The following is a 221,295-nucleotide window of genomic DNA, read 5'->3' as shown; positions in this document are numbered from 1 at the left end:
ACCATTGGCGAGCGCGGCGTCGCGATGCTGGCGCTCGTCTTCGCGGAATTCCTCGATCATCTCGGCGAGCTCGGGATCGGCCCCGGTCTCGGTCAGGCGGTCGAGCTGCTCGGAATAATGCTTGTCGATTTCCTCCTCGACCGCCGCAGTGCAGGCCATTGCCGCCTCTGGGCCGAGCAGCGCCGTGCCCGCACCGAGCGCATAACCCGCAGCGGACCAGAACGGATGCAGCGCGGTCGGTCGCACGCCGCGTTTCACCAGCATGTCGTCGAAACGAGCGCGGTGGCCTTCTTCCTGGTCGGCCATGTGGCGGATTTCCGCCGAATGGGGGCCGCGATCACCCATCACGGCGATCTGCCCCGCATAGATGCGCGTCGCGCCGAATTCCCCGGCCTGATCGACCCGGATCATGCGGTGAAGTTCATCGCGGTTCATGCCTGCTCCTTTGTCGCTGACAGGAGCAAGATGGCGATGCCCCCGATGGATGAAAAGAGGAAATTCCACCCGGCGAGCGATATGCCGAAAAGCGTCCACGGTGCCTGGTCGCAGCGGATCAGAGGCGCGGCGGAGGGATCGAGCACGTCGAGCCCGCCCGCGACGCGCGCGCATCCCGTAATGCCCTCCCACCAGCCATATTCGACCCCGGCATGAAATCCGCCGATCAGGCCGGAGGTGATGATCGCGAGGCCCGCCAGCGCGCTCCAAACGCGCGGCGGGACGGCTACGAACGACACGAGACCGAAGGCAAGCGCGGCGAAATGCGGATAGCGCTGCCACCAGCACATCTCGCACGGATAGAGGCCGAAGCCGTATTGCGACATATAGGCCCCGCCGAGCAGGCCTGCGGGGATGGCGACGGCGAGCAGCCGCGCCTCTTTCAAACCAGCCATGACGTGGGCCCTAGCCGCCTCAGTCGCGCAGCGCTATCGAACTCTTCGTCGTGCGGCGCAGCGTCTCGAGCGCATAGTGCAGCTGGAAATCCTCGATCCCCTGCTCCTCGAGCTCTTCGGCCGTAAGCTGGAAGCGCGGGTCCTTGACCGTGTCGTTCTCCAACTCCTCGTCCTCGATCCCGATCTCGTTGACGAGATGGCCGCGCAGGTCGCTTTCGCGGGTGAGGTATTTCTGGCGCAGCGCGAGGTCCGGGTCGGACAGTTGCGGCACCGCGATATCGGGCTCGATCCCGCCTTCCTGCACCGAATTGCCCTTGGGCGTGTAATAGCGCGCGGTCGTAAGCTTGAGCGCGGCATTGGGGCCGAGCGGCAAGAGCGACTGGACCGATCCCTTGCCGAAACTGCGTTCACCCATGACGAGCGCCCGGCGATGATCCTGCAGCGCCCCGGCGACGATTTCGGATGCCGATGCCGAGCCCGCATCGATCAGCACGATCAGCGGCACGCCTTCGGCCATGTCACCCCGGAATACGGTTTCCGCGTCATAGAGCAGCGTCTCGCCCCGCGCGCGGCCGCGCTGCGAGACGATGCGGCCCGAATCGAGGAACAGGTCCGAAAGGGCCACGGCTTCATCGAGGCTCCCGCCCGGATTCTTGCGCAGGTCGAGCACGAGGCCGGACACGCGCCCCGCCGCCTCTTCGCGGATCTTCGCCCAGGCGCGGAACACGTCGGCCCCGACATCGGCGGAGAACTCGTTGACCGTGATGACGCCGATATTGCCGGCGGAAAGTTCGTGAGTCACCGGCTCGAGCTCGATCACGCCGCGCGTCACGGCGACCTCGAAGGGTTCTTCGCGGCCCGAGCGAAAGATCGTCAGCTCGATCGATGTGCCGGCCTTGCCGCGCATCCGCGCGACCGCTTCGTCGAGATCGCCGCCATAGATCAGCTCGCCGTCGAGATGGGTGATGTAATCGCCCGCCTTGACGCCCGCCTTGGCCGCCGGGCTGCCCTTGAAGGGCGAGACGACCTTGACCGCACCGTCCTCCATCACGACCGACAGGCCAAGACCGGAATAATTCCCGTCGATCAGCGTGTTGAGCCGTTCGAGATCGCTCCCGTCGAGATAGGCCGAATGCGGATCGAGCGCGGCGAGCATGCCGTCGATAGCCCCGCGCACGAGCTTTTCGTCCGAAACGTCCTCGACATAGCTGGCTTTCACGCGCTGGTAGGTGGCGAACAGCTTGGCGAATTCGGGTCCGGCGCGGCCGTCGATCTGGGCCATGCTCGCCGTGGTGGCGGGCACGAGGGCGACGGCGGTGACGAGCGCTGCGCTGCGCAGCAGTCCGGCAATTTTCATGAGGACGGGAAGCTCCTTTCGAACGCTTTTGTATACGCAGGCGCGGCTTAACGCCAGATGAGAACCGCGAAGACCTTCCCGTGGTCCCGCTCCGGGGCATGCGCGCGGCACTGAGAACGGGGTCGTGCGCCCTTCGGCATGCCCGGTCGATATAGTCAGCCGAGCCGATTAACCAAGGTGATCGAGAGGATTGACCGGTTCCCCCTCCTGCCGGAGTTCGACCGCGATCGCCGGATCCTCGTCCGGCGCCGTGCCAAGCGGGCTTCCGCCGATGACCCGCGCGCCCACTGGGACCTCGCTCCGTGCCAGTCCGGTGACGAGGCTGGTCCAGCCGCCGTCATGCTCGACGATCACGATACGGCCGAAACCGCGATAAGGCCCCGCGAAAACGACCCGCCCGCTGGCAGGAGCGACGACCTGCGCGCCCGGTGCGGGGGCAAGCGTGATGCCCGTGCTGGCGAGGCCGCCCTCACGCCTTTCGCCGAACCCGATCAAAGTGCGTCCCTGCACCGGGAGCCGGAAGTCGCGCGGCGGGGCGGTATCGGCGGGGGGTGTCGGGGCGTATGTTTCGGCAGGGGCGGAAGCCTGCGCCCCTGCGCCGATCGCGGCAGGCCGGGGGACCGGACCAGGCAGTGCGGCCAGTTCGCGGCGCAGCGCAGCGGCCTCGTCGAGGCGATCGATCAGCCCGTCGAGATCGCGGGCTTCCTCGGCAAGGGCGAGTGCGCGCTCCTCTTCGCGCAAGGCGTTGCGCCGCGCCTCGCGGCCCGCGAGCCGCTGGCGGGTTTCAAGCGCGGCGAGTTCGGCCCGGCGTTCCTCGAGGCGCGCTTCGGATAGCTCGAGCTCGGCGAGCGCACGGGCGGCGCGCCGCTCGAGCCTGCGGCCCTGCTCGATTTCCGCCCGCAATGTCGCGGTGCGGCGGCGGATTTCGGGGACAGCGGTTTCAAGAACGGCACGGACGAGGACGAGATCCTCCAGCGATCCGGGTTGCAGGGCCGAGAGCGCCAGCGGGCGGCGGGCACTGGTCTGCAGGGCTCCGGTAAGGCGGGCGAGCGGTTCGCGGCGCTGCGCCAGCCGCGCAGCGAGCGCCTCGCGCGCGGATTGGGCAATCGAGAAACGCGCCCGCGCGGCGGCGATCTCGGCCTCGGCCTGCTGGATTCGGGCCGCGAGCGCGGCAGCCTGCTGCGCCGTCCGATCGGCCGCTTCGCCCGCCTCCTCGGCCGCCTTGGCAAAGCGCGCGGCGCGCTGCTCGGCCTGGCGGCTTTCGCGCGTCGCCCGGTCGAGCTCGGCCTCGGCCGCCTCGGACTCCATCATGCGCAGGTCGCGCTGGGCGCGCGCCTGCGGCAGGGCCGTGGCAAGAACGGCGAGCGCCAATGCAACCCCTGCGACCAGAAATGTCGGGTGCGCCTTCATGGTCTTGTCCTGCCCCATCATTGGCCGCGATGATAGGGATGCCCGGCAAGTATGCTGGTCGCGCGGTAGAGCTGCTCCACCAGCATCGCGCGAGCGAGCAGGTGCGGCCATGTCGCGGGCCCGAAAGCATAGAGCAGGTCGGCGGCCTCGCGCTCCTCGCGCGAGTGGCCGTCGGCAGCCCCGAGAACGAAGCGAGCCTCGCGAATGCCTTGGTCGCGCCACTTGCCGAGGAGTTCGGCGAGAGCCCGGGACGAGAAGGCCTTGCCGCGTTCGTCCAGCAGGACAGTGCAATGCGGGCTGAGGGGCTCGGGTATCCGCCCGCCGGTTTCGGGCAGTTCGGTGAACCGGGTTGGCCAGGTCATGCGCTTGTCATAGCGCGCAACCAATTCCGCCTCGGGCGAGCGGGCGATCTTCCCGCGAGCGATGACGTGGAGGAGGATAGGCGTGTCCCCTTGTTTCTGTTCGCCCCTCCGAACGAAGTCCTCGGTGGTGTTCCTCCCTCGCTCCGCACTGTCGGGCAAGCGCGGGCGAAGCGGAGCACGCCCAGCGAGGACGCAGCCGCGGGTGGGGGTGCGAAAAGAAGACCGAAAAGAAAACTAGGCCCGCCCGCTTGCCGCTTCGCCGGTCTCGAATGACCACATACGCTCGAGATTGTAGAAGCTGCGCACTTCGGGCCGGAACAGGTGCACGATGACATCGCCGGCATCGATCAGGACCCAGTCTGCCGCAGGAAGGCCCTCGACCCTGGCCGGACCGAAACCCATTTCCTTGACCTTTTCGGCAAGCTTTTGCGCCATGGCGGCAACCTGCCTGGTGGAACGCCCGCTTGCTATGACCATGTAATCGGCGATCGAGCTCTTTCCTTCCAGCGGGATAGAGACGATGTCCTGTGCCTGGTCGTCATCGAGCTGGGCAAGGACGAGGGCGTGCAGGTCGGTGTCGTTCACGTCAGCGGCCACCAGCGCGGCCGTCGGGCGGGCGCCGGCCGCAGCCGACACGGTGTGTGCCTGGGTCATAGGCGAATGTAAGTCTCCAGATGGCGGGGCGTAAGGGCATGGGGGCATGAACGGCAACGCCGCGTTTCATGCATCCTCCCCGGGATCGATCCGGCGAGAGGTCAGCCGGTCGCGCAGCGGGGTGCTGCCGAATTCGGATGCCCAATCCTCCCGTCCGCGGCGGATATCCGAGGCCGAGCGTGGGTCTGGATCGAAACGCAGAAACACCAGTGCCGGTGCGCTCCATCGCCCCCGTTTCCGAAAACTGGCCGCCGACACACGGTAGCGCCGGAGCCAGACCATGGCGGGGCTCGTCATGGCTTGAGCATTATAGCCGGGCCTTGCAATGACCGCAATCGGCATTGTCCGTGCGATCATGCGCCAGCCTTTCCACAGGTGGAACTGGGCGAGATTGTCGGCCCCCATCAGCCAGACGAACTCTCGGTGCGGATAGCGCCCGACAAGGCGGCGCAGGGTCTCGACGGTATAGCGCGTGCCCAGTTCGTCCTCGATCGCGGTGGGCACTATCCTCGCTCGCCGGCTCTGCGCTTCGGCCGAACGCAGCCGGGTGAGGAGGGGGGCCATGTCCTTGTCGGACTTGAGCGGATTGCCGGGCGAGACCAGCCACCACGCCTGATCGAGCCCGAGGGCGTCGATGGTGAAGCGAGTGATGCGGCGGTGGCCGCCATGCGCCGGATTGAAGCTTCCACCGAGCAGGCCGATGCGCCGGATGGATCGCGTCGCGCAATCCTGCAGTTTGGCAAATGGGGGGATCGTATTGGAGGACGAAATCATGGAAGGGAGGCGCCTGGCCGCGCGAGCCGAGGGGCAAACGCTCGTTTGTAATGCGTGGTCATCCCGGACCGCCTAGCAGCCGATGGCCGCGCTGTCAGGCCCGCCGCCGGGACCGTCCGACGGAAAAGGAAACGGCCTGGCAATCGGCTTTGCACGAGCGCCATTCAATCCCGGTTCATGCTTCCGTTCGCATCGAATCGAAGAAATCGCGACAAACTTTGCTACCGCCTGCAACGTTTCGTCGCGCTTATCCTTCGGCTCGCCCGTTAGTGCGGTCGGGAGATTCGACCCGTTTACCTCCGCCCGTTAGCCAGATGTCGGGTTCATACAAGGAATCGGGGCGCTCTTGTCAGACAATTCATCCGTACGCCCACTTGGCGAGAGGCTGCGTCAGTGGTTTCCCGAACGCGAGTTTTTCATGCGTTCGCAAGGGCACGTCCGCTTCATCAGGATTTCATCGCGACTGCAGATGGGTCTGGCCGGGGCGACACTGGCACTCGGGATCGGTTGGGCCGGATCGATGGGCGTCATGGCGTGGGGCCAGCATCGGGCGGAAGCGGACCTTGCCTCCTTTCAATCCGAAAAGGCGCGTGTGGCGACCGCTCAGGAACGGCTCGAAGCCTATGGCGGTGATCTTGAGCGGGTGGTCGATGAACTGAACGAGCGTCAGAAATTTCTCGACGCGATGGCACAGATGCTGCCTGACGATATCAAATCCGCAACGGACGGCGTAAGCGATTCGAGCGCCGAGACCGCCAAGACCGTCGAGAAGGTCACCGCATTCCTCCCGCAGGCCCGCGGCCTTGCCGAAATCGAAGCGCGCCAGCTTGCGTTTGTGGAGGAGATCACGCGCTTCGCAGACTGGCGCGCGAAAAGGGCTGAAACTGCCTTGCGCAAGCTCGACCTCGACCCCGTTCTCATGGCCCGCAATGCCGAGCGCAGTGGCGGCGGCGTGGGCGGCCCGCTCGAGCTTCTCGGGACATCGGATGACGGCTCGATTGATCCGCGTTTCGAGCGGCTCGGCCTCAGCCTGGCCCGAATGGCGGCGCTCGAACGGGCGCTCGACGGGATCCCGCAGGTCGTGCCGGCCAGCGTCGACAAGATCACTTCCGGTTTTGGCTATCGCCGCGATCCCTTCACCCGGCGCGGTGCAATGCATTCGGGAATCGATTTCAAGGGCGCCTTTGGATCGCCCATTTTCGCCGCGGCCAAAGGCGAAGTGATCTTCGCGGGCTGGAAGTCCGGCTATGGCAAGGTCGTCGAAGTCACTCATGCCAGCGGCCTCGTCACCCGCTATGCCCACATGTCACGACTCGATGTGAGGCGCGGCGACAAGGTCGAAGCCGGGGCGACGCTCGGCGGGCTGGGCAGCACCGGTCGGTCGACGGGCCCGCACTTGCATTTCGAGGTTCGCCTCAACAATCGCGCGGTCAATCCGCGCCCCTTTCTGGAGACAGCCCCCGATGTTCTCGAAGAAGCCCGCCGAACAGGCGCGCCCCGCCGCCGCAACTCAGAAAGCGGTGAGTAGGCCCATGGCTTCGGGCAGCTCGACCTTCTCCGTGATCGGCTCCGATGTCGCGATCAAGGGGGACGTTTCCGCATCGGCAGATCTTCATATCGACGGCCGGATCGAAGGCGATATCAAGTGCGCTTCGCTGGTCCAGGGCGAAACAAGCGAGATTCACGGTGCGGTCATCGCGGAAAGCGCGCGGCTCGCCGGGCGGGTGGTCGGTTCGATCACCGCGCGCGAACTCGTCATTCTCAAAAGCGCGCGCATCGAAGGCGATGTCCATTATGACGCGCTGACGATCGAACAGGGCGCGGAAGTCGACGGCCGTTTCTCGCCCAGTTCGCAGCGCCAGGCCAAACATGCCGTGCCGGCCGGCGAACCGGACACGGACGAGGCGACGCTTCAGCTTGCGAACTGAGGCGGATAATGGACTGAAACCGGGGGCCTGAAATCCGGTGCAGGGCAGCCGGACGCGCCTCGCCGCTTCGATAGTCGCTACAACACCTCGGCGCGCAGGGCCTTGCGGTCAAGCTTGCCGATGATCGTGCGCGGCAATTCCTCGCGGATCACCACCTCGTCGACCCGCTCGTGCTTGCCGACATGGTGGTTGAGCCAGTCCTTCAGCTCCTCCGCACTGGTGGCCGCGCTGTTTCGAAGCGTCACGAAAGCACGCGGAACCTCACCCAGATAATCCTCCGGTACGCCGATCACGAGCGCTTCCTTCACCGCGTCGTGCTTCAGGATTTCATCCTCGACCACGCTGGGGAAGACCTTGAACCCGCCGACCGATATCATGTCCTTGATCCGGTCGACGATGGAAAGAAACCCGTCCTCGTCCATCACCGCGACATCGCCCGTGCGCAGATAGCGCTTGTTCGCGTGGGTGACGAAAGTTTCCGCATCGGCCTCGGGCCGGTTCCAGTAGCCGCGCATCACCTGCGGCCCATGGATCGCGAGTTCGCCCGGTTCGCCTTCGGGGGCCAGCTTCCCAGGGTCCTCCTTGTCTAGCAGCAGGATTTCGGTTCCGGCTACCAGCTGCCCGATCGTGCCCTTCTTACGGACTCCCTCATACGGGTTGACCGAGACGACGCCCGCGCTTTCGGTCAACCCGTACCCTTCGACCAGCCGCACGCCCGTCGCCTCCTCGAACCGCGCATGGACCGCCGAGGGCATCGGAGCGCCGCCCGAAATGCAGACCTTGAGCGCGGAGAAATCGGTCTGCGCAAGATCGGGATGGTCGAGCAGCGCCTGGAACATGGTCGGCACGCCGGGAAAACCGGTCGCACGGCACCGGTCCATGGTGTCGAGCACCTGTTTCGCCTCGAAACGCGGCACCATCGCGATCGCGGCCCCGGTGACGACCGCGTGATTCAGCAGCGCCGTGTTGGCAAAGACGTGAAAGAAGGGCAGCGCGCCCATGAACACTTCGCCCGAGGCGTTGCCGAACGGATTGATCGCCGCAACCTGCTGCGCATTGACCGAAAGCTGGTCGTGACCGAGCATCGCGCCCTTGGGCCGCCCGGTCGTCCCGCCGGTATATTGCAGCAGGGCAAGGTCCTCGCGCGGGTCGATTTCGACCGTTTCGACAGGGCGATCGGGCGTGCAGTCCTTCCATCGGCGTATGGCGTCGGACCATTCGACCGAGGCGATCTGGCTGCGCTTCAGCAGGCGGAAGGCGATCGCTTTCAGCCGGGGCAGCATGTCGGCGAGCGAGCCGACTACGAGCGTTTCGAGATCCGACGATTCCAGCACTTCGCGCGCGGTGCCGTAAAGTTCGGGAACGTCGAGGGTCACCAGCACGCGCGTGCCCGAATCGCCGACCTGCCAGGCCAGTTCGGATGTGGTGTAGAGCGGCGAGAAATTGACCACCACCGCGCCCGCCATCATCGCGCCGTAATAGGCGGCGGCGTAGATCGGGACATTGGGCAGGAACAGGCCTACGCGGTCGCCGCGCGCGACACCCATCGCGGCGAGGCCGGCGGCGAACCGGCGCGCTTCGGCAAGGATTTCGCCATAGGAATAGGTCCGGCCGAGGAAATGGAGGAAGGGGGCGCCGGGATCCTTCGCCGCACTGCGCGCCAGCATTTCGGGCAGCGCGACCGGCTCGAAGACGGTGTCCCAGGGGGTCGGGTGGTGGTAGGCGGCATTATTGACATTCATGTCAGTAGCCATGGCCGATCGCCTTGCCGGGTTCAAGCGCGAGATCGTTGCCAATGCGAAGCTTTTGCAAGTCCCTCATCCCATTCGTCATCCATGCGACGGTAAAACGCGAAGCGCCCGGCGGGCGTGGGCCTGCCGGGCGGTCGGATTCGCGATGCGAGGCGGTCAGGCGTTGTCGCCGTGATCCTCTTCGGCGTTTTCCGGTGCATTTTCGGGCGCGGCCAGCCCCTCGTCCTCGCGCGGGGCCGGGGTGGAAAAGCCGCTTTCGGGATCGAGCATTTCCTCCTCGGCCTCGCGCCGCGCGGCGAGCCAGGCTTCGGCCTCGGCTTCCTGCGCGGCTTCGGCGGCGGCCTTGGCATTGGCCTCGCGCTCGGCCCGCAATTCCTCGATCAGCCGGTCCTTGTCCGAAGGGCCGGTGGGCTCTTCGGGCACGGCCTCGTCGGTGACACCGGCACGCTTCGCAGCCTTTGCGACGACCGCGTCGAGTTCGCGCTGCGAACACAGGCCGAGCGTCACCGGATCCTTGGGCTGGATGTTCTGGATGTTCCAGTGCGAGCGTTCGCGGATCGCGCCGATCGTATTGCGGGTGGTCCCGATGAGCTTGGAAATCTGCGCGTCGGACACTTCGGGGTGATTGCGCAGGATCCAGGCGATGCCGTCGGGCTTGTCCTGCCGCTTCGACACGGGGGTGTAGCGCGGGCCCTTGGTCCGGGTGACTTCGACCGGGGCCTTGTGCATTTTCAGCGAATAGGTTTCGTCCGCCTGCCCCTTCTCGATCTCCTCGAGCGTCAGTTCGCCGGCATGGACCGGGTCGCGGCCGGTATATTTGCTGCCCGCGAGATCATCGGCCATCGCCTGCACTTCGAGGATGTGAAGGCCGCAGAATTCCGCGATCTGTTCGAAGGAAAGGCCGGTATGGTCGACCAGCCATGTAGCGGTCGCGTGCGGCATCAGCGGCTTGGGCTGATCCTTCTGTGCCATGGGAAAATCTCCGTTCAAAATAGACAGGCCGCCCCTTTCGGGGCGGCCGTTGCACGAAGCGAAATAGGCGATGGACGGCGAAACGGCAAGGAAAAGGCACCTTGGCAGGGCCAGCGTGTCGCATTTTTCCAAGGTTCCCGCCTTCGGCCGTGGCATTCATGCGTCCGAAGGAGAGTGCTCATGTTCCGACGCTTTGCCGTTCTCGCCGCCTGGCTCGGGCTTGCCCTTGCCGCGCCGGTCGCTTCGCCCGCCGCGGCCCAGGCCGATTACAACGAAACCGGCTGGCGCGCCGCCACCGCACAGGAAAAGGCGCTGCGCAAGGCGTATGAGGACGGCAAGTTCACCTGGTCCAAGGAGGACGGCATCGAGGAGATGTACGACTGCATGATCGCGTGGCAGGTCTGGGCGACGACGGCGCGGATCGCGCCAGATGCCTTTCCCACGATCAGCGGCGATCTCAGCCATGTCTTCGCCGAAGGGCACATGTCGCATTACGTCAACACGCTCTACGCCAAATCGGGCGGGGACGTGGACACCTTCGTGCGAAATATGATCGCGGCGGTCCAGCGCATGGACAGCACCATTCCCTATGACGACGAAAAGGCACTCTATCGCTTCATGGGCAAATGCTACGTCCAGCCGGCAAGCTGGGACTTCTCGCAAGGCGTGATGATGACCGGCCCCGAATTCGCGCGCGATTTTCTCCAGCAGTCGGAGGTGAAGGACAATTACCCGGTCTACGTAAAGGACATTCCCAAGCGGCAGGCCTTCGACAAGCTGGTGCTGGAAAAGCGGTTTCCCGAAGCCGCCAATTACGCGGCCGCTATGCATGCCGATCCGAAACTGAAATCGACTGTCTACTGGAACGAGATCCTCGCCCTTTCGGAAATGGCGGTGTCGGCGGGGCGCGGGTCGGAACTCAGCGTGCCGCTGCTCAATACGCTGACGCGGGTGTGGTGGCCGAAATACAAGCGCGGCTGGGCGAGGAACGCGCTGCGGGTGAAGCGCGGCGAAAACCCGGCAAACGACAACCGACCCAAGTCCTCGGGCGTGGGCAAGGAACCGGGCTGGGCGAAGCAGGAGCGTGAAAGGTACTACGGCGGGCGCACGAACTACACGCCGTGCAACCAGTGGAACACAATGGGCTGCTAGGCGCGCGCTTCAGAATTCGAGCACGGGCGCGGCGGTGAGCTGGACGCATTCCTCTTCCTCGAGCGCGACCAGCCCGGAGAGGAATTGCCGCGTCGCCGCTTCCCAGCTGAAGCTCGCCCCGTGTGCGGCACAGTGGGCGCGGTCGCAATAACGCGCCGCGTCGATCGCGCGGGCGAGGTCATCGCCCATCGCGCCGACATCGTCGGTAAGAATGTCGAGCGGGCCCGGTTCCGGATAGGCCGCCACCGGCGTGCCGCAGGCGAGCGCCTCGATCATGACGAGGCCGAACGTGTCCGTCCTGCTCGGGAAGACGAACACGTCCGCGCCCGCATAACAGCCCGCGAGGTCGCGTCCCATGCGCTTGCCGAGGAACAGCGTCTCGGGAAACTTCGCCTCGAGCGCCGCTTTCGCCGGGCCGTCGCCGACCACGACCTTTGTCCCCGGATAGTCGCAGGCGAGAAAGGCCTCGATGTTCTTCTCCACCGCGACTCGGCCGACATAAAGCAGGATCGGACCATCAAGCGTTTCATATTCGGGCGGCGGCGGGGCATCGGGGGTGAAACAGGCGAGATCGACCCCCCGGCTCCAATGGGTGAGCTGGGTCAGGCCCTGTTCGCGCAATTGCGCACGGATCGTCTCGGTCGCGACCATGATGCGCTGCGCCGGGCGATGGAACCAGCGGATATAGGGCCAGAAGGCGCTCGCCGGCAGGCCGGTGCGGCGCGCGATATAGTCGGGAAACTGGGTGTGATAGGCAGTCGTGAAGGGCACTTTCCGGTTCAGACAGTAACGCCGTGCAGCGAAGCCGAGCGGGCCCTCGGTCGCGATATGCACCGCTTCGGGCGCGATCCGGGCAAGCTGCCGCCCGACCGAGCCGGGCGCGGTGATGGCCAGGCGTATTTCGGGATAGGTCGGGGCCGGAACCGAACGATATTGCTCGGGCGAAATCACCGTGACCTCGTGGCCCCATCCGCGCAGCACGTCGCAGGTGGTCGAAAGTGTTCGCACCACGCCGTTGGTTTGCGGAAACCAGGCGTCCGTGATGATGGCGATCGTGCGCGGGACATGCGTGCGCCGGGCAGGATCCGCCCCCCGCACCGCCTCGGCGGAGACGCGGGACAGCTGGTTCACGCGGCCTCTCTTGCCGGGTCGGGCATTTCCGCTGTCTCTGCATCGGCCGCGGTATCCATGCTCTCGCTCTCGGCGCGACGCTTCATCTCTTCGGGCCAATGAAGGATTTCCATCCGCCCGTCCTCATGCTCGACCAGCGCGTTGCAGCCTTCGACCCAATCGCCGTCGTTCCAGTATTCGATCGTGCGCCCGTCATGGTCGAACCTGCGGAATTCGGCAGTGTGGATATGGCCGCAAACGACCCCGTCCACCCCGCGCTCACCCGCGGCCTTGGCGACGACTTCCTCGTATTTGCCGATGAATTCGACCGCGTTCTTGACCTTGTGCTTGGCCGCCTTGGACAGCGACCAGTAGGGCTTGCCCATGGCCTTCCGGATACCGTTGACGAACACGTTGAGCCGCATGACGGTGGTGTAGGCCCAATCGCCGACGAAGGCGAGCCAGCGGTGCGAGAGCATGACCGCGTCGAATTCGTCGCCGTGCAGCACCATCAACCGGCGCCCGTCGGCCGTGTCGTGAAACGCGGCGCGGCGGATCTCGATCCCGCCGAAATTGAGGCCAGTGAACTGGCGGAACATTTCGTCGTGATTGCCGGGAATATAAACGATCCGCGTGCCGCGCTTGGCCCGCTTGAGCAGGCGCCAGACGATATCGTTGTGCGCGGCGGGCCAGTAGAACTTCTTCTTGAGCCGCCAGCCGTCGATGATGTCGCCGACGAGGTACATCACCTCGCTGTCGACGCTGTCGAGAAAGTCGATCAGCATTTCGGCATTGCAACCCTTGGTGCCGAGATGGACGTCGCTGATCCAGATCGTGCGATATTTGCGCCGCTCGGTTCCTTCGGGCTCCGGGGTCTTCGGCCCGGCCAGCGGCAGGTTGGCGACATTGCCGAGCGGGCCAAGGGCCTCGCTTGCGTTGTCGGGCAGGTCGGACATCGTAAAGTCGGTCATTGCAATTCCCCGGACTTCGTCTTTTCCTCCCCCGCCTTGGCAGCCCATTGTTACAGGCGATTCACATGCGCGTTACGGTTCCGCGTAAATCCACAGCTTGATGACGACTTTGTTGCGCCGAGATATTGGCGACACGCAGGTCGCACAGGAGCCAATTCGTAACAATAATGCGATCGGCGCGTGACCGGTATCAGTCGCCGGTGACATCCAGCACGATCTTGCCGATATGCTCGCCGGCCTCCATCCGGGCATGGGCAGCGGCGGCCTGCGCCAGCGGGAAGGTCATGTCCATCACCGGCGCGATCTCCTTCTGCGCGAAAAGCGGCCAGGCATTGGCGGCGATCTCGTCGGCGACCGCGGCCTTGAAAGCATCGGAGCGCGGGCGCAGCGTCGATCCCGTCAGCGTGAAGCGGCGCATCATCACGACCGCCATGTTCAGCTCGGCCTTTGCCCCGCCCAGCACCGCGATGGTGACATGCCGCCCGTCCTCGGCGAGGCATTTGAGATTGCGCGGCACATAATCGCCCGAAACCATGTCGAGCACCACGTCGACGCCCGCACCGCCCGTATGCGCCTTGACCGCCTCGACGAAATCCTGCTCGCGGTAATTGATCGCGAGATCCGCGCCGATCTCCCGCGCAGCGGCGCATTTCGCCTCGCTTCCGCAGGTGACGATCATTTCCAGCCCGAAGGCCTTGCCCAGCAGGAGCGCCATCGTCCCGATGCCCGAGGTCCCGCCATGGACCAGCACTCGTTCGCCGTCCTTTGCCATGCCGCGCTCGAACAGGTTATGCCAGACGGTGAAAAGCGTCTCGGGGAGCGCGGCGGCTGTCCTGAGGTCCATGCCTTCGGGGACGGGCAGGCAATGATTCCACGGCGCGGTGCAGTATTCGGCATAGCCACCGCCCGGGGTGAGCGCGGCGACCTGCTGGCCGAGCAGGGTTTCGGGAACCTCTTCGCCCACCGCTACGATCTCGCCCGCGACTTCGAGCCCGAGGATCGGCGAAGCGCCCGGCGGCGGCGGATAGGCGCCCGCGCGCTGCAGGCAGTCGGGCCGGTTGACCCCGGCATAGGCGACCTTGATGAGCACGTCGGCGGGCCCCGGGGGCGGAACCTCGACATCGACGGGGGCGAGCACGTCGGGCCCGCCCGGCTCCTCGAACCCGATCGCGCGCATTGTCCCCGGTATGCCTGCTGCCATTTTCGCTTGCCCCTGTTGCGAAAGTGGCAAGGCGCATAACGATGGTGTCCATTGACAGCAAGCGGTCTTGCTTGCGATGCTTCGCATGATGGATGAAGAAGATCGCCCCCGTCCCCTGGGAGATGCAGCGAGTCGGCTCGCGGCAGAGGATCTTGCACCCTATTCGCGGGCCGAACTGGACGAGCGGATCGCGCTGCTCGAAGCGGAAATCGTTCGGGTCCGCAATCACCGGAACAGGGCGGCAGACCACATGGCCGCCGCCAATGCCCTGTTCAGCAAGTCCGGTTCATGATCGCGCCGGTTTCCTTTCAGAACATGCCCATCCGGGGCGTGGATTCGCAAATCGGCAAAGCCGACCCATATACGAAAAGAGGCTCGCAGGAGTCCGACCGCCCGCTCCCTCTCCCGGAGTCCATCAAAGCCCGCTGACAGAGACACCCCATGCCCAGTTTTGCCCAGAACCTCGAGAAAACCCTGCACAATGCGCTCGGCAATGCCTCCGAGCGGCGTCACGAATATGCGACGCTCGAGCATCTTCTGCTCGCGCTGATCGATGACGAGGACGCGGCCCAGGTCATGGCCGCCTGCGGGGTGGACCTTGCCGAACTCGGCGACGTGGTGAAGCAGTATCTCGACCAGGAATACCAGTCGCTGAAGACCGAGGAAGGCGCCGATCCGCAGCCGACCGCGGGCTTTCAGCGGGTGATCCAGCGCGCGATCCTGCACGTCCAGTCCTCGGGCAAGGACACGGTGACGGGCGCGAACGTGCTGGTGGCGCTGTTTTCCGAACGCGATTCCTACGCGGTCTATTTCCTCCAGCAGCAGGACATGAGCCGGCTCGATGCGGTGAGCTATATCAGCCACGGCATCGGCAAGGGCGGGCGCCAGATCGAATCGAAATCGCCGCAGGGCTCCGAAGAGGGCGAAGCGGCGAACGAAACGGCCAAGGACGGGGGCAACAAGAAGGAAACTGCGCTCGACCAGTTCACGGTCAATCTCAACGCCAAGGCCGAAGCCGGCAAGGTCGACCCCCTGATCGGCCGCGGCCCCGAAGTCGACCGCACGGTCCAGATCCTGTGCCGCCGGTCGAAGAACAATCCGCTTTATGTCGGCGATCCCGGAGTCGGCAAGACCGCCATCGCCGAAGGCCTCGCGCGCAAGATCGTCGAAGGCGACGTGCCAGAGGTGCTGTCCGAGGCGGTGATCTACTCGCTCGACATGGGCGCGCTGCTTGCGGGCACGCGCTATCGCGGCGATTTCGAGGAACGGCTCAAGCAGGTCGTCGCAGAACTCGAAGGCATGCCGCATGCGATCCTCTTCATCGACGAGATTCACACGGTGATCGGTGCGGGCGCGACCAGCGGTGGGGCGATGGACGCCTCGAACCTTCTGAAACCGGCACTGTCGGGCGGGACGATCCGCTGCATCGGCTCGACCACCTACAAGGAATTCCGCAACCACTTCGAAAAAGACCGCGCCCTGCTGCGCCGGTTCCAGAAGATCGACGTCAACGAGCCGACGATCGACGACACGGTCAAGATCCTCAAAGGGCTGCGCAGCGCCTTCGAAGAGCATCACAGCGTCAAGTACACCCCCGACGCGCTCAAGACCGCAGTCGAGCTGTCGGCGCGCTATATCAACGACCGCAAGCTGCCCGACAAGGCGATCGACGTGATCGACGAAGTCGGCGCGATGCAGATGCTCGTGCCGCCCAGCCGCCGAAAGAAGAAGATCACCGGCAAGGAGATCGAAGCGGTCATCGCCACAATGGCGCGGATCCCGCCCAAATCGGTCAGCGCCGACGACAAGAAGGCGCTGGAAAATCTCGAGCGCGATCTCAAGCATGTCGTGTTCGGCCAGGACGACGCCATCGTGCGCCTGTCGACCGCGATGAAGCTGAGCCGCGCGGGCCTTCGCGATCCGGACAAACCGATCGGCTCTTTCCTGTTCTCCGGCCCGACCGGGGTGGGCAAGACCGAGGTCGCCCGCCAGCTCGCCAGCATCATGGGGATCGAGCTCAAGCGCTTCGACATGTCCGAATACATGGAGCGTCATTCGATCAGCCGCCTGATCGGCGCGCCTCCGGGCTATGTCGGCTATGATCAGGGCGGCCTGCTGACCGATGCGGTAGATCAGAACCCGCATTGCGTGCTGCTACTGGACGAGATCGAGAAGGCGCACCCGGACCTGTTCAACATCCTCCTGCAGGTGATGGACAACGGCCGCCTTACCGACCATCACGGCAAGACAGTCGATTTCCGCAATGTCGTGCTCATCATGACGACCAATGCGGGCGCGGCCGACATGGCGCGGCAGGGCATCGGGTTTGGCGACGTGTCCAAGGAAGATGCGGGCGACGAGGCGGTGAAGAAGATGTTCACCCCCGAATTCCGCAACCGCCTCGATGCGATCGTGCCCTTCGCCTATCTCGGCAAATCGACGGTCACGCGGGTGGTGGACAAGTTCATCCTCGAACTCGAACTCCAGCTCGCCGAACAGAACGTCCACATCCAGTTCGACAGCGATGCGCGTTCGTGGCTCGCCGACAAGGGCTATGACAAGCTCTACGGCGCAAGGCCGATGGGCCGCCTGATCCAGGAGCGGATCAAGCAGCCGCTCGCGGAAGAGCTGCTGTTCGGCAAGCTCGCCGATGGCGGCGAGGTGCATGTCAGCATCAAGGACGGCAAGCCGAGCTTCGAGCTCACGCCTGCACCGCCCAAGACGACGAAGCGCAAGGCCCCGGCAAAGAAGAAGCCCGCGGCGAAGAAGGGGGCCGATCCCAAACCCGAGGCCTCCGGCAGCGATGCCGACAACTGAGCCATACCGCCACTGGCATTCGTGACGAATTTGTGATTGGTCGGTCCCCGTAGCTGCAAGGCACCAGATACGGGGATCGATCATGTTCGCACGCTTCTTTCTTGCCACCGCCTGTCTCGCGCTGGCGAGCACGCCGCTCGCCGCGCAGGACACCGCAGGAGACGATGCACCGGCCGGGCCGGAAACGAAATTCACCGGTGCCGACCTGTTCGGCCTTTCGGTCGCGGCCGATCCGCAGATCAGCCCGGACGGCGAAGAGATCGCCTATGTCCGGCGCACCAACGATATCATGACCGACCGCGCCGTCTCCTCGATCTGGCTGATCGACGTTGAAAGCGGCGCGGAAACGCCGCTGGTGACCGGAGCCGGATCACACGTCTCCCCGCGCTGGTCGCCCGACGGCACGCGGCTCGCCTATGTTTCGACCGAAAGCGGCGGCGGGCCGGAGCTCCACGTGCGCTGGATGGCGAGCGGCGAGAGCGCCAACATCACCGCGCTGCCCGAAGCGCCCGCGGCGATCGCGTGGTCGCCCGACGGCAGCCGTATCGCCTTTACCGCGCGCATCGCCGGGCAGGCGAAGACGCTCGGCCAGCCGCCCGCCAAGCCGGAAGGGGCGCAATGGGGCAAGCCGCTGCAGGTGATCGACCGCGCGACCTATCGCCGCGACGGCGGCGGCTATGTCAAGCCGGGCACGATGCAGCTTTTCCTCGTCGCCGCGACCGGGGGCGATGCGCGCCAGCTGACCTTCGGCGAATACGACAATGGCGGCACGGTCGAATGGGCCCCGGACGGCGAAAAGCTCTATTTCAGCGCCAACCGCCGCGAGGACTGGGAGCTCGAGCCGCTCGAATCCGATCTCTACGCGCTGGACATTGCGGGCGGAGAGATCACCCGGCTCACCACCCGCAGCGGTCCCGACTACGTCCCGCAAGTATCGCCCGACGGGCGCTGGATCGCCTATCTCGGCTTCGACGATGTCGGCAACGCCTACGACCAGGCGAAGCTCTACCGGATGAACGCGGACGGGTCGGGCAAGCAATTGCTGCGCGCCGACTTCCCCGCCAGTCCCGACGGGCTCGAATGGGTCGATGAAGGGCTGTTCGCCAGTTTCGAACGCGAGGGCGAGCACCGCGTCGCACGCATCTCATCGAGCGGCGAAATGACCCTGACCGAGCCGCGGCTCGGCAGCACCTATTATGCCCTGCCCTATACGGGCGGCGAATGGTCGGTAAGCGAAGGCGGCACCATCGCCTTCACCACCGCCAGCGCCACGAGCCCGCCCGATATCGGTGTCACCACACGGCGCGGGACGAAAACGCTGACGTCGCTGAACGCGGTCAAGCTTGCGGACAAGGAACTGGGCGAAACCCGTGAGATCGCCGTCACCGCGCCCGACGGGACGCGCATCCCGGCCTGGATCATGCTGCCCCCGGGCTACGAGGAAGGCGACCGCGTGCCGATGATCCTCGAGATGCATGGTGGGCCCTATGCCGCCTACGGCCCGGAATTCTCGGCCGATTACCAGCTCTACGGCGCGGCGGGCTATGCCGTGCTCTTCACCAATCCGGGCGGCTCGACCGGCTATGGCGAGGAATTCGCCGACCGGATCGAGGACAATTACCCGATCAGCAATTTCGAAGAGCTGATGGCGGCGGTGGATGCGGCAATCGCGGCGGGCCATGCCGATCCCGACCAGCTCTTCGTCACCGGCGGATCGGGCGGCGGGGTGCTGACCGCGTGGCTGGTGGGCAAGACCGACCGCTTCAAGGCCGCTGCCGTGCACAAGCCGGTCATCAACTGGACGAGCTTCGCGCTGACCGCCGACGCCGTGCCCTATTTCGGTCGCTACTGGCTCGGCGCGATGCCGTGGGAGGACCCGGAGCATTACTGGGAACGCTCCCCGCTCAGCCTGGTCGGCAATGTGACAACCCCGACGCTAGTCCTGGTCGGCGCGGACGATTACCGCACGCCGAGAAGCGAGGCCGAGCAATACTACGCCGCGCTGAAATTACAGGGCGTCGACACCGCACTCGTCGTCACCCCGGACTCGAGCCACAACAACCTCTCGCAGACACCGAGCCAGCAGGCCGCGCGCACGGCAAGCGTGATCGCGTGGTTCGACAAGTATCGCGCAGGCGAGGACGAAGTGGAAGGCACCCGTCCTTCCGGGCCGGCGACGATGGATACCGGCGAATAAGCTGTCCCGCCAATCGGGAACGGGCGCGCAGTCCTGCGGGTTAAGCCGCCATGAGCGCGCCCTTCTCATGGATCCGGCCCGAGCCCTGGGGCGTGCATGTCGTGCCCGCGGATTGCTGGGTCGATCCGGGGCGGGCGGTGGACCGCGCGCTCGTCACTCACGGCCATGCCGACCACGCGCGCGGCGGGCATGGCGAAACCATCGCCACGCCCGAGACGCTGGCGATCATGGCGCTGCGCTATCGTACGGGGATGGAGGACGACGCGGGCGAAATGCCCTCGAAAGCCACGCCGGTTGCCTATGGCGAGACCATACGCCTTGCGGGCGGCGTCGATGCGACCTTCGTTCCCGCGGGCCACGTGCTCGGCAGCGCACAGGTGGTGCTCGAACATGCGGGCGAGCGGGTCGTGATCACCGGCGATTACAAGCGGCGTGCCGATCCCACTTGCGCGCCCTTCGAAGTCACGCCGTGCGATATCTTCATCACCGAGGCGACCTTCGGCCTGCCGATCTTCACCCACCCCCCGATCGAGCAGGAGATGGCAAAGCTGCTTTCGACCCTCTCCGGCAATCCAGACGGCTGCGTGCTGGTCGGCGCCTATGCGCTGGGCAAGGCGCAGCGGGTCATCGCCGAACTGCGCGCCGCCGGCCATCACGATCCGATCTACCTCCACGGGGCGATGGAAAAGATGTGCCGGCTTTACGAGGAACACGGCGTACCGCTCGGCGAACTTCGGCTTGTGAGCGATCATGCAAAGGGCGACATGAGGGGTTCGATCGTCGTCGCCCCGCCTTCCGCGCTCAACGATCGGTGGTCCCGCCGCCTGCCCAGCCCGATCACCGCGATGGCTTCGGGCTGGATGCGCGTGCGCCAGCGCGCCCGGCAGCGCAATGTCGAATTGCCGCTGGTCATTTCCGACCATGCCGACTGGAATGAACTCACCGCCACCATCGACGAAGTCGACCCGGCGGAGACGTGGATTACCCACGGCCGCGAGGAGGCACTGCTGCGCTGGTGCGAACTCGGCCAGCGCCGAGCCCGCGCGTTGGCGTTGGTCGGACGCGAGGACGAGGATGACTAGCATCCCCGCGCCCTGGCCGTCAGGCAGTCGGAGCCGCTTCGAGAGCGGCCAGATCCGCGCCGATATTCGCAAGCGTTTCGTCCGTGATCATGCCCTGGGACCACGGCATGAGCTGAACGAGGCTCATCGCCTTGAACGAATCGTAGGAAGGATGCCCGCCGATCCCGGGAAGATGCGTCTCGAGCACGGCTTTGGCGCGGTCGTCCGCCATCAGCACTTCGATCGGGGTGTCGATGGTGAGCGCATCGGCCACCGGGGCGGCCTCGGCCGGGGCATCTTCGGCGAAAGCGGGCTGCACCGCGGCAAGCGCGAGCAGCAGGACCGCGAACGGCGTGACCTTCATGCTTCGTGTTCCTTCCTGAAGAGAGGCGCGGCCGGATACCGCAGCCTTGGCGCTACCCGGCACATATTGCAGCGCAATGAAAGCGGGGGCCTGCGCGCATGAAGGCCTTTTCGACCCTGCTCGACACGCTTGTCTACACGACCAGCCGCAATCGCAAGCTTGCGCTGATCGCCGAGTTCCTCCGCGAAACGCCCGATCCCGACCGCGGCTGGGCGCTCGCCGCGCTGACGGGGGAGCTCGACTTCCCGGCGGTCAAATCCTCGACCATCCGCAACCTCATGAAAGAGCGCGTCGATCCGGTGCTGTGGACTCTGGCGCGCGATTTCGTCGGCGACACGGCGGAAACCGCGAGCCTGATGTGGCCGGAGGCGCAAGGCGCCGCGCCCGAACCGGATCCCGACCTGACAGTTAGCGCCGTGGTCGAAACACTTGCCGACCTTACTCGCAACACCGCCCCGCGAGAATTGCCGAAACTGCTCGACCGGCTCGACGTCAATGGCCGCTTCGCCCTGATAAAGCTGGCGACCGGGGGGATGCGGATCGGCATTTCGGCGCGGCTTGCCAAGACCGCCTTCGCGCAGGCTTTCGGCGTGGCGGTGGAGGAGGTCGAGGAGTATTGGCACGCATTGGAGCCGCCCTATACCGACCTGTTCCAATGGGCTGCCGAAGGCGGCGATCCGCCCGATGTCGCCAACCTGCCGCGCTTTCGCCCTTTCATGCTCGCCCACCCGCTGGAAGACACGGTGGTCGATCTCGCCGATTACGCCGCCGAATGGAAATGGGACGGCATCCGCGTCCAGCTGGTGCGGGCAACGAAGGACGGCGTGGCGGCGACAAGGCTCTATTCGAGAAGCGGCGACGACATCTCGGCAAGCTTTCCCGAGATGCTGGACGCGCTGCCCATGGACGCGGTGCTCGACGGGGAATTGCTTGTGCAGGGCGACACGCAGGGCGGCGCCGAGGGCGGCGCGGCGAGTTTCAACGCTCTCCAGCAAAGGCTCGGGCGCAAGACCGTGCCGAAGAAATTGCTCGCCGAGGCCCCCGCATTCGTTCGGCTCTACGACGCGCTGCTGCTCGAGGGGCGCGACCTGCGCGAGCTTGCCTGGAGCGAGCGTCGCACGCGGCTCGAGGCGCTGATCGAGCGGCTGCCGGCGAAACGCTTCGATCTTTCGCAGGTCGTCGAGGCGCGCGATTTCGCCCATCTCGCCGAAATCCGCGAAACCGCCCGCGACGAGGCGATCGAGGGGCTGATGCTCAAACGCCGCGACAGCCCCTATCTCGCCGGGCGCAAGGTCGGCCTGTGGTACAAGTGGAAGCGCGACCCGCTGCTGGTCGACTGCGTCCTGATGTATGCCCAGCGCGGCAGCGGCAAGCGGTCGAGCTTCTTTTCGGACTACACCTTCGGCTGCTGGGACGGCGATCCCGACGAAGGCGCGGACCTGTTGCCCGTGGGCAAGGCCTATTCGGGTTTCACCGATGCGGAGCTGAAAAAGCTCGACCGTCACGTGCGGCAGAATACGGTGAACCGCTTCGGCCCGGTGCGCGAGACGAACCGCAGCCTCGTTTTCGAGGTCGCCTTCGACAGCGTGCATTCCTCGAAACGGCACAAGTCGGGGCTCGCCATGCGTTTCCCGCGCATCCACCGGATCCGCTGGGACAAGCCGGTGCACGAGGCCGACCGGATCGAGACATTGCGCGCGCTTGTTCGCGATTAACTTAGATCAAAGCATTGAAATTGCTGTCTTTAGGTACCGGGCCGTCGCGGCTGGCGCACGGTGCGGCGCGGAGGCGGAACGGCCATGCGAAGTCCGCCATTGGTTCGATGAAACGCAAGATGGAGGACCGACACATGAAACTCAGCACACTTCTCGCAACCGCCCTCGCGACCACCGCTCTGGGTGCAACGCCCGCAATGGGCCAGAACGCCATGGATCAGTCGACGATGGAGCAGGCGAACGAGCGCTACAAGCAGGCGATGAACGAAACGGTCAGCGCCGAACGGATGATGAGCGGCGATGTCACCAACGGCTTCAACCCGCTGGGGGATGTGCGCAACCTCGTGCTCGACCCGACCGGCGAGCGGATCGCCTACATTCTCTACGACGCGCCCTATCCCGGATCGTTTTTCGGCGAGGATGACGGTTTCGTTCGGTGGGACAATGTCGCGATCGAGCGCGGCGGCTATGGCGGGCTCGACCTGAGGATCGACGACGCAGCCGCGGACTATCGCAAGGAACAGCTAGCGCTGACCAGGGCCGAAGCCGATGGCCGGCTCGTGGACGAGATCGTGGGCGGCGACATGATGTTCGCCGATAACGAAATGCGCGAGGTCGAGGACATCCTGTTCGATCCCGAAACCGGTACGATCACGCATTACGTGGTCGAATTCGACGAGGACAGCCTGTTCGACGAAGACACACGCCTCGTCCCCGCCTCGATGGTCAGCATGGACGATAGCGGCGACTACTGGATGGTCTCCAGCCCGACCACTTACGAGTATCGCGTCTGGATCTACTGATCCGTCCGCAAAAGGGCAGCGACAAGCCCGGAAGGGGCGCGCTTAACCGAGCGCGCCCCTTACCGCGTCGGCGTGTTGCTTTGCATTCTCGACGTAATGGGCAACGCCCATTTTCATGCCGGCGATCGCCGCGTCGGAGAGGTCCTTGAGCTTCTTCGCCGGACGGCCGGCCCACAGCTCGCGCTCGCCCATCTCCTTGCGCTCGGTCAGCATCGCGCCTGCGGCAAGCATCGCGTCGGAAGCGATCACCGCATTGTTCATCGCGATCGCGCCGAGGCCGACGAAGCCGCGATCGCGGATCGTGCAGCCGTGCACCATCGCCATGTGACCGATCAGGACATCGTCCCCGATAACGAGCGGGCACCCTTCGGGCTCGGCGGGCGAGGGCCCGTCGCAATGCAGGACGCTGCCGTCCTGCACATTGCTGCGCTCGCCGATGCGGATCGAGGAGACGTCCGCACGCAGCACGCAATTGTACCAGATCGACGAACCCGCCCCGATTTCGACGTCGCCGATGATCGTGCATCCGGGGGCGACGAAGGCGGTTTCGTGGATTTTCGGCGTCTTGCCGTGGATCGGCACGAAAGTGACACCGGGATAGCGGGTGGCAAGATCGTCGGTCATGTCGAAGCTCCGAGCAGCCGTGCTGCGTGTGGGGCGTGATAGGTCAGCACGCCGCTGCATCCGGCGCGCTTGAAAGCGACCAGCTTTTCCATCAGCAGCGCGTCGCGATTGCCCGCGCCGACGCTTTCGGCGGCCTCGATCATCGCGTATTCGCCGGAGACCTGGTAGGCGAAAACCGGCACGCCGAACTCCTCACGGACACGGTAGATGATGTCGAGATAGGCAAGACCCGGTTTCACCATCACGCTGTCCGCGCCTTCGGCGAGGTCGAGTTCGACCTCGCGCAGCGACTCGTCGCCATTGGCCGGGTCCATCTGGTAGGTTTTCTTGTCGCCTTTCAGCAGCCCGCCCGAGCCGACCGCATCGCGGAACGGGCCGTAGAACGCGCTCGCATATTTGGCCGCATAACTCATGATCTGGACATTGACGTGCCCGCCCATCTCCAGCGCGCGGCGGATCGCGTGGACTCGCCCGTCCATCATGTCCGACGGGGCGATGATGTCGGCCCCGGCCTCGGCCTGGTTGATCGCCTGGTCGACCAGCATGGCGACGGTTTCGTCATTGGTTACATAGCCCGCCCTATCGAGCAGGCCGTCCTGGCCGTGGCTGGTATAGGGATCGAGAGCGACGTCGGTGAGCACGCCGATCTCCTCTCCGCACGCATCCTTGATCGCCTGGATCGCGCGGCACATCAGGTTGTCGGGATTGTGCGCTTCCTCGCCCCGTTCGCTGCGCTTGTCCGCGGGGGTGTTCGGAAATAGCGCGACGACCGGGATGCCGAGCTTCACCGCTTCCCTCGCGCGCTCGGCGATGAGGTCGACCGACCAGCGCGAGACACCGGGCAGGCTTGCGACCGGCTCTTCCACTCCCTCGCCAGACGTGACGAAAAGCGGCCAGATAAGGTCGGCGGGCGTGACCAGCGTTTCGCGATGGAGCGTCCGGCTCCAGGCCGAAGCCCGCGTGCGGCGCAGGCGGGTGTTGGGATAATGTCCTCTCATGGACGCGTGTGTTGCCGCAAACATCGCGGCCGCGCAATCGTGCGGGCGCTGGCTTCCCTCAGTTCATCCGCGTGCGGCCATCCGCGTCGTCGCTCCTGCGGGCGAGGTCGATCTTCTCGATCTCGCGCGTGGGTTCGTCGCCTTCGCTCGGCAGGGGTTCCAGATCGGCCAGCGCCGCGCCGACTTCGACCTGTTTCAACTCGATCAGGCGGCGGCGGAAATCGATCAGCTCCGTGCCGGTAAGCTGCGCGCGGGTGACGAAGGAAACGCTTTCGGGATTGATGGAGCGCCCGCCGCGATACATCTCGTAATGCAGGTGCGGACCCGTCGACAGTCCGGTCGAACCGACATAGCCAATGATCTGTCCGCGTTCGACCCGCTGGCCGCGGCCGACCGCCATGCGGCTCATATGACAATAGCGCGTCGAGAGCCCTTCACCGTGATCGATGCGCACCGCGATCCCGCAGCCGCCCGCGCGCCCGGCGGAGCGCACCCGTCCGTCGGTCACCGCCACGATCGGCGTGCCGTGGCGCGCGCGGAAATCGAGCCCCGAATGCATCCGGCGATAGCCGAGGATCGGGTGGCGCCTCATGCCATAGCGCGAGGAAATCGGCCCCGGCACCGGCTGCACCAGCCCGCGCCGCTGTTCGCCCACGCCCGAGGCTTCGTAGAATTGCCCCTCTTTACCCCAGCGCATCAATTGCGTCTTGGGCTGGCCGCCTCGGTCGATCCCCGCATAGAGCAATTGCCCCGCCTGTCGATCGCCCGTCGCCGCGCGGCGATAGGCGAGGATGATATCGAATTCGTCGGAAGCGTGCACTTCGCGGTCGAGGTCGATCTGGTTGTCGAGCGCGCGCAGATATTCCTGCACCGCGCTGGCCGGGACGCCGGCGGCCCGCATCGAACGATACAGGCTGGGCCCGACCTTGCCGCGCACGCGCAGCGGCGTGTCGTCGACGCGAATGAAATTGCGCTTCAGGGCGAGCGGACCCGCGCCGTCTTCACCGGCCCGGGCGATCTCTAGCTCGAGATCGAACCGCGCGCGCAGCGACAGCGCGTCGAGCGGACGCGGCTCGCCCGGGGCGGGACGGCGGCCGAGCACGATGTCGACCTGCGTGCCGGGCTTCAGTTCGCCCAGCGGCATCGCCTCGCCGACCAGCGCCGCGACCCGGGACACATCTCCGCCCGCCAGCCCCGCGCGGCGCAGCATGCCGGCAAAGCTATCTCCCGGGGCGAGTGTCGCGATCAGTTCGATCCGCGGGCGTTCTGGCGCCCTTTCAAGCGGGATCACCCGCGCACCCGGAGCCATGCGCCGCCCGCTATCCGCACCCAGTGCGAGCGGCATGATCATGCGGCTGCGCATTTCCTTGCGAATCGCGGGGCTTTCGGGCATTGATGCGCGCGCTTCGAGCGGGGTGAAATCGGGCCAGAACGCAAAGGCTGCGGCCCCCAGCGCGATCATCGTGCCGAGCCCACGAAACCAGCGGCGGCTGCCGATATTCTCGGCCAGGTCCGGGGCGAGGTCGAGCCGGTCGAACCACTGCCCGACCGCCAGTTTCCATTCGTCGTAACGGTCGCCAAAGCCGCGCATGCGGGTGACGACCCGGCGGCGCACCACCTCTTGCGCGCTCGGTGGGGCGGATCGCGCGGCCTCGCGGAGATAGCCGCCAATCCGGTCGGCATCGGGGGCGGTTCCGCCTTCCGCTCGGGCCCTCGCGTCGGAGGTTTGGCCCCGCAAGTCCCGGTCGTCGGATGGAAAATCGCGTGCGTGATCCAATGGTCCGGCCCGTTTGTCGTTCGCGAAAGACGCAAGCAAGGCGACAGTCTCGCCAATCGGCCCTCCAATGCCCTGTTTCCCTGCCGCATCAAAGTAAATCCCGGGTTAACCGGCGACCAGACGAGTCTGGCCTGCGACAAAAGGCGTGACGAAGAGGCCCGGCGTCCTCCCCCGCCGCTTGCCCGCCCGGGCCAAGCCTGACACAAAGCGCAGCGTGACCTTTCGCGCAAACGAGACCGGACGGGGCGGCGCTGTCCGTGCCGGCGAAAGCCGCGGTGACGCAGGTTGTGGTGACCGGGCGGGGGGCCATGTCCGCGCCGTGCTCGGCCCGACCAATACCGGTAAGACGCATCTCGCGATCGAGCGGATGTGCGGTCATTCCTCCGGCATGATGGGCTTTCCGCTGCGCCTGCTGGCGCGCGAAGTCTATGACCGGGTGCGCGCGATCAAGGGCGACGATGCAGTCGCGCTGATCACCGGCGAGGAACGGATCGAGCCGCCAAACGCGCGCTATTTCCTGTGCACCGCCGAAGCGATGGACCGCCGGGGCGCGGGCAAGAACGGTCCCCATGCCTTCGTCGCAGTGGACGAGGCGCAACTGGGCGCCGATCCCGAACGCGGGCACATCTTCACCGACCGGCTGCTGAATGCGCGCGGACGGGACGAGACGATGATCCTCGGTTCGGCCACGCTGGAGCCGATGATCCGCCAGTTGATCCCGCGCGCCGAACTGGTCGAACGGCCGCGCTTTTCCACGCTCACCCATGCCGGGTCCGCCAAGCTGTCGCGCCTGCCTGCGCGCAGCGCGATCGTCGCCTTCTCGGCCGAACAGGTCTATGCCATGGCCGAGGCGCTGCGGCGCTTTCGCGGCGGCGCGGCGGTGGTGATGGGGGCGCTCTCGCCCGAGACGCGCAACCGCCAGGTCGAATTGTTCCAGAACGGCGAGGTCGATTACATCGTCGCCACGGACGCGATCGGCATGGGGCTCAATCTCGATCTCGACCATGTCGCCTTCGCCGCGCTGACCAAGTTCGACGGACGGCGCAAAAGGCGCCTCACCCCGGCCGAAATGGCCCAGATCGCCGGGCGCGCCGGGCGACACCAGCGCGACGGCAGTTTCGGCACGCTCACCGGCGGCGGGAGCCGCAGCGGCGCGCCGCTCGAATTCACCGAGGAAGAGATCTACGCGATCGAGGAGCATCGCTTCGCCCCGATCACCCACCTGTTCTGGCGCGAGGCCGAGCCGCGTTTCGACAGCCTGCCGGCGCTGATCGCCGATCTCGAGGCGCGCCCGCGTGACGAGGCGCTGAGGCCGGCCCCGCAGGCGATAGACCTCGCCGTGCTCAAGCGGCTCGCCGAAGAACCCATCGCCGACACAGTGCGCGGCGCAGGCGCGGTGCGACGCTTCTGGGAGGCGTGCTCGCTGCCCGATTTCCGCTCGGTCGGGGTGGACAGCCACGCCCGCTTCGTCGCGCGACTTTGGGACGACCTTCAGGAAGGCTATCTGGGTGCGGATTTCGTCGCCGCGCGCATCGCCGAGCTTGACCGGGTGCAGGGCGACATCGACACGCTGCAGGGACGCATCGCGGCGATTCGCTCGTGGGCCTATATCTGCCAGCGGCCCGACTGGGTGCTCGCCCGCGACGAAATGGCGTCCCGGGCGCGGGGCGTCGAGGCAAAGCTTTCGGATGCGCTCCATGCGCGGCTGACCGAACGTTTCGTCAACCGGAGGACGACGATCTTGATGAAATCGCTGGGACAGGATGCGGCCGCTCTGCCCGTGACGCTCGAACCCGACGGGCGCGTGACGGTGGAAGGCGAGCCGATCGGGCGGCTGGAGGGCTTTCGTTTCACGGTCGATCCCGATGCGACCCTAGCGGATCGCAAGATGCTGCTCGCGGCGGGCGAACGTGCCCTGCCCGGTATTCTCGCCCAGCGCGCCGAAAGGCTGCTCGGCGAAGGGCTGGACGAGCTCGACATCGAACGCGGCACGCTGGCCTGGAACGGACACAGGCTGGCGACCATCGTGATGCCTGACGATTTTTCCGCCGCGCGGCTCGAATTCGCGCGCGAGGTGACGATGCTGCCCGATGCCGCGCGCGTCCGGCTCGAGGAAGGGCTCGGCGCATGGCTTGCCGCGCGGCTTGAGCCGCTCGCCCCCTTACGCAAGCTGGCGCAGGCGGCGCGCGATCCCGAGGCCGGATCGCAGGCCCGCGCCCTGCTCATCACCCTGATCGAGGCGGGCGGCGTGGTCAGCCGCGAAAAGGCCGGGCTCGAACACCTGCCCAAGGAAATGCGTCCCTTCCTGCGCAGGCTCGGCGTGACGTTCGGCGCGCTCGACATTTTCGCCGCCCCGCTGCTGAAGCCCGCCCCGCGTAGTTTGCTGCATGCGCTCGGGCTCGACAGGAGGCCGCTTAACGAGGCGATGCTGCCCGTCCTTTCCGAGACGAAGCGGCTTCCCGCAGGCTACCGTCCTGCGGGAACGCAGGCGATTCGGGTCGATCTTGCCGAAAAGATCCTGCGCGCCGCGTTCGAGGCGCGGAGCCGGGCGACGGAGCGCGCCGCGAAAGGCGAAGCGCCCGAACCGCGCAAGGGCCGCCATTCGGTGCGCTTCCGTTTCGACCTCGCGCTTGCGGTGTCGATCGGGCTGGAGGAAGACAATGCGCGCCGCCTGCTCGGCAGCGCGGGCTTTCGCTATCACCGTTCGCGCGACTTGGCCGAGGGCGCATTCGGCCCGCCCGCTCCCGACAGCTGGACTTGGCGTCCGCGCCGGGCCGGCGATGCGAGACGCCCCCATGACAAGGGGCGCGAGAAAGGGCGCGACAAGGGTCACGATCACTCCCGCGATGGTTCGAAAGACAAGCGGAGGCACCCCCGCAAGGACGTGGCCCGCCCTGCGCGCAAGGGCGCTGCGCCGCATGATCGGCGCGAAACCCCGGCCAAGCCCGATACCGGCCCCGCGCGTAGCGGCGGCGCGTTCGACGGGCTTGCGGAACTGCTCGGCGGAAAGGCGGGCCAGTGACCCGCGCGGGCGGTTAGGGCGGCGCGCATGGCCGAGGGCATGGCGGCAACGATGCGGATAGACCGGCTGCTTGTCTACCTGCGCTTTGCCCGGACCCGCTCGGCCGCGCGCATGCTTGTCGAAACGCGCGCTTTACGGCGGAACAGGAAACATGTGCGGCGCGCTTCGGAGAATGTCGCTATCGGGGATGTCCTGACCCTGCCCGTGGGGGGCGAGGTCCGCGTGGTCGAGGTCCTTTCGCTGCCCGAGCGCCGAAGCGCGCCGGAGCTGGCGAAGTCTCATTATCGTGAGCTTGACCCTCGCGGTGAAATCGCCATAGCACGCGGCGAAACGACCTCGAATGGAATGAAGGCGCCTCAATGACCTACGTCGTCACCGAAGACTGCATCAAGTGCAAGTACACCGATTGCGTCGAAGTGTGCCCGGTGGATTGCTTCTACGAGGGCGAGAACATGCTGGTCATCAATCCCAGCGAATGCATCGACTGCGGCGTGTGCGAACCCGAATGCCCGGCCGAGGCGATCCTGCCCGATACCGAGGACGGGCTGGAAAAGTGGCTCGAGCTCAACACCAAATATTCCGCCGAATGGCCGAACATCACGAGCCAGAAGGAACCGCCCGAGGATGCCGACGAGCATAAGGGCGAGACCGGCAAGTTCGAGAAATACTTCACCGCAGAGCCCGGCGAGGGCGACTGAGCCGCGCGCCATCAACCTGCGGGCACGCGGAACACCCGGGGCCCGCCCCGGTTCAATGGTCATGCGCCCCATCATCGCCTCGCTCACATCCGGCTGGACCCGCGCCAACGAGGAAAACGCCCCGTTGCTGGCGGCGGGGATCGCCTATTACGCCTTTCTCTCCTTCGTCCCCCTGCTCGGTGCGATCGTGCTCGCCTACGGGCTCATCGCCGATCCGCAGACCGTCGCGGGCCATGCCGCCTCGCTCGCCGAGGAACTGCCCGCTTCCTCGGCCGATCTCGTCACCGACCAGCTCGAAAGCGTCACCGACCGGCGCGGCGGGACCTCCGGGCTCGGCCTTGTCGTCGCGCTCGCGCTGGCGCTGTTCGGGTCGCGGCTGGCGGCGGGCGCGGTGATCACCGCCCTCGACGTCGCCTTCGGGGCCGAGGAAAAGCGAGGGCTGGTCCGATCCAACCTGCTCGCGCTGGCGATCACGCTCGGGGCTATTCTCGCTTTCGGGATGGTGGCTGGGGCAACCACCGTGGTGTCGGTATTCCTGGCCGATACCGGCGGACGTTTCGCGACTTACGCGCTGGTCGGGCTGGCGGGCATTGGCGGCGCGATGCTCGCCTATCGCATCGTCCCCAATACGCGCGGCAGCGTTTCCTATCGTGCGGCGCTGCGCGGTGCGGTGCTGTTCGCGCTGGGATGGATGGCAGCGAGCGCGGGCTTCGGCTTTTACGTTTCCAATTTCGGCAATTACAACGCGACCTATGGGTCGCTGGGCGCAGTGGTGGTGTTCCTGACCTGGCTCTTCATCAGCGCGCTCCTGCTGCTGATCGGTGCCTTCGTCGCCGATGCGAGCGCGGATCCCGCACAGGACGAATGCTAGTCCTGCGGGCACGAGCAAGTATCGGGACTCGCAATTTTGTTGCGAACATGTTATAGAATGGTCCAACCCCATCGGTCGGTCCCGGTGGCGGCGCGAAAAATAGGAACAGGCCACTTACCAGCAGCACAGTCTCGGTCGGATGCGGCCCGGTGCCTGCCTCGTTGGAGAGGTTTTGCACCGCAGGGACCATTCGCCCGTTTCGTGGGCCGGCTGGGAGGCTGATAGAAAGGAACTCGCATGGCTAGCAATGCGCCTGCCTTCACGGTCGGAGACTATGTCGTTTATCCCAAGCACGGCGTCGGCCGTGTGATCGAACTGCAGAGCGAGGAAATCGCCGGGATGCAGCTCGAACTTTACGTCCTGCGTTTCGAAAAGGAGCGCATGACGCTGCGCGTGCCCGTCAACAAGGTCGAATCGATCGGGATGCGCAAGTTGTCCTCGGACAAGACCCTGAAGGAAGCGATGGAAACGCTCAAGGGCAAGCCCAAGGTCAAGCGCACCATGTGGTCGCGCCGCGCCCAGGAATACGAAGCCAAGATCAATTCGGGCGACCTCGTGTCGATCGCGGAAGTGACGCGCGACCTGTTCCGCCCCGACGACCAGCCCGAACAATCCTATTCGGAACGCCAGATCTTCGAGGCCGCCTCCAGCCGCCTGGCGCGCGAACTGGCCGCGATGGAGGAAACCGACGAGCCGACCGCGCTCGGCAAAATCCTCGGCGTGCTGCGCGAACATGCGCCGCAATATTACGAGAACACGGAGGAAAGCTGAGACTTTCCAAAAGGCTGGACCGAAAGAGGGCCGCTCCGCAGGGGCGGCCTTTTTCGTTGGCGAGCTGCGTTGGCGGACTTGCAGCGGCCATATTGGTGTATTATACCACCAATACACAACCGCACTCGGAGGGAAGCAATGATCGACAGTTTCATCCAACGCATGGCCCCTGTGGCCGCGCTTGCGCTCGGCACGGCGCTGGGCGGGTGCAGTGCCGACATCAAGGTGAACGGGATGGACGGCGTGCCCCTGTCCGAGCTCGATACGGACGGGGCCACGCCGAAGGAGCTCGTCCTCGCCAGCGGCGACAGGGTGATTTTGCGCCAAGGCGATGGGCTTTCCATCACCCTCGAGGGCGATCCGGAAGAAACCGACAAGCTTCGCTTCGCCCTCGACGATGAAACGCTCGGCATCACCCGCGAAAAGGACAGCTGGGGTTCGGGCGGCTCGGTCACGGTCAATGTCACCATGCCACCGCCCGAGGAAATCGTAGTCGCGGGCAGCGGCACGATCATCGCGCAGAGCTTGGCGAAGGAGGCCGAACTGACGATCGGCGGATCGGGCGATATCGAGGTCGGGACGATCGCCGCCGACAGTCTCGAGATCAACATTGGAGGGAGCGGATCGGTCAAGGGGTCCGGAACCGCGAGCAGGCTCGAGATCAATATCGGCGGATCGGGTGATGTCGACCTCGCCGCGCTCAAGGCCGACAGAGCGGACATCACCATTGGCGGGGCTGGCGATGTCGCCTTCGCCTCGGACGGCAAGGTCGAGGCGAGCATTGCGGGATCGGGCGACGTGCGTGTCACCGGCAGCGCGAAATGCGAAGTCTCCGCTTTCGGCTCGGGCAAGTTGACCTGTTCGCCCGCACCAGCCGATGACGGCGATCCCGGATCCGCGAGCGCGCAAGCGGCTCTCGAAGCCCCCGCCGAAGGCGGGGTGGGCGAGAACTGATTGCGCCCTGCTGCGCCACCGGGCTTGCGCGAATCGCGGGGGCGCGCATGGTGCGACCATGCGCACATCCCCGGCCCTCGCCGCTCTTGCCGCCCTCCCCCTGCTCTCGGGTTGCCTTGCCCGTACGGCGGTCGATGTCGTGACGTTCCCGGTGCGCGCCGCCGGGGAGGTGGTCGATGTCGCCACCACCAGCCAGTCCGAACGCGACGAGAAACGCGGGCGCGAATTGCGCGAGCGCGAGCAACGACTCGGCAAGCTCGAGCGCCGCTATGACGACGAGCTGGCCGATTGCCGCTCCGGGGACGCTGGCGCCTGCGCGGATGCCCGCGAGACCTGGGCCGAGATGAAGGAGATCCGCGCCAGCCTGCCCGCGCCCCCGCCCGAGCCGGACGACTGAGCGTCGCGCGGCGGATCAGCCGGGTGGCGTGGCGGCGCGGCGGAGCCGGTCGTTCACAGCCTTTCCCATGCCGCCCGCCGGAACGGGGGCAACCGCGATACGGGGGCTTCGCGAAGCGGCGGCTTCGTGCAGGCAGGCATAAAGGCGGGCTGCGGCTTCGGTGACGTCACCTCGCGCCGACAGCGTGCAGTCGCCCGCAATGGGTCCGAAGCCGATCATGAATTCGTCCGGCTCCGCCGCCTCGGCCTCGAGCCGCACGGGCTTGCCCGGGGCGTAGTGGCTGGCGAGTTGGCCGGGAGCGGTGATCCCCTCTAGAGCGGCCATGCCGGCGATGTCGTGGTCGTGATAGTGGCGATAGAGCGCGCCGACATCGACCGGCCCGGGTCGCAATTCGTGCCATTCCCCTTCGGCGGTGATCCGCAGGATCGTGGATTCCACGCCTGCCTCGGTCGGCCCCGCATCAAGCACGGCATCGATCCGGCCGTCGAGCGAAGTAAGGACATGGCGGGCGCAGGTGGGGCTGATGAAGCCCGAGCGATTGGCCGAGGGAGCAGCGAGCGGAAAGTCGACATGGTCGAGCAGCTGGCGCATCACCGGGTGTGCGGGAACCCGTATCGCCACGGTGGGGAGGCCTGCCGTCACGGCCTCGGCGAGCGCGGCCTGCGCGCGCCGCTCGACCACCAGCGTCAACGGTCCGGGCCATTGCCCCCTGGCGATCTCGCGCAGGACGGGATCGGAGAAGTCGCCATGAATCGCCGCCTGCCCCGCATCGCGGACATGGACGATCAACGGATTGAAGCCGGGCCGTCCCTTGGCGGCATAGATCTTCGCCACCGCTTCTGCGCTGTCGGCGCGGGCGGCAAGGCCGTAGACCGTCTCGGTCGGGACCGCGACGAGGCCGCCCGATTCCAGGATCCGCGCCGCGCGCGCGATTCCTTCGCCATCGGCGGCCAGCACCTGGGTAACGTCCTTGTCGCTCATGGCCTGGGCGCTATATTCCCCGGAGAAGCCTGCCAAGAGGCAGGCGCTTTTTCCGATTGTCCCCGCACCCTACCCAAGGACGAGAATTCGCCGTGACACCCTATACCCCGCCGACCCAAGACCAGCTGCTAGCCATTCGCGTCAATGCGGGGATCGAGGAGTTGCAGCAATCGGAGCGCTTCGCCCATGCCGAACCCGATCTTGTCGAAGCGATCGTCGAAGGCGTCGGGCAGTTCGCCGCCGGGGAATTCGCGCCGCTGAACCGCGTCGGTGATACCGAAGGCGCGAAGCTCGAAAACGGCGTGGTGCGCCTGCCCGACGGGTTTGCCGAGGCCTACGATGCCTATGTCGAGCAGGGCTGGAACGCGATCGCGAGCCCCGAGCAATTCGGCGGGCAGGGCTTGCCCTTCACCCTTTCGTGCAACGTGTTGGAAAATCTCGGCGCGGCGAACATGGCGTTCACGCTGTTGCCGATGCTGTCGGTCGGCGCGATCGACGCGCTCGAGCATCACGGGTCGAAGGACCAGCAGGCGCGCTATCTACCCGATCTGGTCAGCGGCAAATGGTCGGGGACGATGAATCTAACCGAACCGGCCGCCGGCAGCGATGTCGGCGCGCTGCGTTCGACCGCCGAACCGATCGAGAACGGCCCGCATGCCGGCAAGTACCGGATCACCGGTCAAAAGATCTACATCACCTGGGGCGAACACGATCTTTCGGACAACATCATCCACCTCGTCCTCGCCCGCCTGCCCGGCGCGCCGGAGGGATCGCGCGGCGTCTCGATGTTCCTCGTGCCCAAATACCACGTCAATGACGATGGATCGCTGGGTCCGAAGAACGACCTTCGCTGCGTCAGCCTGGAGCACAAGCTGGGCATCAACGCCTCGCCCACCTGCGTGATGAGCTATGGTGACAACGGCGAATGCATCGGCGAGCTGGTGGGCGAGGAAAACCGGGGGCTCGCGGCGATGTTCACGATGATGAACAATGCCCGCATCAATGTCGGCAACCAGGGCGTCCAGATCGGTGAGCGCGCGACCCAGCAGGCGATCCATTACGCGATGGACCGGGTGCAGTCGGCACGCGCCGGATCTCCCGACAGGAACCCGGTCGCGATCATCGAACATCCTGACGTGCGCCGCATGATCCTGCGCATGAAATCGCTCACCGAAGGCGTGCGCGCCCTGCTTTACTACTGCGCAGGCCAGGTCGATCGCGGCAATCTGGGCGACAGTGCGGCCAAGGCGCGCGCCGATATCCTCGTACCGCTGGTCAAGGCGTGGGGCACCGATGTCGGGGTCGAGGTTTCGGGCATCGGGATCCAGGTCCATGGCGGCATGGGTTTCGTCGAGGAAACCGGCGCCGCCCAGCACTGGCGCGATTCCCGCATCGCCCCGATCTACGAAGGCACCAACGGCATCCAGGCCGCCGACCTCGTCACCCGCAAGCTCGGCCTCGAAGGGGGCGAACCGATGATCGCCCTGTTCGAGGACATCGCGCGCGACGCGGCAGCCGAATCCGCGCTCGCCGCGCTGGCGCAGGATTGTGCCGATATCGCACGCTGGATGCAGGACGAGGCGAGTCTCGATGACAGGCTGGCAGGCAGCGTTCCCTTCTGCACCATGTCCGCCGTCGCGGTGGCGGGCTGGCAGCTGGCGAAGCAGGCCGAAGCGGTCGCGAGCGGCGCGGCCCCCGCGCTCGAGACGAGCAAGCCGGTGACGGTGCGCTTCTTCCTCGACCGGATCGTCGGCGAAGCGAGCGGGCTGAAGGCAGGCGCGATCGGCGGTGCGGACCTGCTCTATTCGCTGCCGAGCGAAAAGCTCGCGGGCTGATCGCGGACATGGACGAGAGCCGCGCGCTGCTTGAGCGGATCGCCGCGGCGCTCGAGCGGATCGCCCCGCCCGCGCCGCGGCGAACCGACTGGCAGGGCTCGCCCGCTTTCCGCTGGGACGATGGCGGCGCGCACCCGGTCGCACGGATCGATTCGCTGCCGCTGCAAACCTTGCGCGGCGTGGAGGAGCAGAAACGCGCGCTTCTCGAGAATCTCACCCGCCTTGCCGAAGGCGCAGCGGCGCATGACGTGCTGCTGTGGGGCGCGCGGGGCATGGGAAAGTCGGCGCTCGTGCGGGCCTGCATCGCCGCGCTCGAAGACGAAAGGCCCGGACGGATCGCGCTGGTTCAGCTCGCACCCGGTTCGCTGGAGGGCTTCGCAGAGCTGCTCGAACAGCTTGCCCGGCAGGGGCGCGCCTTTGTCCTGTTCATCGACGATCTCGGTTTTGGCCCCGAAGGCCGCGCCGATATGCTCGCGCTGCGCAGCCTTCTGGACGGGGGTATCGTCCCGCGCCCGCCCCATGTCCGCATCGCCGTGACCTCCAACCGCCGCGCCATCGTCCGGCGCGAGGAGGCCGAGGCAGGCGCGCTCCACGAACGCGACGAACGCGACGATGCGCTGGCGCTGGCCGACCGGTTCGGTCTAACGCTGGCGTTCCACCCGGCGGACCGGGAAACCTACCTCGCTATCCTGCGCGGCTATACCCAGCCTGCGGGCCTTGCCTTCGACGAGGAGGAAGCGCTCGCCTTTGCCATCGCGCGCGGAAACCGGTCGGGCCGCACCGCGCTGCAATTCGCCACCGAACTGGCCGGGCGAGCGGGCAAGCGGCTCTAGTCTGGCTGTCCCGCCTGTTCGCGCAGGACGCGCGCCTCGCGCTCGGCACGCGGATCGCGCAATTCGCCCCTTGGTTCGAGCGGTTCGCTCTCGTTGGCTTCGATCGGGGCGGCGGGTTCGGCTTCCGGATTGACCGTGCGCCAGATGATCCCGGCGGTATCGTCCGACACCAGCAGCGATCCGTCCTCGGCCCATTCGACCCAGGTCGGCCGACCGTTGGTCGTCCCGTCGCCTTGCAGGAACCCGCCGAGCACGGGCTGCGGCTTGCCCACCGGATTGCCGCGCTCGTCGAAGGGCACGAAGACCACGTCATAGCCGGAAGGCGGCTTGCGGTTCCACGATCCGTGCCGCGCGATGAAGGCGCCGCGCGCGAAGGCGTCTCCCATGCGGTGCCCGCCGCGGGTGAAGACCAGGCCGAGCGCTGCGACATGCGGCCCGAGGGCGTATTCGGGATTGCGGGTGTATTCCATCAGATATTGCGGCATCGGCGCTTCGACCCGGCGGTCGATATTGTCCTTGTAATAGAGCCAGGGCCAACCGTATTGCGCGCCTATGGGCACATTGGTGAGGTAATCGGGCACGAGGTCCGAGCCGAGCATGTCGCGCTCGTTCACCGTGGTCCACAGCTCGCCCGTCCAGGGGCTGAAATCGAGCCCGTTGGCATTGCGCAGGCCCGCGGCGAATTGCGCCTGCCGATTCGCGACCAGATCGTAACGCCAGATCATCGCCCGGCCGGTCTCGGCATCCATTCCCTTTTCGCCGATATTGCTGGCCGAACCGACAGCGACATAAAAGCTGTCGCCGTCCGGGGCGATCTCCATGTTGCGCATCCAGTGATTGCCGCCCGCCGGCAGGTCCATCAGCTTGCGCGGCTCCCCCGTCACCGCATCGGCACCGAGTTCGTATTCGAATGCGAGAACCGCGTCGTGATTGGCGACATAAAGGGTTCCGTCCTTCCAGCTGAGGCCCGAAGGCGAATCGAGATCGGCCTCCCGGATGACCTTGCGGATCTCGGCCACCCCGTCGCCATCGGCGTCGCGCAGCAGCACGATCCGGTTGGGCGAAGTTCCGGCCGAACCCGCCTTCTCGAACAGGTAGGACGCGACCCAGCCCTCGATCGTCGCCATGATCCCGCCCTCGCCTTCGTCCTCGGTCGCAGGCGCGCGGGTCAGCGTCACCAGCACATCGCCATTGGGCAGGCGATAGAGCACGCGCGGATGGTCGAGGCCCTCGGCGAAGCGATTGACGGTCAGCCCTTCGGCGGTGGTCGGTTTCTCGCCCTCTTCCCAGCCGACCGGATCGGCGATCTGCACCGTGGGAAAGCTTTCCGCTGCGGGCTCCTGCAGCACGGGGTCGGTCCCGGCGACTTCCTCCAGCGGCAGGTCCGCGGTGTCGCCGCGCGTCAGGAAAAACAGCGCGATGCCGACGACGAGGACGAGCACCAGCAGCGCGATTGCGGTCTTGCGAAGAATAGCCATGGCCAAGGGATTAGAGCGCGCTTCGGCTTGCCGCAACGGGGCATGGGACTATGAGGCTGGTCCCATGTTCGATTTTCGACCCGATGACACCCTCGCCCCCGAAGAACTCCATCGCCAGCTTTGCGAGGCGGCCGATGCGCTGACCGCGAGTGAGCCCGACGGCATCGCCAACATGGCCAATATCGCCGCGCTTTTGTGGGAGTTCCTGCCGGATCTCAACTGGGCGGGCTTCTACCGCGTCGCGCCGGCGATGAGCGGGGACGAGGAGCTGGTGCTCGGGCCTTTCGTCGGGCGCCCGGCCTGTATCCGCATCCCCTTCGGGCAGGGCGTATGCGGCGCTGCGGCCGGGTCGGGCCGGATACAGCGGGTCGAGGATGTCCACGCTTTCCCGGGCCATATCGCCTGCGACGCGGCGAGCCGGTCGGAACTGGTCGTGCCGGTGATCCGCGATGGCCGGGTGATCGCGGTGATCGACCTCGACAGCCCTTCGCCCGCGCGCTTCAGCGAAACGGATGCGCGCGGGATCGAGCGCCTCGCCGCGCTGCTCGCGGCGCGCATCTGAGGCTTAGCGCATCGGCCGCAGAACGCCCCGAAACGAGACAGCGCCTCGCCGGGCGCTTGGGCGCGGGGCGGAGCGGGTGGTAACTTCCGGCTAACCATTTCGGCGGTCCGGGCAAGCGCGAGTCGCGCCTGCCCCGTGATCGTCGCAGCTTCCGGGGAAACGCCATGCCAGTCACTCGCCGCCATCTTCGCTCCACCGCCGCTTTCGCGGGCCTGCCGCTGCTCGCCATGGCCGGAGCCGCCGCTGCGCAGGATGCTCCGATGAGCGCGCAGGAGGTACAGCAGCTTCCCCCCGAATACCGCACCGGGCCGATCATCACCGAGGACGTGAGCGAAGGGGCGGACGGAGTCGAGACGATCACCCGCACCCGCCGGATCGAAAGCCCCGCCCCAGCCTATGCTCAAGGATACGAGGGCGGCGAAAGCTACCAGGGCCAGCCCTATGCCCGCCCGGCCGGAGCCTCCTACCCCGGCTATGCGCCCTACGCCCCTGCCCCGGTCGTGTTCGAGCGCGACCAGTGGATCGAGGAATGCCGGCGGCGCACTTCGGGCCGGGACGAGCGGGAAAAGGGCGGTATCATCGGCGCGCTGCTCGGGGCGATCACCGGCGGCATTATCGGCAACCGGGTCGCCGATGCCGAACGGCTCGGCGGGACATTGATCGGGGCCGGCACGGGCGGGCTTGCAGGGCTCCTGCTCGGCAATCTGATCGGCGGGGGTAAACGGGACGACCGCTATGACTGCGAAGCGGCGCTCGACAGCTATATCTCGCAATACGGCTATCCGGCGACCGGGCCCGCACGGATTGCCTCGCGCAGCATTCCGGCAGCTCCGGCGGCGACCTACAGGCCCGCGCCGCCAACCTATGGCTATCCGGCTTACGCGCCCGGCTATGCTCCGCAATATGCGCCCGGATACGGCTACGCGCCGAGCTACAGCTACGCCCCGCCGCCGCAGATGGTTATGGTGCCGATGCGTTACGAACAGCCCCAGCGGGTAATCGTGCGCGAAACGGTGCGCGAGGAACTGGTGCCGGCCACCCGTTCGATCCCCGAACCCGCTCCGCGGCCGGTCCGGCGGGTGCGGCCTGCGCCTTCGCCCAAGATGATCAAGACCGCCCCGCCCGCTCCGCGGCCGATCAAGGGCGAGTAAGCCGCGAGAGCCGGGCGGCCATCACTCGGGTGCGGCAGAGGCCGGCTCCCGTGCCGCGACCTGCGTCGTTTCGGCCATTTCGGGCGGGTCCACGCTGCGCAGCCTGACCGGCCCGATGCGGACGATGTCCTCCCCCTGCCGGATGGTGAAGTCCTCCGCCCCGCGCGGCCCCGGCAAGGCGCGCACGACCTCCAACTTCGCAGCGGCTTTTTCGGCGACCCGCAGGCGATATTGTCCATAAGGCACGCGCTGGAACAGGAAGAAGCCGTCGAACTCGCTGATCGTTTCGGCGACGACAGTGCCAGCCTCGTCCACCAGCTCGAGCTTGACGCCCGGCTTTTCGATCCCGTTCACGCCAAGCAGAAGGCCTTCCACTTCGCCACTGGGCGAGATCGGGATCGCGATTTCGGCCATCACGCCGGGGCGCGGGGTGATCACGATGCCCTTGACCGCCGGAGCGAGGAAGGGATCGCCGAGCGTGCTTTCATCGACGCCCACCAGGACCGGGCGGAAGGGGCGCAGCTCGTCGACGATCGTGCGCCCGTTTTCCCCCGTCCACGCATCGGTGCTGCGCTGACCCGCTTCGACCAGCACGTCCTTGAGCGCCGCTTCGCCCGGATCGCGCCGGCCATTGCCGTCATCGTCGCGGAAAACGGTCACGTCGGCCTGCCCGCTGCGGGCAAGTTTGGCCTGCGAAACGCGCACCCCGCCGCTCACCGGGTCCGGGCCAAGGCTGAAGGCCACCTGCACCCCGGCGCCGACGCCGCCCCTTGTGGTGACGAAGGCATCACCGCGCAGCAACAGCTTGTCGAAGCGCCGGGTATAGGCGGCCGTGAAGCGGAATTCGTCGGCCTGCCCGACATATTCGACCTGCCCCTGCATGTCGGATCGGTCATCGAGATTGGCATCGACCCGCACATTGGCCCGTTCGAGCCCGGTGCGCGGTCCCTGCAGCGCCCAGACCGCATTGCCGCGCAGCCGGAACCGGCCCAGCCGCGTGTTGGCCAGCAGGCGCAGTCGCGTGTCGGTCCGGGCGGGGGCGATCACGCCTGCGGTGCGATCGCGATGGCTGAGCTGGGCCGAGATCGCCACCCGGCCCGCCGTGACCGATGTCGTCAGCGTCGCTTCGTTGAGCTGCGCCCCATCGCTTAGCTGCGCGTGCTGGACGTCGCCCTGGATCGGGAGCGACACCTTGCCCAGAGAGAGCGAGGTGTCGAAGGTAAACCCCGCCCGCCAATCGACATCGCTCTCGGCGAATTCGCTCGTGAAATTCCCGAAGGAGACGAGCCCGTTCACTCCGAAATTGATCGAGCCTATGCGTCCCAGCGCATTTGCCTCGGCGACGGCTCCGGCTCCGAATTCGTGGGCCGCAGCCAGTTCGAGCTGCATCGCGCCCAATGTGCGCATCAACGCGCCCTCCGCATAGGTGCGGCGGGCGCCGTCGAAAAAGAGGCTCTGCATGCCGAACGCGACACTGGTCCTCTGGTCCAGCCCCCGTTCGACCCCGACCCCCCAGCGCCATTTCTGCGGCAGGAAAACATTCTGGCGATTGAGCTGGACGAGATCGCGCTGCGTCTGCAGCACACCGGCCCAGTAATAGGTCTGCCCGGGCTCGATCTGGTTGAAGCCTACGGGCACGCTGGTTTTCTCGCGCCGGACCTGGCCCTGTGGGCCGTAGAGCACCACTTCGAGATCGTTGCGGCCGTAGAACAGCTCGATCTCGACGAATTCGTAGCGCCCGTCGCCGCGATCGTCCTGGAAGGCGATGAGCTGGCCGTTGCGATACAGCTCGGCGTCCCAACCCGCCGGCAACGTGCCGCGCAGGGTCGTCGCGGAGAAGCGGTTGTTGCGACCGATCGGGCGATTGGACACGAAGGCCCCGCGCCCGACCTGCGTCTGCCCGGTCAGCCGGCCCGCAATCGTCTCGACATCGCCCACAGCCACCTGCGTCGCCTCGAGCGGGCCGAGCAGGCCGCCCGTCGGATCGTTGCGATAGGCCCGCAGGCGCAGGGTCTGCGGGTTCATCTGGGTGTCGGTCGCGAAGCGCGCGAAATAGCTCGCCCCGAGAGCCTCGCCCGCCGCGTAGAGTTCGACGCGGCCTCCGACCGACTCGCGTCCGGCTTCTCCGCTCGTCACCTCGCCCTGGGCGACCACGTCGAGCGAGGGGGTGCGCCAGGGCTTGTATTCCATGTCGGCGGAGGGGAACTTGGACAGGTCGAATGTCTGCTTGGACCGGCGTTCAAGTCGCGCTGCGCGACTTCGCCTTTCGATCGCCTGCATGAACGGCAGGTCGCGATCGGTCTCCAGCCGGATCAGCGCGTTGTAGAGGTCGGGTTTGAAGGCGATCCCGAACCAGCGCGAGAGCGCATCGGTATCGACGCACCAGCCTTCGGGGGTGTCGTAGATGTCCCCGGCGATGGGCGCGCGCCCGGTGTTCATGTTTTGTACTGTGCCAGCGTCACGATCGAGAGTGAAAGTCTGGTCCTCGGCGAACATCCAGCCAGTTGCGCGGCGCGACTTCTTGTCGAGCCGGATCGGCAGGTCGAGCGACTGGATCACGTCGGCAAGGTCGAGGCAAACCCCGCGATCGGTGCGGTATCCGCGCACATCGAGAGTCAGCTTGTATTTCCCGATGACAGGCTGGAGGAAAAGGTAATCGTCCTCGTTCGCCTGCCAGGTCGAACCGCCCGCGCCGTCACCCTGCGCCATCGCAGGCGCAGGCGATGCCCACACGCCAAGCGCCGCCGCAAGACCTGCGACTGCGCCGGTGAGAGAGGGATGGCGGGAAAACATGGGTTCGGGGTTGTGACTGCGGCGGGCCGCTGCGGATCGCGCTCGCTCAGTCGATCCGCGTCTCGAGCGCGGCCAGCAGGCCGCCGCCCGCTTCGGGCATGTCGCGATATTCGAAACGCAGTTCGCCCTTCATCGCGGCGGCCTGTTCCGGGGTCAGGGTGATGCGGACCTTGCGCTGGCCGATCTCGGGATAGATCGCGACGCCGCGCAGCAGCACGAGCGGATCTTCCACCCCAGGCTTCGTCACCCGCAATTCGCCATAGGTCGAACTGTCGCCCGTGCGCTGGATGGTGACCTCGAGCTCGGGTCCCTGTTCGCGCTCGACCAGCTCCGGCTGTGCGATGGCGGCCTGTGCTTCGACGCGGCCGTGGCGGACGATGATCGGAATGGTAACGCCATAGATCGGGATCAGCTGGATCGAAACCTGGTCGCTGTTGCGCTGTTCGGCGGTGACCTCGCGCGGCTTGGGAATGGCGCGGAACGACATGTGGACCCGATATTCGCCATCGGGCAGGTCGGTGCCGGGCCGCGCGGCGAGCCGCACCGCCTGAGGCTGGCCCGGCGGCAGGACGATCCGGCGCGGCGCGTAACGGATCATGCCGAGCGCCGCTTTCTCCTTCTCGTTCGCATCGGTTTCCTCCACGGGGACGAGCCGCCCGTTCTCCAGCATCCGGCGCAGTTCGAGCCCGATGCGATAGGTCGCTTCCTCACCGCCGATATTGCTGAGGATGACCTCGGTTCCGCGCCGCCCGTCGAGGATCACGCGGGTGGGAGCGACCAGCAGGTCGCCCTGGGCGGAAACGGGCGTGGTGAAGGAAAGCGACGAAAAAGCGGCGAGGACCGCAGCACCGCGCGCGATGGCACGCATGGGCTTGAAATGCATGGCTGGACAGCTCCCGTGAAGGGCGCGGCCTGCTTTCAGCCGCGCTGCGTGGTTTCACGCAGCGTGGTAAGCAAATACGGTTAAGATCCTTCTAACCATGCGAGCCCGCCCTCCTCGGCGCGCCCGACGCGAAAGGGCCGCGCATCCCTTGATGGATACACGGCCCTCGCGCCGGTCTTTCGGCGAGGCGACAAGGCACTTCGCCGGGCTGTCACCAGCCCGTGCAATCAGGAATATTCGACCGACACGTCGAAGCTGCCGGTATAGATGCCTGCCGCTTCCGAACCGTCGAATTCGATGGAGCCGCCGACGGTGAAAGAGCCGTCGCCCGAACCGTCGAGCGTGATTTCGTCGCCCGCTTCGCTCGAGACGAAAGCGTCGAGTTCGATCGTGTGCTCGTCGGCGGTGGCCGCGGTCAAATCGGGGTGGGTGAGGTCGATCTCGCCGGTCGGCAGGTTGATCGTCACCGCCTTGTTAGCGGTGCCGGTCACGTCGAACGCGGCGACGGCCGAGGTGCCCGAACACACGATGTCCGAGGCCGAGCAATCGAGCGTGCCGTCAGCGGCCAGCGAAACGGTGCCCGCGCCGTCGACAACCATGGTCCCGAAATCGAGGCCGGAGGTTCTGTCGAGAGTGAGCGCATCGAGAACTTCGGCGGTCGCGGTGGCCGAAGCGGTGTCCTGGGCGAAAGCGGCGTTGCTCATGCCCATCGCGGCGAAGAGAGCGATACCCGCCGCGCCGAAACGAATGGTCTTGGTCATGTCTGGTCCTTCCAAGCGTAGTCTTACCCGTTGCAGCACAAGCGCTCGAAGCCGCAAAAGGGCCTCGAAACCAGGCTACCGAACGGACATTGACGCCCGTTCGCCGCTGCTAGGTAGAACCGCGCAGTTCAGGCTTCGTTCGTGGTTATGGTTAACAGCGCGTTAGGACTTAACGCTTGGGCGCTTCAAAGCCGCGGATTTCCGGGACCAGGGAGGAAGAGCCGTGGCTAACGCGGCGCTAAAAATCCCCGCCGGTCAGGCGCTGGCAGACAAGATCGAGCTGGTCGAGCGAGGAATAGCGGATTGTCACCGCACCCTTGCGCGGGTCTGCGTCTGCCTTGATTCGCACCGGCAGGCCGAGAAATTCCTCGAGATGGCGCTGCACCGCCTCGATATCGGCCTCCCCTTCGCGCGGGGCGCCGGGCCCGCTGCCCTGTTTTTCCGCACGCTCTTCCGTCGCCGCGCGGGCCGCGTTGCGAACCAGTTTCTCGATCTCGCGGACCGACAGGTTCTCGTCCACCGCCTGCTGGGCGAAACGTCCCGCACCCTCTTGCCCGATCAGGGCCCGGGCATGGCCCATCGAAAGCCGCCCGCTCTCGACCAGGTCGAGCACCTTTTGAGGCAGGTTCAAAAGCCGCTGGAGATTGGCGACATGGCTGCGGGATTTTTCGACCATCCGCGCAATGTCCGCCTGCGTCATCCCTTCTTCATCGGCAAGTCTTTGATAAGCCCGCGCTTCTTCGACCGGATTGAGATCTTCGCGCTGCAGGTTCTCGATCAGCGCGAGCGCCATCACCTCGCGATCGTCCAGCTCGCGCACCAGCGCCGGGATTTCATGCACCCGCGCCTTCTGCGCGGCCCGCCAGCGCCTTTCCCCGGCAACGAGCTGGTAGCCGGTTGTCCCGTGCGGACGGACGATGACGGGCTGGATCACCCCCCGCGCCGCGATCGAGGCAGCGAGCTCGTCAAGCGCGGCCTCGTCGAAATGCTTGCGCGGATTGCCCGGCAGGGGCGAAATCGCGGCGGTGGACACCATTTTGAGCGGCGAATCGCCGGCGGGTGCGCTTGAAGTTTCGGCGACCTCAGCTTCGGACTGGACGAGCGGCTCCTCGCGGCGGGTCTCGCCCATCAGCGCGCCCAGCCCCTTGCCGAGTTTCTTCTTGCGGTCGGTCGGGGAACGTTGGGGTACGGACAGATGGATCGGATCGGTGGAACGTTCGCTCACGCGGCCTTCCTCTCGGGCGGAAAGCGGCCGATCAATTCGCGCGCCAGGGCGATATAGGCGCGGCTGCCGGTGCACGAATGGTCATAGACGAGCGCGGGCAGTCCGTGGCTCGGCGCCTCGGAGAGACGGACATTGCGCGGGATCACGGTTTCGAAGACCAGTTTGCCCAGACATTCGCGCACGTCCTCGGAGACCTGGTCGGTCAGGCGGTTGCGCCGATCATACATGGTCAGCGCAACACCGATGATGTCGAGCCCCGGGTTGAAGCGTTGCTGAACCCGCTCCACCGTCTGGAGCAGCTGGCTGAGCCCTTCGAGGGCGAAAAATTCGCATTGCAGCGGCACGAGCAAGGTGTCGGCGGCGCACAGCGCGTTCAGCGTGAGCAGGCCGAGCGAGGGCGGACAGTCGATGAAGCAGATGTCGTGCCCGCCATGATTGGCCAGCGCGGCGCGCAGCTTGGCGGTGCGGTCCTCGACGGAAACCAGCTCCACCTCAGCCCCGCTCAGGTCCTGGGTCGCCGGGACGACATCGAGGCCGGGAATACTGGTGGGCACGACCGCCTCGGCCAAAGGATATTCGTCGACCAGTAGGTCATAGCTCGAAATTTCACGTGCCCCCGCCTCCACGCCGAGGCCGGTCGAGGCGTTGCCCTGCGGGTCCATGTCGATCAGCAATGTGCGCCAGCCCGTTGCCGCCATCGCGGTGGCGATGTTGATCGCGGTGGTGGTCTTGCCCACCCCGCCCTTTTGGTTGGCTATGGCTATGGTCAGCATGATCGGGTCCCTTCTCGGCGCTCTGCCCGGAGGGCGGCGCTTAGGCGTTTCAGGCATTCACAATGATGCCCGCGTCGCGATCGGTCAATGAATGTTCCACGTGGAACATGTCTCGAATCGGCTTTTCGGCCTGCCCCAGTTCGTGCGCCGCCGAGCGCCCCTTCGGCAAGACGTAACGGGTCGCCCCTGTGGAGAAGGGTGCGGATAAGCGCAGGAGCTTTGTCAGTGGGGCGAAGGCGCGTGCCGAAATGACCCATGCGGGAAAAGGGTCGACCGTTTCGAGGCGCTGGCCGATTGCGCGGCAGCGCCGCAGGTCGAGGGCGCGAACGCAGTTCTCCAAAAACTCAACCCGGCGGGCGCGGGATTCAACCAGGACGATATCCCAATCCGGCCGCAGCGTCGCGATGACGAGGCCGGGAAAACCCGCCCCCGTGCCGAGATCGAGCCAGGGCCCGACGGGCGATGTTTCACGTGGAACATGTTCGAGCAATTGCGCGCTGTCGGCCATGTGACGCTGCCATAGCTGCGCTTCGGAAGGTTTCGCGATCAGGTTCTGGCGCGCATTCTCGTCCAGCAGGAGTTCGGCGAAGCGCTCCAACCGCTGCATCGCCGCCGCATCGCCCCATTCGGCGACATAGCGCCGTGCCTGCTCCTCGGTCTCGATCAGTGCCGGTTCGATCACGCGGCGCGCTGACCGGCGCCCTGCCGGCGGCGGGCCTGAACGAGCAGCGCCGACAGCGCGGCAGGCGTGATTCCCGGGACCCGCCCGGCCGCTGCAAGCGTCGCCGGAGCTGCCGAAGAAAGCCGCTCGACCATTTCGTTCGAAAGACCCGGGACCGAAGCATACGGAAAATCGGCCGGCAGCTTCAAGCCCTCGCTCGCCCTCAGATCGCGCAATTCCGCGTCCTGCCGGGCGAGATAGGGCGCGTAGGCGGCGTCCTCTGCCATCTCGGCGGCGAGCATCGGGTCGATCGCGCAGGCTTTGCCGAGCCACGGGGAAAGCGTCTCGAGGTCAAGCCCGTCATGGCGCAGCCAGTGCGACAGCGATTTCTCCCCCCCGTCGCGCCGCACTGCGAGACCCGCCTTGGCGAGTTCGCGCGCATGGAGCGGCGTATCGAAAGCCGCGCCGATCTGGGCCCGCGCCTCTTCGCGCCGTTCGAACCATACGCGCCGTTCCTCGCCCACGCACCCTGCCGCAATGCCCAACCCCGTCAACCGGGTCGACGCATTATTGGCACGCAGGCGCAGGCGATATTCGGCGCGCGAGGTGAGCATGCGATAGGGCTCCGTTACGCCCTGCAGGGTGAGATCGTCGATCATCACCGCGATATAGGAATTCGACCGGTCGAGCCGGGGCGCCTCGCGCCCGACCGCCGCCGCTCCCGCTTCGAGCCCGGCGACGAGGCCTTGGGCTGCGGCTTCCTCGTATCCGGTCGTCCCGTTGATCTGCCCCGCGCAGTAAAGGCCCGGAATCGCGCGGACCTGCAAATCGGGCGTGAGCGCACGCGGGTCGATATGGTCGTATTCCACCGCATAACCCGGCACGACCATTTCCACGTGGGACAGGCCGGGCATGGCGCGCAACATCACCTCCTGCACGTCGACGGGGAGCGAGGTGCTGATCCCGTTGGGATAGACGACATGGGTGTCGAGCCCTTCGGGCTCGAGAAAGACCTGGTGGCCGTCCCGGTCGCCGAAGCGGTGGATCTTGTCCTCGATCGAGGGGCAATAGCGCGGTCCCGCCGCACCGATCGCGCCGGAGAAAAGCGGCGAGCGGTGGAGATTGGCTCTGATAGCGTCGTGCGAAGCGTGCGTCGTGCGGGAGATTGCGCAGAAGACCTGCGGGTTTGCGCGCCGCTTCGTCAGGGGTGACATCGTCCAGCCGTCGGAATCCGAAGGCTGCTCGGGAAGCGCGGCCCAATCGATTGTTCGCCCGTCGAGGCGCGGCGGTGTGCCCGTCTTGAGACGCGCCATGGGAAGATCGGCCCCGCGGAGCTGCTCAGCGAGCCGGGTCGCCGCATTCTCGCCGATGCGCCCACCCTCGAAGCGTTCCTCGCCCCGGAAGAGCACACCGCCCAGAAACGTCCCGGTACACAGGATAACCCGGGTCGCTCGGAGCTTCGTGCCGTCCGCCAGTTCCAGCCCGGCAACGACGCCGCCCTCCAGGACAAGCGCGGCCGCCTCACCCTCTATCATGGTAAGGTTCGCCTGGGCCCGCACGACACGCTGCACCGCCGCCTTGAACCTCTTGCGATCCGCCTGGATGCGCGGTCCCCATACGGCACTTCCCTTGGACCGGTTGAGCATCCGGTAATGGACGGCTCCGGCATCCGCCGCGCGGCCCAGCACGCCGTCGAGCGCATCGACCTCGCACACGAGATGCCCTTTGCCGAGCCCCCCGATCGCCGGATTGCAGCTCATCGCGCCGATCGCTTCGAGCTCGAAGCTCACAAGACCAGTGCGCGCACCGATGCGCGCGGCCGCACAGGCGGCTTCGACCCCGGCGTGCCCGCCGCCGATGACGAGGACATCGAATTCGTGCATGGCGCGCCAGATAAGCTCTGAACGCGGGCTCGTCAAAGCCTGGGGACCGAATGTTTCACGTGAAACATCCAGGCGGGCTCATTTTCCGATGCAGAATCGTCCAAACAGCGCATCCAGCATGTCCTCAGTCGTCGCGCGCCCGACCAATCGGTCGAAAGCGAGTCGCGCCCGGCGCAATTCCTCCCCGACAAGCAGCAGGTCATCCAAACCCCGCACCGTGCCGAGCGCCTCCACCGCTTCGCCCAGACGCGCATGCTGGCGCGCATTCAGGGCCACCTCGCCCGGTTTCGGAAGGTTTTCCCGGGCATGCATCACGAGGTCCTCCTTGAGCCCGGCCAAACCTTTCCCCGTAATCGCCGAAAGGGTGTGCCGCGCCGCTGTCTTCGCCATGAAATCCACCGTGTCGGAGCGTGTGGCGATTTCCCACGCGCCTTCCGGTCCCTGCCCCTCCTCGCCGAGCCACAGCACGCAATCGGCCCGACCGATCTGCCCGTGCGCCCGCTCGATCCCGATACCTTCGATTTCGTCGCTCCCGATATCGCGCAGGCCCGCCGTATCCACGAATGTGAAAGGCACGCCGCCGATCGCGACCGAACGCTCGATCACGTCCCGAGTCGTCCCGGCGATGGGCGAAGTGATCGCCGCCTCGCTTTCGACGAGGGCGTTGAACAGGGTCGACTTGCCCGAATTGGGAGGGCCGGCCAGAACGACGCGGAAACCCTCGCCCAGACGCTCGGACCGCGGGCGGTCGAGCCATTCTTGGATTTCCCCGGCGAGGTCGGCAATGTTCCACGTGAAACATTCGGGGAGGCCCTCGGCATCCTCCTCGTCGGAGAAATCGAGCGCCGCCTCGACCTGCGCCGACAGCCCGAGCAACCGCTCGCGCCAATCATCGGCGGTGCGAGAGAGCGCGCCGCTCGCATTGGAAATCGCGGCGGAGCGCTGCAATTCGGTTTCGGCGGAAAGGAGGTCGGCCAATCCCTCCGCTTCGGCGAGATCTATGCGGCCATTTGCAAAGGCCCGGCGAGTGAATTCGCCAGGCTCGGCCGCCCGCAAGCCGGGCAGGGCTGCAAGCGCCCGTTCGACCGCCGCGAGCACGGCGCGTCCGCCATGGCAGTGGAATTCGGCGAGGTCCTCGCCCGTTGCGGTTGCCGGCCCGGGAAACCACAAGACCAGCGCCTCGTCGAGAAGCGCGCCGTTCGCATCGTGCAGCCGCGCGAGGCTCGCCCGGCGCGGTGCCGGCCGCTTCCCGCACAGCGCCTCGATCGCATCCGCCGCAGCGGCCCCGCTGACCCGGATCACGGCGATTGCGGCCGGGGGCGAGCCGCTCGATACGGCGAAGATCGTATCCGTGGATGTCATCGAAGGATGCGCCCGCCCGCGCGTCAGTCCGAAGGCTTGTCCTTTTCGGGCATCTCGCTCCCGCCGCGCGATCCGGCACCCTGCCCCATCCCGCTTTCGACAAAGCTCTGGAACAGTTTCAGCCCCATCTGCCCCATCGGGGCGAGCCGTTCGGCATATTCCTGCAGCTGGTCGGGATTGCTCACGCCCTTCATTGCCTTGGCGAGATTGTCGACATAGATCGAGTTCGCCGGGGTCACGTCCGGCAGGCCCATGAAGGTCCGCGCTTCCTCGGGCGTGCAGTCGATTTCGATATTGATCTTCATGCGGCCGGTCCTCCCGTCATGGCGCCTGCCCCTTGTGGGCCTACTCCATTTGGGTTTGCCAAGCCCCGAGCGCAATGGATATGGCGCGTTTCACGTGGAACCGATGGGAGCCGCCTCGTTTGAAGGCATGCACCCCCAATCAAGGAGAGAGCCAGCGATGACCGAGACCGTGAGCATCAAGACCCTCGAAGGCGATGCCAGCTTCGACGCCTATGTCGCCCACCCGACGCAGAAGCCCCATGCGGCGATCCTCGTCATCCAGGAAATCTTCGGCGTGAACACCGGGATCCGCCAGAAATGCGACAAGCTCGCCGCCGAAGGCTATCTCGCCGTCGCGCCCGACCTGTTCTGGCGGATCGAGCCGGGCGTCGAACTCGATCCGGACGTCGAGGCCGAATTCAACCGCGCGCTCGACCTGATGGGCAAGTTCGACCAGGACACCGGGATCAGGGACATCGAGGCGACGATCAACCACATCCGCCAGGAAATGGGCGTCGTCAAGGTCGGCTGCGTCGGATACTGCCTCGGCGGGCGGCTCGCCTACATGACCGCGGCCCGCACCGATGTCGATGCGAGTGTCGGATATTACGGAGTCGGGATCGACGGCCTGCTGGGCGAAAAGCACGCCATCGCCAATCCTCTGTTGCTCCATATCCCGACCGAGGACGGCTTCGTCGACAAGGCTACGCAGAAAGCGATGCACGAAGGGCTCGACGACCATCCCAAGGTCACGCTGTACGATTACGAGGGGCTCGACCACGGCTTCGCCACCGAGATCGGCAAGCGCCGCGACGAAGAAGCCGCGAACATCGCCGACGGGCGCACCTCCGCCTTTTTCACGGAGCACCTTGGATGAACGAGCCGGCCGACGGACGGGCAAATCTAGCGCGGTGGCACGCCTATATGGAAGGCGGCAGCGATCCGGCGGTACTGTCCGACATGCTGGCCGACGACGCGGTGTTCCATTCGCCCGTCGTCCACACGCCGCAGGCGGGCAAGGCCAAGGTCATGGCCTATCTCACTGCGGCCTCGGACGTGTTCGGCAATGGCAGCTTCCGCTATGTCCGCGAGGTCGTCGACGGCGACGAGATGATGCTCGAATTCGTGGCGGAGATGGATGGCATAACCGTCAACGGGGTCGACATCATCCGTTTCGGAGATGACGGAAAGATCACCGATTTCAAGGTCATGATCCGCCCCCTGAAAGCGATCAACAAGGTCTGGGAAATGATGGCCATGCAGCTCGAAAAACCGCGCAGCTAGCCGGCGCGCGCCGCCAGGCAGCCTCCTATCGTGGCGTAGAATTCCCGCAAGGCAGTGTCGATCGTTGCCGGGATCCGGTCACCGAATTGCTCCGCCATGAAACGGCGCGCGCCCGCCTCGTCGGGTTGTTCGATGCGGCGCATGCGCCAGTCCGGAAACAGCCGCTCGGTTATCGGCCGCTCGCTCAGGACTGTCACGTCGCTGTGCCGCGTATCCTGCGCGATCACCCGGAAGGTTCGCCGCAATTCGAGATGGGGCCCTTCGAGCAATTGCAGGAAGTGCCCCGAGGAATAGATCAGGAAACCGGAAAGGCCGACCCTGCCATTGGCCCGCTTGGCACGGAAGACGATCCGGAAAATATCGTCCCCTCCCAGGGTCTCGCTCGCAACGCTGCGATAGATAATCTCGCGCATGCCATGTCTCCCAGAATCACCAAGCAACTTGCTGATTACGCGGGAAAACCATGCGCACGTTTTACCGCGCGACTAAGCAATTCACCCTAGGTGCGCGCCGCAGGCGACATCGCCGCCCAGGCCGCCTAGTTGAGGATCGCAAAATTAAGGATGATCCGCCGCGTCTGCTCGTCGAGATCGGCGGGTAGATCACGCTCGAGCTGGTCGCGGCGACCCGCAATGCTCTCCGCGATCAACACCCGCTTCATAGCCCAGCCAGGGCATGCGCGCTGTTCGATCGCCCTTCGCTCCAGGATCGAAACACCGGTATGGCGCGGGTCGTTGCCGATTCGCACCATCAGCGCGACCAGGGCCGATTCCTCCCCTTCGATAAGCTGGAGGAAATTGCGCCCGTTATAGAGCAGCAGTCCGGTTATCCCGCGTTCGGGATTGTTGCGCGCGCTCGCTTCGAGGATCGAATCGACATCCCCGCGCGAGAGGTTCGGCGCGGTGCTGATATAAAGATACTGGCTGAGCATCGTCCCGTCCCGCCATCGGTCCCCCGCACGCCAACCGCTACTGGTTCATCGTGTCGAAGAAATCCTCGTTGGTCTTGGAGTCCTTCATCTTGTCGAGCAGGAACTCCATGGCATCTACGGTGCCCATCTGCATGAGGATGCGCCGCAGGACCCACATCTTGGACAGGCGGTCCTTTTCGACCAGCAATTCTTCCTTGCGCGTTCCGGACTTGCCGACATCGAGCGCGGGGAAGATGCGCTTGTCCGACACCTTGCGGTCGAGGACGATTTCCGAATTGCCGGTGCCCTTGAACTCTTCGAAGATGACCTCGTCCATGCGGCTGCCCGTGTCGATCAGCGCGGTCGCGATGATCGAAAGCGATCCGCCTTCCTCGATGTTGCGCGCCGCGCCGAAAAACCGCTTCGGCCGCTGCAGCGCGTTGGCGTCGACACCGCCGGTCAGCACCTTGCCCGACGAGGGAACGACGGTGTTGTAGGCCCGGCCAAGACGCGTGATCGAATCGAGCAGGATGACCACATCATTCTTGTGCTCGACCAGGCGTTTCGCCTTTTCTATGACCATTTCAGCGACTTGCACATGCCGATTGGCAGGCTCGTCGAATGTCGAGGAAATCACCTCGCCGTTCACGCTGCGCTGCATGTCGGTGACTTCTTCGGGTCTTTCGTCGACCAACAGGACCAACAGGAACACGTCAGGGTGATTATCGGTGATCGCCTTGGCAATGTTCTGCAGCAGCACCGTTTTACCCGTCCGCGGCGGGGCGACGATCAGCGCTCGCTGGCCCTTGCCCTGCGGGGCGATGATGTCGATCACGCGGGCCGACTTGTCCTTCACGGTCGGATCGGCCTGGTCGAGGTTGAGCTTGCTATCGGGATAAAGCGGCGTGAGATTGTCGAAATTGGTCCGCAGGCGCACCGCTTCGGGCTCGTCGAAATTGACCTTGTAAAGCGTGGTCAGTGCGAAATAACGTTCCCCGTCCTTCGGTGCGCGGATTTCGCCCTCGACCGTGTCACCCGTGCGAAGGCCCCACTTGCGGATCTGGTTGGGCGAGACATAGATATCGTCGGGACCGGCGAGATAATTCGCCTCGGGGCTGCGCAGGAAGCCGAAACCGTCCTGCAGAACCTCGATCGTGCCGATGCCCATGATCTTTTCGCCATATTCCTCGTCCTCGGCGAGTTCGCGCAGGATGGAGAAGAGCAGGTCCTGCCGGCGCATGGTCGAAGCGCCCTCGACCCCCAGCTCTTCGGCCATGGCGACCAGTTCGGCCGGCGTTTTCTTTTTCAAATCCTTGAGATGCATTGGAATTTTTCCGAAAAATGGGCCCTGTCAAAAGGGCAGTTTGGAAAGCCGGCAGGTCGTAGGGGCTTGGGGAAAGCAAACCGGGTATTGTCGATCGCAATACCGCGAACCGGTGAGAGCTCGAATTAGGCCCGCCCGATGGGCGCGTCAATTCGCTTTCGCATGCCGAACGTCCGCACTGGCAACACATCCTTAACCACGAATTCGTAACGCGTCGGCATGTCACCGATCACCATTCCGCAGACGATCGCCGGAAACGGCGGGTTCGAGCGATGGAGGCATTTTCTCCCGCGCGAACAGAGCCGCTTGGCCTACGCTTCGCTGCTCGGGCTCGCACTGCTGGCGGGGAGTGCCTTCGCACTTCTTCCGGTGGTCCACAACTGGAGCGAACTCGGCCCGGTCTGGGCGGGGCTTGCCGCCCTGCTGGTGATGGGACGGTATCTCGAACGGGACCATTCGCACGTGATCGGTGGCCTGCTCGAAATGATCGGGATGTTCTTCCTGCTATCCATGATGGGTTCGCTGACCGGGTCGGTTCTCGCGACCACGGCTCTGCCGACGGTCGACGCGGCCCTTGCCGGGATCGATGCCGCCATCGGGTTCGAATGGCTGCCAACGTTCCGCGCATGGCAGGAAGTGGATGGCGTTTTCGCGGCCCTGTCGATCGTGTATTCCTCGTTGTCCTGGCAGCCCGTCGTCCTGCTAGGCTTGCTCACGGTCGGCGGTCACCACGCGGCCGCCTGGCGCTTTCTTGCGGCCTGGGGCATCAGCCTGCTGATCACGATGCTGGTTTTCCCGTTCTTTCCCGCCCATGCGAATTTCATCGTGAACGGGATCGATCCCGCCGAAGTCCCGGGCATCATGGTCCCCTCGGGCTGGTCATTCGCCGCGAGTTTCGACGGGCTGCGCGACGGGTCGATCCTCCTGATCGGTCGAGACGAACTCGACGGGCTTGTCACCTTCCCCAGCTTTCACACCAGCGCGGGCATCCTTCTGGCCGCCGGATTCGCTCCGCTCGGCCGGATCGCATGGCCGCTTTGCCTGCTGAACGCGGCGATGGTCGTATCGGCCGTGTTCATCGGAGCCCATTACCTGGTCGACATTCTCGCCGGAATCGCGATCGCTCTTCTGGGGCTCTGGGTGGCCGAGTTTCGTGTTCCGACAGGCGAAACGAAAACCGAGCAGGATTTCGGCCCCAAGCCATGAAACGGGCCTGCGGGCACGCGACCGCAAAAACGGGCCGGACGCTATTCTGGTCGGGGCGAACTTCGCGGCTCCGACCGATCAGGAAAGCGCGACCCTCACGACATAAACCGTGACGACGATGAGCACGAGCAGCACGCCCGGGATCTCGCCCACCATCCGCAGCCGCTTTTCACTCAGCGGGCGTTCGCCGCGCGCCATTGCCTTCGTCTTGGCGACCAGCCAGCCGTGATAACCCGAAAGAAGCACGACCAGCGTGATCTTGATATGCAGCCAGCCTTCGGTGAAATAGCCCATCGCCCATGCCTGCGTCAGCCCCAGCACCCAGACGATGATCAGGCTCGGGGTGAGGATGATCTTGCGCAGCAGGCCCATACGGCGGGCCCATTGCTGCTCCTCGCCGGAACCGGGCGCGGCATCGAGCATGTAGATGCACTGCCGCGGCAGCATGAACAGCCCGGCGAGCCAGAAGGTCATGAAAATGACATGGCCTGAAACCAGCCACGGGTAGATCGTGACGATCGCCTCTCTCATCGCCTATCCCCTCAGCGCCGCGAGCAATTCCTCGACATGGGCGATCGGCGTGTGCTGGCCGATCCCGTGGCCGAGATTGAAGATGTGCGGCCGGTCGCCGAACGCCTCGACGATCGCGCGCACCCGTTTCGGCAGGGCCGGCCCGCCTGCCTCGACCAGCAGCGGATCGAGATTGCCCTGCACCGGCATGCCCGCGGGCAGGCTGGCATCGACCCAGCCCGGATCGAGCGTTTCATCCATCCCGATGGCGTCCACCCCGGTCTCCCTCGCGTAGGCCGGAAGCTTCGCACCTGCCCCCTTGGGAAAACCGATCACCGGCACATCCGGGTGAGAGGCCTTGAGCTCGGCCGTGATCGCGGCATTGGGGGCGATCACCCAGCGTTCGAATTCGTCCGGGGCGAGGCTCCCCGCCCAGCTGTCGAACAATTGCACCGCTTCGGCGCCCGCATCGATCTGCCCGCGAAGATACTTCACCGATGTCTCGATGATCGCATCTACGATCGCCTGCAGCCGCGCCGGATCGCGATAAGCCAGCAAGCGCGCGGGGCCCTGGTCCTTCGACCCCTCGCCCGCGATCATGTAGGTCGCGACCGTCCATGGCGAACCCGCAAAGCCAAGCATGGTCACGGTCTCGTCGATCATCGCGCGGGTGCGCCGCACGGTCTCGTAGACCGGCTCGAATCGCTCGTGGCTCGCGGTGAAGCTGTCGAGCTCGACCTCGAGCAGCGTCGGCGAGAGTTTGGGCCCCTCCCCTGCGAGGAATTCGAGCCCCTGTCCCATCGCATGCGGCACGATCAGGATGTCGGAAAACAGGATCGCCCCGTCGAAACCGAAACGGCGGATCGGCTGCACGGTGACTTCGGCGGCGGACTCGCTGTCATAGACGAGTTCGAGGAAACCGCCCTTTTCCGCCCTTAACGCCCTGTATTCAGGCAAATATCGCCCTGCCTGACGCATCAGCCAGACGGGCGGGACGGGCTGGCGAGAACCTTTGAGCGTGTCGAAAAGCGGACCGGGCATGGGACTCCCTTAAACAAATAGAATATCTTTTTAAAAGGATTGATGGTTTGAGTTGGCCCTGTGGAAAGCGGGGATTGCCGGGCCTTGCCCGATTATCCCGCGCGAAACCAGCCTTGATGTGGGCCGGCGAATCCCGCTCCTTGCGCGGTCAAGCCAAGCTTGTCCCCGTTCTTCACAGCCGGTCGGGATCGCCCGCCGGATGTCGACAAGCCGTCTTGCCGAATGGCGCGCAGCGGGCAGGAAAATCCATGCTCACCTTGTCCGCCAACTGATCCCGTGGTTTATGCCCCCTGCTTTCCACAGGCTCGCAAGGCGACACGCGACAGACGGATGAACCGACTCAATCTCCACCTCGTATCGGATTCGACCGGCGAAACGCTGGAGATGATCGCGAAAGCGGCGCTCGCGCAGTTCGACGATCCACCCGTCAGCCGCCATTTCTGGCCGATGGTCCGTTCGCGCCAGCATCTCGACCGGATCGTTCCCGAATTCGCGGCCAATCCGGGGCTGGTGCTGTACACCCTCGTCAATCCCGAAAGCCGCGCGCGACTGGAAGAACATTGCCGCCATCTCGGCCTGCCCGCCGTGCCCGTGCTCGACCAGGTGACCGCTGCGCTTGAAAGCCAGCTGGGGCAGGAGGCGCATGGCCGGCCCGGTCGCCAGCACTCGATGGACGAGCATTATTTCCGCCGGGTGGACGCGATCCATTACACTATCGCGCATGATGACGGGGTCGGGCACGAGGAATGGGAAGAGGCGGATATCGTGCTGGCAGGCGTCTCGCGCACGTCGAAAACGCCCACCAGCATCTATCTCGCCAATCGCGGCTACAAGGTCGCCAACATTCCGCTGGTGGTTGAAAGCCCCCCGCCCGATGCCCTGTTCGGCCTGCGCCACCCGCTCGTCGTGGGGCTGACCACCGCGCCCGAGCGGCTGGTCCAGATCCGGCGCAACCGGCTGCTGTCGCTGAACGAGGGGACAGAGACCTCCTATGTCGACAATGACCGGGTCAAGGCCGAGCTGCAGTTCGCGCGCCGCCTGTTCGCCGACAATGGCTGGCCGGTGATCGACGTGACCCGCCGGTCGATCGAGGAGACTGCGGCTGCGGTCATCCGGCTCGTGCAGGACCGCTCGCGCCGTTCGCCCCAGATCGGCGGGGTCGCGAAGCCGATATGAGCGCCTGGAGCCCTCCGCGCCTGATACTCGCCTCAAGGTCCGCCTCGCGCCGGGCGATGCTCGACGCCGCTCGCGTGCCTTACGCCGCGATCCCGGCCGATGTGGACGAGCGCGCGGTGGAAGCCTCGCTCGAAGATGCGGCCCCCGGCGAGATCGCCGAGGCGCTGGCTGTCGCCAAGGCCGCCGCGCTCGCCCCCGCCCACCCCGATGCCCTCGTGCTCGGGAGCGACTCGCTGGTGGCGGTCGAGGGCCGTCGCTTCGACAAACCCGGGAGCCGTGAACAGGCCGCCGAGCACCTGCGTTTCTTTTCGGGCAAGGTGATGGAGCTCCACAGCGGCGCGGCAATCGTCAAGGGAGTGGGCGTGAAGGGGAAAGGCTGCGAATGGAGCCACGCTGCCCTCGCCCGCCTGCATGTGCGCGACCTGTCGGATGCCTTCGTCGAAAGCTATCTCGCAGCCGAGTGGCCCGAAATCGGGAATTGCGCCGGGGCCTTCCGGATCGAGGCCATGGGCGTGCAATTGTTCGACCATATCGAGGGCGACCAGTTCACCGTTCTCGGCATGCCGCTGCTTCCCGTCCTTGGCGCGCTGCGCGAACTCGGGGTGATCGAGGCATGAGCCGTCCCTATGCGGAAGTGATCGGCGATCCCATCGCGCAGTCGAAATCTCCGCTGATCCACAATTTCTGGCTCGGTAAGCTCGGTCTGGAGGCCGAATACCGCGCGACCCGCGTTACCGCCGACACGCTGGCCGACTACTTTGCCGACCGCCGCGCCGACCCGGACTGGCGCGGGTGCAACGTCACCATGCCGCTGAAGCAGCGCGTGTTCGACCAGCTCGATATAGTCGACCTTCACGCCGAAGTCGTCGGGGCGCTCAATACCGTCTATCGCCACGGGGACGCAGTGGCAGGCATGAACACCGACACGCTCGGATTCCTCGAGCCGTTGCGGCCCGCTCTCGGCACCCCGCACCTGTTCCGCATGGCCCGCATCCTCGGCACCGGAGGGGCGGCCAGGGCGATCGTCAACGGGCTTGCGGTCAACGGCTTCACCATCGTCCTTGCCGGGCGAAACAAGGACAAGGCGCGCGAGTTGATCGAGGACCTTGCCGGGGACGGCGACCACCACACCGCCTCCCTCGCCCATTTCGCAGCGCCGACCGAATTCGCCTTCGACGACCGCGAGCAGTGCCTCGATCTCGTCGTCAACGCCACGCCGCTGGGGATGCGGGGCCAGCCGCCGCTCGAATTCGACTGGAGCCACGCCCCGCCGCGCAGCATCGCGTATGACATCGTCACCGATCCGGTGGAGACGCCTTTCCTCGAAAACGCGCGCGCACACGGCTTCGCGACGATCACGGGCCTGTCGATGCTGGTCGGCCAGGCCGCCGCCGCCTTCGAGCGGTTCTTCGGCCAGCCCCCACCGCGCGATACCGATTCCGAACTGATGGACCTGCTTCGCCGATGACTGCCGAAAATCCCGCTCGCCCCCCGCTCATGCTTGGCCTCACCGGCTCGATCGGCATGGGCAAGTCGACCGTCGCCGCCATGTTCGAGGAGGCGGGCGTGCCCGTCTTCGATGCCGATGCCGAGGTCCGCGCGATGCAGGGCCCAGGCGGCGAACTGGTCGCGCGGATCGAGGAGGCCTTTCCCGGATCGACCGGCCCCGAAGGCGTCATTCGCGAGGCGCTGGGCGCGCAGGTTTTCGGCGACCAGGATAAGCTGAAAAAGCTCGAGGCGATCGTCCATCCTGCAGTCGGCAATCGGCGCGCACAGTTCCATGCCGACAATGCGAAGGCGCAAATGGTACTCTTCGACATTCCCCTGCTTTTCGAACGCGGCGGGGAAAATGCCTTCGACGCGGTGATCGTCGTCTCCGCCCCGGCCGAACTCCAGCGCGAGCGCGTGCTCGTCCGGCCCGGCATGACGCGCGAAAAATTCGAGGACATCCTCAAATTGCAGGTTCCCGATGCCGAAAAGCGTGCGCGCGCGACCCATGTGATCGATACCGGCACCAGCCTCGCGGAGACCCGCGCGCAGGTCGAAAGCCTGATCCGGGAGCTCAGGTCCGCGCGGGGATAGCGGGGCGCGGGCCTGCCGCCTGCGTGGGGCCCCCACGGCATCGGGCCCCTTGCGCGAGGCGGCGCTTGGGTGGATAGGTCGCAGGATGCAGAGCGAAACCTTGCGCGAGATCGTCTTCGACACCGAAACCACCGGGCTCGATCCCACGACCGGTGACCGGATGGTCGAGATCGGCTGCGTCGAGATGGTCGGCCGCGTGCCCACCGGCGCCACTTTCCACGCCTATTTCAATCCCGAACGCGACATGCCGGCCGACGCAGAGAAGATTCACGGCCTGTCGACCGCTTTCCTGTCGACCAAGAAACTGTTCCGCGACCATGTCGAGGAATTGCTCGAATTCCTCGGCGATTGCCCGCTGGTTGCGCATAATGCGGGGTTCGATTTCGGCTTCCTCAACGCCGAACTCGCCCTGATCGGCCGCGCGCCGATCGGCACGGAGCGAATGATCGACACCGTCGCCATCGCTCGCAAGCGGCATCCGGGGGCGAAGAATTCGCTCGATGCGTTGTGCACGCGCTACGGGATCGATCGCAGCCACCGGGTCAAGCACGGGGCGTTGCTCGATGCCGAACTGCTCGCGCAGGTCTATATCGAGCTCACCGGCGGGCGTCAGATCGGGCTCGAACTCGCCGCGGAGGCCTCCACGCCGAGCGTCGCGCGGGGGATCGCTCCCGCCGGGGCTTTCGTGAGCGCGTCCGACCGCCCGCGCCGCGCGCCGCGCCCGCATGCCCCCAGCCCGGCGGAACTCGAACGGCACCGCGCCTTCATCGAGGGGATCGAGAACGCCATCTGGACGCGCTGACCCCCAGCGGTCCGTTCGCCCAGAAAAGAGGAGCGAAGCCCATGGATATCCGCATTTCCGGCCACCAAGTCGATACCGGCGCGGCCCTGCAGGAGCACGCGAGGGAGCGATTGGGGGCGATCGTTCAAAAATATTTCGAGCACGCCCTGTCGTGCCACGTCACTTTCGGCAAGGCACCGGGCGGCAGTTTCACCTGCGATATCGTGACTCACGCCACGCAGGGCCTGATCGTCAAGGCGCATGGGTCGGCCGCGGACGCCCATATCGCTCTCGACGAAGCGGCAGGCCGGATCGAGAAGCAATTGCGCCGCTACAAACGTCGTCTCACCGACCACCACGAGCGCGCCAGCCAGCTCCGTGCGGAGGAGGAAGCCGCCTACACCATCTTCGCCGGGGAAACCCCCGGCGCTGATAGCGCAGAGGAAATCGCCGCCGATGCCCCGCCCGTCATCGCCGAAACGCGCGTCGATATCCCGACCGGGACGGTCGCCGATGCGGTGATGATGCTCGACCTGCGCGATACGCCCGCATTGCTGTTCAAAAACGCTGGCACGGGCAGGCATAATATGGTTTACCGCCGCGCCGACGGGTCGATCGGCTGGGTCGAACCGCGTTAGGACCTTGGGAACGCCCGCCATGCAGATTGCGGGCATGTCGAAAGGTCCCGTCTTCGCAAGGCACGGCCACCCCGCTCCCGCCCGGCGGCCTGCCCCGCGTGACAGGATAGTCTGCCCCTCGGGGGCTTGCTTGATCGGAAACCGGTATATTCATGGATATCAACATCACCATCGTGCCCGAAGCGGTCCGTATCGCTCGGCCCGAAACCAAGCCACAGGTCCTTGGCGCGCTGGCGGGCTGCCTTGCGGATGTTTACGGTCTCGATGCGGACGAGGTTCTCGACGGGCTGGAAACGCGCGAGGCACTGGGCAGCACCGGGTTCGGGCGGGGCATGGCGATCCCCCATTGCCGCGATCCGCGCGTGCGCAAACCGACGCTGGCGGTGCTGCGGCTTGACCAGCCCGTCGATTTCGCCGCCGCCGATGCGCAGCCGGTCAGCCTCGTCTTCGGCCTGGTCTCGCCGGAAAATGCCGGGGCGACCCATCTTCACGCGCTCGCCGCGATCTCGCGCCTGATGCGCGACGAGACGAAGTTGCAGGCGCTGGCCGATGCGCCTGATGCCGAGGCGCTCTATGCCGTTCTGACCAACCAGTTCCTGCGGGACGCCGCGTGAGGCCGCGCCCCCGCGGCAGCTGAGCCGATGACCGATCCCGGTTCCCACGATCGCAGCAGCGCGCAGTTGCACCATCGCGCGCTAGAGCGTCTTTACGCCTCCGCCCCGGTGAACGCCAAGTTCGACTCGAATCTCGAAATCCTGGGCGAAGGGCGCTCGCGGCTGGTCTTTACCGTCGGCGAAGATGTCTATCATGCCGCCGGGGCCGCGCACGGGACGATCTATTTCAAGATGCTCGACGATGCAGCCTTCTATGCCGCCAACACGCTGGCGACCGACCGGTTTTTGCTGACCACCAGTTTCAACATGCATTTCACGAAACCGGTGCGCGGGGGCCAGGTCATCGCGGAGGGGCGCTGGGTGAGCGGGCGCCGCCGCGTCTTCGTTGCCGAATCGCGGCTGGTCGACGAAGAGGGCGACGAAATCGGGCGCGGCACGGGGACCTTCATGCGCTCGCGCATCGCGCTGTCCAGCCTGCCGGGCTATGTTTCGGGCGAGAGCGGTTGAGCACCCGCCTGCCCGCCCATCTCGAAGTCGGCGCGATCCTGCGCATGGCCGAATCGGAAGGCGGCATGGCGACGGTGCTGGCCCGGGGAGAGCGCGATGCGGGCAGCGTGCTTGTCGTGATCATGCGGCGCGGCGAAAATGCCACACTGCACGAACGGATGCCGGGGCTCGATTTCGAGCGACGCTATACCCTGACGAGGTCGCAGGACCCGGAGGATAAACAAGCGTTTACCGACTATCTTGACCGCCGCACGCGGCAGGATCCCGACAGCTGGATCGTCGAGGTCGATGTCGACGACCCCGAAAAATTCGCCAAGCGCCTCCCGGAATAGGTTGACTTGGTTTCAATTGAGACTATTTCGCCGCGAGCTTCACGGTGCGCAGGCCGGGACGCGGGCAATTCGGTCCGCTGAACGGCACGCAGACGGGGAGCCGCCGGCAGGCACAGCGAACCACCCCCTAAACTGACCCCCTCGCGAGATATCGCAACAGGTTCCAGCCTGCGTCGGAGCGCGCTCACCGCCCAACATGAAGAGATCATGGGCCGCAAGACCTATTCCCTGAGCGCCGTCGCAATCGGCGCGACAGCCTCCCTGAGCTTCTCGAGCGCCGACGGCGCCGAGGCGTTCGCACAGAATTCCGATTCCCCGATGCAGGCGGCGGGAACGCAGCCGATCGATTCGCAGGCGGTTGAAACGCCCGCAGACGGCATCGAAATCGTCCCGCAGGAGACGGTCTTCGTATCCGAGGAAGTGGTCCAGCCGCTCCCCGGCGAGGGGGACGCGGCCGAAATCCCGGAATCCGACATCGCCGCCACATCCCTGCCGGAGCTCGTCTCGATGATCCCGCAGGAGGATCGCATGAGCGAAGAGATGAGCTGCCTTGCCGGGGCCGTCTATTTCGAATCGCGCGGCGAGCCGCTCGCCGGGCAGCTCGCCGTCGCGCAGGTCGTCATCAACCGCGCCGAGGACAGCCGTTTCCCCGCGAGTTATTGCGGCGTCGTCTACCAGCGCGCGCAGTTCTCCTTCGTGAAGAACGGCCGCATGCCCCGCATTCGCACTCATACCCGGGCCTGGCAGCGCGCCAAGGCGATCGCGCGGATCGCGCATGACGGCATGTGGGAAAGCCCGGCAGGCGATGCCGTGTTCTTCCACGCCAATTACGTCCGCCCGAAATGGAGCTACCGCAAGCAGCGGCTCGCCCAGATCGACACGCATATCTTTTACAGGTGATCCTCGCTCATGCGACCTGACGGTCGCATCGCTGCGGGGCGGTCGCCTGGCCTTGCGGGCTCCCCATTGGGGGAGCCCGTTTCATTGAGAACCCTTTAGGTCCCTAATTCCACCCACACCGGCGCGTGGTCGCTGGCCTTTTCGCGGCCCCGGTGCTCGCGGTCTACGCCCACGGCTTCCAGCCGGTCGGCGCATTCGGGCGAGAGCAGGACATGGTCGATGCGAAAGCCATGGTCGCGCTGCCACGCGCCGCCCTGGTAATCCCAGTAGGTCCAGACGCCTCCGCGCGGATTGAGCGTGCGCAGCGCGTCCGTCCACCCGTCGCCGAGCAGCCGGGCGTAGGCGGCGCGCGATTCGGGCTGCATCAGCGCGTCGTTCGCCATCGCCTTTACCGACCAGACATCGTCGTCCTCGGGAATGACGTTGAAATCGCCCAGCACCACTGCCGGGACCTCTTCCGCCCAGATCGCTGCCATGCGCGCGCGCAGGGCTTCCATCCAGGCGAGCTTGTAGTCGAATTTCGGTCCCGGCCGGGGGTTGCCGTTGGGCAGGTAAAGGCACGCGACGCGCATCGTGGATGAGGGGCCGATCGCCTCCACTTCGAGATAGCGCGCCTGTTCGCCCTCCCCGTCCTTGGGCCCGTCGATGCCGAGCCCGCGTCGCACCTCCCTCGGCGGCTCGAAACCGGCCTTGCCGTCGGTCAGCACCGCGACGCCGTTGAAGGCTTTCTGCCCGTGGGTGAGGACATGGTAGCCGAGCGCCTCGATCTCCTTGCCCGGGAACGTCTCGTCGAGGCTCTTGATCTCCTGCAGGCAAGCGACTGCAGGCCGCGTTTCGGCGAGCCATTCGGTGAGGCGCGGGAGCCGCGCCTTGATGCCGTTGATGTTGAAGGTCGCGATTTTCATGGCGCGCGTGATGCCGGGAAGAGTGCGCGCTGTCTAATTCAAATCCCGGAAGCTTAATTCAAATCCCAAAGCTGGAGCCGCAGCCGCAGCCGGCCGCCGCATTGGGGTTTTCGACCCGGAACGCCGCCCCGCCAAGCGATTCTACGAAGTCCACCACGCTGCCTTCGACAAGGTCGAGGCTTACCGAATCGACCACCAGCTTGACCCCGTCGGTCTCGCTGACCGTGTCGTCGCCCTGCGCGCCTTCGGCCAGGTCGAACTTGTACTGGAAACCGGAACAGCCCCCGCCCTCGACCGAAAGCCTGAGAATGGCAGGCTTGGTCTGTTTCTCGGCGATCATCGCGACTCGCTTTGCAGCGGCGGGAGTGAGGGTCAGTGTCTGGGTCATCGTCCTGCCAAGATAGGGCGCTTTCGCGCTTTGCTCAAGATGCGCCTGTCATGTCTGGATATAGGATCGCAGCGCCTCGGCCTCGTGCTTGACCTCTTCGATCTTCGATTTGACGAGGTCGCCGATCGAGATGAAGGCGACGAGCCTGCCGCCATCGATAACCGGGAAATGGCGGAAACGGCGGCGGGTCATCAGCGCGAGCGCATCGTCCACGCTGGTTCCGGGTTCGACCGTCACGGCTGGCGAAGTCATGATCTCGCTCACGGGCAGATCCATGCAATCGCGTCCCTTTTCGGCGATCCGGTAGATCACGTCGCGCTCCGAAACGATCCCTGCGACGCGCCCCTGATGCATCACGGGAAGCGCGCCGATGCGCTGCCCGGCCAGCATCCGCACGGCCTCGACGACCGGGGTCGCCGCGTCGCAGGAAATGATGTCCTCCCCCCGGCGTCCGGCAATGATATTGGCAATGGTCATGGTCGACTCCTCTCTCCATGGGGCAAAATGCCACTCTTGGGCAGGAAAGGCGAATCCGGACCCGTCCCTCCAACGCCGACCTTGCGCGCGCTTCGTTTGCAATGCGGTGCGATTCACCCCATTGAGGGCCGATGGCCAACAAGTCCCCGCTCGATAACCCGGAAAATGCCGCCCACGCCTGGGCGCGCTACCGCCAGATCATGAAATTGTTGATGGCCGTGACGATCGCCACGGTCACGCTCGCCCTCGGGCTGCTCTATGCCTTCAACGGCATGGTCTCGGTGCATTATTTCATCGCGGTCGCGCTGGGCATCGCTTTCACCATGCTGCTTTCGGGCGGGCTGATGGGGCTGGCTTTCCTGTCCAATGGAACGGGCCATGACGAGGCGGTCGACAATCGCCTGCCGCAAGCCGACGAGCTGTTCGGGCGCAAGGACCGCGACTAAGCCGTCAGTCCTCGCCCGGCGGGGTGAGGCGGTAATCCTCCACCGGCACGCCGCCGACGAGATGTTCCTCGATGATCCGTTCGAGCGCTTGCGGCGTGCAGGAATGATACCACACGCCATCGGGCCAAACGACCGCGATCGGCCCGCGCGCGCAGATTTGCAGGCAGTCGGCCTTGGTCCGCTGCACACCCCCGCCCGCGCCTTTCGGGTGATCGGCGGTGCGTTTCGGCCCCACCAGTCCGCGCTCCTTCAACCGGGTCTTGAGAAACGCCCAGCTTTCCGCACCCGCCTCGGGCGAACAGCATTTTGCCTTGTCCGACAGCGCACAAAGGAAGATGTGCCGTTCGACGGGGGCCGTATCGCCGCGTGCGGGGTCGCTTTCGTAATGCCGGGCGAGCGAGGAGCGGGCGGAGAGAAGCTCGTTATCGCTCATTCGCTCGCCTCGCCTTGATCCAGCCAGCGATCCAACCAAGCGAAGACCGTCTCGTGCCATTGCAGCGAGTTTTCCGCGCCCAGCACCCAGTGGTTCTCGTCCGGGAAGACCAGCAGCTGCGAAGGGATGCCCCGCTCCTGCAATGCGGTGAAGCTCTGCAGCCCCTGCGTATAGGGAACGCGGAAATCCTTCTCCCCGGTCACGACCAGCATCGGCGTTTTCCAGCTGTCGACGTGATTGGCCGGATTCCAGCGCTCGTAGGTCTCGCGCGCCTCCGCATAAGAACCGCCGAAATCCCGGCGCGGGAACCACAGCTCCTCGGTCGAATAATAGAAGCTGCGCAAGTCGAACAGGCCGTCATGCTGGATGAGGCAGTCGAAGCGATCCGGCCAGTTGCCCGCGATCCAGTTCACCATGTAGCCGCCATAGCTCGCCCCCATGGCGCAGGCGCGGCTGCCGTCGATCTGGCTGTCGAGTTTCAGCGCGGCGGCAAGGCCTTTCTGCAGGTCGACGAGCGGTTTTCCGCCCCAGTCGCCGCGGATCGAATCCATGAAATCCTGCCCGTATCCGGCGCTGCCGTGGAAATCGACCGAGATCACGGCATAGCCCTGGCTCGCCACGACGCGCGGGTTCCAGCGCGAGGACCAGGCATCGTTGAACGTGCCCTGCGGCCCGCCATGGACATACAGGATCGCCGGGATCGGGCCCTGCTGGTCCTCGAGCCGGGTGATCTGGCCCCACACCGTGTCGCCGCCCGCGCCTTCGAACCGGAAGCGCGTCGTCTCTATCGAGGCGAGTTCGCCCATCCGGGTCGTCACCACGTCGGTCAGCGGGCGCGCCTTGCCCATATCGTTCGACAGGTAGAGTTCGGGCGGCACCCCGATCGAATCGCGCGTGAACAGCAGCCGGTCCCCCTCGAGCGGGACGAGATTGGCGATATGCGCTTCATTGCCCGCGATCAGGTCCAGCTGGGTCACGTCGCCGGTTTCCGGATCGATCCGGTAGGTCGGCACGTCGAGGGTGTCGGCGGCGGTGGCGAGCAGGTAGGAGCCGTCCGCGCTCCATGTCAGCGAGCCGAAGGAGAGGTCCGTGTCCGCGGTCAGGGCGCGCGTCTCGCCCGTTGAAAGATCGCGCAGCTGCACCACCAGCCGGTCGGACTCGTAGCCGGGGCACGCCATGGCGAGATATGCGAGATAGCGTCCGTCGGGCGACGGGGCGGGTCCGGTGTCGGTCGCGCGGTTCTGCGCCGTGAGTTCGACCGGGCCCGAGCCCGAAAGGTCGTTCCACCAGATGTCGAGATCGGTCGAGCCCGGCTCTTCCGCGCCCGCCTCGCGCACGACGAAATAGATGCCCGACCCGTCCGGTGCCCAGGCGATGTCCTCGCCCCCGCCGAAAGGCATGGTCGGGGTGTTGCCGGTTACGCCGCCGCCCGGTTCACCGTCGAGCGGGAGCGGGTCACCGACGACGGTCCCGTCTTCCATGCCGAACACGAAAACGCGGTTGAACACGCCCGGACGCAGCCAGCGGTCCCAGTGACGGTAAAAGCCCCCATCGCCGTCATAGAGCCGGCCCGTGCCGGTGCCCCTGTCGCCCTCGTCGCAGCCGAAGGCTTCGCAATCGCGCGCCACTTCGCTCCACAGGGCGACTCCATTGCCGGCGGGCGAGAGCTTGAAACCAAGGATGTCGGTGCCGGGAATGTCGGCGACCGGGATCGGGCCGGTGACGTTTCCGCTTGCTTCCAGCGCGGCGCGCCACAGGCGGGTGCGCTGCTCGCGCGTTTCGTCCGGGTGTTCGTCGCTAAGGAAATAGAGGAAATCGTCCGGTCCGAAGGTAAGGCCGTGCGCGCTTATGCCGAGGTCGAATTCGACCGGTTCGGCACCCTCTACCGCGAGGTCGAGCAGGTAATGCTTCGACGAGCGCGCGAGCGTCTCGGGATCGGTGACGGTCACGGAATAGACGGCATAGCGGTCCCGCGCCACACTCGGCGCGCCGAGGCGCGGCATGGTGACGAGATCGCGCGCAGTCATCGCCGGAGCTTCGAGCCCGGGCAGGCGGCCCTGATCGTCGGTGTGGTCGTCGGCCGTGAGCGGCGCGCTTGCGAGAAGGGCGAGCGAAGCGGCGATGGTGCCGCCTTGGCGAAGGGCTTTCATGGCGACGCCTGTTAACGCCTGGGGCCGGGCCATGCCAGCGAAAGCCGTAGCGGGGGGCCTGCAATCAGCGGCGCTTGCCCGCGATCCGTGCGATTTCGGCCTGGACCATCTTCTCGACCATGCCGGGCAGGTTCTCGTCGAGCCACTGGGCCAGCATCGGGCGGAGCATTTCGCGCACCAGCCCTTCGAGCGAGGTTTCGCCCGAGCGCACGATCTGCGGTTTCGCGCCCGGTTCTGCGAGCATGGCGAGCGCGGCGAGGTTGTCCTGCATCGCGCCGCGTACCGTTTCCGCGATCAGCGGGGCATCGTCGTCCTCGTCCGTTTCGGGCTCTTCCGCGGCGAAATCCATGTCGGACAGGTCGAGCACCTCCTCGCCGTTTTCGAGCCGTTCATGCGCCTGAGCCTCGGCCTTTTCCGCGTCGGCTTCGCGGCGTCGGCGCGTTTCGAGCGCAACTTCGCGCGTGTCGCGCGCGATCACCTTCTTGATGGATTCGAGAATTTCCTCGACCGATGCTTCGCCAGAATTCGCCATTGCCGCCTCGTAACCTGCGCCCCGCCGCCGGCCTCAGATCACACGGGTCCCGAATCGGGACGGATCAACGCTCGCCGGGCTCCAATACCGGACCGAATGTCGCGTCGGCTGGGGGAATGTCAACGGTTCGGGTCGATTCCGGTGCGGGTTCGGGATCGCGGTCCCAGTCCCAGATCTTGCCGCGCACCCGCTCATAATTGAGCGTCGGGTCGTAAAGCGGCCCGCCCGTGTCGAGATTGAGATCGCGCGATTCGGCCTTGCCCATGGTGGCGAGCAGGGTGAAACCCGCGACATAGGCATTGCGCCGCGCCGTCACCAGCTGGGCGCGGGCCGAGACGAGTTCCTGCTCGGCATTGAGCACGTCGAGCACCGTCCGGTTGCCGATCGAGTTTTCCGCCCGCACCCCTTCGAGGCTGAGCTGCGCGGCTTCGACGGCGGCCTTCGAGCTTTCGATCACCGCGAGCGACGCCTGCCAGCTGGCATAGGCGGCGCGGGTCTGGGAGATGACATTGCGCTCGGTCTGGATGACCTGTTCGAGCGCGGCACTCTCGCGCGCACCCGCCTGGCGCTGGCGCGCGGCGGGGACGCCCCCCTGGAAGAGCGGGATCGTCACGCGGACCCCGGCATTGGCGGTCACCTCGCGCTGGACAAGGCCGGGAAACTGGCTCCTCAGCGTGCCGAAGAAGTCGCTGTAATCCCCGTTCACGAACAGCGCGACAGTGGGTAGGCGGCCCGCCCCGGCGACTTCCGTGTCGAACCCGGCCGCCGCTGCCCGCTCACGCGCGGCGACGAGGTCGGGATTGTTCTCGAGCGCGGTCACCACCGCCGTGCCGACAGTGTCGGGCAGGTTGGGCAGCGGCGGGGGTGCCTGCAGGTTGTCGGGTGCCTTGCCGACCAGTTCGATATAGGTCTCGCGCGCGGAAACCAGATTCGCGAGCGCGTTCCTGAAGTCCCCTTGGGCGAGCGCAAGGCGGCTTTCGGCCTGGGCGACGTCGGTCAGCGTGGTGTCGCCGATCTCGAACCGGTCGCGGGTCGCCTGCATCGTCACTTCGAGCACCTCGACCTGGTTCGCGGCGAGCCCGGCCAGCGCATCGGTCCGCAGCACGTCCATATAAGCCGCGACGGTCTGGCTGAAGAGCGCGCTTTCCGCACCGCGCAGGTCCGCCCGGCCCGCCTCGACCCGCTCCTCGGCGGCCCTGATCCCGTTGCGGATGCGCCCGCCCTGGTAGATCGGCACATTGAGCTGCGTGTTCACGCTGAGATTGCGCTCCGGCGGGGCGAAGGCGTTGGCGGATTGTTGGACGAACTCGATATGGGTGGCCGTGACATTGAGGCTCGGCAGGCCCTGCCCGCGCTGGATCGGCACGTCCTCGTCGCTGGCGCGCTGGTTGGCGCGCGCGCCCGCCAGCGTCGGATTGGTGTTGTAAGCCGAGGCCAGCGCCTCGCGCAGGGTATCAGCCTGCGCCGGGGACGCGGCGAGTGCCGCGGCAAGACCGGCGGCCAGCGCGCGTGGGCCTGTGGCGCGCAGCCGCGCGCGGGGTGGCGCGATAACGCGGCGACGGGTCACGGGAAGGACCAGCCTTTCGGCTCGGCGAAGGCGGGAATCGCGGGAATGCCGAGATCTTCGAGCGGCATGAAAGCGACGCGCCCTGCGATCTTGCGGCCCGAGGCGAGCCGGGTAACGCCGCGCAGCACCAGACCGCCGACTATGCGGCCCCCGTCGGCGACGCGCGCGGCGAGGCTGTCGGGCAGCTGTTCGATTGCCCCATCGATCGCGACGAGCGTGTAATCGCCGTGTCCCGCGATCGTGCCGCCGGAGGCCTCGGCAGCCCGTGCCACCTCGAGCGATCCGACCAGCGGGCGAAGCAACTCGGCGAGATAGCCGGTGCCGTTCTCGACCACCAGCACACGGTCGTCGGCGCGCGCCGCGGCCTCGACCAGCAGCTTGCCGTAGAACAGCGGCGCGGCCATCGCGCCCTCCCCGCCGAGCGGGATCGAACGGTCGGTATAGGCGAGCGGGACCTTGTCCGCGGGAAGGAAATCCTCGCGCGGGACGGCCCGCATGCGCGCGAGCGTCGTCTCGTCGTTCACCCCGCTGGTGCGCAACTGGCTCTTGATCATGACGCGGCGCGCTTCCGTCGTATCGGTTCCGTTCATTGCGCCCGCTTTCGCCTCCTCGGGGTCAAGGGTTCCAGTCTTGCTCACATGTCACTCCGAAAGCCGTATTGGTCAGGCAATACAGCGCGTCAAGATATGTCCACCGCCCCCTATACCGCGCGGGGCCGCGATTAAAGGGCCTTGGCGGGCGAAAGCGGAAGCACTCCCGTCGCGGGGGGTGAAACAGGGCTCTTGCCAGCGCTGGTCGCCGGGTGCTTAGGGGTCGGCGAACAGGCTGGGAATCATTTTCGACTTAAACAGGGATGGCTTCGATGAGTGACATGAACGGCGCGAATGGCGATGTGCGGATCGAGACCGATTCGCTGGGCGAGGTCAGCGTGCCCGCCGAGGCGCATTGGGGCGCGCAGACCCAGCGCAGCCTCGCCAATTTCGCGATCGGGACGGAGACCATGCCCGCACCGCTGGTCAAGGCGCTGGGCATCCAGAAGCTGTCGGCGGCCCGCGCCAACATGGAACTCGGCGTGCTCGATGCGCACCTGGGCGATGCGATCATCGCCGCCGCGCGCGAAGTGATCGACGGCGCGCTCGCCAGCCAGTTTCCCCTGAGCGTGTGGCAGACCGGCAGCGGCACCCAGTCGAACATGAACGCCAACGAGGTGATCGCCAGCCGCGCGAACCAGATCCTCACCGGCACGCATGGCGGCAAGGACCCGGTTCATCCCAACGACCATTGCAATATGGGCCAGAGCTCGAACGACACCTTCCCCACTGCGATGCACATCGCCGCCGCGTCTGAAACGATCGAGCGGCTCATTCCGGCGCTCAAACACCTTCACGGCGCGCTCGACGGAAAGGCGAAGACTTTCGCCGACATCGTCAAGATCGGCCGCACCCACCTGCAGGACGCGACTCCGCTGACGCTGGGGCAGGAATTTTCCGGCTATGCGAAACAGGTCGAATATTCGATTGCCCGCCTCGAAAACGCCCTGCCGCGCGTGCTCGAACTGGCGCAGGGCGGGACCGCGGTCGGCACCGGTATCAATTCCAAGGCGGGTTTCGCCGAAAAATTCGCCGCCAATGTCGCCGCGGAAACCGGTCACGATTTCGTCACCGCCGCGAACAAGTTCGAGGCCCTCGCCGCGCATGATGCATTGGTCGAATTGTCGGGCGCGCTCAATTCGTGCGCGGTCAGCCTGATGAAGATCGCCAACGATATCCGCCTGCTGGGTTCCGGCCCGCGCTGCGGCCTTGGCGAAATTGCGCTTCCGGCGAATGAGCCGGGCTCCTCGATCATGCCGGGCAAGGTCAATCCGACCCAGTGCGAGGCGCTGACCATGGTCTGCGCGCAGGTGATGGGCAATCACACCACGGTGAGCGTTGCCGGATCGAACGGCCATCTCGAACTCAACGTGTTCAAGCCGGTGATGATCTACAACGTGCTCCAGTCGATCCGCCTGCTGGCCGACAGCGCGGTGAGCTTTACCGACAATTGCGTCGCCGGCATCGAGGCGAACGAGGACCGCATTGCGAAGCTGCTCAATGAAAGCCTGATGCTGGTCACCGCGCTCAATCCGCATATCGGATACGACAATGCGGCGAAAATCGCGAAGAAGGCCCATGCCGACGGCACCACGCTCAAGGAAGCGGGGCTCGAACTCGGCCTGCTCACCGAAGAGCAGTTCGCCGAGTGGATCGTGCCCGCCGACATGATCAAGCCGCGAGCCTGACCGTGTGCGTCAGGGGAGGTCGCGCGCGCTCCACCCTTGCTCGCGGATGAACGACTTTCGACCAAAGCGCGATGTTGTCCGACGACCGAGCGCGGTGCGAATGGCGCAAGAGCGCCCGCCTCGCTATGTCGCATGATAGTCATGGCCTCGTTCCTGAACCCCGTCACCGCCGAAAGCGCAGCGAAAACGCCAGCCCGCAAAGAGCCGGTGAGCGTTCCCTTCCGTACGGTCCTCGTCTCGATGATCGTGCTGTGGGCGACCTATTTCGTGCTCATCACCGCGCGCAGCCTGGTGATGGATTTCGAGTTCCAGTTCGAAATGGCCTGGCGCCGTCTGATCGTTACGGCGATCGGCGTCGCTTTCACGGTGGTGCTGTGGTTCGTCCTGCGCCTGTTCGACCAGCGCGCGCTGTGGGTGAAGATTTCGGCCGCGATCGTCTTCGCCTTTCCGGTGGCCGTGGCGATCGGCCATGTGAACCAGTTGATGTTCGAGGATATCCAGGCCGCGCAGGAGGCCGAATATGCGCGCAAGAACAACATCAACCTGCGCCGCGACGAATCGGGCAACCTGCTGGTCGACGTGCCGGTGCGGCGGATCAGCCCGGCCGAACCGGGCCAGGGGGAAGACGGCGAGGGCATCGTCGAATCCGAAAGCATCATCATCGCACCCGCCGAGACGAGCGCGGATTTCTGGCGCAAGCTGCTCGATATCGCGCTCGGACGTTACTTCCTGCTGCTGGCATGGGCTTCGACCTATTTCGCGCTGCTGGCCGGCTTCCAGGCGCGCGCGGCCGAGCGGCGCGAACAGCAATTCAGGAATGCAGCCAAGGCGGCGGAACTCACGTCCCTTCGCTACCAGGTGAACCCGCATTTCCTGTTCAATACCCTGAATTCGCTGTCCGCCCTCGTGATGACGGGCAAGCGCGACCGGGCCGAGCGCATGATCCAGACCATCAGCCGCTTCTATCGACACAGTCTAGCCGACGAGCCGACGAGCGACGTGCCGCTCAAGGACGAATTCGACCTCCAGCAACTTTATCTCGATATCGAGGCCGTGCGCTTTCCCGAACGGCTGGTCTGTGTCTTCGACCTGCCCGACGATCTCGCCGAAGCGCGCGTGCCGGGCATGATCCTGCAGCCGCTGGTCGAGAACTCGGTCAAATATGCCGTATCCGCAGTATCGCGACCGGTCACCATCACGCTCGCCGCGCGCGAGGAATTCGATCGGCTGGTGATCACGGTGAGCGATGACGGGCCGGGCGTGCCCGACGAAATCCTGCACGGCTTCGGGATCGGGCTCGCCAATGTGCGCGACCGGCTGGAGGCGCGCTTCGGATCCGATATCGGCTTTACATCGGCCCCCGTTCCGGGTGGATATCGCACCGAGATCCGCATTCCCCTCTCCCGCCCAGCCTCCGCGCGGGCGCGCCGCACGGGATAGGAGCCGGGAGCCCATCATGACCGAGAGTGATACACAGAACAGCGCGCTCAGAACCCTGATCGTCGACGACGAACCGCTCGCGGTCGAGCGCATCCAGGTCATCTGTGCCGAGATTCCCGCGATCCGCGTGGTCGGCACCGCGAGCGACGGGGCCGCCGCGCTGCGCCTGGCCGAAAAGCTCGCGCCCGACCTCGTCCTGCTCGACATGACCATGCCCGAACTGGACGGGCTGGGCGTGGCGCGCAAACTCGCCGATAGCGGGAATCCCCCGGCGATTATCTTCGTTACCGCGCATGATCATTTCGCGGTCGAGGCCTTCGACCTCGAGGCGATCGACTACGTTCTCAAACCCGTCGCCGCCGACCGCCTCGAACGCGCCATAGACCGGGCGGTCGCACGCCGGCGGGAGCAGGAGGGCGGCCGGGGCGACGAACGAAACAAGGCGGCGAGCCAGTGGCTCGAGGAATTGTGGGTCCCGCACCGGTCCGAATTGCTGCGGATCGATGTCGAGGAAGTCCACCGGATCGATGCCGAACGCGATTATGTCCGGCTCCATGTCGGCGACCCGGGCGAGCAGGGCGATGCCTCACGCTCCTACCTGCTGCTGCAGACCATCGCCGGGCTCGAGGCGCGGCTAGATCCCGAAAAATTCATTCGCATCCATCGTTCGACCATTCTCAAGCGCGACAATATCCGCGGCCTGCGCCATGACGGGCTCGGCGTATGGTCGGCCGAATTGCTCAGTGGCGAAGCGCTGAGGATCGGGCGGACCTATCTCTCCAAGGTCAAGGCGATGGCCGGGCGTTAGCCTTGGGCTGCGCCCATGCGCACTGCAGACCTGCCCTCCGCCCTTGCGCCGTCGCGGGTGTTTCGCGCCCGCACAAAAGCGGCCCGAACCCCAGGGACTGGAAGGGTTCGGGCCGTGAGGTCCTGTCCCGCACCGGGGCGCGGGGCAGGTCGGATGCGTCGGGGTCAGCCGCCGCGACGCTGCTTCTCCACGATCGCGGCGACCTGCTGCTTGGCGCTGGCCTTGGCCTTTTCGTAGCAGTCGATGGACGCCCGCGACCGGATGCGGGTGCCGGTGCGCACGCGGTCGAGCTTGCAAACGTCCCGCGCGGCGCGGTCGATCCGCTGATCGAGCATTTCCTGGCCTTCCGGCGTATCGAGGTCGATCCCGGCGAGGCTGACATTCATGGTGTTGCCCGCGGCGGGGCCGGCGGCGGCAAGAGCCGGTGTGGCGGTGACGGCAAGGCCGATCGCGGCGGCGGTGATGGCAAGGGTCTTCATGGCATTTCTCCTCATCGCAGGACGCGGGCGGGGTTGGGGGGCGCTCCTTTGCGGGTGGAGCTTGTGGGATTGCCGCGTCCTGCTGTCTTAGGGTGGTAAGGCAGTGAATCGAGTTGCTCCATCGCATCTCGACGAAAACGCCCGTAATCGTCGACGGAAGGCCTTCGCCTCCGACCAATGCTGCGGCGGCCACGACAAATGGCCCTTTCCACCCGACCGGCGTCTGCGCCATAAGCGGGTCATGTGGTTCGGCGTTCTCGTGATCTTCGCTCTCGGCATCGGCAACTTTGCGCTGCACCGCGCGGTGCTCGAAAGCGGGCATCCCCTGATCGGCCAGATCCCGCGCTCGGTGGGATGGCTCGGGCGGCGGCTCACGCTGCTGGCGGAATTCACGGTGCTGCTGGTGGCGATGCTGCTGACCGCGAATGGCTGGCCCGCGCTCGCCTGGGCCTATGCGGCCTACAGCGCGCTCAACGCGCTGGCCGGGTGGCTGATCCTGACCGGGCGCGTATGACGACGATCCTTTTCCATGTCAGCGATATCCATTTCGGGGTCGAGAACCGGGCCGCCCTCGCCGCGGTCGAGGAGGCGATAGCGCGAGAGGCTCCGCAGGCCCTCGTATGCACCGGCGATCTCACCCAGCGCGCGAAGCACCGCGAATACGCGGCTGCGGCGCGCTGGTTCGCTTCGCTGGGCCTGCCGGTGCTGATCGATCCGGGCAATCACGACATGCCCTATTACAATCTGTGGGAACGTTTCACCGATCCCTATCGCCGCTATCATCGCCTGTGCGCGCAGCTGGGCGAGTCCTTTGTCTCGCGCGACGTGGTGCTGGTCCCGCTCAACACGACGGTTCGCGCGCAGCGGCGCTTTCCGTGGTCGGACGGTGTGGTGAAGCGCCGTGCGCTCGACGAGACGCTGGCGGCACTGGCCGAACTCGAGGGGGATGCGCGCAGCGTGATCGTCACCGCGCATCATCCGCTGCTGGGCCCGCGCGACGAGGGGCGCAACCCCACGATCGGCGGGGACGAGGCCTTCGCCGCGCTCGCCCGCGCGGGCGCCCATGCGGTGATGTCGGGCCATGTCCACGTCCCCTTCGACGAGATCCGCGAGCGCGAGGGCTTCGCCATGCGCATGATCGGCGCGGGCACGCTGTCGACCCGGCTGCGCGATGGGGCCCCGCCATCCTACAGGGTGCTGCGCTGCGAGAGTGGCGGGCGGATCGAAAGCGAGCTGCGCGTAGTCGGCGGCCAGCTCCCGAGTGCGGCCGAAAGGGTCGTGTCGGCGGGCTGAGAGGGCGAATTCGCCTTAACCTTTCCCTTCACCCGCGCGTTAAGGAATTCTTGGTCATGTTTGCGTTACGTGCCGGATGCGCCGCCGGCCCGGCGGCGCGCTGCGGCATATCCATGTGCAAGCCTATCGCCTCGTCACGAAGAAGGAGACGATGCTCATGTTGAAGGCAGCGGTCTTTAGCGCCATCATCACCGCCTGCGTGGCGCTCGTCATCGGATCGCAGGGTTCGAGCGGCGGGCGGCTCGCGATCGAGGCGTTCGAGCTCGGGGACTTTCGCCTGTTCTGGTCCTGGCCGCTGTTCTTTTCGGGCAGCGGGCTGGCCTGGGGGCTGATCCTGCTCCAGCGCTGAGCGGCGCCGGTCGAGCGAAACGAAAAGGGCGGCTTTCCACCGGAAAGCCGCCCTTTCGCATGAACGGATCGAAGCGCGATCAGCGCTTCGAGAACTGGAAGCTGCGGCGAGCCTTGGCTCGGCCGTATTTCTTGCGCTCGACCACGCGGCTGTCGCGGGTAAGGAAGCCGGCCGACTTGACCGTCGCTCGCAGCGCAGGCTCGTACTTGGTCAGCGCCTGGCTGATGCCGTGCTTGACTGCGCCGGCCTGACCCGAAAGGCCGCCGCCGCGCACCGTGGCGACGACATCGTACTGGCCGTCGCGATCGGTGATCGCGAAGGGCTGGTTGATGATGAGGCGTAGCGTCGGACGCGCGAAGTAGACTTCCTGGTCCTTGCCGTTGACGGTGACCTTGCCGGTGCCGGGCTTCACCCAGACGCGGGCGACCGCATCCTTGCGGCGGCCGGTGGCGTAGGCGCGGCCCTGGGCGTCGAGCTCCTGCTCGCGCAGCGGAGCGGCAGGCTGGGTCGATGCGTTCTGGGCGATCTCGGCAGCGTCGCCTTCAGGGGCGTCGCCGGCGATGTCCTTGATGTCCGACAGGTCGGAGACGGTGTTCTTTGAGCCAGATTCTTCCTGAGCCATTATCCGGAGACCTTGTTCTTGCGATTCATGGAAGCGACGTCGAGCACCTGCGGGTCCTGCCCGGCATGGGGATGCTCGGTCCCGGCATAGAGGTGCAGCGCCTTCATCTGCTGGCGGCCCAGGGGCCCTCGCGGAATCATGCGTTCGACCGCCTTTTCGAGAACGCGCTCGGGGAAGCGGCCCTCGAGCACCTTGGCTGGGCTCGTTTCCTTGATGCCGCCGGGATAGCCGGTGTGCTTGTAATACCGCTTGTCCTGCGTCTTCTTGCCGGTGAACTTCACCTTGTCGACATTGATGACGACCACGTGATCGCCGCAATCGACATGCGGCGTGAAGCTCGGCTTGTTCTTGCCGCGCAGGATGTTGGCGATGATCGAGGCGAGGCGGCCCACGACGAGGTCTTCTGCATCGATCAGGTGCCAGTTCTTTTCGACCTCGGCCGGCTTGATCGACCGGGTCTGTTTGCTGAGCGCCTTCATGGCTGTGTATCCTTGGAAAATTCGGGTTGGAGCCGCCGGAGGTCGAATCGGGCCGCGCCCGCGTATCGCCGGACGGCGAACAGGCGGGCATTTGTCGTGCAGGACCTCTCAAGTCAAGCGAAACCGGGCTTTTCGCGGAAGGTAAAATGATACCTCCACCTGTCGCAGTGGTTTCAGGTCGGCTCCATGCGCCAGCTTTCGCGCGCCCGCAGAGACTCGCCTCCGACCAGGGTCACGATCTCGCGCCGCGCCTCGCCCAGCCAGTCGCGACCGGCTGCGGGAAACGCGAGATAGACAACTTTGAAGCGCCCTTCCCGCCCGTCGGGAAGCACTCTCGCCTCGCTCCGCCGAAGCGGCTCCCCGCGCGGGAAAAACAGGTCGCCCGGAAGACGCGCGAACAGGGAATCGCCGATTTCGTGCAGCCGGGCGAGGAAGGCCCGGTGCCGCTGCGCCTCGTCGGGGGAAAGCCGCTTTTGTGCGATCAGCCGTTCGACCTCGCGCATGGCCGCGGCGCGTGCATCCGCCGTCATCCCCTCGCCCGAAGCGACAATGACACCCTCGTGCGAGAGCAGGATAGGCCACATGCCGTCCGTGGGGCGTTGCTCCTCGATCCCGGCGATGGCCGTGAGATCCCCGGGTGCCTCGACTTTTGCGGAAAGCTGCTTTCCGGAGACCGCGATGCCCCGACCGCCGCGGGTGAAAGCTATCTCCCAGCTGCGCGCGACCGCGAACCGTTGGCCGCCCGGCAGGTCGCGTTCGATCCTCCTCGTGAGACGCATCGCAGATCCGGGGATCGCCACCGGCTCGCCTTTGGCCCAGACGGGCGAAGCCGCGAGCGCCAGCGAACCCGCCAGTCCGCCGGCGAGACCGGTTCGCAGGACGTCGCGCCGACCGGTCTTCCTCATGCCTTCGGTATAGCCTCTCTCGCCCAATCCGCCTCGCGTTCAGCCGGGGTCGATGGACGCACCCAGCCAGTCCAGCGTCGCAGGATGGACCGCATCGCAATGCCATCCCAGAATGGCGGGTGTATCATAGGGATGGAGTTCGCCCAAACGCTCTATCAGCGTCTCGAGCGCGGCTCGCGTGGTCTTGAACAGGGCGCCGACCTCCTCTTCGCTCGCCCGCTGACCTTGCCATTCGAAAACGGATTCTACGCCGCCGATGATATTGGCGCAGGCGACCAGTTTCTCGGAGAGGAGGGTGCCTGCGACTTCGCGCGCGCTGTCGCGGTCGGGAAACGGGGCATAGGCGAGCGCACCCGTCATGCCGCCGCCGTCTGCGATCGCCGTGCGATCCCGTCGGCGTGCATCGCCCAGACCGTCGCTGCCACGGTCAGTGCACCGACCAGCTGGTGCGCCGAGGCGATCCACAGCGAGACTTCGCTCATCACCGTCGCGATGCCGAGCAGGACCATTGTCCCGAAGGCCGTATGCACTGCGATCGAAGCGCGCCGGTCGGCCCTGCGCGCCCGCCGGGCGAGCCAGACCAGCGCCGCGACCGCGATCCACGCCCACCAGCGGTGCAGCCATTGCAGCAGGAAAGGATCATGGGTCAGCGTCCAGAGCACGCCCGAAGACCAGTCGATCTCGGGCACCAGCCGCCCGTTCATCAGCGGCCAGTCATAGGCGGCATGTCCGGCATTGAGGCCCGCCACCCAAGCGCCGAGCAGCAATTGCACGAACAACACCGCCGCAACCGTCGCGGAAGCGCCGGTCAGCGGGGCGGGCCGTGCCGCCGGATCGCGTGCGAGCCGGCGCATGTCGAGCGCGGTCCAGACGAGCCCCGCGAGCAGGGCGAGCGCGGTCAGTAGGTGGACCGAAAGGCGGAAATGGCTCACATCGGTCATGTCGCCGACCAGCCCCGACTGCACCATCAGCCAGCCGAACAGGCCCTGCAGCCCGCCCAGTGCGAGCAGGCCGACGAGGCGCGGCCTGAACCCCTGCGGTATCACGCCCCTCGCCCAGAACCACACGAGCCCAAGCGCATAGACCGCGCCGACGGCCCGCGCGAGCAGGCGGTGGAACCATTCCCAAAAGAAGATGAACTTGAAATCATCAAGGCCCATCCCGCCGAGACTCGCTTCGAGCCGGTATTCGGGAGTGGCGCGATATTTGGCGAATTCGGCCTGCCACTGCGCGTCGGTGAGCGGGGGAAGCACCCCTGAGGCGACGTTCCACTCCGTAATCGAAAGCCCGCTTTCGGTCAGCCGGGTGATCCCGCCGACGACCACGATGCACACGACGAGAAACGCGGTCGCCTGCAGCCAGAGCGCGATGACGGCCGGGCGCGCGCCGTCGCGCGGATCCGTTGCGGCAAGAGCGGGAGAAGATGCGAGCGTCGCCATGATCTGCGCGCGTAGATGTGCGGGTCCGGCCCGATGTGCAAGACCATTTGCCGCAAGCATTGCTGCGATCCCCGCAAGGGGAACCAAAGACCTTGCTTAATGTTACCCTGTCACATATCTGGGCCGGTATTCGACGAAACAGGCCCTTTCATGACGAACGGCTTCATGACGAACAGCGCGCCTTATGCGGCCCGGGTCCCTACCCGTTCGACGCTTCGCCGGCGGCTCGACCAGTTCGGGATCGGGCTGGCGGGACTTTGCATGGTCCATTGCATCGTCACGCTTACCATCGTCTCGGCGCTTGGCCTGGGCGGGCATTTCCTGCTCGAGCCGTCGATCCACCGGGTCGGGCTCGTGCTCGCGCTCGTGCTGGCCGCCTTCGCGATCGGCTGGGGCGCGATTCGCCATCGCAGCGCGGCGCCGCTTGTCACGGCCACCACCGGGCTCACATTCATGGCCGGGGCGCTCGCAGTGGCCCACGGTGCACACGAAATGGTGCTGACCCTGGTCGGCGTGGTGTTGGTGTCGGCCGGACATGTCATGAACCTGCGTGCGGGCCGCCGGGCGCATCTCGGATAGTCCTGTCCGACCACAATCGCAGTTGCGCTCGGCCCGACGCGGCCTATGTCCAAAGCCATGACAGTAACGACCCCGGACAAGGCAATCGTGAAAAGCATCACTCTTAACGGCGAAGCGCGCCGCACATCGGCCGCAACCATCGCCGATCTCGTGCGCGAACTGGACCTGCCGCCCGAAAAGGTCGCGGTGGAGCGCAACGGGGAGATCGTTCCGCGCTCGACGCTGGGCGAGGCGGCGCTGGGCGAGGGCGACACGCTGGAAATCGTGCATTTCGTCGGCGGGGGCGATCACCAGGCCGCGCGCGAAAGCGATAATTGGAGTGTTGCAGGCCGTACTTTCACCTCTCGCCTGATCGTTGGCACGGGCAAATACACGGATTTCGAACAGAACGCCGCCGCCGTCGAGGCGAGCGGCGCGGAAATCGTCACGGTCGCGGTGCGGCGGGTGAACGTCACTGACCCCAAGGCGCCGATGCTGACCGATTTCATCGACCCCAAGAAAATCACCTATCTGCCCAACACCGCGGGCTGCTTCACCGCCGAGGACGCGATCCGCACCCTGCGCCTCGCACGCGAGGCGGGCGGCTGGGATCTCGTCAAACTCGAAGTGCTGGGCGAGGCCAAGACGCTCTACCCCGACATGCGCGAGACGCTGAAAGCGACCGAGGTTCTGGCGAAGGAAGGCTTTGCCCCGATGGTCTATTGCGTCGACGATCCGATCGCGGCGAAGCAGCTGGAGGACGCGGGCGCGGTCGCGATCATGCCGCTGGGCGCGCCGATCGGATCGGGGCTCGGTATCCAGAACCAGGTCACGATCCGCCTGATCGTCGAGGGCGCGAACGTGCCGGTGCTGGTCGATGCGGGGGTCGGCACGGCGTCGGATGCGGCGGTCGGCATGGAACTGGGCTGCGACGGCATCCTGATGAACACCGCCATCGCCGAGGCGAAGGACCCCATCCGCATGGCCGGCGCGATGAAGCTCGCGGTCGAAGCCGGGCGCGAGGCCTATCTCGCCGGGCGCATGGGGCGGCGGCGCTATGCCGACCCGTCGAGCCCGCTGGCCGGCCTGATCTGAGCCCCCAGAAAGCCGGGCGCATGGTTACCCGAAGTTAACCACGTTGCGCGACAACCTCCCCAAGCAATCCGCGTGGGAGACGAAGCCCGTGACACTTGCCAGCACCAATATGCTCGCGATCAGCGAGATGCGCGAATTCGCAGGGTTCGCCTCGTGCGAACAGGCCTATATCAAGCGCAGCCTCGACATCGGCCTTGCCCGCTGCGACGCGTTCCGCCTGTGGGGCACGACCGAGCGCGCGCGCACTTCGATCCGGCGGCAATATGTCGCCTACCAGGACCTCAAGCCCCTGCGCGCTATGGTCCCGGCGGCGGACAGCGCGGGCGAGCTCGAACGCTTCCTCGGCAAGCTGGTGCGGATCGCCGCCTTCGATCTCGAACAGGACCGGATCGAGAGCTTCTCCGCCTTCCGCTTCCTTTACGAACGCCTGATCGGCCCGGAAATCCGGCCTTTCCTCCCGTCCGCCTTCTGCGCTGCCGCCGCGCTGCCGCAGATCCGGCCCGAGCGGCGCAAGGTGCTGCTGCAATCGCTGTCCGAAGCCGCCGCGACCGCGCCCGGCTGGTCGAAGGCGAACCCGCGCTTCTTTCCCGAACACGTCGGAGAAGCCGAAGCAGCGTGAACCGCGCCCACGGGCCGGCGCAACCGGAGGCGGTGCTCTGCGCTTGTGCCGCCCCGCCGCGCTGGTCTAATCGGCAGGGAAGGGAGGACATGTCGTGATCAAGCATCTACCCATTCTCGCCGGCGCGGTGCTCGTTGCAGCCTGCGCGACCGACAACGACTCCGCAGGGCTTTCGACCGACATGTCGCGGGCCGGAACAATGTCGGTCAGCGCCGCGCAGGGCAGGGCGTTCGCGCAGGAAAACTGCGCCGGCTGCCACGCACTCGATGACGGCACATCGCCCAATCCCAACGCGCCGACCCTGCGGCGCGTCGCCAACCGGCTGCCGGAATGGGTCGTCGAAGGATCGCTGGAGCGCGGGGTGAAGCTCGGCCACACTTCCGAAATGCCGGTTTTCGTGTTCGAGGAAGGCGATGTCGACAACCTGCTCGCCTATCTCGAAACGCTCAGGGCCCGGGACTGAGTCGCGGGCGCTGCGCATCGCTCACGCCTTGTACATCCCGTCGATCCGTTCGGCATAGCGTTCGCGGATCTTGTGCCGACGGATTTTCATGCTCGGCGTCATTTCCTCGTTCTCGATGGTGAAGGCCTCGTCGGCGAATTCGAACTTGCGCACCTTTTCGACCACTGAGAGGTCGGCATTGGTGCGGTCGACCGCTTCGCGCACCGCCTTGCGGAAGGCCGGAAGGTCCTGCAGCGCCTTCATGTCGAATTTCTCGTCATTGGCGCGCGCCCATTCGAGCGCCCATTCGGCATCGGGAACCAGCAGGCCGACGATATAGGGGCGCTTGTCCCCGCTCACCATCGCCTGCGCGATCTCGGGCTGGAGGGTGAGCATGCCCTCGATCTTCTGCGGCGCGACATTGTCGCCCTTGTCGTTGACGATCAGGTCCTTCTTGCGGTCGGTGATGCGGATCCGGCCCTTTTCGTCGATTTCACCGATATCGCCGGTATGAAGCCAAGGCCCGCCTTGCGGGTCCGCCGGGTCGGGCTTGATCGTGCGCGCCGTCTCCGATGCGTTCTGCCAGTAGCCGTGCATGACCAGCTCGCCCCGGCACAGGATTTCGCCGTCCTCGGCGATCTTCACCTCGACCCCGCGCAGCGGCGGGCCGACCGTGTCCATCTTGAGCCCGACCTTGGGCCGGTTGCAGGCGATCACCGGCCCCGCCTCGGTCTGGCCGTAGCCCTGCAGCATGGTGAGGCCCATCGCTTCGAAGAAATTGCCGATTTCGGGATTGAGCGGAGCCCCGCCGGAGACCATCGCCTTGATCCGCCCGCCGAATTTTTCGCGGATCTTGGGGCGCAGCGTCCTTTCGACGAGGAAATCGACCGGCCGGTCGCGCAGGCGCGGCTTGCCCTCCTTGGAACGGTCGGCGACGCGCAGTGCGGCATCCATCATGAAATTCGCGACTTTGCCCTGCTTTGCGACCTGCTTCATGATGCGGGTGCGCAGCACCTCGAACAGGCGGGGGACGACGACCATGATCGTGGGCCGCGTCTCCTCGATATTCGAGGCGAGCTTTTCGAGCCCCTCCGAATAGAAGATCTCCGCACCGACCCCGATGGGCAGATATTGCCCGCCGGTGTGTTCATAGGCGTGGGAGAGCGGGAGGAAGGAGAGGAAGCGTTCGTCGGTGATGCCGAAATCCTCGATCAGCACTTCGGCCGCGCCCGCGACATTGCACAGGATCGCGCCGTGGTGCTGCATCACGCCGCGCGGTGCGCCGCCGGTTCCGCTGGTGTAGATGAAGCAGGCCGTGTCCTCGCGCGTGATCCCCGCCATGCGGGCCTCGACCGCCAGCCGCGCCGCCGCGGCGTCGCCCTGAATGAGGCTGTCCCAGTCATGATAGTCGAAACTGCCCGCCTGCTGCCGGTGGAGGTTCTGGATCCCGATGACGTGCTCGATCATGCCGGTCTGGCCGATCGCGCCCACCAACGGGCCGAGCAGTTTCTCGGTCGAGACGATGACAGCGCGCGCGCACGAATTGTCGAGGATATGCGCGTGGTCGCGCCGGGTGTTGGTGGTGTAGGTCGGCACGGTGATGCAGCCCGCAGCCATGATCGCGAGGTCGGCGATGCACCATTCCGGGCGGTTTTCCGATACCAGCGCGACCTTGTCGCCGTCGCCGAGGCCGATCCGGCGCAGGCTTTCGGCAAGCAGGCACACCGTGTCCGCCACTTCGCGCCATGAACGCGTGCGCCATTCGCCCTCGATCTTCGCGCCGAGAAAGGGCGCGTCGCCCTTTTCCCCGGCGCGTTTGAGGAACAGTTCGACGAGGTTGTTCGCCCCGTCGATGTCCCGCAGCATGGGACTGTCGAAGGCGTTGGCGGATGTCCTCGTCACGGAGGCGGGCGGCTGGGTGGTGGGCACTGGGCTCAACTCCTCATCCCCGGGCGGGGCCGTGTGATCGGGCCTCTCGCGGCCCCTTTGGCGCCGTGAACTAGGGACACTTCGCCAAAGCGGCAAGCTCGGCCCGATCCTCCTGCCCCGTCGCTGCCGGGATCATTCATATCCCAGCTTGGCTTCGATCCGGGGATCGCGCGCGCTTTCCCAGCCTGCGGATGTGCGGCGCAGCGCATTGGCCTTGAGCGAGGGTGAAAAGCTGCGGATCTTCCCGTGACCGAGCGTTTCCAGTTCATCGGTCATGCCGGTCAGGACGCTGTCCTCCTCGATGATCACCGTCTCGCCGAAGGCCATGATCAGCGGGAGGCCGAGCGCTTCGGAAGCGGTCATGCCGAAATCGACCACGCCGATGATCGATCGCGCGACCTGAACGGGAATCGTCGGCCCGCCCGCTGCGCCGATCACGAGGACGATCTCGCCCGCTTCGTCGAACACCACGCTCGGCGCCATCGATGAGCGCGGCCGCTTGCCGCCTTCCACCCGGTTGGCGACCGGCACGCCGTCCTTTTCGGGCACGAGGCTGAAATCGGTCAACTCGTTGTTGAGATAGAAGCCGCGATAGAACAGGCCCGAACCGAACGCGCCCTCGATCGTCGAAGTATAGCTCACCGCATTGCCCGCGCCGTCGACCACGGCGAAATGCGAGGTGCCGCTTTCGACCGGTTCATCGCCGTCGGCGCGTCCCGTCGGAGCGCCCGGAGGCGTGCCCGGTTCGGCGCTCTCCAATGCGCGCGCCGGATCGATCAGGGCCGAGCGCCGGGCGAGATAGGCGCGATCAACCAGGCCTTCGACCGGCACGTCCACGAAATCGCTGTCGGCGAGGTAAAGCTCCCGGTCGGCATAGGCGAGGCGCTGGGATTCGAGGAAAAGATGCCAGAAGGTAACGCTTTGCGGACCCATGGCGGCGAGGTCGAAGCGTTCGAGCTGGGCGAGGATCTGCGCCACCGCGACCCCGCCGGAGGACGGGGGACCCATGCCGCACACGCGATAGCTGCGATAGGGCGCGCAAACGGCCGGGCGTTCCTTCGCCGCATAGGACGCGATGTCGCTTGCGCGCATCTTGCCGTCCTGCGGCGTTTGGCGCGCGACATGCTTCGCCAGCGCCTCGGCACCGGCGGTGTAAAACGCCTCGGGCCCCGCCTCGGCGATTTCCTCCAGCGTATCGGCGAGCGCCGGAATCGTGATGCGGGAGCCGACGGGGAGCGGCTTGCCCGCGGGGGTGAAATAGATTGCCCTCGCCTCGGCGGTCTTGTCGGAGCGGCCCCGCGTTCCCTCCAGCGATCCGTGCAGGCGGCGATTCATCACGAACCCGTCGCGGGCGAGCGCGATGGCGGGTTCGAACAGGTCGCGCCAGGGCAGCCTGCCATGTTCGCCATGGGCGCGCGCGGCGAGCGCGAGATTGCCGGGCACGCCGACGCTGAGGCCGGACGTCACGCGGACATCGCGCGGGAGCGGCTTGCCCTCGTCATCCAGGAATCGCCGCGCGCTCGCAGCCGCCGGGGCGTTTTCGCGCCCGTCGAAACTGGTGACGCCGTCATTCCCGGCATGGATCATGAAGCCGCCCCCGCCGATGCCCGAGCTTTGCGGCTCGACCACCGTCAGCGCGAGCATCACCGCGATCGCCGCATCGGTCGCGGAGCCGCCCCGGGCAAGGATCGCCTCGCCCGCCGCCGCGGCGCGCGGATCGGCGGCGCTTACCGCGCCCTGCCTGGCTTCTGTAGCGGCGGCGGCAGGCTGTGCGGTGTCGGAAGCGTCGGCAGTGGCACAGCCGCCCAGGGCCAGCGCAAGGACGGGGCCGAGAGCGAGCAACGCGAAGCGCTTTGCGAAATCGTTCATGCAGCGCAGCGCTATTCGCTTCCCACCGCCTCTGCAATGGTTGCGAAGCCATCGCGTCGCATCAGTTCCCCGAGGCCGCGCACGATGCGCGCGCCGAGCCCGGGCCCTTCATAGACCATTGCCGAATAGAGCTGTACGAGGCTCGCGCCTGCGCGAATGCGTTGCCAGGCATGTTCTGCGGTGGCGATCCCGCCGACGCCGACCAGCGCGATCTCGCCGCCCGTCGCCTGCCGGAATTCGCGCAGCCGGCGCAGCGCAAGAGCCCGCAGCGGCGCGCCCGACAGCCCGCCCGTCTCGCCCGCGTGGCGCGAGGCGAGGTCGCCCCGCGAGATGGTCGTGTTCGAGACGATCAGCGCGCCCAGCGTCCTGTCCAGCGCGATCCGGGCGATCGCGTCGACATCGGCAGGCGTGAGATCGGGTGCGACCTTGAGGAAGATCGGCGGCAGGGCTCCTTCAGTCGCCGCTTCCGCCCTTGCGGCGATCACCGCGTCGAGAAGTGCGGCGAGCGCGCCTTCGTCCTGCAATGCGCGCAGGCCCGGCGTGTTCGGGCTCGACACGTTGACGGCAAGATAGGAGGCGTGCGGCGTCATCAGGCGCGCCATTGTCGCGTAATCGGCGATACGGTCGGCGGCGTCCTTGTTCGCGCCGATATTGATGCCGACCACGCCCGGTTTTCCCTTGCGGGCCGCAAGCCGCGCGAGCGCCGCCTCGGCCCCGGCATTGTTGAATCCCATCCGGTTGATGACCGCCCCGTCCTCTGGCAGGCGGAACAGGCGCGGTGTGGGATTGCCGGCCTGCGGCAGAGGGGTGATCGAGCCGACCTCGGTAAAACCGAAGCCGAGGCCTAGCAGGGTGCCCGGCACCTCGGCATCCTTGTCGAAGCCTGCCGCCACGCCGACCGGGTTGGGGAAGGCTACGCCCGCAACCTCGACCGCCAGCGGCCCGGGCCGCGCGGGCGCGCGCGGCGGCATCGCCTTGAGCGCGCCGATCGCGAGACGATGCGCCCGTTCCGGGTCGAGCGCGAAGATCGCGGGTCTGAGGAGGTCGAACAGCATGATCGGGAGAAGCGCCTAGGCCAGTTTGCGCGAGACTGTCGAGAGGCCCGCCGCGGATCGCCGCGGCGAATCGGGACCGTTTGGCCGTATCTGCGCGACTCGCGACACCCTGGCCCCAGGCGGGGCGAGCGCGATTTCCCAGTCGATCGCGGGTAATGCACGTTCGAAAACCAACACAGGTGAGGATACGCGCCCGATCGGTACTTCAGCTTGTCGCTTGCATACAATTATCCGAAGGGCTCGGCGGCTATACCCTGCATCGCGACCCGAAGGGCTCGGAGCAGCAATGCGAAGAGTTCCTCAACTCACGAGGGCGGCTCCTTACCGGGGCCGCCCTTTTTTTCGTCCTTTTGCAATGGTCCGGGCATTCGCTATGCGGGCCACCGGGCCTCGCGGGGGCCCGCTCCTTGGAATCACGTGAAAGGCCCATCATGCGCCGCACCACCATGCTCGCCGCTTCCGTCCTCGCCCTCGCTTGGGCAGGCACCACCACCGCGCAGGACGCACCGCCGCCTGTCGCCGCCAAATCCGCCGACGATGCGTGGACCACGATCGCCGAAGCGGAAACGATCGGCCAGCTCTTCGAGGCCTACGACGCGGCGATCCTCGAGATGAGCCCTGCGACGAAAGCCTATCGCGGCATCCGCGACGAAGATTACGGGCGCTGGGGCGAGGTCTCCGACGAAGCCGAGCGGCGCGAGGAGCTGATGCTGCTCTATGCCGCCGCGCAGATGCGGGCGAAATACGATCCCGCCGCGCTCGGCGAGCAGGACGCGCTGTCCTACCGCCTGTTCGACCTGACCGCGCAGCGCAGCGCGATGCTGTGGCCCTTTCGCGAACTGGGTTATGTGTTTGACCACCGCTCCGGCCCGCACACGCGTATCCCGGCCTTCCTCATCAACATCCACCGCGTCGGCAGCGTTTCCGATGCCAAGGCCTATGTCTCGCGGATCGACGGGATCGGCGAGCAGCTCGACGCCTATGTCGCCGAAGCGGCCGAGCGCGCCGAAGCGGGCGTGATGCCGCCCGACTGGGCCTATCCCTACATGATTTCCGACGTCGAGGGCCTGATCGCGGCGGGCGACGACAATGCCGTGCTCGAGGACTTCGCAAAGAAGGTCGATGCGCTCGAACTCGATGCCGAAGCGACCGCAGCGATGAAGGCGCGCGCCGCGAGCGTGTGGAACGCCGAGGCCCTGCCCGCCTACAAGCGCCTGCTCGCCGAACTGAAGCGGCAGCAGCCGATGGCCCCGGCCGACGACGGGGTGTGGCGCTTTGCCAATGGCGAGGCCTATTACGCCGCCCTGCTGAAGAACTACACCACGACCGACCTGACGGCCGAGGAGATCCACGAAATCGGGCTTGATCAGGTCGAACGCATCCACGGCGAGATGCGCAAGATCATGGACCGGGTCGGGTTCGATGGCGACCTGCAGGACTTCTTCGAATACACTCGCACGGACGATCGCTTCTACTACGACACGCGCGAGGACTATCTCGCCGATGCGCAGGCAAAGCTCGACGCGCTCGAGGCCAAGCTGCCGGACTATTTCGGCCGCCTGCCCAAGGCCGACATGATCATCAAGCCGGTCGAAGCCTTCCGCGAAAAGAGCGCGGGGAAAGCCTTTTACCAGAGCCCTGCGCCCGACGGCTCGCGCCCCGGCACCTATTACGTCAATCTCTACAACCTCAAGGACATGTCGAGGAACGAACTCGAAGCGCTTGCCTATCACGAAGGCATGCCGGGCCATCACCTCCAGCGCGCGCTCCAGACCGAGCTCGGCGACATCCCGCCCTTCCGCCGCTTCGGCGGGTGGACCGCCTATACCGAAGGCTGGGGCCTCTATTCGGAGGAACTGGGCAAGGACATGGGCTTCTACGAAGATCCCTATTCCGATTTCGGTCGCCTCGGCATGGAATTATGGCGTGCCTGTCGGCTGGTCGTCGACACCGGCATCCATTCCAAGCGCTGGAGCCGCGAGGAAGCGATCCAATATCTCAAGGACAACACGCCCAATCCTGACGGCGACATCGTCAAGGCGATCGAACGCTATATCGTCTATCCCGGCCAGGCGACCGCCTACATGATCGGCAAGCTGAAGATCATGGAACTGCGCGACATGGCGCAGCGCGAGCTGGGCGAGGATTTCGACTATCGTGGGTTCCACGACATCGTGCTGTTGAGCGGGCCGGTGCCGCTTTCAATCCTCGAGGAGCGAGTCGGGAACTGGGTCGCTGAGGAGAAGCGCGGCGGGTGAACGCAGCTCTCGATCGGAGCCGGTGACCACTGGCTGTGATCGCTCACACCAATCGCGGCGCGCGGCGAGTGTCAGCGCGCCCTTTTGCGAACGACTCGCGACAGGCCATCCGGCATTGAAATCCGAGCGTTTTGCTCGTATTTCCTAATCGGAACGAAACGATCCGATTTGATAATCATTCGCAAGCAGGAGCCGATGCGCCTTTCTAATCTCGCCGATTACGCTGTCATCACCATGTCGCAGGCCTCGCGCCATTGCGGCGATGGACGGGTGAGCGCGGCGGAACTGGCGAGCGAGACGGGCCTGCCCGTGCCCACCGTCCAGCGGCTGGTGTCGAAACTGACTTCGGCGGGCCTGCTGCGCTCCGTGCGCGGCGCGGGCGGCGGGCTGCAGCTTGGCCGACCGGCCGCCGCGATCACCGTTGCCGACATCGTCGAGGCGGTCGAAGGCCCGATCGCGCTCACCGCCTGCATCGACCATGGCGAATGCGATTTCGAAGTCGGCTGCACGATGAAGCCGCACTGGCCGATCATAAACGACGCGCTGCGCAGCGCGCTGGCGGACATCACGCTCGCCCAGCTGCGCGACCCGCCGCCCACCACACCCGATTCCCACACTACGATCCGAGAGAGGGCCGCATGACCGACAATCTCAACCTCGACCAGTCCGCGACGCTTGATGTCGATACCGGGGAAGTGACCGATCGCGAAGCGCGCGACGCTGCGGCCAAGGCTGCCGATTACGAACATGGCTGGCATTCGGACATCGACACCGAATTCGCGCCCAAGGGCCTCAGCGAGGACACGGTCCGTTTCATCAGCGCCAAGAAGGGCGAGCCGGAATGGATGCTCGACTGGCGACTGAAGGCGTTCCGCATGTGGCAGGACATGGCCGAGCCGGACTGGGCCAAGGTCGGCTATCCGCCGATCGATTACCAGGACGCCTATTACTACGCCGCGCCCAAGAAGAAGGAGGAGCTCGAATCGCTCGACGAGCTCGATCCCGAGATCAAGCGGGTCTACGACAAGCTCGGCATTCCGCTGGGTGAGCAGGAAGTGCTCGCCGGGGTGAAGGGCGCGAAGAAGGTCGCGGTCGATGCCGTGTTCGATTCGGTCAGCGTCGCGACCAGCTTCCGCGAGGAATTGCTGCGTGCGGGCGTGATCTTCCTCTCGATCTCCGAGGCGATCAAGGAGCATCCCGAACTGGTGAAGAAGTGGCTCGGCCGGGTCGTGCCGCGCAACGACAACTATTTCGCCTGCCTCAACAGCGCGGTCTTTTCCGACGGCACCTTCGTCTACATCCCCGAAGGCGTGCGCTGCCCGATGGAGCTGTCGACCTATTTCCGCATCAATGCCGAGAATACCGGCCAGTTCGAACGCACGCTGATCGTTGCCGAAAAGGGCAGCTATGTCAGCTATCTCGAAGGTTGCACCGCGCCGATGCGCGATGAAAACCAGCTTCATGCCGCCGTGGTCGAACTGGTCGCGATGGACGATGCCGAGATCAAGTATTCGACCGTGCAGAACTGGTATCCCGGCAATTCCGAAGGCGTGGGCGGGATCTACAATTTCGTCACCAAGCGCGGGCTTTGCCAGGGCCACCGCTCCAAGATTTCGTGGACCCAGGTCGAAACCGGCAGCGCGGTGACGTGGAAATATCCCTCCTGCGTGCTTAACGGAGAGGACAGCGTGGGCGAGTTCTACTCGGTCGCGGTGACCAACAATTTCCAGCAGGCCGATACCGGCACCAAGATGATCCACAACGGCAAGAACAGCCGTTCGACGATCATTTCCAAGGGTATTTCGGCAGGCAAGTCGTCGAACACCTATCGCGGTCTCGTCCGCGTCGGGCCGAAAGCGGACGGCGTGCGCAATTTCACCCAGTGCGATTCGCTCCTGCTCGGCGACACCTGCGGCGCGCACACCGTGCCCTATATCGAGGTGAAGAACCCGAGCGCCCAGATCGAGCACGAGGCGACCACGTCGAAGATTTCCGACGAACAGCTGTTCTACGCAATGCAGCGCGGGCTGGACGAGGAAGAGGCCGTGGCCCTGATCGTCAACGGCTTCGCCAAGGAAGTGCTCAAGGAACTGCCGATGGAATTCGCGGTCGAGGCGCAGAAACTGCTGGCGATTTCGCTCGAGGGGAGCGTGGGGTGATGTTCGAGAAAACGCGAGAAGATCTAGTGGATCGCCTTGCGACTTTGATCGACCGTTACGACTTAATTCTCGAACGAACAGAAAGTTGGCAAAATAAAGCCGCACATGCTCAGCGCTTAGGCCTCAACCCTCATGGACCTGTCCCTATAATCATGGAAATTCAAACAAAAGTTATCGAACAGCAGGGGCTATGCGGTGAGTCAATCACCCTCCTCCTACAAGATCGCGCCCTCCCACATATGTTCAAAGGAGGTGTGAAAAGAGCCGAAGCATTCGCGGCCGAGTGCGAAACTGTCTTGGATGGTTTCGATGAAGCGTGGAGCGCTGGCCGATCCGCATTCAACGAACGGATGAAGAATTGACCGACCGCAAGACCCTCCAACTCCGCGAGCCCTCCGAGGACTCTACCGCGCCCGCCATCAAGAAAAAGGGCCGCGGCTGGGAAATCTCGGAAAAGCGGCTCGACCAGCTTCACGCGCAGGCGCGCGAGATGCGGCGGCATTCGTCCGAAGCGCACAAGGCGCTCGCGGCGCGCTTCGCCAAGGCCGATCTCGGCCGGCACAAATTCACCCGTCACGCCGTCGTCGGCTCGGCGATCGTCGATTTCAACTGCCACACGCTCGGCATGGCGGTCGACATCTTCGAGGAAGACGACACCGAAGCGCTCGCCACGCGCCGCGACAGGAGCCTCGAAGCGGTCGGGATCAAGGTCATGCGCATCAAGGCGTCCGAAGTGCTCGAGAACATGGACGGCGTCCTCGCCCGCATCACCGCCGGCATGCGCCAGCGCATCGCCGACAAGCAGGAAGCCCGCCGCAATCACAATTCAGGGACCGGAGCCGCTCGCAAATGATTGCCGCCGCCATCCCCTTGCTCTTCGCCCCGCTCCTCTCCCTGCAGGCCGCAGGGGACGTCGCCGTGGCGATCAGGAACGACGACCCGGAAACCTGGGTGGTCGAATATCCGCGTCTCATCCAGCCTTACGTCCAGGATTATCGCCGCTGCCTCAACCTCTCGAACCGCCGCGTCACCGGTGTCGCCGATTTCGAGGAGCAGCACCGCGCCGATGTCCCCCGCTGCGCCGAGGAACGCGCCGAGGCGGTCGCCGCGTCGAACCGCGCGCTCGATGGGGCGAAAACCACCATGAGTCCTGCCGAAATCGACACTCTGTTCGAGAATATCGGCCTCATCCATATCGCGCGCGGGGCCGATCTCGACAAGCAATTCACCCAGTCCCTCGCCAATGCCGAGACGCGGCAGGAAAACTATGACGCGACCCGGCCCAAGGGCCTCGTCATCGAATTGCGCGACGCCTCGGTCGTCAAGAGTCGGCTCGAGATCGAGGGACGCGACACCAATCAGACCAACGAAACCATGGAGGCTGGCAATGCTGGCTATTGAAAACCTCACCGCCGAAGTTGCCGATGGTGACAAGGGGGCCAAGCAAATCCTCAAGGGGCTCACCCTCGAAGTCGCGGCGGGCGAAGTCCACGCGATCATGGGCCCCAACGGCGCGGGCAAGTCGACGCTCGCCAACGTGCTCGGCGGCAAGCCGGGTTACGAAGTGACCGGCGGCAGCGTGACCTTCAAGGGCGAGGACCTGTTCGAGCTCGAACCGCACGAACGCGCGGCGAACGGCCTGTTCCTCGGTTTCCAGTACCCGGTCGAAATTCCCGGCGTCTCCAACGTCCAGTTCCTGCGCGAAGCGTTGAACGCCCAACGCACCTTCCGTGGGCAAGAAGCCGTCACCGGCGGCGAATTCCTCAAGCTCGCGAAAGAGAAGGCCGGCCTGCTCAAGATGGACATGGAAATGCTCAAGCGGCAGGTGAATGTCGGCTTTTCCGGCGGCGAAAAGAAGCGCGCCGAAATGGTCCAGATGGGCATTCTCGATCCCGATTTCGCCGTGCTCGACGAGACGGATTCGGGGCTCGACATCGATGCGCTGCGCGTGGTGGGCGACGGGATCAATGCGATCATGCGTGCGCCCGACAAGGGCGTGCTGCTCATCACCCACTACCAGCGCCTGCTCGACGTGGTGAAGCCCGACCGGGTGAGTGTTCTGGCCGATGGCCGGATCGTGCGCACGGGCGGCCCGGAGCTCGCCCTGCAGCTCGAAGAAGAAGGCTATGACACGGTGATGGCTGATGCCTGAGACGACGACCCTTCCCACTCGCCGCGAAGAGGCGTGGCGCTACGCCGATATCGACGCGCTCGGCCGGATCGGTGCCGAGGCGCTTGACGACTGGCGCGAGATCGCGCTGGACGCGGGCGAGACGCGGCGCGAATGCATGGTCGTCGGCTCCGATGCCCCCGAACTGCACCGCATCCGTGTGGATCTGGGCGAAGGCGCTCGGCTTGACCTGTTCGCCACCAATGCGGGCGGCGATTACACGCGCGTCGAAGTCGAGGTGACGCTTGCCAAGGGTGCGCATTTCGAATTCGGCGGCGTTACGATCGGCGGGGGCGAGGCGACCCGCGAATTCGTTACCACCGTGCGTCACGACCATCCGGAGGCTACCAGCAACCAGATCGTGCGTAGTGTCCATTGGGACACGGCCACCGGCAATTTCCTCGGCGAGATCAAGGTCGCGCAGCACGCGCAGAAAACCGACGCGGCGCAGGATTTCAAGGGCCTGCTGCTCGAAGCGGGGGCGAGCGCCAATGCCGTCCCGCAGCTCGAAATCTTCGCCGACGACGTCAAATGCGCCCACGGCGCGACCGTGGGCGAGCTCGACGAGGCTGCACGCTATTACATGGCCGCGCGCGGGATCTCCCCCGAACTCGCGCAGCGCCTGCTGGTCCAGGCCTTCATCGCCGACGCCTTCGTCGCTCTGGAGGACGAGGCCGGGCATGAACGCCTGCTCGACGCGGCTCTGGCCGCTCTCGAGGAGGCACCGCGATGAACGCACCGATGACCATAGACCGCGACCTCAAGGCCGATTTCCCCGGCATGGTTACGCCCGAGGGTGAACCCTGGCACTATCTCGACACCGCCGCGACCGCGCAGAAACCGCGCGCGGTGATCGATGCCATGGCGCGCGCGCTGGGCGAGGATTACGCCACGGTCCATCGCGGCGTTTATTCGCGCTCGGCGCAGATGACGCTGGGTTACGAAACCGCGCGGCGGCGGATCGCGACCTTGCTTGGCGGTGCGGAGGAGGAAATCGTCTTCACCCGCGGCGCGACCGAGGCGATCAATCTGGTCGCCAATTCCTGGGGACGCGCGAATCTGAAACCGGGCGACCGCATCCTGCTTTCGCAGCTCGAACACCATTCCAACATCGTGCCCTGGCAGATGGTGGCCGAAGCGACCGGGGCCGAGATCGATGTCTGCCCGCTCACCGAGGATCACCGGATCGATCTGGACGCGGCCGAGGAGATGCTGACCGGCAAGCACAAGCTGTTGGCGCTATGCCATGTGTCCAACGTGCTCGGCAGCGTGCTTGATGCGCCGCGCGCGGCTGAACTCGCGCATGGCGTGGGGGCGAAGCTGCTGCTCGACGGGTGCCAGTCGGCTCCGCACATGGCGGTGGACGTGACCGCGCTCGATTGCGATTTCTATGTCTTCTCGGCGCACAAGCTCTATGGCCCGACTGGGATCGGTGCGCTTTGGGCTCGCGGCGACATTCTCGAAGCCATGCCCCCCTGGGAAGGCGGCGGGGCGATGATCGACCGGGTGACTTTCGAGAAAACCACTTATGGCCCCGCACCCCAGCGGTTCGAGGCCGGTACGCCCGCAATCACCGAGGCAATCGCCTTTGGCGCGGCGGCGGAATACGTTTCCGAAATCGGACTCGACGAAATCCATGTGCGCGAGGCGAAACTGGTGTCCAAACTGCGCGGCGAACTCGGCGCGATGAACGATGTGCGCGTTTTCGGGCCGGAGGACAGCGCCGGGATCGTCAGCTTCGCCATAGGCGACATCCACCCGCACGATCTCGGCACGATCCTCGACGAGGCGAATGTCGCGATCCGCGCCGGGCATCATTGTGCGCAGCCGCTGATGGACTATCTCGGCGTCACCGCGACCGCCCGTGCCAGTTTCGGCCTCTATTCGACCGAGGCCGATGTCGATGCGCTGCTCGAAGGGATCCGGCGCACCCGCAAGATTTTTGGCCAATCCTGATCTGGAAAAGAGAGCCTGAAGGACCAAGCTCATGACCGACAGCAACGACAAACGCGAATATGTTGCCGCACCGGCTCCTAACGAGGACGTGATCGAGGCACCTCAGGCGCCCGAAAAACCGCCGCGTGCGCGGGTCGAGGACGCGGTCGATCCCGACGCACAGGCCGCCCCGGAGAAACGCGAGCGCGATTATCTCGAGGGTTTCCTCGCGGCGAGCCCGGCCGAAACGCCCGCCACCGGTGCGGGCGGCGACCTGCAGGCCGCCGTGGTCGAGGCGCTGCGCGAGATCTACGATCCCGAGATACCGGTTAACATCTACGACCTGGGCCTTATCTACGGTGTCGAGGTCGACGAGGGATGCGACGCGACCGTCACCATGACGCTGACGACGCCGCATTGCCCCGTCGCCGAGACGATGCCGGGCGAGGTGGAGATGCGCGTCTGCTCGGTCCCCGGCATCCGCGATGCAGAGGTCGACCTGGTCTGGGATCCGCCGTGGAGCCCGGAAAAGATGTCCGACGAAGCGCGCCTCGAACTGGGAATGCTGTGATGACGACCGAGACCAAGACCCGCCAGATGCCTGCCGCCGTCACCCTGACCGAGGGTGCGGAAGCGCGGATTGCGCACCTCATGGATAACGCGCCCGACGACGCGATCGGGGTCAAGCTGTCGACCCCGCGCCGGGGCTGTTCGGGCCTCGCCTATTCGGTCGATTACGTCACCGAAGAACAGAAATTCGACGAGAAGATCGAAACGCCCGGCGGCACCTTCTACATCGACGGGGCGAGCGTGCTCTACCTCGTGGGATCGGTCATGGACTGGCAGGAGGACGATTTCACCGCCGGTTTCGTGTTCGAAAATCCCAACGCCAAGGGCGCATGCGGCTGCGGCGAAAGCTTCATGGTCTGAGACGATGGCGCGGCCCGTCACGGTCGAACTGGCAACCCATCTCGACTGCACGCCGGACGAGGCTTTCGCACAGGTTCGCCGTTCGGCGCTGCTCGACCACGTCGCCGCGCCGCTGATCCGATTCGCGCCGCGCGGGCGGCCCTTTCCCGAAATATGGAAGCCGGGCGAATATCGCGCCTGGATGTTCTTATTCGGCATCATCCCACTCGGCTGGCAGGCAGTCGTCATCAGCCTGCCCGAGCCCAAGGGCGATGTGCATTTCGTGCGCGACAACGGATACGGGCCGATTATCCGGCAATGGGATCACTGGATCGCCATCGGACCGGACCCGGGTGGGACCGGCACGCGCTATATCGACCAGGTGACGGTGGATGCAGGCGCTCTGACTCCGCTGATCGCCGCTTTTGCGAGGATTTTCTACGCCCATCGCCAGCGCCGCTGGCGCGCTCTCGCAAAGAGCCGCTTCGCCGCGATCGAAGGGTAAGGGTCAGCCTTCCTCGATGATCCGTGCGAGCAGGCGGCGTTCGAGTTCGTCCACCTCGCCGTCCGCCTCGATCATGGCTTCGAGCCATTCCTGTTCGTGATCGGTCACTTCGGCTCCCGCAGCGGCCTGCTCTGCGAAAGAGGGCGCCGTGTCCTTCTTTCCGAAGACCTTGCCGAAATGGTTGGCGGCATTCGGCATCTCCTTCGCCACCCGTCCCATGAAACGTGCGACGTTCGCCTTGTTGTCGGCGATGAAGGCCTGCAATTCCAGTGCGCGGTCATGGTCGAGCTGCGCGTTCTGCAGCGCGAAGCCCTTGAGGTAATTGGAAACCCCGTCCAGGAAGAGGTCGTCCCATTCGGGCGCGTTCTCCTCGGCCAGCGTCTCGTCCTTTAGCCGGAAAAGCATTTCCGCATCATATCGGCTCACCGCCGCCGGGCCATGGCCGCCGCTGGCGAAGATCACGCGGCGCACGATGCGGCATTCGGCCGCGGTGATATGCGTCGCGGCGAGCGCACCGCCGCAACGGGTCGGGCCGATCCCCGTGAGCACTTCGCGCTCGACCTGGGCGAGCACGTAATCCTTCAATCGGAGAGGCGTGTTCTGCGCGCGTTCGATGATGCGCACGATGGTTTCCAGTTCGACCAGGCTTTCGACCACGCCGTCATGGTCGATACTGTCTATCAGCCACTGAGCCTCGTCCTCGGAGCATTGCAGGCGCGGTTCGGAACCGTTGAGGACATGCTCACCGATCGCCTCGACGAAGAAGTCGCACCACGGTTCGTCGCGCTCGGTGAGGATGTTGTTGACCGCGAAGAGCGCGTCGGCCTCCTCACGGGTGATGATACCGTCGCCCCAGCCCTGCTGGCGCAGCGCGAGCAATTCCTGCGCGGATACCTGTCCGTCGGCCGCTGCGCGGCGGGCCAGTTCGGTGAAATGCGTCGTCATGTCCCGGGTCCGTCCCCTGCGTGGCCTTGCCATCGTGGCATGGCACGAACAGGTTTAAGACCGCGTTACCGCACCCGCTGACCCACGACCCGCGCCGTCAGGGCCGTTGTTCGATTTCGGCGACGCAGTTTTCGCCCGGCATCCGGGCGCCGCCCTGCCGCAGGCGCGCCTCGACATGGGTCGCGACCGGGGTGCCGCCATCGCGCAGGGGATAGAGATAGATGTCGAGCACGCAGGTTTCGCCGGAGAACTGCAGCTTGCGCGCATCGCCCTCGACCGCGTCGATGCGCGGCTTGCCGAACCGGGCGCGCAGGCTGCGGCTGTCCGCGCCCATGATTCCCGCTACGTTGCGGCCCGGCTGGGGGCGGGGTGTCCGGAAGCGCTCGGCGGACTGGGGCGCGGGACGCGCACCGTTCGGGGGAAGCGGCACTCCCGCCCCCCCGGCGCAGGCCGACACCAGCGCCAGCGCGGCGCAAGCCCAAAGAAGGCGCACTGCGTCAGGCATCGCTTGGCTCCGTTCCCGCGCGCCGGGCGAGCGCGCGCTGGGTGAGATGGGTTCCGGCTGCCGCACCGACAACCGGGGCGAGGAGATTGGCGACAGGCACCAGCATCAGCGCTGCGACCCCCGTCCCGAGCGCGAAGCGCTCCGCTTTAGGGACCGGGTTCGAGGCGCATTCGCCCTCGTGCCGCAGCCACGCCATGTCGGTCAATTCACGGCCAAGCAGGACGGCGTTGACGAGCAGCAGGACGAGCGCGGGGCCGACTTGCGTGATCCACAGCACGATGATGAGCGGCAGCGCCAGAAGGTTGAGCGCCAGCGCACGCCCGGTGCCACGCAGAGAATTGGCGAGATCGCGTGCGAACGGCAGGGGCTTGGCCCGCCCCGCCGCCTCTGGATAATGCCGGGCCTCGACTGCGGCGACTATTTCGTCGGCAAAGAATTGCAGCACGGCGAGCGCAACGATGCGGAAAAGCAGCCAGAACCCCACCAGCCAGAGAAACGCCGCGAGGACTGCCACTGCCGCGCTATTGTACGGCTTCGGCAGGAAGCTCGCAAAAAGGGTGGAGATCGCGCTCCAGAGCCCCAACCATAAAGCCGCACCGCCCGCCAGGAAGACAAGCAGCGTGACGAACACGCTTTTCGCCGCGACCCGGATCACGGCCGGGTCGGCGAGCTGGCCGAAGCCTTTCACGAGAGAAGCGAATGCCGCCTGCATCGCGGCCAAGGGATAGAGCGCGGCCCTACAGTGTCAAACGGCTTGTATCGCTTCCCCTTGGATTGCGCCGCGCGCCGGGCTAGGCGCTGTCGCGCGCACATTTTCCAACAGAAGCAACGGGACATATCCAGTGACCGAACCGCGTTATGACGTGATCGCCATCGGCAACGCCATCGTCGATATCATCGCCGCCTGCGACGACGAAACGATCGAGGAGCTCGATCTCAGCCGGGGCGGGATGATGCTGGTCGATGCGCCGGGCGCGGACCGGCTGTACGAAGCGATGGGTCCGGCTACCGAGAAATCGGGCGGTTCGGCGGCGAACACGCTGGCCGGGCTTTCGCAGCTCGGCACGCAATGCGCCTTTATCGGCCAGGTCGCGGATGACCAGTTCGGCAAGGTCTTCGCCCATGACATCCGCGCGGCGGGGATCGATTTCGACACGCCCATGCGCCCCACCGATGGAACCGACACCGATCCGCCGACCGGACGCTGCCTGATCTTCGTGACGCCCGATGGCGAGCGGACGATGAACACCTTTCTCGGCGCCGGCCAGTATCTGCCCGCAACCGCGCTCGACGAAAACCTGATCGCAAGCGGCGCGATCCTTTATCTCGAAGGCTATCTGTGGGACCCCGAGGAACCGCGCAAGGCCATGCGCCGAGCGATCGAGGTCGCCCGCAATGCCGGGCGCAAGGTCGCCTTCACCGCCTCCGAAAGCTTCGTCATCGAACGTCACGGCGACGATTTCCGCGATCTCATCGACAATGGCATGATCGACATCCTGTTCGTCAATGAAAGCGAGCTGGCGACGCTCACCGGCGAGCCCGATTTCGAAAAGGGCTTCGACATGGTTGCACCCAAGGTGCCGTGCCTGGTGGCGACCCGCTCCGAAAAGGGGGCGGTGGCCGATGCGGGCGGCGTTCGCGCCAATGTCGCGGCCGAGCCGGTGGCGAAGGTCGTCGACACGACCGGCGCCGGTGACCAGTTCGCTGCCGGTTTCCTGTCGGGCTTTGCCAAGGGCGAACCGCTTGAAAAATGCCTGCGGCGCGGCGCGATCGCGGCGGCCGAGGTCATCTCGCATTACGGCCCCCGCCCCGAGACCGACATGCAGGCCCTGATGGCCGAAAAGCTCTGACTTCAGGGCTGCGGCCGGTAATCCTCGCGCCTCAGCGTGATCATGTAGGCGGCAATCTGGTCGACCTGCGCTCGGGTGAGGTCGAAATCCATGACCTCGGGATAGTTGTGCGCATCGGCGAGCCAGTCGCCCAGGGTGTCCTCGGAGAGCCCTGCGCGATTGGCGATCGCCTCGAAACTGGGCGATTGCGGATTGGGCGAGAGGAAGGGCGGCTCGACCGCGTGGCATCCCCCGCAGGCCGCCTCGACGAATGCGGGCGGGTCGGGTTCCACCGTTGCCCGTGCCTGCTCGGGCTGGGACGCGGTCTGGCAGGCGGCGAGCGGGGCAGTGGCGGCGAGAAGGGCGAGAAGGCAGTCGGCACGTTTCATGGGGTGATGATAATCCCGCGCGCCGTGTTCGCCTAGCGTCATTTGCCCTGCCGGGCCTCCCGGTCGATTTCGCGCCACCCGATATCGCGCCGACAGAATCCGGTCGGGAAGGAGACGGCATCAACCGCCGCATAGGCGCGGGCCTGTGCATCGGTGACATTCTTCCCGGTCGCGGTGATATTCAGCACCCGTCCGCCATTGGCGATGAGTTCGCCATCTTTCCGCACCGTGCCCGCGTGGAAGACCTTTGCCCCGTCCGCTTCGGCCCCGCCGATGCCGATCGCTCCGCCTTTTTCCGCCGTCCCGGGATAGCCCTTTGCCGCCATTACCACGGTCAGTGCGGTCTCGGGGGCGAAATCGGCCCGCACGCCAGCCAACTCGGCGCGCGCACAGGCGAGCATGATCGCGGCAAGGTCGCCCCTCAGGCGCATCATCAGCACTTGGCATTCGGGATCGCCGAAGCGGCAATTGTACTCGATCAGTTTCGGCCCCTCCTCGGTCAGCATCAACCCGGCATAGAGCACGCCGGTATAGGGATTGCCGTCCCCGGCCAGAGTTTCGACGGTGGGGCGGATGATTTCGTCCATCACCCGGGCCTGAAGCGCATCGGTGAGCACGGGTGCGGGCGAATAGGCCCCCATCCCGCCGGTATTGGGGCCCGTATCGCCCTCGCCGACACGCTTGTGGTCCTGTGCGCTGCCGAACGGCAGGACGAAGGTTCCGTCGGTGAGCGCGAAGAAGCTCGCTTCCTCGCCCTCCATGAATTCCTCGATCACCACCTCCGCGCCTGCGTCCCCGAACCGGCCGGAGAACATGTCGGCGAGCGCGATTTCCGCGGCTTCGATATCCTCGGCGATCACCACGCCCTTGCCTGCGGCGAGCCCGTCGGCCTTCAGCACGAAAGGCGGTGTGAAGCGCGCAAGCGCCGCGTGCGCCTCGCCCGGCGAGGCGGTGCGGACATAGCCGGCCGTCGGGATCCCGGCACGGGCGCACAGGTCCTTGGTGAAGCCCTTGGAGCCTTCGAGCCGGGCGGCGGCCTGCGAGGGCCCGAACACCCCTATGCCCGCATCCCGCAGGCTGTCGGCGAGCCCGTCGACGAGCGGCGCCTCCGGGCCGATGACGACGAGGGCGATGTGCTGCGCGCGGCAGAAATCGGCAATCGCGTTGTGATCGGTCACATCGAGCGTGACGCATTCGGCCTGTTCGGCGATTCCCGGATTGCCGGGGGAGGCGTAGAGTCTTGAGAGGCTCGGGGATTGCGCCAGCTTCCATGCTAGCGCATGTTCGCGCCCGCCCGATCCCAGCAGCAGGACATTCATGGCTCGCACCCCTCAAGACAGTGACAATGCCGGGCTCGTAGCGCGCTCGAGGCAGGGCGACAACGCCGCCCCGCTTTCGATCACCGAGATTTCGGGCCTGCTTAAGCGCACGGTCGAGGATCGTTTCGGCCATGTTCGCCTGCGCGGGGAATTGTCGGGAGTGAAGCGGGCGGCTTCGGGCCACCTCTATTGCTGCCTCAAGGACGACAAGGCGGTGCTCGACGGGGTGATGTGGCGCGGCAACACCTCCCGCATTCCCTTTGTCCCGGAGGACGGGCTGGAAGTGATCGCCAGCGGCAAGCTCACCACCTATGCCGGGCGCTCGAAATACCAGATCGTGATCGACAGCCTCGAACTCGCGGGCGAGGGTGCACTGCTGGCCTTGTTGGAGAAAACCCGCGCACGACTTGCAACCGAAGGCCTGTTCGCGCCGGAACGCAAGCAGGCGCTGCCGTTCCTGCCGCGCACGATCGGTGTCGTGACCTCGCCCACGGGTTCGGTGATCCGCGACATCCTCCACCGCCTCGCCGATCGCTTTCCCAGCCATGTCGTCGTATGGCCGGTGCTGGTGCAGGGGCAGGGCGCGGCGGAGCAGGTCTCGGCGGCGATCCGCGGCTTGGATGCGCTCGCCCCCGGCGGGCCTGTGGCGCGGCCCGATCTCCTCATCGTCGCGCGCGGTGGCGGGTCGATCGAGGACTTGTGGAGCTTCAACGAGGAGGCGGTCGTGCGCGCGATCGCCGAATGCTCGATCCCCGTTATCTCCGCCGTCGGCCATGAAACCGACACGACGCTGGCCGATTTCGCGGCCGATCGCCGCGCGCCGACCCCGACCGCGGCGGCGGAGATCGCTGTCCCGGTGCAGCGCGACCTTGCCCTGACGCTGGCCGATTTCGCCGCGCGCAAGCGCCGCGCGGTCTATCGCCCGGTCGAACTCGGACATGAACGGCTCGAGGCGCGCGCGCGCCGGATGCCGGGGCCCGAACAATTGCTGCAGGCCAAGGCGCAGCGGCTCGACGAGGCCGCCGAGCGCCTGCGCCGCGGCCTGTTCGACCGCGCGGGGCGGGGGCGCGAGCGGCTTGTCGGCATTGCCGCGCGGCTTCATCCCGGGATACTCCAGCGTGGGCATGGCGAGGCGCAGCGCCGGCTCGATGGCGCGCGGCTGGTTCCGGGGCTGATCGAGCGTCCCTTGCGCGATGCGGGTGGGCGGCTGGCGGCGCTGGCGCGGGTGGCGGAGCAACTTCACCCCGAAAAACCGCTTGCGCGAGGCTATGCCATCGTCCGGTCGCCCTCGGGCGAGGCGCTGACCAGAAAGGTGCGCGCGGCAAAAGAGGCGGCGCTGTCGCTGCAATTCGCCGATGGTACGCTCGAAGTGGCTCCGGGCGCGGCAGGTGGTGCGAAACGGCGTTCGTCCGCTCCCGGTTCGCAGGCCAAGGCGCAGCGACAGGACGATTTGTTCGGATAGGCTGGCGATGCTATGAGGAATTCCATGTTGATGTCCACTTCCGACCAGGCCGCGAGGCTCTATTACGGCCCCGCCAGCTTTCGCGTGCTGCGGCCCGGCCAGCATGTCGTGTGCGCGGTGACCGGCGAGATCATCCCGCTCGAAGAATTGCGCTATTGGAGCGCCGAGCTCCAGGAGCCCTATGTCTCCGCCGAGGTCGCGACCCGCCGCCTGCTCGAACGGGAATGATCCGCCTCCGCAAGCGCCCAGTGCGCCCGCTTCTCTTGGCCTGTGTCATCGCCTTGCCGATCGCCTGTTCGGGAAGCGAGGCGCTGACCGCCAGAACGGATTGCATCGATGCGGAGGCCAGCATTCCCGACCAGGCGGCCGACCGCACTGCTTTTGCTATCGACGGTCGTCTGATCCAGGGCGGGTTCCTGCGCGGACGGGCCCCGGCCGGTTCCGAACGCGTGACGATCGGCGACCAGGTGATCGATATCGCGTCGGACGGCAGTTTCTTTGCCGCTTTCGACCGTGATGCGCCCGAAACCCTTGCCCTCGAAGCCGAGCTCGCCAGCGGCGAGACCGTGCGCCGCGAACTTGCCATAGACCGGCGCAAATGGGACATCGAGCGCGTCAACGTGCCCAAGCGCAGTGGCGGCGCGAGCGAGGCGTGGTGGAAAAAGCGCAAACCCGAATGGGAAGCGATCGTCGCCGCCCGCGCCAAGAAAACCGGGGCGGACGGCTGGCGGCAGGATTTCGTCTGGCCGGTCGAGGGGCGCATATCGGGCCGCTTCGGGAGGCAGAGAATCTATCAGGGCGAGCCGGGCAGCTATCATTCCGGGATCGACATCGCGCCGGGCGCGGGCACGCCTTTCGTAGCGCCCGCCGACGGGGTGGTCGTGCTAGCTCGCAAAGGCTTTAGCCTCGAAGGTTCGCTCATCATTATCGATCACGGCATGGGGCTGAACAGCGCTTTCCTGCACGCCTCGAAAATCGCAGTCGAAGAGGGCGATACGGTCGAGCAGGGACAATATATCGGCAATGTCGGGTCGAGTGGGCGCGCCACCGGGCCGCACCTGCACTGGAGCCTCAAGTGGAAGGACTGGCGGATTGACCCGCTCCTGCTCGCGGGCCCGATGGACTGAAATGCGCCGCAAACGGGTGATTGCCGCGCTCGGCGTGGCCCTGATGTGCGCGCCGGGAACCTTCGTGCGCACCCCGATCCCCGAGACGATGCCGCGCGAGATCGATGTGGAGCGCGTCGCGGGCCCCTCCGCCACCACCGATCCCGCCTGGCGGGTCGCCGGCGTATGGCGCTACTCGGCGGACAATCGCCATTTCGGCGGCTTCTCCGCGCTCCTCCCGGTCGGCGAGGAGAGCTTGCGTGCCTTTTCCGATCGCGGGGTGCGTTTCACCTTCCCGGAGCCCGGCAGCGACAAGCCGGCCATCCCGCAGGTCGAACTGCAAGCAGTCCGGGCCGGGTGGTCCGACCATCTGTGGGATGTCGAATCCGCCGCGCGCGATCCCGCCGGACGATACTGGCTCGGCTTCGAGGCCCGGCATGCGATTCATCGTTACACGGCGGCAAATGCGCCCGACGGGCTGCGGATCATCGCGAAAGAGGTCGACTGGCCGGACAATGAAGGCGCGGAGGCGATGGAGCGGCTCGCCGACGGAAGCTTCATGATCCTGCCCGAGGGCGAAAATGTCGGGCTGCTCTATCCGTCCGATCCCGTGGCCGGAACCGAGCCCGCGCGGTTCGGCTTCCGCCGGCCGGCGGCAAGCTATGCCGCAACCGATCTCGCACAATTGCCCGACGGGCGCGTCCTGCTCCTGATGCGCAACACGGTCTTCGCCCTGCCGCCTTTCGACACGCTGCTGGCCATGGGACCGCCGCCGCGCGCCGGCGAGGTCTGGGCCCCGCAGGTCGTGCTCGACCTGACCCGGGCGATCGAACGCGAGAATTTCGAAGGGATGGCGGTGCGCGAAAGCAAGGATGGCCGCGTCGCGGTGTGGGTCGTCTCGGACGACAATTTCTCGGTCATGCAGCATACGCTGCTGGCTAAGCTGATTTTCGATCCCGCTGCTGCCGACGAATAGGCGCCCCACGCAAGAAGGCGCGCGGAAAATCCCGCACGCCGGGTTAGCCGATCCGCCGGCCTTTTCGAAAAAATCGGACGATCAGGCCGAAGCGGCGGCCTTTTTCAGTTCGCGCTTCACTTTGAGCGCGCGCGGCGAAAGCTTGTCGTCGCTGGTCTTGAGCAGCCAGTTGTCGAGCCCGCCATTGTGTTCGACCGAGCGCAGCCCCTGGGTCGACACGCGGAACTTGAAGCTGCGGTCGAGCTTTTCCGACAGCAGAGTGACGTTCTGCAGGTTGGGCAGGAAGACCCGCTTCGTCTTGTTGTTGGCGTGGCTCACATTGTGGCCCACCTGGCGGCCCTTGCCGGTCAGTTCGCAAATCCGCGACATGCTATCTCTCGTTTCATCGTGTTGGCGGGCGAGCATGCCGGGACCATGCAACCGATTCGGCCCCGCGAAAAACTCGATTGAACCCGGAAAGCGGCGCGCTTAGCCATCGACGGCGACAAGGTCAAGGTGGAACATCCCCGCGTCCGGCCCCGTTGTTATCCCGAATACCAAGGGCGCAACCACAAAGCCATGCGCCGCACACGATGGAGAAATGCCTGTGAAACGGATTATTGCAACAACTTTTGCCGCCACCGCCGCGCTTGGGCTCGCCGCCTGCGATGTCGAACAGACCGAGGAAGGCGAGATGCCCGAACTCGAAGGCGGGAACATGCCGGAATATGATGTCGACACGCCCGAAGTCGATGTCGAGACCGAGGAACGGACTGTCGAAGTCCCCGAGCTTGAGGTAGACCCTGCAGACGATGGCGATGCCGAGTGATCAAGCCGCGCCGCGGCCCGTAAACGCGTGACGGGTCTGGACAGCGCCGGGGCAGGCCCCCAATGGCCGGTCCCCGCGCCGATGCGGGCGGCGCTGGGCGCGGCAAGAGACGCGGCGCTGGCCGGGGAGGTCCCCGTCGGCGCTGCCGTGGTGTGCGATGGCGAGGTGATCGCGCTCGCCGCCAATGCCACCCGCTCGCCGCCCGACCCCACCGGCCATGCCGAGATTCGTGCCCTGCGCATGGCGGCCGAAGCGCTCGCGTCGCAGCGGCTGACGGGATGCGACCTGTTCGTCACGCTCGAACCGTGCGCAATGTGCGCCGGGGCCATTGCCCATGCCCGCATCGCCCGCCTCTATTATGCCGCGAGCGATCCCAAGGGCGGCGCGGTCGAACATGGCGCGCGTGTGTTCGACCAGCCCCAATGCCTCCACCGGCCCGAGATCTATTCCGGCATGGGCGAGGCGGAGGCGGCAGAATTGCTGCTCGGGTTCTTTCGGGATCGGCGCTAGGCGTCCGGTCCTAGCTGCGCAGCCATGCGAGCGCCTCGTCCTCCTCATCGAGCTCGAAGGTCCGCACCTCCGGCTGGACCAGCGCGCCGAAGCTCCCCGCCAGCGCGCGCAGCCAGTCGGGCCCGCCGACCACGGCGTAGCGATCGCAATGCTTCAGCAGGTCGATCTTCGAACTCATGGCGTGGCGGCTGAGCGCGGCATCGGCTGCAAAGCCGTGCCACTTGCGGATCACCACCATCAGCTTCGAACAATCGGTCCCCGCCAGCCGTGCGCGCACGGTGTCGAGCACGCGCTCCGCTTCCTCGCGGTCGAGCCGACCGACCAGTTCGAAACCGGCAATGTCCTCGCCGAGATCGAGTTCGCGCACCGCGCCGCCATGGGGGTGGTCGTTTTCGCCCAGCACCCAGCGCCGCGCGGCGTCCGCCTCGTCCTCGTCATAGACCGCATAGCTCACGCCGGGCAGCAGCGCGCTTTCAAGCCTTGCGGCGCTGCGCATCCATTGCTCGTCCGAAACCAGCGCGATGCGGTCCAGCGAATAGATCCAGCGCAGCAATGCGGGGATGTGGACCAGCTCCTCGCTCATTGCCGAAAAGGACCAGCTCGCGAGCGAGACGAGGTCGATCAGGACATTACCGCCCTCGCCCGCGGCATGATGGTCCTGCGCGAATTCGACGAAAGTGCGCGCGTCATCCTCGTGGAATTCGCCATAGATGGCGACCCGGTGGGCATTCGGTCCGATTTTCTCGATAGCGATCATGAGCTCTCTCCCGTCCTGATGGGGCAATCCTACAATCCCCGCCAGATCCGGGCGGGCGCCGCGTCCTTTGCGCCGAAGCGGCGGGTATCGCAGCGAGTCGGCCGGAACATCTTATCGTAACAGAGCCGGATTTCCCGAAGCCAGCCGCGTTCGTTCAGCTTCACTCCCACATCGGCAGGCGACCAGCCGCGATTGGCCTCGGCGAAGGCGGTGCGGATGCGCCCGGCGGTCAGGCCGTCCTCGCGGCTGATGCGATCGTAATCGGGCAGGCGCAGGCCGCCGAAAAGGATGCGGGTGACGCGGAAATAGGTCGCGGGGCGCTTCGCCATGCAGGCTCCGTGCTTGGCCCATTGCCGCGCGGCGAGCCGGGCAGAGGGCGTCAGGCACATTTGCCGGGCGATCTCGGCGGGAGTCGGTTTCGCAGGCGTCGCGCACCATTGCGGCCAACTTCCCCGCGGCCCCTCTGGCCACAGACCGTGGACGACGAGGCCGAACAGCCCGCGATCTCCAGAACATTGAAAGCGGTGAGCGCGGCTTTCCTTGCGGAAGCGGCAGAATTCCGGCGACCAGCTGAGCGCGAGGGTGTAGCCTGTCACCGGCATTGTCCGCTGCGGCCCGTCGGGCACGACTTGCGGGACCGAGCGGATCGCGGGCGGACGGCATTGATAGGCCTGCGCCCCGGCAGCAGCCGGAAGGGCGAATGCCAGCAGGGCGAGGACCGGGCTAATCGAACAGCGCGGGGTCATCCGCCTCCTTCCCGAACCATGCATTCGCCGCGCGCGTGTAGAGCAGGGCGACCGCGAGAAGCGAAATCGACTGGCCGACCAATATGCCGGGCAGGGCATAGAGCATCGGCAGGTTCGACAGGATCAGCGCCACCTTGATCCCCGCCATCGCGGTGATGAGGCCGCGCGCGAAACGGCTCGCCAGCAGCCACACGGCGACGACGGGGATGAGCTCAACGGTGAACCAGGCCGAACTGGCGACGATCGTCCAGTCGCGGTTCCATTCGAAGCCGAGCCCGAGCGAGCGCAGGATCTCCTCCTGCGCGGGCAGGTCCCACAGGGCGACGACGAGATTCCATGCGGCAAGGCCCAAAAGCACCGCGGCGAAGGCGTTGACGGCCAGCGGGCGCTCTTTCCGGACGGTGCGCATGAGGTCAGGCCGGCTCGAAATCGAGGCCGATATCGGCGGCGGGCGCGCTCTGCGTCAGCCGTCCGACCGACACGTAATCGACACCGCTGGCCGCTTTGGCCGCAATCCTTTCGAGGTCGATGCCCCCGCTCGCCTCGCTCGCTGCGCGCCCGGCGATGATAGCGACGGCTTCGCGAAGGGTTTCGGGCGTCATGTTGTCGAGCAGGATGTGATGCGCGCCGGCCGCAATAGCGGGCTCGATCTGGTCGAGCCTGTCGACCTCGCAGATGATCGGTTCGACGCCCGCCCCGGCCGCGCGGCGCACCGCCTCGCCGACACTGCCTGCGACGGCGACGTGATTGTCCTTGATCATGGCCGCGTCCCATAGCCCCATGCGGTGGTTCTGCGCCCCGCCTTGCCGCGTCGCGTATTTCTCGAGCGCGCGCAGGCCGGGCAGGGTCTTGCGCGTGTCGAGCAGGGTGCAGGTCGCGCTCCCGGCTCGCATCGCGGTGACATAGGCGCGGGTCATGGTCGCAATGCCGCACAGGTGCTGGACGGTATTGAGAGCGCTGCGCTCGGCGGTCAGCAGGGCGCGGGCATTGCCGGACAGGCGCATGAGCTCGCTTCCCGGCTCGACCGCTTCGCCCTCCGCGACCAGGATTTCGACCGCACATCCGGGGTCGAGCGCGCGAAAGAACGCCGCGGCCAGCGGGAGGCCCGCAACGACGATTGCGTCGCGGCTGTCCATGACCCCGGAAAAGCGCGCCTCGGCCGGTATGACGCTGTCCGACGTGACATCGCGCCCGCCGCCCGAAAGGCCAACGCCGAGATCCTCGTCGAGCGTCTCGCGGACGAAGCGGTCAAGGTAGAAACCGGGCAGGTTGAAGCTCATGCGTTCCCCCTAGCCGTTCGTGTCGAGCGAAGTCGAGATGCCTTGCGCGCGTGTCTCGACGACGCTCGACACGGAGGGGAGGACTGCGGAACCGGCATACGGACCCGCAGCGGGCGCAGCTCTGCTGCGCGCCTAGCTAGGACGAAGGCGCGGATGGGCCTTCGAAAAAATCAATGCACGAAGCGCGCGACGACGTCCCGGTAGCTGCGCGACACCTTCACTTCCGCGCCCGAATCGAGCACGAGAAAGCATTCGCCATTGGTATGCGGTTTTACCTGCCGCACCTGGTCGAGATTGACGATCGTCGAGCGGTGCACGCGCTGGAACTTGCGCGGGTCGAGGCGGCGTTCGAGGTCCTTCATGGTCTCGCGCAGGATCAGCGAATTGTCACCGGTGTAGATGCACATGTAATCGCCCGCGGCTTCGATATGCTCGATCGAACCGACCTCGACGCGGAAGATCTGTCCGCGATCCTTGACGTTGATAAGCTTTTCGAACCGATCGCCCGCGCCGCCGTCGGCGTCGGCTTCGGTGAATTCGGCCGCGCGGTCGGGCGCGACCTCGGCCAGCACGCCGAGTAACTGTTCGGCATCCTCGCTCGATTTCTTCTGCGCGATCCGCTCGCGCACGCGCTCGATCGTGTCGGCGAGGCGGTCCTCGTCGACCGGTTTCATAAGGTAATTGACCGCATTCGCCTCGAAGGCGCGGATCGCGTGTTCTTCATAGGCGGTGACGAAGACGAACAGCGGCGGGTCGATTTCCATCACGCCCTTGACCACGGAAAAGCCGTCGAAGCCGGGCATCTGGATGTCGAGGAAGACGAGGTCGGGCTTTTCCGTCTTGATCTTGCGGATCGCCTCGCGCCCGTTCGAGCAGGTGTCGATCACCTCGACGTCCTCGAACGCCTGAAGACGGACCTGGATGCCCTGGATGGCGAGTTTCTCGTCGTCGACGATGATGGTGCGAATGGTCATGCGGAAGATCCGATCGTGCGTTGGGGGGGGAGATCGATGACATTGTCCGCCGTGCCGTCTCGGGGTTTATCGGGCTTGGCGGGCGCGTCGGCTTCGGACAGGCGGGCTCCCTTTCCTGAACGCGCCGGGTCGACGGTTGTTTCGTCCTGCGCCTGGAAAGGGATCTCGATCACGACGGTGAATCCCTCGCCGGGCTCGGATCGCGTATCGAAAAGGTGGGAGGAGCCATAGGCCTGGATCAGCCGGTTGCGGATATTGGCCAGACCGACGCCGGTCGAAACCGGCTTGCCGCCGGCGGGGCCGGAGGTATCGGGTGCCCCGCGAAGGCTCTCGCGGCGGCTGGCGTAATCGAGCAGATCATGCTGCACGGGGGCGTCCAGGCCCGGCCCGGTATCCTCTATCGTCATGCGCAGGCGGTCGCCGACCACCTTGGCCGTGAGCGAGATGCGGGCGCCTTCCTCCTGCGGACTGACGGCATATTTGACCGCATTCTCCACCAGCGGCTGGAGCAGCATGGAGGGCAGCACCGCGGACAGCGCGGCCGGTTCAATGTCGAAATGGGTCCGCAGCCGCTCCTCGAAGCGCATCCGTTCGATATCGAGATAGAGGTTCAGCGTCTCGACCTCCTGCGCCAGCGTGACCTGGCTGCCGGGTTCCATGATCAGCGTATGGCGCAGGAAGCTCGACAGGCGCGTGAGCATCGCATTGGCCGGCTCGGTCTGCTTGAGCAGCACCAGCGTGCTGATCGAATTCAGCGTGTTGAACAGGAAATGCGGATTGAGCTGGTAACGCAGCATGGCCAGCTGGGCGGCGGTCGTCTGGGCCTCGAGCCGTTCGAGCCTGTCGGCCTGCTGTTCGACGGTCAGGAAATAGTTGATCGCGTAGTAAAGCGCGCTCCAGCCGCCCAGCAAGGTCAGCGGGATGTAGGAAAGGCCGATGAAGCGCTGGGCAAAGGTCGTCTCGCGCGTTCCGCCGTAATAGATTCCCTGCACCCAGGCATCGATCGAGGTGTGAAAGATCACCGCGATCATCAGGACCAGCGCGGTCACGCCCCAGGTGACGATCGGCTGGCGATTGATAAGCTGGCGGTAGATCACCGACAGGATGCAGCTGATCGAAAAGCCGGTGATCGTGGTCACGAGGATCAGCGCCAGCAGGTCGAACGGCTGATCGTTGGCGAAGGCGATCACCGCGCGCAACAGGAAGGCGCCGCCCCAGCCGGCCAGCTGGAGATTCCAGAAAGCGCGGTTCTTGCTGGCGAAGAACGGTGCGGGCTGGATCGCGATCACGGACATGACAAGCTCCGTGTAGCCCATTTCGCCGCTCATGGCAGCGCCTTTCCCGCATTGCGGGCGCGCGCGGTGAACCGTTCGGCGCAGCAGGTGGGCTGCGGGCGGACTAGTCCCGGCCCTTGTCGAGCCCCTTTTGCGGGTCGATCCCGCGCCGGAAATGGACCGACCAATCCGCCTTGCCCTCGCGCGCGATCAGGTCGCGGATGAGCGGGATTTCCGCGGCGATGAATTCGGCTCTCTCGTCCCAGCCATCATGCGTGCGGGCCCGGAACAGGCCTCCGTCGTGCTTGCGCCCCCAGGTTTCCATGAAGCGGATCGCCGCCTCGGGCTCGTACCCGGCATTGGCGAGCAGCCAGGGCATCAGCCGGTCGGCCTCGCGCTCGGTCCGGCGCACATTGCGGCGCTTGCGCTTGTTGCGGTCGAGCCATTCGGAGTGATCGAGGAAATTGTGCGCCAGTTCGTGCGCGACGACTCCTGCGAAGACCTCTTCAGGGTAGGAGAAGGCGGGAAACTCGATCCCGATCACGACCCTGTCCCCGTCGGCGACTGCCTTGCGCCCGTCGCCCATCAGCTCGAACCGGCTGGCGCAGGCATCGACCGGGATGATACGCGCCTCGCCCCCGTCGGCGAACCGCACCGTGATCCCGCCATGTTCGGCGAGCATGGCATCGATATGATCATGGGCACGCTTCAACCGCTGCCAGTCCATCCGCTCGCCGGCGGGCCATTCATTCGGGTCGAAGCGTTCGAGGGCGACTACCTCGCGGTTGCGCGCGAATTGACCGGATAGCGCCGCCGGCGAGCCGCGCGCAGCGGTCTCGACCGCAAAATCGCCGGTAAGGCCGAGTGCGGCGCGGGCGATATCGGGCGCGCCGTAGCTTGCAAGATCCTGCAATTGCAGCCCGATCGCGGGGACCACGCGGCGGCAGAATTCGGCATTGCCGCGAATGATCCGCCAGCCCACGTCCTGCAGGCGCTGGTCGGCGTCCTGGAAGTTTGCGATCGCCGCGCGTTCCGCGTCGAGATCGACGTCCTCAAGATCGGGCGCGGCGGCGAGCGGTGCGGCGAAGCCCGCCAGCACTGCCGCAAGAACGACTCGGCGCATCGCGCTCACCCTTCCGCGTCCGCCCCGGCTTCGCTCACCGCCTCGCTGAGGCGCTCATAGCCGACCGCACCGCTGATCGTGGCATCGCCCGTTACCCAGGCGGGGGTCCCGTTGAAGCCGAGTGCGCGTGCGACGCTGAAATTGCGCGCCAGCTCGACCGAGACCGCGTCCGATTGCATGTCCGCGCGCGCGCGCTCCATGTCGAGCCCGATATCGCGCGCAACCGCCTCGGCCGTGTCTGGCCCGGCGGGACCGCGGGCGAACATGGCATCGTGGAAGGCGGCATACTTACCCTGCAGCGCGGCGGCGAGCGCCATCCGTGCGGCGGCTTCGGAGCCTTCGAATTGCGGCAATTCGCGCAGGACGACCTTCACGTCGGGATCTTCCTCGACCAGCCGTTCGACATCGGCGAGGCTCGCTTCGCAATAGCCGCAATTGTAATCGGAAAATTCGACCAGCACTTTCGTGCCTTCGGGATTGCCGAGCACGGCGCCGGGGAAAGGTTCGTAGATTTCATCGCCCAGTTCGGCGAGGCGTTCGCGCGATTGCTGCGCCTGGTAGGCCTCGGCCATCTGAGGGAGCATGTCGGGATTCTCGAGCAGGAAGGCGCGGGTGCGATTGTCGGCGAGCCCCGCATAGGACCAGATCGCAGCGCCGAGAAAGCCGAAAACGAGCGCGATGAGCGCGGTGAGAAGCGAATTGCGGAGACTGGCGGACATGATCGTCGGGGAACTTTCCTGAGAAAGGCGGTGCGGCGGCGCTGCTAGCGCGAATCGCGCAGGCGTTCGAGAGCGGAGCGCGCCTGCAGCGCGATATCCTGAGCGCGGATCCAGTCCGGCGTGCCGCGCGGCAGCGCAGCTTCGGCGGCCTGGGCGCTGCGCAGCGCCTCGGGATAGCGGCGCGCCATCACCTGCTGTTCGGCGCTGGCAAGGCGGGCGCGGGCCATGTCGCCGCGCGCGGCATAGACCATGCCGAGCTGGTACCACGCGAAGGGATTCATCCGGTCGCGCCCCACGGCAGCGCGCAGCACGCGCTCGGCCTCGGCATAATTCGCCTCGTCCTCGGTCGCGATCAGCGCATGGCCGAACATCGAGGCGATCAACGGCTGGTTCAGCGTCAGCTCGGTCGCGCGGCGCAGCGGGGCGAGCGCTTCGGCGGGGCGACCGGATTCAAGCAGGACCTGGCCCTCGAGTTCGAGGAAATAGGGATTGCCCGGTTCAAGCGCGAGCAGCGCCTCCGTCTCGGCGAGGGCCTTTTCGACCCGCGCATCCTTGTGCCAGGCATAGGCCCTGGCATAGCGTGCGGGTATGCGCATGTCGCTCGGCGGATAGGCGTTCAGGGTGCGCTCGGGTTCGGCAAGATAGCCGTAGAGCTTGGCCTGGACCCGCTCGAACCGGTCCTGCAATTGCGCATCTTCGGGCGTATCCCAGGCCGCGTCCTCCCGCAGCAGGCCGCGCAGCACCTGGATGCGATCGCCCGACAACGGGTGGGTCCGGCCATAGGCCGCCTCATCCGCCTGGCTGTAGCCGCGGCGGATTTCGAAATTGCGCAGCTTCTCGAAGAAAGAGATCATGCCCTTTCCGGTGATCCCCGCGCCAGAGAGATAGCGCGCCCCGGCAAGGTCGGTCGCGGCTTCCTGGTTGCGGTTGAAGGCGAGGAAGCTCCCCATCGCCGCCTGCTGGCCCGCCATCAGCGCGCCCATGCCCGCTTCGCCAGCCCCTGCCAGCAAGGCACCGACGCCGAGCAGAAGCGACAGGATGGTGATCCCCTGCGCCGCGCGCACACGTTCGTCGAACCGGACGACGTGGCCGGCGGTGATGTGCCCGAGTTCGTGCGCGATGACGCCCTGCACCTCGTTCGCGGTGTCGGCGGCGGCAAGCAGGCCGGTATGGATGTAGACCACCTGCCCGCCCGCAACGAAGGCATTGATCGAAGGATCGTTGATGAGGACGATCTCGACGTTTTCGGGCTCGAGTTCGGATGCTTCGACCAGCGGGCGCGCCATGTCGGTGAGCAACGCCTCGGTCTCCGCATCGCGCAGCACCGATTGCGCCGCCGCCTGGGTCGCGGCCAGCGCAAGGCTCGCCAGGAACGCGAAGGCGTAGGCGAGCGCGCGCCAGGAGACAGCTCGGTATGTCAGGGACGGAAAACGCGGCATCGTGACCGGGTTCTAACGTGTTTCGGCCTGAACGGAAACTGAAACCGAGCGGGTGCCCGCGGCTTCGCGGGCGAAGCGCACGATCCGCCCCATCACCGGCCGGCGAGAACGCCATGGCGCGGCGAGCGCGAGGAGCGGATCGTTGTGGTTCGCCTCTCGCAGGAAAAGCGTATCGACCGTTCCGCCCTCCATCTCGATCCGCCGCGCCAGTTCCCGACTGTTACGGATTTTGACGAGATTGTCGGCCTCGCCGTGGACAAGCAGGAAGGGCGGGGCATCGCCGCGCACATGAGCGAGGGGCTGGGTAGCCTCGGGGTCGGACGCTTCGCCGAAGGCGGCTTTCGTCGAATCGCTGTCGAAGGGATAGAAATCGTAAGGCCCGGAAAGCCCGATCACGCCCGCGACCGACTTGTCGGGCACGCCCTGTCCGGCCAGCCATCGCGGCTCGAGCGCGGCCATCGCGACATTGTAGGCCCCCGCCGAATGGCCCGCGAGGACTATCATGTCGGGATCGCCGCCATGGCGGGCGATATTCTCGCGGGTCCACCCGACAGCTGCCGCCGTGTCCTCGATCATGGCGGGATATTTACCCTCAGGAACAAGCCGGTAGCCCGCGAGCACGACGACGAAGCCTTCCGCCACGAAAGCGCGGGCGATAAAGCCGTAATTGTCCGGATCGCCCGAATTCCAGCTGCCGCCATGGACGAAAAGCAGCACCGGGCGCCGCTCCTCCGCGCGCGAGCCTTGCGCGCCCCAGACGGCGAGCTTTTGTGCCGGGTCCGGGCCGGTCGAGACGGATGCGAGCCGCTCCGCCCCCCGCTTCCCGCCCGCTATCCGGTCGAGCGTGTCCAGCACCGCCGGGCCATTGATCATGATCGCCGCCTGCAGCGCCGCGCCGCCCAGGGCGAGCGTCCCGAGCCCGATCCCGAGGCCCCACCACGCGTTGCGCATTCGCTTCAGCTCCTTTCGTTCGCCATGTCGCCGGGCACCTGCCCCTCGCTCGCCGTGCGCACGAGGCCTTCGACCCCGCCTTCGAAATCGAGCCCGGCGGTTTCGAGAAACTGTGCCGCCAGGCGATAATCGCTTCCGGTCCAGAAGGGTACGCCCGCGTCTTTGATCGCGGCCTTGGCGCGCTTCTTCTCCTCGGCAAGCGGTTCGCCTGCGACCTCGCGGATGAAAACCGCCGCGATGCGGTCGGGATGTTCTCGCGCGATGCTGGCGAAGGCTAGGAGGTCGCGCTGCGTATCGTCCCCGATCAGCACGAAGCGAAGGCGTTGGAATGTTGCAAGGATGCGCCTGATCGACTCGAGCTTGTGCGAGCCATGCCCCTCCTTGCCCAGCGTGCGGCGATTGAAGCCCCAGTCCCGCAGCATGACCGGGCCCAGCGGCAGGCCACGCTCGCGCTTGAAGGCGACGAGATAGGCGAACAGGTTCCATGGGCTCGAGGACACGTAGAAAACGGGCCGGACCCGCGCCTGCGGTTCCAGTGCGCCGATTGCCTCGCCCGCCTGCTCGCTCCCGTGCGCCGCTTCGGCGGATCCGCCCAGCGCGGTGAAAAAGCCGGTCGCGCCCGGGACGAGCACGCGTTCACTCGGCATCTGGGCGAAAATGCGCTTCCAGTTGCGGGCGATGGCGCGGAAATTGCCGGTAATGCCGGTCTCGAGAATGGTGTCGTCGACATCCGAGATGATTCCCATGCGCGTTTCGCCGCCGGGCGCGAGGATATAGGCCGACACCTCGCCCCGCTCGCCGCCATCGGGGCAGCGCCAGCGCAGGACCGCGCGTTCCCAGCGCGTGCGCGGGGCGGGCGGGCACGCCGGGGCGATCGGCAGGTCGAAGCGCACGAAGCCTTCCGGCCCGGTCACGCCGTCGCCCATGATGACCTTGCCATTGGCGCAGTCATATTCGAGCTCGACCGCGAGCCCGGCCACCTCGCGCGAGGCGTACTGCCCCAGCATGGTGGCGAAATCGCGCCAGAAGCTGCGCGCCTCGAAGACGGGTTCGCGGGCCCGGATCGCGCGGGCTCCCAGATAGAGGTGCTCGGCATTGCGATAGCCGAAAAACGGCTGCACGCGGACCGGGCCGCGCCGGGATAACAGGCCAAGCAGCATGGCTCGTGATCTACCCGCCCCGCGCGGCAAGGCCAAGGGGCGATGGCGGGGGCTTCCGGGCCGGGGCCGATGCTAGCCGACCATTTTCCTCGCTGCCCGCTCGATCAGAGGCACGTCCTCCTCGATTTCACCGAGCAGGTGGACCGTCCCGGTTTCGTCGCGGCGGATCATCAGGAGGCCGAATTCCGCGCCGTCGGGCGCGAGATCGTCGAACATCATCGTCTCGAGTTCGCGCAGCTTCTCGGCGAGAGCCTCGCGCACGGCCTTTTCGGTCTCCACCGGCCTGCCCGCTTCCTCGCGGCGCAGGCGCCGCTCGGCCTGGACGACGGCCTTGAGACCGCCCTCGACCTCTCCGAGAAAGCAAGCCAGCGCACCGCGTTCGAGGCCGAGCCGGTGGGCGTGGGAAAGAACGGCGGCGTATTCGGTAAGCCGGGTCTTGTCGTAATCGCTGCCGAAGACGAGCTTGACGACCGGCGTCATCGGCGCGCGGTCCTGCATGGTCAGGCCGCTTTCGGCGACGACTTCGGCGAATTCTTCCGGCGCTTCCCGGGCAGCGAGCGACACGTCATAGGCGCGCCCGACCGCGGCATAAAGTGCCTGGCGGCTGCGGTCCTCGCTCGCGCGGGCATTACGGGCGAGTTCGCGCGCCGACGCCAGGCAATCGTGCAGGCCCGCATCATCGGGCAGGTCGGCATCAGCGGGCAGGTAGGCATGAGCGGCCTCGGCTTCGCTTGCGGCTGCATCGCCTTTGCCGGTTTCCCGGGCATCTCCGCCCGCCGATTGCTCGCTTTCAAAGTTCTCGACCCGGTAATCCTCGGGATCGAAATGCTCGGCCTCGAGGTCGATGGCCTTTTTCGCCGGGGCTTCGATGTAATCGGCGAGCGAGGCGAAATTGTAGGACGAATCGTCTTCGTCCTCATCCTCCTCGTACGGATCGTCGAGCGCATACTGGCCGAAATCGGGCATGGGCAGCTCGCGACCGTCCGGCGCGGCCCTGTCCTCGTCCCCGGCGAAGCCCGCGTCGAGATCGAGCACGTCACCTCCGCCTGCAACATCGCCGGTATCGGGTTCGTCCGGTGCGCGCGGCGTGTCCTCGTCGGTTTCGAAAGCGGGCGAATCCGCCCATTCGGTCAGCACATCGGCATGGTGTACGCGCGCCTCGTCCTCGGCTTCTTCGGCGTTCTTGCTCTCGAGAGCCTGGTCGATTTCGAGCAGCAATTCGTCGGCGGTAAGCGCGTCGGCCATCTCCTTCCAATTGATGACGCCGTAGATGAAGTCGATCGTCTCGCCGTCGCTTGAGAAAGGCAACAGGATACCGCGATACAGGATCGCCGAGCCGCGCTGGTTGATGAATTCCGCCTCGAACCCGATCGGCGCCTCGTTGGCGAGGATCTGCATGTAGTGGTCGGTGATCCGGCTGAGCAGCGAGCGCGGGGGGACATCGGACAGCGTGCGGATCGGACCCGTCGCGCCGCATTCCTCGCCCAGCCTTTCGCCGAGATATTGCACCACCGGATTCTCGATCCCGGCAGAGAAATCGAGCAGCACGCTGTTGGGACCGAAATCGTCCAGTTCCTCGGGCACGAGGCCCTCGATCGAGGGGAAGCTGCTGTCCTCCAGCAGGCCCGCCCAATGGTTGTAGGCGCGCACTTGCATGCGGCGCTCGTCCTGCCCGATCGCGGCCGGACCCAAATCGCCGGATCCGTCGGTGTCGTCGGCTTCGCCGGAGGCGCGATCGACGATCCCTTCGTCGAAAGCGTCCGCCTCGCCCGGTTCGCCGGATTCGAACGTGCCCCGCAGATTGTCCATGCCCGTTTCCGCCCTTCCATAAACGGCTGTTTCGCGCCGTTCTGGCGTTACGTGGTAAACATTGCGTTAAGTGGCGGCGGCAAATTCGGGGCCCGCCCATCGGGCCGGAAGCGTTCCTTTCGTCCGCGGCCGCGCACAGGACCCTGCGCCGCTACAGGAAATAGCGCATGCTGATCGTAAGGTCCTGCCGCCCGTCCGTGTGCTCGAACACGGCGTCCTCGAAATCGGGGGGGCCCATGCGGACCCGCGCGTCGCGCGAGAAGCCGTAGCCTTCCTTGGGCATCATGCCGAGCGCGCGGTCGGCCTTGCCGTTATCGTTCTCGTCATGCAGCAGGGCGATTGCGTAATTGCCGGGGTCGACCCCGGTGAAACGGATCGTGACCGTCCCGTCGGCCGCCTTGACGACCTTGCGGTGCGAGGCGGGGTCCTTGATGCACTTGGGGAAGATATCCTCCTGCGTGGTCATGCAGGCGCGCACCGAGCCTTCGGCCGAGCGCAGGCCGGTGACGGTGATGACGACCTCCTCCGCCGCCGCCGGCGCCGCCGCCAGCGCGCAGGCCGTGGCGGGCAGCAGGGCGAGCGGCCTCACGAGGCCCCGGGGCCGGCGGGAGGAGCAACCTTCGCCGAGACTTTCGCTGGCAGCGCCGCGCGCCTGCCTGCGATCCGCCGCGAGAGCCCGCGATCGGTCCCGCACACATGATCCCAGAAGCGGAAATAGAGCCCGAAATTGCATCTGTAGTCCTCGTGATGCCGCTCGTGATGGCTCGCCGTTATCAGCCAGTATCCCAACCCCGAGTGAACGAGCCGGCGAGGAAAGATCTCCCAGCCCATATGATTGGTCACGCCCATGATCGTCGCGATGCCCAGCACAGCTCCGAGCATGGCGACATGGATCGGCACGAGGAAGACGAGAAGCGGGATGACGATCGCCCCGGTGAGCGATTCGACCCAGTGGAAGCTCATCGCGGTCCACGCGGTCGGTGGGCGGCTCTTGTGATGGACAGCATGGGCGATGCGGAACAGGCGCGGCTCGTGCATCGCGCGATGGATCCAGTAGAACCACGTGTCCTGCACGAAGAGATAGACCAAAACCGAAAGCGGCAGATACCACAGCGGCCAGGCCGTGAAATCGGTGTAGACGCGCGTCCAGCCGAGATTACGCCAACTCCACAGCATGAGGCCCGCAGGCGTGCCATAGATTGCCGCGGCGGTCAGTGACCAGGCGATCTCGCGCCGGATCTGCGGCCCCCGGGAGGAATAGAGACCCGGTCGCACCCTTTCGGTCAGCCAGGAAAACAGACCCGAAGCGAGGAAATAGCGCAGCGCCACCATCACGCTCGTCGCGACGCTGGCAAACAGGAGGGCGACGAGAAGCGGCGTGTCGGACCCGAGCATCGGTAGGGTATGGCCGATTTGTCCGCTGCGGGACAGCATCTTTGTGCGCGGGTGACGAAAAATCCTTTGCGGCAACGCCCGGTGTCAGGCGATCTCGCCGCCGAAATCGGCGCACTGCGAATCCGCGAGCACGGTCTGCCGCCGCAGCGCCACCCGTGCGAGCCGCTCCACCTCGACCTTGCGCCGAGCTGCGGCAAGCGCGTGGAGCGGGGCGTGGCGAAGGATTTCGGCGTCATAGCCGTCGGCGACGATGATCCCGCAGCAGTCGGGCCGATAGGCCTCGCTTTCGAGCGGGGAACGGTCGAGCCCCGGCGGCACGCCCCAGAAGAAGCGATCGCAATGATCGAGATAGTCGGGCCACTTGGCATCGCCGAGCAGGTCGGCGCGCGCGACCTTGATCTCGACGATCACAACCAGCCCCTTGGCATCGATCCCCATGAGGTCGGCACGGCGTCCGTTCCTGAGCGGCATTTCGGGAAGGCACCAGATGCCGTTGCGGGCGAACAGGCGCGCAATACCGCGCGCAACATCGGCCGCAACGGGATCGGCGAGCGTTTCGTCCGGCGGCGAATCGGGGACTGGGGCGATCGGGCGGGTCATGCCCGCTGGCTGGAACAGAATAAGAACGCAGTCAAGCCGTCCCGGCGTTCGGGTGCCCTTCGGCTATCAGCCGTGTATCAATCGTGTTTCACCACCGCGAGCACGGCTTCGCGCGCCGCATGGAATTCGCGCCACAGCGCCAGTGCCGGGGCCGCCGTTTCCTGTTCGCGCTCGGTCAGCGTTGCCAGCGCGGCAAGGCCCGGGCGCATCATCGCGTCGATGTCCTCGATCCCCTGCCAGGCGAGTTCGCGCTGCCATTCGCTGGCCGCGCAAAGCCGCGCGGAAAAGGCTTCCTGAGCGTCGTCCGGCGCTTCCGGCGCGAGCCCGGCCAGCGCGGCGAGCCGATCTGCCTGCTCGTGCAACTCCTTCCAGCGCTGCGTGAGCGAGCCGAGCGGGTCCCTGGCGGCATCGGCGCTTTCGCGCATCGCGCGGATCTGGTCTGGTGGAAGCGCTGACATGCCACCGTCATAGGCACCCGGTTCTTGCCGATTGGTTAAGCCAGACAGTGCGGCCCTTGCGACGAAGCGCGCGACCACGATTATGCTGGCGAAGCCCGGCCCGGCTTGCTAAGCGCGCGCCATCGAGGCCTTGCGCCCTGCCCGTGTGGCGACGTGCGCACCCGTAGCTCAGCTGGATAGAGCGCTGCCCTCCGAAGGCAGAGGCCACAGGTTCGAATCCTGTCGGGTGCGCCAGTTTTTCAATGATTTAGGCTTCCGGCGTTCATTTCGTACGGAATGAGTATGGAAAACCTGCGTCGGGATTGCCCATGGAGCGCAAAGGCAGGACGATGACCGCCATCATAAGCGACTGTGGAGCTTTCAGATATCGACTTGAGCGCGAGTTGAGCATGTTTGGCCCGGTTGGCGCTTTCATAATGGTGAATCCGTCAACGGCAGATGCAGAAAATGACGACCAAACAATACGTAAGGTTGTAGGGTTCGCTTCTCGCTTTGGCTGGTCTCGGGTGATCGTCGCGAATGTTTTCGCATATAGGGCTACCGACATCGCTGAGCTAGCGCGGGCAAGCGATCCGGTAGGACCAGATAATTCATGTCACTTACGGGAAGTTATGAATGATGCGGATGAGATTGTGTGCGCATGGGGAGCGCTCGCCAAACTACCGCAGCGACTCCGCGAGCAATGGCGCTCGATCCCGCAGCTTGCTCACGAAGTGGGGTTGCCTCTGAAATGTTTGCAAATCTTGAACGACGGGCATCCGAAGCATCCTCTGATGGCAGGCTATTCTAGCTCGGCGATTGATTGGCTGCCTCCTGAGGAGCGTTGAGGGGACTGGGCTCTGAATTGGCTTCGCCGGCATCGATCTGAAGCTCTCTCGTAGGATCTCTTTCTTGCACTGTGGTAGTGGCGGAAGGCGATCCTGATGGCTCCATCGCTTTCGGCGGCATCACAGCCAGGGCTGTCGCGACGAGCGTTAGGACAGCGATCGCAAGACCAAGAGCAGTGGCCACGCCAGTGGCGATAGCTTTGAACGTTCTGAAGGACTCTGAGATAGCATCGACCCGGCTGGCTAGATCTTGGAGCGAGTGCGTCTGCCTAGAGACATCTGTAACTAAATCGCTTGTAATATCAGCGTAGCCAAATTCGGTTTTGTAGTATCTCTCCTGTACGTCGCCTGACAAATCAGCCAGCCATAGCAAAAAGAGTTCATCACCGCGAGAGAAGTGGAGGGCCGCTGGGCCAGCATTGAAGACCGAATACACAAGCCTACCTTCAAAACCGGGGTCGACATGAAACCCCGACACATTGATCAGGCCGCGAAATTTGTGCTTAGATTTCAGGGATATGAATCCCATAACGTTGTTCGGTATTTTGACAATCTCGTCGGTAAGCAGAAAAGCGAACTGGCCGGGCGGAATGACTACGGTGCCCCCGCCTTTCGGCCGTTCTTTGCCTCCAACCATTTCCATCGTTGGCTTAGCGAGAGACTGCTTCACGTTAGTGCGTAAGTCATCGCCAAAGCTTGGCGTTACGAAAGCTTCCGCACCAAGCCTTAAAGTATAGGCAGAGCAGTCGATTTGATTTTCACGAAATGGCGTTACGATACCCTGCCTGCCGATCTCAATAAGCAGCTTCGATCCGCCCCAAAATGTCATGATCTGAGGTTACAGCCTGCCGTGAAAGATCGATTTCGCCTTCACTCCGGCGAGCCTATTCTCGACCACCGAAACAACATCCCAGCCGTTGCTAACCATGAAGGCGATGGCTGCTGCCAAAATTACCTGCACTTGTTCGGCAATAACTTTTCGAAAAGGAAAATCCTCAAGATGATCGATCCGCTCGCATGCACCAGCCATCTTTCCAGCTGCCACAGTGAGCGATCTCGAAAACTCATTAAGGCCCATCTCTTCGCCAGCAGGGCGCAGTGGTTTCTTGCTCAAATCCATGTTCAAAATGTTGGCACATGATACTGCAATAATCAGAGTGTCGATTGTGGTTTTCTTGACGACTTTCTTGTCGGGATGGTCGCTCAGGCGGCCAGCATATTTTGCGAAGTGAAGCGCCATATGGCGCAAGCGATCTTGCATCGAGAGACGACTAATCTCCCGATGATACTTCTCGTCATGCTCGAATTGCGCCCATTGGATTGCGGGCCAATCAAGCGAGCCATCGGCTCTATCCAGAGCCGCCGAACCTATGACTGAAAGTGTCATCATGATCACCTTTGATGGACCAATGTGGCGCCCCAAGCCCCTAAATGATCCAAAATCTCCTTCGTAAGTTTATCCCACTTTGCACGGCGGGAATCAAGTTGATTCCCCATAAAGGCCCAACTGAGTCCCCAGCCACCGGGTCTCTAGCTCGTCACGCAAGACCAGTGAAGCTGCCGCGTCCGGGCTCAAGCCGAAGCTTTCAGCGTGAGCGGCAAAATCTTCTCGAAAGCCCGCCCGACTTGGCCTTGCGGTAATGCGCCCGCCTTTACCGCCAGTCGTTGTTTCAAATCGTACCTTCAGATCGCCGAGCCGTCTTTGGTAGAGTTCTCGGGTCCAAATCACAGTGGCGAGAGCCGCACCAGATATGCCGATTTTGCAGGCATACTCCCTAAATTCGGCTCTATCATCGTCGGAAAGCCATCCGCCGATTGCGTCGCTGCGCTCCGACTCGGTTGCCAAGTTACTACCTCCCTCCCGCTCCGCAAATTTAGCGAAGCTGCGGACCGACAGAAAGAGTGCGACTCGGGGGCAGGCCGTTATTCCGGCAAAGACCGGAGTGCAGGAACATGCGATTGAAGCCAGCAAAGATCCAGCGGGTCTTGGCTACCTGAGCCCTCTGCACTACTCCGAGATAATGTTCGAAAACGCATTTAACAACATCGATCGCGCCATGCGGAACGACGAAGGTCTCGCATCGGAACTCGATTATGCGGAGCAGACAAGCTGGCTGCTCTTCCTGAAGTACCTTGATGACTTTGAGGCGGAGCTTGAGGATGAAGCGGGTCTCGAAGGGAAGGACTACCAGCCGATCCTTGATCCGGAGTACCGTTGGGATGTCTGGGCCGCGCCGAAGAAGGATAACGGCGAGATAGATCATGCGCTGGCCATGACCGGCGAAGATCTGCTGAGCTTCGTCAACGGTGAACTGTTCCCGTATCTCAAAAGGTTCAGCGATAGCGGCGATGATCCCGATACCCTTGAATACAAGGTGGGCGAGATCTTCTCAGAGATCGCGAACCGCTTCCGTTCGGGCTACACGTTGCGCGATGTAATCAATATCATCGACACGCTGAACTTCGGCAGCACGCAAGCCAAGCACGAGCTTTCCGATCTCTATGAGACCCGTATCAAGCGGATGGGCAATGCTGGGCGCAATGGCGGCGAGTATTACACTCCCAGACCGCTGATCCGGGCCATGATCAAGGTTGTCGATCCGAAGATCGGTGAGACGATCTATGATGGCGCCGTAGGTTCGGCTGGCTTCCTGTGCGAAGCGTTTGCCTACATGCGCCGCGACGATCTTTCAGGCGAAGAATGGGACACGCTCCAGCGCAAGACCTTCTTCGGCCAAGAGAAAAAGTCGCTCGCCTATGTTCTGGGCGTGATGAACATGATCCTGCACGGCATTGAGGCGCCTCAGATCCGCCACACGAATACGCTCACCGAAAACGTGATGGATATCCAGGAGGCCGACCGTCACGATATCGTGCTTGCCAATCCTCCTTTCGGCGGCGGCGAGCGCAACGAAGTGCGGCAGAACTTTCCGATCCAGTCCGGCGAAACCGCTTACCTCTTTCTCCAGCACTTCATTCGCAAGCTGAAGGCGGACGGGCGCGGGGCGGTAGTCATCAAGAATACCTTCCTCAGCAACACGGACAATGCGAGTATCGAGCTTCGCAAGGAATTGCTGGCGACCTGCAACCTGCACACCGTGCTCGATTGTCCCGGCGGCACGTTCCAGGGGGCGGGCGTGAAGACCGTGGTGCTATTCTTCGAGAAAGGCGCCTCGACGCGGCAGATCTGGTTCTATAAGCTCGATCCGGGGCGTTCGCTTGGCAAGACCAATCCGCTGAATGATGACGATCTGACCGACTTTGTCGCACTCCAGCCGGACAAGAAGCTGAGCAAGAAAAGTTGGTCGTTGGCGGTCGATGCGCTGGATCAGGAGACATTCGATCTGTCGGTGCGCAATCCCAATGCGCCAGAGGAAGCGCCCTTGCGCGAGCCATTGGAGATTATCGACGCAATGCTCGCGCGTGACACCGAGACTGCCCAAATACTTGAAGATATCCGGGGGATGCTGTGAGCGATGTACAACGCGTTATTGCCTTACCTTCAGGTTGGCAAGAAATGCGACTTAATGACTTTTGCGAACAACCTAAGGCTTCAAGTCAGCCCGAAGCCGATGCGCTCTACAATCTCTGGAGCGTCCCTAGCTTTGATAATCAAGAGCCGGAAAATGTTCTTGGCAGAGACGTAAAGAGTTCAAAGAAGCACGTGCAGGTCGGCGACGTCTTGCTCTGCAAAATTAATCCCAGAATTAATCGGGTTTGGCGAGTAACCGGCTCCGAGAGCGACAGGCACATTGCATCGACCGAGTGGATTGTCCTACGGCCAAATGGCGCGGCAGACTATGATCCTGCCTATCTCCAAGCATACCTGTCATCGCCCGCCTTTCGCGAATGGATTGTCAGCGAAACGAAGGGCGCGACGGGAAGTCACACCCGCGCGAAAGTCGCCGAAGTCATGCGGCAGCCAATTCCACTTCCCCCACTGGAGGAGCAGAAGCGGATTGTTGCGGTGCTCGATCAGGCATTCGCCGCTCTCGACCGCGCCCGCGCTAACGCCGAAGCCAATCTCGCTGATGTGGAGGAGCTACTGGGTGCTTCTATTGCTGAGATGTTTGCAAGAGCAGGTGGAGGCGCCTCACTGCCGCTGAGCAAAGTGTCGAAGTTCGAAGGCGGATCACAGCCTCCAAAATCCCAATTTATCTCGGAGCCGAGAGAAGGATACATCAGGCTTCTGCAAATCCGTGATTTCAAGTCAGATGACAAAGCGGTGTACATACCCGACGATGGCAAGAGACGCCGTTGCAAAGCTGACGATATACTTATCGGACGGTATGGAGCTTCCGTAGGGCAGATTCATAGGGGCAAAGCTGGTTGCTATAATGTAGCCTTAATTAAGACTTCACCTGATCCGAAGGTCATTGACCGAGATTATTTTTACTACTTTCTGAAGTCGGACCTCTTTCAAAAGCCATTGCTATCCCGTTCCTCAAGAGGGGCACAAGACGGTTTCAACAAGGGGGATATAGCAGACTTCCCAGTGCCTTTACCGGCCTTAGACGAACAGAGAATCATGGTGGACCAGATCGTCAAGATTGAAGAGCAGTCCACTAAGCTGGCACGCACGTATGAAGCCGCAGTTCATGACGTTGACGATCTCTGCCAATCCTTTCTTCAGAAAGCCTTTGCTGGGGAGCTGACCTAAGCCCATGCAGGAGACAGAGGCAGATACTCGCGCTAATCGCATCGATCCGATCCTGAAAAAGTCCGGTTGGGGTGTAGTCGAAGGCGCCACCATACGGCGCGAGATGATTTGCCCTGGTCGGATCATGCCTGGCGGCCAGCGCGGCGCTCCTCTGTCGGCTGATTATGTCTTTGAATATCGGGGCCAGAAGCTTGCCACGATGGAAGCAAAACGCTTCGGCAAGGGCGCTGGCGCAGGCGTGGGACAGGCGAAGGATTACTCGACCAGATTGAAGGCGCGCTTTGCCTACGCCTCCGATGGTGCCGAGTGGTATGAGATCGATATGCACACTGGTGCGGAAGGCGACATGGCTCTGCCCTTCCCGACGCCGGAGGAGCTTTGGAAGCGCTGCTTTCCCACTGGCAATGCGTGGCGCGAACGCTTTGGCGCCATCCCCTTCGAGACCGGCGGTGGCAAGTGGCAGCCGCGATATTACCAGCACAATGCCATCACAGCCGTCCTGGAGGCCATAGCGCAAGAAGAGAAGCGTATCCTGCTCACGCTGGCCACAGGGACGGGAAAGACCTCTATCGCCTTCCAGATCGCCTGGAAGCTGTTTCACAGCCGCTGGAACCTCTCAGGCGAGCCCAGCCGCCGACCGCGCATTCTCTTTCTGGCCGATCGCAACATTCTCGCTGATCAGGCCTACAACGCCTTCAGCGCCTTTCCAGCGGACGCCCTGTGCCGCATCAGTCCGGATGAGATCCGGAGGCGCGGAAGCGTGCCGACCAATGCGAGCGTGTTCTTCACGATCTTCCAGACTTTCATGACGGGCGAAGATCAATTCCGCTTTGAGGGCTATGATCCGGACTTCTTCGATTTCATCGTGATCGACGAATGCCACCGCGGCGGCGCCAAGGACGAGAGCACCTGGCGTGGGATCCTGGAGTACTTCGAGCCAGCCATTCAGCTTGGCCTCACGGCCACGCCTAAGCGTGACGTGAACGCGGACACATACAAGTATTTTGGCGAGCCCGTTTACACTTACGCTCTCAAGGAGGGCATTGGAGACGGCTTCCTGACGCCGTTCAAGGTGCGCCAGATGGCCAGCACGCTCGACACCTATAAATTCAGCGACGACGATGAGGTGGTGAGCGGCGAGATCGATCCGGACAAGGAATATTCAGAGGCCGATTTCAACACCAAACTGGTCATCGACGAGCGCGAGCGCAGCCGCGTTGAAGAGTTCATGGACCAGATCGATCAGCGCCAGAAAACGCTCGTCTTCTGCGCGACACAGGCTCATGCTGCTCGGGTTCGGGATTTCATCAACCAGACTAAGAAAAATCCTGATCCCCACTACTGCGAACGTGTGACCGCTGATGATGGTAAGCTCGGTGAGCAGCATCTCCGCGAATTCCAGGACAATGAGAAGACGCTCCCGACGATCCTAACGACATCGCACAAGCTTTCGACCGGGGTTGATGCTCGGAACATCCGGAACATCGTGCTGCTTCGCCCCATAAAATCGATGATCGAATTCAAGCAGATCATCGGGCGCGGGACACGGACTTTCGACGGGAAGGATTTCTTCACCGTCTACGATTTCGTGAAGGCTTATGAGCACTTCAACGATCCTGAGTGGGATGGAGAGCCAGAGGAGCCGACGACAGGAACTGGCGGCGGCGGCCAGACGGGGAGCGGCGGAGGTGCGGGCGACGATGGCACCGCCGAGCCTGTAGAGCAGGTCGTTGTGAAGCTTGCCGACGGCAAAGAGCGCAACATCCGATACGTTGCTGAGACCACGTATTGGTTCCAAGGTCGGCAAATTACCGCCGAAGAGTTTATGAGGAATCTTTTCGGCGATCTTGGGTCGATCGTCTCAAGCGCCGATGAGCTTCGGCGCGTATGGAGCGATCCTGATCGCCGCGCTGCCCTTCTGCGCCAACTCGAAGAGATGGGTTACGACCGCGAGCGGCTGGATGACATGCGTCGACTGATTGATGCACCCAATAGCGATATCTTCGATGTTCTGGCCTACGTCCGTTTCACCTTGGCGCCTCTGACACGATCGGAGCGGGTTGGCGCTGCGAAGGAAGCTGGATTGGGTGGTTATGAAGAGGAAATGCAGGAATTCCTTGGCTACATCCTACAAGCTTATGAGATGCAGGGCATCCGGGAACTGGCCACAAACCGGATCAGTGACTTTCTTCAAATTCGCTACGGAAGCACTGGTGACGCCAAGAGAGCCTTAGGTTCGATCCCTGAGATTCGCGGTGCTTTCATCGAAATTCAGAAGCACCTTTTTGCGATTTGATTGGATGGCCGCTCTCTCGCGCGCGCGCGATGCGCCGCTCATTGCTGTTTCGGCATAACACCACCCATGGTGCAGCTATATGTGTGGCGGATTCCCTAACGAACACAAGTTAACTGATTTCAGAAGCTTAGGATCTCGACGGTGCGGGAATCCCACACCGCTTTGCGACCAATAAGTGCTCAGCATCATCCATTCGTGTCGGAATCCAACATCGGATAACGACCGTAGCTGACCGCCCTCTTGTAGCGCTTGATGGCTCCGAGACCGCGCTCCATTCGTTTGAACTCTCGACTCCCTGAGTCTGGTTGGCGATCGCGAAACTCATTAGATGGGCCTCTCCTGCCAGGCCCAGGGAGGTGGGTGAGCCGCCATGTTCGTGCTCTGGATTTCTCGGAAGCTTTCACGGAGAAATGAGCATCGCTGGTACATTCGATAAATCCCATTCTCTCGAGTTCATCGAATGCCCTCTGCGTCGCCGTATGATCCGCGAGCCCGATGCGGTCTGTGGCATCTCTCACGCTGAGGTAAAGGGAGCCGTTATTGCTCCCGTTTTCCATCGATATCAGCTCTGTATGAAGCACTCGCGCAACGGGGCTTAGCGATCGATATGCTGGGCAATGAAGCATGCTGTGATCAATCCGAGCAAAGCGGTTGGTCTTATTCCTACCTTTTGCATTCAAATTGCTCCTTCTTCCCACTATTCGACGTCGAGAAATAGCTCGATCGCACTCATTGGGATGAGGCGCGTCCGGCCGTAGCGGACGGACGACAGCTCTCCCGTCTTTATGAGTTGGAAAACCCGCGACCGGGAGACACCGAGAAGCTTTGCTGCTTCTTCGGGTTTGAAGGCGAGACGCTCTGGCTTTGCGTACTCGTCAAGCGATGTCGTTTGTTTCGTTTCCATAACCTGTTCCAGCCCGTTGTCGACTGGGCGGGATCATGCTGGATTAAGTCTGGCTTGCCGATGTTGCCGGTTTGAAACCGGCAGGATTGGCTTCCTATTTGGTTTGCTCAGGCACCCTCTGAACGATGTAAAGAAAGCTCACCAAACCATCAGAAAGGTCGTCTGGGACATCAAAGTTCAGAACGTCTCGTATGCCGATGAGAGGTCGCAGCCGCGCCGCGAAAAATCTGTCAAATTCTTGGCCGTCCAGTAGCGTGGGCTTCAGGGTCTTCTGGTCTGAAGACGCAATGTGAAATTCAAGGCTGAGAAGGTTCTCGTTCATCGCCGCGTATGTTCGACCTTCACGCTTCGCTCGATGCATCCATTTCTGGCAGTCGCGTCGATAATAATAGCACTTCTTGCAGTAAGCTTCTGACCGCCCCAAGGCATCGGAGGCATTTTCGATACCCTCCAACAGGTTCGATGCCTTCTCGATGTAGGGAGCTACTTCGGCACCAAACACAAACCATTCCTGCCGATCTTTAATGGAGTCCCACCAGCGTGCAGAGCGCTCGTGGCCAGACATCTTGAGTCGCATCCCGAATGGAGATTTCTCTTCCAGCAAATCGGCTATGGCGTTTCTTACGGCGGGACCGATTTCATGCTCTGACCGCAAGAGATCCACCAGCGGGCGTTGCCACTCACGCTCCCAACCAATCAGTGCCGCGAATGCTCTCGAATTCAGTTCGCGCGCTTCTCGGCCCAACGGATCTGAGGCGTTTCCGGCGCCACTCATAAGCTCAGATTTGCCAATGCGCGCTGAGCCATCTCCTGCCTAAGGTGCCCATAATGCTCTTCGATCATCTCGACGCTCGTATCGCTAAGCTGCGCGATCATGAGGATAGGTGCTCCGTCGAGCGCTAAGTCGGTCAGGACTGAATGCCGGAGAGTGTAAGCGGTTATGCCTTCCGGCAAACCCGATCGAACCGCTGCTGCCTTGATCGGCTTGTTCCAGTTGTCCTTCGTCCATCTCGCCCCATTCGCTCTCATGAAAAGCGGTGCGTTTGGCAGTTTGTCCTTAGACTGCTGTGCGATCAGCTTCGCAGCTGTCTCAGGAAGCAAGACTTTCCGAGCGCGGCCAGACTTATCCTTCCCGATCGTCAGTTCGCTAGTTCGTGCGTCAAAGTCAGCGGCAGCCATTCGGGCCATCGCACCAGGTCTTATTGGCAGCATGCAGAGTGCTTTTATGAATGGCTGTGCGTCACAGGTTGAGGCGTTCACCAGATCCTGTCTCTGCTTTCGATCGAGATAGAGAGTACGCTGTCGATCGGCATTCTTGATGGGCCTCAAAGCCTCCTGCCAAGCCGCCTCCGTTCCCGGTGCGCCGGGAGCCAGCACCTTCATCAGCGCAGCTCGGAGGGGGACAATATCGCGGTTGATGGTTGCTGGGGATCGAGCCTTCTGTTCGCCCGTGCTCAGCTCTTCGATGCCAATGCGTGCTGGCGTTGCCTCAAGGCGCTTCCGCCACTCCCAGAGATGGTGCCTCCGCACCTTATCGATCGGGATGCGCCCTATCTCGTCTCGATAAACCAGACGCTCAAGACGGGCCTCCTCCTCAGGCCTCTTTGCCGCATATGCGCGGCAAGCCTGTTCGACGGTTTTGATCCTTTCGTGGGAGTATCCGCCTGACAGCACTTTTTCGGCGAACGCTTCAGCCTGCGCCTTGGCGGCCGTAAACCTATCGCGCGGAGCGAGATCACCCAGATCTCCGAGAGACTTCGTCTTATATCGGCTCTGGTCGGGATCGTAAGCGCGAGCGATCCACGATCCTGGACCATCCCGTTTCGAAGGCCTGTAACCGAGAAAACAGCCGTTATGGACGCGTTGCCAATGCGGCTCGCGTCGCGGTTTAAGGCTTTCGCGAATGGCGACTCTGCTCAGATCCATAGTGCGCAGACATAGCGTATGGAAAGAGTATGGAAAACCTATTGCGACTTTCGTGGCCCTACCTGAACCACAAATATCGGAATCTCATGCATTAATGATCTTTCTGAAACCAAGGTGGACCCAGAAAATCTGCCCTCCGAAGGCAGAGGTCACAGGTTCGAATCCTGTCGGGTGCGCCAATATTTTCGGCACGACCGGATCGCGCTCCGCCTTGGCCGGCCCGGCACTGGCCGGATTCCCGCCAAAGCGATCCGAAGCTGGTATTGCCCGCGCCGCAAGAAGCTCTTGCGACGGTTGCGGATCCACCCTTTGCGCCCCGGCCACGACGCCGACAGGCACCTTCAGAACGCGAAACGGATGCCGCCGAGCACTCTCGATCGGTCGGAAAACTGGCCGAAAATGCCGTCGCCCGAGCCGTAGAACAGATCGCCGCCCAGGAAGAGCGAAAACCGGTCGTCCAACCTGCGGGTCATCTCGAGCCGGACAAGGCCGTCCCCGTCCGTGAAGGAATTGAGCCATTCGGCTCGCAGGGCATGAAGATCGTCATCGAAATCCTTCTGGATTCGCACGGTGGAGATCACGTCGGTGGCGGGGCGGACCAGTTCACGGTTCGAGGAAACATGATCGAGGATCACCTGCACGTTCACATAGGTGTCGAGCGGTCCCGAGAAATCCGCTCCCAGACCGCCGACCATCCGATCGACTTCGGCGATTTCGGTTCCGGATGTGCCCGCGACGACGAACCGGGCATCCGGCGTCCATGCGGCCTCGAGCCTCCCCACCACCGCGCCCAACTGCCGCACGAATTCGAATCCGAGCGTGTGCCGGCGGGGATGGCGCAGCTCGATCCGCTGGCCGTCAAACACCGGCACCCCGTCCTGATCGATGCCGCGCACGAAGGACACCCTGAGATCGGTCGCGTCGAGGCGGTAGGAAACCCGCGCCGCCAGAGTCGCATCGCCGACAAGGTCGCCGCGATCCTCGCGTTCGATCGGCGGCAGCGGCCCGGTCGCCTCGAAGCCGGCAAGAAAGCGAGGCGCCTGGGGAAAGAATGCGGCGCCCGGCTCGGCCAACTGGTTTACCGTCGGGTCTGGCGCGACGACAAGATCGATGTCGACCCGCCCCAGGATCGCCTGCATCCGCGCGGCCCAGATCGCGATCCGGTCGGGGCGCGGATTGCGTGCCAGCCCCTCGGTCAGGCGCGCCGGGCTGACCGTGTCCACGACCCGCGCGCCGTCGATGGATCCCCAGGCGACCTCCTGTTTGCCGAGCCTGAATTCGAGCGCCCCGGCCGGGATCGAGAGATAGAACTCGTCGATCTCGACGCGCAGGTCGTCCGCTTTCACCAGCGGGGCCGAAATCGGGGAAAAGCTGCGGCGCGTGCCGGTCCCGGTTTCCGACCCGGCGATCTCTGCCCGGACCGACATGACCGCCTCCACCCCCGGCGCGATCGACACATAGGCTTCCGGCTCGAGCAGCAGCGCCGCCTTTGCGAGCCCGTCCTCGTCGGTCGCCAGGGCGAGCTCGCCATCGACGGTCTGCGCGGCCAACGGGTTCCCGGCGGGGACAGCTGCCAGCGCGCACAGCGCGAGGCCTGCCCTCACGGCATGCGACCGGCGACGCGATCGAGCCGTGCCGGATCGAACAGGCTTTCCCGCGCGTTTGCCCGCGAAAGGCCCGAGACCGTCACGCGGGTCGAGCGCCCGGAGCGGTGATTGGTGACGGTGAAATCGGTCGCGGTGAGCGACGAGCCGACCTTTTCGATCCCCCGCACCGCGATCGTCTTGAGGCGCCTCCCGGCCGGATCGGTGAAAGTGATCACGCGCGGAAACCAGGTGTCGGCATCGATATAGGCGGTGAAGCCGCCATAGCCGATTTCACGCGCGATTTGGGTGTTCTTCGCCTCGCCCTTGAGTATCAGGCGCCCGCTCTTGGTGCGGCCGCCCGCGGTGAAATCGTAATCGGCCAGGCCGAACTTGAAGCTGTCCTTCACGTCGCCGTAGGACAGCTCGGTCCCCATGAAGCTGTCGGCACGATCCGAAGAGGGGACGCGGCGCGTGCGGCTGGTCGCGGGAAGATAGAGCCATGTCTCGTCCGCGCGATCCGCCGCCTTGTGATCGTAGCTCAGGAAGGACGTTCCGCGGATGCTGCCCGGCTTGTCGAAAGCGAGCAGCAGGCGATCCGTGCTCTTCGTCTGGGTGCGCAGCATCTTCGCGGCGCGGGTGCGCGTGCGGCCGTCATTCTCGATCAGGAAAGTGATGCGGCCCTTGCGCGGATCGGCGTTCGGCCGCTCCGCGATGTTCCTGGCAATGGTCTTGCCGTCGAGAGCGCCCTGCGCCGAAAGGTTTGTGGCAAAGGCGATTGCGGCAAGCGCGGCAAGGGCGGCGAGCAGGGTTCTACGCATGGCTTGGCTTCCATTTGCGGGAGGTGATTGAGGCGATCGCGGGAACCATGACGAGCGCTCCGAAAAGGCTTCCGAAAGCGGCAAAGGCGATCAGCAGGCCGAACCAGCGCAGCACCGGGGTCTGGCTCAGGGCGACGACGAGGAACCCCGCACCGAGACTGGCGGCGCTGAAGAAGCAGGCGCGCATGACCGTGACGTAATTGCCCGAAAGCGCGGTGAGCATGTCCTGGCCGCGGGAGAGGCGGCGGCGCAACTCCAGCACCAGGTGAATCCCGAAATCGACACCCAGGCCCGCGGCGATCGCGGCGCACATGCTGGTCGCCGGAGCAAGGTCGATGGCGGCGATGCCCATGGCGGCATAGAGCAGGACGATGCCCGAAAGCACCGGGAGCACCGCGATCATCGCGGGCGCAAAGCCGCGCAGCAGGATCCAGGTCGCAACCGTCACGAACAGGACGGCGGCGGCGATGGTGAAAGGATGGCTGTCGCGCAGCGAATCCATCCATCCGTCATTGACCGCCATCCGCCCGCTGATCGATGCCTGGAGCGGGGTCGTCCCGGACCATTCTTCGAGGACCGTCTCGACTTTGCGGATGACCGGCTTGGTCGCGGAATACTGGCCGTTTTCCAGATAGCTGCGCACCATTGCGTGGCGTCGGCCGAAATCGAGCTGGGCTTCGAAATCGTCGGGATCGCCGCTCGCTTCGTAAAGGAACATGTATTGCGCCGGCGCATCGCGGATGTCTGGCAGGGAGCCCGCCGGTGCGCCGTTGAGCCGTTCGTGCATCAGGCCTATCGAGTCCCCGAAGCTCGTCACCTTGGCGATTTCGGGAATGGCATCCAGCCGCTGCTGCAATTCCACGACCGCGCGCACCGCCTCGGCCGTCAGCAGGGCCTCTTCCTCGCCGCTGTCGATCACGACATCGAGGATGTTGCCGCCCGAGAATCGCTCCGCCAGCACGTCGTCGGCGGCGAGGACGTCGTCACCCTGCGTGAAGTAGTTGCGCCGTTCATAATCGAATTCGACCTGTGCGGCGGCGATCAAGGCCCCGCCGACGACGGCCAGCGACAGGAGGAGGGCGGCGGCGGGGCGCGAGGCGCTCCAGACCGCGATTTTCGACAATATCGATTCGAGACGCGGTGCCCGGGCGACTGTCGGCGGAAGATCGGCCAGCCGCATCTGGATGAGCGGGAGCACGGTCAGGCTCAGCAGGCATGCGACCATCACGCCGATGGCGGCGACCAGGCCGAAATCGGCAATCGGCTTCATCGGCGATCCGATCGCGAGACCGGCAAAGCCGAGGCTGGTCGTGACGCTGGTGAGGACGATCGGCAGGCCGACCTTGTCGATCGCCGCCGCCATGGCGTCGGCCTGCGTGCCGCCGGGGGACTGCGATCGCGCGCGCTGGTAAGCGAGCGTGAGGTGAATACTGTCGGCCACCGCGATCGCCATGACCACCACCGGCAGCGCGGTGGTAATCAGATAATATTTCGAGCCGATGATCCCGATCCCGCCGACCGCGCTGAGGGCGGAGCCGATCACGACCAGGAACGGGCCGAGAATGGCCTGGACCCGGCGCAGCGCGAGCAGCATGAAGAACGCGATCGTCACGAATGCCGCCGGCAGGAAGATCAGCGTGTCGCGCGCGATGTGTTCGGCAAGGCGGCTGTTCATCGTCGCCACGCCGGACTGGTGCACGCTCACCCCTTCCGGCGCCAGTTCGCGGGCGAGATCGGCGATTTGGGCGGTCACTTCCTGCGCATGGTTGGGATCCGTGACGGGAACGATCGCCAGCAGCGCATCTTCGTTTTCGCTCACCAGCGTGCGGGCAAGGGGCGGCATCTGGCGATAGAGTTCGAGCGAAACGGCGGGGTCGATGGCATAGGGGTCGATGATTTCCGGCGCTTCGAGATCGCCCACCGCATTGGCGAGGATCGCCTTTTCCGATCCCAGGCTGACGACACCCGGCTCGACGCCTTCGACATAGGCGACCTCGTCGGTGAAGCGGTCCACTGCTGCCAGCATGTCGGCATTGAAGGCGCTGGTCCCGCTTTCCTCGGCGAACACGACGATGGCCGGATCCTCGAGCCCGAAAGTCTCCCGCGCCATCTCCCGCGCCTGCCACGCCGGGTGATCGTGGCTGACGAAGGCATCGACCGAAGGATCGCGTTCGAGCCAGGCGAGGCCGAGCGCGAACAGGATGACCGGCAGCAATCCGGCGATCGCCGTCAACCATGGCTTGGAGACGATCCAGCCGGAGAAGGAGGGCCATTCGATATCGGGAAAACCCGCATCCAGGATGCCGGCCCGCGGTGCATCGGTCTGTCCCCCTTGCGGGTGCTTTGCATTGGGCACTGTAAAGACCTCGCTCGACGGACACGTTGAAGCCGACGGCACAAGCCGCGCGGCGTCGGATTGCCGACGCGCGGACCGCCGCCATGGCGAAGCTCTCCCAGTTAGTTAATCCCCGTTTTTCGTCCGGCTTGCAGAACGATATTACAATTGAGTGACTCTGAGGATTTAAAAGTTGCATACCAATGCAACCCCATTGAAATCATTGCATATAACCGGCTGCAAGCCGTGGGCAATGACTGCGCCGCTGCCCAGCTAGAGGCTTTGCAGCGCCACGGCCGGTGCGGCAGGCCGGATTGCGTCTCTTGCCGAGCGCGGCTTTCGCGCGGCAGGGGCCTCGGCGCCCTTTGTTGCATCTTGCAGGAGCGCAATTGACAGCTTTTCAAGCGATGGGACGGACCCGACGGCGCTGCAGGTGGTTAGGGGGATGCGGTCGGCAGCGAATGCGGCTTTGTCGAGGCGTTCGTCTACGGTTCGACCGCAGGATCGTCGCATGTCGGGAAGGGCGGATTGCCATCGCGCCATCCGCGCCCGCCTTCCTCGCGGACGGGGCAACCAAGGAAGCCATCATGATTCTTCTCAATTTCGCGATTCTCGGCTCCGGCCTTGCCGTCGGCATTTACGAAACGATCAAGACCAGCCGGGAACTCGAAAGGACAAGGGCCGAGAACGCGGACGATTGATCCGCATGAAACATAAGGCCGAAATGCGATGCGGCCGGGCCCCGACCGGTCCGGCCGCTTCCGCTCGTCGAAGCGGCCGTCCCGCTTTTGACAGCCCGGTGCCATATCCGCGATGACCGAAACCGCCCTGCTCCTCACCGCCCTGCTCTTCGGAGGCGCGGTCCTTTACTCCTTCGGCTTTGCGGCCTTCGTGTTCAGCGCCCTGCCGGCCGACCTCGCCGGATCCCTGCTTCGGCGGGCGTTCCCGCACTTCTACCTCTTCGTCCTTGGTGCCTCTGCGGCAGGCGGCGCTCTTGCCGCTTTTGCGGACAGTATCAGCGCTGCTGTCCTCGCGGCGATAGCGGGGACGACGCTTGTCGCGCGGCAAATCCTTATGCCCGCGATCAACTCCGCCAGGGATGGCGGCAGGACCGATCGCTTTCGCCTCTTTCATTCGCTGTCGGTCATGATAACGCTCGCCCACATTGCGGGCGCGGCTGTCGCGCTCGTCAGGCTGGCGGCGCTGACATAGCAATCGGCCACGGGATGGAAGTGCGATGACGCGCGCCACGATTGACCTGAAGGGACTCGAACTGCCCGTCGCTCTGGGCACTTACGGCCCCGGCGACGTCGTGCCCGACGCTCACCTGCTTGACGGCGTGCTCGAAATCGATCCCGAACTGCTGCTCGTCGACGAAGACCGGATCGACCGCGTTTTCGACTATGATCCGCTGATCGAGCGGATCCTCGCCGTGGCCGGCGAACGGCACTACGAAACCCAGGAATATCTGCTCAGCCGGATCGCATCCCTGTGCGCCGGGATCGAGGCAATCACCGCGATCGACCTTTCGATCTACAAGACTCCCGTGACCTCGGCAGGCGGGCGGCTCGGAGTTCGGCTCGTCATTCCGCGCGAGGAATTCGGTGCCCGGCGCGCCGAATTGTCCTCCCGCTTCGCGCGATAAGATCGCCCAAGTCAGACCGCACGCGGAGCGCGGGCAATCGTTGCGCGGGCAGTGAAAAGATGGGCTTCGGCATGGTTCGGATCGGGTGTCAGCAGACCCTTTCCGCCGGTTTCGTCGCCCCCCTCGATAAGGCGCAGGCAGGCCCCGGCGAAAAGCGCGCCGAGCGGCTGGTGCAGCGTCGAAACCGCCGGGTGACTGCGGGCAAGGCCGGGCGTCTCCTGCAGCGCGAGCAGGGAGAGGTCGCGCGGCACGGCCAGCCCCAGTTCGCGCGCGACCTGCAGCACGCCCAGCGCGACCGCCTCGGTCCCGGCGATGATCGCGGTCGGCCTGATCGTCGGCGCTAGCCAGCTGCGGGCAAGGTCGATCGCACCGGGAAGGTCGAGCGCGTCGTCCGAGACGAAACGGCGATGCGCCCGGCTTCCCGCTTCGGCGAGCGCGCGGCGATAGCCCTCGACCCGGCGGCGCGAACGGGCCGTGTCGCCCTCACCGCAGATGAAGCCGACCTGGCGGTGGCCGTGTTCGAGCAGCTTCGCGGTTGCGGCCTCGCTGAACCCGGCTTCGTCCAGGCCGGGCAGGATGCGGCCATATTCGTGGCGCTCGCCGAGGCAGGCCGCCCTGATGCCGCGCCGCGCGAGCATGTCGTGCAGCCCCGTGTCCTCGTCCAGCGGGGGCAGCAGTACGACCCCGTCCGGTGTGAGCGAAGTGAGCGCCGCGGCCAGCTCGCGCTCTTCACCGACCTGTTCGAACATGAGATGATAACCCGCCTTGCTGCAGGCCTCGAGCCCCTCGAGCAGCATCGCGTCGAGCGGCAGGCGCCCGGCGAGCCGGCCGGCAGGCGCCCGCTCGATTGCGGCGAGCACGAGATAGCTGCGCGCGCCCCCCATTCGCCGCGCGGCGGCATTGGGGACATAGCCGAGCGCCTCGATCGCCTGTTCGACCCGTCCTCGCGCCGACGGGCTGACATTCGGGCTGCGATTGATCACGCGCGAGACGGTCTGCCGCGAAACCCCCGCTTCGCGTGCGACATCTTCGATGGTGATGTTGCCTCGGCCCATGGCAACGCCCCTAACGTGTCAGTGCGACCCGACGATCCGATACTATATCACGTATGTTGGCTAATTAAGACGACGGTTTCCTCCACGCCCATTGGCAAAGCGGCAATCGTACATGACTGCCGGGATGGCAGGGACCGTTAGCAGCCTAGCTCCGACAGGCGAATATCAGTCGAATCCGCGCTCCAGGAATTCCAGTGCGCAGCCCGCCAGCATCGCCGCACCGGTGGGCAGTGCGCTTTCGTCGACATGCATGCGCGGAGAATGGATCGCGCAGCACGCGCTCCAGTCATCGCCCTCCGGTGCGACGCCGAGGAAGAACATCGCGCCGGGCACCTGTTCGAGCACATAGGCAAAATCCTCCGCCCCCATGATCGGCGCGGCGAGATCGCGCCAGCCTTCCTCCCCGCCGAGCGTGCGTGCCACGTTCGCACCGAGCGCGACCGCACGGGGGTCGCACAATGTGACCGGGAAGCCGGGAACGATCTCGCATTCCGCCTCGACCCCGTGGGCGCGGGCGACGTCGCGCGCCGTGGCGGCGACGAGCTCGCGCACCTTTGCGCGATGCTCGGGCGAAAGTGTGCGGATCGTGCCCGCGACCATCGCCTCGTCGGGGATGACGTTGTGCGCCGTGCCGGTGTGGATCTGCGTGACGGTGACGACAACCGCGCTCGCCGCGTCGAAGCGGCGGGTCACCATCGTCTGGAGCGCGGCGACGATCGCAGCCGTCGCCGGGACCGGATCGGCGCAATCATGCGGCATCGAGGCATGCCCGCCTCTGCCGCGCACAGTGATGGTGAACTGGTCGGCCGCCGCCATCAGCGCTCCCGGCTTTCCGGCGAGCACGCCGTGCTGTGCATTGGGCATGACATGGAGCGCGAAGGCCGCGTCGGGCAGGGGGTCGATCAGCCCGTCCTCGAGCATGAAGCGCGCGCCGTGATGCCCCTCCTCGCCCGGCTGGAACATGAAATCGACTGTCCCCGAGAACTCGCCCTGCCGTTCGCACAGCATGCGCGCCGCGCCCGCCAGCATCGCGGTGTGGGTGTCGTGGCCGCAGGCATGCATGCGCCCGGCGATGGAGGATGCGAAGTCGAGCCCGGTCTTCTCCTCCATCGGCAGGGCATCCATGTCGCCGCGCAGCAGCACGCGCCGTGGCTCCCGCAGCGCGCTTTCGTCCGCCCTGCTCCCGACGAGCGTTGCCACCGCCCCGCTCGTCGAAGGGCCGCTGCGCCATGCGAGCGGCAGGTCCGCAAGCGCCTCGCGGACCTTGGCCATGGTCTTCGGGCAATCGAGGCCGAGTTCGGGCTCGGCATGGATCGCGCGGCGCAAGGAGACGATGCCTGGGGCGATCGTGCGGGCGGAATCGAGCAGGTCCGGGGCAAGCATGACCGTGATCCTAGCGGCGCGCGCGCGGCAATCCAGCCCGCATCTCGGATAATAAGCCCGCGCGAGCCGCCGGGCGGACATGCCCGCCGCATGCCGTCGCCGCGCACCGTCGTCTGGTCCGGCTTTGCCGAGGCATCGCACGGGCAGACCTTGCAAAAAGCGCGACCGCACCGATGTAACCGCGCAACGCCCGCAAGATTGTTACAATCCCGGGTAAACATGGCAGTGGCATGGAAGCTGACTGACCGTTATAGGACCGGACCATGGCAACTTCGATCTACGAATTCGCGCAGCTGCCGCGCCTCGACGCCGCCCCGGGCAGGTCGGCGCGCGCGCGCCGGGTTCGTGCCAAGGGCGAGGCCCCGGTCGTGGGCGTGATCTACAATCCGCGCAGCCATCGCAATCGCGGGGCCGATCTCGACTGCTCGATCAGCCCGCATGTCCATATCGCCCAGCCCGGCGATCGCGGCCAGTTGCTCGAGGCGCTGGCCGATCTCGCCGCGCGCGATATCGACCTGCTTGTCGTAAATGGCGGTGACGGCACGGTGCGCGACGTGCTGACCTGCGGCGCAGCACTGTTCGGCGACGACTGGCCGCCGATCGCCGTCCTGCCCAAGGGCAAGACCAACGCGCTGACGATCGATCTCGGCGTGCCGGGTGACTGGAGCCTGCAGGGCGCGATCGAGGCGCTCGATCACGGCGGGACGGTGCGGCGGCGGCCGATCGCGATCGAATCGCTCGACGACCCGGCCTCCGCCCATGTTTTCGGATTCATCTTCGGGGCGGGCGCATTTACCACCGCCACGCGCGCGGGGCAGGTCTCGCACCGGCTCGGCGCGTTCAATTCGCTCGCGGTCGGGGCGACAGCGCTGTGGGCGCTCGCCCAGTCGCTTTTCGCGACGCGCGACAATCCGTGGCGCAAGGGCGCGCGCATGACGATCAGGCTGGGGGCGAACGGTGCGCCGATGGCGCATAGCGGCAAGGGCGATCCGGCCTTCCGCCAGGCGCTGTTCGCCTCGACGCTGGAACGCCTCCCGGCCGGGCTCAAGCCGTTCGGCAAGCTGCGCCATGGGCTCAAGCTGGTCGCGGTCGATCAGATCTCGCGCCGTACCACGCTCAGCGTGCCTGCCATTGTGCGCGGGCGCAATGCGCCCGGCCTGCGCGAGAGCGGGATTCATCAGATCGCCGCGAGCCAGTTCACGCTCGCCATCGAGGACCAGTTCATCCTCGACGGCGAGGCTTTTCCGGCGGGCAATTATCGCATAGGCCAGGGACCCGAGCTCGAATTCGTTACCCCGTAAGGCCGGAGAAAGGTCATGCCCGCCGAGGCCGCGCCGCGTGCGGCTCCCGAAAGACGCGCTTGGGCCGAGGCTGCGCTGTGCGGCCGGATCGCCGGGCGGCTCGCAGCCAGAGTGGATCCTGCAGTGCGCGCTTTCGCGGCCGAGCTGGGTGAGGAAGCGGGCGCGCGGGCGGTTCTTTTCTACGGATCGAACCTGCGCACGGGATCGCTCGAGGGGGTGCTCGATTTCTACGTCCTGTTGCCGGGCGAGGCGGCTGGCGAGCCGCGCATCTGGCCACGCGTCAGCTATAGTGAGCGATCACAAGACGACCTGACACTGCGCGCCAAGGTTGCGACGATGCGCCTTGCAACCTTTGCCGAGGCAGCCCGTGGTGTGCGCAGGGACACGACGATCTGGGCCCGATTCGTCCAGCCGAGCGCCCTCGCATGGGCCGCGGACGAGGCGGCGCGCGGCGAAGTCGCGCAGGCCCTCGCATGCGCCGCCATCACCGCCGCGCGGCTTGCCGCCGCGCTCGGGCCGGAGCGGGGCCTGCCTACCGATTACTGGCGCGCGCTGTTCCGGGCGACCTACCGCGCCGAATTCCGGGTCGAGAAGCCGGGGCGCGAGAACGATATCCTCGGCGTGAACGCGGATCACTTCGACGGCCTGCTCCCGCTCGCTCTGGAGGCGGCGGGGATCGGTGTTTCGAGCGACGGCGAACGCATCGCCCCGCACATGGCGGCGGGTGAACGCCGTGCCGTGCTGCGCTGGTGGAAACGGCGCGCGCGGATCGGCAAGCCGCTCAATTTCACCCGCCTCGTCAAGGCGAGCACGACTTTCGAAGGCGCGGCACGCTATGCCGCCTGGAAGATCGAGCGTCACACCGGGATGCCGGTCGAGATTACGCCCTTCCGGGAGAAACATCCGCTGATGGCCGCGCCGGGCGTGCTTTTCGCGCTGTGGCGGCATCGCCGTGCCCGGGGCCGCTCCTAGCGTCCCCCAAGACCGGCCGCCTTCAGTCCATGTAGCGCATCCGTACCGTCATGAGGGTGACGCCGTCCTTCGCCCGGAAGGTCGTATCGTCGAGCGAGGGCGGGAGCGGGAGACCGAGGAATGTGCGGATCTCCGGATCGCCCGACATGGCCGCGCCGTCGGTCGAAAAGTCCTTTTCGCGATTGCCGTTGGCATCGTGCTGCACCGCGATGGCATAACTCCCTGCGCGCGGCAGCGGCACGCAGGCATAGGTGACGCCCTTGCGCGGCTTCATGTCGATGCGATGGATATAGCGCTTGGAGCGCAGCCAATCGCTCCCCTTGGCAAAGTAGGTGCGCACGAACAGGTTGCCGGCGCCCGATTTCAGCCCGGTGATGCGCAGGCGCACGGCCGGGCCCTTGCCCGGGGCGCACTGGCTCATGTCATTGTCGATCTTGACGCCATAGGTCTGCTCGGCCCGGGCCTGCGAAGCGGCGGCGAAAGCAAGCGCGCCCGCCAGGCCGAGCGCGGCGATGCCCGCTGCCGGTCGGCGTGCGCCCATGCGCGATTGCTTGCGAAAACGCGCGGTCTGCGTGGAAATCCGCCGTGAAACCATGCTTGGCCCCTGTGCTTGAAAACCTGTCGTGAAATTCGTGGTCGGTGGGCCGTCTGCTCCCCGCGCCCCGCATCCTGAAGCAGGCCATCCGAATGTCTCATTCGTGTGACAATGCATCTGGCAAAGGGCGCGTGAATTGCGCCTTAACCGCGCTTCCGCCCGGCCTGCCGCGCAGCGTTGCATGACGGTGGAAAAGCGCGTCTAGCATGCTTGTGACGCGATTCGCGCCTCCGGTAGTGCGATGGTCGCGCGCAGAAAAGCGCGCAGCGAGAGGATTATGCCCGCACCCTTGATTTCCCCATCGATCCTGTCCGCCGATTTCGCCCGGCTGGGCGAAGAAGTGCGGGCGATCGACGCGGCCGGGGCGGACTGGATCCATGTCGATGTCATGGACGGCCATTTCGTGCCCAATATCACCATCGGCCCCTCCGTGGTGAAGGCGCTGCGGCCGCATAGCGACAAGCCCTTCGACGTCCACCTGATGATCGCTCCGGTCGATCCCTATCTCGAGGCTTTCGCCGAAGCGGGCGCGGATATCATCACCGTCCATCCCGAAGCGGGCCCCCATGTCCACCGCACGCTGCAGGAGATCGGGCGGCTCGGCAAGAAAGCGGGCGCGGTCATCAATCCCGGCACGCCTGTGGAGGTGCTCGACAACCTGATGGACCTCGTCGATCTTATCCTCGTGATGAGCGTCAATCCCGGTTTCGGCGGGCAGGGCTTCATTTCCTCGCAGCTCGCCAAGATCGAACGGGTGCGGGCGATGATCGATGCGACGGGGCGCGACATCCACCTCGAGGTCGATGGGGGGGTCAATCCCGAGACCGCCCGGCAATGCGTCGATGCGGGGGCCGACGTGCTGGTGGCGGGATCGGCGACGTTCAAGGGCGGGCCCGAGCGCTATGCCGCCAATATCGCCGCTCTCAGGGGAGAGGCATGATGGACGGCCTCTTCGCGGGTCAGAAGGACACGGCGCCGGAAGACGTCGCCGACCAGACCCCGGACAAGGCCGGGATGACGGCCTTTCCCCTTCCGCTGCGGGCCGAACCGGCCGCCGAAGCCGCAGGCGAAGAGGTGGCACCCGCCCCGCCGGAGACATCCCGGGCGCTGGCGCTGTCCGATGTGATCGCGCCGAAGGCGCGCGCGGGCGAAACGCTCATCCGCATGGCATACCGGCTCGGCGTGCCGCGCCAGGCTCTCGCCGCGCCGTTCCGGCGGGCGACGCCGCTGCGGGTCCTGGCGACGGTCAAGGGCGCGGTTCCCGGCGACCGCGCGGCGGGCAAGGCCCTGCGCGCCGGGTATTTCATGGGGGACGGGGTAAGGCAGTCGATCGCCGGTCTCGATTTCACGGGTTCCAGCCGCCTTGCCCCCGCCATCGAACGGGCGGTGCATTCCTTTTCTTGGCTCGCCGATCTCGCGGCGAGCGCGCCGCGCGCCGATTGCGTGCCGGTGGCCGAACGGATCGCCGCGCGCTGGCTCGACGCCCATCCGGCCCCCGGACGCCGAGCGGCCTGGGATGTCGAACTCGCGGGGCTGCGCCTGCTCGCCTGGCTGGTCCATGCGCCGCTCGTGCTTTCGGGCCATGACCCCGCGGTCAAGCCGCGCCTGCTCGAAGCGATCGCCGACACCGCCGACTGGCTCGACCGCAAGGCAGCCTCGAGCGGTGCGGGGCTGGGCCAGGTCGCGGGCTGGGCCGGAGTCACGGCGGCGGGGCTGCTGCTTCCAGACGGCCGCCCGCGACGGCTCTATGGCGAAGCGGGCCTGATCCGCGCGCTGGGCGAAATGGTGGGCGAGGACGGCGGCGTGCTTTCCCGCTGTCCGGCAGCGCAGATGGAAGCGATCCGGCTGCTCACGGACTGTCTCGCCTGTTATGAAGCGGTCGCGGTCGAGCCGCCGGAGGCGCTGTTCGTGATGCGCGAATTGCTCGTGCCCCCCTTGCTGGCCCTGCGTCACGGCGATGGCGGTCTCGGCAGCTGGCAGGGGCAGGCCGCGATCGACGCGGCGCGGCTCGCCCGGGTGATCGAGGCGAGCGGCGTGCGCACCCGGCCGCTTGCCGAGGCCGATCACTGGGGGTTTCACCGCCTGCGCGGGGGTGAGACGCAGGTCCAGTTCGACGCCGCGCCCCCGCCGCGCGTGCGCCATGCCCGCTGCGCCAGCGCCTCGACGCTCGCCTTCGAGCTGTCCGACGGCCCGGCGCGCGTGATCGTCAATTGCGGCGGGGCCGCGCTGTCCGGTGGGCTGGTCCCGGCGCGCATCGGGCGGGGCCTGCGCGCCAGCGCCGCCCATTCGACGCTCGTTCTCGACAACGCCAATTCGACCGCAGTCGAATTGCACGGCAAGCTCGGGCGCGGGGTCGAGACGGTCGAGGTCGAGCGCCGCCTGCTCGGCGAGAACGGGAAGGACGGCGTGCGCATCGAGGCAAGTCACGACGGCTATGCCGCGCGTTTCGGCCTCACCCACGCCCGTGTCCTCTCGCTGCGCGCCGACGGGACCGAACTGGCGGGAGAGGACATCCTCGTGCCCGCCGCGCGCCGGGGCAAGCGCGGCAAGATCGGCTTCGCGATCCGGTTCCATCTCGGCATGGGTGTCGAGGCGCGGCTGTCCGAGGACGGGCGCGGTGCGAGCCTGCTGACGGCGGACGGGAAACTCTGGCAATTCCGCCTGCGCGGCGATAGTGCCGCAGCGGGCGATATCGCCCTCGCCATCGAGGACAGCCTGTGGGTCGATGGGCAGGGACGCCCGCATCCGACCGGGCAACTCGTGGTCGAGGGGCTGACATCGCGCGGCGGGGGGCAGTTCTCCTGGCTGCTGAGAAAGACGGGGTAGCATTTCGTGAGCACGACCAAGATCCAGCGGGCGCTGCTTTCGGTGTCCGACAAGACCGGCTTGGCCGATCTCGGCAAGGCCCTGGCAGCGCGCGGGGTCGAGCTGGTGAGCACCGGCGGGACCGCGCGGACCCTGCGCGACGCGGGGCTGGAGGTGCGCGACGTGTCCGACCTCACCGGCTTTCCCGAGATGATGGACGGGCGGGTCAAGACGCTCCATCCCAAGGTCCATGGCGGCCTGCTTGCCCTGCGCGACAATGCCGAGCACCGCGCGGCGATGGCGGAACACGACATCGGCGCGATCGACCTCGTCGTCGTCAATCTCTACCCCTTCGAGGCGACGGTGGCGAAAGGCGCGGACCGGGCCGAAATCATCGAGAACATCGATATCGGCGGGCCGTCCATGGTCCGCTCGGCGGCGAAGAACCACGGGGCCGTCACCATCCTCACCGATCCCGCCGATTACGGCGCGCTGATCGCGGAAATCGAGGCCCTTGACGGCGCGACCTCGGAGGCGTTTCGCATCCGCATGGCGGGCAAGGCCTATGCCCGCACCGCCGCCTATGATGCGGCGATCGCGAACTGGTTCGCTTTCGCCGACGCCTTCACCCACCCGCTGGGAACCGAGGCGCTGGCCGCCACCCCCTTCGTCGAAACCATGCCGCTGGCATTCCGGCGCGAGGATACGCTGCGCTACGGCGAGAACCCGCACCAGCAGGCGGCGATCTATGTCCCGCAGCTGATCGGCGCGCCGGGCGTACCGCAGGCGAAGCAATTGCAGGGCAAGGCGCTCAGCTACAACAATCTCAACGACGCGGATGCCGCGCTCGAACTCGCCGCCGAATTCGCGGGGCAGGACCCGGCCGTGGTTATCGTCAAGCACGCCAATCCCTGCGGGGTCGCGCAGGGGACCTCCCTGCTCGAGGCATGGGAAGCCGCGCTCGCCTGCGACAGCGTTTCCGCCTTTGGCGGCATAGTCGCGGTCAACAGCGAGCTCGACGGAGCGACGGCGGAGGCGATCGCCGCCATATTCACCGAGGTCGTGATCGCTCCCGCGGTCAGCGCAGAGGCGCGCGAGGTGTTCGCAAGGAAGAAGAACCTTCGCCTGCTCGAATGCGGGGCGCTGCCCGATCCGCGCCGGGAAGGCTTTGCGATGAAAAGCATTGCGGGCGGTATGCTCATCCAGGGGCGCGACAACGGGGCGGTCTGCGGCGAGGACCTGCGCGTCGTCACCCAGCGCTCGCCGAGCGAGCAGGAACTCAAGGACTGCCTCTTCGCCTGGACCGTCGCGCGCCACGTCAAGTCGAACGCGATCGTCTATGTGAAGGACGGGGCGACCGCCGGGATCGGCGCAGGGCAGATGAACCGCCGCGATTCGGCGCGCATCGCGGCGATCAAGGCGCGCGAGGCGGCCGAGACTTACGGCTGGGACGAAGCCCGCACCAAAGGCAGCGCGGTCGCTTCGGATGCCTTCTTCCCCTTCGCCGACGGTCTGCTGGCAGCAGCCGAGGCGGGCGCGACCGCGGTGATCCAGCCGGGCGGTTCGATCCGCGACGAGAAAGTCATCGCCGCCGCCGACGAGGCCGGGCTTGCCATGGTATTCACGGGAATGCGTCACTTCCGGCACTGAACAGGCGGACAGACCGGGATATTGCAACGGCAGCAGCCTCGACGAAGAAGCGCTTCACCGCATCGAGCACCCTGCTTCGGCCCCCGGGCCAGCTTCGCTCGCGCGAAGACGGGCCCTTGCGTTTCGCATCTGCGTGGCCGTTCGCGGCGTAGCTTCGCCAAATAGGAAACAACCGGTCGCAGGAAAGACATTCTCCAACGCGGCGTTCACCGGATTGCAAGCGAACCTGCGGCAAGGATGCCCTGCACGGCAACGGACAAGACGACGAAAGACACCCGATGCGATTTTTCGCCAACGACCTTTACCGCAATTTCGCCATCGGCTTCGTGATCGCCGCGATCGGCGTAGGCGTTGCCAATGCACAGGCGCCGCGAGGTGAGATCGCCCCGCTCGCTCATGCCGCGCAGCCGTTCGAAGCGCTCGAACCCGCGCCCGAATTCGTCCTCGCTCCCATGTCCGGAGAGGCCGATTGAATCGCGTCCTCGCCCCCATTCTCGCTGCTGCGCTCGCGATAAGCGGCTGCGCGGGTCCCGCCTTCGCCGCCGAGGAACCGGTCGACGCGCCTGCCGCCAAGCGTATCGCCAAGGAAGGCGCGGGGCTCAAGACGGCGATCTTTTCGGGCGGTTGCTTCTGGGGCGTCGAGGGCGTGTTCAGCCATGTGAAGGGCGTGAAATCGGCCGTCTCCGGCTATCACGGCGGCATGGCGAAGAACGCGAAATATTCCATCGTCACCAGCGGCATGACGAACCACGCCGAATCGGTGAGGATCACCTACGACCCGTACCAGGTGCGCTATGACGAATTGCTGCGCATCTTCTTCTCGGTGGTCGCCGACCCGACCCAGCTGAACCGGCAGGGTCCCGACGTCGGATCGCATTACCGCACCGCGCTCGTCCCGACGAGCGGGGAACAGGAAGCGGTCGCGAGAGCCTATCTCTCCCAGCTCGAAAAGGCGGGGATCTGGGATCGCCCGATCGTCACGAAGATAGAGAAGCAGCGCCGCTTTTACCCTGCGGAAGGCTATCACCAGGATTTCATGGCGAAGAATCCGCGCCACGGCTACATCCTGCGCTGGGACAGGCCCAAGGTCGAGGCCCTGAAGGCGATGTTCCCGCGCGATTATCGTGCCGATTTCTTGCGGGACGCCGTCTGATCGCGCCAGTGGCCGGCCTCACAAGCCGCTTGGCGAAGCCCGCGCGCCGGGCCTATAGGACGGCCATGGCACAGCACGCACACACCCATGCGCACAGCAATCACGCGCATGTCGAACATACCGGCGAAAGCCTCGTCACCGCTGCGCGCACCGCGCTGACGGAAGGCGGCGAGCAATGGACGAGCATGCGCGAATCGGTCTTCGCCGAACTCGCCCGGCACGATCGCCCGGTCTCGGCCTACGACATCGCCGACAATCTCTCGAGCGCTCGCGGCAAGAGGGTCGCTCCCAACAGCGTCTATCGCATTCTCGACCTGTTCGTGGCCAACAACCTCGCCATGCGGGTGGAAAGCTCGAACGCCTATCTCGCCAACAGCCACCCCGGCTGCGAGCATGACTGCATCTTTCTCGTCTGCGACGAGTGTGGCGAGGCGACGCATATCGACGACGAACATGTCAGTCGCACCCTGCGTGCGCTCGCCCAGTCGGAAAGCTTCCATGTGAAGCGCCCGGTGCTCGAAATTCGCGGCCGCTGCGGCGACTGCACGTAAGCCGCGCGGGATTCCCCCTGTCCTGTTGTAAGGATGTCCTGTTGTAACGAACACGCCTTCATCGACAGGCGCGATTCGACTCTGTAAAGCCTGAAATCATGACCAATCCACCTGTCACCCCACTGCTCGACCAGGTCCCGACACCGAACGAGCTTCGCAAACTCGAACCCGATCAGCTGCGCCAGCTTTCCGACGAATTGCGCAGCGAGATGATCGACGCGGTCAGCGTATCGGGCGGCCATCTGGGTTCGGGGCTGGGCGTGGTCGAATTGACGGTGGCGATCCATTACGTCTTCAACACGCCCGAGGACCGGCTCGTCTGGGACGTGGGTCACCAGTGTTATCCGCACAAGATCCTCACCGGCCGGCGCGACCGGATCCGCACGCTGCGCCAGGGCGGCGGTCTGTCGGGTTTCACCAAGCGCAGCGAAAGCGAATACGACCCGTTCGGCGCGGCGCATTCCTCGACCTCGATTTCCGCCGCGCTCGGATTTGCGATGGCGAACAAGCTTTCGGGCAAGCCGGGGCGCGGCATCGCGGTGATCGGCGACGGTGCGATGAGCGCAGGGATGGCCTATGAGGCGATGAACAACGCCGCGCAGGCGGGCAATCGCCTCGTCGTCATCCTCAACGACAACGACATGTCTATCGCCCCACCGGTCGGGGGCCTGTCGGCCTATCTCGCCCGCATGGTCTCCTCGAGCGAGTATCTCGGCCTGCGCAGCCTTGCGAGCCGCGCGGTCAAGAAGATGAGCCGCCGGGTGCACGGCGCCATCGGCAAGGCTGAGGAATACACCCGCGGAATGGTGACAGGCGGGACATTGTTCGAGGAACTGGGCTTTTACTATGTCGGCCCGATCGACGGGCACAATCTCGACCATCTCGTGCCCGTTCTCGAGAACGTCCGCGATACCTCCGAAGGCCCGGTGCTGATCCATGTCGTCACCACCAAGGGCAAGGGATATGCCCCGGCAGAGGAAAGCGCCGACAAGTATCACGGCGTGCCCAAATTCAACGTCGTCACCGGCGAGAAGAAGAAAAGCGCGGGCGGCCCGCCCAATTACCAGAACGTCTTCGGCGACACGCTCGCCGACCTTGCCGACACCGACAGCCGCATCTGCGCGATCACAGCGGCCATGCCGTCGGGCACGGGGGTCGACCGCTTCGCCAAGCGGCATCCCGACCGCGCTTTCGATGTCGGCATCGCCGAACAGCACGGCGTGACTTTCGCCGCCGGGCTGGCCGCGCAGGGGATGCGCCCCTTCGCCGCGATCTATTCGACCTTCCTCCAGCGCGCCTATGACCAGGTCGTGCACGATGTCGCGATCCAGAACCTGCCGGTTCGCTTTGCCATCGACCGCGCCGGGCTGGTGGGGGCGGACGGATCGACCCATGCCGGCAGTTTCGACATCACCTATCTGGCGACCCTGCCCAATTTCGTCGTCATGGCCGCCTCGGACGAGGCCGAGCTCGCCAACATGACCTACACCGCGGTCGAGCACGATTCCGGCCCCATTGCCCTGCGCTATCCGCGCGGCGCGGGCACCGGCGTGCCCATCCCCGAGCAGCTCGAAAAGCTTCCGATCGGCAAGGGTCGCATCGTGCGCGGCGATGGGAGCAAGGGCGCGAAGGTCGCGATCCTCTCGCTCGGCGCGCGGCTCGAAGAGGCCAAGAAGGCCGCCGACACCCTCGAGGCCAAGGGACTTTCGACCACCATCGCCGACATGCGCTTTGCCAAGCCGCTGGACGAGGAGCTGATTGCGAGGCTGATGCGCAATCACGAAGTCGTCGTGACGATCGAAGAAGGCTCGATCGGCGGGCTCGGCGCGCATGTCCTGACCTTCGCCACCGACGAAGGGCTGACCGATGCGGGCCTGAAAATCCGCACGATGCGCCTGCCCGATATCTTCATCGACCAGGACGCGCCCGAAAAACAGTACGACATCGCCGGGCTGAACGCGCCGCACATCGTCGATACGGTGCTGAAAGCACTGAAGCACAATTCGGCGAGCGTGGAAGAGGCGCGGGCCTAATGCCCAACTATGACGAGGCTCCGTTCACTGAGCGGGTCCCGACATACGATGAGTTGAACTGGCCTGCTCTCGCAGCGCTTCGAAATCTAGGGGGCTCGGCCTCGATTGCAGAACATCTAACGCAGGTGATCGAGGAACAGGATGTTCCCGAAGGAGTCGCCGCGCTACCTCACGGCGAGACTGGCCGTTCCGAACTTGAATATCGACTGGCTTGGGCTCGAACTGCTCTTCGTCGCTGCGGCTACGTCGAGAACAGTGCGCGTGGCGTCTGGAGCTTGACTGAAGCTGGCGAACACGCGACGCCTGAAGAACTAAAGATAAGAATAAGCGAGCTCCGGGCCAAAGATCACAAGAAATATCTGACGCGCTCTCAGCCTGTCTCGGATGGCGGCGCTGCAGATGCGCAAACCGATTGGCGCGATGACCTCTTGGATGTGCTTCGAAAGATGGCTCCAGACGCGTTTGAACGACTGTCCAAGCGGTTACTAAGAGAGTCGGGATTTGTGAAAGTTGAGGTCACTGGTAAAGCTGGGGATGGCGGGATTGACGGGACTGGGATTCTTCAACTTAGTCTCATGTCCTTCCACGTTCTTTTCCAGTGCAAACGATACGCGGGATCGGTCACTCCGCGAGAAGTGCGCGATTTCCGAGGCGCAATGATGGGTCGAACCGATAAAGGGCTCTTCATTACGACAGGCACCTTTACGGCTGAGGCGCGTCGAGAGGCCACGCGAGATGGCGCTCCCCCCATAGATTTGATCGATGGAGTGAGTCTCTGCGAAAAATTGAAAGACTTACGATTGGGAGTCGAGGTTCAATTGGTCGAAGAAGTACAGATAAAGCGGGATTGGTTTGATCTAATCTAAATTTTCTGGCGAAGCGGTTCCTCTAAGGCCCCGCCTGAGCAAGGAACCCGCACCCGCGCCCACCCGTCTCCTCTTGAAAGAGGAGACGCCCATGACCCTTTCCGAACCCCTGTCCGCCATCGCGTTGAATTGCAGCCTGAAGCCTTCGAGCGCGGAGGAACCGTCATCGACCGACCGCATGATCGCGCTCATCGCCGATCACCTCGCGCGAGAAGACGTGTCGCTTGCCGAGACGATCCGCGTCGCCGACCATGACGTGAAGCCCGGCGTTCTGTCCGACGAAGGGCCGGGCGATGCCTGGCCTGCCTTGCGTGAAAAGGTTCTCACCGCCGATATCCTGATATTCGCCGGCCCGATCTGGCTCGGCCAGCCTTCCAGCATTGCAAAGCGTGTGCTCGAACGCATGGACGCCTTTCTCGGCGAGGCGGACCATGAGGGGCGCTATCCGCCCTATGGCAAGGTCGCAGTGGTCGGCGTGGTCGGCAACGAGGACGGGGCCCACCATGTCGCCGCCGAAAGCTTTCAGGCGCTGTCCGATGTCGGCTGGACGATCCCGCCAATGGGTTCGTGCTACTGGGTCGGCGAGGCGATGCATCCGACCGATTTCAAGGATCTGGGCGAAGTGCCCACGCCCATCGCGACGACCGCACGCAGCCTTGCCGCCAACGCGGCGCACGTGGCAAGGCTGCTCAAGCAGGAGAGCTACCCGGCCCCCGGCGACCCGTGATCCCCGCCCGCAAGGGTGACGAAGCCGGGTGACGGGGCCGCGCGGCGCTGGCATGACAGGGCGCGAAAGGAAGCCAGTCCCATGTCCCTGCTCACCATCGCCGCCGACGGCCCGGTCACCACGCTCACCATCAACCGCGCGGAGAGCATGAACCCGCTCGGCGCGCCCGGCGACGGCGAGGAATTCGCGCGCGTCGCGCAGGCGATCAACGCCGACATGGACGTGCGCTGCGTCATCCTGACCGGGGCGGGCAAGGCCTTCAGCGCGGGCGGCGATATCAAGGCGATGCGGGACAAGTCGGGTACGTTCGGCGGGACTCCCCCTGCGATCTCCGACGGATACCGCGACAACATCCACCGTATGCTGCGCGCGCTCCACGGCCTGCGCGTGCCGGTGATCGCGGCGGTCAACGGCCCGGCGATCGGGCTGGGCTGCGACGTTGCCTGCCTTGCCGATATCCGCATCGCGTCCGAAAAAGCGAAATTCGGCGTAACCTTCCTGAAACTCGGCATCATTCCGGGTGACGGGGGCACGTGGATCCTGCCGCGCGTCATCGGCATGAGCCGCGCGGCGGAGCTGTTCTTCACCGGGGACGTGATCGACGCCGCGAGGGCGCAGGACTGGGGCCTCGTCAGCCGCGTGGTCGAGCCGGACGAACTGATGGACGAGGCCCGCGCGCTGGCGGCGCGCATCGCGAAAATGCCGCCCCATTCGCTGCGCCAGTCGAAGATGCTGCTGCGGCAGGGAAGCCAGGTGAGCTACGACACCGCACTTGAAATGGCGGCGAACACGCAAGCTATGATGCACCACACCGCCGACCACGAAGAAGGCGTCGCCGCACTGATCGAGAAGCGCGAGGCGGTGTTCAGGGGAGAGTGAAGCGATGGAGCCTGGAGATCCCCCGATCCTTTCCCCGGATGGGCGTTATGCCTTCGCTCATGGCGAGATCGAGCGGCGCAACAATGAATGGCTCCCCTTCGCCTATATCGAAGATACGCGCAGGGAGCGGAGGATTGTCCAACTCGGCACGGGCCAGTTGGTAAGAATGGAATGGACCGGCCCCGCGACGTTCAAACTCTCGGTGAGCCATGAACGCGATCCCGATCTTTGCGTCACCGTCCACGGCGATGCGGCAACGGCCCGCTACGAATTTGCCGAAGAGGCCCTGCGCGGACCGCTCAAGGACCTCGAGCGCGCGCTCGAACGGTGGTTCGACAAGCATCTGCCGCCGCCGCCGCGTGACCCGGTCCGGCCGCAAGCTGCCCGGGCTGAAACCTATGAACCTGTCTCACCCGGGAAAGGCGGCCCCGGTATCGTGACGCTGCTTATCGGCTTCATCGCCATCGTCGCTTTCGTCATCGCATTGGGGTCGGGCTGACAGCCCCTCAAATCCAGCGCCACACCCCCGCCGGGATACCGCCCGCGCGCAGGTGCAACCAGGACAGGCCAAAAAACAGGACAATGCCAAGCCCCCATGCCACCGGGCGAGCGGACAGGAGCCGGCCGAGCCGAGGCCAATAGCTCGTTTTCGACTCCCATTCGGCCCACGCCTCGCCCATTAGCCGCTCCTTCTTTGCGTCCTGCAACCGCGCCCCGACCAGCGCGAGCACGCCCATGGCGAAGGCGGTGAGGACGCTGCGCCAGTTGGTGAACAGGACGATGTGCGAGAGCGCCCACAGCCCGATGCCCCACATCATCGGGTGACGGGTCACGCGGAACACGCCGCGCGGCTCGGCGCGGGCCTGCGCCTCGGCGCCGGGGACGGGAAGCGCCGGGTTGCCGAACAGCGATCCGGCCAGCAGCACCGTTGCCGGCAAGGTCAGCACGGTGGCGATGATCCAGCCGATTTCTCCCGAGCCAGGCAGGTCGCCCGCGGGCGCGGCCTTGTAGGCGAAATAGACCCAGGCGAGCGTCGCCGCGCTCACGATCGTATAGGCGATCTGGAACCCGCCCGCGCCGAGCCTGCCGACCATTGGCTGCCGCAGCGGGTGCGACATCAGGAAATGCGTACCGACGAAAGCGACATTCGCGGCGATCAGCAGGACGAGGCCCGATTCCATAATCCCCCCACGGCAGGTGGCGCGATCATAGCCCGGAAGACGCGGCGCGTCAGCTACCAGTCATAGGCCTTGGGCAATTCGCTTTCATCGAGATCGCGGTAACGCTCCCTGAGGCGACTCTGGTGGCTGTCCATCGGCTGTTCGACGCCTTCTATGAAGACGCGGGTGGGCACGCTCGTCACCTCGAGCGGGTCGCCGTCCCAGATCACGATATCGCCCAGAGCGCCCGGCGCGAGCACCCCTGCGCGCCCGCCCAGCCCGCTGATTTCGGCCGGAATCGAACTGATGGCGGCGAAGGCTTGCCCCCAGGACAGCCCGCTCGCCCCCGGCACGCGCGTGAGCGCGACGAGGTTGCCCGCATATTGCGGCAGGCGGCGCGGGTTCTCCATCGAGGCGGCATTGAGCGCGACCTCGACCCCGGCCCGCATCAAGCGGCCGATATTGCTCTGTGTCGCGGCAAGCTGGTCGAACCCGGTGGGAAGGTCATCGAGGCTGTCGGCGATCACCGGCACGCCCGCGCGCGCGATCTCCTCTGCCGCCAGCCAGCCCTCGCTCGCGCCGACGAGCACCAAGTCGAGCCGCGGGAATTCCTCCTTCAGCGCGAGCACGGCGCGGATGTCGGCGGCGCGTTCGACCGCGACATAGAGCTTCTGCTCGCCGCGCACGACGGGGACGAGGGCGGCGGCGTCGAAACGGGTAAGGAGCACGTCGTTCGGCCGGTCGGTCTCGCGGCCCGCGAGGCGCGGATCGACCGGCAGATCGTCGCCGGTGCGCACGTCGCGGCGCGAGGCGCTTTGTCCGGGTATGCGCGCTGCCTCGCCATAGCTTTGCGCCTCCTTCAGCGCGTTGCGGAACAGCGCATGCGCCGCCGCGCGGCTGCCGCCCGCTATGCGCCCTGCGCCTTCGCCCATCTCGACCATCTGGAAGGCGCGCGGCTGCATCACGGGCTCGGGATCGGACCCGAGATCGATCAGCGCGCCCTGACCGGCGAAGATCGAGGCCGAAGGCAGGGTCGTCGTCGCCGCGCGGGTGATGCCGGCGGCGCGGTGGACGAGGATGTGCTGCGAGTTCGGATTGACGATCGGCGCCGCGTCGAGCGCCGCGCTGAAAGGCGAGCGGCGCGCGCGCTGATCGTTCGACTGGCTGACCGCCCCCACATCCCACAGGCCCAGCGTGGTGACCGTCGCGAAGAGGCCCGGTGTGACCCATGCCCCGTTCGCATCGATGACCGTGTCGCTGGCGAAGGTCTGTCCCGGCGTCGGCGTGCCCGCAAAGACCACTTCGCCGTCTTCGACGATCACGGCGGCGTTTTCGATCGGCTCCGATCCGTCGCCAAGCACGACTTTCGCATTGGTGATGACCACGTCCTGCGCGAGCGCGGGAGTGCTGGCGAGCGCGAGTGCGGAGGCCGCGCCAAGGAAAAGGGGTGCAAGGAGCCGGTTCATTTCACATCTCCCGCGCCGGGCTGGCCGAGCTCGAAATCGCTCACCGGGCGGCGCTTGGGGTCCAGCGCGTCGAACATCAGCGCGCCGTCGATCCAGACCTTTTCGGGCCGCGAATAGACCGACAGCGGATCGCCGTTCCACAGCACCACATCGGCCATCTTGCCGGCTTCGAGGCTGCCGGTCATCTCGGCGATGCCCATGGCCTGCGCCGCGTTCAATGTGATCCAGCCGATCACTTCGGCATCGGAAATGGCGATCCCCATGCGGCGGCCTGCGGCCTGCGCCTTGGCCGCTTCCTGGTTCAATCGCTGGATGTCGTCCTGGCTGTCGGAATGGATGACGACGCATGCCCCCGCCTGTTGCAGGAGCGCGGCGTTTTCAAGGATGCCGTCATAGGCTTCCATCTTGAAGCCCCACCAGTCCGCCCAGATTGCGGAGCACACGCCGTTTTCGCGCAGCAGGTCGCCGATCTTGTAGGCCTCGACCGCGTGGTGGAAGGCGGTGACGCGGTATCCCATCTCCTTGGCCATATCCATCACGAAGGCCATTTCGTCGGCGCGGTAGCAGTGATTGTGTACGAGGATATCCCCGTCGAGCACGCCTTTGAGCGTCTCCTTGGCGAGGTCGCGCTCGGGATTGTCGGAATTGGCGTAATCGATCGCGGCGAGCCAGGTCTGGCGATTGACCGCGAAATTGCCCATCCGGGTCGAAGGCTTGCGCCCGCGCCCGCCATAGACACGTTTGGGATTTTCCCCGCAGGCCATCTTGAAGCCATAGGGCGCGCCGGGAAACTTCATCCCCTGCACCGTGCGCGCGGGCACGTTCTTCAGGGTCACCGAGCGCCCGCCCATCAGGTTCGCCGAACCGGGCAGGATCTGCAGCGCCGTCACTCCGCCATTGGCAAGCGCGCGGGAGAAGCCGGGGTCCTGCGGCCAGACCGAATGTTCGGCCCAGACATCGGGCGTTGTCGGGCTGGTCGCCTCGTTGCCGTCGGAATGGGCATCGACGCTGGGCGAAGGGTAGTCGCCGAGATGCGAGTGGATGTCGATAATGCCGGGGGTGACATATTTGCCCGCGCCATCGATCACGCGGTAGCCTTCGGCCGAAAGCGAGGCATCGCCCACCGCGATGACCTTGCCGTCGCGAAACAGCACCGTGCCGTTCTCGATTTTGCCTCCCGCCCCGTCATAGACGACCGCGCCGACCAGCGCCGTGGGAACGCCGGGATAGGCCTGGTAGGTGGAGGCGTAGGGGCCGTCGCTTTCGGTGCTGGCGGCGTAGGTTTCACCGTCATCGGCAGCGGCGCGCTGGGCGTTTGCATTGGCCGATCCGGTCGTGGTGCAGCCCGCCAGGGCCATCGCCCCGCACAGGCCGGCGATCACGCCGATGCTGGCCGGACGGGCCGGGTGTCCTCGAAAACGCATCAATACAGTCCCCTAGTCTCGCGCTGGGGAAGCCTAGACCCGCGACACCCGGGCTGTAAACCTTATTGGACAGCAAAAAATGTAAACTTAATCGGACAGGTGGGCTCCGCAGGGAGCGGGCGGAGCCGATCCGCGGCCCCGCCCGTCATCCCTCGCGGGCAATCACTCCGCCGGACGCGTCGCCGGGCGGATACCGCCCTCCTGAGCCTCGAGCCCGGCCGCGCTCTGGCCTTCGAGGTCATCGTCGATCGTATCGTCCTTGAGCGTGTCGAGATGCATCAGCTTCTTGATCAGCGGGCTGATGATCATCACGCCGATGCCGATCCCGACCGCGTACAGGCCGACCGTGTTGTAGACGTCGAGCACCACCTGCTTGCCCGCTTCCTCGCCGACGCCTTCCGCGCCGGTTGCCGCCGCGATCAGGCCGGCGGCGAAGTTGCCCGTCGCCGAGGCGAAGAACCACGTCCCCATGATGAGCGAGGCCATGTGCGCAGGGCTCAGCCGGTTCATCGCCGACAGGCCGACCGGCGACAGGCACAGCTCGCCGGTCGTGTGCAGCAGGTAGATCAGGAAGATGAACAGCACCGGCGTCGGCACGTTGACACCGACGCTGGTCGCGCCCCAGACCAGCACCAGGAAGCCGAGCCCGACCTGCACCACGCCCAGCCCGAACTTCATCGGCGCGGACGGCTCCAGCCCGCGCGAGGCGAGCCCCTGCCAGACCATCGCGAAGACCGGAGCGAGCAGCACGATGTAGATCGCGTTGATCGACTGGAACATCGAGGCATTGACGCCCTGCGTGTCGACATGGCGGTCGGTGAACAGGTTGAGCGAGGAGCCCGCCTGTTCGAACAGCGCCCAGAACACGATCGAGACGAAGATCAGGAACATCGCCGCGAAAATCCGGTCACGCTCTTCCGAGGGCAGCTTGGCCACCGCGATCCACAGCACGTAAAGCACCAGGGCGCCGCCGAACGTGCCGAGCACGTAGCCGACCATTTCCTGGAACTGGATCGCGCCGAAGCACAGCAGCACCATGGCAAGACCCGCGCCGTAGATCAGCCATTCCTTGCCCCCGGCGATGCGGGCCGGGTCCTTGGGCTCGCCCTTGCCCATCAGCAGCGGCTTGCCCAGCACGAAGAAGATGAGGCCGATCAGCATGCCCACCCCGGCAAGGCCGAAGCCGTATTGCCAGCCATAGGTCTGGCCAAGATAGCCGCAGATGATCGACGCGGTCGCCGCGCCGACATTAATTCCCATGTAGAAGATCGTATAGGCCGGATCGCGGCGGATATCGGTGCGATCGTAGAGCTGGCCGACGATCACCGAGATGTTGGCCTTGAGAAAGCCCGAGCCGACGATGATCAGCGCGAGCGCCATCCAGAAGATGAAGATGAACGGATCGTCCTGACCACCGCTGCCTTCGAAGGCCATGAAGAAGTGGCCGAGTGTCAGCAGGATCGCGCCGAACAGCACCGCCTTGCGCTGGCCGAGGAACTGGTCGGCGAGATAGCCGCCGACGACCGGTGTGATGTAGACCAGCGCGGTGTAGGCCCCGTAGATGATCGAGGCCTCGCTGTCGGAAAACAGCCAGTGCTGGACGAGATAGAAAATCAGCAGCGCGCGCATCCCGTAATAGGAAAAGCGCTCCCACATCTCGGCCAGGAACAGCACGAACAGGCCCTTGGGGTGGCCGACCACCTCCGGTTCGGGCCGCGTGATAAGGAACAGCCCGCCGAGCAGGAACGCCGCGAGCGCGACAGACGCCCCGCGAAACGCCCACATCTCGAACGCGCTGTCGAATGTGAAGAAAAGACCTTCGATCATGATCCCAGAATATCCCCGTCTGTGCCGGAACTCCCCGAACCGGCCCGAAAGCGGCGCACACTAGCGGCAATGCGCGCCATGTGAAGCCTCGATTACAGGCACCGCTCGCAAGGCCCGGCTGAACCTCGCCTGAGGCGCGCGCCTTGTCCCGCAGGCCAGGGCACTCGCCTTGACGCGCGTGGCTGTGTTATGGCACTGAAGCACCGTGCGCCGCGTTGCTCGCAGGCGTCAGGGACACGACACATGAACCAGGCCCGCCCGGTCTATCTCAAGCTGCGCGACAGGATCGCGGCTGCGATCATGGAGGGCGACTATCCCGAAGGCGCGATGCTGCCCTCGGTGCGCGCGCTCGCTGCCGAACAGGGCGCGAACCCGCTGACCGTCGCGAAAGCCTACCAGCAATTCCAGAATGACGGCCTCGTCGAGGTCCAGCGCGGGGTCGGCATGTATGTCGTCAAGGGCGCGGCGGAACGCCTGCGCCGGGCCGAACGTGAGCGATTCCTTCAGGAAGAATGGCCCGACCTGCGCGAGCGGATGGACCGGCTCGGGCTCGACATCGCGCAGCTGGCAGAGCGTAAGTGAGCGTTCACAACCCGCAAAAGGCCTGAAATCGCCGTTTTCGAGGGCCTGTCTCGCTTGCGGGAGGCGCAATCCTCTGGCAGTCATCGCAGTTCGAGCGGGTCCGTCGGGTCAGGGCCTGGACAGGGGACTTCGGAACAGTGCGATTGTCGCCGCGCTGCAGCCGGGAGGGCGAAATGATCAGATCCGAATTGCTGCAGGCGCTGCACAGGGACAATCCCGAATTGCGCGCGGAGGAGATCGAGCAGGTCGTCGACATCTTCTTCGACGAGATCGCCCAGCGCCTCGCCGAAGGGGGGCGGGTCGAACTGCGCGGGTTCGGCGCGTTTTCCACGCGTGAAAGACAGGCCCGCACCGGCCGCAATCCGCGCACCGGCGAAACGGTCGAGGTTCCGGCGAAGCGTGTGCCCTATTTCAAGGCGGGCAAGGAAATCAGGAAACGCCTGAACGAAGGCTAGGCATACGCATCAGGCTGCAAGCGCGGCGGAAGGCTCCGCTCCCGCCCGGCCCCCGGCATGGCGCCGCTTGCGCCCCAGCCCGGCGAACACCGCCTCGATCAGCCGCTCCGCACCTTGCTCGCCCCCGGCGGCAACCGGAATCATGCCGAGCGCGGCGAATTCTCCCGCCATGTCGGCATCGGGAAGCGCGATGACCCGGGCGATTGTCGGGAAGCGCTCCTGCACCAGCGGGGTCAGCGCACGCGAAGCGGCGACATTGCCGCTTGCCACCACGACCATTTCGCGCCGTGCCATGCCGAGCGCGTCCCAACTGCGCGGATCGGCCGGATTGACATACTGCACCCGGTAGCCATCGGCGCGGGCGATCTCGAAGCGGTCATGATCCGGCTCGAGCGCAAGATAGCCGATCGCCTCCTGCCCCAGCGCATCGGCAACGGCGCGGCCCGCGCCCGTCAGCCCGATCACCACGACCGGCGCGTCGTCGCCGGCGAGCTTCGCATCGGGCGGGCCGGTGCGCAGTTTTCCCGCCAGCCTGCGCCCCAGCGCGGAGATTGCCGGGGTGAGTGCGAGGCTGATGGCGATGGCGGTCACGAGAATCGCGATCAGGCGCTCCTCCACCAGCCCCGCAACCGCCGGCACCGCGAACAGGACGAGCGCGAATTCGCTGCCCTGGCCGAGCAGGAAGCCGAGTTGAACCGATCCCGGTACCGACCAGCGATTGGCGAGGGCGGCCGCGACGTTGAAAGCGCATTTCATAGCCACCAGCCCGGCCGCCGCCGCCAGCACCAGCGCCCAGTTCGCCGCCAGAACCGCAGGGTCGATCATCAGCCCGACCGAGATGAAGAAGAAGCTCAGGAACAGCCCCCTGAACGCCTCGATTTCGCTCTGGACCATGATCCGCCAGGGCGAATCGGCCACCGCCATCCCACCCAGAAACGCCCCGAGCGTAAGCGACAGGCCCGAAACACCCGCCGCCCAACCCGCCGCCAGTGCGAGGAACAGGGCGGTCGCGGTGAAAACCTCGCTCGATCCCAGCCGCCCGATCAGGCGGAACAGGGGCTCTGTCAGGTATCGTGCGAACAGCACCGCGACACCGAAAGCGGCGAGCGCCTTGACCCCGGCAAGGCCCAGTGCGGGCAGCACTGCCCCGCCGCTCCCCAGGGCGCCTGCGGCGATGAGCAGCAGGATCGCGGCGATATCCTGGAAGATCAGGATCGACTGCGCGGCCCGCCCGACCGGGCAATCCTCCTGTCCGCGCTCGCGCACCAGCCCGATGACCACCGCGGTCGAGGACAGGCCCATCGCAAAGCCGCCGATAACCGCGAATTCGGCCGGCAGGCCGAAGGCGAGGAACAGGGCGATGAAGGCCCCGCCGGCCACCAGCATCTGGAGGCTGCCGAAACCGAAAATGTTGGCCGCTTCCTCGCGGATGCGGCCGAGCGAGAAATGCAGGCCCAGGTTGAACAGCAGGAACATGATTCCCGCCTCCGCCATCGCGGCGACCACCGGCCCGTCGAACGCCTCGCGAAAGCCGAGCGCGCCGATGCCAAGGCCGAGCGCGATGTAACCGACGATCGGATTGAGCCGCATTGCGCGCGAGCCGAGCGCGGCAAGGATGCCGAGCCCGATCAGCGCGATCGCCGGCTGGATCGTGGCGACCACCGAATGCGCGTCGTGAACCGTCTCGCCCGGCATTTTCGTTGCCCTACCGCATCTCTGTTTGAGGGCGTTTTTGTTGCCCTACCGCTTCGCTGTTTGAGGGCGTTTTTGTTGCCCTACCGCTTCGCTATCCGAGGGCGTTTCTGCTGACCGACTGCTTCGCTTCACTAGGTCGCTTGCCTCGGTCGCAACGCCGCTTGGCACCACGAATGCGTGGGACCATGGCGCGGCCCGCCCGGTCTGGCAAGCGCGCGGCAGACCCCATCATTGCGACCATCGGCATGCCTGTCTATCGCTTCCCCCGAGTGCGGGTGTGGCGGAATGGTAGACGCCGGGGACTTAAAATCCCCTGATCTTTGATCGTGCGGGTTCGAGTCCCGCCACCCGCACCACTCTGCGAAGGGGGCCGATCGCGTCACCGCGTTCGGCATGTCCGCCACCGGGCGGCTAACGCTCAGGGCGTTTCGAGCTCGGTCGGTTCCCAGACGAGGATGCCGCCATCGGCCATCAGTGCCATGTTGAGCCGTCCGTCCCGCATCACGTAGCTGCGCACGAAGCCGAGCTGCTGGCCGAGCTTTTCGCTCAACGAATCCGGCGGACACATCGCCATGGTCGAGGCAATGTTGCCGAACTCGAGCGAGCCCTGCTTCGCGCCCGTGCTCGCGCTCTCGTAGGAGCTGCGCCCGCGATTGCAGTCGAGCTTCATGTAGGCCATCGAATCCTCGGCGAAAGTGATCGTGTAGCGGTCGGGATTGTCGGCGCGGGTCGTGCCCTGCGCATCGTCCATCGACTGCATTTCGACCAGCCGCCAGCTCGTCCCGGCCAGCGGGTCGGCCGACTCCGGCACGGTCGTGCAGGCGGCGAGCAGCGCGCTCGCGGCCAGAATGGGAGCGATTGTGTTCTTGATCATGTCCGTCTCTCCTTTGGGTTCCCCGGAGGGAGTTCATTCGGCCTTCTCGAAAGGGAAGGGATCGGACGTGACGAAGGCCTGCAATGCCTCGCCCGAATGGATAGCGGTCCTGTCGCCGCAGAGATAAAGCTTTCGAGCGCGCCGGGCGGTGATCGTCCATGCCAGGGACGAAGCGGAAGGCGTGATCCGCTCCACAACCACGCCTGCCCGATCCGCGTCCATCGCGTCTGCCTCCCTTTCAGCGGGCGGCGAGCGCTGCAGCGCCGGGAAAGGTCCGTCACCGCGCGCCCTTCACGATGCGGCCATCCTTCATGATGACCGCGAAATTGCGCTCCGGGTCGGCGATCAGGTCGATCTCGGCAAGCGGATCGCCCTCGACGAGGATGAGATCGGCCAGCGCGCCTTCCTCGACCACGCCAAGCCGCCCCTCATAGGGCGTGCGCGGCCCCGACAGCGCGAGCAGCTGCGCATTGTCGTGCGTTGCCAGACGCAGCAATTCGGCCGGCGTGAAATAGGGCTTGAGCCGCAGGAGATAGGCGTTCTGCTGTGCGTTGAGACCGGGCTCGAACAGGAAATCGGTCCCCCAGGCGAGCTTGACGCCGAGCCGCTTCGCCATCGGCCAGACGCGTTTCTGCCCCTCGATCACGGGCCTGCGCTTCTCGCGCCGTCTCGGGTCCATCGCCTCGGTCGATTCGACGAGCATCTGGGCCGACAGCCACACGCCCTTGTCCGCCATCAGTCTCAGCGTGTCCTCGTCGAGCAGGTTGCCATGCTCGATCACCGTCACCCCCGCCTCGATCGCGCGGCGGACCGACTTGGGGTGATAGGCATGGACGGTGACATAGGTGTTCCAGTCGGAGGCGGCATCGACTGCGGCCTTCATCTCGTCGAGCGTGTATTGCGTGACATCGAGCGGATCGTATTCCGAGCTCGTCCCACCGCCCGCAGCGATCTTGATCTGGCTTGCGCCGAGGCGCAGGTTTTCTCGTACCGCGGTCAACACTTCGGCGCGGCCATCGGCGATCACGCTTGCCCAGACCTGCTCGGCGCGCGGGATCTTGCCGGTGAAACGGCGCGAAGGCTCGTCCGGCAGGCGCAAATCGGCATGGCCCGAGGTCTGCGAGATCATCGGCCCGGAGGGCCAGATGCGCGGACCGATGACCCGGCCGCTGTCGATCAGGCGCTTCAATTCGAACGACGGCCCGCCGACATCGCGCACCGCGGTGAAGCCCCGCAGCAGCATCGCCCGCGCCTGCCCGGCGGACAGCTGCATGACCTTCTCGAGCCCCATGTCCGGTTCGAGCATCTGCGCGGGGGAGAGGCTGTTGAACATCATGTGGACGTGGTTGTCGATCAGGCCGGGCATGAGCGTCCGCCCGCGGCCTTCGATCACGATGGTGCCGGGCCCCGGTTGCGCGACGTCTTGGCCGATGGCGGCGATGACATTGCCCCGAACCAGTACGTCGACGCGCTGGGAAAGGGTCTTGGAGGTCCCGTCGAAGACCCGCACATCGGCAAACACGATTTCGGGAGGCGGGGCTTGCTCCTGCGCATGGAGCGGAGCGAATGCGAGCGCCGCCCAGGCCAGGATCACGAGGCGCAGCGCGCCGACCAATGCGTGAAGCGGCATCGTTCCCTCCTTCGAAGCGACCCGAAGGAGCATGTCCCCGCCAGTGCGTCACTTTATAGCAAGGCCTTGGCGGAATGGTAATCTTTATTTTTTGAAAGACTCCCTTCGCGCAAGATATTTATAATAGCAGCATCGCGCCATGCCCCGCCAGCTTGCCGCGCCAACCCTCGCCCCAGCGTTATCCTGCTCTTAACCGGCCTTGGCCTACATGGCTGTCATCTTGCGGGGATCATTCGAACCGGTCGCATCGGCGCACAGCGCGCGCGCACCGGCAGGGCACGATTTATGAACGAGGCAGCGAGCAATCCGTGGCCCGAGCGCGCGGTCCCCACCGACGAGGGGAAGCCCGGTGCGCCAGCGAAAGCGGGCGAAGGCGACCCGGCCGGCGAGGACATGCGCACCGCGCCGCGCTTCACCCTGCTGATCCGCGCGGCGCGGCTGGTCTGCGCCAAGGGCGAATTCGTCTGCGTCATCCGCGACGTTTCCGAAACCGGGGTCAGCGTGCGCCTGTTCCATCGCCTGCCCCCCGGAGGGCCCTACGAACTGCACATGCCCGGCGGCGAAGCCTACGAAATGCGCAATGTGTGGCAGCATGACAACGAGGCGGGCTTTGAATTCTCCCGCCCCGTCGATGTCGCGCGCCTGATCGGGGAGGCCGGGCAATATCCCAAGCGCGGGCTCAGGCTCGACCTCGTTTTCCCGATCACCGTCCGCACGCTCACCCAGCAATGCGAAGGCGTGGTCGAAAACGTCTCGCAGCAGGGCGCGCGGTTGGAATGTGACGGCCTGTTCGCGATCGACCAGTCGTTGCGCATCGAAGGCATGGATTTCAGCGGCACTCGCAGGGAAGTGCGCGCCAAGGTTCGCTGGCGGCGCGACAGGCGCTATGGCGTGGTGTTCGACGACACCTTCACGCTCGGCGATTTTGCCCGTTTCGCCGCGCAATTGCAGGAACCCGCCCTGCTGCACGAATGACCGGCCGCGCAGCCTGCGGGGTGTCCCCGGGGAGCGGCGACAATTTTTCGGGCGCAGGGCGGGCGTGTTTACCCCTCGCTAACCAATTTCCTTCACTCCCGGCTGCGACCGCGCACCGCCCGATCCGTCGGGCCGCGCCGGGCGACACGGATAAACGGGGGCCTCGATGAGTGATTGTAAAGCGGCGTTTTCGGGCATGCGGGAAGTGGATGTCGCGATCATCGGCGCCGGCCCTGCGGGGCTTACGGCCGGTTATCTCCTGACGAAGCAGGGCAAGTCGGTCGCGATCATCGAACAGGACGAAACCTATGTCGGCGGAATCAGCCGCACGGTCGAGCATGACGGCTATCGCTTCGACATCGGCGGGCACCGCTTCTTCTCGAAAAGCCAGCAGGTCGTCGACCTGTGGAACGAGATTCTTCCGCACGATTTCATCCAGCGCCCGCGCATGAGCCGGATCTATTACGAGGGCAAGTTCTACTCCTACCCGCTGCGCGCCTTCGAGGCGCTGGGCAATCTCGGCCTGCTGCGATCGACCGCCTGCATGGTGAGCTATCTGCGCTACAAGCTGTTTCCCATCCGCGAGGTCAAAAGCTTCGAGGACTGGACCACCAACCAGTTCGGCAAGACGCTCTATTCGATCTTTTTCAAGACCTATACCGAAAAGGTGTGGGGCATGCCCTGCGATGAAATGAGCGCCGACTGGGCGGCACAGCGGATCAAGGGGCTGTCGCTGATGAGCGCGGTCGTGGATGGGGTGAAACGCAGCCTCGGCCTCAACAAGCGGCCCAATGACGGCAGCGGCAACCAGGCCAAGACCCTGCTCGAGACTTTCCGTTACCCCCGTCTTGGCCCCGGCATGATGTGGGATGCGGCGCGCGATCATGTGCTTGCCTCGGGCAAGGGCGAGGTGTTGATGGGCCATTCGCTCGAACGGCTGGCGCGGGACGGCGAAGGCTGGATGATGACGGCGAAAAGCCGCGAAGGGCTGGCGCAGATCCGGGCGAAGGACGTGATCAGCTCCGCCCCGATGCGCGAACTGGCCAAGCGCCTCCACCCGCTGCCGGAAAGCACGCTGCAGGCGAGCAATCTGCGCTACCGCGACTTCCTCACCGTCGCGCTGATGATCGACAGCGAGGACCTGTTCCCCGACAACTGGATCTATATTCACGATTCCAAGGTGCAGGTCGGCCGCGTCCAGAACTTCCGTTCATGGTCGCCCGAAATGGTGCCGGATGAAAACGTGGCCTGTGTCGGGCTCGAATATTTCTGCTTCGAAGGCGACGGGCTGTGGACCTCTGCCGACGAGGACCTCGTCGAACTGGCGAAAAAGGAAATGGCGATCCTCGGCCTCGTCGATCCGGCCCGGGTCCGCGGCGGCGTGGTGGTGCGGCAGGAAAAGGCCTATCCCGTCTATGACGAGGATTATGCCGCCAATGTCGATGCGATGCGCCGCGAGCTCGAGGCGAAGCACCCCACGCTGCACCTTGTCGGGCGCAACGGGATGCACCGATACAACAACCAGGACCACGCGATGATGACCGCGATGCTCACGGTAGAGAACATTCTCGCCGGCCGCCGCGTCTACGATACGTGGTGCGTCAACGAGGACGCCGAATATCACGAGGCGGGCGACGAGGGCGCCGATGCCGGCATTCCCGTGCGCGAGGCGGAGACCAGGCCGCTCAGCGAAGACCAGGTCGCCGCTCTCACCTCCTTGCGCGGCGTGCCCGAACGCCTTGCCCCCGATACCGACGCACAGGTGCGCAGGCGCGCCTGATGCAGTTCGCGGCCCACATCCTTTCCCGGCTGCGCGATATCCGCTTCGTGCGCTACCTGCTGGCGAGCGTGGGGGCGCTGGCTGTCGATATGGGGGCGTTCCTCGCCCTGCTCGGCATCGGCATGGCGCCCGCCCCTTCTTCGGCGGTGGGCTATTCGCTCGGCATCCTTGCCCACTGGCTGATGTCGAGCCGCGCCGTCTTCCATGACAGCGTCGCTCGAAAAGGCTTCGCGCGGACCCGGCAAAAGGCGCTGTTCGTCATTTCCGCCCTGCTCGGCCTTGGCCTGACCACCGCGATCGTCGGTTTCGGCGACATGGCCGGAATCGATCCGCGCATCGCCAAGCTGGTCGCGATCGGCGTGAGTTTCATGGCGACATGGCTGGTGCGCAGCCGGATCGTCTTTCGCGCTGCGATCACCGGGCACGAGGGGGCATGAGGCGATGCTGGCCGAACGCCGTTGCGGAGCCTTTCCCGCCGATCTCGTGATCCGGGTCGCGCTGGCGTGGCTGGTGGTCGCGGGGCTGCTCGTCGCGGTAAACTGGCAGGCGATCGGCGCGCGGCATTTCCCCGATCCCGACGATGCCATGCGGCTGGTGCAGGTGCGCGACGTGCTCGCCGGGCAGGGCTGGTTCGATCTCACCCAGTACCGGGTCGATGCGCCGGGCGGCGGGATCGCGATGCACTGGTCGCGGCTGGTCGACATCCCGCTGCTGGTCGTGATCGCGCTGCTATCCCCGCTGGTCGGAGCAGGCGCGGCCGAAGGGGCGGCGCTTGTGGTTGTGCCGCTCGTCACCCTGTTTGCCGCCATGCTGCTCGCGGCGCGCGTGGCGCACCGGCTGCTGGGTGAGGAGGAGACCCTGCTCACCGCGTTGCTGTTCGCGCTGTCGGTGCCGCTCGTGTTCCAGCTCTCGCCGCTGCGCATCGACCATCACGGCTGGCAGGTCGTCTGCGCGCTGTCGGCGGTCAATGCGCTGATGGCGCGCTCGGAAAGGCTCGGCGCTTTCGGCCTCGGGGCGGCGCTGGCGACATGGCTCGCGATCTCGATCGAGGGGCTGCCGCTCGCCGCGGCGATATTCGCCCTGCTCGCCCTGCGCTGGCTGCGCGATCGGTCCCAGCGCGTCTGGCTGGTCGGTGCGATCCAGTCGCTTGCTCTCACAAGCGCGGCGCTGTTCCTGGTAACGCGCGGGATCGGCGACCTGGCAATCCATTGCGATGCCCTCGGCCCGCTGCATGTCGCCATGTTCGGCTGGGGCGCGGCGGTGCTCACCCTCCTCGCCCGCAAGCAGCCCGCCCCGATCGCTCTGGTTCTGGCCGGATTCGCGCTCGCCGCAGGCGGCGCGCTCGCTCTCCTGCTGATGGTCGCCCCGCAATGCGCGAGCGGCGGGGGCTTTGCCGATATCGACCCGCTGGCGGCGCGGCACTGGCTCGACCACGTGAAAGAAGGCCGCCCGGTCTGGCACCAGTCGCTTGTCGATGCGATGCCTTTCGTCGTCGCGCCGCTGATCGCCCTGGTGGCAACGGTGCGGCTGGCGGCGCGGTCGGTCGACGCGATGCGGCGATTCTGGAGCGATTATGCGCTGATCCTCGGCGCGGCCTTGCTGGTCGCGCTGTTCGTTGCGCGGGCCGGGGCGGTCGCCTGCGCGCTCGCCGCGCCGCCGCTCGCCTGGCAGGTGAACCAGTGGCTGGGGGCCGCGCGGCGGATGGAAAGCCCGCTGCGGCGCATGGCGGCGATGGGAGCGATCGCGCTCGCATTGGTCCCGACCTTTCCGCTCACCCTGCTCGGCCCGGTCATGCCCGCCCAGGCCGCGCGCGGGGGTCAAGGGGCGCTTGCCGGGTCCCTGCGCCAGTCATCGTGCGACATCGCCGCCGCGCGTCCCGCGCTTGCCGCGCTCCCGAAGGGAGAGATCTACGCCCCGCTCGACATCGCGCCTGCCCTGCTGCTCGAAAGTCGCCACAGCGTCGTCGCCACCCCGCATCATCGCGGTGACGCGGCGATCCGTGCGGTAATCGAAACGGCGCTCGCCGAAGAGACGCAGGCGCGCCGACTGCTCGCCGCGCGCGGGAGCGATTATGTCGCGCTCTGCCCCGGCCTCGTCGAGCCGCGCCATTATGCGCATATCGCGAAAGACGGTTTCATGGCGCAGCTGCTCGCCGGGAATGCGCCCGACTGGCTCGAACCCGTAAAGCTGCCCGGGGGCACTTCGCTCCTGCTGTGGCGCGTCAGGCCGGCCTGAAATCGAGCGCCACGCCGTTGATGCAGTGCCGCTTGCCCGTCGGCCTCGGCCCGTCGCCGAAGATATGCCCCAGATGGCCGCCGCAATCGGCACAATGGACCTCGGTGCGCGGATAGCCGATCTTGTAGTCGGTCGACGTGCCCACCGCGGCTTTGTCGATCGGTTTGTAGAAGCTCGGCCAGCCCGTCCCGCTGTCATATTTGTGGGCCGAGGAATAGACCGGGTTGCCGCATCCCGCGCATACGAAGGTCCCCGTGCGCTTTTCGTCGTTGAGCGGCGAAGAATAGGCCCGCTCGGTCCCCGCCTCGCGCAGGATGTAATATTCGCCCTTTGTCAGGGCCTTGCGCCATTCGGCCGCGCTCTTGGAGACGGGGAAGTTTTCGCGCGCGCTCGCCGGGCCGGATCCGCAGGCGCCGAGCAGGGGCAGGGCGGCGACACCGGCGCAGGCGGCGGAGATGAAGGAGCGGCGGGAGGGAGCGTCAGTCATGGCGGGCCGTGATGTTGTTGCAGGATGGCTTCTCTCGCAACTACGCCACAGCCCACCTGAAGGTTTCATGACCGCGCCCGGGCGGACCTATCAGAATTCGGTGATCTCGACCTCGAGCTTGCGGAAGCCGTGGACGAAATTGGCCCGCACCCGCTCGACATCGCCCGCGACGTGGACCCGCATCCGGCGCGTGTGCATTTCCTCGAGCAGGATGCGCAATTGCATCTCGGCCAGCCGCGCGCCGACGCAGCGGTGGATGCCGTAGCCGAAGGCGATGTGCCGCCGCGCGTTCTCGCGCGTGATGTCGAGCTTGTGCGGATTTTCGAAGACGGTCTCGTCGCGGTTCGCGCCGAGATACCACAGCACCACCTTGTCGCCTTTCTTCACCGTCTGGCCGAAGACTTCGGTGTCTTGGGTAGCGGTGCGGCGCATATGGGCGAGCGGGGTGATGTAGCGCAGGCATTCCTGCACCGCATTGGGGATGAGGTCCGGGTTCTCCTCGAAAGCTTTCCGCTGGTCGGGGAACTGGTCGAAGGCATGGACGATCCCGCTCATCGTGTTGCGGGTGGTGTCGTTCCCGCCGACGATCAGCAGGACGAGGTTGCCCATGAATTCCTCGGGCCGCATCTGGTTCATCGCTTCGGAACGGATCATCATCGAAATGAGATCGTCGCCCGAAGGGTCCTGCGTGCGTTCCACCCAGAGCGACTGGAAATAGGCCGCCATTTCCTGCAGGATGCCCCAGCGGAATTCGTCGAGATCGCGCACGGTCGCCAGCTCGGTATCGCCCGACCAGTCGGACCAGAAGGTCAGGAGGCGGCGGTCCTCCCACGGGAATCCGAACAGGATCGCGAGCATGCCCGTCGTCAGCTCGATCGAGACTTTGTCGACCCAGTCGAAAGTTTCCCCGCGCGGCAGGCTGTCGAGCAGTTCGCCGGTGCGGCGGCGAATCTCGCCTTCCATGTCGGCCATGGCGGTGGGGGTGAATTTCGGAGCGACGGTGCGGCGCTGGCCGGTGTGCTGCGGGCGGTCCATCGCGATGAACATGGGCAGTTCGCGCCGCTCCATGCCGCTTTCGGCGAGTTCTTCGTCGCTCGGCCTTTCGAGGATGGTGATCCCGCCATGTTCCCAGCTCGACGAGAAGGTTTCGGGCAGGGCCTCGATATGCTGGATCGCCTTGTGATCGACCACCGCCCAATAGGGTCCATAGGGGCTTTCGGGGATGTAGTGCAGTGGGCCCGCATCCTGCATTTCCTTGAAGATCGGCTGCCAGCGGTCCTCGAAATAGATGTCGGAGCGCGACACGTCCCATTTGTGCGGGTGGCTCAGGCGCTCGTCCGGGTGCTTGGCGTAATGCTCTTTCAGCGCCTCGTAGGCGGTGGGCGAACGGCGGACCTGCGGGCGTTGGGGCGGTGCGATGGTGGCCATGGCTCTCTCTCCTTGCGGGGAGCGGCCGTGCGTTGTCGCATCTGGGGGATCCGCTCCCGGTCGGATGCCATCCTGCCCTAACTGACAGCACTGTCAATAGTGCGTTTCGTTGTGCTACCTATTCCGCCGGCTCGGCGACCGGTTCCGGCGAGCGCCGCGGGAACAGGCGGCGGCGTGTGCCCCGCCCGGCGCCGCCCGATTTCATGACCCGCTTGCGGAACAGCATCGAGCCCGCCTTGACCAGCGCCAGCACGCACAGGCCCTGCCAGGCGAGCGCGACGGCATGGACCCACAACTGCCCGTCGAGCGCGGCGCGCGCCAGCATGGCGAAGGGCGAGGAGAGCGGGAAGACGAGCGCCGCGATCTCGAGGCCTGAGCCGGGCTGGGTGATCGTGTAGGCGGCGAGGAAGAACACCATCAGCTGCATCATCGTCACCGGCATGGACAGCGTCTGCACCTCGCGCACCGTATTCGCCATCGCCCCGATGGTCAGGAACAGCGCGCCGAGCAGGAGGTAGGCCATCGCAAAATAGGCGATCCCCAGCGCGGCGAAGAGCGCCCAGCCGACGGCGGGCGCGGGCAGGTCCGAGGGGTCGCTGCCCATCGCGGCGGTGACGGCATCCCCGCCAAGACTCCACAACCCCCAGCCCACCATGCCCCACACCGAAATCCCGACGAAGGAGACACCCAGCATGGCGAACAGCTTGCCCATGAACACCGCGTCCATCGGGATCGCGGCGGCGAGGATCTCGATGATCTTGTTCGCCTTTTCCTCGACCAGGTTCGACAGCACCATTCCGGCGAGCAGCATGGTGAGGAGGAACAGCAGCATCTGCGCGGCCTGCGCGGTGCGGATGCGGTTGGAACGCTCGGACGCACCGCTGGTGGCGACGAGTTCGGGACGCACTTCGGGGAAGGCGGTGGGCGCGGTGTCGCTGGCGCTCGCGGCGATCAGGCCGACCGGGCCCTGCCAGCGCCGGGCCTGCGACTCGGTGCCGACGAGGCGCGGCGCCCGAGGCGTGCCCGCGAGGATCGCGGCGTAATTCGCCCGGCGCGCTTCAAGGAAGGCGCGGGGGTCGAAACCCGGCTCGCGCGCTTCGGGTACTATTGCGAGTTCGGGCAATGCGCGGCCCAGCTGCGGGCGCAGGTCCTCGCGTGCCGCCAGCATTGCCGCATTGTCCTGCGCGCTCATCGCGAGGCCGATCTCGACGCTCACCGCCTCGCGCTGGACGGTGCTGCCGATGCTCCCGGCGAGCCCGCCGACGATCACCGGGAAGAGCGGACCCAGCAGGAAGAACAGGAAGGCGCGGCTGAACAGCACCGCCAGAAAATCGCGCCGGGCGACGACCCATGCGGCCTCGAGGCTGGAGAGGCGCGATTTCGCGTTCATGTCGGGCGTGGCGAGATTCATCGCGCGGCTCCCTCCCCGGCCATATCATTGTCGGCGGCCAGCTGGCGCGCGGCGGCCTCGCCCGCGATCTGTACGAAGGCATCGTGCAGCCCGGCGCGCTCGATCGACAGCGAAAGGATGCCCGCCTCGCCCTCGATCAGGCGGCGCAGCAGCGGCTCGATCCCGCTTTCGGGCAGCGGGAATTGGAAGAAATCGCCCACCCGGCGGGTTTCGGCGGGGAGCGCCTCCATCCATGCGCCTTGCCGCGCGCGGGTTTCCAGCCGGACCTGCGCCGGGATGCGGTCGCGCGCCGCCTCGACGCTGCCGGCATAGGGCACGCGGCCCCCGGCAATGATCGCGACACCTTCGCATAAACGCTCGGCATGGTGAATCACGTGGGTCGAAAAGATCACCGTGACACCGTCATCGGCAAGGCTGCGAATCAGCCCTTCGAGCTTGCCCTGGTTGATTGCGTCGAGCCCGGAAAACGGCTCGTCCAGCACGACGAGGCGCGGGCGGTGGACCAGCGTGCCGAGCAATTGCACCGTCTGCGCCATGCCCTTGGAGAGCTGGCGGATCGTGCGGTCGGCAGCGTGCGCGAGGTCGTGGCGTTCGAGCAGTAGGGTCGCTCGCCTGCGCCCCTCGGCCAGAGGGAGCCCGCGCAGCGCGCCCATGAAGGCGATCGCCTCCACCGCCTTCATCGCCGGGTAAAGGCCGCGTTCCTCGGGCAGATAGCCGATCAGCCGGCCGATGTCGTGCGGACGGTCGTGCCCGAACACACGGCGCAGGCCTTCGTCCGGGTCGATGATGCCGAGCAGCATGCGAAGCGTCGTGGTCTTGCCCGCGCCGTTCGGGCCGAGCACGCCGTAAATCGCGCCTTCGGGCACGGAAAGGTCCACCCCGTCGACCGCACGCGTGCCATCGAAGCTCTTGACCAGGCCGCGCGCCTCTATCGCGAGGGGCCGTGTCTCCCGCGCGGCCATCGCATGTTTGCCCGCCGCGCCCAGTTCGCCTACCGCCATATCCATAAGGGGGAGAGTTAACGCGCGAGACTAAACGGGAGTAACCCCAAACATGGTTAATGCGCCGCTAAGCACGTCCGCGCAGGCTCCGCTGGAGGAGCGCATTGCGGCGCGGGCGCGCGAGCTGGGCTTTGTCGCCTGCGGTTTCGCCAGCGCCCGGGAGGACCCGGTGCGCAGTCGGCGGCTCGAACAATGGCTCGGCGAAGGCCATCACGGCACGATGGAATGGATGACGGCGCGCCTGCACCACCGCCGCTCGCCGCAGGGGCTGTGGCCCGAGGCGAAGAGCGTGATCGCGCTGGGCATGAGCTATGCCCCGGTGAACGATCCCTTCGCGCTGGAGCACGTGAGCGACCATGCGCGCATCTCGGTCTACGCGCAGGGCAAGGACTATCACGATGTCGTGAAAAAGCGGCTCAAGGCGCTCGCCCGCTGGCTGGTGGCCGAGGAAGAGGGGTGCGAGGTCAAGGTCTTCGTCGACACGGCGCCCGTCATGGAAAAGCCGCTGGGCGAAGCGGCAGGGATCGGCTGGCAGGGCAAGCACACCAATCTCGTCAGCCGCGAACACGGCAGCTGGCTGTTCCTCGGCGCGATCTACACGACATTGGACCTCGCCCCCGCCGATCCGCACCGCGACCAGTGCGGAAGCTGCCGCGCCTGTCTCGACGTGTGCCCGACCGACGCCTTCCCCGCGCCCTACCGGCTCGATGCGCGGCGCTGCATTTCCTACCTCACGATCGAGCACAAGGGGCCGGTGCCCGAGGCCCTGCGCGCAGGGCTGGGCAACCGGATATACGGCTGCGACGATTGCCTTGCCGTGTGCCCGTGGAACAAGTTCGCTTCGCAAGCTTCGGCGATGAAGGAATTCCTCCCCCGCCCCGAACTGGTCGCGCCGCGCCTTGCCGAATTGCTGGCGCTCGACGATGCGGGTTTCCGGGCGCTGTTTTCCGGCTCTCCGATCAAGCGGATCGGGCGGGATCGTTTCGTCAGGAACTGTCTCTATGCCGCCGGGAACAGTGGGAATGCGGCGCTTGCGGGCCCGTGCGAGGCGCTGAGGCACGATCCCGACCCCGTTGTCGCAGAAGCTGCCGAATGGGCGCTGGCACGGCTCGATTCCCCCTCTCCCGGGGGTGGGGCCCACGCAGCGGGGGCTGCTAAATCAACTCCTTGAGCGGCATCTCGGGGTCGGCCAGCAGGTCGCGGTCGACCCGCTCGATGCCCTTCTCCAGCAGCTTCCGGCCGGCCACGTAATCCTTCATCGTGTTCACGCAGTCAAAGGCGATCGGCTTGCCTTCTTTCAGGTAGACCACCGTGAACTTACGGCTGTCCGGATCTCCGCGCAGGACGGTTTCGTCATGGCCGAGGCTGAGCCCGGCGGTCTGCAATTTGAGATCGTACTGGTTCGACCAGAACCACGGCAGCGCGCCATAGGGCTGCTTGTCGCCCATGATCGCCTTCGCCACGGTCGTGCCCATGTCGTGCGCGTTCTGGACCGATTCGAGCCGGATCACCGCGCTGTCGGCATAGGGGTTGGCATGCGCCGCGCAGTCGCCGATGGCGTAGATGTCGTCCAGCGTGGTGCGGCAGCAGAAATCGACATCCACGCCGTTCGATCCCGCCGCCCCGGCCGCGATGAGCGGGGCGACGGCGGGGACGATACCGATGCCGACGACCACCATGTCGCACTCCACCACCTCGCCCGAGGACAGCTGCACCCCGGTGACATGGCCCGCTTCCTCGCCGAGGATTTCGTTCACCCCCGTCTCGAGCCGCACGTCGACGCCCTGCCTGCGGTGTTCCTCGGCATAGAAGCGCGACAATTCCTCTCCGGCGACCCGCGCGAGCAGGCGTTTCTGCATCTCGACCAGCGTCACCTCGCAGCCGAGCTTGCGCAGCACGGCGGCCGCCTCCAGCCCGATATAGCCGCCGCCGATCACGACCGCGCGTTTCGGACCCGATGCGAGCGTTTCCATCATCGCGTCGGCATCGCGCTTGTCGCGGACATAGAAAACGCCTTTCAATCCCGCGCCCGGGCAGGGCAGCCGACGCGGATCGCCCCCGCCCGACCAGATCAGCTTGCGATAGCCGACCGTGCTGCCGTCCGAGAGCGTGACCTGGTGGCGCATGGGATCGATCGCGGTGACGCCGCGGCCCAATGCGAGCTCGATCCCCTTGTCGGCCCAGAATTTTTCCGGTCGGATCATGATCCGCTCGAAGCCCTTTTCCCCGGCGAGATATTCCTTCGACAGGGGCGGGCGTTCATAGGGCGGCGAAGTGTCGCGCCCGATCATCAGGATCGAGCCCTCATGGCCCTGCTGGCGCAGCGCGATCGCGACCTGCGCGCCGCCATGCCCGGTGCCGACGATCACCACGTCGGCGCTATCGGGGACATGGTTCGATGTCGTTTCCTCTCCAGCCATGGCGCGATGCGTTCCGCGAAAGCGCGGCCTGCGTCAAGCCTTGCCGCCGCCGTCAGGGATCGAGCAGGTTGCGCGCCTGGCTCGCGATCTGGGCGAGGATCGCGGGGGAAACCGGCGGGTGCGCCTGCGCCCGTTCGACCACGGAGCGGAAGCGTCGGATCGCGGCGGTGTTCTCCCCGGCCCAGCTGTCCACCGCGGCGGCGATTTCCGCGCCCTTGCGGCGCACGAGGCGGCGCAGGAAATCGAGCCGCATCTGCTGGAAATCGCGCGCGAGCCCGGCGACGAGCAGGCGCTCCCACACGTCCGAAGGCTCCATCAGGGCCGCCGTGCCCTGCGCCCAGTCGAGCCCCAGCTTCATGCCGAGCGCGGTGAAGGCCCCGGTCAGGTCGAGCACCGGCACCCCGGTCGTGCGCGACAGCCGGGCAAGGCCGACAGCGCCGTCTAGCTCGAACAGGTGGACCACCCGCGCGGCGAGGTCGGCGGGCGTTCCGGCCCCTTCCAGTTCGGCGCGCATCCTCTCGGAGCGCTGGCGCGATTCGCCCACCAATACCGCGCCGGTCGACTGCGCCAGTTCGCCAATCCCCGGCGCAAGTTCATCGGCCAGCGCGCTCGCCGCTTGCCGCGAGACGCCCGCGCGCAGCAGGTCGGCCATCTGGGCGCGCAGGGCATGGGCGGTGCGATCGAACAGCATCAGCCGCGTCGCCTCGCCGACCTCGGCGGTGTCGAGCGCGTCCCACAGCGCGGTGCAATCGAACAGCATGTCGAGCGCGACGAAGGCCTTGGCGATCGCGGCGAGCGATGCGCCCTCCTCCTCGGCCAGTTCGAAGGCGACGAGCAGGCCGAGCCGATTGACCATGCGGTTGGCGATTTCGGTCGCGATCAGTTCGCGGCGCAGGCGGTGGCTGCGGATCTCGTCGGCGAAACGCTCCTGCATCGCCTGCGGGAACATGCCCAGCAGCATGTCCTCGAGCGCGGGATCGTCGGGCAGGTCGCTCGCCTCGATCGCGTCCTGCAGCGCCAGCTTGGTCGAGGACAGCAGCACGGCCAGTTCGGGGCGGGTAAGGCCGCGGCCCTCGCCCGTTTCGACATTGGCGCGGCGCACCAGCGTTTCGCCGTCGGCCAGGCCCTGCGTGCGGCGGTCGAAATCGCCGATTTCCTCAAGCCGCTCGATCAGGCGGACATAGGAGGCGCTCTGGCCCGGACCCGTCGCCTCGGCAACCGACAGGGCAAGCGCCTGGAGCCGGTTGTCCTCGAGCACGTTGGCGGCGACGTCCTCGGTCATCTCGACCAGCAGGGCGTTGCGCTCTTCACGCGCGAGGCGGCCCGATTTCATCGCCGCGGCGAGCGCGATCTTGATGTTGACCTCGTTGTCCGAGCAATCGACCCCGGCCGAATTGTCGATGAAATCGGTGTTGATGCGCCCGCCCGCCCCGTCTGCCCCCTGCAGCGCGAATTCGATCCGGCCGGCCTGGGTCACGCCGAGATTGGCGCCTTCGCCGATGACCTTCGCGCGCACCTCGCGCCCGTCGACGCGCAGCGCGTCGTTCGCCGGGTCGCCGACCGTGATGTGGTTTTCGCGCGCGCCCTTGATGTAGGTGCCGATCCCGCCGAACCAGATGAGATCGACCTCGGCCCTGAGAATCGCGGAAATGAGGGCATCGGGCTCGATCTCGTTCGTCTCCAGCCCCAGCATCGCCCGCACCTCGTCCGAGATCGCGATCCGCTTCATGTCGCGCGGGAACACCCCGCCGCCCCTGGAAATCAGCGAGCTGTCATAATCCTCCCAGCTTGATCGAGGCAGCTCGAAGAGCCGCTTGCGTTCGGCCCAGCTTGCCGCCGGGTCGGGATCGGGGTCGAGGAAGATGTGGCGGTGGTCGAAGGCGGCGACCAGCTTGATCGCCTTCGACAGCAACATGCCGTTGCCGAACACGTCGCCCGACATGTCGCCGCAGCCCGCGACGCGCACGCTCTCGCTCTGCACGTCGATCCCCATTTCGAGGAAGTGGCGCTGCACGCTGACCCAGCCGCCGCGCGCGGTGATGCCCATCGCCTTATGGTCGTAGCCGTTCGACCCGCCGCTGGCGAAAGCGTCGTCGAGCCAGAAATCGCGCCCCTGCGCGATGGCGTTGGCGACATCGGAAAAGCGCGCCGTGCCCTTGTCGGCGGCGACGACGAAATAGGGATCGTCGCCGTCGGTCACGACCACCTCGGCCGGATGGACGACCTCGTCCTCCGCGATATTGTCGGTGACCGACAGCAGGGTGCGGATGAAGACCTCGTAGCTCGCCTGCCCCTCGGCCGCCCAGCCCTCGCGATCGAGCGCGGGGGAAGGCAATTGCTTGGGATAGAACCCGCCCTTGGCCCCGGTGGGAACGATCACGGCGTTCTTGACTGTCTGCGCCTTCATCAGTCCGAGGATCTCGGTGCGGAAATCGTCGCGCCGGTCGGACCAGCGCAGCCCCCCGCGCGCCACGGGTCCGGAGCGCAGGTGGATGCCTTCGACGCGGGCGGAATAGACGAACACCTCGCGCCACGGCAGCGGCTTGGGCAGGTTCGGGACGAGGCTCGAATCGATCTTGAAGGCGAGCGCCTCGTCGGCCGCCGGGGCGAAGGCGTTGGTGCGCAGGCATGCATCGATCACCGCGCGATAGAGCCTGAGCAGGCGGTCGTCATTGATCGCCGCCACTTTCGCAAGACCCGCCGTGTAGGCGCTCTCGGCGGCCTTGCAGGCTTCCGCGCGATTGCCTTTGAAGGCGGGATCGTGGCGGGCGAGGAACAGGTCGATCATGGCGCGCGTCACGTCCGGCGCGGCTTCCAGCGCATCGACCACGGTGTAGATGGTGAAGCCCATGCCGGTCTGGCGCAGGTAGCGATAGATCGCGCGCAGCCAGTTCGCCTCGCGCGCGGCCAGCGCCGTGCCCATCACCAGCCGGTTGAAGGCATCGTCCTCGGCCCCGCCATTGAGCACTTCGGCGATCGCGCTCTCGATCGCGTCGCACCGCGCGAGCAGGCCGTCGGCATCGGTGCCTTCGGGCAGGTCGAGCGTGAAATCGTGGATCGTGCCGAGTGCCCCGCCCGCCAGCATGGTCGGGATCTCGGTCACTACGCGGAAGCCGAAATTCTCCAGCGCCGGAACCGCGTCCGAGAGCGCCAACAGGCCGCGCGTGTAATAGATCTTGAGCCGCAGGCTTCCCGGCAGGTCGGTGTCGAGCCGGTAGAGCCGCACGTCGCGCGGCGGGTCCCCGTCGACCTCTTGCCGGGCTGCGAGCGCGCGCAGGCGGGCGATGTCGCGCGCGGCCTCGGCCGGGCCGTAATCGCTGCGATAGCCGGGCGGGAAGGCGGGGGCATAGCGCGCGGCGATGGCGGTCGCGCGGCCCGGTTCGTCGCCTTCGGCGAGATGCGTTTCGACCGCCTCGCCCCAGCCGCGCAGCAGGTCTTCGAGATCGGCCTCGATCGCGGCGGCATCGGGCGGATTGCGACTCGCGCGGGTGTCGAGCAGGAATTGCAGCAGGGCCAGGTCGCTGCCCTCGATCTCCAGGCTCCAGTCGAGCAGCGCGGTCCCCGGCTCCTGCGTCAGCAGCGCCTCGATGCGCAGGCGCACATCGGTCGAGATCGTGTCGCGCGGGAGCCACACGAAGGCGAAGACATGCCGGGCGAGCGGCGAAGGGACCAGCACCAGGCGCGGGCGCGGGCGGTCCATCAGGCTCATCATCGCCGTGGTCAGACGGGCGATGTCATCCTGGCGGAAGGCGATCAGCAGGTCGTGCGGCAGGGTGGTGAAGGCGTGGACCAGCGATTTGCCCGCGTGGCCCGAGCGATCGAACCCGAGCGCGTCCGCCACCCGGGCGAGCGAGGCGCGCAGGATGGGCACGTCCTGCGGCGGCGAGGCGAGCGCGGCGCTGGTCCATACGCCCGCATGGATCGAGAGCGCGGCGATGGTCCCGTTCGCATCGCGCCGGGGCACGATGAACAGGTCGAGCGGGACGCGGCGATGGACATTGGACAGCCGGTTGGCCTTGATGACGAGAAGCGAGCGCGGTTCGCCCCCTCCTCCGTCGCCGCCTTCATCCGCCTCGTCGAACCAGGCGAAGGCACGCTCATAGGAGACATCGGCGAGGATTTCGCGCGCGCTCGCCCGGCAGATGCCGAGGGCCTCGTCCTCGCTCCCGTCGCGGCGGCGAAGGAGATGGCCGAGCTGGGTCAGCATGCCGTTGTTGAGCCAGTGCAGGAGGTCGACCGCTTCCTCGTGACCGGGTCCCGAGCCGGTTTCGCCGCCCGCGATGCGGTCGGCATCGGCGCGCATCGCATCCTGCATTGCGCCCCAGTCGGCGACCGCCGCGCGCACATCGCCGAGCGTGCGGCGCAGTTCGGCGAGGAGGTCGCGGCGGTGGCGCGCATCGACGCGCGGGGTCTCGATATAGACGAAACTTTCCTTGCGCCCTCCCTCAGCCCCGCCGAACCCGGTGAGGTCGCCCGAGGCATCGCGCGTCACCGGGATGACCGGGTGGACCAGCCGGTCGATGCTCACGCCCTGCGCGGTCAGGGTGGCGGCGATCGAATCGACGAGGAAGGGCATGTCGTCGTTGACCAGCGCGATCCGCAACCGGCGGCGGCCATTGGTGGCGGATTCGATCGCCATCGCCGCGCGTTCGGGTTCGCGGTGGGCGGCGGCGGTGAGCAGGAAGGCGGCGGCCTCGGCGAGATCCTCGCCTTCGAGCGGGGTGTCGCCCGGCAGGATCGCTGCGCCGAGCCGCTCGGCGAGGATCTGCACGAGATCGGACGGGGCGGATCCGGACAGGCTCCGGGCGGGGGAATTGGACACGTCAGCTGCTCCTGCACCCGGTTCCGGCCACCCGGTCGCGTCCCTATTGCGACGCAATATTATTATGCCGGACTGTTGTTATCGTGCCCGTCTCGATACAGGCTTTCGCGCCGGGCGCGCAAGCACGATTGCTCCCGGCAGGGCGCGTTCTGTCCCGGCTCAGGCGGCATCCACCGTTTCGAGCGCTTCCATCGTCAGCTCGAGCGAGGCCAGGCGCGCTTCCGGCTCATAGGTCGCGCCGCACAGCATGATCTCGTCGGCGCGGGTGCGGGCGATAAAGGCCTGGATTCCCTCGCGCACCTCGCGCGGGGTTCCGACCGCGGCGGCCTGCCCGATATGATCGAGCATGGCGCGCGCCGGGGCGGGGAGGGTGTCGGTGTAATTCTCGACCGGCGGCGGGAGCCTGCCGGGATTGCCGGTGCGCAGCCGCACGAAGCTCTGCTGCTGGGAAGAGGCGAGGAGGCGCGCCTCGCTGCTGCTGGACGCGCAGAAGACGTTCATCGCGACCATCACATGCGGTCTCTCGAGCGCCTCGGAAGGCTGGAAGTCGCGGCGGTAGAGCTCGAGCGCGGCGTCGAGGTGGTCGGGCGCGAAATGCGCGGCGAAGGCATAGGGCAGGCCGAGCTTCGCGGCTAGCCCTGCGCCGAAGAGGCTGGAGCCGAGCATCCACAGCTCGACCTTGGCGCCGAGGCCCGGCGTGGCGGCGATCGGCAGTTCGACATCGCCCGTCAACAGCGCGCGCAATTCGAGCACGTCCTGCGGGAAATGCTCGGCAGCCTGGTGGAGGTTCTTGCGCAGGGCGCGCTGCAATTCCGGCCCCGCCCCCGGCGCGCGGCCGAGGCCGAGGTCCACGCGGCCCGGGAAGAGCGCGTCCAATGTGCCGAACTGTTCGGCGATCTGGAACGGGGTGTGATTGGGCAGCATGATCCCGCCCGAACCGATGCGGATGGTGCTGGTCGCATTGCCGATATGGGCGAGCACGACCGAGGTCGCCCCGCCCGCAATTCCCTCCATCGCGTGATGTTCGGCGACCCAGAATCGCTTGCACCCCGCTCGCTCGGCGGCGCGGGCGAGGTCGGTGGCGGCGGCGAAGGCCTCGGGCAGGGTCCCGCCTTCGCGGACGGGCACGAGGTCGAGGACGGAAAATCGGGTCATGGTTGCGGCTCCTCTCCCGACCCATTGTCCACTTCCGGCGCGAGCTGCGCAAGGTAATCGCGCGCGGTCTGCGCGGCGAGGCTGTCGGGCTGGGTGGCGATGACCGATTCCCAGCTTTCGCGCGCCGCCCGTTCGCGGCCCGAAAGCACCGCGATCACCCCCGCCTCGAGCCCGACCGCGCCGTCCATCGGGGCGTGTTCGACCGCCCGCTCGATCGCGTCCTGCGCTTCGCCGAGCCGGTCCATGCGCCGCAGCAGGGTCGCCTCGAGCAGCCACGCCTCGCCGCTTGTCGGCGCGAGCCGGGTCGCGCTGCGCAGCGCGGCGAGCGCTTCGTCGCCCCGCTCGAGCGCCACGAGGGCGCGGCCCCGGTCGAGCGCGGCGAGCGCTTCGAGGCTGGCGGAGGACGCCGCCCGCGCAGCGCGTTCGGCGGCGGCGAGCAGCAGCACCGCGCCTTCCGGGTCGCCGCCGGCCAACGCCGCATTGCCCGCCATCGCCCCGAAGCGCGCGCGGGTTCGCGCCTCGTCCGCCGGGGTCCCGTCGCGCGCGGCGAGGAAGGCGGCGCGGGCATCGTCCCACAGGCCCAGCTCGGTCGCCGCAAGGCCGAGGCAGTGATTGGCGATCACGCGCTCCTCGCCCGCCACCGCGTCGCGGCGGATCTGCGCCTGCGCGTGCGCGCGCGCCGGGTCGGAGGCGACCTGTTCGAGGCATCCCTTGAGCCATTCGCTGACCGGATCGAGCGGCACCTCGACGGACGTTTCCGGGCGCGGCGGGCGGTTGACGAGTTCCTGGGGCTCGCCCGCGATCCCGCCCGCCTGCGGGTTGGGGCCGACTTGCAGCAGGAGGGCGATAAGCAGGGACATGGGAAGGCTCACAAGACAGGGGCGGACGCAGGAACGGTCAGAGCAGGGCGGCGACGGTCCGCCGCAGCAGCGCGAGATCGGATTCGCGGCTGAGGCGATGGTCGCCGTGCTTTACCAGCGTCACCTGTATGTCGTCCGAACGCAGCGCCTCGGCGAGCCTGAGGCTAACCTCCCAGGGCACGTCCGCATCGTCCTGCCCGTGAAGCAGGCGCACGGGGCAGTCGATCGCGATCTCCCGGCCCAGCCGCATGTGGTGTTCGGCATCGGCGTAAAAGCCCGGATGGGTCGGCGTCGGCTCGGGGCCATAGGGATTGTCCTCGTAGACGATCTCGCCCGCGGCAAGCCGCGCACGCTGCTGTTCGCAATAGCCCCAGCGGGTGAAATCGGGCGCGGCCGCGATGCCGACCATTCCGGCGAGCCTTGCGCCCAGCGCCTCGCCCACCAGCAGCATCAGCCAGCCGCCCATGGACGAGCCGACAAGCAGGACAGGAGCGCTCACATACGCCGCCACCAGGGCCAGCACCTCGTCCCGCCAGCGCGACAGCGTGCCCTCGGCGAAAATGCCCGAACTTTTGCCGCAGCCCGAATAATCGAGCAGCAGCGCCGCGCGGCCCTCTTCGCGGGCGTGGTCGAACAGCGCGGTCGCCTTGCTCCCGGCCATGTCGGACATGTAGCCGGGCAGGAAGACGAGGCAGGGTCCGTTTCCCTCGGCGAGGCGGAAGGCGATGCGGCGGCCGTCGCCCATGTCGTGAAATCGAATGTCGTTCATGGGCTGCGACCATGCCCGTCCGGAACCCGGACACGCAAGCCCTCGCGCGGATGAGCGCGCTTGTCACAGCTTCGACACCAAGCGCGATTATCGGCCGTCCGCATGATCAAGAACAAACCGGCCGCCCCGGCCCCCGAAGCCGCCGCCCCTTCCGCCATCTCCACCGTCTCGCGCCGCGGCCTGTTCGCGCTGGCGGGAGCGGCCTCCGCGCTCGCCGCGACGCCTGCGGGCGCGCGCACATGGGGCAGCGGCTTCACCCACGGCGTCGCCAGCGGCGAGCCGCAGGGGACAAGCGTGCTGTTATGGACCCGCTTCGTCGCCGACGCGGAAACCGAGCTCGACTGGGAAGTGAGCGACAGCGCCGATTTCGCCCGCATCGCGTCCGCCGGCAAGGTCACGGCCTCGCCGAACCGCGACTGGTGCGCCAAGGCGATTGCGAACGGGCTCGAGCCGGATCGCTGGTATTTTTACCGCTTCACCGCGCCGGGCGGGGCGACCAGCGACATCGGTCGCACCCGCACGCTGCCGCAGGGGCCGACGCGGACATTCCGCCTCGCGGTGTTTTCCTGTTCCAATTTCGGTTTCGGCTGGTTCAATTCCTATGCCCATGCCGTCGAAGCGAACGATTGCGACCTTGCGGTGCATCTGGGCGACTACATCTACGAATATGGCAAGGGCACCTATCCCTCGGGCGCGCAGATGCATGCCGACCGGGCGCTCGCCCCCGACAGCGAGATCGTGACGCTGGCCGATTACCGCACCCGTTATGCGACTTATCGCGCCGATCCGGACCTGCGCCGCCTGCACCAGTCGCTGCCCATGATCGCCGTGTGGGACGACCACGAAAGCGCCAATGACAGCTGGAAGAACGGTGCCGAGAATCACCAGCCGGAGAGCGAAGGCCCGTGGGAAGCGCGCAAGGCGATCGCCAAGCGGGTCTATCGCGAATGGATGCCGGTGTCCGACGAGCCCTATGCCGCCTACGATATCGGCGACCTCGCGACGATCTTCCGCCTCGACACGCGGCTCGAAGGGCGCGACGAACAGCTCGATCTCGGCAAGGTGCTCGAAGGCGTGAGCGACCCCGAAGCCGCGATGCGCGCAATGGTCGCCTTCCGCGACGGCGACTGGTCGGATCCGCAGCGCCATCTGCTGGGCGCGACGCAGGAGCAATGGCTCGCCGAAGGCCTGGCCGCCTCCACCGCGCGCGGTGCCAAATGGCAGGTGCTCGCCCAGCAGGTGCTGATGGGCAACCTGAAAAGCCCCGCCGCGCTCACCGCGCAGATCGAGGGCAGCCTGCCCGATTTCGTCCGCCAGCGGCTCGCCGCCGCCGCCATGGCAAGCGAAGCGGGCCTGCCGCTCAACATGGATGCATGGGATGGCTATCCCGCCGCGCGCGAACGGGTGTTCACCGCCGCTCTCGAGGCCGATGCCAACCTGCTGGTGCTTGCGGGCGACACGCACAATGCCTGGGCGTTCGATCTCGATCATGCGGGCGCGAAGGTCGGCGTCGAAGTCGGCGTGCAGGGCACGACCTCGCCCGGTTTCGAAAGCTATCTCTCCTTCGTGAAACCCGGCGACCTTGCCGGCGCGCTGGTGGCCGAGAACGCGCAATTGCAATGGGCCGACACCTCGCAGCGCGGCTATATGGCGGTCGAACTGACCCCGGCGCGCGCGACCACCGAATTCCGCTTCGTCGACACCATCAAGACGCGCTCGACCCGCCTTGCGGGCACGAAGCGGGTGACGAGCGAGGCGGGCGCGCGAGTGCTCGAGGCTTAGGTTTCAGTCGCGGCTGAAAATCGCCTCGATCGGGAGGTCGAACACTTCGGCGATGCGAAAGGCGAGCGGGAGCGAGGGGTCGTAGCGGCCCTTCTCGATCGCATTGACGCTCTGGCGGCTGACGTCGAGTCGGTCGGCGAGATCGGCCTGCGACCAGTCGCGTTCGGCGCGCAGCACCTTGAGCCGGTTTTTCATCGCGCCGCCCTCATGCCGCGATGCCCCGCAGGCGGAACCAGTAATAGCTCGCGATCCAGCCGATCACCATGACGCCCACGATATTGTCGCTTTCGAGCGCGGGCAGGTCGGCGAACTTGCCTGCGATGATCCAGCCGCCATGGGTCAGCATGGTCGCGGCCACGGCGACGAGCGCGGCATTGGCCATGATCTGGAAGGCGTATTCCTCGGTGCAGCGCCGATCGATCGCGGAAGCGGCGGCGACGGCCAGGCTGACGAGCAGCGCGGCCACCGCCAGCACCGCCCCCTTGGCGAGGGGGCCGAGCTGGAGCGCCGCGTCGCCCGGCGGGTCGATTTCGGCGACCATCACCAGCCCGGCGATCAGCGGCAGGACAAGGAACCAGTCGAGGCGGTGAAGCGGCAGTTTCATGAGGTGTGCCTTTCGATTGGCGGGAGAGGGGCGGCGGCGAACGCCATGGCCGGTCGGCGCATCACACGCTCCCCCAGGTGCCGTGCTGCACCCGGTTCACCGCCGCGCCCACGATCAGGCCGAAGAACCACGCCACCGCGACCCACCACGCGTCGAGATGCACGACCAGGTCGGCGCTTTCGAGAAAGCCCCAGACCGAAGCGGCCGAGAGCGCAACGGCGGTCGCGACGAGCGACTGGCGCACGGTCAGCATGCGGAGGAACTCGTCCTCCTCCTCCACCATCAGCCGCCCGATCGCCCAGAACACGCCGATAATGGCAAGGCCCGGCAGCACGGCGAGCGCGACGCGCAGGGCGAACGGGCCGGACTGGTCGGCATCGAAGAAGGACAGCGAGGCGACCGCGACGAGATAGAGCGAAGTGAAGATCGCGACCCGTTTGACATAGCGTGCCTGGGCGAGCCCGCGGGTCGATCCGGGCGCCTGCCGGGCGCGGATCGAACGCTGGGCGGCGCGAATGACGGCGGCGAGCAGGGTGAGCGGGACGAGGGTGAGGGTGAGCATCGTCGCGCGTCCCTCGACCGCGCCGGTCGCGGCGAGCAGGCCGAGACCCACGGACGAGGCGACGAACAGCGCAGCCCAGAAGGAGGGCCCGCGTCCGAGGAATCCGTGGCGCGGATCGGCGCCGGGCCGGGAGGGGGCGGATTCGGGAGGGGCGGCGTTCATTGCAGGCATCCGCGCGAACACGGCGTGTCGACCTGAAGGTTCCCCCACGCCGCGCCGGTAAGCCCGAAGACGACTCCGGCGCTTGCCGCATCACTCATTTCCTGCACTTGGCAGACGACGGCGGCAACAATGATGATCCCGGCCCATGCGAGCGAGCGGATGGTGGTGCTGTTGGACATGATGACAAGCTCCCTTTCATCTATGGAAAGGTTCCTTGTCACACCGCACCGCTAATGTCAAGGTAACTTTCCAAAAAGGAGCGCGTGCTTTGCCGACCCCGTATGAACAAGGTGAACTTGCGCGTGACAATCGGCTGTTGGGCAACTATTTCGGGCCCATGGCGGATGCGCTGACCACGGCCCTTACGACCACCTTCGGTTTCCGGGGGCGGGCCCTCGCGCGTTAGCGACAGGCTCCGCCGCCCGGCCGTCGGGCGGTGCGGTGTCCTCCCGAAACGGCCGTTTCCAAGGCAACACCGCTCTTCCGGTGCGTAAGGCTTTGTGGCAGGGCGCATCGCAACACGAGACGAAACTGCCAGGACGATGACCGAACTTCTCAAGATCAGCCTGCCCGACGGCTCGGTGCGCGAGATGGAGCCGGGTTCGACCCCTGCCGACGTCGCCGCCGCGATCGGACCCGGCCTTGCCAAGGCCGCGCTCGCCGCCAAGGTGAACGGCGAGGTGCGCGACCTGTGTCGCCCCTTCGACAGCGATTCCGAACTCGCCCTGATCACCGCGCGCGACGAGGAAGAAGCGCTCGAACTGGTGCGCCACGATTACGCCCACATCCTCGCCGAGGCGGTGCAGGCGCTGTGGCCGGGCACGCAGATCACCTTTGGTCCGGCGACCGATGACGGTTTCTATTACGACGTGAAGGCACCGGATAACCGCGAGCCGTTCTCGATGGACGACCTTCCCGCCATCGAAGAAAAGATGCGCGCGATCATCAAGGCGGACAAGCCGCTGCGCCGCGAAGTGTGGAGCCGCGAGAAGCTGATCGAAAAGTGGGAGAGCGAGGGCGAGACCTTCAAGGCCGAATGGGCGAAGGAACTGCCCGAGAACGAGGAACTGACGGTCTATTGGTCGGGCGATGACTGGCTCGACATGTGCCGCGGCCCGCATCTCGAATCGACCGGCAAGCTCGACCCGCAGGCGTTCAAGCTGATGCGCGTCGCCGGGGCGTACTGGCGCGGCGATCAGCGCAACGCGCAGCTTACCCGCATCTACGGCACCGGCTGGCTCAACAAGAAGCAGCTCAATGCGCACCTCACCCGGCTGGAGGAAGCGGCCAAGCGCGACCACCGCAAGCTGGGACGCGAAATGGACCTGTTCCACTTGCAGGAAGAGGCGCATGGCAGCGTCTTCTGGCATCCAAAGGGCTATCGCATCTGGCGCGAGCTGGAGGCCTACATGCGCCGCCGGATGGATGCGGGCGGCTATCGCGAGATCAAGACCCCGCAGGTGATGGATGCGCGCCAGTGGGAACAATCCGGTCATTGGGGCAAGTATCGCGAGAACATGTTCGTCATACCCGACGAGGTACCCAATACGGAGGAAGGCGCGGAGCTGATCTCCAAGGATGCCGACTGGATGGCGCTGAAGCCGATGAACTGCCCTGCGCACGTGCTCGTTTTCAAGCAGGGCATCACCTCCTATCGCGACCTGCCGATCCGGCTCGGCGAGATGGGCTGCTGCCACCGCAACGAACCGCACGGCGCGCTCCACGGGTTGATGCGCGTGCGCCAGTTCACGCAGGACGACGCGCACATCTTCTGCACGGAAGGCCAGGTGGTCGAGGAAGTGCGCAAGTTCTGCGAGCTTGCCGACAGCGTCTACCAGCATTTCGGCTTCACCTACGAGATCAAGCTCGCGACCCGGCCCGAGCAGCGTTACGGCTCGGACGCGGACTGGGACAAGGCGGAACAGGAACTGCGCGATGCCGTCGCCGAAGCGGGGATGGCGAATGACGAATTCGGCTGGGAGGAACTGCCGGGCGAAGGCGCGTTCTATGCGCCCAAGCTCGAATGGCACCTGACCGATGCGATCGGGCGGACCTGGCAGGTCGGCACGATCCAGTCCGATCGCGTCCTGCCCGAAAGGCTCGATGCGACCTATGTCGGCGAGGACGGCGACAAGCACCGCCCGGTCATGCTGCACCGCGCGATCTTCGGCTCCTATGAACGCTTCATCGGCATATTGATCGAGCATTACGCCGGGCGGCTTCCCGCATGGCTCGCGCCGGTGCAGGCGGTCGTGGCGACGATCGTGTCGGATGCCGACGATTACGCGAAGGAAGCGACCGCCAAGCTCGAAACGGCGGGGCTGCGCGTCGAAAGCGATCTTCGCAACGAGAAGATCAATTACAAGGTGCGCGAACACTCGCTCGCCAAGGTCCCCTACCTGCTGGTGGTGGGCAAGCGCGAGGCAGAGGAAGGCACCGTCGCGATGCGCATTCTGGGCGAAAAGGAACAGCGCGTCCTGCCGCTGGACGAAGCGATCGCGCTGATCGGCGAGGCGGCGATGCCGCCCGATGCGCGCGACTAGCACTTGGAGGAGCTTGGCGGGTTCAGCACGGCGCAGACCGCGCTTGCCGTGGCTGCGACGCTCGGCGCGGCCTTCATACGCGGGCTGACCGGCTTCGGCTTCGGCATATTGCTGGTCCCCGTTCTCGCGCTCGCTCTCACCCCGGTCGAGGCGGTGCTGTCGATCAACATCATGGCGGGCCTGCTCGCGCTGACCGAGATCCAGGTGATCCTGCGCGAGGCGGAGCGCAGCGCGCTCACCATCGGTGCGCTGGTGGTGGTGGCGACCGCGCCCGGGCTGATCCTGCTCGATGCAACGCCGCCGGACCTTGCCCGCCTGCTGATCGCGCTGATCGCTCTGTCGGCCTTCGCCGCCGTTCTCGCCCCCCGGCGCGGCCCCGAACAGCCGGGCGCGGCGACCACTGCGGCAGTCGGCTTGTCGGCGGGCCTGCTGACGGGCTTTGCCGCCATGCCCGGTCCGCCGGTCGTGCCCTATTATGTCGGGCGCGACATTCCGCGCGTCACCTCGAAAGCCTCGATGATCGGGATATTCGGCCTTGCCGCGATGGCGGGAATCGGGTCGGGCGCGGCGATCGGCGTGCTCGAATGGCGGATCGTGATCTTGAGCCTCGCGCTGTTTCCGCTGGTCCTGCTGGGCAACTGGATCGGCAGCCGCGCTTTCGGCACGGTCGGCGATCCGGTCTGGCGAACGAGCGTGGGCGTCGTGCTGGGCGCGGCGGCTTTGGCGGCGCTGCTGCGCGCGCTCTAAGCTAAAGGATAATCAGTCACAGCGGCAGCGGCTGACCCGCGAGGATCAGCGCGAGAGCGCATCCCGACACGATGACGGTGCGAAGGATGTCTTCCTGCCGGATCGCAATCTGCGTGCGCGTAAGGGCAATGGCTCTGCTCATGGATTCAGTGTCGCCCGCAAACCCTAACGAAGCGTTAAACCGCGCTCGGCATTTGCTGGCTGGCGCAGTGGAATCCGCCTCCGCCTGCCAGCACGGCATCGGCGGGCAGGCCAACCGTCTCGCGTTCGGGAAAGAGCTGAGCGATCGCCTTCACCCCGGTATCGTCATGGGGCGAGCCGAAAGTCGGCACGACCACCAGATTCGAAGTGATCGCGAAATTGACATAGCTTGCCGGTTCGACCCGTCCCTCGCGTTCGATCCGCCCGGGCGACGGGATGCGCACGACCTGTATCCCGGCCTCGGCAGCGCGGCTTGCGGCGTCCTCGTAGATCGCCGCATTGGGATCTGCGCGCCCGCTCGCCTGGGGCACGACCAGCCGGTTCTCGCCCACGAAGCGCGCGAGATTGTCGACATGGCCATCGGTGTGGTCGTTGACCAGCCCCTCGCCAAGCCAGACGATCCGCGTGAACCCCAGATGCTCGGCCAGTTCCGCCTCGATCCGCTCGCGGGTCATGGCCGGATTGCGATTGGGATTGAGCAGGCATTGCTCGGTCGTGACGGCAAGCCCGGTCCCGTCCGTGTCGAGCGCGCCCCCTTCGAGGATCATCGGCGAATGCGTCACCGTCAGCCCGGCATCGCGGGCGATGGCCTCGCCCACCTGCTCGTCGCCGGGCATTTCGTATTTGCCGCCCCAGCCGTTGAAAGCGAATCGGCGGGCAATGCGCTCACCGCCTTCGGACACCACCAGCGGGCCGGTATCGCGCAGCCAGATATCGCCATAAACGCGCCGCTCGATCGTCACCGCATCGCTCACCAGCGCGCGGGCGCGCGCCACGTTTGCCGCGTCGCGCACCAGCAGGCGGACGGACTGCGCGCTCTCGGCCACGGCGCTGGCGAAGTCGGCGATCTGTTCCTGCGCGGCGCCCAGAAAGCCCGGCCATTCCTCGGCCAAGTGGGGAAAGCCGATCCACAGCCAGTCCTGCTTCGCCCATTCGGGCGGCATCCGTGCGGCCATGGCCCGGCTCTTCCTTGTCGCTCAGCAGCCCGCGTCGGAGGCGGAGCAGCTTTCATCGCGCACGGCGCGGAATTCGTCGCCCTCGTTCCAGTTCGGCCAGCTCGTGCTCATCGCGAGCGTGCGGCCGATGCGGTAATAAAGGTCGAGATCGGCCATCACGCCCGACCAGTCCCAGTTCTCGTCATATTCGTCCTTGGGGCCGTGATAGCGATTGGCGCGGTAATCCTCGGCAACCGCCTCGCCCGCTTCGCGCCCGCCATCGATCAGGTCTTCGCCCCCGTCGATATAGAGCATCGGCACGCCCTGCTTGGCGAAGGCGAAATGGTCCGAACGGTAGTAATAGCCCGCCTCCGGAGAGGGGTTGGGCGTCGCCACCCTCCCATCGCTTTCCAGCGCGGCTTCGAGAAAGGTGTCGAGCTGCGACTTGCCCGGACCGACCACGGTGACGTCCTTTGCCGGGCCGGCCATCAGGAAGGCGTCCATGTTGATCCCGCCCACGGTCCGATCGAGCGGAAAGACCGGGTTCGAGGCATAGTAATAGGCGCCGAGCAGGCCCGATTCCTCCGCCGTCACGGCAAGGAATACGAGGCTGCGCCGCGGCGCGCCCGCCTTGGCGTGGGCTTCGGCAAGAGCGACCAGCGCCGCCGTGCCGGTGGCATTGTCGACCGCGCCATTGCAGATGTCGTCGCCATCGGGCGCGGGCGTGCAGCGGCCGAGGTGATCCCAGTGCGCTGTGTGAATGACATATTCGTCCGCCGCCTCGCTGCCGGGCAGGATGCCGATCACATTGCGCGAGGAAAAGCTGCGGCTGTCACTGGAAAAGCTGGTCGATGCCTTCAGCCCCAGTTCCACGGCCTCGAAATCCTCCTGCTTTGCCGCCTGCGACAGCGAGTCGAGATCCTCGCCTGCCGCGGCGAGGATTTCGCGCGCGACATCTTTTTGCACCCAGCCGTTCATCCTGGTGCGCGGCGGGGGATTGTCGCCATATTGCGGATAGGCCTGCGGGCCCGACCACGAACTTTCGACGACATTCCAGCCATAGCTCGCCGGTTCGGTGTCGTGGACGATCAGCGCGGCGGCCGCGCCCTGCCTTGCGGCCTCTTCATACTTGTATGTCCAGCGTCCGTAATAGGTCATCGCCTTGCCGCCGAAGGTTCCGGTCAGCCCCGGCGTTTCCCAGTCGGGATCGTTGACGAGGATGACCACTGTCTTGCCGGTGACATCGATGCCTTCATAGTCGTTCCAGCCGCGTTCGGGCGCGTTGATACCATATCCGACGAACACCATTTCGCTGCCCGCGATCTGCGTCGCGGCCTCCTCGCGATAGGTCACGCCGACCCATTCGGGCCCGTATTCATAGGCCAGCGCGCTGTCGCCGCCGGTGATCGTGAGCGGGGCGAAATCCCTGCCCGTGATCTCGACCAGCGGGACGTCCTGCACCCAGCTGTCGCCGTTTCCGGGTTCGAGCCCGGCGGCCTCGAACCGTTCGGTGAGATAGGCGACCGTTTTCGACTCGCCCTCGGTCCCCGGCATCCGGCCCTCGAAACTGTCCTGCGAGAGCGTTTTCGTGACCGTCTTCATCGTCTCTTCGGACAGCTCGCCCGATTCGATGTCTGGAATGTCGAGCGCGGTTTCGGCCGAATCCATGCCCGGAAAGGCGGCGTCGCATGCGCCGAGCGTAAGCGCCCCGAGCATGGCGGCGGCGCGCAGAGCGAAAGCTCGTTTCATGTCCCTTGCGATCCCTTTTTCCGCTTGATCGCGGTTCTCTTGCAGAGGCGCACGCGATCGGCAAGCGGAGCATGGTTGCGAGAGCGGCGCGAGGCGACCAAGAGGAAGCCATGTCAGATCGAGCCGACTGGAACGCAGCGCTGGAGCGGGCGCGGGCCAATGCTCCCTTCCTCGCGCGGGCGCTCGATCGCCAGCCGGATCTCGCCGCCCTGCTTGCCGCCGGGAAGGGCGAGGCGGCGCTCGATTGGGCGAAGGCGCAGGGGCAGGAGGCACAGGTCGAAGCGGCGCTGCGGCGCGAACGGCTCGGCCTTGCGACCGCGCTGGCGGTTGCGGACCTTGCCGGGGCCTTCCCGCTCGCGCGGATCATGGCAGAACTGACAGCCTTTGCCGACCGCGCGCTGGACCGCGCGATCCGCGCCGCCATCCTCGAGCGCACGGGTGCGGACAGTGCGGACGGATTCGTGGCGCTCGCCCTCGGCAAGCAGGGCGCGGGCGAGCTCAACTATTCCTCCGACATCGACCCCATCCTGCTGTTCGATCCCGACCGCCTGCCCCGGCGCGAGCGCGACGACCCGGGCGAGGCGGCGCAGCGTTATGCGCGGCGGGTGGTGCGGCTGCTGTCCGAGACGACTTCGGACGGCTATGTCCTGCGGGTCGACCTGCGCCTTCGCCCGGCGAGCGAGATCAGCCCGCCCGCCGTTCCGATCGCCTCCGCGCTCGCCCATTACCAGGGGCAGGCGCTCGCGTGGGAGCGCGCCGCTTTCGTCCGCGCGCGGGCGGCTGCGGGCGATATTGCGCTGGGCGAGGAATTCCTCGCCGCGACGCGCCCCTTCGTATGGCGACGCCATCTCGACTTCGGTGCGATCGCGGAAATCCGCCGCCTGACCAAGCGGATCCGCGAGGAACACGAGGGCCCGCCCGGTCCCGGCCCCGGCTTCGACGTGAAGCGCGGGCGCGGCGGTATCCGCGAGATCGAATTCTACGCCCAGACGCTCCAGCTCATACACGGCGGGCGAGATCCGTCGCTCAGGGTTCTGGGCACGCGCGAGGCGCTCGATGCGCTTGCCGCCGCCGGGCACGTGGGCGCGAAGGAGGCGCGGGTGCTGGGCGAGGGCTATGACCGCCTGCGCGTGGTCGAGCACCGCCTGCAGATGGTCCACGACCGCCAGACCCATTCGCTGCCCGAAAGCACCGAGGCACTGGACGCGGTCGCCCGGCTCGACGGGCTGGCGGACAGCGCGGCGCTGGTGGCGGAACTGGAGGCGCTCACCGCGCGGACGGGGGCCATCTACGATGCGCTGATTCGCGAGGACGAGCAAGCAACGCCTCCTGCGCCCGCCCCGGCTACCCGGCCCGAGCCCGCGCACGATCGGGGCGTACGCGCCGAGCGCATGGCACGGCTCGAAAGGCGGATGGAGGGCTGGCGCGACGGCCGTTACCAGAGCTTGCGCTCGCCCCAGGCGCTCGCCGCTTTCGATGCCATCGCCCCGACCCTTGCCGAAGCCTTCCTCGCCGCCGACGATTCCGAACGCGCGCTGGTGCGCTGGGAAAGCGTGCTCGACCGGGCGAGTTCGGCGATCAACCTGTTCCACCTGCTGAAAGCGCGCCCCGACCTGCTCGACCGGCTGATTTCGGCGCTCACCCTCGCTCCCGTCCTCGCCGACGAGCTGGCCCGGCGGCCCGACCTGCTCGACATCCTGCTCGACCGCGCGGCCTCCCGCCTTCCGCGTTCCCTCGAGGCGATCATGGGCCGGATCACGGCCGCCGCCGCACGCGAGGATTACGAGGCGTTGCTCGATGCGATCCGCGTGGTGACGGGCGAGGTGCGTTTCGCGCTCGGCGTGGAGCTGATCGAGGGGCTTGCGGACCCGCTCGATGTCGCCGCCTCGCTGTCGCGCACCGCCGAGGCCGCGCTGCGCCTCGCCCACGCGGCGACGGCCGAGGAATTCGCGCATACGCACGGCCGGATCGCAGGCAGCGAGCTGATCGTGCTCGGGCTCGGGCGATTCGGCGGCGGGGCGCTGACCCATGCCTCCGATCTCGACATCGTCTATCTTTTCACCGGCGATTTCGCTGCGCAGTCGGACGGGACGCGGCCGCTCGGCGCAACGCATTACTTCAACCGCCTCGCCAGCCGGGTGAGCGCGGCTCTGTCCGTGCCCACGGCGGAAGGCGCGCTTTACGAGATCGACACGCGCCTGAGGCCGCAGGGCGCGCAGGGGCCGCTCGCGGTGAGCTGCGAGGCTTTCGCCAAGTACCAGCGCGAGGCGGCGTGGACGTGGGAGCACATGGCGCTTGCCCGGGCGCGGGTGCTGGTCGGGTCCGAAGAAACGCGCGAGGAGGTCGAGACACTGATCGCCGATGTCCTGTTCCGCCCGCGCGATCCGGAGGACCTGCGCGAATCGGTGCTGGAGATGCGCGACACCATGGCGCTGCACAAGAAACCCGGCGGCGTGCTCGATGTGAAGCTGCAGCGCGGCGGGCTGGTCGACTTCGAATTCCTCGTCCACTACCTCCAGCTGCGTGGCGGCAGGGCGCTGGCCGAGACGCATCCGGCGACCTTTTCCGCCGATCTCGGCACGGCGATCCCGGCGCTCGTCGCCGCGGGCCTGCTGCCCGAGGGCTTCCGCGAGGACTACGACCTGATGACCCGTCTGCTGGTCGCCGGGCGCCTGCTTGCGCCGGGCGGGAGCGAGCCCCCCCCGCTCGCCGCGCGCGCGCTGGCGCGGGCCTGCCGGGCGGCGGATTATGCAAGCCTCTTGCGCGCGCTCGGGCAGGCGCGGCAAAGGGTGGCGCAGACCTGGCACGCGATTCTCGGCCAGGACATCACCAACCAGCAGGGGAACTGAGACATGAGCGACTTTCCGCAAGCGGGCGATGCCATGCCTGACATCGCGATGGAAACGCCGGATGGCGGCAGCGTGAAGCCTTCGGATTTCAAGGGCAGGAAGCTGGTCGTCTTCTTCTATCCCAAGGACAACACGCCCGGTTGTACCACCGAGGCCAAGGATTTCTCCGCGCTCAAGGGCGAATTCGACGCGGCCGGCGTGGCGCTGCTCGGCGTGTCGAAGGATTCGGCGAAGAAACACCAGAACTTCATCGCCAAGCACGACCTCACCACCCCGCTCGCGACCGATGCGGAAGAAGGCGGCCTGTCCGACGCGCTCGGCGTGTGGACCGAAAAGCAGATGTACGGGAAGACCTATATGGGCATGGTGCGCACGACCTATCTCGTCGATGCGCAAGGCAAGATCGCGCAGGTCTGGCCCAAGGTGAAAGTCAAGGGCCACGCCGAGGAGGTGCTGGCCGCGGCGAAAGCGCTTTGAGCCGCGCCGGCGTCGCCACCGAGAGCGTTGCGAGCGCGATCCGCAGCGCGCTGCTGACACCCGATCCGCGCGGCAAGTGCTTCGCCACGCGTGCCGTGGCTAGGGCTTGGCGGCGGGGCAATCTCGCCTTGTCCTTCGATACCGCCATGCCCGATCGGCCGGCCTGGCCCGACGAGCCGGAATTGCTGCCGCCGAACCGGATGCCCAAGCGGGGCAAGTTCGGGTCCGAGCGCGCGCGGATCGCCCTATGGCATTCCCTCGCCCATATCGAATTCGTCGCGATCGACCTCGCGCTCGACATGGCGGGGCGGTTCGGGGGCGAGATGGGCGAGGAATTCGTGAGCGATTTCCTCTCGGTCGCCGCCGATGAGGCGATGCATTTCGCGCTGCTGGCGAGAAAGCTCGAATCGCTCGGGAGCCATTACGGCGCGCTGCCCGCCCATGCCGGGCTGTGGGAGGCGGCGAGGGAGACGCGCCATGACGTCGCCGCGCGGCTCGCCGTGGTGCCGATGGTGCTCGAAGCGCGCGGGCTCGACGTCACACCGGCGACGCTGGAGAGGGTCGAGGCGGCGGGCGACGCGCACGGCGCGAAAATCCTTTCGAGGATCCTTGACGACGAAATCCGCCATGTCGCTCTGGGGACCAAGCATTTTCTCAAAGTGGCAGAGACTCTTGGAAATGCGCCGGAATCGCTGTGGAAGCACCTCGTGCGGACCCATTTTCGCGGCAAGGTTAAGCCGCCATTTAACGACTCGGCGCGCCTTGCAGCCGGTTTGTCCCGAGAATTCTACACAAATGTTGCGCCCTGAAATTTTGTCCCGATAACCCAGCCTCGCCCAACCGCCCGGGCCGTGCCGGGGGCGATACGGGCAGCAAGGCGTGCGAGAGAGACGCGCCGGGATAGCGAAAAGGCGCGTAATCGCGCCGCAACGAAGGACCGGGTCACTATGAGCGCGACCGTGCTTGCCAAATTCACCAGGATTACCGCCGTGCTGGCGGCTGCCACCGGCCTTGCCGCGGCAAGCCCCGTAATGGCAGGTAGCGCCGCCAATGCGGCCACCGCTGCGAACGCCAATGCGGCCACCGCCAACAGCGCCGGTTCGGCCAGTGCGGCATCCGGCAATGCCGCTGCCGATGTGACCGAGCCTGTGCGCGAGGAAAAGGGCAGGAGCTTGACGGAGGGCGATCCGCGCTTCCGCCAGCTTTTCGCCAGCTGGCGCTCGCTCGATACCAAGGGGCCGGGCGCGCCGGTCGAGCAGCCCGTCATCTCGATACCCTCGCGCATGCCCTTGTCGGGCTTTCGCATGACGAGCGATTACGGGATGCGCACCCACCCGGTGCTGGGTCGGCGCAAGCGTCACAAGGGCGTCGATCTGGCCGCGCCGACGGGCACGCCGGTCTATGCCACCGCCGACGGCATGATCGGCCGGGCCGAATATTCGCGTTCCTACGGTCTCGTCATCTACGCCGATCATGGCGCGGGCCTCGAAACGCGCTATGCCCATCTGTCGAAACTCGCGGTCGCCGAGGGCGAGCGCGTGCGGAAGGGCGACCTCATCGGCTATGTGGGATCGACCGGGCGTTCGACCGGGCCGCACCTCCACTACGAGGTCCGCAAGGACGGGGTTGCAGTCAATCCGATTCCCTATATGGTGGAAACCGAAACGCAGGTCGCCGCGGCGGATCGCCCCGAGCTGACCGGCCAGGGCGGCGAATAGGCACTTCGCCCCCACGACCGTTTGCCCGCTAGCAGCGGGCCGGACATTGGAGAGGGTGTCCGAACATGGGCGGCGGGTTTTCCCGCCGCCTTTTTTGTTGCGCCGGCGGGTTTTCCCGCCGCCTTTTTTATTGCGCCCTCGCGGTTGCTGTTCGTCCTTTCGCGTCCGCAGGCAAGTTGTTCCGAGCAACCGATTCCCCCTTGCCCGCGCCGCGCGCGCGGTTAGGTTCGGACCCCGAGAGAGCGCGCCCCGTTCGCCAGCCGAACGAGGGTGCCCCTTTGGGAGACACATCATGAGCCTGCATCCGACCGCGCATGCCGCGAGCCGCCCCGATCACCCCGCCGTGATCATGGCCGGGACCGGCGAGACGATCACTTTCCGCCAAATGGAGGGCGAGGCCAACCGCTTTGCCCACCTGCTGCGCGCCCACGGCCTCGGCCCGAACGAGGGCGGGGGCGATGCCTTCGCGGTGCTGCTGGAAAACCGGGTCGAGTATTTCACGCTGATCTGGGGCTCGCAGCGTTCGGGCACGATGCTGGTGCCGATCTCCACCCGCCTGACCGCGCCCGAAATCGCCTATATCCTCCGCGACAGCGAGGCAAAGCTGCTCATCACCTCGAACGCGTTTGCAGACGTGCTCGAAGGCGTCCGGCGCGAATGTCCCGATCTCGACGTGCTGGTGATGGACGGTGAGGGCGAGGAGGGCTTCGCCGCCGCGCTCTCCGCCCAGAGCGCCGAGAGGATCGAGGACGAGAGCGCAGGCAGCGTGATGCTCTATTCCTCGGGCACGACCGGGCGGCCCAAGGGCATCCGTCCCGCCCCGCCCGCCGATCCCGACCCGCAGGCCGCCGTCCCGCTGATGGGGCTCGCGGTGATGGGGGCGGGAATGCCGACCGACGGGTCGATGGTCTATCTCTCCCCCGCCCCGCTTTATCACGCGGCGCCCATCGGCTGGTGCTCGACCGCGCACAGGCTCGGTGGGACCGTGGTGATGATGGAGAAGTTCGAGCCCGAGGCCGCGCTCGCCGCGATCGAGAAATACAAGGTCACCGACAGCCAGTGGGTCCCGACCCACTTCGTGCGTTTCCTCAAGCTCGACCCCGAACTGCGCACGAAATACGACCTGTCCAGCCACCAGCGCGCCCTCCACGCCGCCGCGCCCTGCCCGGTCCCGATCAAGCGGGAGATGATCGAGTGGTGGGGGCCGATCGTGAATGAATATTATGCCGGCAGCGAAAGCATCGGCATGACCATGGTGCGCTCGGAGGACTGGCTCACCCATCCCGGCAGCGTGGGCAAGGCGATCTACGGCACGCTGCACATCTGCGGCCCCGACGGCGAGGAACTGCCCGCAGGCGAGGACGGGCTGATCTACTTCGAGAACGACCTCCTGCCGACCTATCACAACGACCCCGCCAAGACGCGCGAGGCGATGCATCCGAAAGGCTGGATGACGCTGGGCGACATCGGCCACGTCGACGAGGACGGCTTCCTCTACCTCACCGACCGCAAGAGCCACATGATCATCTCCGGCGGGGTCAACATCTACCCGCAGGAGATCGAGAACCTCCTCGTCACCCACGGCAAGGTGATGGACGCCGCCGTGATCGGCGCGCCCGACCCGGATCTCGGCGAAAAAGTCGTCGCAGTGGTGCAGCCGATCGACATGGGCGAGGCGGGCGAGGCGCTCGAGGCCGAACTGCGCGATTTCCTCGCCCCGCAGCTTGCCCGGATCAAGATGCCCAAGCTGTTCGATTTCCGCCCCGACCTGCCGCGCGAACAGAACGGCAAGCTCTACAAGCGCGAGCTGCGCGACGAATATGCGGCGAAGGCCAAAGAGGGAGTGGACGCATAATGGCGAGCGCGAGCGACACGGCGAAGCCCGTCGTCCTCCCGCCCGAAACCGCGCGCGAGGTGATCGACCCCAAGGCCTATGCCGAATGGAACGGCCTGCTCGACACCTTCGACCGGCTGCGGGCCGAGACCCCGGTGGCGAAGGTCATGCCCGAGACCGAGGGCCTGTTCGAACCCTTCTGGCTGGTGACGAGCTATGATGAGGTCATGCGAATATCGAAGGACAATGCGACCTTTCTCAACAATCCGCGCCCCGTCGTTTTCAGCTTCAACCAGGCGATCGAATTCAGCCGCGCGGCGACGGGTTCGGACATGCTGGTCGATTCGCTGGTCGTGTTCGACGCGCCGGTGCATCCGAAATATCGCCGGCTGACGCAGGACTGGTTCATGCCGCGCAACCTCGCGCGGATCGAGGAAGAGGTCCGCGCACTCGCCCACCGGACGGTCGATGCGATGCTCGAGAAGGGCGGCGAGGTGGACTTCGTCAAGGAAGTCTCCGGCCCTTACCCCTTGCGCGTCGTCATGCAGATCCTCGGCGTGCCGCCGGAGGACGAGCCGCGCATGCAGATGCTCACCCAGCAGCTTTTCGGCGGGCAGGACGCGGATCTTTCGGGCTCGGGCGTGGAGAACATGACGCCCGAACAGGTGACCCAGCTCATCGCCGGGGCGGTGAAAAGCTTCGAGGATTACTTCGCCGTCCTCGCCGAGGATCGCCGCGCCCATCCGACCGAGGATGTCGCCAGCGTCATCGCCAATGCGACCGTCGACGGCAAGCCGCTGCCGCCGCGCGACATGGCGGGCTATTACATCATCGTCGCGACCGCCGGGCACGACACGACCAGCGCCTCGACCGCAGGCGCGATGATGGCGCTGGCGAACGATCCCGAGCAATGGGCGCGGGTCAAGGCCGACCGCTCGCTGCTGCCCGGCATCGTCGAGGAGGCGATCCGCTGGACCACGCCCGTGCAGCATTTCATGCGCACCGCGGCCAAGGATTGCGAAGTCGGCGGGCAGCAGGTGAGACAAGGCGACTGGCTGATGATCAACTATGTCGCCGCCAATCACGATCCCGTGCAATTCGATAATCCGCGCACATTCAACGCCGCCCGTTCGCCCAATCGCCATCTTGCCTTCGGCGCGGGCGCACACCAGTGCCTCGGCCTGCACCTTGCCCGGCTCGAAATGCGGATGTTGTTCGAGGCGCTGCTCGACAAGATCGCGCACGTCGAACCGGCGGGCGAGGCGAAGCGCGCGAACAGCACCTTCGTCGGCGGATTGAAGACCCTGCCGCTGCGGGTCACGCCGGAATAGACCGGGTCCCGCCCCGCAAGCCTCAGCCGAGCAATTTGCGGGCGATGGCGCGCACGTCCTCGCCCATGTCCTCGCGCTCCATGGCGAGCGCGAGCGTCGCCTCGACGAAACCGAGCTTGCTGCCGCAATCGTAGCGATTGCCCTCGAAGGTGACGGCGTGGAAGGGCTGGTTGCCGATCATCTTCGCCATGGCGTCGGTCAGTTGGATCTCTCCGCCTGCGCCTTTTCCCTGCGTTTCCAGCGTGCGCATCACTTCGGGCTGGAGGATGTAGCGGCCCGAGACGATCTTGTTGGAAGGCGCCTTGTCGACGGGCGGTTTTTCGACAAGGCCCTTTACCTCGGTCAATGCGCCATCGGTTTCGCCCGGATCGATCACGCCATAGCTCGAGACGGTTTCATGCGGCACTTCGAGCACGCTGATGAGGTTCCCGCCGACCTTTTCATAGGCTTCGACCATCTGCTTCATGCAGCCGGTCCCGCCCCTCTTCGCAATCATCAGTTCGTCGGGAAGGAAGATGGCGAAAGGCTCCTCACCCACGATCGCGCGCGCGCACCAGATCGCGTGGCCGAGCCCCATCGGGACCTGCTGGCGCACGGTGATGATGTCGCCGGGCACCGCGCGGGTCGGTTCGAGCACCGAGAGGTCCTTGCCACGCTCGTCCATCGTCGTCTCGAGTTCGAAGGCGATGTCGAAATGCTCGATGATCGCCGTCTTGCCGCGCCCGGTGACGAAGATCATCTGCTCGATCCCGGCCTCGCGCGCCTCGTCCACCGCATACTGGATCAGCGGGCGGTCGACGATCGGCAGCATTTCCTTGGGCACGGCCTTGGTCGCGGGCAGGAAGCGCGTACCGAGTCCCGCTACGGGAAAGACGGCTTTCTTGATCGGCCTTTTCGAGGTCATGAAGAAGCTCTCACTGATAGAAGTTGTCGCGTTCGCCACCGGAGCCTTCGTGGCCCTTGCCTCCACCAACGTCAACGACGCAAGGGCGATCCATCGCTTGCCGACCGCACGAGTTGCGCTGGTCCTGCGATCGGTTAAATGATCCGCCATGGACAAGCTGATCATTCGCGGTGGCCATCGCCTTTCGGGTTCGATCCCGATCTCGGGGGCCAAGAACGCCGCGCTCACTCTCATTCCCTGCGCCCTTCTGACGGACGAGCCGCTGACCCTGCGCAATCTGCCGCGGCTCGCCGATATCGACGGGTTCCAGCACCTTATGACGCAGTTCGGCGCATCGGTGGAAATCCACGGCAAGCGGCCGGAGGATTTCGGGCGGGTCGTGACCTTCGAGGCTTCGCGACTCACCTCGACGACGGCGCCCTATGACCTTGTGCGCAAGATGCGCGCCTCGATTTTGGTTCTCGGCCCGCTGCTGGCGCGCGCCGGGGAGGCGACGGTATCGCTGCCGGGCGGCTGCGCGATCGGGAACCGGCCGATCGACCTGCATCTCAAGGCTTTGGAGGCGTTCGGCGCGCATATCGAACTGGCGCAGGGCTATGTCCGGGCATATCAGGGCGATGGCGGGATGAAGGGGGGCGATTTCGACTTTCCCGTCGTCAGCGTCGGCGCGACCGAGAACGCGCTCATGGCCGCCGTTCTGGCCGAGGATACCTGCCGCCTGTTCAACGCCGCGCGCGAGCCGGAAATCGTCGACCTGTGCAACCTGCTGATCGCGATGGGGGCCGAGATCGAGGGCGTGGGAACCTCCGACCTCGTGATCCACCCGGCAAGGCGGCTGCACGGGGCGACCTACCGGGTCATGCCCGACCGGATCGAGGCGGGCTCCTATGCCTGCGCGGCGGCGATCACGGGCGGCGAGGTCCGGCTCGAAGGGGCGAAGGCAGGCGACATGCAGGCCACCATCCACGCCTTGCGCAATATCGGGGTGCATGTGAGCGAGGATGCGCGCGGGATCGACATCGCGGCGAACGGTGCCTTGCAGCCCGTCAATCTCACCACCGCGCCCTATCCCGGCCTTGCCACCGACATGCAGGCGCAGCTGATGGCGCTGGTCTGCCGCGCGGAGGGGACGAGCGTCCTGAAAGAGACGATCTTCGAAAACCGCTTCATGCACGTCCCCGAACTCGCCCGGATGGGCGCGGATGTCGCGACCGAGGGGCGCACCGCCATCGTCAAGGGCGTCGACCGCCTTACCGGGGCCGAAGTCATGGCGACCGACCTGCGCGCCTCGATGAGCCTCGTCATCGCTGCGCTCGCCGCAGAGGGCGAGACGCAGGTGCGGCGCATCTACCATCTCGACCGGGGCTATGAACGGCTGGAGGAAAAGCTCCAGCTGGCGGGCGCGGATATCGAGCGGGTGGACGACTAGGCGGGAACAATCGGCCCGGGCCCTGCGCTGTTCGGTGTAAACGGGAACACGCAGGAGGACCGACATGATCATCAGGCTCGCCGCCCTCGCAGGGCTCGGTTTCGCAGGCTATTCGCTGTTCGAAAGGCGTCGCCGCAAGAAGCGCCATGCCGCCTATGCCGAAGGCGAGCCCGACGGGCCCTTCCGCAATGCCGGGGCCGACGCGACCGCCTCGAAGGACACCATGTCGAAGCACGACGAAGCGCTCGACGAAACCTATCCGGCGAGCGATGCGACGGCGAAATATTAGGGCTCCCGGCTGACCAGCCAGACCCGGATCGCGCTGGCAAGGCCCGGCGGGATCTCGGCGCGGATGCGGTCCGCGTCGATCCGGGCGACCAGCGCGCTGACTGCGACGCCTTCCTGTTTCGCCGCATGGCGCAACATGTCCCAGAACACCGGTTCGAGGCTGATCGAGGTCTTGTGCCCGGCAATGGCGACCGAGCGTTTGACCGGCGGATGGTAGGGAATCGGGTCCACGCGCAAGTTGATATAGTTCATGCGGGGTCGATCAAGTCGGCGCTTTCCCGGTAGGAAAGGCCGAGCGGCGATCCTCCACCGATTTCGCTTTCCTACGCCGTGCGCCCGGGCCTCGCAGGGGCCGTTCCCAACAATGCGACCCCGGGCGGCGGGCCTCAGGCCGCGCGGGTCGCCGTGTTGCCGGCCTGACCGTCGGCGCGCGCATCGAAGGGCTGCAGGGCGAGCGCGAGGGCGGCGAGTTCGCCGCTCGTCATCGGCTCGAAGAAGCGCAGGCCCAGCGCGCCCTCCTCGTTCCAGCGCACTTCGGCGAGGCGCGGGTCCTGTCCGGCGATCGCAAGGCTCACCACGCGGCCGGGCGCGCAGGGCCTTGCGCATTCCACCCTTGCGCCTTCCGCCGACAGGTCGACGAGGCGCGCCCGGTCCGCCTCGCACCCGTCGACCAGTCGCGCGGCGGCCCGGATCGACAGCCGCAGCGGACGGTGTCCGAAGCGGGCATCATCGACAATGAAATCCTCCTCGGCCACCGGGCAGGCGAAACGATAGCCCGCGCGGCCCGCCCCGCTCCACACCTGTTCGACGGGGAAGGTGTGGCCGTTGGAAAGTTGCAGGATCGCACGCGCATCGGGCGGCACGTCGTGGAAGAAGGTCAGCCCCGCGCCCGTCAGCGACACGTCGCGCAGCACGCAAGGATATTCGCCGGGCCCGCATACCAGCTTGGCGATGCGCAGGACCAGTCGGCCGCGCGCGACGCTGCGGCGTTCGCCCCGGATTTCACCTTGGCTCTCCCTGCGGGAATGCTCGCTGGCCTCGTGGCTGTGGTTCACGGTCATGGCGCGCATTGGCCCCCTTGATTGGCCCCCGGACGATCCGACGCCTCAAAGGTAAGCGCACAGGCTTAACGAATCGCGAAGACGCCCTCGGGAGCCCTGCTTATCGGGGCTTTTGCTAGGTTAATGCGCCGCAGGCGGCCCGCCGCTACGCCGCCGCAGTCGCTTCGAGTTCGACCAGCACTTCGGGGGCGTAGAGCTCGCGCACGCCGAGCAGGGTGCACGCGACCCGCGCTCCCGCCTCGACATGGAGCGGCGTGAGGCCCTCGGCCAATTCCATGAAGCCGGGCACGTCGGTGGTGTAGATGTTGAGCCGCACGAGATGGGCCGGGGTCATGTCCGCCGCGGCGAGCAGCGCGACGAGATTGTCCCACGCGCTGCGATATTGCGCGGCGAGATCGCCCGGATGGAGCGGGGCGCCCGCATCATCCGAAGCGGTCTGGCCCGAACAGTAGAGCACCCGCTCTCCCCCGCGCACCTCGACCGCATGGTTGAACCCGAAATGTTCGAGCCACGGGCTCGGATTGTGTGTGGTGATTTCCATTTTCCCCCTCCGCGCGCGCCTTTCCATTGGCCGCGTCAATACATGTGCTGGCCGCCATTGATGCTCATGGTCGAACCGGTGACGAAACCCGCCTCCTCGCTGACGAGAAAGGCGACCCCGCGCGCGATCTCCTGCGCCTGGCCCAGCCTGCCGACCGGGATGCGTGCGACGATCTTTTCCAGCACCGTGTCGGGGACGGCGGCGACCATGTCGGTGTCGATATAGCCGGGCGCGATCGCGTTCACCGTCACGCCCGATTTCGCGCCTTCCTGCGCCAGCGCCTTGGTAAAGCCGTGAATGCCCGATTTCGCGGCGGCGTAATTGACCTGGCCGTATTGCCCCGCCTGCCCGTTGATCGAGCCGATATTGACGATCCGGCCCCAGCCGCGTGTCCGCATGCCGGGAAAGCACGCCTTGGCCATGTTGAAGCACCCGCCCAGATTGATGCGCATGACCTCGTTCCAGTCGTCGAAGCTCATCTTGTGGAGCGTCGCATCGCGGGTGATCCCGGCATTGTTGACGACGACATCCACGGGGCCGATGTCCTTTTCGACCTGCATGCACCCTTCGATCGTCGCTTCGTGGTCGCCCACGTCCCATTTTCGGCAATGGATGCCGAGCGCATCGGCGCACTGGCGCGCGGCTTCGTCATTGCCGGCGTAATTGGCGACGACGGTGAGCCCGTCGTCTTTCAGCGCTTCGCAGATTGCGCGGCCGATCCCGCGTGTTCCCCCGGTGACGATGGCAACCCGGCCCATTGGCGTTCCTCCCCTGTCCTGTCGTTGCGCGAGCCTAGACCCCGCGGGCCGATGCGCAAAGAAAAACCCCGCCGAAGCGGGGTATTCCGAAATCGGGCGGGGAAGCGATCAGAACTTGATCTGGGTGCCGACATAGACGGCCTGGCTGTCCTTGACCGAATTGGTCAGCGGATCGAGCCGTTCGCGCTCCTGCGAATACCGCACGCCTGCGGTCACATCGAGATTGGGCGACAGGCTGAAGCTGCCGCCGACACCGACCGTCTGGGCCGAGATCGAATCGAGCGTGTTGGGCGAACGCCCGGCGATTTCCTCCGGCTCGAGCTCGATCCGGGGCTTGAGCCGCGCGGGCTCTTCCTCGCGGCGGGCCGGTTCGAATTCGGACAGGTCGGGCATCGCCATGTCGCGCACCGAGGCGGGCAACTGGACCGTGCGGGCGAAGCTTTGATAGCCGCGTGCGGTGCCGAGATTGAACTTGCTCTGCGCCAGCGCGGCCAGGCCGGTGCCGGTACCGGGCGCCTGTTCGATCCCTTCGCGCACATCGATCGCCTTGGCCGTGTGCTCGTGATCGATTCGCACGGCGACCGTCACGGTCCGTTCGCTATCGGGCGAGGCCGATCCGGCAGGGGTGAAGCGGATACCGCCGGCGGCCATGCGTTCGGCCACCCGCGCGGCAAGCTGGGGATCGACCGAGGCCGGGGTGAAGAGGTCGAACCCGTTCGAGGCAGGCGCCGTATCGGTATCGCTGCCCGTGACGAGCGCGAGCCCGGCGCTGGGCAGGCCGACCGCCAGCGCGCCGAGAATGGCGAAACGCGCCGACCATGCCGGCCCGGCCTTAGCCGATGCCGCCTTCGCCGATGTCGTCCCGCGTCGCATGTCCCGTCTCTCGACCTCTCGAAATCGGGCGATTTTCGCCCGCTACCGTTATGCAATACGAAGATGAACGCCGTCTTAGCAATCACCCATGTTATCGCCACGCGAGGATAGGCGTGTCGCCGTGCGAAGCGCAACGATCGTGGCGCTGCAAGGCGCGCTTCGCCGGCGACCTGTTGCGCCCGGCACACATAATCGCACCTGCGCATGGGGCGATCCGGGCGCAGGTTCAGGCGAGCGAAAGGGCCCGGGCGCGATTCGCCGGGCGGGCCTTGGCGATCGCGCTTCCTTTCGGACTCGCCGAGGGTCATGGCGGGGCGGCGCTTGCCGCGCGCACCCCGAACGGTATAGAGCCGCATCGACAGACGGACTTCAAGAGGTGTTCCAACGGTGAAACCCGCCCCCTTCGCATATTCCACCCCGGCCCGGCTGGTCGCCGCCTGCGCCGCGATCGGCCTGCTTGCGGCCTGCGGCGGGCGCGAGCGCCCGACCAGCGAGCTTCCCACCGCGCAGGTCAATGCGATCGGCGTCAACGCCTATCTCTGGCGCGCCGCGCTCGAGACGGTGAGCTTCGCCCCGCTCGCCAGCGCGGACAGTTCGGGCGGCATCGTCGTCACCGATTGGTATGCCAATCCGAGCAACCCGGACGAACGGGTGAAGCTCGCCATCACCATTCTCGACCAGCAGCTGCGCGCCGATGCGCTGCGCGTCTCCGCAAGCCGCCAGGTCCGCCAGAGCGGAACCTGGGTCGAAGCCCCGGTGCAGGCGGCGACCGTGCAGAAGCTGGAGGACATCATCCTCACCGAGGCGCGCGACCTCAGGCGCAAGGCGCTCAGTTCGTAAGCGCGGTCGCAAGCACCCGATTCGCTGCGGGCGGCGCTTCCATTTGCCGCTGAAATCCATAAAGCACCGGCCATGACCGAGAACCGTTTCGATTCCGCGCGCGCGGACGCGCGCTGGCAGGCAGCGTGGGCGGACGCAGGCACCTTCACCGCCGATTCGCACGCCGCGAAGCCGAAGAGCTATATCCTCGAAATGTTCCCCTATCCCAGCGGGCGCATCCACATGGGGCACGTGCGCAATTACACGATGGGCGACGTGCTGGCGCGCTATCGCCGGATGCGCGGGGACGAAGTGCTGCACCCGATGGGCTGGGATGCCTTCGGAATGCCGGCGGAAAACGCGGCGATGGAAAAAGGCGTCCACCCGGGCGAGTGGACGCGGGCGAATATCGCGCAGATGAAAGCGCAGCTGAAGCGGATCGGCTTCGCATTGGACTGGACCCGCGAATTCGCCACCTGCGATCCCGAATATTACGGCCACGAACAGGCGCTGTTCCTCGACCTCTACGAAGCGGGGCTGGTCTATCGCCGCTCCTCGAGCGTGAACTGGGACCCGGTCGACATGACCGTGCTGGCGAACGAGCAGGTGATCGACGGCAAGGGCTGGCGCTCGGGCGCGGAGGTCGAGAAGCGCGAGCTCGACCAGTGGTTCCTCAAGATCACCGATTTCGCCGAGGACCTGCTGGCGGGCCTCGATGACCTGGAGGACTGGCCCGACAAGGTGAAGCTGATGCAGGAAAACTGGATCGGCAAAAGCCAGGGGCTGGAGTTTTCCTTCGAGCTTTCGGACGGCGCAAAGCTGCCCGTCTACACCACGCGGCCCGACACGATCTTCGGCGCGAGCTTCGTTGCGGTCGCGGCCGATCACCCGGTGGCGCAGGGGCTCAGCGATGACCCGCAGGTTGCCGCCTTCATCGAGGAATGCAAGCGCGGCGCGACCACGGCGGCCGCGCTCGAGACGGCGGAGAAGCTGGGCTATCGCACCGCGATCACCGCGCGCCATCCCTTCACCGGCCAGGCCCTGCCGCTGTTCATCGCGAACTTCGTGCTGATGGATTACGGCACGGGCGCGGTCATGGGCGTGCCGGGACACGACCAGCGCGATTTCGAATTCGCCACCAAGTACAAGCTTCCCATCGCCCGCGTCGTCGCCCCGGACCCCTCGAAGGCCGATGCGCCGTTCGAGGGCGAGGCGGAAAGCGGCGACGGGGTGATCGTGAACTCCGATTTCCTCGACGGCATGAGCGTCGAAGAGGCCAAGGCCGAAGTCATCGCCCGCGCAGAGAACGCGGGCTGGGGCGAGGGCACGACTGTCTGGCGCCTGCGCGACTGGGGCGTTTCGCGGCAACGCTACTGGGGCACGCCGATCCCGATCATCCATTGCGACGCCTGCGGCATCGTCCCCGTGCCCAAGGACCAGCTGCCCGTAAAGCTGCCCGAGGACGTCGATTTCGAGACCCCCGGAAACCCGCTCGAACGCCATCCGACGTGGAAGCACGTCGACTGCCCCTGCTGCGGCAAACCCGCCCGGCGCGAGACCGACACGCTCGACACTTTCGTCGATTCCTCGTGGTATTTCCTGCGCTTCGCCTCGCAGCCCGATGACCGCCCGTTCGACCCCGAAGAGATCGCCAAGTGGCTGCCGGTGCAGCATTATATCGGCGGGATCGAACACGCGATCCTCCACCTGCTCTATGCCCGTTTCTGGACCCGCGCCCTCGCGCATATCGGCAAGCTGTCGGTCAAGGAACCGTTCGCCGCGCTGTTCACGCAGGGCATGGTCACGCACGAGACCTATGCGCTCGGCGATGGCAGCTGGCTCTCGCCCGACGAGGTGAAGCGTAACGGCGAGGACTACGTCCACATCGAAAGCGGCCAGCCGGTCACCGCGGGCCGCGTCGTCAAGATGTCGAAGTCGAAGAAGAACGTCGTCGATCCCGACCGCATCATCGAACAATATGGCGCGGACGCGGTGCGCTGGTTCATGCTGTCGGACAGCCCGCCCGAACGCGACCTGCCGTGGTCGGACAGCGGCATCGAGGGCTGCGGACGCTTCGTCCAGCGGCTCTGGCGGCTGTTCGGCCAGTTCGACCCTTCCGCGACCGGCGAGGACAAGGCGCTGCTGCGAAAGGCCCACCAGGCGATCGTCGCCGTGGCCGAGGATATCGAGGCATTGAGCTTCAACAAGGCCGTCGCGCGGATATACGAACTGACCGGCGCGACCGAAAAGGCGGCCCCGAGCGAAAGCCGCAATTTCGCGATCCGCACGATCCTCCACCTCGCCGCGCCGATGATGCCGCACCTTGCCGAAGAGGCGTGGGCAGCCATGGGCGGGGAAGGCCTGATCGCCGATGCCCCCTGGCCCGAGCACGATCCCGCGTGCCTCGTCGAGGACGAGGTCACCATTGCCGTCCAGCACAAGGGCAAGCTGCGCGACACCCTGACCGCGCCCAAGGGCGCTTCGAAGGAGGACCTCGAAGCGCTTGCGCTCGCCAGCGAGAAGGTCCAGCGTTCGCTCGATGGAGCGGACATTCGCAAGGTGATCGTCGTGCCCGACCGGCTGGTCAACATCGTGACCTGATGCGCGCCGCCGTCGCCCTGCTCGCCGCGCTCGCCGTCGCCCTGCCCCTGTCGGGGTGCGGGCTCCAGCCGATGTATGCGGGCGGCTCGGATGCGGCGGTCTCGCAGGGCCTCGCTGCGGTGGACGTCCCCGCGATCCCGGGGCGCGGCGGGTGGCTGGTGCGCAATGCGCTGCAGGACCGGCTCGAGGCGGGCGGCGAAGAGCCGACGCGCTACCGGCTCGACGTGCGGCTCGACGATTCGCTCGAGGCGCTGGGCGTTCTCAACGACGACACGATCAGCCGCGAGAGGCGCATATTGCGCGCGCGCTACCAGCTTATCGACATCGAGAGCGGCGAAATCGTGCTCGATGCGACCGCGGGCTCGGATGCGGGGATCGATGTCGTCTCCAGCGAATACGCCACCATCGCGGCCGAGCAGACCGCGCTGGAAAACCTGGCCGAGGAAATCGCGGACCGCATGACGACCACCATCGCGCTCGCCCTGCGGGAACGGGAGCGCGCGCGGGAAACCGCCGCGCCATGACCGGGCGATGAAGGCGAAAGGGCAGGATTTCGCCCGCGGCCTGCCGCGCGCCGCCGCGAGCGCGTCGATCTTCTTCTTCTGCGGCCCGGACGAGGCCGGCGCATGGGCGGCCGCGCACCGGGTGATCGAGGCCCTGGACGATCCCGGCGAGCGGGTGGAGCTTTCCGGCGCCGAGCTGAAGGGCGATGCCGCGAAGCTCGGCGACGAGGCGCGCTCGGCCTCGCTGTTCGGGGAAAGGCGTCACGTCATCGTGCGCTGCACCGGGGATGAGGCGCATGACGCGCTCGCCGCGCTGATCGAGACGGGCGAATCGGGCGGGGGCGAAGCCGCCCCGGTGATCGTCGTCGCAACCGGCGCGACCGACAAATCGCGCACGGCCAAGCTGCTGGAAAAACGGGGGGACGCGCTGGTCGGCATGTTCTACCCGCCCGACATGCGCGATGTCGTCGTCGCGGTGCGGGCCATGGCCGATGCGGCGGGCTTGCGCCTTGGCGGCGATCTCGCCGAGCGGATCGCGGGCGGTTGCGGGCTCGATTTGCGCCTTGCCCGCAGCGAGGTCGACAAGCTTGCGCTTTATGTCGGGGCGGACCCGCAATCGCCCCGCGCCGCGACGGCGGAGGATCACGCGGCGATCGGCGCGGCAACCGAGGAGGACGGATTCCAGCCGATCGTCAATGTGGTGCTCGGCGGGGACATCGCCGCGCTTCCGGGTGAACTCAGGCGTATGCGCGAACACGGGCTCAATCCGGTCGGCCTCGTCCTCGCGCTCGAACGGCGTGCCGCGCTGCTGGCGCGAATCATGGCGCAGCTGGGGCCGCGCGGCTCCTTCGGCAATCTCGACCGGGGCGCGAAGGCGCGGCTGGGCATTTTCTGGAAGGAGGAGAAGGAGATCGCGCGCCAATATGCCCGCTGGAGCCTGCCCGAAAAGCCCGGCGCGCAAACCCGGCGGCTCGAACGGCTGGTCCCGCGCCTGGTCGCGCTGCACCGCGCGCTGATTGCGGATAACCGCGCCGCCGAAGTGCGGCTGTCGCAGGATCTCGCGCAGATCGCCCGCTTCGCCGCGAGGCGGTAACGAAACGGGGCGACGCGCTTTTCGCACCTGCAAAAATCTTGCATGATTTTAAGGTAAGTCTAGTGGTAAACACATAGACGGGGTCGCACCATGCGGGGAGTGCGATAGCGCGATGAACAAAGTTACCGTCAATCTCGGTTCGGACGCCTTAGCGGATCCTCTGGACCGAAAGGTCACGCCCTCGCTCGAGCGCAGGCGGCTGCGCACCTATATCGTCCTGCTTCTGCTCGACGGGATTCTGATCCAGGCGGGATTCTGGCTGGGCGGCTTGCTTTATGACGGGTCCTTGTGGGATTCGCGCAACATGCTGGCCGCGCAGACGCTGGTTCCCCTCTATTTCACCATCGCGCTCTATAACGGCACCTATGGCGTGCACGCGCTGACGCGCTGGCAATATGCGGTGAGCAAGTCGCTTGTCGCGCTCGCCCTTTCGGTGGCGCTGCTCAATTTCGTCGCCTTCTACACCAAGTCGAACGCCGAATTCAGCCGAGTATCGGTGACGCTGGGCCTTGCTCTCACGCTGCTGCTTCTGGCCGCGATGCGGCGGCTGGTCCCGCTGGCGATCGAACGGTTCTGGCAGGGCCGCGTGCGCAACGAGCTGGTGATCGACGCCGGCGGGCCGGTTTTCGCGCTGGGCGTGGGCGGGGAGACGAAGGTTTCGGCAGCGAAATACGATCTCGATCCGACCAGCCACGATCCGCATATGCGCGACCGGCTCGGCAAGCTGCTGCGCAATCGCGACAAGGTGGTGGTGAGCTGCCCCTATGATGCGCGCGAGGGCTGGTCCGTGCTGCTGAAATCGGCGGGCGTCTATGGCGAGATCGTGAGCGAGCCCGCGCACCGGCTCGGCGCACTCGGGGTGCATCGCTACGAGGACCAGGGCCGCACCACGCTGGTCGTCTCGGACGGTCCGCTGTCGCTGCGCGCGCGCATCCTCAAGCGCGCCTTCGATAGCGTCGTCGCGCTCGGCGCGCTGGTGGCGCTGTCTCCCCTCTTCCTCGTGATCGCGGTGCTGATCAGGCTGGAGGATCGCGGACCCGTCTTTTTCGTCCAGCGGCGGATGGGGCGCGGCAACCAGTTCTTCGAGATGTACAAGTTCCGTTCGATGCGCGAGGAAAAGCTCGATTCGAACGGCGATCGCTCGACATCGCGCGACGATGACCGTATCACCCGGATCGGCGCTTTCATCCGGCGCACCTCGATCGATGAATTGCCGCAGCTCATCAACGTTCTGAAAGGCGAGATGTCGATCGTGGGTCCGCGCCCGCACGCCTTGGGCAGCCGCGCGAACAACAAGCTGTTCTGGGACATCGACGCGAAGTACTGGCAGCGCCATTGCCTGAAGCCGGGGCTCACGGGGCTCGCCCAGGTGCGCGGCTATCGCGGTGCGACCGAGCGGGAAAAGGATCTCACCGACCGGTTGCAGGCCGATCTCGAATACATCACCAGCTGGTCGCTGCTCAGCGATCTGGGGATCCTGCTGAAGACGGTCTTCGTGCTGCGCCACGCCAACGCCTATTGAGCAGCCGGCCCATCTAGCAGCCGGCCCATTGAGCAGCCGGCCCATCTAGCAGCCGGCCCATCTAGCAGCCGGAACGCGTCCCCGCCGCGTTGCCCGGTCGGTGTGCTTCAGTCCTCCTGCGGAACGCGGAAACTGCCCGTCACGCGCCCGCCGGGCGACCCGTTGGACCCGCGTGCGGAGGTGCGCCCGTCGACGCTCGACTGCCCGCTCTGGAGGTCGATCACCAGCCGACCCCCGCTCAGCGTGTCTGTCCCCCGGCGCAGGCGCACATCGCCTGCCATCGTGATGACGCGGCGACCGAAATCGTAGATCGCGCTCGCCCCGCTGGCGCGCTCGTTGCCGCGTGTGACCACCACTCCGCCGGTCGCGGTGATGCGGTCGATCCTGAGGTCGCCGCTGTCGTCATAGCTGACGATCGTGCGCGCCGCGGTGAGCGTGAGGTCGGCCTGCTCGATCACCACTCCGCCCGACAGCACGACCCGGTTGGCACGATCCTGCAATTCGATCCGGTCGGCTGCGTAATCCACCGGGGCGCGCGAATCGTGGCTCGCGATGGACTGGGCGTGGGAGGCGATCCCGCCCATCAGCGCCAGCGTGCCGAGAAACCCCGCCGCGCCCCAGGCGAGGCCAATGCGGGCAAGACCAGTGTGGGGCTGGCCGATGCGGGGTCGGCCAGTGCGGGCGTGGTGGGTCGAACGGCGCGTCATTGCGGCATCCTCAGCTTGCCGGGAATCATGGTGAGCCGCGCATCGCCTGCGAGAGCGAAAGTGCGTTCGGTGATGTCGGCGCGCATCGAATTGGCGGAAAAGCTCCCCGCCGGGACTTCGCCCTCGACCCCTGCATCGCCTGTCATCAGGCGCTGCCTGAGATCGACCGAGACCCCGCGCGCGGTCATCGAATAGCCGTCCGCCGCAGTCAGCCTGACCTCGCCGCGCACGTCGACCACTTCCTTGTCGATATCGTAGACCCCGCCCTGTGCGGCGAGCCGCGCCGGGCCTTCGGGCAGGAGGATCTGCGCGACGAGGTCCTGCATCCGCACCAGCCCCTCCGCGCTCGAACGCTGCACCGCCTCGCCTGCCATCAGCGAGAAGGGCCGCCCGCGATCGTCGCGCCCGCGATACATCGCATTGTCGACGCTGAGCCGTTCGTCGATCGTCGCCACCTTGTTGCGGTCGAGCAGGAAGCTCACCTCGCCGCGCGGGGACAGCGGCGTGATCACCATCAGCCCCGCGACGATTCCCACGCCCACGGGCAGCGCACGGGCAAGGAACCCGACCAGCCGGTCATGCGAGCCGCCGGGCGCGGCGAAATGCTGTCGCCGGCTGCGCAGCGCCTGCGCCTCGTCGGTCTCGATGCGTTTGCGCGTTGCCACGGGCCTGGTCACCATCGGGTCAGCGGGACATCACGAATGGCTGAAGATATCGTGCTCGGCCCATCCGGCGATGTCGAGCAGCGCCCGGGTGGGGAGGAAGTCGAAGCACGCCTGCGCCATCCCGCTGCGCCCCTCCCGCGCGAGCCTCAGGGTCAGTTCCTCGCGCAGCCGGTGGAGATAGCGCACGTCGGAGGCGGCATAGTCGCGCTGCGCCTCGCTCAGTTCCGGCCCGCCCCAGTCCGAGCTCTGCTGCTGCTTGGAAATGCTTTCGCCCAAGAGTTCGTCGGTCAGGTTCTTGAGCCCGTGGCGGTCGGTATAGGTGCGAGTGAGCTTGCTTGCGATCTTGGTGCAGAACACGGGCGCGGCCATCACGCCGAGGTAGTAATGCAGCGCGGCGAGGTCGAAGCGGGCATAATGGTAGAGCTTCACCCGCGCCGGGTCGGCCAGCACCCGTTTCAGGTTCGGTGCGGCATAATCGCTGCCGGGTGCGAAGCGCACGAGATGCTCGTCGCCCGACCCGTCGGAGATCTGCACCACGCACAGCCGGTCGCGGTGAGTGACGAGGCCCATGGTCTCGGTGTCGACGGCGAGCGGGCCGTCGCCGGCGAGCACGCCTTCGGGCAGGTCTTCTTCGTGGAAATGCACAGTCATCGCGCCCTGCCCTACGCCCATTGGGGATAGAGGGGAAGGGCGTAGTGGCGCGCCGTGGCGAGGGTGGCGTAAACCGTGCCGCAATGACCTCCGCCGCCTCCGATCCCGTCCCCGAAAGCTGGCGCCCGGCGCTCGACCCGGTCCTCGCTTCGCCCGAGGCGCGGCGGCTCGGCGGCTGGCTGCGGGCCGAGGAAGCGGCGGGCAAGCGGGTCTATCCTCCGCGCGGGCAGCGGCTCGCCGCGCTGGCGATGACGCCGCTCGACAGCGTGCGCGTCGTCATCCTCGGGCAGGATCCCTATCACGGGCAGGGACAGGCCCACGGTCTCGCCTTTTCGGTGCGGCATGGGGTCAAACCCCCGCCGTCGCTGGTCAACATCTTCAAGGAACTGGAAAGCGATATCGGCCTGCCGCGCCCCGCGACCGGCGACCTCACGAAATGGGCAGAGCAGGGCGTGCTGCTGCTCAACAACACGCTGACGGTCGAGGCCGGCAAGGCGGGCAGCCATGCCGGGCGCGGCTGGGATGCGATCACCGACGCCTGCGTCGCGGCCGTGGCAGCGAGCGGGCAGGCGACCGTGTTCATCCTGTGGGGCAGCCATGCGAAGAAGAAGGCGGGGCGCGTTCCGGAGCTGGGCAAGGGCGCGCACCACCTCGTGCTCACCGCGCCGCATCCCAGCCCGCTTTCGGCCCATTCGGGCTTTTTCGGATCGCGCCCGTTCAGTCAGGCCAACGCCTTTCTCGAGGAGAACGGGCGCGGGGCGATCGACTGGTCGCTTTAGGCGGCTTGCGCCCGCGCCGGGGCTGTAGGAGGGTGCGCGTCATGAAAGAGGACGAAGCGAGGCAGCAGCTCACCCGCCGCGCCGCCGAACTGGACGAGGAGGACCGCGCCGGGGCCGAGGGCCGCGCGCCGGTCACTCTGCAACAGGACAGCGTCGGCAGGCTGAGCCGCATGGACGCGATGCAGCAGCAGGCGATGGCCAAGGCGCAGGAACGTCGCCGCATGGCCGAGCGCCGCCGCATCGCCGCTGCGCTCGAACGGCTGGAAGAGGGCGAATGGGGATACTGCCTCACCTGCGGCGAGGAAATCGCGGCGAAACGGCTCGAACACGACCCGAGCGTCGCGACCTGCGTGCGCTGCGCTGCGGGACAGGATTAGGGGGAAGGACATGACCGATACCGTGCTGCTCGATGTCGCCGATGGCATCGCGACCGTCACGCTCAACCGCCCGGAGGCGATGAATGCTCTGAGCCGTGCGCTCCGGCGACGGCTGTACGAGGTGATGGTCGAGGTGGACGGGCGCGAGGACGCGCGCGCCGTCATCCTGACCGGCGCGGGCGAGCGCGCCTTCACCGCCGGGCTGGACCTCAAGGAACTCGGCAGTGAGGACGGCGCGCTGGGCAGCGCCAACGCAACCGACCCGGCCGACAACCCGGTGCGCGCGATCGAGGTGTGTGCGAAGCCCGTGATCGGCGCGGTCAATGGCGTTGCGATCACCGGCGGCTTTGAGGTCGCGCTCGCCTGCGATGTGCTGGTTGCGAGCAGCAATGCCCGCTTCGCCGACACCCATGCGCGCGTCGGGATCGTGCCGGGCTGGGGCCTGTCGCAAAAGCTCAGCCGCATGATCGGCATTTCGCGGGCGAAGGAGCTCGCCTTCACCGGCAACTTCCTCGATGCGGCGACGGCGCACCAGTGGGGGCTGGTCAATCACGTGGTCGAGCCGGTCGACCTGATGCCGCTCGCGCGGCGGCTGGGTGGGGCCATGGCCGAGATCGACCCCGGTTTCCTCGCCGCCTACAAGCGCTTGATCGACGACGGCTACGCCGCGAGTTTCGCCGAAGGCATGGCGCTGGAAGCGGAACGATCGGGCGCGGCGAACAGCGCGGTCCGCCCGGAAGAAGTCGAAGCCCGCCGCGCCGCCGTACAGGAACGCGGACGCGGGCAGGGGTAGGACGGCTTTCGGGAAGGGCGGCGGTGACCGCTGACGGCGGGAAGTGGGTGGAGAGCCGCCATTGCCTATTCCGTCATCCCAGCGAAAGCTGGGATCGCTGTCGATCAGGGAATCTTCTCGAACAGATCATCCCAATCAGGGTTTTCTTTTCTATCTGCTCGATCTTCCAGGCACGCTTCCATGCCTTCATCGCTTTTTCTCTGGCGATCGCGTCGGTGATTTCAGCGTGAGGCTCTGCAAAGACCAGACGATCAAGGCCGTAACGACGGCAGAAAGCTGAGCCTTTCCCTTGCTTGTGTTGCGACACTCGCGCGGAGAGGTCGGCGGTGATGCCGATATACAGCACACCGTCGCGCTTATTGGTCATGATGTAGACCCAGCCGCCCATTGCCGTGAGCTAACACTATGTCGAGGACGATCCCAGCTTTCGCTGGGATGACGAATGTGAGCGATGGAGAAAGTCTGCAACGGGGTCTATTCTGTTGAAGAAGTCGCCGCAGGGGTGAGCTGAAGGCGAGGTTTGGATTTACGCGAGCGAGCTGCCATCCCGCTCAGGCGGGTGCGAGCCCCGGCATTGGTTGCATCTTGGCCAGTTTTCGGAGGTTCTGGGCTGCTG

The 221,295-nt window shown here is 66.0% G+C and carries 225 protein-coding genes, 2 tRNA genes and 1 pseudogene (1 of these 228 only partly in view); 111 read left to right on the top strand and 117 right to left on the bottom strand.

Translation table 11 applies throughout. From position 1 onward, the window contains the following. The 7 genes from RIB52_RS02680 to RIB52_RS02650 form a co-directional block, all read right to left on the bottom strand. Positions 1-435 carry the 5' portion of a demethoxyubiquinone hydroxylase family protein gene (locus tag RIB52_RS02680; RefSeq protein WP_350172634.1) on the bottom strand. It extends 87 nt beyond the left edge of the window, so only the first 435 of its 522 coding nucleotides appear in the window; the start codon lies at positions 433-435; its stop codon lies beyond the left edge, outside the window. Then, positions 432-890 (bottom strand): disulfide bond formation protein B, encoded by a 459-nt coding sequence (locus RIB52_RS02675; RefSeq protein WP_350172632.1) that lies wholly within the window; start codon positions 888-890, stop codon positions 432-434. The genes RIB52_RS02680 and RIB52_RS02675 overlap by 4 nt, the downstream gene beginning before the upstream one ends. Before the next feature lie 19 nt (positions 891-909). Further along, on the bottom strand, positions 910-2,247 hold the full coding sequence (locus tag RIB52_RS02670) for a S41 family peptidase (RefSeq protein ID WP_350172630.1): 1,338 nt from the start codon (positions 2,245-2,247) through the stop codon (positions 910-912). A gap of 168 nt (positions 2,248-2,415) precedes the next feature. Then, entirely contained in the window at positions 2,416-3,657 is a 1,242-nt protein-coding gene (locus RIB52_RS02665; protein WP_350172628.1) for a murein hydrolase activator EnvC family protein, read from the bottom strand. A gap of 17 nt (positions 3,658-3,674) precedes the next feature. After that, on the bottom strand, positions 3,675-4,097 hold the full coding sequence (locus RIB52_RS02660; protein WP_350173147.1) for a 23S rRNA (pseudouridine(1915)-N(3))-methyltransferase RlmH: 423 nt from the start codon (positions 4,095-4,097) through the stop codon (positions 3,675-3,677). Between the two features lie 156 nt (positions 4,098-4,253). Next, entirely contained in the window at positions 4,254-4,673 is a 420-nt protein-coding gene (gene rsfS, locus RIB52_RS02655; protein WP_350172626.1) for a ribosome silencing factor, read from the bottom strand. 66 nt (positions 4,674-4,739) lie between these two features. Then, on the bottom strand, positions 4,740-5,447 hold the full coding sequence (locus RIB52_RS02650; protein WP_350172624.1) for a nicotinate-nucleotide adenylyltransferase: 708 nt from the start codon (positions 5,445-5,447) through the stop codon (positions 4,740-4,742). A gap of 469 nt (positions 5,448-5,916) precedes the next feature. Here RIB52_RS02650 and RIB52_RS02645 point away from each other — a divergent pair, with 469 nt between their 5' ends. Beyond that, a complete protein-coding gene (locus RIB52_RS02645) occupies positions 5,917-6,975 on the top strand; it encodes a M23 family metallopeptidase (RefSeq protein ID WP_350172622.1) in 1,059 nt (352 codons plus the stop codon). 4 nt (positions 6,976-6,979) lie between these two features. Next, positions 6,980-7,375: a bactofilin family protein gene (locus RIB52_RS02640; protein WP_350172620.1), complete on the top strand. Its 396-nt coding sequence runs from the start codon at positions 6,980-6,982 to the stop codon at positions 7,373-7,375. Between the two features lie 77 nt (positions 7,376-7,452). Here RIB52_RS02640 and RIB52_RS02635 read toward each other — a convergent pair whose 3' ends face one another. Next, positions 7,453-9,117, bottom strand: a complete 1,665-nt coding sequence (locus RIB52_RS02635) for an AMP-binding protein (RefSeq protein ID WP_350172618.1) — start codon at positions 9,115-9,117, stop codon at positions 7,453-7,455. A 165-nt stretch (positions 9,118-9,282) separates the two neighbouring features. Further along, the gene (locus RIB52_RS02630) at positions 9,283-10,098 is read right to left on the bottom strand and encodes a cell cycle transcriptional regulator TrcR (protein ID WP_350172616.1); all 816 of its coding nucleotides are present in this window, start codon (positions 10,096-10,098) and stop codon (positions 9,283-9,285) included. 180 nt (positions 10,099-10,278) lie between these two features. Between RIB52_RS02630 and RIB52_RS02625 the strand changes: the two genes are divergently transcribed. Beyond that, positions 10,279-11,250, top strand: a complete 972-nt coding sequence (locus RIB52_RS02625; protein ID WP_350172614.1) for a hypothetical protein — start codon at positions 10,279-10,281, stop codon at positions 11,248-11,250. A 9-nt stretch (positions 11,251-11,259) separates the two neighbouring features. Here RIB52_RS02625 and RIB52_RS02620 read toward each other — a convergent pair whose 3' ends face one another. The 3 genes from RIB52_RS02620 to RIB52_RS02610 all read right to left on the bottom strand — a co-directional run bounded on the left by RIB52_RS02620 (position 11,260) and on the right by RIB52_RS02610 (position 14,532). Then, a complete protein-coding gene (locus RIB52_RS02620; protein WP_350173145.1) occupies positions 11,260-12,348 on the bottom strand; it encodes a glycosyltransferase family 4 protein in 1,089 nt (362 codons plus the stop codon). Positions 12,349-12,377: 29 nt separating this feature from the next. Continuing rightward, a complete protein-coding gene (locus tag RIB52_RS02615) occupies positions 12,378-13,331 on the bottom strand; it encodes a UDP-2,3-diacylglucosamine diphosphatase (protein WP_350172612.1) in 954 nt (317 codons plus the stop codon). A 190-nt stretch (positions 13,332-13,521) separates the two neighbouring features. Then, on the bottom strand, positions 13,522-14,532 hold the full coding sequence (locus tag RIB52_RS02610; protein WP_350172610.1) for an NAD(P)H-quinone oxidoreductase: 1,011 nt from the start codon (positions 14,530-14,532) through the stop codon (positions 13,522-13,524). 85 nt (positions 14,533-14,617) lie between these two features. Between RIB52_RS02610 and RIB52_RS02605 the strand changes: the two genes are divergently transcribed. The 4 genes from RIB52_RS02605 (at position 14,618) to RIB52_RS02590 (ending at position 20,628) form a co-directional block, all read left to right on the top strand. Then, positions 14,618-14,824 carry a DUF1192 family protein gene (locus RIB52_RS02605; RefSeq protein ID WP_502879447.1) on the top strand — a complete coding sequence of 69 codons (207 nt, stop codon included), beginning with the start codon at positions 14,618-14,620 and terminating at the stop codon, positions 14,822-14,824. Positions 14,825-14,973: 149 nt separating this feature from the next. After that, a complete protein-coding gene (gene clpA / locus RIB52_RS02600) occupies positions 14,974-17,349 on the top strand; it encodes an ATP-dependent Clp protease ATP-binding subunit ClpA (protein WP_350172608.1) in 2,376 nt (791 codons plus the stop codon). An 82-nt stretch (positions 17,350-17,431) separates the two neighbouring features. Beyond that, positions 17,432-19,546, top strand: coding sequence for a prolyl oligopeptidase family serine peptidase (locus tag RIB52_RS02595; protein WP_350172606.1), 2,115 nt, complete (start codon positions 17,432-17,434; stop codon positions 19,544-19,546). A 50-nt stretch (positions 19,547-19,596) separates the two neighbouring features. Further along, positions 19,597-20,628 carry a ligase-associated DNA damage response exonuclease gene (locus tag RIB52_RS02590; RefSeq protein WP_350172605.1) on the top strand — a complete coding sequence of 344 codons (1,032 nt, stop codon included), beginning with the start codon at positions 19,597-19,599 and terminating at the stop codon, positions 20,626-20,628. A gap of 19 nt (positions 20,629-20,647) precedes the next feature. Here RIB52_RS02590 and RIB52_RS02585 read toward each other — a convergent pair whose 3' ends face one another. Then, positions 20,648-20,971: a hypothetical protein gene (locus RIB52_RS02585; RefSeq protein ID WP_350172604.1), complete on the bottom strand. Its 324-nt coding sequence runs from the start codon at positions 20,969-20,971 to the stop codon at positions 20,648-20,650. 98 nt (positions 20,972-21,069) lie between these two features. Between RIB52_RS02585 and RIB52_RS02580 the strand changes: the two genes are divergently transcribed. Further along, entirely contained in the window at positions 21,070-22,686 is a 1,617-nt protein-coding gene (locus RIB52_RS02580; RefSeq protein WP_350172603.1) for a cisplatin damage response ATP-dependent DNA ligase, read from the top strand. Between the two features lie 134 nt (positions 22,687-22,820). Beyond that, the gene (locus RIB52_RS02575; protein ID WP_350172602.1) at positions 22,821-23,489 is read left to right on the top strand and encodes a hypothetical protein; all 669 of its coding nucleotides are present in this window, start codon (positions 22,821-22,823) and stop codon (positions 23,487-23,489) included. A gap of 42 nt (positions 23,490-23,531) precedes the next feature. Here the strand turns inward: RIB52_RS02575 and RIB52_RS02570 are convergent, their stop codons facing one another. Genes RIB52_RS02570 through RIB52_RS02560 form a run of 3 tightly spaced genes read right to left on the bottom strand, consistent with a single transcriptional unit; the run spans position 23,532 to position 26,849 of the window. Beyond that, a complete protein-coding gene (locus RIB52_RS02570; protein ID WP_350172600.1) occupies positions 23,532-24,113 on the bottom strand; it encodes a gamma carbonic anhydrase family protein in 582 nt (193 codons plus the stop codon). After that, positions 24,110-25,111 carry a porphobilinogen synthase gene (gene hemB / locus RIB52_RS02565; protein ID WP_350172598.1) on the bottom strand — a complete coding sequence of 334 codons (1,002 nt, stop codon included), beginning with the start codon at positions 25,109-25,111 and terminating at the stop codon, positions 24,110-24,112. Before hemB ends, RIB52_RS02570 begins: the two co-directional genes overlap by 4 nt. A 58-nt stretch (positions 25,112-25,169) precedes the next feature. Next, positions 25,170-26,849: a peptidoglycan DD-metalloendopeptidase family protein gene (locus RIB52_RS02560; RefSeq protein WP_350172596.1), complete on the bottom strand. Its 1,680-nt coding sequence runs from the start codon at positions 26,847-26,849 to the stop codon at positions 25,170-25,172. Between the two features lie 406 nt (positions 26,850-27,255). Here RIB52_RS02560 and RIB52_RS02555 point away from each other — a divergent pair, with 406 nt between their 5' ends. The 7 genes from RIB52_RS02555 (at position 27,256) to RIB52_RS02525 (ending at position 33,601) form a co-directional block, all read left to right on the top strand. Beyond that, a complete protein-coding gene (locus RIB52_RS02555; protein ID WP_350173141.1) occupies positions 27,256-29,910 on the top strand; it encodes a helicase-related protein in 2,655 nt (884 codons plus the stop codon). Positions 29,911-29,937: 27 nt separating this feature from the next. Further along, complete coding sequence (locus RIB52_RS02550) at positions 29,938-30,273, top strand: S4 domain-containing protein (RefSeq protein WP_350172594.1); 336 nt, start codon at positions 29,938-29,940, stop codon at positions 30,271-30,273. Next, positions 30,270-30,608 (top strand): ferredoxin FdxA, encoded by a 339-nt coding sequence (gene fdxA / locus RIB52_RS02545; protein ID WP_350172592.1) that lies wholly within the window; start codon positions 30,270-30,272, stop codon positions 30,606-30,608. Before RIB52_RS02550 ends, fdxA begins: the two co-directional genes overlap by 4 nt. A gap of 55 nt (positions 30,609-30,663) precedes the next feature. Further along, complete coding sequence (locus RIB52_RS02540; RefSeq protein WP_350172590.1) at positions 30,664-31,479, top strand: YihY/virulence factor BrkB family protein; 816 nt, start codon at positions 30,664-30,666, stop codon at positions 31,477-31,479. Between the two features lie 237 nt (positions 31,480-31,716). Next, the gene (locus tag RIB52_RS02535) at positions 31,717-32,250 is read left to right on the top strand and encodes a CarD family transcriptional regulator (RefSeq protein WP_350172588.1); all 534 of its coding nucleotides are present in this window, start codon (positions 31,717-31,719) and stop codon (positions 32,248-32,250) included. 138 nt (positions 32,251-32,388) lie between these two features. Further along, complete coding sequence (locus RIB52_RS02530; protein WP_350172586.1) at positions 32,389-33,204, top strand: head GIN domain-containing protein; 816 nt, start codon at positions 32,389-32,391, stop codon at positions 33,202-33,204. 58 nt (positions 33,205-33,262) lie between these two features. Further along, complete coding sequence (locus tag RIB52_RS02525) at positions 33,263-33,601, top strand: hypothetical protein (protein WP_350172584.1); 339 nt, start codon at positions 33,263-33,265, stop codon at positions 33,599-33,601. A 15-nt stretch (positions 33,602-33,616) separates the two neighbouring features. Here the strand turns inward: RIB52_RS02525 and RIB52_RS02520 are convergent, their stop codons facing one another. Continuing rightward, positions 33,617-34,582: an L-threonylcarbamoyladenylate synthase gene (locus RIB52_RS02520; protein ID WP_350172582.1), complete on the bottom strand. Its 966-nt coding sequence runs from the start codon at positions 34,580-34,582 to the stop codon at positions 33,617-33,619. A gap of 92 nt (positions 34,583-34,674) precedes the next feature. Between RIB52_RS02520 and RIB52_RS02515 the strand changes: the two genes are divergently transcribed. After that, positions 34,675-36,417, top strand: a complete 1,743-nt coding sequence (locus RIB52_RS02515) for an acyl-CoA dehydrogenase family protein (protein WP_350172580.1) — start codon at positions 34,675-34,677, stop codon at positions 36,415-36,417. An 8-nt stretch (positions 36,418-36,425) separates the two neighbouring features. Next, positions 36,426-37,250 (top strand): DUF815 domain-containing protein, encoded by an 825-nt coding sequence (locus RIB52_RS02510; RefSeq protein ID WP_350172578.1) that lies wholly within the window; start codon positions 36,426-36,428, stop codon positions 37,248-37,250. Here RIB52_RS02510 and RIB52_RS02505 read toward each other — a convergent pair. Beyond that, complete coding sequence (locus RIB52_RS02505) at positions 37,247-38,728, bottom strand: PQQ-dependent sugar dehydrogenase (RefSeq protein ID WP_350172576.1); 1,482 nt, start codon at positions 38,726-38,728, stop codon at positions 37,247-37,249. The genes RIB52_RS02510 and RIB52_RS02505 overlap by 4 nt on opposite strands. 64 nt (positions 38,729-38,792) lie before the next feature. On the opposite strand from RIB52_RS02505, the gene msrC reads away from it, so the two are divergent. Together msrC and RIB52_RS02495 are read left to right on the top strand one after the other, a co-directional pair. Beyond that, positions 38,793-39,290 carry a free L-methionine (R)-S-oxide reductase MsrC gene (gene msrC / locus RIB52_RS02500; protein WP_350172574.1) on the top strand — a complete coding sequence of 166 codons (498 nt, stop codon included), beginning with the start codon at positions 38,793-38,795 and terminating at the stop codon, positions 39,288-39,290. A gap of 164 nt (positions 39,291-39,454) precedes the next feature. Continuing rightward, positions 39,455-40,441 carry a YMGG-like glycine zipper-containing protein gene (locus RIB52_RS02495; protein ID WP_350172572.1) on the top strand — a complete coding sequence of 329 codons (987 nt, stop codon included), beginning with the start codon at positions 39,455-39,457 and terminating at the stop codon, positions 40,439-40,441. Between the two features lie 21 nt (positions 40,442-40,462). Here the strand turns inward: RIB52_RS02495 and RIB52_RS02490 are convergent, their stop codons facing one another. The 9 genes from RIB52_RS02490 to RIB52_RS02450 form a co-directional block, all read right to left on the bottom strand. Continuing rightward, positions 40,463-43,234: a collagen binding domain-containing protein gene (locus tag RIB52_RS02490; RefSeq protein ID WP_350172570.1), complete on the bottom strand. Its 2,772-nt coding sequence runs from the start codon at positions 43,232-43,234 to the stop codon at positions 40,463-40,465. A gap of 46 nt (positions 43,235-43,280) precedes the next feature. Then, entirely contained in the window at positions 43,281-44,117 is an 837-nt protein-coding gene (locus RIB52_RS02485; protein ID WP_350172568.1) for a fimbrial biogenesis chaperone, read from the bottom strand. Between the two features lie 227 nt (positions 44,118-44,344). Then, positions 44,345-44,878 (bottom strand): DUF4402 domain-containing protein, encoded by a 534-nt coding sequence (locus RIB52_RS02480; protein WP_350172566.1) that lies wholly within the window; start codon positions 44,876-44,878, stop codon positions 44,345-44,347. Between the two features lie 238 nt (positions 44,879-45,116). Then, complete coding sequence (locus tag RIB52_RS02475; protein WP_502879446.1) at positions 45,117-46,103, bottom strand: ParB/RepB/Spo0J family partition protein; 987 nt, start codon at positions 46,101-46,103, stop codon at positions 45,117-45,119. Beyond that, a complete protein-coding gene (locus RIB52_RS02470; RefSeq protein WP_350172564.1) occupies positions 46,100-46,876 on the bottom strand; it encodes a ParA family protein in 777 nt (258 codons plus the stop codon). The genes RIB52_RS02475 and RIB52_RS02470 overlap by 4 nt, the downstream gene beginning before the upstream one ends. 49 nt (positions 46,877-46,925) lie before the next feature. Continuing rightward, positions 46,926-47,543 (bottom strand): 16S rRNA (guanine(527)-N(7))-methyltransferase RsmG, encoded by a 618-nt coding sequence (gene rsmG / locus RIB52_RS02465; protein ID WP_350173137.1) that lies wholly within the window; start codon positions 47,541-47,543, stop codon positions 46,926-46,928. 11 nt (positions 47,544-47,554) lie between these two features. Next, the gene (gene mnmG, locus RIB52_RS02460) at positions 47,555-49,420 is read right to left on the bottom strand and encodes a tRNA uridine-5-carboxymethylaminomethyl(34) synthesis enzyme MnmG (RefSeq protein ID WP_350172562.1); all 1,866 of its coding nucleotides are present in this window, start codon (positions 49,418-49,420) and stop codon (positions 47,555-47,557) included. A gap of 78 nt (positions 49,421-49,498) precedes the next feature. Next, positions 49,499-50,782: a tRNA uridine-5-carboxymethylaminomethyl(34) synthesis GTPase MnmE gene (gene mnmE / locus RIB52_RS02455; RefSeq protein WP_350172560.1), complete on the bottom strand. Its 1,284-nt coding sequence runs from the start codon at positions 50,780-50,782 to the stop codon at positions 49,499-49,501. A 23-nt stretch (positions 50,783-50,805) separates the two neighbouring features. After that, positions 50,806-51,087: a DUF6489 family protein gene (locus RIB52_RS02450; RefSeq protein WP_350172558.1), complete on the bottom strand. Its 282-nt coding sequence runs from the start codon at positions 51,085-51,087 to the stop codon at positions 50,806-50,808. 157 nt (positions 51,088-51,244) lie between these two features. Between RIB52_RS02450 and RIB52_RS02445 the strand changes: the two genes are divergently transcribed. Together RIB52_RS02445 and RIB52_RS02440 are read left to right on the top strand one after the other, a co-directional pair. Then, entirely contained in the window at positions 51,245-51,943 is a 699-nt protein-coding gene (locus RIB52_RS02445) for a dienelactone hydrolase family protein (protein ID WP_350172556.1), read from the top strand. Continuing rightward, positions 51,940-52,350 carry a nuclear transport factor 2 family protein gene (locus RIB52_RS02440; protein ID WP_350172554.1) on the top strand — a complete coding sequence of 137 codons (411 nt, stop codon included), beginning with the start codon at positions 51,940-51,942 and terminating at the stop codon, positions 52,348-52,350. The genes RIB52_RS02445 and RIB52_RS02440 overlap by 4 nt, the downstream gene beginning before the upstream one ends. Here RIB52_RS02440 and RIB52_RS02435 read toward each other — a convergent pair. The 3 genes from RIB52_RS02435 to rho all read right to left on the bottom strand — a co-directional run bounded on the left by RIB52_RS02435 (position 52,347) and on the right by rho (position 54,584). Beyond that, a complete protein-coding gene (locus tag RIB52_RS02435) occupies positions 52,347-52,763 on the bottom strand; it encodes a BLUF domain-containing protein (RefSeq protein WP_350172552.1) in 417 nt (138 codons plus the stop codon). The genes RIB52_RS02440 and RIB52_RS02435 overlap by 4 nt on opposite strands. A gap of 125 nt (positions 52,764-52,888) precedes the next feature. Further along, positions 52,889-53,281: a BLUF domain-containing protein gene (locus tag RIB52_RS02430; protein WP_350172550.1), complete on the bottom strand. Its 393-nt coding sequence runs from the start codon at positions 53,279-53,281 to the stop codon at positions 52,889-52,891. Between the two features lie 37 nt (positions 53,282-53,318). Next, complete coding sequence (gene rho / locus RIB52_RS02425) at positions 53,319-54,584, bottom strand: transcription termination factor Rho (RefSeq protein WP_350172548.1); 1,266 nt, start codon at positions 54,582-54,584, stop codon at positions 53,319-53,321. A gap of 219 nt (positions 54,585-54,803) precedes the next feature. Here rho and RIB52_RS02420 point away from each other — a divergent pair, with 219 nt between their 5' ends. Further along, positions 54,804-55,790, top strand: a complete 987-nt coding sequence (locus tag RIB52_RS02420) for a phosphatase PAP2 family protein (RefSeq protein WP_350172546.1) — start codon at positions 54,804-54,806, stop codon at positions 55,788-55,790. Between the two features lie 78 nt (positions 55,791-55,868). On the opposite strand, the gene RIB52_RS02415 is transcribed toward RIB52_RS02420, so the two are convergent. Together RIB52_RS02415 and hemE are read right to left on the bottom strand one after the other, a co-directional pair. After that, a complete protein-coding gene (locus RIB52_RS02415) occupies positions 55,869-56,321 on the bottom strand; it encodes a CopD family protein (protein WP_350172544.1) in 453 nt (150 codons plus the stop codon). A gap of 3 nt (positions 56,322-56,324) precedes the next feature. Then, positions 56,325-57,341, bottom strand: a complete 1,017-nt coding sequence (hemE, locus tag RIB52_RS02410; RefSeq protein WP_350172542.1) for a uroporphyrinogen decarboxylase — start codon at positions 57,339-57,341, stop codon at positions 56,325-56,327. 330 nt (positions 57,342-57,671) lie between these two features. On the opposite strand from hemE, the gene RIB52_RS02405 reads away from it, so the two are divergent. The 10 genes from RIB52_RS02405 to RIB52_RS02360 all read left to right on the top strand — a co-directional run bounded on the left by RIB52_RS02405 (position 57,672) and on the right by RIB52_RS02360 (position 64,371). Beyond that, positions 57,672-58,517 (top strand): pyruvate, water dikinase regulatory protein, encoded by an 846-nt coding sequence (locus tag RIB52_RS02405; protein ID WP_350172540.1) that lies wholly within the window; start codon positions 57,672-57,674, stop codon positions 58,515-58,517. Further along, positions 58,514-59,134, top strand: a complete 621-nt coding sequence (locus tag RIB52_RS02400; RefSeq protein ID WP_350172538.1) for a Maf family protein — start codon at positions 58,514-58,516, stop codon at positions 59,132-59,134. The genes RIB52_RS02405 and RIB52_RS02400 overlap by 4 nt, the downstream gene beginning before the upstream one ends. Further along, entirely contained in the window at positions 59,131-59,985 is an 855-nt protein-coding gene (locus RIB52_RS02395) for a shikimate dehydrogenase family protein (protein ID WP_350172536.1), read from the top strand. The genes RIB52_RS02400 and RIB52_RS02395 overlap by 4 nt, the downstream gene beginning before the upstream one ends. Then, positions 59,982-60,599: a dephospho-CoA kinase gene (gene coaE, locus RIB52_RS02390; protein WP_350172534.1), complete on the top strand. Its 618-nt coding sequence runs from the start codon at positions 59,982-59,984 to the stop codon at positions 60,597-60,599. Before RIB52_RS02395 ends, coaE begins: the two co-directional genes overlap by 4 nt. A gap of 100 nt (positions 60,600-60,699) precedes the next feature. Then, complete coding sequence (gene dnaQ, locus RIB52_RS02385) at positions 60,700-61,401, top strand: DNA polymerase III subunit epsilon (protein WP_350173135.1); 702 nt, start codon at positions 60,700-60,702, stop codon at positions 61,399-61,401. A gap of 41 nt (positions 61,402-61,442) precedes the next feature. Next, entirely contained in the window at positions 61,443-62,018 is a 576-nt protein-coding gene (hpf, locus tag RIB52_RS02380) for a ribosome hibernation-promoting factor, HPF/YfiA family (protein WP_350172532.1), read from the top strand. A 152-nt stretch (positions 62,019-62,170) separates the two neighbouring features. Beyond that, entirely contained in the window at positions 62,171-62,632 is a 462-nt protein-coding gene (locus RIB52_RS02375) for a PTS sugar transporter subunit IIA (RefSeq protein WP_350172530.1), read from the top strand. A 27-nt stretch (positions 62,633-62,659) separates the two neighbouring features. Further along, positions 62,660-63,139: a PaaI family thioesterase gene (locus RIB52_RS02370; protein WP_350172528.1), complete on the top strand. Its 480-nt coding sequence runs from the start codon at positions 62,660-62,662 to the stop codon at positions 63,137-63,139. Further along, complete coding sequence (locus RIB52_RS02365) at positions 63,136-63,471, top strand: DUF1491 family protein (protein ID WP_350172526.1); 336 nt, start codon at positions 63,136-63,138, stop codon at positions 63,469-63,471. Before RIB52_RS02370 ends, RIB52_RS02365 begins: the two co-directional genes overlap by 4 nt. Before the next feature lie 207 nt (positions 63,472-63,678). After that, positions 63,679-64,371, top strand: a complete 693-nt coding sequence (locus RIB52_RS02360; protein ID WP_350172524.1) for a cell wall hydrolase — start codon at positions 63,679-63,681, stop codon at positions 64,369-64,371. A gap of 95 nt (positions 64,372-64,466) precedes the next feature. Here the strand turns inward: RIB52_RS02360 and xth are convergent, their stop codons facing one another. The 3 genes from xth to RIB52_RS02345 are packed head-to-tail and all read right to left on the bottom strand — an operon-like array spanning position 64,467 to position 66,141. After that, positions 64,467-65,276, bottom strand: a complete 810-nt coding sequence (xth, locus tag RIB52_RS02355) for an exodeoxyribonuclease III (protein ID WP_350172522.1) — start codon at positions 65,274-65,276, stop codon at positions 64,467-64,469. A 58-nt stretch (positions 65,277-65,334) separates the two neighbouring features. Beyond that, complete coding sequence (erpA, locus tag RIB52_RS02350) at positions 65,335-65,664, bottom strand: iron-sulfur cluster insertion protein ErpA (protein WP_350172520.1); 330 nt, start codon at positions 65,662-65,664, stop codon at positions 65,335-65,337. Between the two features lie 48 nt (positions 65,665-65,712). Next, entirely contained in the window at positions 65,713-66,141 is a 429-nt protein-coding gene (locus tag RIB52_RS02345; protein ID WP_350172518.1) for a CBS domain-containing protein, read from the bottom strand. Between the two features lie 131 nt (positions 66,142-66,272). Between RIB52_RS02345 and RIB52_RS02340 the strand changes: the two genes are divergently transcribed. After that, positions 66,273-66,587 carry a hypothetical protein gene (locus tag RIB52_RS02340; protein ID WP_350172517.1) on the top strand — a complete coding sequence of 105 codons (315 nt, stop codon included), beginning with the start codon at positions 66,273-66,275 and terminating at the stop codon, positions 66,585-66,587. A 4-nt stretch (positions 66,588-66,591) separates the two neighbouring features. Here the strand turns inward: RIB52_RS02340 and RIB52_RS02335 are convergent, their stop codons facing one another. The 5 genes from RIB52_RS02335 to RIB52_RS02315 all read right to left on the bottom strand — a co-directional run bounded on the left by RIB52_RS02335 (position 66,592) and on the right by RIB52_RS02315 (position 71,907). Next, positions 66,592-67,020, bottom strand: coding sequence for a (2Fe-2S) ferredoxin domain-containing protein (locus tag RIB52_RS02335; protein ID WP_350172515.1), 429 nt, complete (start codon positions 67,018-67,020; stop codon positions 66,592-66,594). Further along, positions 67,017-69,170 carry a dipeptidyl-peptidase 5 gene (locus RIB52_RS02330; protein WP_350172513.1) on the bottom strand — a complete coding sequence of 718 codons (2,154 nt, stop codon included), beginning with the start codon at positions 69,168-69,170 and terminating at the stop codon, positions 67,017-67,019. Before RIB52_RS02330 ends, RIB52_RS02335 begins: the two co-directional genes overlap by 4 nt. A 64-nt stretch (positions 69,171-69,234) precedes the next feature. Continuing rightward, on the bottom strand, positions 69,235-69,702 hold the full coding sequence (locus RIB52_RS02325) for a DUF2497 domain-containing protein (RefSeq protein WP_350172511.1): 468 nt from the start codon (positions 69,700-69,702) through the stop codon (positions 69,235-69,237). 64 nt (positions 69,703-69,766) lie between these two features. Further along, positions 69,767-71,230, bottom strand: a complete 1,464-nt coding sequence (locus RIB52_RS02320; RefSeq protein ID WP_350173133.1) for a TolC family outer membrane protein — start codon at positions 71,228-71,230, stop codon at positions 69,767-69,769. A 35-nt stretch (positions 71,231-71,265) separates the two neighbouring features. Next, complete coding sequence (locus RIB52_RS02315; protein ID WP_350172509.1) at positions 71,266-71,907, bottom strand: protein-L-isoaspartate O-methyltransferase family protein; 642 nt, start codon at positions 71,905-71,907, stop codon at positions 71,266-71,268. A gap of 233 nt (positions 71,908-72,140) precedes the next feature. Here RIB52_RS02315 and fumC point away from each other — a divergent pair, with 233 nt between their 5' ends. The 3 genes from fumC (at position 72,141) to RIB52_RS02300 (ending at position 75,795) form a co-directional block, all read left to right on the top strand. Beyond that, positions 72,141-73,547, top strand: a complete 1,407-nt coding sequence (gene fumC / locus RIB52_RS02310; protein ID WP_502879467.1) for a class II fumarate hydratase — start codon at positions 72,141-72,143, stop codon at positions 73,545-73,547. A gap of 141 nt (positions 73,548-73,688) precedes the next feature. Beyond that, positions 73,689-74,987 carry a sensor histidine kinase gene (locus RIB52_RS02305; protein ID WP_350172505.1) on the top strand — a complete coding sequence of 433 codons (1,299 nt, stop codon included), beginning with the start codon at positions 73,689-73,691 and terminating at the stop codon, positions 74,985-74,987. A gap of 16 nt (positions 74,988-75,003) precedes the next feature. Then, the gene (locus RIB52_RS02300) at positions 75,004-75,795 is read left to right on the top strand and encodes a LytR/AlgR family response regulator transcription factor (RefSeq protein ID WP_350172503.1); all 792 of its coding nucleotides are present in this window, start codon (positions 75,004-75,006) and stop codon (positions 75,793-75,795) included. A 164-nt stretch (positions 75,796-75,959) separates the two neighbouring features. On the opposite strand, the gene RIB52_RS02295 is transcribed toward RIB52_RS02300, so the two are convergent. Next, complete coding sequence (locus RIB52_RS02295; RefSeq protein ID WP_350172501.1) at positions 75,960-76,274, bottom strand: UrcA family protein; 315 nt, start codon at positions 76,272-76,274, stop codon at positions 75,960-75,962. A 241-nt stretch (positions 76,275-76,515) separates the two neighbouring features. Here RIB52_RS02295 and RIB52_RS02290 point away from each other — a divergent pair, with 241 nt between their 5' ends. The 3 genes from RIB52_RS02290 to RIB52_RS02280 all read left to right on the top strand — a co-directional run bounded on the left by RIB52_RS02290 (position 76,516) and on the right by RIB52_RS02280 (position 77,916). After that, on the top strand, positions 76,516-76,788 hold the full coding sequence (locus RIB52_RS02290) for a hypothetical protein (RefSeq protein WP_350172499.1): 273 nt from the start codon (positions 76,516-76,518) through the stop codon (positions 76,786-76,788). Continuing rightward, on the top strand, positions 76,785-77,567 hold the full coding sequence (locus RIB52_RS02285) for a metallophosphoesterase family protein (RefSeq protein ID WP_350172497.1): 783 nt from the start codon (positions 76,785-76,787) through the stop codon (positions 77,565-77,567). Before RIB52_RS02290 ends, RIB52_RS02285 begins: the two co-directional genes overlap by 4 nt. A 76-nt stretch (positions 77,568-77,643) precedes the next feature. Further along, positions 77,644-77,916 carry a hypothetical protein gene (locus RIB52_RS02280; protein ID WP_350172495.1) on the top strand — a complete coding sequence of 91 codons (273 nt, stop codon included), beginning with the start codon at positions 77,644-77,646 and terminating at the stop codon, positions 77,914-77,916. 79 nt (positions 77,917-77,995) lie between these two features. On the opposite strand, the gene rpsI is transcribed toward RIB52_RS02280, so the two are convergent. The 5 genes from rpsI to RIB52_RS02255 form a co-directional block, all read right to left on the bottom strand. Then, positions 77,996-78,538, bottom strand: a complete 543-nt coding sequence (gene rpsI, locus RIB52_RS02275; protein WP_350172493.1) for a 30S ribosomal protein S9 — start codon at positions 78,536-78,538, stop codon at positions 77,996-77,998. Beyond that, positions 78,538-79,017, bottom strand: a complete 480-nt coding sequence (gene rplM / locus RIB52_RS02270; RefSeq protein WP_350172491.1) for a 50S ribosomal protein L13 — start codon at positions 79,015-79,017, stop codon at positions 78,538-78,540. Before rplM ends, rpsI begins: the two co-directional genes overlap by 1 nt. A 173-nt stretch (positions 79,018-79,190) precedes the next feature. Further along, positions 79,191-79,922, bottom strand: a complete 732-nt coding sequence (locus RIB52_RS02265) for a hypothetical protein (protein ID WP_350172489.1) — start codon at positions 79,920-79,922, stop codon at positions 79,191-79,193. 39 nt (positions 79,923-79,961) lie between these two features. Beyond that, positions 79,962-80,282, bottom strand: coding sequence for a divalent-cation tolerance protein CutA (gene cutA, locus RIB52_RS02260; RefSeq protein WP_350172487.1), 321 nt, complete (start codon positions 80,280-80,282; stop codon positions 79,962-79,964). Next, the gene (locus RIB52_RS02255; protein WP_350172485.1) at positions 80,279-81,361 is read right to left on the bottom strand and encodes a COX15/CtaA family protein; all 1,083 of its coding nucleotides are present in this window, start codon (positions 81,359-81,361) and stop codon (positions 80,279-80,281) included. The genes cutA and RIB52_RS02255 overlap by 4 nt, the downstream gene beginning before the upstream one ends. A 150-nt stretch (positions 81,362-81,511) precedes the next feature. Here RIB52_RS02255 and RIB52_RS02250 point away from each other — a divergent pair, with 150 nt between their 5' ends. From RIB52_RS02250 to RIB52_RS02235, 4 genes are all read left to right on the top strand, one after another. Further along, the gene (locus RIB52_RS02250) at positions 81,512-81,940 is read left to right on the top strand and encodes a MerC domain-containing protein (RefSeq protein ID WP_350172483.1); all 429 of its coding nucleotides are present in this window, start codon (positions 81,512-81,514) and stop codon (positions 81,938-81,940) included. Between the two features lie 57 nt (positions 81,941-81,997). Next, the gene (gene thiS / locus RIB52_RS02245) at positions 81,998-83,014 is read left to right on the top strand and encodes a sulfur carrier protein ThiS (protein WP_350172481.1); all 1,017 of its coding nucleotides are present in this window, start codon (positions 81,998-82,000) and stop codon (positions 83,012-83,014) included. Positions 83,015-83,123: 109 nt separating this feature from the next. Then, positions 83,124-83,633: a hypothetical protein gene (locus RIB52_RS02240; RefSeq protein ID WP_350173131.1), complete on the top strand. Its 510-nt coding sequence runs from the start codon at positions 83,124-83,126 to the stop codon at positions 83,631-83,633. A 94-nt stretch (positions 83,634-83,727) separates the two neighbouring features. Further along, positions 83,728-84,096 carry a c-type cytochrome gene (locus RIB52_RS02235; RefSeq protein WP_350172479.1) on the top strand — a complete coding sequence of 123 codons (369 nt, stop codon included), beginning with the start codon at positions 83,728-83,730 and terminating at the stop codon, positions 84,094-84,096. A gap of 21 nt (positions 84,097-84,117) precedes the next feature. On the opposite strand, the gene RIB52_RS02230 is transcribed toward RIB52_RS02235, so the two are convergent. The 3 genes from RIB52_RS02230 to RIB52_RS02220 all read right to left on the bottom strand — a co-directional run bounded on the left by RIB52_RS02230 (position 84,118) and on the right by RIB52_RS02220 (position 88,928). Continuing rightward, a complete protein-coding gene (locus tag RIB52_RS02230) occupies positions 84,118-85,941 on the bottom strand; it encodes an AMP-dependent synthetase/ligase (RefSeq protein WP_350173129.1) in 1,824 nt (607 codons plus the stop codon). A 195-nt stretch (positions 85,942-86,136) separates the two neighbouring features. Beyond that, the gene (gene ggt, locus RIB52_RS02225; protein ID WP_350172477.1) at positions 86,137-87,873 is read right to left on the bottom strand and encodes a gamma-glutamyltransferase; all 1,737 of its coding nucleotides are present in this window, start codon (positions 87,871-87,873) and stop codon (positions 86,137-86,139) included. A gap of 11 nt (positions 87,874-87,884) precedes the next feature. Then, complete coding sequence (locus RIB52_RS02220; RefSeq protein ID WP_350172475.1) at positions 87,885-88,928, bottom strand: quinone-dependent dihydroorotate dehydrogenase; 1,044 nt, start codon at positions 88,926-88,928, stop codon at positions 87,885-87,887. Positions 88,929-89,359: 431 nt separating this feature from the next. Between RIB52_RS02220 and RIB52_RS02215 the strand changes: the two genes are divergently transcribed. From RIB52_RS02215 to RIB52_RS02160, 12 genes are all read left to right on the top strand, one after another. Next, positions 89,360-91,186 (top strand): DUF885 domain-containing protein, encoded by a 1,827-nt coding sequence (locus tag RIB52_RS02215; protein ID WP_350172473.1) that lies wholly within the window; start codon positions 89,360-89,362, stop codon positions 91,184-91,186. Positions 91,187-91,381: 195 nt separating this feature from the next. Beyond that, positions 91,382-91,828 carry an SUF system Fe-S cluster assembly regulator gene (locus tag RIB52_RS02210; protein ID WP_350172471.1) on the top strand — a complete coding sequence of 149 codons (447 nt, stop codon included), beginning with the start codon at positions 91,382-91,384 and terminating at the stop codon, positions 91,826-91,828. Next, a complete protein-coding gene (gene sufB / locus RIB52_RS02205; protein ID WP_350172469.1) occupies positions 91,825-93,345 on the top strand; it encodes a Fe-S cluster assembly protein SufB in 1,521 nt (506 codons plus the stop codon). Before RIB52_RS02210 ends, sufB begins: the two co-directional genes overlap by 4 nt. Beyond that, entirely contained in the window at positions 93,345-93,707 is a 363-nt protein-coding gene (locus RIB52_RS02200) for a hypothetical protein (protein WP_350172467.1), read from the top strand. Before sufB ends, RIB52_RS02200 begins: the two co-directional genes overlap by 1 nt. Beyond that, positions 93,704-94,198 (top strand): endonuclease domain-containing protein, encoded by a 495-nt coding sequence (locus RIB52_RS02195; protein WP_350172465.1) that lies wholly within the window; start codon positions 93,704-93,706, stop codon positions 94,196-94,198. The genes RIB52_RS02200 and RIB52_RS02195 overlap by 4 nt, the downstream gene beginning before the upstream one ends. Then, entirely contained in the window at positions 94,195-94,746 is a 552-nt protein-coding gene (locus tag RIB52_RS02190; RefSeq protein WP_350172463.1) for a hypothetical protein, read from the top strand. Before RIB52_RS02195 ends, RIB52_RS02190 begins: the two co-directional genes overlap by 4 nt. Beyond that, a complete protein-coding gene (gene sufC / locus RIB52_RS02185) occupies positions 94,733-95,497 on the top strand; it encodes a Fe-S cluster assembly ATPase SufC (protein ID WP_350172461.1) in 765 nt (254 codons plus the stop codon). Before RIB52_RS02190 ends, sufC begins: the two co-directional genes overlap by 14 nt. Then, the gene (locus RIB52_RS02180) at positions 95,490-96,248 is read left to right on the top strand and encodes a SufD family Fe-S cluster assembly protein (RefSeq protein WP_350172459.1); all 759 of its coding nucleotides are present in this window, start codon (positions 95,490-95,492) and stop codon (positions 96,246-96,248) included. Before sufC ends, RIB52_RS02180 begins: the two co-directional genes overlap by 8 nt. After that, the gene (locus RIB52_RS02175) at positions 96,245-97,471 is read left to right on the top strand and encodes a SufS family cysteine desulfurase (protein WP_350172457.1); all 1,227 of its coding nucleotides are present in this window, start codon (positions 96,245-96,247) and stop codon (positions 97,469-97,471) included. Before RIB52_RS02180 ends, RIB52_RS02175 begins: the two co-directional genes overlap by 4 nt. A gap of 31 nt (positions 97,472-97,502) precedes the next feature. Further along, positions 97,503-98,021, top strand: a complete 519-nt coding sequence (locus RIB52_RS02170; RefSeq protein ID WP_350172455.1) for an SUF system Fe-S cluster assembly protein — start codon at positions 97,503-97,505, stop codon at positions 98,019-98,021. After that, a complete protein-coding gene (locus RIB52_RS02165; RefSeq protein WP_350172453.1) occupies positions 98,021-98,380 on the top strand; it encodes a HesB/IscA family protein in 360 nt (119 codons plus the stop codon). Before RIB52_RS02170 ends, RIB52_RS02165 begins: the two co-directional genes overlap by 1 nt. Before the next feature lie 4 nt (positions 98,381-98,384). Continuing rightward, a complete protein-coding gene (locus tag RIB52_RS02160) occupies positions 98,385-98,864 on the top strand; it encodes an Rv1443c family protein (protein ID WP_350172451.1) in 480 nt (159 codons plus the stop codon). 3 nt (positions 98,865-98,867) lie between these two features. On the opposite strand, the gene RIB52_RS02155 is transcribed toward RIB52_RS02160, so the two are convergent. The 3 genes from RIB52_RS02155 to RIB52_RS02145 all read right to left on the bottom strand — a co-directional run bounded on the left by RIB52_RS02155 (position 98,868) and on the right by RIB52_RS02145 (position 101,026). Then, the gene (locus RIB52_RS02155; protein WP_350172449.1) at positions 98,868-99,809 is read right to left on the bottom strand and encodes a hypothetical protein; all 942 of its coding nucleotides are present in this window, start codon (positions 99,807-99,809) and stop codon (positions 98,868-98,870) included. A 97-nt stretch (positions 99,810-99,906) separates the two neighbouring features. Beyond that, positions 99,907-100,314, bottom strand: a complete 408-nt coding sequence (locus RIB52_RS02150) for a hypothetical protein (RefSeq protein ID WP_350172447.1) — start codon at positions 100,312-100,314, stop codon at positions 99,907-99,909. Further along, complete coding sequence (locus tag RIB52_RS02145; RefSeq protein ID WP_350172445.1) at positions 100,307-101,026, bottom strand: EI24 domain-containing protein; 720 nt, start codon at positions 101,024-101,026, stop codon at positions 100,307-100,309. Before RIB52_RS02145 ends, RIB52_RS02150 begins: the two co-directional genes overlap by 8 nt. A 130-nt stretch (positions 101,027-101,156) precedes the next feature. Between RIB52_RS02145 and RIB52_RS02140 the strand changes: the two genes are divergently transcribed. Beyond that, complete coding sequence (locus RIB52_RS02140; RefSeq protein WP_350172443.1) at positions 101,157-102,164, top strand: adenosine kinase; 1,008 nt, start codon at positions 101,157-101,159, stop codon at positions 102,162-102,164. 2 nt (positions 102,165-102,166) lie between these two features. Here RIB52_RS02140 and RIB52_RS02135 read toward each other — a convergent pair whose 3' ends face one another. Both RIB52_RS02135 and purD read right to left on the bottom strand, forming a co-directional pair. Next, positions 102,167-102,532, bottom strand: coding sequence for a hypothetical protein (locus RIB52_RS02135; RefSeq protein WP_350172441.1), 366 nt, complete (start codon positions 102,530-102,532; stop codon positions 102,167-102,169). Between the two features lie 38 nt (positions 102,533-102,570). Next, on the bottom strand, positions 102,571-103,851 hold the full coding sequence (gene purD, locus RIB52_RS02130; protein WP_350172439.1) for a phosphoribosylamine--glycine ligase: 1,281 nt from the start codon (positions 103,849-103,851) through the stop codon (positions 102,571-102,573). Here purD and xseA point away from each other — a divergent pair. From xseA to RIB52_RS02110, 4 genes are read left to right on the top strand one after another with little or no spacing between them, the layout of a single operon-like run. After that, complete coding sequence (gene xseA / locus RIB52_RS02125; protein ID WP_350172437.1) at positions 103,850-105,313, top strand: exodeoxyribonuclease VII large subunit; 1,464 nt, start codon at positions 103,850-103,852, stop codon at positions 105,311-105,313. The two genes, purD and xseA, sit on opposite strands and share 2 nt — an antisense overlap. A 24-nt stretch (positions 105,314-105,337) precedes the next feature. Then, on the top strand, positions 105,338-105,541 hold the full coding sequence (locus RIB52_RS02120) for a DUF2093 domain-containing protein (RefSeq protein WP_350172435.1): 204 nt from the start codon (positions 105,338-105,340) through the stop codon (positions 105,539-105,541). Then, positions 105,538-106,440: a M23 family metallopeptidase gene (locus RIB52_RS02115; protein WP_350172433.1), complete on the top strand. Its 903-nt coding sequence runs from the start codon at positions 105,538-105,540 to the stop codon at positions 106,438-106,440. Before RIB52_RS02120 ends, RIB52_RS02115 begins: the two co-directional genes overlap by 4 nt. Position 106,441: 1 nt before the next feature. Further along, the gene (locus tag RIB52_RS02110; protein WP_350172431.1) at positions 106,442-107,395 is read left to right on the top strand and encodes an esterase-like activity of phytase family protein; all 954 of its coding nucleotides are present in this window, start codon (positions 106,442-106,444) and stop codon (positions 107,393-107,395) included. Positions 107,396-107,476: 81 nt separating this feature from the next. Here the strand turns inward: RIB52_RS02110 and rpmB are convergent, their stop codons facing one another. Beyond that, positions 107,477-107,764 (bottom strand): 50S ribosomal protein L28, encoded by a 288-nt coding sequence (gene rpmB, locus RIB52_RS02105; RefSeq protein WP_350172429.1) that lies wholly within the window; start codon positions 107,762-107,764, stop codon positions 107,477-107,479. A gap of 217 nt (positions 107,765-107,981) precedes the next feature. On the opposite strand from rpmB, the gene RIB52_RS02100 reads away from it, so the two are divergent. Both RIB52_RS02100 and RIB52_RS02095 read left to right on the top strand, forming a co-directional pair. Then, positions 107,982-108,203, top strand: coding sequence for a hypothetical protein (locus RIB52_RS02100; protein WP_350172427.1), 222 nt, complete (start codon positions 107,982-107,984; stop codon positions 108,201-108,203). 81 nt (positions 108,204-108,284) lie between these two features. Beyond that, positions 108,285-108,713: a nucleoside deaminase gene (locus tag RIB52_RS02095; protein WP_350173127.1), complete on the top strand. Its 429-nt coding sequence runs from the start codon at positions 108,285-108,287 to the stop codon at positions 108,711-108,713. 10 nt (positions 108,714-108,723) lie between these two features. Here the strand turns inward: RIB52_RS02095 and RIB52_RS02090 are convergent, their stop codons facing one another. From RIB52_RS02090 to RIB52_RS02015, 16 genes are all read right to left on the bottom strand, one after another. Beyond that, positions 108,724-109,470 (bottom strand): SpoIIAA family protein, encoded by a 747-nt coding sequence (locus tag RIB52_RS02090; protein WP_350172425.1) that lies wholly within the window; start codon positions 109,468-109,470, stop codon positions 108,724-108,726. Between the two features lie 29 nt (positions 109,471-109,499). Further along, positions 109,500-110,216, bottom strand: coding sequence for a ribonuclease T2 family protein (locus RIB52_RS02085; protein WP_350172423.1), 717 nt, complete (start codon positions 110,214-110,216; stop codon positions 109,500-109,502). Continuing rightward, positions 110,194-110,625 carry a hypothetical protein gene (locus tag RIB52_RS02080; RefSeq protein ID WP_350172421.1) on the bottom strand — a complete coding sequence of 144 codons (432 nt, stop codon included), beginning with the start codon at positions 110,623-110,625 and terminating at the stop codon, positions 110,194-110,196. The genes RIB52_RS02085 and RIB52_RS02080 overlap by 23 nt, the downstream gene beginning before the upstream one ends. Positions 110,626-110,629: 4 nt before the next feature. Beyond that, positions 110,630-111,496 carry a carboxylating nicotinate-nucleotide diphosphorylase gene (gene nadC, locus RIB52_RS02075; protein ID WP_350172419.1) on the bottom strand — a complete coding sequence of 289 codons (867 nt, stop codon included), beginning with the start codon at positions 111,494-111,496 and terminating at the stop codon, positions 110,630-110,632. Between the two features lie 170 nt (positions 111,497-111,666). After that, positions 111,667-112,470, bottom strand: coding sequence for a LytR/AlgR family response regulator transcription factor (locus tag RIB52_RS02070; protein WP_350172417.1), 804 nt, complete (start codon positions 112,468-112,470; stop codon positions 111,667-111,669). Next, positions 112,467-113,765 carry a sensor histidine kinase gene (locus RIB52_RS02065; protein WP_350173125.1) on the bottom strand — a complete coding sequence of 433 codons (1,299 nt, stop codon included), beginning with the start codon at positions 113,763-113,765 and terminating at the stop codon, positions 112,467-112,469. The genes RIB52_RS02070 and RIB52_RS02065 overlap by 4 nt, the downstream gene beginning before the upstream one ends. A gap of 103 nt (positions 113,766-113,868) precedes the next feature. After that, the gene (locus tag RIB52_RS02060; protein WP_350172415.1) at positions 113,869-114,867 is read right to left on the bottom strand and encodes a M48 family metalloprotease; all 999 of its coding nucleotides are present in this window, start codon (positions 114,865-114,867) and stop codon (positions 113,869-113,871) included. Positions 114,868-114,872: 5 nt separating this feature from the next. After that, positions 114,873-115,586, bottom strand: coding sequence for a DsbA family protein (locus RIB52_RS02055; RefSeq protein WP_350172413.1), 714 nt, complete (start codon positions 115,584-115,586; stop codon positions 114,873-114,875). Between the two features lie 44 nt (positions 115,587-115,630). Next, a complete protein-coding gene (locus RIB52_RS02050; RefSeq protein ID WP_350172411.1) occupies positions 115,631-117,025 on the bottom strand; it encodes a M48 family metalloprotease in 1,395 nt (464 codons plus the stop codon). A gap of 12 nt (positions 117,026-117,037) precedes the next feature. Next, positions 117,038-117,976, bottom strand: a complete 939-nt coding sequence (locus tag RIB52_RS02045) for an alpha/beta hydrolase (RefSeq protein WP_350172409.1) — start codon at positions 117,974-117,976, stop codon at positions 117,038-117,040. A 5-nt stretch (positions 117,977-117,981) separates the two neighbouring features. Beyond that, positions 117,982-119,136 (bottom strand): phosphatase domain-containing protein, encoded by a 1,155-nt coding sequence (locus RIB52_RS02040; protein ID WP_350172407.1) that lies wholly within the window; start codon positions 119,134-119,136, stop codon positions 117,982-117,984. Positions 119,137-119,208: 72 nt separating this feature from the next. After that, positions 119,209-120,945: a PAS domain-containing protein gene (locus tag RIB52_RS02035; RefSeq protein ID WP_350172405.1), complete on the bottom strand. Its 1,737-nt coding sequence runs from the start codon at positions 120,943-120,945 to the stop codon at positions 119,209-119,211. 151 nt (positions 120,946-121,096) lie between these two features. Further along, positions 121,097-121,534 carry a DUF2141 domain-containing protein gene (locus RIB52_RS02030; protein ID WP_350172403.1) on the bottom strand — a complete coding sequence of 146 codons (438 nt, stop codon included), beginning with the start codon at positions 121,532-121,534 and terminating at the stop codon, positions 121,097-121,099. Then, on the bottom strand, positions 121,531-122,340 hold the full coding sequence (locus RIB52_RS02025) for a sterol desaturase family protein (protein WP_350172401.1): 810 nt from the start codon (positions 122,338-122,340) through the stop codon (positions 121,531-121,533). The genes RIB52_RS02030 and RIB52_RS02025 overlap by 4 nt, the downstream gene beginning before the upstream one ends. An 84-nt stretch (positions 122,341-122,424) precedes the next feature. Further along, a complete protein-coding gene (locus RIB52_RS02020; protein ID WP_350172399.1) occupies positions 122,425-122,940 on the bottom strand; it encodes an MmcB family DNA repair protein in 516 nt (171 codons plus the stop codon). A 77-nt stretch (positions 122,941-123,017) separates the two neighbouring features. Further along, entirely contained in the window at positions 123,018-123,398 is a 381-nt protein-coding gene (locus RIB52_RS02015) for a hypothetical protein (RefSeq protein ID WP_350172397.1), read from the bottom strand. 157 nt (positions 123,399-123,555) lie between these two features. Between RIB52_RS02015 and RIB52_RS02010 the strand changes: the two genes are divergently transcribed. Together RIB52_RS02010 and RIB52_RS02005 are read left to right on the top strand one after the other, a co-directional pair. After that, positions 123,556-123,632 (top strand) — tRNA-Arg (locus RIB52_RS02010). A gap of 74 nt (positions 123,633-123,706) precedes the next feature. Continuing rightward, entirely contained in the window at positions 123,707-124,225 is a 519-nt protein-coding gene (locus tag RIB52_RS02005; protein ID WP_350172395.1) for a DUF1643 domain-containing protein, read from the top strand. On the opposite strand, the gene RIB52_RS02000 is transcribed toward RIB52_RS02005, so the two are convergent. The 3 genes from RIB52_RS02000 to RIB52_RS01990 all read right to left on the bottom strand — a co-directional run bounded on the left by RIB52_RS02000 (position 124,185) and on the right by RIB52_RS01990 (position 126,071). Then, positions 124,185-125,054 carry a dCTP deaminase domain-containing protein gene (locus RIB52_RS02000; protein ID WP_350172393.1) on the bottom strand — a complete coding sequence of 290 codons (870 nt, stop codon included), beginning with the start codon at positions 125,052-125,054 and terminating at the stop codon, positions 124,185-124,187. The genes RIB52_RS02005 and RIB52_RS02000 overlap by 41 nt on opposite strands. Positions 125,055-125,063: 9 nt before the next feature. Beyond that, positions 125,064-125,615, bottom strand: coding sequence for a hypothetical protein (locus tag RIB52_RS01995; protein ID WP_350172391.1), 552 nt, complete (start codon positions 125,613-125,615; stop codon positions 125,064-125,066). 90 nt (positions 125,616-125,705) lie between these two features. Next, the gene (locus RIB52_RS01990) at positions 125,706-126,071 is read right to left on the bottom strand and encodes a hypothetical protein (protein ID WP_350172389.1); all 366 of its coding nucleotides are present in this window, start codon (positions 126,069-126,071) and stop codon (positions 125,706-125,708) included. Positions 126,072-126,246: 175 nt separating this feature from the next. Here RIB52_RS01990 and RIB52_RS01985 point away from each other — a divergent pair, with 175 nt between their 5' ends. The 3 genes from RIB52_RS01985 to hsdR are packed head-to-tail and all read left to right on the top strand — an operon-like array spanning position 126,247 to position 131,181. Next, positions 126,247-127,698 (top strand): class I SAM-dependent DNA methyltransferase, encoded by a 1,452-nt coding sequence (locus tag RIB52_RS01985; protein ID WP_350172387.1) that lies wholly within the window; start codon positions 126,247-126,249, stop codon positions 127,696-127,698. Continuing rightward, positions 127,695-128,885, top strand: coding sequence for a restriction endonuclease subunit S (locus tag RIB52_RS01980; protein WP_350172385.1), 1,191 nt, complete (start codon positions 127,695-127,697; stop codon positions 128,883-128,885). The genes RIB52_RS01985 and RIB52_RS01980 overlap by 4 nt, the downstream gene beginning before the upstream one ends. A gap of 4 nt (positions 128,886-128,889) precedes the next feature. Next, a complete protein-coding gene (hsdR, locus tag RIB52_RS01975; RefSeq protein ID WP_350172383.1) occupies positions 128,890-131,181 on the top strand; it encodes an EcoAI/FtnUII family type I restriction enzme subunit R in 2,292 nt (763 codons plus the stop codon). Between the two features lie 697 nt (positions 131,182-131,878). Here hsdR and RIB52_RS01970 read toward each other — a convergent pair. From RIB52_RS01970 to RIB52_RS01945, 6 genes are all read right to left on the bottom strand, one after another. After that, a complete protein-coding gene (locus RIB52_RS01970) occupies positions 131,879-132,085 on the bottom strand; it encodes a helix-turn-helix domain-containing protein (RefSeq protein ID WP_350172381.1) in 207 nt (68 codons plus the stop codon). Positions 132,086-132,179: 94 nt separating this feature from the next. After that, complete coding sequence (locus RIB52_RS01965) at positions 132,180-132,860, bottom strand: hypothetical protein (RefSeq protein ID WP_350172379.1); 681 nt, start codon at positions 132,858-132,860, stop codon at positions 132,180-132,182. Beyond that, positions 132,857-134,011 (bottom strand): tyrosine-type recombinase/integrase, encoded by a 1,155-nt coding sequence (locus RIB52_RS01960; protein ID WP_350172377.1) that lies wholly within the window; start codon positions 134,009-134,011, stop codon positions 132,857-132,859. The genes RIB52_RS01965 and RIB52_RS01960 overlap by 4 nt, the downstream gene beginning before the upstream one ends. A gap of 341 nt (positions 134,012-134,352) precedes the next feature. After that, a complete protein-coding gene (locus RIB52_RS01955; protein WP_350172375.1) occupies positions 134,353-135,615 on the bottom strand; it encodes a hypothetical protein in 1,263 nt (420 codons plus the stop codon). Continuing rightward, positions 135,612-136,415, bottom strand: coding sequence for an outer membrane lipoprotein-sorting protein (locus RIB52_RS01950; protein ID WP_350172373.1), 804 nt, complete (start codon positions 136,413-136,415; stop codon positions 135,612-135,614). Before RIB52_RS01950 ends, RIB52_RS01955 begins: the two co-directional genes overlap by 4 nt. Then, a complete protein-coding gene (locus RIB52_RS01945; protein ID WP_350172371.1) occupies positions 136,408-138,771 on the bottom strand; it encodes an efflux RND transporter permease subunit in 2,364 nt (787 codons plus the stop codon). The genes RIB52_RS01950 and RIB52_RS01945 overlap by 8 nt, the downstream gene beginning before the upstream one ends. 792 nt (positions 138,772-139,563) lie before the next feature. Here RIB52_RS01945 and RIB52_RS01940 point away from each other — a divergent pair. Further along, complete coding sequence (locus RIB52_RS01940) at positions 139,564-139,962, top strand: DUF4149 domain-containing protein (RefSeq protein WP_350172369.1); 399 nt, start codon at positions 139,564-139,566, stop codon at positions 139,960-139,962. A 25-nt stretch (positions 139,963-139,987) separates the two neighbouring features. Then, positions 139,988-140,395, top strand: a complete 408-nt coding sequence (locus tag RIB52_RS01935) for a dihydroneopterin aldolase (RefSeq protein ID WP_350172367.1) — start codon at positions 139,988-139,990, stop codon at positions 140,393-140,395. An 11-nt stretch (positions 140,396-140,406) separates the two neighbouring features. Here the strand turns inward: RIB52_RS01935 and RIB52_RS01930 are convergent, their stop codons facing one another. Both RIB52_RS01930 and RIB52_RS01925 read right to left on the bottom strand, forming a co-directional pair. Continuing rightward, positions 140,407-141,450 (bottom strand): LacI family DNA-binding transcriptional regulator, encoded by a 1,044-nt coding sequence (locus tag RIB52_RS01930; RefSeq protein ID WP_350172365.1) that lies wholly within the window; start codon positions 141,448-141,450, stop codon positions 140,407-140,409. Positions 141,451-141,615: 165 nt separating this feature from the next. Continuing rightward, positions 141,616-142,833, bottom strand: coding sequence for a M20 metallopeptidase family protein (locus RIB52_RS01925; RefSeq protein ID WP_350172363.1), 1,218 nt, complete (start codon positions 142,831-142,833; stop codon positions 141,616-141,618). A 263-nt stretch (positions 142,834-143,096) separates the two neighbouring features. On the opposite strand from RIB52_RS01925, the gene RIB52_RS01920 reads away from it, so the two are divergent. After that, complete coding sequence (locus RIB52_RS01920; protein ID WP_350172361.1) at positions 143,097-144,134, top strand: diacylglycerol/lipid kinase family protein; 1,038 nt, start codon at positions 143,097-143,099, stop codon at positions 144,132-144,134. 15 nt (positions 144,135-144,149) lie between these two features. After that, complete coding sequence (locus RIB52_RS01915; RefSeq protein ID WP_350172359.1) at positions 144,150-145,106, top strand: hypothetical protein; 957 nt, start codon at positions 144,150-144,152, stop codon at positions 145,104-145,106. 22 nt (positions 145,107-145,128) lie between these two features. On the opposite strand, the gene RIB52_RS01910 is transcribed toward RIB52_RS01915, so the two are convergent. Then, positions 145,129-145,647, bottom strand: coding sequence for a DUF2141 domain-containing protein (locus RIB52_RS01910; protein ID WP_350172357.1), 519 nt, complete (start codon positions 145,645-145,647; stop codon positions 145,129-145,131). 331 nt (positions 145,648-145,978) lie between these two features. On the opposite strand from RIB52_RS01910, the gene rpe reads away from it, so the two are divergent. The 11 genes from rpe to RIB52_RS01855 all read left to right on the top strand — a co-directional run bounded on the left by rpe (position 145,979) and on the right by RIB52_RS01855 (position 156,864). Beyond that, positions 145,979-146,641, top strand: coding sequence for a ribulose-phosphate 3-epimerase (rpe, locus tag RIB52_RS01905; RefSeq protein ID WP_350172355.1), 663 nt, complete (start codon positions 145,979-145,981; stop codon positions 146,639-146,641). Next, positions 146,638-148,527 (top strand): heparinase II/III family protein, encoded by a 1,890-nt coding sequence (locus tag RIB52_RS01900; RefSeq protein WP_350172353.1) that lies wholly within the window; start codon positions 146,638-146,640, stop codon positions 148,525-148,527. Before rpe ends, RIB52_RS01900 begins: the two co-directional genes overlap by 4 nt. Positions 148,528-148,533: 6 nt before the next feature. Further along, positions 148,534-150,156 (top strand): bifunctional phosphoribosylaminoimidazolecarboxamide formyltransferase/IMP cyclohydrolase, encoded by a 1,623-nt coding sequence (gene purH, locus RIB52_RS01895; protein WP_350172351.1) that lies wholly within the window; start codon positions 148,534-148,536, stop codon positions 150,154-150,156. A 278-nt stretch (positions 150,157-150,434) separates the two neighbouring features. Beyond that, the gene (locus tag RIB52_RS01890; RefSeq protein WP_350172349.1) at positions 150,435-150,629 is read left to right on the top strand and encodes a hypothetical protein; all 195 of its coding nucleotides are present in this window, start codon (positions 150,435-150,437) and stop codon (positions 150,627-150,629) included. Then, positions 150,626-151,309, top strand: coding sequence for a peptide-methionine (S)-S-oxide reductase MsrA (msrA, locus tag RIB52_RS01885; protein WP_350172347.1), 684 nt, complete (start codon positions 150,626-150,628; stop codon positions 151,307-151,309). Before RIB52_RS01890 ends, msrA begins: the two co-directional genes overlap by 4 nt. A 65-nt stretch (positions 151,310-151,374) precedes the next feature. Beyond that, positions 151,375-151,860: a Fur family transcriptional regulator gene (locus RIB52_RS01880; protein ID WP_350172345.1), complete on the top strand. Its 486-nt coding sequence runs from the start codon at positions 151,375-151,377 to the stop codon at positions 151,858-151,860. 98 nt (positions 151,861-151,958) lie between these two features. Continuing rightward, complete coding sequence (dxs, locus tag RIB52_RS01875; RefSeq protein ID WP_350172343.1) at positions 151,959-153,893, top strand: 1-deoxy-D-xylulose-5-phosphate synthase; 1,935 nt, start codon at positions 151,959-151,961, stop codon at positions 153,891-153,893. Next, a complete protein-coding gene (locus tag RIB52_RS01870) occupies positions 153,893-154,759 on the top strand; it encodes a restriction endonuclease (protein WP_350172341.1) in 867 nt (288 codons plus the stop codon). Before dxs ends, RIB52_RS01870 begins: the two co-directional genes overlap by 1 nt. Positions 154,760-154,850: 91 nt before the next feature. Next, on the top strand, positions 154,851-155,486 hold the full coding sequence (locus RIB52_RS01865; protein WP_350172339.1) for a flavodoxin family protein: 636 nt from the start codon (positions 154,851-154,853) through the stop codon (positions 155,484-155,486). A gap of 81 nt (positions 155,487-155,567) precedes the next feature. After that, positions 155,568-156,365, top strand: coding sequence for a crotonase/enoyl-CoA hydratase family protein (locus RIB52_RS01860; RefSeq protein ID WP_350172337.1), 798 nt, complete (start codon positions 155,568-155,570; stop codon positions 156,363-156,365). Positions 156,366-156,369: 4 nt separating this feature from the next. After that, positions 156,370-156,864: a hypothetical protein gene (locus RIB52_RS01855; protein ID WP_350172335.1), complete on the top strand. Its 495-nt coding sequence runs from the start codon at positions 156,370-156,372 to the stop codon at positions 156,862-156,864. A 7-nt stretch (positions 156,865-156,871) separates the two neighbouring features. Here the strand turns inward: RIB52_RS01855 and RIB52_RS01850 are convergent, their stop codons facing one another. From RIB52_RS01850 to RIB52_RS01835, 4 genes are all read right to left on the bottom strand, one after another. After that, a complete protein-coding gene (locus RIB52_RS01850; RefSeq protein WP_350172333.1) occupies positions 156,872-157,546 on the bottom strand; it encodes an NnrU family protein in 675 nt (224 codons plus the stop codon). A 53-nt stretch (positions 157,547-157,599) separates the two neighbouring features. Then, a complete protein-coding gene (locus tag RIB52_RS01845; RefSeq protein WP_350172331.1) occupies positions 157,600-158,991 on the bottom strand; it encodes an amidohydrolase family protein in 1,392 nt (463 codons plus the stop codon). Further along, on the bottom strand, positions 158,988-160,349 hold the full coding sequence (locus RIB52_RS01840) for an amidohydrolase (RefSeq protein ID WP_502879466.1): 1,362 nt from the start codon (positions 160,347-160,349) through the stop codon (positions 158,988-158,990). The genes RIB52_RS01845 and RIB52_RS01840 overlap by 4 nt, the downstream gene beginning before the upstream one ends. 228 nt (positions 160,350-160,577) lie before the next feature. After that, positions 160,578-162,242 (bottom strand): peptide MFS transporter, encoded by a 1,665-nt coding sequence (locus RIB52_RS01835; RefSeq protein WP_350172326.1) that lies wholly within the window; start codon positions 162,240-162,242, stop codon positions 160,578-160,580. A 243-nt stretch (positions 162,243-162,485) separates the two neighbouring features. On the opposite strand from RIB52_RS01835, the gene RIB52_RS01830 reads away from it, so the two are divergent. After that, positions 162,486-162,824 carry a GntR family transcriptional regulator gene (locus RIB52_RS01830; RefSeq protein WP_350172324.1) on the top strand — a complete coding sequence of 113 codons (339 nt, stop codon included), beginning with the start codon at positions 162,486-162,488 and terminating at the stop codon, positions 162,822-162,824. A gap of 143 nt (positions 162,825-162,967) precedes the next feature. Then, positions 162,968-163,279 (top strand): integration host factor subunit beta, encoded by a 312-nt coding sequence (locus RIB52_RS01825; RefSeq protein WP_350172322.1) that lies wholly within the window; start codon positions 162,968-162,970, stop codon positions 163,277-163,279. A 9-nt stretch (positions 163,280-163,288) separates the two neighbouring features. Here RIB52_RS01825 and RIB52_RS01820 read toward each other — a convergent pair whose 3' ends face one another. Continuing rightward, positions 163,289-164,974: a cation:proton antiporter domain-containing protein gene (locus RIB52_RS01820; RefSeq protein ID WP_350172320.1), complete on the bottom strand. Its 1,686-nt coding sequence runs from the start codon at positions 164,972-164,974 to the stop codon at positions 163,289-163,291. Between the two features lie 271 nt (positions 164,975-165,245). Here RIB52_RS01820 and RIB52_RS01815 point away from each other — a divergent pair. Further along, positions 165,246-165,330: transfer RNA gene (locus tag RIB52_RS01815), tRNA-Leu, on the top strand. Positions 165,331-165,392: 62 nt separating this feature from the next. Here the strand turns inward: RIB52_RS01815 and RIB52_RS01810 are convergent. The 3 genes from RIB52_RS01810 to RIB52_RS01800 are packed head-to-tail and all read right to left on the bottom strand — an operon-like array spanning position 165,393 to position 167,478. Further along, entirely contained in the window at positions 165,393-165,848 is a 456-nt protein-coding gene (locus RIB52_RS01810) for an META domain-containing protein (RefSeq protein ID WP_350172318.1), read from the bottom strand. 33 nt (positions 165,849-165,881) lie between these two features. Beyond that, positions 165,882-166,070, bottom strand: coding sequence for a hypothetical protein (locus tag RIB52_RS01805; protein WP_350172316.1), 189 nt, complete (start codon positions 166,068-166,070; stop codon positions 165,882-165,884). Positions 166,071-166,125: 55 nt separating this feature from the next. Further along, complete coding sequence (locus RIB52_RS01800; RefSeq protein ID WP_350172314.1) at positions 166,126-167,478, bottom strand: metal-dependent hydrolase family protein; 1,353 nt, start codon at positions 167,476-167,478, stop codon at positions 166,126-166,128. Between the two features lie 285 nt (positions 167,479-167,763). Between RIB52_RS01800 and RIB52_RS01795 the strand changes: the two genes are divergently transcribed. The 4 genes from RIB52_RS01795 (at position 167,764) to RIB52_RS01780 (ending at position 172,468) form a co-directional block, all read left to right on the top strand. Beyond that, positions 167,764-168,453 (top strand): PilZ domain-containing protein, encoded by a 690-nt coding sequence (locus RIB52_RS01795; RefSeq protein ID WP_350172312.1) that lies wholly within the window; start codon positions 167,764-167,766, stop codon positions 168,451-168,453. Positions 168,454-168,619: 166 nt separating this feature from the next. Further along, entirely contained in the window at positions 168,620-170,233 is a 1,614-nt protein-coding gene (locus tag RIB52_RS01790; protein ID WP_350172310.1) for an NAD(P)/FAD-dependent oxidoreductase, read from the top strand. After that, positions 170,233-170,670, top strand: coding sequence for a GtrA family protein (locus RIB52_RS01785; RefSeq protein WP_350172308.1), 438 nt, complete (start codon positions 170,233-170,235; stop codon positions 170,668-170,670). Before RIB52_RS01790 ends, RIB52_RS01785 begins: the two co-directional genes overlap by 1 nt. 4 nt (positions 170,671-170,674) lie before the next feature. After that, positions 170,675-172,468 carry a hypothetical protein gene (locus tag RIB52_RS01780; protein ID WP_350172306.1) on the top strand — a complete coding sequence of 598 codons (1,794 nt, stop codon included), beginning with the start codon at positions 170,675-170,677 and terminating at the stop codon, positions 172,466-172,468. Here RIB52_RS01780 and msrB read toward each other — a convergent pair. The 4 genes from msrB to RIB52_RS01760 form a co-directional block, all read right to left on the bottom strand. Further along, a complete protein-coding gene (msrB, locus tag RIB52_RS01775; RefSeq protein WP_350172304.1) occupies positions 172,455-172,955 on the bottom strand; it encodes a peptide-methionine (R)-S-oxide reductase MsrB in 501 nt (166 codons plus the stop codon). The two genes, RIB52_RS01780 and msrB, sit on opposite strands and share 14 nt — an antisense overlap. Positions 172,956-173,045: 90 nt before the next feature. Continuing rightward, positions 173,046-174,383 (bottom strand): cytochrome P450, encoded by a 1,338-nt coding sequence (locus tag RIB52_RS01770; RefSeq protein ID WP_350172302.1) that lies wholly within the window; start codon positions 174,381-174,383, stop codon positions 173,046-173,048. A 118-nt stretch (positions 174,384-174,501) separates the two neighbouring features. Next, a complete protein-coding gene (locus RIB52_RS01765) occupies positions 174,502-175,794 on the bottom strand; it encodes an ABC transporter permease (protein ID WP_350172300.1) in 1,293 nt (430 codons plus the stop codon). Next, entirely contained in the window at positions 175,791-176,801 is a 1,011-nt protein-coding gene (locus RIB52_RS01760; RefSeq protein ID WP_502879442.1) for an ABC transporter ATP-binding protein, read from the bottom strand. Before RIB52_RS01760 ends, RIB52_RS01765 begins: the two co-directional genes overlap by 4 nt. Before the next feature lie 46 nt (positions 176,802-176,847). On the opposite strand from RIB52_RS01760, the gene queG reads away from it, so the two are divergent. Continuing rightward, positions 176,848-177,966 carry a tRNA epoxyqueuosine(34) reductase QueG gene (gene queG, locus RIB52_RS01755; RefSeq protein ID WP_350172298.1) on the top strand — a complete coding sequence of 373 codons (1,119 nt, stop codon included), beginning with the start codon at positions 176,848-176,850 and terminating at the stop codon, positions 177,964-177,966. Here the strand turns inward: queG and RIB52_RS01750 are convergent. The 5 genes from RIB52_RS01750 to RIB52_RS01730 form a co-directional block, all read right to left on the bottom strand. Next, on the bottom strand, positions 177,950-179,215 hold the full coding sequence (locus RIB52_RS01750; RefSeq protein ID WP_350172296.1) for an NAD(P)/FAD-dependent oxidoreductase: 1,266 nt from the start codon (positions 179,213-179,215) through the stop codon (positions 177,950-177,952). The genes queG and RIB52_RS01750 overlap by 17 nt on opposite strands. Positions 179,216-179,267: 52 nt before the next feature. Further along, positions 179,268-184,037 carry an NAD-glutamate dehydrogenase gene (locus RIB52_RS01745; RefSeq protein WP_350172294.1) on the bottom strand — a complete coding sequence of 1,590 codons (4,770 nt, stop codon included), beginning with the start codon at positions 184,035-184,037 and terminating at the stop codon, positions 179,268-179,270. A gap of 159 nt (positions 184,038-184,196) precedes the next feature. Then, positions 184,197-185,192 (bottom strand): LLM class flavin-dependent oxidoreductase, encoded by a 996-nt coding sequence (locus tag RIB52_RS01740; protein WP_350172292.1) that lies wholly within the window; start codon positions 185,190-185,192, stop codon positions 184,197-184,199. Further along, positions 185,189-186,052, bottom strand: coding sequence for a tetratricopeptide repeat protein (locus RIB52_RS01735; protein WP_350172290.1), 864 nt, complete (start codon positions 186,050-186,052; stop codon positions 185,189-185,191). Before RIB52_RS01735 ends, RIB52_RS01740 begins: the two co-directional genes overlap by 4 nt. A gap of 37 nt (positions 186,053-186,089) precedes the next feature. After that, positions 186,090-186,821, bottom strand: coding sequence for an alpha/beta fold hydrolase (locus RIB52_RS01730; RefSeq protein WP_350172288.1), 732 nt, complete (start codon positions 186,819-186,821; stop codon positions 186,090-186,092). Between the two features lie 102 nt (positions 186,822-186,923). Here RIB52_RS01730 and RIB52_RS01725 point away from each other — a divergent pair, with 102 nt between their 5' ends. After that, positions 186,924-188,603 carry an alkaline phosphatase D family protein gene (locus RIB52_RS01725; protein ID WP_350172287.1) on the top strand — a complete coding sequence of 560 codons (1,680 nt, stop codon included), beginning with the start codon at positions 186,924-186,926 and terminating at the stop codon, positions 188,601-188,603. 3 nt (positions 188,604-188,606) lie between these two features. Here RIB52_RS01725 and RIB52_RS01720 read toward each other — a convergent pair whose 3' ends face one another. The 4 genes from RIB52_RS01720 to RIB52_RS01705 form a co-directional block, all read right to left on the bottom strand. Continuing rightward, positions 188,607-188,798: a helix-turn-helix transcriptional regulator gene (locus tag RIB52_RS01720; RefSeq protein ID WP_350172285.1), complete on the bottom strand. Its 192-nt coding sequence runs from the start codon at positions 188,796-188,798 to the stop codon at positions 188,607-188,609. Between the two features lie 10 nt (positions 188,799-188,808). Continuing rightward, a complete protein-coding gene (locus tag RIB52_RS01715; RefSeq protein ID WP_350172283.1) occupies positions 188,809-189,207 on the bottom strand; it encodes a hypothetical protein in 399 nt (132 codons plus the stop codon). A gap of 61 nt (positions 189,208-189,268) precedes the next feature. After that, a complete protein-coding gene (locus RIB52_RS01710; protein ID WP_350172281.1) occupies positions 189,269-189,931 on the bottom strand; it encodes a hypothetical protein in 663 nt (220 codons plus the stop codon). Continuing rightward, on the bottom strand, positions 189,928-190,110 hold the full coding sequence (locus tag RIB52_RS01705) for a hypothetical protein (RefSeq protein WP_350172279.1): 183 nt from the start codon (positions 190,108-190,110) through the stop codon (positions 189,928-189,930). The genes RIB52_RS01710 and RIB52_RS01705 overlap by 4 nt, the downstream gene beginning before the upstream one ends. Before the next feature lie 363 nt (positions 190,111-190,473). Between RIB52_RS01705 and thrS the strand changes: the two genes are divergently transcribed. Continuing rightward, positions 190,474-192,474, top strand: a complete 2,001-nt coding sequence (thrS, locus tag RIB52_RS01700; protein ID WP_350172277.1) for a threonine--tRNA ligase — start codon at positions 190,474-190,476, stop codon at positions 192,472-192,474. A 48-nt stretch (positions 192,475-192,522) separates the two neighbouring features. Next, positions 192,523-193,221, top strand: coding sequence for a TSUP family transporter (locus tag RIB52_RS01695; RefSeq protein ID WP_350172275.1), 699 nt, complete (start codon positions 192,523-192,525; stop codon positions 193,219-193,221). 16 nt (positions 193,222-193,237) lie between these two features. Here RIB52_RS01695 and RIB52_RS01690 read toward each other — a convergent pair whose 3' ends face one another. From RIB52_RS01690 to RIB52_RS01680, 3 genes are read right to left on the bottom strand one after another with little or no spacing between them, the layout of a single operon-like run. Further along, positions 193,238-193,363, bottom strand: coding sequence for a hypothetical protein (locus RIB52_RS01690; protein ID WP_350172273.1), 126 nt, complete (start codon positions 193,361-193,363; stop codon positions 193,238-193,240). 34 nt (positions 193,364-193,397) lie between these two features. Continuing rightward, a complete protein-coding gene (locus tag RIB52_RS01685) occupies positions 193,398-194,378 on the bottom strand; it encodes an agmatine deiminase family protein (RefSeq protein WP_350172271.1) in 981 nt (326 codons plus the stop codon). A gap of 21 nt (positions 194,379-194,399) precedes the next feature. After that, entirely contained in the window at positions 194,400-196,106 is a 1,707-nt protein-coding gene (locus tag RIB52_RS01680) for a M28 family metallopeptidase (RefSeq protein ID WP_350172269.1), read from the bottom strand. Between the two features lie 110 nt (positions 196,107-196,216). On the opposite strand from RIB52_RS01680, the gene glnE reads away from it, so the two are divergent. From glnE to RIB52_RS01650, 6 genes are all read left to right on the top strand, one after another. After that, on the top strand, positions 196,217-198,955 hold the full coding sequence (gene glnE / locus RIB52_RS01675) for a bifunctional [glutamate--ammonia ligase]-adenylyl-L-tyrosine phosphorylase/[glutamate--ammonia-ligase] adenylyltransferase (RefSeq protein WP_350172267.1): 2,739 nt from the start codon (positions 196,217-196,219) through the stop codon (positions 198,953-198,955). A 3-nt stretch (positions 198,956-198,958) separates the two neighbouring features. After that, entirely contained in the window at positions 198,959-199,432 is a 474-nt protein-coding gene (locus RIB52_RS01670; RefSeq protein ID WP_350172265.1) for a peroxiredoxin, read from the top strand. Beyond that, positions 199,429-200,241 (top strand): ferritin-like domain-containing protein, encoded by an 813-nt coding sequence (locus RIB52_RS01665; RefSeq protein ID WP_350172263.1) that lies wholly within the window; start codon positions 199,429-199,431, stop codon positions 200,239-200,241. Before RIB52_RS01670 ends, RIB52_RS01665 begins: the two co-directional genes overlap by 4 nt. 138 nt (positions 200,242-200,379) lie before the next feature. After that, on the top strand, positions 200,380-201,150 hold the full coding sequence (locus RIB52_RS01660; RefSeq protein ID WP_350172261.1) for a M23 family metallopeptidase: 771 nt from the start codon (positions 200,380-200,382) through the stop codon (positions 201,148-201,150). A 292-nt stretch (positions 201,151-201,442) separates the two neighbouring features. Next, the gene (locus RIB52_RS01655) at positions 201,443-203,005 is read left to right on the top strand and encodes an acyl-CoA synthetase (protein ID WP_350172259.1); all 1,563 of its coding nucleotides are present in this window, start codon (positions 201,443-201,445) and stop codon (positions 203,003-203,005) included. Continuing rightward, a complete protein-coding gene (locus RIB52_RS01650) occupies positions 203,005-204,315 on the top strand; it encodes a cytochrome P450 (RefSeq protein ID WP_350172257.1) in 1,311 nt (436 codons plus the stop codon). Before RIB52_RS01655 ends, RIB52_RS01650 begins: the two co-directional genes overlap by 1 nt. Positions 204,316-204,337: 22 nt before the next feature. On the opposite strand, the gene galU is transcribed toward RIB52_RS01650, so the two are convergent. After that, positions 204,338-205,219: a UTP--glucose-1-phosphate uridylyltransferase GalU gene (galU, locus tag RIB52_RS01645; RefSeq protein WP_350172255.1), complete on the bottom strand. Its 882-nt coding sequence runs from the start codon at positions 205,217-205,219 to the stop codon at positions 204,338-204,340. Here galU and RIB52_RS01640 point away from each other — a divergent pair. From RIB52_RS01640 to RIB52_RS01630, 3 genes are all read left to right on the top strand, one after another. Further along, positions 205,218-205,361, top strand: coding sequence for a hypothetical protein (locus tag RIB52_RS01640; RefSeq protein ID WP_350172253.1), 144 nt, complete (start codon positions 205,218-205,220; stop codon positions 205,359-205,361). The two genes, galU and RIB52_RS01640, sit on opposite strands and share 2 nt — an antisense overlap. A gap of 6 nt (positions 205,362-205,367) precedes the next feature. Beyond that, the gene (gene murA / locus RIB52_RS01635; RefSeq protein WP_350172251.1) at positions 205,368-206,648 is read left to right on the top strand and encodes a UDP-N-acetylglucosamine 1-carboxyvinyltransferase; all 1,281 of its coding nucleotides are present in this window, start codon (positions 205,368-205,370) and stop codon (positions 206,646-206,648) included. Positions 206,649-206,712: 64 nt separating this feature from the next. Continuing rightward, positions 206,713-206,937 (top strand): hypothetical protein, encoded by a 225-nt coding sequence (locus tag RIB52_RS01630; protein WP_174544545.1) that lies wholly within the window; start codon positions 206,713-206,715, stop codon positions 206,935-206,937. Here RIB52_RS01630 and RIB52_RS01625 read toward each other — a convergent pair. From RIB52_RS01625 to RIB52_RS01605, 5 genes are all read right to left on the bottom strand, one after another. Next, positions 206,934-207,188 carry a ribbon-helix-helix domain-containing protein gene (locus tag RIB52_RS01625; protein ID WP_350172249.1) on the bottom strand — a complete coding sequence of 85 codons (255 nt, stop codon included), beginning with the start codon at positions 207,186-207,188 and terminating at the stop codon, positions 206,934-206,936. The genes RIB52_RS01630 and RIB52_RS01625 overlap by 4 nt on opposite strands. Positions 207,189-207,322: 134 nt before the next feature. Next, positions 207,323-207,997 carry a PilZ domain-containing protein gene (locus RIB52_RS01620; RefSeq protein ID WP_350172247.1) on the bottom strand — a complete coding sequence of 225 codons (675 nt, stop codon included), beginning with the start codon at positions 207,995-207,997 and terminating at the stop codon, positions 207,323-207,325. Positions 207,998-208,142: 145 nt separating this feature from the next. Further along, the gene (locus tag RIB52_RS01615) at positions 208,143-208,538 is read right to left on the bottom strand and encodes a RidA family protein (RefSeq protein ID WP_350172245.1); all 396 of its coding nucleotides are present in this window, start codon (positions 208,536-208,538) and stop codon (positions 208,143-208,145) included. A gap of 35 nt (positions 208,539-208,573) precedes the next feature. Next, positions 208,574-209,296: an acetoacetyl-CoA reductase gene (gene phbB, locus RIB52_RS01610; RefSeq protein ID WP_350172243.1), complete on the bottom strand. Its 723-nt coding sequence runs from the start codon at positions 209,294-209,296 to the stop codon at positions 208,574-208,576. A gap of 108 nt (positions 209,297-209,404) precedes the next feature. Continuing rightward, positions 209,405-210,169: a hypothetical protein gene (locus RIB52_RS01605; RefSeq protein WP_350172241.1), complete on the bottom strand. Its 765-nt coding sequence runs from the start codon at positions 210,167-210,169 to the stop codon at positions 209,405-209,407. A gap of 387 nt (positions 210,170-210,556) precedes the next feature. Between RIB52_RS01605 and RIB52_RS01600 the strand changes: the two genes are divergently transcribed. From RIB52_RS01600 to RIB52_RS01580, 5 genes are all read left to right on the top strand, one after another. Next, positions 210,557-211,009, top strand: coding sequence for a DUF3576 domain-containing protein (locus RIB52_RS01600; protein WP_350172239.1), 453 nt, complete (start codon positions 210,557-210,559; stop codon positions 211,007-211,009). Between the two features lie 72 nt (positions 211,010-211,081). Next, complete coding sequence (gene leuS, locus RIB52_RS01595; RefSeq protein ID WP_350172237.1) at positions 211,082-213,589, top strand: leucine--tRNA ligase; 2,508 nt, start codon at positions 211,082-211,084, stop codon at positions 213,587-213,589. After that, the gene (lptE, locus tag RIB52_RS01590) at positions 213,589-214,113 is read left to right on the top strand and encodes an LPS assembly lipoprotein LptE (protein WP_350172235.1); all 525 of its coding nucleotides are present in this window, start codon (positions 213,589-213,591) and stop codon (positions 214,111-214,113) included. The genes leuS and lptE overlap by 1 nt, the downstream gene beginning before the upstream one ends. Before the next feature lie 7 nt (positions 214,114-214,120). Then, complete coding sequence (holA, locus tag RIB52_RS01585) at positions 214,121-215,185, top strand: DNA polymerase III subunit delta (protein ID WP_350172233.1); 1,065 nt, start codon at positions 214,121-214,123, stop codon at positions 215,183-215,185. A 112-nt stretch (positions 215,186-215,297) separates the two neighbouring features. Then, a complete protein-coding gene (locus tag RIB52_RS01580; RefSeq protein ID WP_350172231.1) occupies positions 215,298-216,707 on the top strand; it encodes an exopolysaccharide biosynthesis polyprenyl glycosylphosphotransferase in 1,410 nt (469 codons plus the stop codon). Between the two features lie 107 nt (positions 216,708-216,814). Here the strand turns inward: RIB52_RS01580 and RIB52_RS01575 are convergent, their stop codons facing one another. Genes RIB52_RS01575 through RIB52_RS01565 form a run of 3 tightly spaced genes read right to left on the bottom strand, consistent with a single transcriptional unit; the run spans position 216,815 to position 218,730 of the window. After that, positions 216,815-217,414, bottom strand: a complete 600-nt coding sequence (locus RIB52_RS01575) for an LptA/OstA family protein (protein WP_350172229.1) — start codon at positions 217,412-217,414, stop codon at positions 216,815-216,817. After that, the gene (gene lptC / locus RIB52_RS01570) at positions 217,411-218,079 is read right to left on the bottom strand and encodes an LPS export ABC transporter periplasmic protein LptC (protein WP_350172227.1); all 669 of its coding nucleotides are present in this window, start codon (positions 218,077-218,079) and stop codon (positions 217,411-217,413) included. The genes RIB52_RS01575 and lptC overlap by 4 nt, the downstream gene beginning before the upstream one ends. Positions 218,080-218,109: 30 nt before the next feature. Then, positions 218,110-218,730, bottom strand: a complete 621-nt coding sequence (locus RIB52_RS01565; protein WP_350172225.1) for a ribonuclease D — start codon at positions 218,728-218,730, stop codon at positions 218,110-218,112. An 83-nt stretch (positions 218,731-218,813) separates the two neighbouring features. Here RIB52_RS01565 and ung point away from each other — a divergent pair, with 83 nt between their 5' ends. The 3 genes from ung to RIB52_RS01550 are packed head-to-tail and all read left to right on the top strand — an operon-like array spanning position 218,814 to position 220,679. Beyond that, complete coding sequence (ung, locus tag RIB52_RS01560; protein WP_350172223.1) at positions 218,814-219,509, top strand: uracil-DNA glycosylase; 696 nt, start codon at positions 218,814-218,816, stop codon at positions 219,507-219,509. A 41-nt stretch (positions 219,510-219,550) separates the two neighbouring features. Continuing rightward, positions 219,551-219,886: a TraR/DksA C4-type zinc finger protein gene (locus tag RIB52_RS01555; protein ID WP_350172221.1), complete on the top strand. Its 336-nt coding sequence runs from the start codon at positions 219,551-219,553 to the stop codon at positions 219,884-219,886. Positions 219,887-219,896: 10 nt separating this feature from the next. Further along, a complete protein-coding gene (locus RIB52_RS01550; protein WP_350172219.1) occupies positions 219,897-220,679 on the top strand; it encodes an enoyl-CoA hydratase in 783 nt (260 codons plus the stop codon). Between the two features lie 104 nt (positions 220,680-220,783). Here the strand turns inward: RIB52_RS01550 and RIB52_RS01545 are convergent. Beyond that, positions 220,784-221,067: pseudogene (locus RIB52_RS01545) on the bottom strand (GIY-YIG nuclease family protein). Between the last annotated feature and the right edge of the window lie 228 nt (positions 221,068-221,295).

The sequence above is a fragment of the Erythrobacter sp. genome (assembly GCF_040217515.1).
Lineage (GTDB): Bacteria > Pseudomonadota > Alphaproteobacteria > Sphingomonadales > Sphingomonadaceae > Erythrobacter.
The sequence above is the reverse complement of the archived record's forward strand: the minus strand, read 5'-3'. Positions and strand labels throughout refer to the sequence as shown.

Excerpts from the sequence above, each read along its gene's own strand:
- RIB52_RS02675 (WP_350172632.1), bottom strand. The coding sequence starts at position 890 with ATGGCTGGTTTGAAAGAGGCGCGGCTGCTCGCCGTCGCCATCCCCGCA.
- RIB52_RS02670 (WP_350172630.1), bottom strand. The coding sequence starts at position 2,247 with ATGAAAATTGCCGGACTGCTGCGCAGCGCAGCGCTCGTCACCGCCGTC.
- RIB52_RS02665 (WP_350172628.1), bottom strand. The coding sequence starts at position 3,657 with ATGAAGGCGCACCCGACATTTCTGGTCGCAGGGGTTGCATTGGCGCTC.
- rsfS (WP_350172626.1), bottom strand. The coding sequence starts at position 4,673 with ATGACCCAGGCACACACCGTGTCGGCTGCGGCCGGCGCCCGCCCGACG.
- RIB52_RS02650 (WP_350172624.1), bottom strand. The coding sequence starts at position 5,447 with ATGATTTCGTCCTCCAATACGATCCCCCCATTTGCCAAACTGCAGGAT.
- RIB52_RS02645 (WP_350172622.1), top strand. The coding sequence starts at position 5,917 with ATGGGTCTGGCCGGGGCGACACTGGCACTCGGGATCGGTTGGGCCGGA.
- RIB52_RS02640 (WP_350172620.1), top strand. The coding sequence starts at position 6,980 with ATGGCTTCGGGCAGCTCGACCTTCTCCGTGATCGGCTCCGATGTCGCG.
- RIB52_RS02635 (WP_350172618.1), bottom strand. The coding sequence starts at position 9,117 with ATGAATGTCAATAATGCCGCCTACCACCACCCGACCCCCTGGGACACC.
- RIB52_RS02630 (WP_350172616.1), bottom strand. The coding sequence starts at position 10,098 with ATGGCACAGAAGGATCAGCCCAAGCCGCTGATGCCGCACGCGACCGCT.
- RIB52_RS02625 (WP_350172614.1), top strand. The coding sequence starts at position 10,279 with ATGTTCCGACGCTTTGCCGTTCTCGCCGCCTGGCTCGGGCTTGCCCTT.
- RIB52_RS02615 (WP_350172612.1), bottom strand. The coding sequence starts at position 13,331 with ATGACCGACTTTACGATGTCCGACCTGCCCGACAACGCAAGCGAGGCC.
- RIB52_RS02610 (WP_350172610.1), bottom strand. The coding sequence starts at position 14,532 with ATGGCAGCAGGCATACCGGGGACAATGCGCGCGATCGGGTTCGAGGAG.
- RIB52_RS02605 (WP_502879447.1), top strand. The coding sequence starts at position 14,618 with ATGATGGATGAAGAAGATCGCCCCCGTCCCCTGGGAGATGCAGCGAGT.
- clpA (WP_350172608.1), top strand. The coding sequence starts at position 14,974 with ATGCCCAGTTTTGCCCAGAACCTCGAGAAAACCCTGCACAATGCGCTC.
- RIB52_RS02595 (WP_350172606.1), top strand. The coding sequence starts at position 17,432 with ATGTTCGCACGCTTCTTTCTTGCCACCGCCTGTCTCGCGCTGGCGAGC.
- RIB52_RS02590 (WP_350172605.1), top strand. The coding sequence starts at position 19,597 with ATGAGCGCGCCCTTCTCATGGATCCGGCCCGAGCCCTGGGGCGTGCAT.
- RIB52_RS02585 (WP_350172604.1), bottom strand. The coding sequence starts at position 20,971 with ATGAAGGTCACGCCGTTCGCGGTCCTGCTGCTCGCGCTTGCCGCGGTG.
- RIB52_RS02580 (WP_350172603.1), top strand. The coding sequence starts at position 21,070 with ATGAAGGCCTTTTCGACCCTGCTCGACACGCTTGTCTACACGACCAGC.
- RIB52_RS02575 (WP_350172602.1), top strand. The coding sequence starts at position 22,821 with ATGAAACTCAGCACACTTCTCGCAACCGCCCTCGCGACCACCGCTCTG.
- RIB52_RS02570 (WP_350172600.1), bottom strand. The coding sequence starts at position 24,113 with ATGACCGACGATCTTGCCACCCGCTATCCCGGTGTCACTTTCGTGCCG.
- hemB (WP_350172598.1), bottom strand. The coding sequence starts at position 25,111 with ATGAGAGGACATTATCCCAACACCCGCCTGCGCCGCACGCGGGCTTCG.
- RIB52_RS02555 (WP_350173141.1), top strand. The coding sequence starts at position 27,256 with ATGTGCGGTCATTCCTCCGGCATGATGGGCTTTCCGCTGCGCCTGCTG.
- RIB52_RS02550 (WP_350172594.1), top strand. The coding sequence starts at position 29,938 with ATGGCCGAGGGCATGGCGGCAACGATGCGGATAGACCGGCTGCTTGTC.
- fdxA (WP_350172592.1), top strand. The coding sequence starts at position 30,270 with ATGACCTACGTCGTCACCGAAGACTGCATCAAGTGCAAGTACACCGAT.
- RIB52_RS02540 (WP_350172590.1), top strand. The coding sequence starts at position 30,664 with ATGGTCATGCGCCCCATCATCGCCTCGCTCACATCCGGCTGGACCCGC.
- RIB52_RS02535 (WP_350172588.1), top strand. The coding sequence starts at position 31,717 with ATGGCTAGCAATGCGCCTGCCTTCACGGTCGGAGACTATGTCGTTTAT.
- RIB52_RS02530 (WP_350172586.1), top strand. The coding sequence starts at position 32,389 with ATGATCGACAGTTTCATCCAACGCATGGCCCCTGTGGCCGCGCTTGCG.
- RIB52_RS02525 (WP_350172584.1), top strand. The coding sequence starts at position 33,263 with ATGCGCACATCCCCGGCCCTCGCCGCTCTTGCCGCCCTCCCCCTGCTC.
- RIB52_RS02520 (WP_350172582.1), bottom strand. The coding sequence starts at position 34,582 with ATGAGCGACAAGGACGTTACCCAGGTGCTGGCCGCCGATGGCGAAGGA.
- RIB52_RS02510 (WP_350172578.1), top strand. The coding sequence starts at position 36,426 with ATGGACGAGAGCCGCGCGCTGCTTGAGCGGATCGCCGCGGCGCTCGAG.
- RIB52_RS02505 (WP_350172576.1), bottom strand. The coding sequence starts at position 38,728 with ATGGCTATTCTTCGCAAGACCGCAATCGCGCTGCTGGTGCTCGTCCTC.
- msrC (WP_350172574.1), top strand. The coding sequence starts at position 38,793 with ATGTTCGATTTTCGACCCGATGACACCCTCGCCCCCGAAGAACTCCAT.
- RIB52_RS02495 (WP_350172572.1), top strand. The coding sequence starts at position 39,455 with ATGCCAGTCACTCGCCGCCATCTTCGCTCCACCGCCGCTTTCGCGGGC.
- RIB52_RS02490 (WP_350172570.1), bottom strand. The coding sequence starts at position 43,234 with ATGTTTTCCCGCCATCCCTCTCTCACCGGCGCAGTCGCAGGTCTTGCG.
- RIB52_RS02485 (WP_350172568.1), bottom strand. The coding sequence starts at position 44,117 with ATGCATTTCAAGCCCATGCGTGCCATCGCGCGCGGTGCTGCGGTCCTC.
- RIB52_RS02480 (WP_350172566.1), bottom strand. The coding sequence starts at position 44,878 with ATGACCAAGACCATTCGTTTCGGCGCGGCGGGTATCGCTCTCTTCGCC.
- RIB52_RS02470 (WP_350172564.1), bottom strand. The coding sequence starts at position 46,876 with ATGCTGACCATAGCCATAGCCAACCAAAAGGGCGGGGTGGGCAAGACC.
- mnmG (WP_350172562.1), bottom strand. The coding sequence starts at position 49,420 with ATGCACGAATTCGATGTCCTCGTCATCGGCGGCGGGCACGCCGGGGTC.
- mnmE (WP_350172560.1), bottom strand. The coding sequence starts at position 50,782 with ATGACATCCACGGATACGATCTTCGCCGTATCGAGCGGCTCGCCCCCG.
- RIB52_RS02450 (WP_350172558.1), bottom strand. The coding sequence starts at position 51,087 with ATGAAGATCAATATCGAAATCGACTGCACGCCCGAGGAAGCGCGGACC.
- RIB52_RS02445 (WP_350172556.1), top strand. The coding sequence starts at position 51,245 with ATGACCGAGACCGTGAGCATCAAGACCCTCGAAGGCGATGCCAGCTTC.
- RIB52_RS02440 (WP_350172554.1), top strand. The coding sequence starts at position 51,940 with ATGAACGAGCCGGCCGACGGACGGGCAAATCTAGCGCGGTGGCACGCC.
- RIB52_RS02435 (WP_350172552.1), bottom strand. The coding sequence starts at position 52,763 with ATGCGCGAGATTATCTATCGCAGCGTTGCGAGCGAGACCCTGGGAGGG.
- RIB52_RS02430 (WP_350172550.1), bottom strand. The coding sequence starts at position 53,281 with ATGCTCAGCCAGTATCTTTATATCAGCACCGCGCCGAACCTCTCGCGC.
- rho (WP_350172548.1), bottom strand. The coding sequence starts at position 54,584 with ATGCATCTCAAGGATTTGAAAAAGAAAACGCCGGCCGAACTGGTCGCC.
- RIB52_RS02420 (WP_350172546.1), top strand. The coding sequence starts at position 54,804 with ATGTCACCGATCACCATTCCGCAGACGATCGCCGGAAACGGCGGGTTC.
- RIB52_RS02415 (WP_350172544.1), bottom strand. The coding sequence starts at position 56,321 with ATGAGAGAGGCGATCGTCACGATCTACCCGTGGCTGGTTTCAGGCCAT.
- hemE (WP_350172542.1), bottom strand. The coding sequence starts at position 57,341 with ATGCCCGGTCCGCTTTTCGACACGCTCAAAGGTTCTCGCCAGCCCGTC.
- RIB52_RS02405 (WP_350172540.1), top strand. The coding sequence starts at position 57,672 with ATGAACCGACTCAATCTCCACCTCGTATCGGATTCGACCGGCGAAACG.
- RIB52_RS02400 (WP_350172538.1), top strand. The coding sequence starts at position 58,514 with ATGAGCGCCTGGAGCCCTCCGCGCCTGATACTCGCCTCAAGGTCCGCC.
- RIB52_RS02395 (WP_350172536.1), top strand. The coding sequence starts at position 59,131 with ATGAGCCGTCCCTATGCGGAAGTGATCGGCGATCCCATCGCGCAGTCG.
- coaE (WP_350172534.1), top strand. The coding sequence starts at position 59,982 with ATGACTGCCGAAAATCCCGCTCGCCCCCCGCTCATGCTTGGCCTCACC.
- hpf (WP_350172532.1), top strand. The coding sequence starts at position 61,443 with ATGGATATCCGCATTTCCGGCCACCAAGTCGATACCGGCGCGGCCCTG.
- RIB52_RS02375 (WP_350172530.1), top strand. The coding sequence starts at position 62,171 with ATGGATATCAACATCACCATCGTGCCCGAAGCGGTCCGTATCGCTCGG.
- RIB52_RS02370 (WP_350172528.1), top strand. The coding sequence starts at position 62,660 with ATGACCGATCCCGGTTCCCACGATCGCAGCAGCGCGCAGTTGCACCAT.
- RIB52_RS02360 (WP_350172524.1), top strand. The coding sequence starts at position 63,679 with ATGGGCCGCAAGACCTATTCCCTGAGCGCCGTCGCAATCGGCGCGACA.
- xth (WP_350172522.1), bottom strand. The coding sequence starts at position 65,276 with ATGAAAATCGCGACCTTCAACATCAACGGCATCAAGGCGCGGCTCCCG.
- erpA (WP_350172520.1), bottom strand. The coding sequence starts at position 65,664 with ATGACCCAGACACTGACCCTCACTCCCGCCGCTGCAAAGCGAGTCGCG.
- RIB52_RS02345 (WP_350172518.1), bottom strand. The coding sequence starts at position 66,141 with ATGACCATTGCCAATATCATTGCCGGACGCCGGGGGGAGGACATCATT.
- RIB52_RS02340 (WP_350172517.1), top strand. The coding sequence starts at position 66,273 with ATGGCCAACAAGTCCCCGCTCGATAACCCGGAAAATGCCGCCCACGCC.
- RIB52_RS02335 (WP_350172515.1), bottom strand. The coding sequence starts at position 67,020 with ATGAGCGATAACGAGCTTCTCTCCGCCCGCTCCTCGCTCGCCCGGCAT.
- RIB52_RS02330 (WP_350172513.1), bottom strand. The coding sequence starts at position 69,170 with ATGAAAGCCCTTCGCCAAGGCGGCACCATCGCCGCTTCGCTCGCCCTT.
- RIB52_RS02325 (WP_350172511.1), bottom strand. The coding sequence starts at position 69,702 with ATGGCGAATTCTGGCGAAGCATCGGTCGAGGAAATTCTCGAATCCATC.
- fumC (WP_502879467.1), top strand. The coding sequence starts at position 72,141 with ATGAACGGCGCGAATGGCGATGTGCGGATCGAGACCGATTCGCTGGGC.
- RIB52_RS02305 (WP_350172505.1), top strand. The coding sequence starts at position 73,689 with ATGGCCTCGTTCCTGAACCCCGTCACCGCCGAAAGCGCAGCGAAAACG.
- RIB52_RS02300 (WP_350172503.1), top strand. The coding sequence starts at position 75,004 with ATGACCGAGAGTGATACACAGAACAGCGCGCTCAGAACCCTGATCGTC.
- RIB52_RS02295 (WP_350172501.1), bottom strand. The coding sequence starts at position 76,274 with ATGAAGACCCTTGCCATCACCGCCGCCGCGATCGGCCTTGCCGTCACC.
- RIB52_RS02290 (WP_350172499.1), top strand. The coding sequence starts at position 76,516 with ATGTGGTTCGGCGTTCTCGTGATCTTCGCTCTCGGCATCGGCAACTTT.
- RIB52_RS02285 (WP_350172497.1), top strand. The coding sequence starts at position 76,785 with ATGACGACGATCCTTTTCCATGTCAGCGATATCCATTTCGGGGTCGAG.
- RIB52_RS02280 (WP_350172495.1), top strand. The coding sequence starts at position 77,644 with ATGCGCCGCCGGCCCGGCGGCGCGCTGCGGCATATCCATGTGCAAGCC.
- rpsI (WP_350172493.1), bottom strand. The coding sequence starts at position 78,538 with ATGGCTCAGGAAGAATCTGGCTCAAAGAACACCGTCTCCGACCTGTCG.
- rplM (WP_350172491.1), bottom strand. The coding sequence starts at position 79,017 with ATGAAGGCGCTCAGCAAACAGACCCGGTCGATCAAGCCGGCCGAGGTC.
- RIB52_RS02265 (WP_350172489.1), bottom strand. The coding sequence starts at position 79,922 with ATGAGGAAGACCGGTCGGCGCGACGTCCTGCGAACCGGTCTCGCCGGC.
- cutA (WP_350172487.1), bottom strand. The coding sequence starts at position 80,282 with ATGACGGGTGCGCTCGCCTATGCCCCGTTTCCCGACCGCGACAGCGCG.
- RIB52_RS02255 (WP_350172485.1), bottom strand. The coding sequence starts at position 81,361 with ATGGCGACGCTCGCATCTTCTCCCGCTCTTGCCGCAACGGATCCGCGC.
- RIB52_RS02250 (WP_350172483.1), top strand. The coding sequence starts at position 81,512 with ATGACGAACGGCTTCATGACGAACAGCGCGCCTTATGCGGCCCGGGTC.
- thiS (WP_350172481.1), top strand. The coding sequence starts at position 81,998 with ATGACAGTAACGACCCCGGACAAGGCAATCGTGAAAAGCATCACTCTT.
- RIB52_RS02240 (WP_350173131.1), top strand. The coding sequence starts at position 83,124 with ATGCTCGCGATCAGCGAGATGCGCGAATTCGCAGGGTTCGCCTCGTGC.
- RIB52_RS02230 (WP_350173129.1), bottom strand. The coding sequence starts at position 85,941 with ATGCTGCGGGACATCGACGGGGCGAACAACCTCGTCGAACTGTTCCTC.
- ggt (WP_350172477.1), bottom strand. The coding sequence starts at position 87,873 with ATGAACGATTTCGCAAAGCGCTTCGCGTTGCTCGCTCTCGGCCCCGTC.
- RIB52_RS02220 (WP_350172475.1), bottom strand. The coding sequence starts at position 88,928 with ATGCTGTTCGACCTCCTCAGACCCGCGATCTTCGCGCTCGACCCGGAA.
- RIB52_RS02215 (WP_350172473.1), top strand. The coding sequence starts at position 89,360 with ATGCGCCGCACCACCATGCTCGCCGCTTCCGTCCTCGCCCTCGCTTGG.
- RIB52_RS02210 (WP_350172471.1), top strand. The coding sequence starts at position 91,382 with ATGCGCCTTTCTAATCTCGCCGATTACGCTGTCATCACCATGTCGCAG.
- sufB (WP_350172469.1), top strand. The coding sequence starts at position 91,825 with ATGACCGACAATCTCAACCTCGACCAGTCCGCGACGCTTGATGTCGAT.
- RIB52_RS02200 (WP_350172467.1), top strand. The coding sequence starts at position 93,345 with ATGTTCGAGAAAACGCGAGAAGATCTAGTGGATCGCCTTGCGACTTTG.
- RIB52_RS02190 (WP_350172463.1), top strand. The coding sequence starts at position 94,195 with ATGATTGCCGCCGCCATCCCCTTGCTCTTCGCCCCGCTCCTCTCCCTG.
- sufC (WP_350172461.1), top strand. The coding sequence starts at position 94,733 with ATGCTGGCTATTGAAAACCTCACCGCCGAAGTTGCCGATGGTGACAAG.
- RIB52_RS02180 (WP_350172459.1), top strand. The coding sequence starts at position 95,490 with ATGCCTGAGACGACGACCCTTCCCACTCGCCGCGAAGAGGCGTGGCGC.
- RIB52_RS02175 (WP_350172457.1), top strand. The coding sequence starts at position 96,245 with ATGAACGCACCGATGACCATAGACCGCGACCTCAAGGCCGATTTCCCC.
- RIB52_RS02170 (WP_350172455.1), top strand. The coding sequence starts at position 97,503 with ATGACCGACAGCAACGACAAACGCGAATATGTTGCCGCACCGGCTCCT.
- RIB52_RS02165 (WP_350172453.1), top strand. The coding sequence starts at position 98,021 with ATGACGACCGAGACCAAGACCCGCCAGATGCCTGCCGCCGTCACCCTG.
- RIB52_RS02160 (WP_350172451.1), top strand. The coding sequence starts at position 98,385 with ATGGCGCGGCCCGTCACGGTCGAACTGGCAACCCATCTCGACTGCACG.
- RIB52_RS02155 (WP_350172449.1), bottom strand. The coding sequence starts at position 99,809 with ATGACGACGCATTTCACCGAACTGGCCCGCCGCGCAGCGGCCGACGGA.
- RIB52_RS02150 (WP_350172447.1), bottom strand. The coding sequence starts at position 100,314 with ATGCCTGACGCAGTGCGCCTTCTTTGGGCTTGCGCCGCGCTGGCGCTG.
- RIB52_RS02145 (WP_350172445.1), bottom strand. The coding sequence starts at position 101,026 with ATGCAGGCGGCATTCGCTTCTCTCGTGAAAGGCTTCGGCCAGCTCGCC.
- RIB52_RS02135 (WP_350172441.1), bottom strand. The coding sequence starts at position 102,532 with ATGAAACGTGCCGACTGCCTTCTCGCCCTTCTCGCCGCCACTGCCCCG.
- xseA (WP_350172437.1), top strand. The coding sequence starts at position 103,850 with ATGGCTCGCACCCCTCAAGACAGTGACAATGCCGGGCTCGTAGCGCGC.
- purD (WP_350172439.1), bottom strand. The coding sequence starts at position 103,851 with ATGAATGTCCTGCTGCTGGGATCGGGCGGGCGCGAACATGCGCTAGCA.
- RIB52_RS02120 (WP_350172435.1), top strand. The coding sequence starts at position 105,338 with ATGTTGATGTCCACTTCCGACCAGGCCGCGAGGCTCTATTACGGCCCC.
- RIB52_RS02115 (WP_350172433.1), top strand. The coding sequence starts at position 105,538 with ATGATCCGCCTCCGCAAGCGCCCAGTGCGCCCGCTTCTCTTGGCCTGT.
- RIB52_RS02110 (WP_350172431.1), top strand. The coding sequence starts at position 106,442 with ATGCGCCGCAAACGGGTGATTGCCGCGCTCGGCGTGGCCCTGATGTGC.
- rpmB (WP_350172429.1), bottom strand. The coding sequence starts at position 107,764 with ATGTCGCGGATTTGCGAACTGACCGGCAAGGGCCGCCAGGTGGGCCAC.
- RIB52_RS02095 (WP_350173127.1), top strand. The coding sequence starts at position 108,285 with ATGCGGGCGGCGCTGGGCGCGGCAAGAGACGCGGCGCTGGCCGGGGAG.
- RIB52_RS02090 (WP_350172425.1), bottom strand. The coding sequence starts at position 109,470 with ATGATCGCTATCGAGAAAATCGGACCGAATGCCCACCGGGTCGCCATC.
- RIB52_RS02085 (WP_350172423.1), bottom strand. The coding sequence starts at position 110,216 with ATGACCCCGCGCTGTTCGATTAGCCCGGTCCTCGCCCTGCTGGCATTC.
- RIB52_RS02080 (WP_350172421.1), bottom strand. The coding sequence starts at position 110,625 with ATGCGCACCGTCCGGAAAGAGCGCCCGCTGGCCGTCAACGCCTTCGCC.
- nadC (WP_350172419.1), bottom strand. The coding sequence starts at position 111,496 with ATGAGCTTCAACCTGCCCGGTTTCTACCTTGACCGCTTCGTCCGCGAG.
- RIB52_RS02070 (WP_350172417.1), bottom strand. The coding sequence starts at position 112,470 with ATGACCATTCGCACCATCATCGTCGACGACGAGAAACTCGCCATCCAG.
- RIB52_RS02065 (WP_350173125.1), bottom strand. The coding sequence starts at position 113,765 with ATGTCCGTGATCGCGATCCAGCCCGCACCGTTCTTCGCCAGCAAGAAC.
- RIB52_RS02060 (WP_350172415.1), bottom strand. The coding sequence starts at position 114,867 with ATGCGCCGAGTCGTTCTTGCGGCAGTGCTGGCGGGCTTCGCCGCACCG.
- RIB52_RS02055 (WP_350172413.1), bottom strand. The coding sequence starts at position 115,586 with ATGTCCGCCAGTCTCCGCAATTCGCTTCTCACCGCGCTCATCGCGCTC.
- RIB52_RS02050 (WP_350172411.1), bottom strand. The coding sequence starts at position 117,025 with ATGCCGCGTTTTCCGTCCCTGACATACCGAGCTGTCTCCTGGCGCGCG.
- RIB52_RS02045 (WP_350172409.1), bottom strand. The coding sequence starts at position 117,976 with ATGCGCAACGCGTGGTGGGGCCTCGGGATCGGGCTCGGGACGCTCGCC.
- RIB52_RS02040 (WP_350172407.1), bottom strand. The coding sequence starts at position 119,136 with ATGCTGCTTGGCCTGTTATCCCGGCGCGGCCCGGTCCGCGTGCAGCCG.
- RIB52_RS02035 (WP_350172405.1), bottom strand. The coding sequence starts at position 120,945 with ATGGACAATCTGCGGGGCACGTTCGAATCCGGCGAACCGGGCGAGGCG.
- RIB52_RS02025 (WP_350172401.1), bottom strand. The coding sequence starts at position 122,340 with ATGCTCGGGTCCGACACGCCGCTTCTCGTCGCCCTCCTGTTTGCCAGC.
- RIB52_RS02020 (WP_350172399.1), bottom strand. The coding sequence starts at position 122,940 with ATGACCCGCCCGATCGCCCCAGTCCCCGATTCGCCGCCGGACGAAACG.
- RIB52_RS02015 (WP_350172397.1), bottom strand. The coding sequence starts at position 123,398 with ATGTCAGCGCTTCCACCAGACCAGATCCGCGCGATGCGCGAAAGCGCC.
- RIB52_RS02005 (WP_350172395.1), top strand. The coding sequence starts at position 123,707 with ATGGAGCGCAAAGGCAGGACGATGACCGCCATCATAAGCGACTGTGGA.
- RIB52_RS02000 (WP_350172393.1), bottom strand. The coding sequence starts at position 125,054 with ATGACATTTTGGGGCGGATCGAAGCTGCTTATTGAGATCGGCAGGCAG.
- RIB52_RS01995 (WP_350172391.1), bottom strand. The coding sequence starts at position 125,615 with ATGATGACACTTTCAGTCATAGGTTCGGCGGCTCTGGATAGAGCCGAT.
- RIB52_RS01985 (WP_350172387.1), top strand. The coding sequence starts at position 126,247 with ATGTTCGAAAACGCATTTAACAACATCGATCGCGCCATGCGGAACGAC.
- hsdR (WP_350172383.1), top strand. The coding sequence starts at position 128,890 with ATGCAGGAGACAGAGGCAGATACTCGCGCTAATCGCATCGATCCGATC.
- RIB52_RS01970 (WP_350172381.1), bottom strand. The coding sequence starts at position 132,085 with ATGGAAACGAAACAAACGACATCGCTTGACGAGTACGCAAAGCCAGAG.
- RIB52_RS01965 (WP_350172379.1), bottom strand. The coding sequence starts at position 132,860 with ATGAGTGGCGCCGGAAACGCCTCAGATCCGTTGGGCCGAGAAGCGCGC.
- RIB52_RS01960 (WP_350172377.1), bottom strand. The coding sequence starts at position 134,011 with ATGGATCTGAGCAGAGTCGCCATTCGCGAAAGCCTTAAACCGCGACGC.
- RIB52_RS01950 (WP_350172373.1), bottom strand. The coding sequence starts at position 136,415 with ATGCGTAGAACCCTGCTCGCCGCCCTTGCCGCGCTTGCCGCAATCGCC.
- RIB52_RS01940 (WP_350172369.1), top strand. The coding sequence starts at position 139,564 with ATGACCGAAACCGCCCTGCTCCTCACCGCCCTGCTCTTCGGAGGCGCG.
- RIB52_RS01935 (WP_350172367.1), top strand. The coding sequence starts at position 139,988 with ATGACGCGCGCCACGATTGACCTGAAGGGACTCGAACTGCCCGTCGCT.
- RIB52_RS01930 (WP_350172365.1), bottom strand. The coding sequence starts at position 141,450 with ATGGGCCGAGGCAACATCACCATCGAAGATGTCGCACGCGAAGCGGGG.
- RIB52_RS01925 (WP_350172363.1), bottom strand. The coding sequence starts at position 142,833 with ATGCTTGCCCCGGACCTGCTCGATTCCGCCCGCACGATCGCCCCAGGC.
- RIB52_RS01920 (WP_350172361.1), top strand. The coding sequence starts at position 143,097 with ATGGCAACTTCGATCTACGAATTCGCGCAGCTGCCGCGCCTCGACGCC.
- RIB52_RS01915 (WP_350172359.1), top strand. The coding sequence starts at position 144,150 with ATGCCCGCCGAGGCCGCGCCGCGTGCGGCTCCCGAAAGACGCGCTTGG.
- RIB52_RS01910 (WP_350172357.1), bottom strand. The coding sequence starts at position 145,647 with ATGGGCGCACGCCGACCGGCAGCGGGCATCGCCGCGCTCGGCCTGGCG.
- rpe (WP_350172355.1), top strand. The coding sequence starts at position 145,979 with ATGCCCGCACCCTTGATTTCCCCATCGATCCTGTCCGCCGATTTCGCC.
- RIB52_RS01900 (WP_350172353.1), top strand. The coding sequence starts at position 146,638 with ATGATGGACGGCCTCTTCGCGGGTCAGAAGGACACGGCGCCGGAAGAC.
- RIB52_RS01890 (WP_350172349.1), top strand. The coding sequence starts at position 150,435 with ATGCGATTTTTCGCCAACGACCTTTACCGCAATTTCGCCATCGGCTTC.
- RIB52_RS01880 (WP_350172345.1), top strand. The coding sequence starts at position 151,375 with ATGGCACAGCACGCACACACCCATGCGCACAGCAATCACGCGCATGTC.
- dxs (WP_350172343.1), top strand. The coding sequence starts at position 151,959 with ATGACCAATCCACCTGTCACCCCACTGCTCGACCAGGTCCCGACACCG.
- RIB52_RS01870 (WP_350172341.1), top strand. The coding sequence starts at position 153,893 with ATGCCCAACTATGACGAGGCTCCGTTCACTGAGCGGGTCCCGACATAC.
- RIB52_RS01865 (WP_350172339.1), top strand. The coding sequence starts at position 154,851 with ATGACCCTTTCCGAACCCCTGTCCGCCATCGCGTTGAATTGCAGCCTG.
- RIB52_RS01860 (WP_350172337.1), top strand. The coding sequence starts at position 155,568 with ATGTCCCTGCTCACCATCGCCGCCGACGGCCCGGTCACCACGCTCACC.
- RIB52_RS01855 (WP_350172335.1), top strand. The coding sequence starts at position 156,370 with ATGGAGCCTGGAGATCCCCCGATCCTTTCCCCGGATGGGCGTTATGCC.
- RIB52_RS01850 (WP_350172333.1), bottom strand. The coding sequence starts at position 157,546 with ATGGAATCGGGCCTCGTCCTGCTGATCGCCGCGAATGTCGCTTTCGTC.
- RIB52_RS01845 (WP_350172331.1), bottom strand. The coding sequence starts at position 158,991 with ATGAACCGGCTCCTTGCACCCCTTTTCCTTGGCGCGGCCTCCGCACTC.
- RIB52_RS01840 (WP_502879466.1), bottom strand. The coding sequence starts at position 160,349 with ATGGCCCTGGCGGGCTGCACCACGACCGGATCGGCCAATGCAAACGCC.
- RIB52_RS01835 (WP_350172326.1), bottom strand. The coding sequence starts at position 162,242 with ATGATCGAAGGTCTTTTCTTCACATTCGACAGCGCGTTCGAGATGTGG.
- RIB52_RS01830 (WP_350172324.1), top strand. The coding sequence starts at position 162,486 with ATGAACCAGGCCCGCCCGGTCTATCTCAAGCTGCGCGACAGGATCGCG.
- RIB52_RS01820 (WP_350172320.1), bottom strand. The coding sequence starts at position 164,974 with ATGCCGGGCGAGACGGTTCACGACGCGCATTCGGTGGTCGCCACGATC.
- RIB52_RS01810 (WP_350172318.1), bottom strand. The coding sequence starts at position 165,848 with ATGATCAAGAACACAATCGCTCCCATTCTGGCCGCGAGCGCGCTGCTC.
- RIB52_RS01805 (WP_350172316.1), bottom strand. The coding sequence starts at position 166,070 with ATGGACGCGGATCGGGCAGGCGTGGTTGTGGAGCGGATCACGCCTTCC.
- RIB52_RS01800 (WP_350172314.1), bottom strand. The coding sequence starts at position 167,478 with ATGCCGCTTCACGCATTGGTCGGCGCGCTGCGCCTCGTGATCCTGGCC.
- RIB52_RS01795 (WP_350172312.1), top strand. The coding sequence starts at position 167,764 with ATGAACGAGGCAGCGAGCAATCCGTGGCCCGAGCGCGCGGTCCCCACC.
- RIB52_RS01790 (WP_350172310.1), top strand. The coding sequence starts at position 168,620 with ATGAGTGATTGTAAAGCGGCGTTTTCGGGCATGCGGGAAGTGGATGTC.
- RIB52_RS01785 (WP_350172308.1), top strand. The coding sequence starts at position 170,233 with ATGCAGTTCGCGGCCCACATCCTTTCCCGGCTGCGCGATATCCGCTTC.
- RIB52_RS01780 (WP_350172306.1), top strand. The coding sequence starts at position 170,675 with ATGCTGGCCGAACGCCGTTGCGGAGCCTTTCCCGCCGATCTCGTGATC.
- msrB (WP_350172304.1), bottom strand. The coding sequence starts at position 172,955 with ATGACTGACGCTCCCTCCCGCCGCTCCTTCATCTCCGCCGCCTGCGCC.
- RIB52_RS01770 (WP_350172302.1), bottom strand. The coding sequence starts at position 174,383 with ATGGCCACCATCGCACCGCCCCAACGCCCGCAGGTCCGCCGTTCGCCC.
- RIB52_RS01765 (WP_350172300.1), bottom strand. The coding sequence starts at position 175,794 with ATGAATCTCGCCACGCCCGACATGAACGCGAAATCGCGCCTCTCCAGC.
- RIB52_RS01760 (WP_502879442.1), bottom strand. The coding sequence starts at position 176,801 with ATGGATATGGCGGTAGGCGAACTGGGCGCGGCGGGCAAACATGCGATG.
- queG (WP_350172298.1), top strand. The coding sequence starts at position 176,848 with ATGGTTAATGCGCCGCTAAGCACGTCCGCGCAGGCTCCGCTGGAGGAG.
- RIB52_RS01750 (WP_350172296.1), bottom strand. The coding sequence starts at position 179,215 with ATGGCTGGAGAGGAAACGACATCGAACCATGTCCCCGATAGCGCCGAC.
- RIB52_RS01740 (WP_350172292.1), bottom strand. The coding sequence starts at position 185,192 with ATGACCCGATTTTCCGTCCTCGACCTCGTGCCCGTCCGCGAAGGCGGG.
- RIB52_RS01735 (WP_350172290.1), bottom strand. The coding sequence starts at position 186,052 with ATGTCCCTGCTTATCGCCCTCCTGCTGCAAGTCGGCCCCAACCCGCAG.
- RIB52_RS01730 (WP_350172288.1), bottom strand. The coding sequence starts at position 186,821 with ATGAACGACATTCGATTTCACGACATGGGCGACGGCCGCCGCATCGCC.
- RIB52_RS01725 (WP_350172287.1), top strand. The coding sequence starts at position 186,924 with ATGATCAAGAACAAACCGGCCGCCCCGGCCCCCGAAGCCGCCGCCCCT.
- RIB52_RS01720 (WP_350172285.1), bottom strand. The coding sequence starts at position 188,798 with ATGAAAAACCGGCTCAAGGTGCTGCGCGCCGAACGCGACTGGTCGCAG.
- RIB52_RS01715 (WP_350172283.1), bottom strand. The coding sequence starts at position 189,207 with ATGAAACTGCCGCTTCACCGCCTCGACTGGTTCCTTGTCCTGCCGCTG.
- RIB52_RS01710 (WP_350172281.1), bottom strand. The coding sequence starts at position 189,931 with ATGAACGCCGCCCCTCCCGAATCCGCCCCCTCCCGGCCCGGCGCCGAT.
- RIB52_RS01705 (WP_350172279.1), bottom strand. The coding sequence starts at position 190,110 with ATGTCCAACAGCACCACCATCCGCTCGCTCGCATGGGCCGGGATCATC.
- thrS (WP_350172277.1), top strand. The coding sequence starts at position 190,474 with ATGACCGAACTTCTCAAGATCAGCCTGCCCGACGGCTCGGTGCGCGAG.
- RIB52_RS01690 (WP_350172273.1), bottom strand. The coding sequence starts at position 193,363 with ATGAGCAGAGCCATTGCCCTTACGCGCACGCAGATTGCGATCCGGCAG.
- RIB52_RS01685 (WP_350172271.1), bottom strand. The coding sequence starts at position 194,378 with ATGGCCGCACGGATGCCGCCCGAATGGGCGAAGCAGGACTGGCTGTGG.
- RIB52_RS01680 (WP_350172269.1), bottom strand. The coding sequence starts at position 196,106 with ATGAAACGAGCTTTCGCTCTGCGCGCCGCCGCCATGCTCGGGGCGCTT.
- glnE (WP_350172267.1), top strand. The coding sequence starts at position 196,217 with ATGTCAGATCGAGCCGACTGGAACGCAGCGCTGGAGCGGGCGCGGGCC.
- RIB52_RS01670 (WP_350172265.1), top strand. The coding sequence starts at position 198,959 with ATGAGCGACTTTCCGCAAGCGGGCGATGCCATGCCTGACATCGCGATG.
- RIB52_RS01660 (WP_350172261.1), top strand. The coding sequence starts at position 200,380 with ATGAGCGCGACCGTGCTTGCCAAATTCACCAGGATTACCGCCGTGCTG.
- RIB52_RS01655 (WP_350172259.1), top strand. The coding sequence starts at position 201,443 with ATGAGCCTGCATCCGACCGCGCATGCCGCGAGCCGCCCCGATCACCCC.
- RIB52_RS01650 (WP_350172257.1), top strand. The coding sequence starts at position 203,005 with ATGGCGAGCGCGAGCGACACGGCGAAGCCCGTCGTCCTCCCGCCCGAA.
- RIB52_RS01640 (WP_350172253.1), top strand. The coding sequence starts at position 205,218 with ATGAAGAAGCTCTCACTGATAGAAGTTGTCGCGTTCGCCACCGGAGCC.
- galU (WP_350172255.1), bottom strand. The coding sequence starts at position 205,219 with ATGACCTCGAAAAGGCCGATCAAGAAAGCCGTCTTTCCCGTAGCGGGA.
- murA (WP_350172251.1), top strand. The coding sequence starts at position 205,368 with ATGGACAAGCTGATCATTCGCGGTGGCCATCGCCTTTCGGGTTCGATC.
- RIB52_RS01630 (WP_174544545.1), top strand. The coding sequence starts at position 206,713 with ATGATCATCAGGCTCGCCGCCCTCGCAGGGCTCGGTTTCGCAGGCTAT.
- RIB52_RS01625 (WP_350172249.1), bottom strand. The coding sequence starts at position 207,188 with ATGAACTATATCAACTTGCGCGTGGACCCGATTCCCTACCATCCGCCG.
- RIB52_RS01620 (WP_350172247.1), bottom strand. The coding sequence starts at position 207,997 with ATGACCGTGAACCACAGCCACGAGGCCAGCGAGCATTCCCGCAGGGAG.
- RIB52_RS01615 (WP_350172245.1), bottom strand. The coding sequence starts at position 208,538 with ATGGAAATCACCACACACAATCCGAGCCCGTGGCTCGAACATTTCGGG.
- phbB (WP_350172243.1), bottom strand. The coding sequence starts at position 209,296 with ATGGGCCGGGTTGCCATCGTCACCGGGGGAACACGCGGGATCGGCCGC.
- RIB52_RS01605 (WP_350172241.1), bottom strand. The coding sequence starts at position 210,169 with ATGCGACGCGGGACGACATCGGCGAAGGCGGCATCGGCTAAGGCCGGG.
- leuS (WP_350172237.1), top strand. The coding sequence starts at position 211,082 with ATGACCGAGAACCGTTTCGATTCCGCGCGCGCGGACGCGCGCTGGCAG.
- lptE (WP_350172235.1), top strand. The coding sequence starts at position 213,589 with ATGCGCGCCGCCGTCGCCCTGCTCGCCGCGCTCGCCGTCGCCCTGCCC.
- holA (WP_350172233.1), top strand. The coding sequence starts at position 214,121 with ATGAAGGCGAAAGGGCAGGATTTCGCCCGCGGCCTGCCGCGCGCCGCC.
- RIB52_RS01580 (WP_350172231.1), top strand. The coding sequence starts at position 215,298 with ATGAACAAAGTTACCGTCAATCTCGGTTCGGACGCCTTAGCGGATCCT.
- RIB52_RS01575 (WP_350172229.1), bottom strand. The coding sequence starts at position 217,414 with ATGACGCGCCGTTCGACCCACCACGCCCGCACTGGCCGACCCCGCATC.
- RIB52_RS01565 (WP_350172225.1), bottom strand. The coding sequence starts at position 218,730 with ATGACTGTGCATTTCCACGAAGAAGACCTGCCCGAAGGCGTGCTCGCC.
- ung (WP_350172223.1), top strand. The coding sequence starts at position 218,814 with ATGACCTCCGCCGCCTCCGATCCCGTCCCCGAAAGCTGGCGCCCGGCG.
- RIB52_RS01555 (WP_350172221.1), top strand. The coding sequence starts at position 219,551 with ATGAAAGAGGACGAAGCGAGGCAGCAGCTCACCCGCCGCGCCGCCGAA.
- RIB52_RS01550 (WP_350172219.1), top strand. The coding sequence starts at position 219,897 with ATGACCGATACCGTGCTGCTCGATGTCGCCGATGGCATCGCGACCGTC.